At 72.2% G+C, this 217,050-nt stretch carries 255 protein-coding genes, 2 tRNA genes and 1 riboswitch (2 of these 258 only partly in view); of the genes, 190 read left to right on the top strand and 67 right to left on the bottom strand.

All coding sequences use genetic code 11. From position 1 onward, the window contains the following. From OCU29_RS08735 to OCU29_RS08705, 7 genes are all read right to left on the bottom strand, one after another. A protein-coding gene (locus tag OCU29_RS08735) for a PstS family phosphate ABC transporter substrate-binding protein (RefSeq protein ID WP_261819614.1) crosses the window boundary here: on the bottom strand, positions 1-115 show its beginning. 1,337 nt of this gene lie to the left of the window's left edge; 115 of the gene's 1,452 nt are visible here — the first part of the coding sequence; its start codon is at positions 113-115; the stop codon falls past the left edge of the window. Beyond that, positions 112-1,302, bottom strand: coding sequence for a hypothetical protein (locus OCU29_RS08730; protein ID WP_261819613.1), 1,191 nt, complete (start codon positions 1,300-1,302; stop codon positions 112-114). The genes OCU29_RS08735 and OCU29_RS08730 overlap by 4 nt, the downstream gene beginning before the upstream one ends. Then, complete coding sequence (locus OCU29_RS08725; protein WP_261819612.1) at positions 1,299-2,003, bottom strand: hypothetical protein; 705 nt, start codon at positions 2,001-2,003, stop codon at positions 1,299-1,301. The genes OCU29_RS08730 and OCU29_RS08725 overlap by 4 nt, the downstream gene beginning before the upstream one ends. Then, positions 2,003-3,706, bottom strand: a complete 1,704-nt coding sequence (locus OCU29_RS08720; protein ID WP_261819611.1) for a hypothetical protein — start codon at positions 3,704-3,706, stop codon at positions 2,003-2,005. The genes OCU29_RS08725 and OCU29_RS08720 overlap by 1 nt, the downstream gene beginning before the upstream one ends. Next, a complete protein-coding gene (locus tag OCU29_RS08715) occupies positions 3,706-5,847 on the bottom strand; it encodes a glycosyltransferase (RefSeq protein WP_261819610.1) in 2,142 nt (713 codons plus the stop codon). The genes OCU29_RS08720 and OCU29_RS08715 overlap by 1 nt, the downstream gene beginning before the upstream one ends. Further along, positions 5,844-6,107, bottom strand: a complete 264-nt coding sequence (locus OCU29_RS08710) for a hypothetical protein (RefSeq protein ID WP_261819609.1) — start codon at positions 6,105-6,107, stop codon at positions 5,844-5,846. The genes OCU29_RS08715 and OCU29_RS08710 overlap by 4 nt, the downstream gene beginning before the upstream one ends. Before the next feature lie 168 nt (positions 6,108-6,275). Next, positions 6,276-7,454, bottom strand: a complete 1,179-nt coding sequence (locus OCU29_RS08705; protein WP_261819608.1) for a glycoside hydrolase family 5 protein — start codon at positions 7,452-7,454, stop codon at positions 6,276-6,278. 66 nt (positions 7,455-7,520) lie between these two features. Here OCU29_RS08705 and OCU29_RS08700 point away from each other — a divergent pair, with 66 nt between their 5' ends. The 6 genes from OCU29_RS08700 to OCU29_RS08675 all read left to right on the top strand — a co-directional run bounded on the left by OCU29_RS08700 (position 7,521) and on the right by OCU29_RS08675 (position 15,588). Further along, positions 7,521-8,789: a hydroxyacid-oxoacid transhydrogenase gene (locus OCU29_RS08700; protein ID WP_261819607.1), complete on the top strand. Its 1,269-nt coding sequence runs from the start codon at positions 7,521-7,523 to the stop codon at positions 8,787-8,789. A 43-nt stretch (positions 8,790-8,832) separates the two neighbouring features. Beyond that, a complete protein-coding gene (locus tag OCU29_RS08695) occupies positions 8,833-11,685 on the top strand; it encodes an FAD-binding and (Fe-S)-binding domain-containing protein (RefSeq protein WP_261819606.1) in 2,853 nt (950 codons plus the stop codon). Positions 11,686-11,783: 98 nt separating this feature from the next. After that, entirely contained in the window at positions 11,784-13,019 is a 1,236-nt protein-coding gene (locus tag OCU29_RS08690) for an SAM-dependent methyltransferase (RefSeq protein WP_179614365.1), read from the top strand. Beyond that, on the top strand, positions 13,012-14,028 hold the full coding sequence (locus tag OCU29_RS08685; RefSeq protein WP_261819605.1) for a hypothetical protein: 1,017 nt from the start codon (positions 13,012-13,014) through the stop codon (positions 14,026-14,028). Before OCU29_RS08690 ends, OCU29_RS08685 begins: the two co-directional genes overlap by 8 nt. A gap of 55 nt (positions 14,029-14,083) precedes the next feature. Then, complete coding sequence (locus tag OCU29_RS08680) at positions 14,084-15,088, top strand: DNA topoisomerase IB (RefSeq protein ID WP_179614363.1); 1,005 nt, start codon at positions 14,084-14,086, stop codon at positions 15,086-15,088. An 8-nt stretch (positions 15,089-15,096) separates the two neighbouring features. After that, positions 15,097-15,588, top strand: a complete 492-nt coding sequence (locus OCU29_RS08675; RefSeq protein ID WP_261819604.1) for a macro domain-containing protein — start codon at positions 15,097-15,099, stop codon at positions 15,586-15,588. On the opposite strand, the gene OCU29_RS08670 is transcribed toward OCU29_RS08675, so the two are convergent. Then, positions 15,572-16,492, bottom strand: coding sequence for a formylglycine-generating enzyme family protein (locus OCU29_RS08670; RefSeq protein ID WP_261819603.1), 921 nt, complete (start codon positions 16,490-16,492; stop codon positions 15,572-15,574). The genes OCU29_RS08675 and OCU29_RS08670 overlap by 17 nt on opposite strands. Before the next feature lie 59 nt (positions 16,493-16,551). On the opposite strand from OCU29_RS08670, the gene OCU29_RS08665 reads away from it, so the two are divergent. Beyond that, positions 16,552-16,911 (top strand): YidH family protein, encoded by a 360-nt coding sequence (locus tag OCU29_RS08665; protein WP_261819602.1) that lies wholly within the window; start codon positions 16,552-16,554, stop codon positions 16,909-16,911. Continuing rightward, positions 16,908-17,222, top strand: coding sequence for a DUF202 domain-containing protein (locus OCU29_RS08660; protein ID WP_261819601.1), 315 nt, complete (start codon positions 16,908-16,910; stop codon positions 17,220-17,222). The genes OCU29_RS08665 and OCU29_RS08660 overlap by 4 nt, the downstream gene beginning before the upstream one ends. 24 nt (positions 17,223-17,246) lie before the next feature. Here OCU29_RS08660 and serC read toward each other — a convergent pair whose 3' ends face one another. Further along, on the bottom strand, positions 17,247-18,377 hold the full coding sequence (gene serC, locus OCU29_RS08655) for a phosphoserine transaminase (protein ID WP_261819600.1): 1,131 nt from the start codon (positions 18,375-18,377) through the stop codon (positions 17,247-17,249). Between the two features lie 76 nt (positions 18,378-18,453). Here serC and OCU29_RS08650 point away from each other — a divergent pair, with 76 nt between their 5' ends. From OCU29_RS08650 to OCU29_RS08640, 3 genes are read left to right on the top strand one after another with little or no spacing between them, the layout of a single operon-like run. Beyond that, complete coding sequence (locus tag OCU29_RS08650; protein ID WP_261819599.1) at positions 18,454-18,894, top strand: zinc ribbon domain-containing protein; 441 nt, start codon at positions 18,454-18,456, stop codon at positions 18,892-18,894. Further along, positions 18,866-19,369, top strand: coding sequence for a GNAT family N-acetyltransferase (locus OCU29_RS08645; RefSeq protein WP_261819598.1), 504 nt, complete (start codon positions 18,866-18,868; stop codon positions 19,367-19,369). The genes OCU29_RS08650 and OCU29_RS08645 overlap by 29 nt, the downstream gene beginning before the upstream one ends. A 53-nt stretch (positions 19,370-19,422) precedes the next feature. Beyond that, entirely contained in the window at positions 19,423-19,866 is a 444-nt protein-coding gene (locus OCU29_RS08640; protein ID WP_261819597.1) for a nuclear transport factor 2 family protein, read from the top strand. A gap of 13 nt (positions 19,867-19,879) precedes the next feature. Here OCU29_RS08640 and OCU29_RS08635 read toward each other — a convergent pair whose 3' ends face one another. Then, positions 19,880-20,488 (bottom strand): class I SAM-dependent methyltransferase, encoded by a 609-nt coding sequence (locus OCU29_RS08635; protein ID WP_261819596.1) that lies wholly within the window; start codon positions 20,486-20,488, stop codon positions 19,880-19,882. 87 nt (positions 20,489-20,575) lie between these two features. On the opposite strand from OCU29_RS08635, the gene OCU29_RS08630 reads away from it, so the two are divergent. Continuing rightward, positions 20,576-22,054: a DUF2252 domain-containing protein gene (locus OCU29_RS08630; protein WP_261819595.1), complete on the top strand. Its 1,479-nt coding sequence runs from the start codon at positions 20,576-20,578 to the stop codon at positions 22,052-22,054. Positions 22,055-22,076: 22 nt separating this feature from the next. Here OCU29_RS08630 and OCU29_RS08625 read toward each other — a convergent pair whose 3' ends face one another. After that, entirely contained in the window at positions 22,077-23,180 is a 1,104-nt protein-coding gene (locus OCU29_RS08625) for a citrate synthase 2 (RefSeq protein WP_261819594.1), read from the bottom strand. 127 nt (positions 23,181-23,307) lie between these two features. Here OCU29_RS08625 and pdxH point away from each other — a divergent pair, with 127 nt between their 5' ends. The 8 genes from pdxH (at position 23,308) to OCU29_RS08585 (ending at position 30,232) form a co-directional block, all read left to right on the top strand. Further along, a complete protein-coding gene (gene pdxH / locus OCU29_RS08620) occupies positions 23,308-24,003 on the top strand; it encodes a pyridoxamine 5'-phosphate oxidase (protein ID WP_306799013.1) in 696 nt (231 codons plus the stop codon). Further along, on the top strand, positions 23,976-24,623 hold the full coding sequence (locus tag OCU29_RS08615) for a hypothetical protein (RefSeq protein WP_261819593.1): 648 nt from the start codon (positions 23,976-23,978) through the stop codon (positions 24,621-24,623). Before pdxH ends, OCU29_RS08615 begins: the two co-directional genes overlap by 28 nt. 32 nt (positions 24,624-24,655) lie before the next feature. Then, on the top strand, positions 24,656-24,982 hold the full coding sequence (locus tag OCU29_RS08610) for a hypothetical protein (protein WP_261819592.1): 327 nt from the start codon (positions 24,656-24,658) through the stop codon (positions 24,980-24,982). 4 nt (positions 24,983-24,986) lie between these two features. Beyond that, a complete protein-coding gene (locus OCU29_RS08605) occupies positions 24,987-25,583 on the top strand; it encodes an N-acetyltransferase (protein WP_261819591.1) in 597 nt (198 codons plus the stop codon). Positions 25,584-25,667: 84 nt separating this feature from the next. Further along, complete coding sequence (locus OCU29_RS08600; RefSeq protein ID WP_261819590.1) at positions 25,668-26,273, top strand: hypothetical protein; 606 nt, start codon at positions 25,668-25,670, stop codon at positions 26,271-26,273. 75 nt (positions 26,274-26,348) lie between these two features. Beyond that, a complete protein-coding gene (locus OCU29_RS08595) occupies positions 26,349-27,725 on the top strand; it encodes an HNH endonuclease signature motif containing protein (RefSeq protein ID WP_261819589.1) in 1,377 nt (458 codons plus the stop codon). Positions 27,726-28,106: 381 nt separating this feature from the next. Next, positions 28,107-29,789 (top strand): MDR family MFS transporter, encoded by a 1,683-nt coding sequence (locus OCU29_RS08590; RefSeq protein WP_306799012.1) that lies wholly within the window; start codon positions 28,107-28,109, stop codon positions 29,787-29,789. Then, entirely contained in the window at positions 29,786-30,232 is a 447-nt protein-coding gene (locus OCU29_RS08585) for a MarR family winged helix-turn-helix transcriptional regulator (protein ID WP_261819588.1), read from the top strand. Before OCU29_RS08590 ends, OCU29_RS08585 begins: the two co-directional genes overlap by 4 nt. A gap of 37 nt (positions 30,233-30,269) precedes the next feature. Here the strand turns inward: OCU29_RS08585 and OCU29_RS08580 are convergent, their stop codons facing one another. Genes OCU29_RS08580 through OCU29_RS08570 form a run of 3 tightly spaced genes read right to left on the bottom strand, consistent with a single transcriptional unit; the run spans position 30,270 to position 34,037 of the window. Next, complete coding sequence (locus OCU29_RS08580; RefSeq protein ID WP_261819587.1) at positions 30,270-31,916, bottom strand: glycoside hydrolase family 13 protein; 1,647 nt, start codon at positions 31,914-31,916, stop codon at positions 30,270-30,272. A 40-nt stretch (positions 31,917-31,956) separates the two neighbouring features. Beyond that, on the bottom strand, positions 31,957-32,679 hold the full coding sequence (locus OCU29_RS08575) for a hypothetical protein (protein WP_261819586.1): 723 nt from the start codon (positions 32,677-32,679) through the stop codon (positions 31,957-31,959). Continuing rightward, positions 32,676-34,037 carry a deoxyribodipyrimidine photo-lyase gene (locus OCU29_RS08570; RefSeq protein ID WP_261819585.1) on the bottom strand — a complete coding sequence of 454 codons (1,362 nt, stop codon included), beginning with the start codon at positions 34,035-34,037 and terminating at the stop codon, positions 32,676-32,678. Before OCU29_RS08570 ends, OCU29_RS08575 begins: the two co-directional genes overlap by 4 nt. Before the next feature lie 105 nt (positions 34,038-34,142). On the opposite strand from OCU29_RS08570, the gene OCU29_RS08565 reads away from it, so the two are divergent. Then, on the top strand, positions 34,143-34,838 hold the full coding sequence (locus OCU29_RS08565) for a metal-dependent transcriptional regulator (protein WP_179614345.1): 696 nt from the start codon (positions 34,143-34,145) through the stop codon (positions 34,836-34,838). On the opposite strand, the gene OCU29_RS08560 is transcribed toward OCU29_RS08565, so the two are convergent. Genes OCU29_RS08560 through OCU29_RS08550 form a run of 3 tightly spaced genes read right to left on the bottom strand, consistent with a single transcriptional unit; the run spans position 34,835 to position 35,972 of the window. Further along, entirely contained in the window at positions 34,835-35,005 is a 171-nt protein-coding gene (locus tag OCU29_RS08560; protein ID WP_261819584.1) for a hypothetical protein, read from the bottom strand. The two genes, OCU29_RS08565 and OCU29_RS08560, sit on opposite strands and share 4 nt — an antisense overlap. Positions 35,006-35,010: 5 nt before the next feature. Then, complete coding sequence (locus OCU29_RS08555) at positions 35,011-35,706, bottom strand: Sir2 family NAD-dependent protein deacetylase (protein ID WP_261819583.1); 696 nt, start codon at positions 35,704-35,706, stop codon at positions 35,011-35,013. After that, positions 35,703-35,972, bottom strand: coding sequence for a DUF2277 domain-containing protein (locus OCU29_RS08550; protein WP_261819582.1), 270 nt, complete (start codon positions 35,970-35,972; stop codon positions 35,703-35,705). The genes OCU29_RS08555 and OCU29_RS08550 overlap by 4 nt, the downstream gene beginning before the upstream one ends. Positions 35,973-36,044: 72 nt before the next feature. Between OCU29_RS08550 and OCU29_RS08545 the strand changes: the two genes are divergently transcribed. Genes OCU29_RS08545 through OCU29_RS08535 form a run of 3 tightly spaced genes read left to right on the top strand, consistent with a single transcriptional unit; the run spans position 36,045 to position 39,325 of the window. Then, the gene (locus OCU29_RS08545; protein ID WP_261819581.1) at positions 36,045-37,256 is read left to right on the top strand and encodes a trans-acting enoyl reductase family protein; all 1,212 of its coding nucleotides are present in this window, start codon (positions 36,045-36,047) and stop codon (positions 37,254-37,256) included. A 57-nt stretch (positions 37,257-37,313) separates the two neighbouring features. Beyond that, positions 37,314-38,381, top strand: coding sequence for a DNA adenine methylase (locus tag OCU29_RS08540; protein ID WP_218876224.1), 1,068 nt, complete (start codon positions 37,314-37,316; stop codon positions 38,379-38,381). Next, the gene (locus tag OCU29_RS08535; protein WP_261819580.1) at positions 38,378-39,325 is read left to right on the top strand and encodes a hypothetical protein; all 948 of its coding nucleotides are present in this window, start codon (positions 38,378-38,380) and stop codon (positions 39,323-39,325) included. The genes OCU29_RS08540 and OCU29_RS08535 overlap by 4 nt, the downstream gene beginning before the upstream one ends. 69 nt (positions 39,326-39,394) lie before the next feature. Here OCU29_RS08535 and OCU29_RS08530 read toward each other — a convergent pair whose 3' ends face one another. After that, positions 39,395-39,874 carry an MSMEG_6728 family protein gene (locus OCU29_RS08530; protein WP_261819579.1) on the bottom strand — a complete coding sequence of 160 codons (480 nt, stop codon included), beginning with the start codon at positions 39,872-39,874 and terminating at the stop codon, positions 39,395-39,397. 226 nt (positions 39,875-40,100) lie between these two features. Here OCU29_RS08530 and xerC point away from each other — a divergent pair, with 226 nt between their 5' ends. After that, positions 40,101-41,306 carry a tyrosine recombinase XerC gene (xerC, locus tag OCU29_RS08525; RefSeq protein ID WP_261819578.1) on the top strand — a complete coding sequence of 402 codons (1,206 nt, stop codon included), beginning with the start codon at positions 40,101-40,103 and terminating at the stop codon, positions 41,304-41,306. A gap of 495 nt (positions 41,307-41,801) precedes the next feature. On the opposite strand, the gene OCU29_RS08520 is transcribed toward xerC, so the two are convergent. Continuing rightward, complete coding sequence (locus tag OCU29_RS08520) at positions 41,802-42,083, bottom strand: helix-turn-helix transcriptional regulator (protein WP_261819577.1); 282 nt, start codon at positions 42,081-42,083, stop codon at positions 41,802-41,804. Positions 42,084-42,351: 268 nt separating this feature from the next. On the opposite strand from OCU29_RS08520, the gene OCU29_RS08515 reads away from it, so the two are divergent. The 49 genes from OCU29_RS08515 to OCU29_RS08275 all read left to right on the top strand — a co-directional run bounded on the left by OCU29_RS08515 (position 42,352) and on the right by OCU29_RS08275 (position 67,882). Further along, the gene (locus OCU29_RS08515) at positions 42,352-42,600 is read left to right on the top strand and encodes a helix-turn-helix transcriptional regulator (RefSeq protein WP_261819576.1); all 249 of its coding nucleotides are present in this window, start codon (positions 42,352-42,354) and stop codon (positions 42,598-42,600) included. Then, positions 42,597-43,142: a GIY-YIG nuclease family protein gene (locus OCU29_RS08510; RefSeq protein WP_261819575.1), complete on the top strand. Its 546-nt coding sequence runs from the start codon at positions 42,597-42,599 to the stop codon at positions 43,140-43,142. Before OCU29_RS08515 ends, OCU29_RS08510 begins: the two co-directional genes overlap by 4 nt. Continuing rightward, the gene (locus OCU29_RS08505; protein ID WP_261819574.1) at positions 43,139-43,339 is read left to right on the top strand and encodes a helix-turn-helix domain-containing protein; all 201 of its coding nucleotides are present in this window, start codon (positions 43,139-43,141) and stop codon (positions 43,337-43,339) included. Before OCU29_RS08510 ends, OCU29_RS08505 begins: the two co-directional genes overlap by 4 nt. After that, positions 43,339-43,494, top strand: a complete 156-nt coding sequence (locus OCU29_RS08500; RefSeq protein ID WP_261819573.1) for a hypothetical protein — start codon at positions 43,339-43,341, stop codon at positions 43,492-43,494. Before OCU29_RS08505 ends, OCU29_RS08500 begins: the two co-directional genes overlap by 1 nt. Positions 43,495-43,884: 390 nt before the next feature. After that, positions 43,885-44,052: a hypothetical protein gene (locus OCU29_RS08495; RefSeq protein WP_261819572.1), complete on the top strand. Its 168-nt coding sequence runs from the start codon at positions 43,885-43,887 to the stop codon at positions 44,050-44,052. Further along, complete coding sequence (locus tag OCU29_RS08490; protein ID WP_261819571.1) at positions 44,049-44,267, top strand: hypothetical protein; 219 nt, start codon at positions 44,049-44,051, stop codon at positions 44,265-44,267. The genes OCU29_RS08495 and OCU29_RS08490 overlap by 4 nt, the downstream gene beginning before the upstream one ends. A gap of 88 nt (positions 44,268-44,355) precedes the next feature. After that, entirely contained in the window at positions 44,356-44,490 is a 135-nt protein-coding gene (locus OCU29_RS08485; protein WP_261819570.1) for a hypothetical protein, read from the top strand. Next, positions 44,487-45,179 (top strand): hypothetical protein, encoded by a 693-nt coding sequence (locus OCU29_RS08480; protein ID WP_261819569.1) that lies wholly within the window; start codon positions 44,487-44,489, stop codon positions 45,177-45,179. The genes OCU29_RS08485 and OCU29_RS08480 overlap by 4 nt, the downstream gene beginning before the upstream one ends. A gap of 31 nt (positions 45,180-45,210) precedes the next feature. Next, positions 45,211-45,480 carry a hypothetical protein gene (locus OCU29_RS08475; RefSeq protein ID WP_261819568.1) on the top strand — a complete coding sequence of 90 codons (270 nt, stop codon included), beginning with the start codon at positions 45,211-45,213 and terminating at the stop codon, positions 45,478-45,480. After that, a complete protein-coding gene (locus tag OCU29_RS08470) occupies positions 45,477-45,677 on the top strand; it encodes a hypothetical protein (protein ID WP_261819567.1) in 201 nt (66 codons plus the stop codon). The genes OCU29_RS08475 and OCU29_RS08470 overlap by 4 nt, the downstream gene beginning before the upstream one ends. Continuing rightward, positions 45,674-45,814, top strand: a complete 141-nt coding sequence (locus OCU29_RS08465) for a hypothetical protein (RefSeq protein ID WP_261819566.1) — start codon at positions 45,674-45,676, stop codon at positions 45,812-45,814. Before OCU29_RS08470 ends, OCU29_RS08465 begins: the two co-directional genes overlap by 4 nt. Next, positions 45,811-45,954, top strand: coding sequence for a hypothetical protein (locus OCU29_RS08460; protein ID WP_261819565.1), 144 nt, complete (start codon positions 45,811-45,813; stop codon positions 45,952-45,954). Before OCU29_RS08465 ends, OCU29_RS08460 begins: the two co-directional genes overlap by 4 nt. After that, positions 45,951-46,103 carry a hypothetical protein gene (locus OCU29_RS08455; protein WP_261819564.1) on the top strand — a complete coding sequence of 51 codons (153 nt, stop codon included), beginning with the start codon at positions 45,951-45,953 and terminating at the stop codon, positions 46,101-46,103. Before OCU29_RS08460 ends, OCU29_RS08455 begins: the two co-directional genes overlap by 4 nt. Continuing rightward, the gene (locus OCU29_RS08450; protein ID WP_261819563.1) at positions 46,100-46,768 is read left to right on the top strand and encodes a lambda exonuclease family protein; all 669 of its coding nucleotides are present in this window, start codon (positions 46,100-46,102) and stop codon (positions 46,766-46,768) included. Before OCU29_RS08455 ends, OCU29_RS08450 begins: the two co-directional genes overlap by 4 nt. 1 nt (position 46,769) lies before the next feature. After that, the gene (locus OCU29_RS08445; protein WP_261819562.1) at positions 46,770-47,213 is read left to right on the top strand and encodes an HNH endonuclease signature motif containing protein; all 444 of its coding nucleotides are present in this window, start codon (positions 46,770-46,772) and stop codon (positions 47,211-47,213) included. Next, positions 47,210-47,692 carry a hypothetical protein gene (locus tag OCU29_RS08440; protein WP_261819561.1) on the top strand — a complete coding sequence of 161 codons (483 nt, stop codon included), beginning with the start codon at positions 47,210-47,212 and terminating at the stop codon, positions 47,690-47,692. The genes OCU29_RS08445 and OCU29_RS08440 overlap by 4 nt, the downstream gene beginning before the upstream one ends. Continuing rightward, positions 47,689-47,832, top strand: a complete 144-nt coding sequence (locus tag OCU29_RS08435; RefSeq protein WP_261819560.1) for a hypothetical protein — start codon at positions 47,689-47,691, stop codon at positions 47,830-47,832. The genes OCU29_RS08440 and OCU29_RS08435 overlap by 4 nt, the downstream gene beginning before the upstream one ends. Before the next feature lie 180 nt (positions 47,833-48,012). Then, complete coding sequence (locus tag OCU29_RS08430) at positions 48,013-48,312, top strand: hypothetical protein (RefSeq protein ID WP_261819559.1); 300 nt, start codon at positions 48,013-48,015, stop codon at positions 48,310-48,312. After that, positions 48,309-48,656 carry a hypothetical protein gene (locus OCU29_RS08425; protein WP_261819558.1) on the top strand — a complete coding sequence of 116 codons (348 nt, stop codon included), beginning with the start codon at positions 48,309-48,311 and terminating at the stop codon, positions 48,654-48,656. The genes OCU29_RS08430 and OCU29_RS08425 overlap by 4 nt, the downstream gene beginning before the upstream one ends. A 20-nt stretch (positions 48,657-48,676) precedes the next feature. Beyond that, positions 48,677-48,805, top strand: a complete 129-nt coding sequence (locus OCU29_RS08420; RefSeq protein WP_261819557.1) for a hypothetical protein — start codon at positions 48,677-48,679, stop codon at positions 48,803-48,805. Between the two features lie 14 nt (positions 48,806-48,819). Further along, positions 48,820-48,990 carry a hypothetical protein gene (locus OCU29_RS08415; protein WP_261819556.1) on the top strand — a complete coding sequence of 57 codons (171 nt, stop codon included), beginning with the start codon at positions 48,820-48,822 and terminating at the stop codon, positions 48,988-48,990. After that, a complete protein-coding gene (locus OCU29_RS08410; RefSeq protein ID WP_261819555.1) occupies positions 48,987-49,640 on the top strand; it encodes a hypothetical protein in 654 nt (217 codons plus the stop codon). The genes OCU29_RS08415 and OCU29_RS08410 overlap by 4 nt, the downstream gene beginning before the upstream one ends. A gap of 11 nt (positions 49,641-49,651) precedes the next feature. Then, positions 49,652-50,110, top strand: a complete 459-nt coding sequence (gene ssb / locus OCU29_RS08405; RefSeq protein WP_261819554.1) for a single-stranded DNA-binding protein — start codon at positions 49,652-49,654, stop codon at positions 50,108-50,110. A 304-nt stretch (positions 50,111-50,414) separates the two neighbouring features. Then, positions 50,415-50,813, top strand: coding sequence for an HNH endonuclease signature motif containing protein (locus OCU29_RS08400; RefSeq protein ID WP_261819553.1), 399 nt, complete (start codon positions 50,415-50,417; stop codon positions 50,811-50,813). Then, positions 50,791-51,564, top strand: coding sequence for a DnaT-like ssDNA-binding domain-containing protein (locus OCU29_RS08395; protein ID WP_261819552.1), 774 nt, complete (start codon positions 50,791-50,793; stop codon positions 51,562-51,564). The genes OCU29_RS08400 and OCU29_RS08395 overlap by 23 nt, the downstream gene beginning before the upstream one ends. Further along, positions 51,561-52,772 (top strand): AAA family ATPase, encoded by a 1,212-nt coding sequence (locus OCU29_RS08390; RefSeq protein ID WP_261819551.1) that lies wholly within the window; start codon positions 51,561-51,563, stop codon positions 52,770-52,772. Before OCU29_RS08395 ends, OCU29_RS08390 begins: the two co-directional genes overlap by 4 nt. A gap of 160 nt (positions 52,773-52,932) precedes the next feature. Further along, positions 52,933-53,193: a hypothetical protein gene (locus OCU29_RS08385; protein WP_261819550.1), complete on the top strand. Its 261-nt coding sequence runs from the start codon at positions 52,933-52,935 to the stop codon at positions 53,191-53,193. Between the two features lie 436 nt (positions 53,194-53,629). After that, positions 53,630-53,875, top strand: a complete 246-nt coding sequence (locus OCU29_RS08380) for a hypothetical protein (protein ID WP_261819549.1) — start codon at positions 53,630-53,632, stop codon at positions 53,873-53,875. Then, complete coding sequence (locus OCU29_RS08375; protein ID WP_261819548.1) at positions 53,872-54,309, top strand: hypothetical protein; 438 nt, start codon at positions 53,872-53,874, stop codon at positions 54,307-54,309. Before OCU29_RS08380 ends, OCU29_RS08375 begins: the two co-directional genes overlap by 4 nt. Continuing rightward, positions 54,306-55,223, top strand: a complete 918-nt coding sequence (locus tag OCU29_RS08370; protein WP_261819547.1) for a hypothetical protein — start codon at positions 54,306-54,308, stop codon at positions 55,221-55,223. The genes OCU29_RS08375 and OCU29_RS08370 overlap by 4 nt, the downstream gene beginning before the upstream one ends. 272 nt (positions 55,224-55,495) lie before the next feature. Beyond that, positions 55,496-55,717 carry a hypothetical protein gene (locus OCU29_RS08365; protein WP_261819546.1) on the top strand — a complete coding sequence of 74 codons (222 nt, stop codon included), beginning with the start codon at positions 55,496-55,498 and terminating at the stop codon, positions 55,715-55,717. Between the two features lies 1 nt (position 55,718). After that, positions 55,719-55,901, top strand: coding sequence for a hypothetical protein (locus tag OCU29_RS08360; protein WP_261819545.1), 183 nt, complete (start codon positions 55,719-55,721; stop codon positions 55,899-55,901). Between the two features lie 204 nt (positions 55,902-56,105). Then, on the top strand, positions 56,106-56,357 hold the full coding sequence (locus OCU29_RS08355) for a hypothetical protein (protein WP_261819544.1): 252 nt from the start codon (positions 56,106-56,108) through the stop codon (positions 56,355-56,357). Then, positions 56,354-57,199, top strand: coding sequence for a hypothetical protein (locus tag OCU29_RS08350; RefSeq protein ID WP_261819543.1), 846 nt, complete (start codon positions 56,354-56,356; stop codon positions 57,197-57,199). Before OCU29_RS08355 ends, OCU29_RS08350 begins: the two co-directional genes overlap by 4 nt. A gap of 776 nt (positions 57,200-57,975) precedes the next feature. After that, the gene (locus tag OCU29_RS08345) at positions 57,976-58,146 is read left to right on the top strand and encodes a hypothetical protein (RefSeq protein ID WP_261819542.1); all 171 of its coding nucleotides are present in this window, start codon (positions 57,976-57,978) and stop codon (positions 58,144-58,146) included. Between the two features lie 130 nt (positions 58,147-58,276). Continuing rightward, positions 58,277-58,642 carry a hypothetical protein gene (locus OCU29_RS08340; RefSeq protein ID WP_261819541.1) on the top strand — a complete coding sequence of 122 codons (366 nt, stop codon included), beginning with the start codon at positions 58,277-58,279 and terminating at the stop codon, positions 58,640-58,642. Beyond that, a complete protein-coding gene (locus tag OCU29_RS08335; protein ID WP_261819540.1) occupies positions 58,632-60,404 on the top strand; it encodes a hypothetical protein in 1,773 nt (590 codons plus the stop codon). The genes OCU29_RS08340 and OCU29_RS08335 overlap by 11 nt, the downstream gene beginning before the upstream one ends. Then, positions 60,401-60,910 carry an endonuclease VII domain-containing protein gene (locus OCU29_RS08330; RefSeq protein WP_261819539.1) on the top strand — a complete coding sequence of 170 codons (510 nt, stop codon included), beginning with the start codon at positions 60,401-60,403 and terminating at the stop codon, positions 60,908-60,910. The genes OCU29_RS08335 and OCU29_RS08330 overlap by 4 nt, the downstream gene beginning before the upstream one ends. Beyond that, positions 60,904-62,307, top strand: coding sequence for a phage portal protein (locus tag OCU29_RS08325; RefSeq protein ID WP_261819538.1), 1,404 nt, complete (start codon positions 60,904-60,906; stop codon positions 62,305-62,307). Before OCU29_RS08330 ends, OCU29_RS08325 begins: the two co-directional genes overlap by 7 nt. Next, positions 62,291-63,034, top strand: coding sequence for a hypothetical protein (locus tag OCU29_RS08320; protein WP_261819537.1), 744 nt, complete (start codon positions 62,291-62,293; stop codon positions 63,032-63,034). Before OCU29_RS08325 ends, OCU29_RS08320 begins: the two co-directional genes overlap by 17 nt. Positions 63,035-63,089: 55 nt before the next feature. After that, positions 63,090-63,584 (top strand): hypothetical protein, encoded by a 495-nt coding sequence (locus OCU29_RS08315; RefSeq protein WP_261819536.1) that lies wholly within the window; start codon positions 63,090-63,092, stop codon positions 63,582-63,584. A gap of 68 nt (positions 63,585-63,652) precedes the next feature. Beyond that, positions 63,653-64,543 carry a P22 phage major capsid protein family protein gene (locus tag OCU29_RS08310; RefSeq protein ID WP_261819535.1) on the top strand — a complete coding sequence of 297 codons (891 nt, stop codon included), beginning with the start codon at positions 63,653-63,655 and terminating at the stop codon, positions 64,541-64,543. A 14-nt stretch (positions 64,544-64,557) separates the two neighbouring features. Further along, a complete protein-coding gene (locus OCU29_RS08305) occupies positions 64,558-65,037 on the top strand; it encodes a hypothetical protein (RefSeq protein ID WP_261819534.1) in 480 nt (159 codons plus the stop codon). Further along, positions 65,037-65,447 carry a DUF6093 family protein gene (locus tag OCU29_RS08300; RefSeq protein WP_261819533.1) on the top strand — a complete coding sequence of 137 codons (411 nt, stop codon included), beginning with the start codon at positions 65,037-65,039 and terminating at the stop codon, positions 65,445-65,447. The genes OCU29_RS08305 and OCU29_RS08300 overlap by 1 nt, the downstream gene beginning before the upstream one ends. Before the next feature lies 1 nt (position 65,448). Further along, positions 65,449-65,820, top strand: coding sequence for a hypothetical protein (locus tag OCU29_RS08295; protein ID WP_261819532.1), 372 nt, complete (start codon positions 65,449-65,451; stop codon positions 65,818-65,820). Further along, entirely contained in the window at positions 65,817-66,224 is a 408-nt protein-coding gene (locus tag OCU29_RS08290) for a hypothetical protein (RefSeq protein WP_261819531.1), read from the top strand. Before OCU29_RS08295 ends, OCU29_RS08290 begins: the two co-directional genes overlap by 4 nt. A gap of 314 nt (positions 66,225-66,538) precedes the next feature. Then, positions 66,539-66,694, top strand: a complete 156-nt coding sequence (locus OCU29_RS08285; protein ID WP_261819530.1) for a hypothetical protein — start codon at positions 66,539-66,541, stop codon at positions 66,692-66,694. A gap of 20 nt (positions 66,695-66,714) precedes the next feature. Continuing rightward, positions 66,715-67,221: a hypothetical protein gene (locus tag OCU29_RS08280; RefSeq protein WP_261819529.1), complete on the top strand. Its 507-nt coding sequence runs from the start codon at positions 66,715-66,717 to the stop codon at positions 67,219-67,221. A 73-nt stretch (positions 67,222-67,294) separates the two neighbouring features. Then, complete coding sequence (locus OCU29_RS08275; RefSeq protein WP_261819528.1) at positions 67,295-67,882, top strand: hypothetical protein; 588 nt, start codon at positions 67,295-67,297, stop codon at positions 67,880-67,882. Between the two features lie 396 nt (positions 67,883-68,278). Here the strand turns inward: OCU29_RS08275 and OCU29_RS08270 are convergent, their stop codons facing one another. Continuing rightward, on the bottom strand, positions 68,279-68,491 hold the full coding sequence (locus tag OCU29_RS08270) for a hypothetical protein (protein ID WP_261819527.1): 213 nt from the start codon (positions 68,489-68,491) through the stop codon (positions 68,279-68,281). A 55-nt stretch (positions 68,492-68,546) separates the two neighbouring features. Here OCU29_RS08270 and OCU29_RS08265 point away from each other — a divergent pair, with 55 nt between their 5' ends. The 5 genes from OCU29_RS08265 to OCU29_RS08245 all read left to right on the top strand — a co-directional run bounded on the left by OCU29_RS08265 (position 68,547) and on the right by OCU29_RS08245 (position 77,040). Continuing rightward, positions 68,547-71,921, top strand: coding sequence for a hypothetical protein (locus OCU29_RS08265; RefSeq protein ID WP_261819526.1), 3,375 nt, complete (start codon positions 68,547-68,549; stop codon positions 71,919-71,921). Next, entirely contained in the window at positions 71,918-73,492 is a 1,575-nt protein-coding gene (locus OCU29_RS08260) for a hypothetical protein (RefSeq protein WP_261819525.1), read from the top strand. The genes OCU29_RS08265 and OCU29_RS08260 overlap by 4 nt, the downstream gene beginning before the upstream one ends. 50 nt (positions 73,493-73,542) lie before the next feature. Continuing rightward, the gene (locus OCU29_RS08255; protein ID WP_261819524.1) at positions 73,543-74,601 is read left to right on the top strand and encodes a hypothetical protein; all 1,059 of its coding nucleotides are present in this window, start codon (positions 73,543-73,545) and stop codon (positions 74,599-74,601) included. A 10-nt stretch (positions 74,602-74,611) separates the two neighbouring features. Further along, positions 74,612-74,959, top strand: a complete 348-nt coding sequence (locus tag OCU29_RS08250) for a hypothetical protein (protein WP_261819523.1) — start codon at positions 74,612-74,614, stop codon at positions 74,957-74,959. An 83-nt stretch (positions 74,960-75,042) separates the two neighbouring features. Further along, on the top strand, positions 75,043-77,040 hold the full coding sequence (locus OCU29_RS08245; protein WP_261819522.1) for a right-handed parallel beta-helix repeat-containing protein: 1,998 nt from the start codon (positions 75,043-75,045) through the stop codon (positions 77,038-77,040). On the opposite strand, the gene OCU29_RS08240 is transcribed toward OCU29_RS08245, so the two are convergent. Beyond that, positions 77,037-78,227 (bottom strand): hypothetical protein, encoded by a 1,191-nt coding sequence (locus OCU29_RS08240; protein WP_261819521.1) that lies wholly within the window; start codon positions 78,225-78,227, stop codon positions 77,037-77,039. The genes OCU29_RS08245 and OCU29_RS08240 overlap by 4 nt on opposite strands. A gap of 295 nt (positions 78,228-78,522) precedes the next feature. On the opposite strand from OCU29_RS08240, the gene OCU29_RS08235 reads away from it, so the two are divergent. The 4 genes from OCU29_RS08235 to OCU29_RS08220 are packed head-to-tail and all read left to right on the top strand — an operon-like array spanning position 78,523 to position 80,311. Next, positions 78,523-79,005, top strand: a complete 483-nt coding sequence (locus tag OCU29_RS08235; RefSeq protein WP_261819520.1) for a hypothetical protein — start codon at positions 78,523-78,525, stop codon at positions 79,003-79,005. A 1-nt stretch (position 79,006) separates the two neighbouring features. Further along, entirely contained in the window at positions 79,007-79,438 is a 432-nt protein-coding gene (locus OCU29_RS08230) for a hypothetical protein (RefSeq protein ID WP_261819519.1), read from the top strand. Continuing rightward, positions 79,435-80,097 carry a hypothetical protein gene (locus OCU29_RS08225; protein WP_261819518.1) on the top strand — a complete coding sequence of 221 codons (663 nt, stop codon included), beginning with the start codon at positions 79,435-79,437 and terminating at the stop codon, positions 80,095-80,097. Before OCU29_RS08230 ends, OCU29_RS08225 begins: the two co-directional genes overlap by 4 nt. A gap of 1 nt (position 80,098) precedes the next feature. Beyond that, entirely contained in the window at positions 80,099-80,311 is a 213-nt protein-coding gene (locus tag OCU29_RS08220; protein WP_261819517.1) for a hypothetical protein, read from the top strand. A 355-nt stretch (positions 80,312-80,666) separates the two neighbouring features. On the opposite strand, the gene OCU29_RS08215 is transcribed toward OCU29_RS08220, so the two are convergent. Then, complete coding sequence (locus OCU29_RS08215) at positions 80,667-80,873, bottom strand: hypothetical protein (protein WP_261819516.1); 207 nt, start codon at positions 80,871-80,873, stop codon at positions 80,667-80,669. After that, positions 80,873-81,028, bottom strand: coding sequence for a hypothetical protein (locus OCU29_RS08210; protein ID WP_261819515.1), 156 nt, complete (start codon positions 81,026-81,028; stop codon positions 80,873-80,875). The genes OCU29_RS08215 and OCU29_RS08210 overlap by 1 nt, the downstream gene beginning before the upstream one ends. Positions 81,029-81,104: 76 nt before the next feature. On the opposite strand from OCU29_RS08210, the gene OCU29_RS08205 reads away from it, so the two are divergent. Then, positions 81,105-81,797 carry an endonuclease/exonuclease/phosphatase family protein gene (locus OCU29_RS08205; protein ID WP_261819514.1) on the top strand — a complete coding sequence of 231 codons (693 nt, stop codon included), beginning with the start codon at positions 81,105-81,107 and terminating at the stop codon, positions 81,795-81,797. Between the two features lie 32 nt (positions 81,798-81,829). Next, positions 81,830-83,179: a hypothetical protein gene (locus OCU29_RS08200; RefSeq protein ID WP_261819513.1), complete on the top strand. Its 1,350-nt coding sequence runs from the start codon at positions 81,830-81,832 to the stop codon at positions 83,177-83,179. A gap of 231 nt (positions 83,180-83,410) precedes the next feature. On the opposite strand, the gene OCU29_RS08195 is transcribed toward OCU29_RS08200, so the two are convergent. Beyond that, a tRNA-Arg gene (locus OCU29_RS08195) sits at positions 83,411-83,483 on the bottom strand. A gap of 87 nt (positions 83,484-83,570) precedes the next feature. On the opposite strand from OCU29_RS08195, the gene OCU29_RS08190 reads away from it, so the two are divergent. From OCU29_RS08190 to OCU29_RS08180, 3 genes are all read left to right on the top strand, one after another. Next, positions 83,571-84,521 carry a hypothetical protein gene (locus tag OCU29_RS08190; protein WP_261819512.1) on the top strand — a complete coding sequence of 317 codons (951 nt, stop codon included), beginning with the start codon at positions 83,571-83,573 and terminating at the stop codon, positions 84,519-84,521. Positions 84,522-84,597: 76 nt separating this feature from the next. Beyond that, positions 84,598-85,836 (top strand): LCP family protein, encoded by a 1,239-nt coding sequence (locus OCU29_RS08185; protein ID WP_261819511.1) that lies wholly within the window; start codon positions 84,598-84,600, stop codon positions 85,834-85,836. Continuing rightward, the gene (locus OCU29_RS08180) at positions 85,833-86,021 is read left to right on the top strand and encodes a hypothetical protein (RefSeq protein ID WP_179614339.1); all 189 of its coding nucleotides are present in this window, start codon (positions 85,833-85,835) and stop codon (positions 86,019-86,021) included. The genes OCU29_RS08185 and OCU29_RS08180 overlap by 4 nt, the downstream gene beginning before the upstream one ends. Positions 86,022-86,027: 6 nt before the next feature. Here the strand turns inward: OCU29_RS08180 and OCU29_RS08175 are convergent, their stop codons facing one another. From OCU29_RS08175 to OCU29_RS08165, 3 genes are all read right to left on the bottom strand, one after another. Beyond that, positions 86,028-86,387: an MscL family protein gene (locus OCU29_RS08175; protein WP_261819510.1), complete on the bottom strand. Its 360-nt coding sequence runs from the start codon at positions 86,385-86,387 to the stop codon at positions 86,028-86,030. Between the two features lie 52 nt (positions 86,388-86,439). Next, a complete protein-coding gene (locus OCU29_RS08170; RefSeq protein ID WP_261819509.1) occupies positions 86,440-87,105 on the bottom strand; it encodes an SAF domain-containing protein in 666 nt (221 codons plus the stop codon). Positions 87,106-87,170: 65 nt separating this feature from the next. After that, entirely contained in the window at positions 87,171-87,506 is a 336-nt protein-coding gene (locus OCU29_RS08165) for an FmdB family zinc ribbon protein (RefSeq protein ID WP_261819508.1), read from the bottom strand. 122 nt (positions 87,507-87,628) lie between these two features. Here OCU29_RS08165 and OCU29_RS08160 point away from each other — a divergent pair, with 122 nt between their 5' ends. Continuing rightward, positions 87,629-90,328 carry a penicillin acylase family protein gene (locus tag OCU29_RS08160; RefSeq protein ID WP_261819507.1) on the top strand — a complete coding sequence of 900 codons (2,700 nt, stop codon included), beginning with the start codon at positions 87,629-87,631 and terminating at the stop codon, positions 90,326-90,328. A 436-nt stretch (positions 90,329-90,764) separates the two neighbouring features. On the opposite strand, the gene OCU29_RS08155 is transcribed toward OCU29_RS08160, so the two are convergent. Beyond that, positions 90,765-91,367: a 5-formyltetrahydrofolate cyclo-ligase gene (locus tag OCU29_RS08155; protein ID WP_261819506.1), complete on the bottom strand. Its 603-nt coding sequence runs from the start codon at positions 91,365-91,367 to the stop codon at positions 90,765-90,767. Positions 91,368-91,390: 23 nt separating this feature from the next. Between OCU29_RS08155 and OCU29_RS08150 the strand changes: the two genes are divergently transcribed. The 7 genes from OCU29_RS08150 to OCU29_RS08120 all read left to right on the top strand — a co-directional run bounded on the left by OCU29_RS08150 (position 91,391) and on the right by OCU29_RS08120 (position 96,721). Then, entirely contained in the window at positions 91,391-92,779 is a 1,389-nt protein-coding gene (locus OCU29_RS08150; protein ID WP_261819505.1) for a UTP--glucose-1-phosphate uridylyltransferase, read from the top strand. Continuing rightward, on the top strand, positions 92,772-94,010 hold the full coding sequence (gene glp, locus OCU29_RS08145; protein ID WP_261819504.1) for a gephyrin-like molybdotransferase Glp: 1,239 nt from the start codon (positions 92,772-92,774) through the stop codon (positions 94,008-94,010). The genes OCU29_RS08150 and glp overlap by 8 nt, the downstream gene beginning before the upstream one ends. Next, entirely contained in the window at positions 94,010-94,507 is a 498-nt protein-coding gene (gene moaC / locus OCU29_RS08140) for a cyclic pyranopterin monophosphate synthase MoaC (RefSeq protein WP_179614332.1), read from the top strand. The genes glp and moaC overlap by 1 nt, the downstream gene beginning before the upstream one ends. Further along, positions 94,504-94,980 carry a molybdenum cofactor biosynthesis protein B gene (locus OCU29_RS08135; RefSeq protein ID WP_261819503.1) on the top strand — a complete coding sequence of 159 codons (477 nt, stop codon included), beginning with the start codon at positions 94,504-94,506 and terminating at the stop codon, positions 94,978-94,980. Before moaC ends, OCU29_RS08135 begins: the two co-directional genes overlap by 4 nt. Beyond that, positions 94,977-95,588: a GNAT family N-acetyltransferase gene (locus OCU29_RS08130; protein WP_246305110.1), complete on the top strand. Its 612-nt coding sequence runs from the start codon at positions 94,977-94,979 to the stop codon at positions 95,586-95,588. Before OCU29_RS08135 ends, OCU29_RS08130 begins: the two co-directional genes overlap by 4 nt. 105 nt (positions 95,589-95,693) lie before the next feature. Next, positions 95,694-96,569: a hypothetical protein gene (locus OCU29_RS08125; RefSeq protein WP_261819502.1), complete on the top strand. Its 876-nt coding sequence runs from the start codon at positions 95,694-95,696 to the stop codon at positions 96,567-96,569. A 76-nt stretch (positions 96,570-96,645) separates the two neighbouring features. Then, positions 96,646-96,721: transfer RNA gene (locus OCU29_RS08120), tRNA-Ala, on the top strand. Positions 96,722-96,819: 98 nt separating this feature from the next. Here OCU29_RS08120 and OCU29_RS08115 read toward each other — a convergent pair. Further along, complete coding sequence (locus tag OCU29_RS08115) at positions 96,820-97,431, bottom strand: TetR/AcrR family transcriptional regulator (RefSeq protein WP_261819501.1); 612 nt, start codon at positions 97,429-97,431, stop codon at positions 96,820-96,822. 134 nt (positions 97,432-97,565) lie between these two features. On the opposite strand from OCU29_RS08115, the gene OCU29_RS08110 reads away from it, so the two are divergent. Further along, positions 97,566-98,129, top strand: a complete 564-nt coding sequence (locus tag OCU29_RS08110) for a carboxymuconolactone decarboxylase family protein (RefSeq protein ID WP_261819500.1) — start codon at positions 97,566-97,568, stop codon at positions 98,127-98,129. Between the two features lie 62 nt (positions 98,130-98,191). Here OCU29_RS08110 and OCU29_RS08105 read toward each other — a convergent pair whose 3' ends face one another. Continuing rightward, complete coding sequence (locus OCU29_RS08105) at positions 98,192-98,710, bottom strand: hypothetical protein (RefSeq protein ID WP_179614325.1); 519 nt, start codon at positions 98,708-98,710, stop codon at positions 98,192-98,194. Positions 98,711-98,887: 177 nt separating this feature from the next. On the opposite strand from OCU29_RS08105, the gene hutH reads away from it, so the two are divergent. Together hutH and hutU are read left to right on the top strand one after the other, a co-directional pair. Further along, positions 98,888-100,468 carry a histidine ammonia-lyase gene (gene hutH, locus OCU29_RS08100; protein WP_261819499.1) on the top strand — a complete coding sequence of 527 codons (1,581 nt, stop codon included), beginning with the start codon at positions 98,888-98,890 and terminating at the stop codon, positions 100,466-100,468. Beyond that, positions 100,465-102,135 (top strand): urocanate hydratase, encoded by a 1,671-nt coding sequence (gene hutU / locus OCU29_RS08095; protein ID WP_261819498.1) that lies wholly within the window; start codon positions 100,465-100,467, stop codon positions 102,133-102,135. Before hutH ends, hutU begins: the two co-directional genes overlap by 4 nt. Before the next feature lie 124 nt (positions 102,136-102,259). Here the strand turns inward: hutU and OCU29_RS08090 are convergent, their stop codons facing one another. From OCU29_RS08090 to OCU29_RS08075, 4 genes are read right to left on the bottom strand one after another with little or no spacing between them, the layout of a single operon-like run. Next, positions 102,260-103,333 carry an acyl-CoA dehydrogenase family protein gene (locus OCU29_RS08090; RefSeq protein WP_261819497.1) on the bottom strand — a complete coding sequence of 358 codons (1,074 nt, stop codon included), beginning with the start codon at positions 103,331-103,333 and terminating at the stop codon, positions 102,260-102,262. Next, on the bottom strand, positions 103,333-104,304 hold the full coding sequence (locus OCU29_RS08085; RefSeq protein ID WP_261819496.1) for an acyl-CoA dehydrogenase family protein: 972 nt from the start codon (positions 104,302-104,304) through the stop codon (positions 103,333-103,335). Before OCU29_RS08085 ends, OCU29_RS08090 begins: the two co-directional genes overlap by 1 nt. After that, positions 104,301-105,455 carry an acyl-CoA dehydrogenase family protein gene (locus OCU29_RS08080; RefSeq protein WP_261819495.1) on the bottom strand — a complete coding sequence of 385 codons (1,155 nt, stop codon included), beginning with the start codon at positions 105,453-105,455 and terminating at the stop codon, positions 104,301-104,303. The genes OCU29_RS08085 and OCU29_RS08080 overlap by 4 nt, the downstream gene beginning before the upstream one ends. Beyond that, positions 105,446-107,038 carry a FadD3 family acyl-CoA ligase gene (locus OCU29_RS08075; RefSeq protein ID WP_261819494.1) on the bottom strand — a complete coding sequence of 531 codons (1,593 nt, stop codon included), beginning with the start codon at positions 107,036-107,038 and terminating at the stop codon, positions 105,446-105,448. The genes OCU29_RS08080 and OCU29_RS08075 overlap by 10 nt, the downstream gene beginning before the upstream one ends. Positions 107,039-107,122: 84 nt before the next feature. On the opposite strand from OCU29_RS08075, the gene OCU29_RS08070 reads away from it, so the two are divergent. Genes OCU29_RS08070 through OCU29_RS08055 form a run of 4 tightly spaced genes read left to right on the top strand, consistent with a single transcriptional unit; the run spans position 107,123 to position 110,941 of the window. Next, entirely contained in the window at positions 107,123-108,361 is a 1,239-nt protein-coding gene (locus tag OCU29_RS08070) for an acyl-CoA dehydrogenase family protein (protein ID WP_261819493.1), read from the top strand. After that, on the top strand, positions 108,358-109,161 hold the full coding sequence (locus OCU29_RS08065; protein WP_179614318.1) for an SDR family oxidoreductase: 804 nt from the start codon (positions 108,358-108,360) through the stop codon (positions 109,159-109,161). Before OCU29_RS08070 ends, OCU29_RS08065 begins: the two co-directional genes overlap by 4 nt. A gap of 12 nt (positions 109,162-109,173) precedes the next feature. Then, positions 109,174-109,776, top strand: a complete 603-nt coding sequence (locus OCU29_RS08060; protein WP_179614317.1) for a TetR/AcrR family transcriptional regulator — start codon at positions 109,174-109,176, stop codon at positions 109,774-109,776. A gap of 1 nt (position 109,777) precedes the next feature. Then, positions 109,778-110,941, top strand: coding sequence for an acetyl-CoA C-acetyltransferase (locus OCU29_RS08055; protein WP_261819492.1), 1,164 nt, complete (start codon positions 109,778-109,780; stop codon positions 110,939-110,941). 125 nt (positions 110,942-111,066) lie between these two features. On the opposite strand, the gene OCU29_RS08050 is transcribed toward OCU29_RS08055, so the two are convergent. From OCU29_RS08050 to OCU29_RS08035, 4 genes are read right to left on the bottom strand one after another with little or no spacing between them, the layout of a single operon-like run. Then, entirely contained in the window at positions 111,067-112,134 is a 1,068-nt protein-coding gene (locus OCU29_RS08050; RefSeq protein ID WP_261819491.1) for a nitronate monooxygenase family protein, read from the bottom strand. Beyond that, positions 112,131-112,907 (bottom strand): CoA-transferase subunit beta, encoded by a 777-nt coding sequence (locus tag OCU29_RS08045; protein WP_261819490.1) that lies wholly within the window; start codon positions 112,905-112,907, stop codon positions 112,131-112,133. Before OCU29_RS08045 ends, OCU29_RS08050 begins: the two co-directional genes overlap by 4 nt. After that, positions 112,904-113,806 (bottom strand): CoA transferase subunit A, encoded by a 903-nt coding sequence (locus tag OCU29_RS08040; protein WP_261819489.1) that lies wholly within the window; start codon positions 113,804-113,806, stop codon positions 112,904-112,906. Before OCU29_RS08040 ends, OCU29_RS08045 begins: the two co-directional genes overlap by 4 nt. After that, the gene (locus tag OCU29_RS08035) at positions 113,803-114,579 is read right to left on the bottom strand and encodes an enoyl-CoA hydratase family protein (protein ID WP_261819488.1); all 777 of its coding nucleotides are present in this window, start codon (positions 114,577-114,579) and stop codon (positions 113,803-113,805) included. Before OCU29_RS08035 ends, OCU29_RS08040 begins: the two co-directional genes overlap by 4 nt. An 89-nt stretch (positions 114,580-114,668) precedes the next feature. Between OCU29_RS08035 and OCU29_RS08030 the strand changes: the two genes are divergently transcribed. The 4 genes from OCU29_RS08030 (at position 114,669) to OCU29_RS08015 (ending at position 119,722) form a co-directional block, all read left to right on the top strand. Continuing rightward, positions 114,669-115,427, top strand: coding sequence for an SDR family oxidoreductase (locus tag OCU29_RS08030; protein ID WP_261819487.1), 759 nt, complete (start codon positions 114,669-114,671; stop codon positions 115,425-115,427). 70 nt (positions 115,428-115,497) lie between these two features. Further along, a complete protein-coding gene (locus OCU29_RS08025) occupies positions 115,498-116,382 on the top strand; it encodes an SDR family oxidoreductase (RefSeq protein ID WP_261819486.1) in 885 nt (294 codons plus the stop codon). Next, on the top strand, positions 116,379-117,221 hold the full coding sequence (locus OCU29_RS08020; RefSeq protein ID WP_261819485.1) for a 2-keto-4-pentenoate hydratase: 843 nt from the start codon (positions 116,379-116,381) through the stop codon (positions 117,219-117,221). The genes OCU29_RS08025 and OCU29_RS08020 overlap by 4 nt, the downstream gene beginning before the upstream one ends. A gap of 359 nt (positions 117,222-117,580) precedes the next feature. Then, positions 117,581-119,722, top strand: coding sequence for a DEAD/DEAH box helicase (locus OCU29_RS08015; RefSeq protein ID WP_261819484.1), 2,142 nt, complete (start codon positions 117,581-117,583; stop codon positions 119,720-119,722). A 272-nt stretch (positions 119,723-119,994) separates the two neighbouring features. Here the strand turns inward: OCU29_RS08015 and OCU29_RS08010 are convergent, their stop codons facing one another. Further along, entirely contained in the window at positions 119,995-120,741 is a 747-nt protein-coding gene (locus OCU29_RS08010) for a phosphatase PAP2 family protein (RefSeq protein WP_261819483.1), read from the bottom strand. A gap of 161 nt (positions 120,742-120,902) precedes the next feature. Between OCU29_RS08010 and OCU29_RS08005 the strand changes: the two genes are divergently transcribed. Together OCU29_RS08005 and OCU29_RS08000 are read left to right on the top strand one after the other, a co-directional pair. Then, positions 120,903-121,169 (top strand): hypothetical protein, encoded by a 267-nt coding sequence (locus OCU29_RS08005; RefSeq protein WP_179614306.1) that lies wholly within the window; start codon positions 120,903-120,905, stop codon positions 121,167-121,169. Between the two features lie 4 nt (positions 121,170-121,173). Further along, entirely contained in the window at positions 121,174-122,034 is an 861-nt protein-coding gene (locus OCU29_RS08000; protein ID WP_261819482.1) for an FHA domain-containing protein, read from the top strand. Between the two features lie 24 nt (positions 122,035-122,058). On the opposite strand, the gene OCU29_RS07995 is transcribed toward OCU29_RS08000, so the two are convergent. After that, positions 122,059-123,111 carry a hypothetical protein gene (locus OCU29_RS07995; RefSeq protein ID WP_261819481.1) on the bottom strand — a complete coding sequence of 351 codons (1,053 nt, stop codon included), beginning with the start codon at positions 123,109-123,111 and terminating at the stop codon, positions 122,059-122,061. Positions 123,112-123,251: 140 nt separating this feature from the next. On the opposite strand from OCU29_RS07995, the gene OCU29_RS07990 reads away from it, so the two are divergent. Next, positions 123,252-124,052 carry a S9 family peptidase gene (locus tag OCU29_RS07990; RefSeq protein ID WP_261819480.1) on the top strand — a complete coding sequence of 267 codons (801 nt, stop codon included), beginning with the start codon at positions 123,252-123,254 and terminating at the stop codon, positions 124,050-124,052. Here OCU29_RS07990 and OCU29_RS07985 read toward each other — a convergent pair. Continuing rightward, positions 124,049-125,791, bottom strand: coding sequence for a dolichyl-phosphate-mannose--protein mannosyltransferase (locus tag OCU29_RS07985; RefSeq protein WP_261819479.1), 1,743 nt, complete (start codon positions 125,789-125,791; stop codon positions 124,049-124,051). The genes OCU29_RS07990 and OCU29_RS07985 overlap by 4 nt on opposite strands. A 25-nt stretch (positions 125,792-125,816) precedes the next feature. Next, entirely contained in the window at positions 125,817-126,668 is an 852-nt protein-coding gene (pdxY, locus tag OCU29_RS07980) for a pyridoxal kinase PdxY (protein WP_261819478.1), read from the bottom strand. Between the two features lie 148 nt (positions 126,669-126,816). Here pdxY and OCU29_RS07975 point away from each other — a divergent pair, with 148 nt between their 5' ends. Both OCU29_RS07975 and OCU29_RS07970 read left to right on the top strand, forming a co-directional pair. Continuing rightward, positions 126,817-128,457, top strand: a complete 1,641-nt coding sequence (locus tag OCU29_RS07975; protein ID WP_261819477.1) for a GMC family oxidoreductase — start codon at positions 126,817-126,819, stop codon at positions 128,455-128,457. Between the two features lie 3 nt (positions 128,458-128,460). Further along, positions 128,461-130,020, top strand: coding sequence for a succinic semialdehyde dehydrogenase (locus OCU29_RS07970; RefSeq protein WP_261819476.1), 1,560 nt, complete (start codon positions 128,461-128,463; stop codon positions 130,018-130,020). A 55-nt stretch (positions 130,021-130,075) separates the two neighbouring features. Here the strand turns inward: OCU29_RS07970 and OCU29_RS07965 are convergent, their stop codons facing one another. Beyond that, positions 130,076-130,786 carry a uracil-DNA glycosylase gene (locus OCU29_RS07965; RefSeq protein WP_306799011.1) on the bottom strand — a complete coding sequence of 237 codons (711 nt, stop codon included), beginning with the start codon at positions 130,784-130,786 and terminating at the stop codon, positions 130,076-130,078. A 68-nt stretch (positions 130,787-130,854) separates the two neighbouring features. On the opposite strand from OCU29_RS07965, the gene OCU29_RS07960 reads away from it, so the two are divergent. Together OCU29_RS07960 and OCU29_RS07955 are read left to right on the top strand one after the other, a co-directional pair. Further along, the gene (locus OCU29_RS07960) at positions 130,855-131,427 is read left to right on the top strand and encodes a dihydrofolate reductase family protein (protein WP_261819475.1); all 573 of its coding nucleotides are present in this window, start codon (positions 130,855-130,857) and stop codon (positions 131,425-131,427) included. 62 nt (positions 131,428-131,489) lie between these two features. Then, the gene (locus OCU29_RS07955) at positions 131,490-132,164 is read left to right on the top strand and encodes a TetR/AcrR family transcriptional regulator (RefSeq protein ID WP_261819474.1); all 675 of its coding nucleotides are present in this window, start codon (positions 131,490-131,492) and stop codon (positions 132,162-132,164) included. A 19-nt stretch (positions 132,165-132,183) separates the two neighbouring features. Here OCU29_RS07955 and OCU29_RS07950 read toward each other — a convergent pair whose 3' ends face one another. The 5 genes from OCU29_RS07950 to OCU29_RS07930 form a co-directional block, all read right to left on the bottom strand. Further along, positions 132,184-133,632, bottom strand: a complete 1,449-nt coding sequence (locus tag OCU29_RS07950; RefSeq protein ID WP_261819473.1) for an aminotransferase class V-fold PLP-dependent enzyme — start codon at positions 133,630-133,632, stop codon at positions 132,184-132,186. After that, a complete protein-coding gene (locus OCU29_RS07945; protein WP_261819472.1) occupies positions 133,629-134,960 on the bottom strand; it encodes an MFS transporter in 1,332 nt (443 codons plus the stop codon). The genes OCU29_RS07950 and OCU29_RS07945 overlap by 4 nt, the downstream gene beginning before the upstream one ends. A gap of 41 nt (positions 134,961-135,001) precedes the next feature. Then, positions 135,002-136,285 (bottom strand): alpha/beta fold hydrolase, encoded by a 1,284-nt coding sequence (locus tag OCU29_RS07940; protein WP_261819471.1) that lies wholly within the window; start codon positions 136,283-136,285, stop codon positions 135,002-135,004. Positions 136,286-136,361: 76 nt separating this feature from the next. Then, entirely contained in the window at positions 136,362-137,795 is a 1,434-nt protein-coding gene (locus OCU29_RS07935) for a trehalose-6-phosphate synthase (protein ID WP_179614295.1), read from the bottom strand. A 16-nt stretch (positions 137,796-137,811) separates the two neighbouring features. After that, the gene (locus OCU29_RS07930) at positions 137,812-138,843 is read right to left on the bottom strand and encodes a Gfo/Idh/MocA family protein (protein ID WP_261819470.1); all 1,032 of its coding nucleotides are present in this window, start codon (positions 138,841-138,843) and stop codon (positions 137,812-137,814) included. Between the two features lie 136 nt (positions 138,844-138,979). Here OCU29_RS07930 and OCU29_RS07925 point away from each other — a divergent pair, with 136 nt between their 5' ends. From OCU29_RS07925 to OCU29_RS07905, 5 genes are all read left to right on the top strand, one after another. Then, positions 138,980-139,279: a DUF3263 domain-containing protein gene (locus OCU29_RS07925; RefSeq protein ID WP_179614293.1), complete on the top strand. Its 300-nt coding sequence runs from the start codon at positions 138,980-138,982 to the stop codon at positions 139,277-139,279. 4 nt (positions 139,280-139,283) lie between these two features. Further along, complete coding sequence (locus tag OCU29_RS07920; protein ID WP_261819469.1) at positions 139,284-139,808, top strand: LytR C-terminal domain-containing protein; 525 nt, start codon at positions 139,284-139,286, stop codon at positions 139,806-139,808. A gap of 8 nt (positions 139,809-139,816) precedes the next feature. Then, complete coding sequence (otsB, locus tag OCU29_RS07915) at positions 139,817-140,662, top strand: trehalose-phosphatase (RefSeq protein ID WP_261819468.1); 846 nt, start codon at positions 139,817-139,819, stop codon at positions 140,660-140,662. Positions 140,663-140,722: 60 nt separating this feature from the next. Then, a riboswitch (SAM riboswitch) is annotated at positions 140,723-140,885 on the top strand. Between the two features lie 10 nt (positions 140,886-140,895). Continuing rightward, positions 140,896-142,161 (top strand): threonine synthase, encoded by a 1,266-nt coding sequence (gene thrC / locus OCU29_RS07910; protein ID WP_179614291.1) that lies wholly within the window; start codon positions 140,896-140,898, stop codon positions 142,159-142,161. 13 nt (positions 142,162-142,174) lie between these two features. Then, a complete protein-coding gene (locus tag OCU29_RS07905; RefSeq protein ID WP_179614290.1) occupies positions 142,175-142,453 on the top strand; it encodes a MoaD/ThiS family protein in 279 nt (92 codons plus the stop codon). Here OCU29_RS07905 and OCU29_RS07900 read toward each other — a convergent pair. Both OCU29_RS07900 and OCU29_RS07895 read right to left on the bottom strand, forming a co-directional pair. Further along, the gene (locus OCU29_RS07900; protein ID WP_261819467.1) at positions 142,425-142,937 is read right to left on the bottom strand and encodes a GDYXXLXY domain-containing protein; all 513 of its coding nucleotides are present in this window, start codon (positions 142,935-142,937) and stop codon (positions 142,425-142,427) included. The two genes, OCU29_RS07905 and OCU29_RS07900, sit on opposite strands and share 29 nt — an antisense overlap. Before the next feature lie 39 nt (positions 142,938-142,976). Beyond that, positions 142,977-144,170 carry a DUF2157 domain-containing protein gene (locus OCU29_RS07895; protein WP_261819466.1) on the bottom strand — a complete coding sequence of 398 codons (1,194 nt, stop codon included), beginning with the start codon at positions 144,168-144,170 and terminating at the stop codon, positions 142,977-142,979. 178 nt (positions 144,171-144,348) lie between these two features. Between OCU29_RS07895 and OCU29_RS07890 the strand changes: the two genes are divergently transcribed. The 5 genes from OCU29_RS07890 (at position 144,349) to OCU29_RS07870 (ending at position 148,744) form a co-directional block, all read left to right on the top strand. Next, positions 144,349-145,260, top strand: coding sequence for an SGNH/GDSL hydrolase family protein (locus OCU29_RS07890; protein WP_261819465.1), 912 nt, complete (start codon positions 144,349-144,351; stop codon positions 145,258-145,260). A 104-nt stretch (positions 145,261-145,364) separates the two neighbouring features. Further along, a complete protein-coding gene (gene groL, locus OCU29_RS07885; protein WP_179614286.1) occupies positions 145,365-146,999 on the top strand; it encodes a chaperonin GroEL in 1,635 nt (544 codons plus the stop codon). A 138-nt stretch (positions 147,000-147,137) separates the two neighbouring features. Then, positions 147,138-147,530 (top strand): RidA family protein, encoded by a 393-nt coding sequence (locus OCU29_RS07880; RefSeq protein WP_261819464.1) that lies wholly within the window; start codon positions 147,138-147,140, stop codon positions 147,528-147,530. 55 nt (positions 147,531-147,585) lie between these two features. Further along, positions 147,586-148,134, top strand: a complete 549-nt coding sequence (locus OCU29_RS07875; RefSeq protein WP_261819463.1) for a hypothetical protein — start codon at positions 147,586-147,588, stop codon at positions 148,132-148,134. Positions 148,135-148,165: 31 nt separating this feature from the next. Then, positions 148,166-148,744, top strand: a complete 579-nt coding sequence (locus OCU29_RS07870; RefSeq protein WP_261819462.1) for an NTP transferase domain-containing protein — start codon at positions 148,166-148,168, stop codon at positions 148,742-148,744. A 157-nt stretch (positions 148,745-148,901) separates the two neighbouring features. Here OCU29_RS07870 and OCU29_RS07865 read toward each other — a convergent pair whose 3' ends face one another. Further along, the gene (locus tag OCU29_RS07865; RefSeq protein ID WP_261819461.1) at positions 148,902-149,285 is read right to left on the bottom strand and encodes a DUF2256 and DUF3253 domain-containing protein; all 384 of its coding nucleotides are present in this window, start codon (positions 149,283-149,285) and stop codon (positions 148,902-148,904) included. Positions 149,286-149,344: 59 nt separating this feature from the next. Here OCU29_RS07865 and OCU29_RS07860 point away from each other — a divergent pair, with 59 nt between their 5' ends. The 9 genes from OCU29_RS07860 (at position 149,345) to OCU29_RS07820 (ending at position 159,748) form a co-directional block, all read left to right on the top strand. Next, complete coding sequence (locus OCU29_RS07860; protein ID WP_261819460.1) at positions 149,345-150,238, top strand: MoxR family ATPase; 894 nt, start codon at positions 149,345-149,347, stop codon at positions 150,236-150,238. Then, positions 150,235-151,365, top strand: a complete 1,131-nt coding sequence (locus OCU29_RS07855) for a VWA domain-containing protein (RefSeq protein ID WP_261819459.1) — start codon at positions 150,235-150,237, stop codon at positions 151,363-151,365. Before OCU29_RS07860 ends, OCU29_RS07855 begins: the two co-directional genes overlap by 4 nt. Further along, complete coding sequence (locus OCU29_RS07850; RefSeq protein WP_261819458.1) at positions 151,358-152,500, top strand: XdhC/CoxI family protein; 1,143 nt, start codon at positions 151,358-151,360, stop codon at positions 152,498-152,500. Before OCU29_RS07855 ends, OCU29_RS07850 begins: the two co-directional genes overlap by 8 nt. Before the next feature lie 174 nt (positions 152,501-152,674). After that, positions 152,675-153,796, top strand: a complete 1,122-nt coding sequence (locus tag OCU29_RS07845) for a S9 family peptidase (protein ID WP_261819457.1) — start codon at positions 152,675-152,677, stop codon at positions 153,794-153,796. A 63-nt stretch (positions 153,797-153,859) separates the two neighbouring features. Beyond that, positions 153,860-155,095, top strand: coding sequence for a helix-turn-helix domain-containing protein (locus OCU29_RS07840; protein WP_179614279.1), 1,236 nt, complete (start codon positions 153,860-153,862; stop codon positions 155,093-155,095). A 105-nt stretch (positions 155,096-155,200) separates the two neighbouring features. Further along, on the top strand, positions 155,201-155,683 hold the full coding sequence (locus tag OCU29_RS07835; RefSeq protein WP_261819456.1) for a (2Fe-2S)-binding protein: 483 nt from the start codon (positions 155,201-155,203) through the stop codon (positions 155,681-155,683). Then, entirely contained in the window at positions 155,680-158,166 is a 2,487-nt protein-coding gene (locus OCU29_RS07830) for a xanthine dehydrogenase family protein molybdopterin-binding subunit (protein ID WP_261819455.1), read from the top strand. The genes OCU29_RS07835 and OCU29_RS07830 overlap by 4 nt, the downstream gene beginning before the upstream one ends. Beyond that, positions 158,163-159,020: a xanthine dehydrogenase family protein subunit M gene (locus OCU29_RS07825; protein ID WP_261819454.1), complete on the top strand. Its 858-nt coding sequence runs from the start codon at positions 158,163-158,165 to the stop codon at positions 159,018-159,020. The genes OCU29_RS07830 and OCU29_RS07825 overlap by 4 nt, the downstream gene beginning before the upstream one ends. Further along, positions 159,020-159,748 carry an SRPBCC family protein gene (locus OCU29_RS07820; RefSeq protein ID WP_261819453.1) on the top strand — a complete coding sequence of 243 codons (729 nt, stop codon included), beginning with the start codon at positions 159,020-159,022 and terminating at the stop codon, positions 159,746-159,748. The genes OCU29_RS07825 and OCU29_RS07820 overlap by 1 nt, the downstream gene beginning before the upstream one ends. 64 nt (positions 159,749-159,812) lie before the next feature. Here the strand turns inward: OCU29_RS07820 and OCU29_RS07815 are convergent, their stop codons facing one another. Next, complete coding sequence (locus OCU29_RS07815) at positions 159,813-160,082, bottom strand: hypothetical protein (RefSeq protein ID WP_179614274.1); 270 nt, start codon at positions 160,080-160,082, stop codon at positions 159,813-159,815. 84 nt (positions 160,083-160,166) lie between these two features. Beyond that, positions 160,167-160,793, bottom strand: coding sequence for an alpha-ketoglutarate-dependent dioxygenase AlkB (locus OCU29_RS07810; RefSeq protein ID WP_261819452.1), 627 nt, complete (start codon positions 160,791-160,793; stop codon positions 160,167-160,169). A 118-nt stretch (positions 160,794-160,911) separates the two neighbouring features. On the opposite strand from OCU29_RS07810, the gene OCU29_RS07805 reads away from it, so the two are divergent. Then, on the top strand, positions 160,912-161,631 hold the full coding sequence (locus OCU29_RS07805) for a GntR family transcriptional regulator (RefSeq protein ID WP_258017088.1): 720 nt from the start codon (positions 160,912-160,914) through the stop codon (positions 161,629-161,631). On the opposite strand, the gene OCU29_RS07800 is transcribed toward OCU29_RS07805, so the two are convergent. Beyond that, positions 161,597-161,977: a hypothetical protein gene (locus tag OCU29_RS07800; protein ID WP_179614271.1), complete on the bottom strand. Its 381-nt coding sequence runs from the start codon at positions 161,975-161,977 to the stop codon at positions 161,597-161,599. The genes OCU29_RS07805 and OCU29_RS07800 overlap by 35 nt on opposite strands. 72 nt (positions 161,978-162,049) lie before the next feature. On the opposite strand from OCU29_RS07800, the gene OCU29_RS07795 reads away from it, so the two are divergent. Continuing rightward, a complete protein-coding gene (locus tag OCU29_RS07795) occupies positions 162,050-162,316 on the top strand; it encodes a DUF4031 domain-containing protein (RefSeq protein WP_179614270.1) in 267 nt (88 codons plus the stop codon). A gap of 57 nt (positions 162,317-162,373) precedes the next feature. Here the strand turns inward: OCU29_RS07795 and OCU29_RS07790 are convergent, their stop codons facing one another. After that, positions 162,374-163,006, bottom strand: a complete 633-nt coding sequence (locus OCU29_RS07790) for a hypothetical protein (protein ID WP_179614269.1) — start codon at positions 163,004-163,006, stop codon at positions 162,374-162,376. A 153-nt stretch (positions 163,007-163,159) separates the two neighbouring features. Between OCU29_RS07790 and OCU29_RS07785 the strand changes: the two genes are divergently transcribed. Further along, on the top strand, positions 163,160-163,534 hold the full coding sequence (locus tag OCU29_RS07785) for a nuclear transport factor 2 family protein (RefSeq protein ID WP_179614268.1): 375 nt from the start codon (positions 163,160-163,162) through the stop codon (positions 163,532-163,534). Between the two features lie 10 nt (positions 163,535-163,544). On the opposite strand, the gene OCU29_RS07780 is transcribed toward OCU29_RS07785, so the two are convergent. Next, on the bottom strand, positions 163,545-164,480 hold the full coding sequence (locus tag OCU29_RS07780) for a hypothetical protein (RefSeq protein WP_261819451.1): 936 nt from the start codon (positions 164,478-164,480) through the stop codon (positions 163,545-163,547). After that, complete coding sequence (locus OCU29_RS07775; RefSeq protein WP_261819450.1) at positions 164,477-165,850, bottom strand: carboxypeptidase-like regulatory domain-containing protein; 1,374 nt, start codon at positions 165,848-165,850, stop codon at positions 164,477-164,479. The genes OCU29_RS07780 and OCU29_RS07775 overlap by 4 nt, the downstream gene beginning before the upstream one ends. A 113-nt stretch (positions 165,851-165,963) precedes the next feature. Between OCU29_RS07775 and OCU29_RS07770 the strand changes: the two genes are divergently transcribed. Then, positions 165,964-166,539: an AAA family ATPase gene (locus OCU29_RS07770; protein WP_261819449.1), complete on the top strand. Its 576-nt coding sequence runs from the start codon at positions 165,964-165,966 to the stop codon at positions 166,537-166,539. On the opposite strand, the gene OCU29_RS07765 is transcribed toward OCU29_RS07770, so the two are convergent. From OCU29_RS07765 to OCU29_RS07750, 4 genes are all read right to left on the bottom strand, one after another. Beyond that, positions 166,516-167,460 (bottom strand): oxygenase MpaB family protein, encoded by a 945-nt coding sequence (locus tag OCU29_RS07765; RefSeq protein ID WP_261819448.1) that lies wholly within the window; start codon positions 167,458-167,460, stop codon positions 166,516-166,518. The genes OCU29_RS07770 and OCU29_RS07765 overlap by 24 nt on opposite strands. A 102-nt stretch (positions 167,461-167,562) precedes the next feature. Further along, a complete protein-coding gene (serA, locus tag OCU29_RS07760; RefSeq protein ID WP_179614263.1) occupies positions 167,563-168,762 on the bottom strand; it encodes a phosphoglycerate dehydrogenase in 1,200 nt (399 codons plus the stop codon). Positions 168,763-168,841: 79 nt separating this feature from the next. After that, positions 168,842-170,491: a DNA repair helicase XPB gene (locus OCU29_RS07755; protein ID WP_261819447.1), complete on the bottom strand. Its 1,650-nt coding sequence runs from the start codon at positions 170,489-170,491 to the stop codon at positions 168,842-168,844. Positions 170,492-170,534: 43 nt separating this feature from the next. After that, the gene (locus tag OCU29_RS07750; protein WP_261819446.1) at positions 170,535-172,805 is read right to left on the bottom strand and encodes a helicase C-terminal domain-containing protein; all 2,271 of its coding nucleotides are present in this window, start codon (positions 172,803-172,805) and stop codon (positions 170,535-170,537) included. Between the two features lie 57 nt (positions 172,806-172,862). On the opposite strand from OCU29_RS07750, the gene OCU29_RS07745 reads away from it, so the two are divergent. Genes OCU29_RS07745 through OCU29_RS07725 form a run of 5 tightly spaced genes read left to right on the top strand, consistent with a single transcriptional unit; the run spans position 172,863 to position 177,012 of the window. Continuing rightward, complete coding sequence (locus OCU29_RS07745; RefSeq protein WP_261819445.1) at positions 172,863-173,681, top strand: PP2C family serine/threonine-protein phosphatase; 819 nt, start codon at positions 172,863-172,865, stop codon at positions 173,679-173,681. Beyond that, a complete protein-coding gene (locus tag OCU29_RS07740) occupies positions 173,678-174,820 on the top strand; it encodes an FHA domain-containing protein (RefSeq protein ID WP_261819444.1) in 1,143 nt (380 codons plus the stop codon). Before OCU29_RS07745 ends, OCU29_RS07740 begins: the two co-directional genes overlap by 4 nt. Positions 174,821-174,825: 5 nt before the next feature. Next, positions 174,826-175,938, top strand: a complete 1,113-nt coding sequence (locus tag OCU29_RS07735; protein ID WP_261819443.1) for an RDD family protein — start codon at positions 174,826-174,828, stop codon at positions 175,936-175,938. A gap of 40 nt (positions 175,939-175,978) precedes the next feature. After that, positions 175,979-176,563 carry a histone deacetylase gene (locus tag OCU29_RS07730; protein ID WP_179614257.1) on the top strand — a complete coding sequence of 195 codons (585 nt, stop codon included), beginning with the start codon at positions 175,979-175,981 and terminating at the stop codon, positions 176,561-176,563. An 11-nt stretch (positions 176,564-176,574) separates the two neighbouring features. Then, positions 176,575-177,012: an SRPBCC family protein gene (locus OCU29_RS07725; protein WP_179614256.1), complete on the top strand. Its 438-nt coding sequence runs from the start codon at positions 176,575-176,577 to the stop codon at positions 177,010-177,012. On the opposite strand, the gene OCU29_RS07720 is transcribed toward OCU29_RS07725, so the two are convergent. Next, a complete protein-coding gene (locus tag OCU29_RS07720; protein ID WP_261819442.1) occupies positions 177,002-179,176 on the bottom strand; it encodes a S8 family serine peptidase in 2,175 nt (724 codons plus the stop codon). The genes OCU29_RS07725 and OCU29_RS07720 overlap by 11 nt on opposite strands. A gap of 196 nt (positions 179,177-179,372) precedes the next feature. Here OCU29_RS07720 and OCU29_RS07715 point away from each other — a divergent pair, with 196 nt between their 5' ends. The 3 genes from OCU29_RS07715 to OCU29_RS07705 all read left to right on the top strand — a co-directional run bounded on the left by OCU29_RS07715 (position 179,373) and on the right by OCU29_RS07705 (position 182,073). Beyond that, a complete protein-coding gene (locus OCU29_RS07715; protein ID WP_261819441.1) occupies positions 179,373-180,863 on the top strand; it encodes an HAD hydrolase-like protein in 1,491 nt (496 codons plus the stop codon). Further along, on the top strand, positions 180,860-181,585 hold the full coding sequence (locus OCU29_RS07710) for a M50 family metallopeptidase (RefSeq protein WP_261819440.1): 726 nt from the start codon (positions 180,860-180,862) through the stop codon (positions 181,583-181,585). The genes OCU29_RS07715 and OCU29_RS07710 overlap by 4 nt, the downstream gene beginning before the upstream one ends. A gap of 92 nt (positions 181,586-181,677) precedes the next feature. Then, positions 181,678-182,073, top strand: coding sequence for a cold-shock protein (locus OCU29_RS07705; RefSeq protein WP_261819439.1), 396 nt, complete (start codon positions 181,678-181,680; stop codon positions 182,071-182,073). Between the two features lie 132 nt (positions 182,074-182,205). Here OCU29_RS07705 and OCU29_RS07700 read toward each other — a convergent pair whose 3' ends face one another. Then, positions 182,206-183,687, bottom strand: a complete 1,482-nt coding sequence (locus OCU29_RS07700) for an MFS transporter (protein ID WP_179614253.1) — start codon at positions 183,685-183,687, stop codon at positions 182,206-182,208. A gap of 111 nt (positions 183,688-183,798) precedes the next feature. Here OCU29_RS07700 and OCU29_RS07695 point away from each other — a divergent pair, with 111 nt between their 5' ends. Next, a complete protein-coding gene (locus tag OCU29_RS07695) occupies positions 183,799-184,578 on the top strand; it encodes a DUF3027 domain-containing protein (RefSeq protein WP_261819438.1) in 780 nt (259 codons plus the stop codon). A 12-nt stretch (positions 184,579-184,590) separates the two neighbouring features. Here OCU29_RS07695 and OCU29_RS07690 read toward each other — a convergent pair whose 3' ends face one another. Together OCU29_RS07690 and OCU29_RS07685 are read right to left on the bottom strand one after the other, a co-directional pair. Then, a complete protein-coding gene (locus tag OCU29_RS07690; protein WP_261819437.1) occupies positions 184,591-185,232 on the bottom strand; it encodes a bifunctional 2-polyprenyl-6-hydroxyphenol methylase/3-demethylubiquinol 3-O-methyltransferase UbiG in 642 nt (213 codons plus the stop codon). Continuing rightward, positions 185,229-185,549: a DUF2530 domain-containing protein gene (locus OCU29_RS07685; protein WP_261819436.1), complete on the bottom strand. Its 321-nt coding sequence runs from the start codon at positions 185,547-185,549 to the stop codon at positions 185,229-185,231. Before OCU29_RS07685 ends, OCU29_RS07690 begins: the two co-directional genes overlap by 4 nt. An 82-nt stretch (positions 185,550-185,631) precedes the next feature. Between OCU29_RS07685 and OCU29_RS07680 the strand changes: the two genes are divergently transcribed. The 41 genes from OCU29_RS07680 to OCU29_RS07480 all read left to right on the top strand — a co-directional run bounded on the left by OCU29_RS07680 (position 185,632) and on the right by OCU29_RS07480 (position 213,541). Then, positions 185,632-187,086: an NCS2 family permease gene (locus OCU29_RS07680; RefSeq protein ID WP_261819435.1), complete on the top strand. Its 1,455-nt coding sequence runs from the start codon at positions 185,632-185,634 to the stop codon at positions 187,084-187,086. Between the two features lie 90 nt (positions 187,087-187,176). Continuing rightward, the gene (locus tag OCU29_RS07675; protein WP_179614250.1) at positions 187,177-188,466 is read left to right on the top strand and encodes an MFS transporter; all 1,290 of its coding nucleotides are present in this window, start codon (positions 187,177-187,179) and stop codon (positions 188,464-188,466) included. A 220-nt stretch (positions 188,467-188,686) separates the two neighbouring features. Then, entirely contained in the window at positions 188,687-189,061 is a 375-nt protein-coding gene (gene rpsL, locus OCU29_RS07670; RefSeq protein WP_179517431.1) for a 30S ribosomal protein S12, read from the top strand. 1 nt (position 189,062) lies between these two features. After that, complete coding sequence (gene rpsG / locus OCU29_RS07665; protein WP_179614249.1) at positions 189,063-189,533, top strand: 30S ribosomal protein S7; 471 nt, start codon at positions 189,063-189,065, stop codon at positions 189,531-189,533. 71 nt (positions 189,534-189,604) lie between these two features. Then, positions 189,605-191,716 carry an elongation factor G gene (gene fusA / locus OCU29_RS07660; protein ID WP_261819434.1) on the top strand — a complete coding sequence of 704 codons (2,112 nt, stop codon included), beginning with the start codon at positions 189,605-189,607 and terminating at the stop codon, positions 191,714-191,716. 72 nt (positions 191,717-191,788) lie between these two features. Then, the gene (tuf, locus tag OCU29_RS07655) at positions 191,789-192,982 is read left to right on the top strand and encodes an elongation factor Tu (RefSeq protein WP_179614247.1); all 1,194 of its coding nucleotides are present in this window, start codon (positions 191,789-191,791) and stop codon (positions 192,980-192,982) included. 138 nt (positions 192,983-193,120) lie between these two features. Next, positions 193,121-193,852 (top strand): tRNA (guanosine(46)-N7)-methyltransferase TrmB, encoded by a 732-nt coding sequence (gene trmB, locus OCU29_RS07650; protein WP_261819433.1) that lies wholly within the window; start codon positions 193,121-193,123, stop codon positions 193,850-193,852. Positions 193,853-194,244: 392 nt separating this feature from the next. After that, positions 194,245-194,553: a 30S ribosomal protein S10 gene (gene rpsJ, locus OCU29_RS07645; RefSeq protein ID WP_008360994.1), complete on the top strand. Its 309-nt coding sequence runs from the start codon at positions 194,245-194,247 to the stop codon at positions 194,551-194,553. A gap of 11 nt (positions 194,554-194,564) precedes the next feature. Beyond that, positions 194,565-195,224 (top strand): 50S ribosomal protein L3, encoded by a 660-nt coding sequence (gene rplC / locus OCU29_RS07640; protein WP_179614243.1) that lies wholly within the window; start codon positions 194,565-194,567, stop codon positions 195,222-195,224. Positions 195,225-195,226: 2 nt separating this feature from the next. Further along, positions 195,227-195,850, top strand: coding sequence for a 50S ribosomal protein L4 (rplD, locus tag OCU29_RS07635; RefSeq protein WP_179614242.1), 624 nt, complete (start codon positions 195,227-195,229; stop codon positions 195,848-195,850). Beyond that, entirely contained in the window at positions 195,847-196,152 is a 306-nt protein-coding gene (rplW, locus tag OCU29_RS07630) for a 50S ribosomal protein L23 (protein ID WP_179614241.1), read from the top strand. Before rplD ends, rplW begins: the two co-directional genes overlap by 4 nt. A gap of 31 nt (positions 196,153-196,183) precedes the next feature. Continuing rightward, entirely contained in the window at positions 196,184-197,020 is an 837-nt protein-coding gene (gene rplB / locus OCU29_RS07625) for a 50S ribosomal protein L2 (protein WP_179614240.1), read from the top strand. A gap of 5 nt (positions 197,021-197,025) precedes the next feature. Beyond that, positions 197,026-197,307 carry a 30S ribosomal protein S19 gene (gene rpsS, locus OCU29_RS07620; RefSeq protein WP_179614239.1) on the top strand — a complete coding sequence of 94 codons (282 nt, stop codon included), beginning with the start codon at positions 197,026-197,028 and terminating at the stop codon, positions 197,305-197,307. Continuing rightward, positions 197,304-197,750, top strand: coding sequence for a 50S ribosomal protein L22 (rplV, locus tag OCU29_RS07615; RefSeq protein WP_179614238.1), 447 nt, complete (start codon positions 197,304-197,306; stop codon positions 197,748-197,750). Before rpsS ends, rplV begins: the two co-directional genes overlap by 4 nt. Beyond that, a complete protein-coding gene (rpsC, locus tag OCU29_RS07610) occupies positions 197,750-198,595 on the top strand; it encodes a 30S ribosomal protein S3 (protein WP_179614237.1) in 846 nt (281 codons plus the stop codon). The genes rplV and rpsC overlap by 1 nt, the downstream gene beginning before the upstream one ends. Positions 198,596-198,599: 4 nt before the next feature. After that, complete coding sequence (gene rplP, locus OCU29_RS07605; protein ID WP_179614236.1) at positions 198,600-199,019, top strand: 50S ribosomal protein L16; 420 nt, start codon at positions 198,600-198,602, stop codon at positions 199,017-199,019. Then, a complete protein-coding gene (gene rpmC, locus OCU29_RS07600; RefSeq protein WP_068105914.1) occupies positions 199,019-199,267 on the top strand; it encodes a 50S ribosomal protein L29 in 249 nt (82 codons plus the stop codon). Before rplP ends, rpmC begins: the two co-directional genes overlap by 1 nt. Then, positions 199,264-199,545: a 30S ribosomal protein S17 gene (rpsQ, locus tag OCU29_RS07595; protein ID WP_179614235.1), complete on the top strand. Its 282-nt coding sequence runs from the start codon at positions 199,264-199,266 to the stop codon at positions 199,543-199,545. The genes rpmC and rpsQ overlap by 4 nt, the downstream gene beginning before the upstream one ends. Before the next feature lie 94 nt (positions 199,546-199,639). Then, entirely contained in the window at positions 199,640-200,008 is a 369-nt protein-coding gene (rplN, locus tag OCU29_RS07590; protein WP_068105909.1) for a 50S ribosomal protein L14, read from the top strand. A 15-nt stretch (positions 200,009-200,023) separates the two neighbouring features. Next, on the top strand, positions 200,024-200,374 hold the full coding sequence (gene rplX / locus OCU29_RS07585) for a 50S ribosomal protein L24 (RefSeq protein WP_179617158.1): 351 nt from the start codon (positions 200,024-200,026) through the stop codon (positions 200,372-200,374). Position 200,375: 1 nt separating this feature from the next. Continuing rightward, the gene (rplE, locus tag OCU29_RS07580) at positions 200,376-200,966 is read left to right on the top strand and encodes a 50S ribosomal protein L5 (RefSeq protein WP_204797247.1); all 591 of its coding nucleotides are present in this window, start codon (positions 200,376-200,378) and stop codon (positions 200,964-200,966) included. Between the two features lies 1 nt (position 200,967). Then, positions 200,968-201,153 (top strand): type Z 30S ribosomal protein S14, encoded by a 186-nt coding sequence (locus OCU29_RS07575; RefSeq protein ID WP_011757321.1) that lies wholly within the window; start codon positions 200,968-200,970, stop codon positions 201,151-201,153. A 91-nt stretch (positions 201,154-201,244) separates the two neighbouring features. Beyond that, positions 201,245-201,652 carry a 30S ribosomal protein S8 gene (gene rpsH, locus OCU29_RS07570; protein WP_179614234.1) on the top strand — a complete coding sequence of 136 codons (408 nt, stop codon included), beginning with the start codon at positions 201,245-201,247 and terminating at the stop codon, positions 201,650-201,652. Between the two features lie 29 nt (positions 201,653-201,681). Then, a complete protein-coding gene (gene rplF, locus OCU29_RS07565) occupies positions 201,682-202,221 on the top strand; it encodes a 50S ribosomal protein L6 (protein WP_179614233.1) in 540 nt (179 codons plus the stop codon). Between the two features lie 2 nt (positions 202,222-202,223). Next, on the top strand, positions 202,224-202,607 hold the full coding sequence (gene rplR, locus OCU29_RS07560; protein WP_179614232.1) for a 50S ribosomal protein L18: 384 nt from the start codon (positions 202,224-202,226) through the stop codon (positions 202,605-202,607). Between the two features lie 34 nt (positions 202,608-202,641). Next, a complete protein-coding gene (gene rpsE, locus OCU29_RS07555; RefSeq protein WP_179614231.1) occupies positions 202,642-203,259 on the top strand; it encodes a 30S ribosomal protein S5 in 618 nt (205 codons plus the stop codon). Continuing rightward, a complete protein-coding gene (gene rpmD / locus OCU29_RS07550; protein WP_179614230.1) occupies positions 203,259-203,441 on the top strand; it encodes a 50S ribosomal protein L30 in 183 nt (60 codons plus the stop codon). Before rpsE ends, rpmD begins: the two co-directional genes overlap by 1 nt. 1 nt (position 203,442) lies before the next feature. Beyond that, the gene (rplO, locus tag OCU29_RS07545; protein ID WP_179614229.1) at positions 203,443-203,886 is read left to right on the top strand and encodes a 50S ribosomal protein L15; all 444 of its coding nucleotides are present in this window, start codon (positions 203,443-203,445) and stop codon (positions 203,884-203,886) included. Between the two features lie 199 nt (positions 203,887-204,085). Next, on the top strand, positions 204,086-205,387 hold the full coding sequence (gene secY / locus OCU29_RS07540; protein WP_179614228.1) for a preprotein translocase subunit SecY: 1,302 nt from the start codon (positions 204,086-204,088) through the stop codon (positions 205,385-205,387). Continuing rightward, a complete protein-coding gene (locus tag OCU29_RS07535; RefSeq protein WP_261819432.1) occupies positions 205,384-205,959 on the top strand; it encodes an adenylate kinase in 576 nt (191 codons plus the stop codon). Before secY ends, OCU29_RS07535 begins: the two co-directional genes overlap by 4 nt. 12 nt (positions 205,960-205,971) lie before the next feature. Beyond that, positions 205,972-206,790 carry a type I methionyl aminopeptidase gene (gene map, locus OCU29_RS07530; RefSeq protein WP_261819431.1) on the top strand — a complete coding sequence of 273 codons (819 nt, stop codon included), beginning with the start codon at positions 205,972-205,974 and terminating at the stop codon, positions 206,788-206,790. A gap of 190 nt (positions 206,791-206,980) precedes the next feature. After that, a complete protein-coding gene (locus tag OCU29_RS07525; RefSeq protein ID WP_261819430.1) occupies positions 206,981-207,979 on the top strand; it encodes a TerC family protein in 999 nt (332 codons plus the stop codon). A 51-nt stretch (positions 207,980-208,030) separates the two neighbouring features. Further along, complete coding sequence (locus OCU29_RS07520; protein ID WP_261819429.1) at positions 208,031-209,071, top strand: LLM class flavin-dependent oxidoreductase; 1,041 nt, start codon at positions 208,031-208,033, stop codon at positions 209,069-209,071. Between the two features lie 259 nt (positions 209,072-209,330). Further along, positions 209,331-209,552, top strand: a complete 222-nt coding sequence (gene infA, locus OCU29_RS07515) for a translation initiation factor IF-1 (RefSeq protein ID WP_068114187.1) — start codon at positions 209,331-209,333, stop codon at positions 209,550-209,552. Between the two features lie 44 nt (positions 209,553-209,596). Continuing rightward, positions 209,597-209,710, top strand: a complete 114-nt coding sequence (gene rpmJ / locus OCU29_RS07510; RefSeq protein WP_179614223.1) for a 50S ribosomal protein L36 — start codon at positions 209,597-209,599, stop codon at positions 209,708-209,710. A 172-nt stretch (positions 209,711-209,882) separates the two neighbouring features. Next, positions 209,883-210,257 carry a 30S ribosomal protein S13 gene (gene rpsM / locus OCU29_RS07505; protein WP_179614222.1) on the top strand — a complete coding sequence of 125 codons (375 nt, stop codon included), beginning with the start codon at positions 209,883-209,885 and terminating at the stop codon, positions 210,255-210,257. Positions 210,258-210,328: 71 nt separating this feature from the next. Continuing rightward, positions 210,329-210,736, top strand: a complete 408-nt coding sequence (gene rpsK, locus OCU29_RS07500) for a 30S ribosomal protein S11 (RefSeq protein WP_179531991.1) — start codon at positions 210,329-210,331, stop codon at positions 210,734-210,736. 29 nt (positions 210,737-210,765) lie between these two features. After that, positions 210,766-211,374 carry a 30S ribosomal protein S4 gene (rpsD, locus tag OCU29_RS07495; RefSeq protein WP_179614221.1) on the top strand — a complete coding sequence of 203 codons (609 nt, stop codon included), beginning with the start codon at positions 210,766-210,768 and terminating at the stop codon, positions 211,372-211,374. A gap of 124 nt (positions 211,375-211,498) precedes the next feature. Further along, complete coding sequence (locus tag OCU29_RS07490; RefSeq protein ID WP_179614220.1) at positions 211,499-212,515, top strand: DNA-directed RNA polymerase subunit alpha; 1,017 nt, start codon at positions 211,499-211,501, stop codon at positions 212,513-212,515. 107 nt (positions 212,516-212,622) lie between these two features. Then, positions 212,623-213,186 (top strand): 50S ribosomal protein L17, encoded by a 564-nt coding sequence (gene rplQ / locus OCU29_RS07485; RefSeq protein ID WP_179614219.1) that lies wholly within the window; start codon positions 212,623-212,625, stop codon positions 213,184-213,186. Between the two features lie 79 nt (positions 213,187-213,265). After that, complete coding sequence (locus OCU29_RS07480; protein ID WP_261819428.1) at positions 213,266-213,541, top strand: YrhK family protein; 276 nt, start codon at positions 213,266-213,268, stop codon at positions 213,539-213,541. On the opposite strand, the gene OCU29_RS07475 is transcribed toward OCU29_RS07480, so the two are convergent. Both OCU29_RS07475 and OCU29_RS07470 read right to left on the bottom strand, forming a co-directional pair. Then, positions 213,538-214,524 (bottom strand): ketopantoate reductase family protein, encoded by a 987-nt coding sequence (locus OCU29_RS07475; RefSeq protein ID WP_261819427.1) that lies wholly within the window; start codon positions 214,522-214,524, stop codon positions 213,538-213,540. The genes OCU29_RS07480 and OCU29_RS07475 overlap by 4 nt on opposite strands. Continuing rightward, entirely contained in the window at positions 214,521-214,880 is a 360-nt protein-coding gene (locus OCU29_RS07470; RefSeq protein ID WP_261819426.1) for a GntR family transcriptional regulator, read from the bottom strand. The genes OCU29_RS07475 and OCU29_RS07470 overlap by 4 nt, the downstream gene beginning before the upstream one ends. A 65-nt stretch (positions 214,881-214,945) precedes the next feature. Here OCU29_RS07470 and OCU29_RS07465 point away from each other — a divergent pair, with 65 nt between their 5' ends. The 3 genes in view from OCU29_RS07465 to OCU29_RS07455 are tightly spaced (at most 15 nt apart) and all read left to right on the top strand, a layout consistent with a single transcriptional unit that may run on beyond the window. Continuing rightward, entirely contained in the window at positions 214,946-215,845 is a 900-nt protein-coding gene (locus OCU29_RS07465) for a carbohydrate kinase (RefSeq protein WP_261819425.1), read from the top strand. Between the two features lie 15 nt (positions 215,846-215,860). Next, positions 215,861-216,784 carry a tRNA pseudouridine(38-40) synthase TruA gene (gene truA / locus OCU29_RS07460; RefSeq protein WP_261819424.1) on the top strand — a complete coding sequence of 308 codons (924 nt, stop codon included), beginning with the start codon at positions 215,861-215,863 and terminating at the stop codon, positions 216,782-216,784. Next, on the top strand, positions 216,781-217,050 hold the 5' portion of the coding sequence (locus OCU29_RS07455; RefSeq protein WP_261819423.1) for a class I SAM-dependent methyltransferase. The gene runs 360 nt beyond the window's last position; only the first 270 of its 630 coding nucleotides appear in the window; its start codon is at positions 216,781-216,783; its stop codon lies off the right edge, out of view. Before truA ends, OCU29_RS07455 begins: the two co-directional genes overlap by 4 nt.

Genomic DNA, 217,050 nt, shown 5'->3' with positions numbered 1-217,050 from the left:
CCACGACGTCGGTCGCGCCCTGGGTCGGCTCCTCGGAGCAGGCGGTGAGCGCCAGCGCGGCCAGCGCCAGCACGGCACCGGCTGCTCGGGTGCGCCGGACGGGGCGGCTGCTCATGGCTGCTCCTCGGTGGTGCCGGTCGCGGCGCGCGAGGGACGCGCCGTCACCAGTCCCGAGTCGTCGGAGCCGGCGGCCGGCGGGTAGCGGTAGCGCTCACCCAGCTCGACGACCTCGAAGTCGGTGAGGTCCAGGCTCTGCAGCTCGTTGCCCTCCAGTAGGCCGGAGGTCACGTCGCGCTGGGCGTAGAGGGTCGGCACCTCGGCGCGGTCCACGACGATGGCGCCGTAGGTGCGCAGCGCCAGCACGATCGCGTCGGCCATCCGGCGCTGCTGGTCGGTGAGCCTGATCAGCTTGCCCGTCGCCGGGTCGCGCGGCCGCTCGGGGACCACGTCGGCACGCAGACGGATCCGGGCGCCCTCGGGCAGCGAGTCGGCCAGACCGTTGCCGTCGGTGGAGGAGGCCGGCTGCACGAACACGTTCTGCGCCGGGCCGGGCAGGCTGATCGCCAGCGCGTGCTCGATGAGCCCGGCCTCGAGCTCGCCGGGCCGGATCAGGCCGGCGAAGAGCGGCAGCCCCGAGCCCCGGGCGCTGACCTGCTGCGGGGCGCTGAAGCCGGGGCCGTCGAGGTCCCAGCGCTTCATGTAGTGGTAGCTGATGGAGCCGTCGTCCTCGCGCCGGGCCCGCCACAGGTCGTAGGCGACCGACTCGGTGGTGTCGAAGACGGTGAACCACCCGTCGTAGCGGGGGTCGGGGTCGATGTCGGCCGGGATGTCGAGGGTGATCTCGTCGTCACCGTCGCCGCACTGGGACTGGCGGCACACCACCGGGGTCGGCTCGCCGCCGGCCACCACCGGCACCGTCCAGGCCTCGGTGTTGATGTAGATCGGGTCGGTGATCGTCTCGGTCTGCACCCGCACGGAGCCGCCGTCCTCGACGACGCCCTCGCGCACCTGGACCTGGCGCATCAACCGGTCGGAGGCAGGGTCCACGGGGGACCCGTCGACCCGCTCGTTCCACGGCGAGTCGGCGCTGAAGTGGCGCCGCTCGGCGACCACCACGCCTCCGTCGGCACCCACGACCGTGGCCGGGCCCGAGGTGGCACCGGCGGTGACCACGACGTCACCGTCGGGCGAGCGACCCGCCCCGGTGCCGTCGGGGCTGTCGGGGCCGCCGCAGGCAGCCAGCGTGGCGAGCAGTCCCGCGGCCAGCAGGGCGGCCGGCAACCGGGTGCGCGTCGGGCTCATCGGTCTCCTCCGGGAGGGGTGGGGCCGTCGAGCTCGAGGTCGGAGCCGAGCCGGGCGACCACGTCGGCGATGGCGGCCAGGCGGGCGCCCTCGTCACCGGGGGGCGTCCCATCGGTGCGCGCCCGGGCCGCGGCCACGATGGCGTGCGCCTCGCGGCGGGCCTGGAGCCGGATCAGCTCGGCGTCGAGCTCGGCCTGCGCCGTGATGAGCTCGCACCGGCGCGCGACCTCCTCCTCGACCGCTACCAGGTGGGTCAGGGTGGCGTCCCGGGTCACCCGGATGCGCTCGGCGGCGATCCGGGCGACCTCGGCGACGTCGACCTCGGTGGCCGAGCCGGTCGGGGCCTCCGGCGCCCGCGCGAGGCGGGGCAGGTGGGCCAGCACGCTCTCGAGCGTGTCGGTGGGGACCACCAGGGGGCCCTCGGGCGGCGGGGGCGAGACGTGCAGCTGGCCCGTCGGCTCCGGGTCGGGCTCCGGGTCGGGCTCGGGCTCGGGCTCCGGCTCAACCACGGGCTCGGGCTCGGGGTCCGGCTCAGTCACGGCCTCGGGCTCGGGTGCCGGCTCGGGTGCGGGTTCTGGCTCGGGCGGGGGCTCGTGCACGAGCCGGTGGGTGAAGTCGACGCGACCGATCCGCGCGCTGCCGGCGGCAGCGAGGATGTCGTCGAGGGACGGGGGCGGGGTCACCGGGGCGCTGGACTCCATCAGGGTGCCTGGCTCTCGGTGGTGTCGATGGTCTCGATGGTCTCGGCGGTCTCGGTGGCCTCGGGGCGGAAGCCCGGCGGCACCGCGACCAGCGTGTAGCGCTCGGTGCGGTAGACGCTGGTCAGCTGGACGTCCTCGCCCTGGGCGGCCTCGGGGTAGCGCTCGGTGAGCAGGTCGGCGTCGCCGGTGGAGAGCAGCAGGTAGTCGACGTGCGCGACCGGGTCGGCCGCCGCCTCCTGCCACGGCCCGTCGGAGGCGTCGACGCGGTCGAAGAACAGGTCGGGCCGCCCGGTGAAGAGCATCACCGCGTAGGTCTGGGCGTTGTCGGTGAGGATCGAGCCGGTGCGCTGGACGTTGTCGCGGATGAAGGCCGCCATCGCCTGCTCGTCGACCACGCCCACGACCTGGTCGCCCAGGGTCCGGGCGCCCTCCTGGCTGGCGCGGGTCGAGATCGCGGCGGCGAAGACCGACTCGAGGTTCTGGTACTTGTAGGTCTTCATCGCCTGGAACGTCCACGGGATGCTCAGCACGAGGCCGACGACGAGCAGGGCGCTGACGAGCGTGGCGCCGCTGCCGGCCGAGCGGGCCAGCCAGATCGCCCCCACGCACGCCAGCAGCAGGACGGGCAGCGCGTTGCGCATCGCCATCGGCGAGTCGGAGAGACCCAGGACCACAGCGAAGCCGGGGGAGAGGACCGCCACCGCCAGCAGCACCCCGAGCCACAGCGCGAAGGTGTTGGCGCGTGCCAGCCCGGCGAAGACCAGGGCGGGCAGCACCACGATCGCGATGGGGGCGCCGAAGAGCACCAGCTCGCCGGTGTAGCGGGCCAGCTCGACGAAGGTGAAGCTCTCGGTGAGCGCGGTGGAGGCGTCGCTGGCGGAGGTGATCCAGGCGACCGGGTTGCCCAGGAGCAGCAGGTTGAAGACGGTCCACAGCGCGATGACGTAGACCGTGGGTGCCGCGAAGCCGATGGTGGTGCCCTCGACCTCGGTGCCGTCGGCGCCCATCCGGGCCAGGACGGCGCCGATGAGCACCGCGCTGACCAGGAACCACAGCAGGCTGCTGTAGCCGGCGAGGGCGGCCACCGAGTAGGCCAGGCCGGCGATCATCACGAAGCGGATGTCGGCGGTGACGTACCAGGCGAACAGCGCGCCCAGGGCCGTGACCACGAAGCACATCCAGATGATGTGGCGCGCCCCGCCGGCGGCGTACAGCGCCAGCAGCGGGTTGGCGCCGAGGCTGACCAGCACCGCGACCCGCAGGGGCGCGGCCACCGTCGCGCGGCGCAGCATGGTGTTGACGACGACCATCATGAAGGCGGCGAAGAACGCGGAGGTCAGCGGCACGATCACCAGGGAGCGGGCCAGCGCCGGCACCAGCGTGAGCGGGGAGACCAGGAGGGTGGCCAGCGGCGGGTAGTCGAAGCCGAGCGCGGAGAGCTTGGCCGGGTCGTTGTGCCAGATCATCAGCGCCCGGTTGAGCCGGTCGAGGCTCTCGAAGCCGACCACGTGCTGCTGGACCACCAGCCAGTAGCCGAACCAGGCGTAGGCCAGCGAGAACAGCGCGAAGACCAGCAGGCTCTCCCACGGGCGGCGCGGCACGTCGACCGGGCGACGGCCCACCGACTGCACGATGCCCGACAGGCGCTCGCGGTGGGTCACCACCGCGGCGCCGGGGGAGGCCGGCTCGACGGTGAGGCTCATCAGTGCCCTCCCGCCGGCGGCTCGTTGAGGCCGTGCTCGGTCTTCTCCCAGTAGAACGGGTTGGTGAAGAGCTGGATGAAGCCCTTCCAGGCCGCCCAGCTCATCAGGCCCCAGTAGAGCGGCGAGAGCAGCGCGGTGCGGGTGATGCCGAACTCGCCGCGCTGGAGGCTGCCGGCGACGTTGAGGTAGACGAAGACGAAGTTGCCGATGAAGAGCATCGCGCTGGCGGCGTAGAAGACCAGGCCCGGGAAGAGCTGCTGGATGAAGCCGGCCTGGGTCAGGACGTAGAGCGTGGTCAGGCCCCAGAAGACCGGGTTCATCAGGAGCACGAAGGCGCTGCCCATGGTGAGGTTGAAGGACAGGAAGCCGCGCAGGCCGGTCTGGCTCAGCAGCGCCACCGGGTTGCGCATGTGCACCAGCCAGGTCTGCATGTAGCCCTTGATCCACCGGCTGCGCTGGCGGATCCAGTTGGGCACCTGCGAGTTGGCCTCCTCCAGCGTCGTGGAGTCGATCATCGCGGTGCGGTATCCCTCGCGGTGCAGGCGGATGCCGAGGTCGGCGTCCTCGGTGACGTTGAAGGGGTCCCAGGCGCCGAGGTCGCGCAGCACGTCGGTTCGGAAGTGGTTGGAGGTGCCGCCCAGCGGGATGGGGGACTCCGAGGCGCCCATCGCCGGCAGCACCAGCTCGAAGTGCATCGAGTACTCGTTGGCGAACCAGGCGGTGAGCATGTTCTGGTCCTGGTTGAAGTAGTTGAGCTTGGCCTGGACGCACACCACGTTGCCGGGCACCCGCTCGAAGGCCGTGACGGCCTTCTTGAGCTGGTCGGGGTCGGGGCGGTCCTCGGCGTCGAAGATGACGCAGACGGTGCCGGTGGCCAGCTGGAGGCCGTAGTTGCAGGCCTTCGGCTTGGTCTTGGGCTGGGCGTCGGGGACCACGACCAGGTGGAAGTGCGGGGGCAGGCGCATCCCGCGGATCGTCTCGATGGTCTCGAGGTCGTCCTCCTCGCACAGCAGCTTCACGTCGAGGCGGGTGCGGGGGTAGTCGAGGGCGTTGATGTCGCGCACCAGCCGACCGACGATCGCGGCCTCCTTGTAGAGGGGCACGAGGATCGTGTAGACGGGCAGCTGCCGCTCGTCGATGGCGGCGATCTCCTCGTCGGTGATGTCGGTCTCGAGGTGGGTGCCCAGCGCCCGCAGCGTCAGCCGGAACTTGTAGACGGAGACCAGCAGGTAGACCAGGCTGGCGGCCCCGACCAGCGCGATGAGCGTGCCCATCGGCCACAGCAGCCCGCACAGCACCGTGACCACCAGGGCGATGACCAGCACCGCCTTCTGGGTCGAGGAGATGACGACGTGCGCGGAGGACTCGGGCGCGTTCTCCATCAGGTGCAGCGTCGAGACGTCGGCGTAGTGCTCGGAGTGGATGCGCTGCAGGAGCTGGTCGAGGTCGGTGCGGTTGGCCAGCAGCTGGCGCACCGGCCGGCCCAGCGCCGTCTCCACCTCGCGCAGCGCGGGGGCGGGCAGCGGGCGGGCGACCGCGAGCAGCACGACGCCCTCGGACTCCGCGACCGGGACCACCTGGAGGGTCCGGGCCAGCGGCTCGGGCAGGCGACGGGCGAGGTCGGGGTCGGGCTCGAAGTCGCTGAGGCCGACCCGCTGCATCTGGTGGATCTCGGCGAGCGCGGCGACCAGGACGTCCTCGTCGATGGCCTCGTGGGAGACCAGGATGTCGCCCAGCGGGTCGCCGGTGCGTGAGTACTCGACCATCGCGCGCTGCAGCTGCTCGCCGGTGACCAGGCCGCTGCGCGTCAGCATCTGCGCCATCTGCACCCGGGCCCGTCGCGACTCGGCGCTCTCGACCCTCTCGGCATCGCCGTCGACCAGCGGGTGGGCGGCGTCGATCGCCGCCATGATCTCGTTGGCGGTGTGGCGCACCAGGAGCACCGGTGCGTCGACCCGCTCGGCGACGACGTGCTCGGTGACCTGGTCCTCGGGGTCGGTCGCGGCGACCAGGACCTGGCCGTCGACCACGGCGTAGGCCAGCACCCGGAAGGTGCGGCAGATCCCCTCGGGCAGCAACCGGGCCAGCTCGGCGTCGACGCCGTCGCTGAGCCGCGCGGCGCGGGTCGCCTGGGTGGTCATCGGGTGCCCGTCCCGAAGCCGTGCGCCGCGGCCTCGTCGTCGGTGTGCGCGGCGGAGCCGGTGGAGCCGGGGCCGCTGCCGCGCTCGCCGCGCGCCCGGGCCGCCGACCAGCCGAGGAAGGCCAGCAGGAGCACCAGCAGCGGTGCGATGAGGAAGCCGATGAAGACCGCGACGAAGACCAGCAGGGTCACCACGATCCCGATCGTGGCGGCGCCCACGGACTTGCCGCCCGGACCGCCGTTCGACACCTGGATCGCCATCGGACCCCTCCCTCCTCGGGGCCCGGCCTCCCGCCGGTCCCACGCTCCCGACCGGGACCGCAGCTCGACAGTAGGGCGGCTCCTGCTGCGCCTCAGGAACAGGAGGTCCACGCCCGGGTAACAGGTAGGGACCCGCTCTGACCAGGGCGGCAACGCGCTCGCGACCTGCTAGGAGACCCGTGCCCCCGCCTGCATCCAGGACCGCGCCAGGCGCCCCCACGCGGTCGGCCGGCCGCTCAGGCCGCGACCCAGGGACATGGGGTCGCCGGCGTGGTCGGCCCACACCCAGAACAGCGCCCCGACGCCGTGCTGGTCGGCCCAGTCGAGGTAGCCGGCCACCCAGCCGTCGAGCGGGTCGGTGGCGCCGAGCTCGCCGGTCAGCACCGGCACCCGTCGGGCGAGCGGCGCCAGCACCTCGTCCCAGCACTCGCTGGTGGCGCACGCCTTGAAGTCGTAGGCGTGGAAGGCCGCGACCAGCTGGTCGTCGTCGGGCCGGTGCTCCCACCAGCCGGACAGGTCGTTGGCGTAGTCGAGGCCACCCAGGAGGACCGGCTGCTCGGCGCCGGCGTCGCGGAGGGCGTCGACGACGGCCTGCATGCCCTGCGCCGTGTACGTCGTGCGGCCGGTCGTGGCGGTGCGGTCGTCCTCGGCGGGGGCGGCGCAGCCGCCGTCGCGCCAGCACTCCCAGGTCAGGTCGAAGACCAGGCGGTCGGCGGCGTCGTAGCGGGAGTAGGGCTCGTTGAAGGCGTCGAACATGACCGAGGCGTTGTCGGCGTAGGCCTCGCCCACCGAGCGCCAGAAGGCCAGCGACTCCGAGTCGGGCATGGCGAGGTTGCCGAACTCGGGGGTGCCGATGCGCTTGCGGCTGTGGAGGTCGAGCACGACCACCAGGCCCTGGGCGTTGAGCGCCTCGACGAAGGCGCCGACGTGGGCGCGGTAGCCCGCGGGGGTGCGCTCGGTGTACTCGTCGCTGACCGGCGCCGCCCGGGTGCCCAGCCAGCAGTCCTGGTTGAGCGGCAGCCGGACCGTGTCGGCGCCCCAGCCGGCGATGGCCAGCGCCTGGGTGGTCATCGGGTCGGTGCCGCCGGCCTCGAGCGAGGAGTAGCCCCAGCCCTGCGCGCAGGCGTACTCGAGGCTGCTCCAGTTGACCCCGCGGGGCACCCACGCCTCGCCGGTGCGCCCGTCGACGAGCCGGTTGCCCTCCACCACCGGTCGCGGCGCCGAGCCCGTGGACGGCTCGTCGGCCTCGAGGGAGCCGGTGAGCACCACGGCCGAGGCGACGGCGGCCAGCACCAGCACCAGGGCAGCGGCCAGCACCAGCAGCGCGCGCGCATGCGGTCGACGCACGACGTCCCCCCTCCTGTGCCGTCGGCTCGCCAGATCCTACGACCGATCCCGGCCTAGGGTGTGGCCATGAGCGAGACCGTCTTCACCTACGCCGCCCCCGCGCTGAAGTTCGGCACCGGCGCCTCCGCCGAGATCGGCCACGACCTGCTGGGCCACGGCGCCCGGCGGGTGCTGCTGGTCACCGACCCGGGTGTCGCGGCCACCGGGGCGCCCGCCCGCATCGCCGAGCAGGTCACCGCCCGCGGCCTCGAGGTGACGACGTACGACGGCGTGCACGTCGAGCCCACCGACGAGTCGATGGCCCACGCGATCGCCTTCGCGCGCGACGCCGGTCCCTTCGACGCGATCCTGGCCGTCGGCGGCGGGTCGGCCATCGACACCGCGAAGGCGGTCAACCTGCTCACCACCAACCCCGGCGAGCTGATGGACTACATCAACGCGCCGGTCGGCCGGGCGCAGGCGCCGGTCAACCGGCTGCTGCCGCTGGTGGCGGTGCCGACCACGACCGGCACCGGCTCGGAGAGCACCACCATCTGCGTGCTCGACGTGCTCTCGCTGCACGTCAAGACGGGCATCAGCCACCCGGCGCTGCGCCCGACGATGGCCGTGGTCGACCCGGCCCTGACGATGGGCCAGCCGACGATGGTCACCGCGGCGGCGGGCATGGACATCCTGTGCCACGCACTCGAGAGCTGGACCGCGAAGTGGTTCGGCGACTTCGAGGCCAAGACCCCCGAGCAGCGGGTGCCCTACTGCGGGGCCAACCCGATCGCCGACCTGTGGTCGGAGAAGGCGATGTCGCTGCTCGCGACGTCCTTCCGCGCCGCGGTCGCCGACGGCAGCGACGTGGTCGCGCGCGAGCAGATGGCGCTGGCCGCCACCTTCGCGGGCCTGGGCTTCGGCAACGCCGGCGTGCACATCCCGCACGCCAACGCCTACCCGATCGCCGGGCGGGTGCGCGACTACCGGCCCGAGGGCTACCCGCAGGACGAGGCGATGGTGCCGCACGGCATGGCGGTGACGCTGACCGCGCCCGAGGCGTTCCGCTTCACCTACGAGGCCTCCCCCGAGCGGCACCTGGCCGCGGCGCGGCTGCTCGACCCGTCGGTCCCCGACTCGGCCACCGGCCCCGACGTGCTGCCCGACGTGCTGGCCACGCTGATGCGCGACATCGGCATCCCCAACGGCCTGGCCGAGGTCGGCTACGGCGAGGCGGACGTCGACGACCTGGTCGAGGGCGCGCTCAAGCAGCAGCGGCTGCTGGCCACCGCACCCCGCGAGGTGCACGCCGAGGACCTGGCGGGGATCTTCCGCAGCTCCATGCAGCACTGGTGAGACCGGGCGCGGCGGGTCACCGCCCCTCCGCGACAATGGGCGGGTGAGCCAGACGCTGAGCAGCACCGACATCGCCGCCGAGCTGCGCCGGCGGGGCGTGGGCGACGTCGACGACTCGACGCTGGCGCGGGCGCTCTACTCCACCGACGCCTCGCTCTACCGCGTGCCGCCCCGCGTCGTCGTACGACCGCGGCACCGCGACGAGCTGCTCGCGGTGCTCGACGCGTCGCGGGCGACCGGGGTGCCGGTGACGATGCGCGGCGCCGGCACCTCGATCGCCGGCAACGCGGTCGGGCCCGGCATCGTGGTCGACACCGCGCGCCACCTCGACAAGGTCCTCTCGATCGACGCGGAGGCCGGCACGGCCGTCGTCGAGCCGGGCACCGTGCACGCCACCCTCCAGCGCGCGGCGCTGGCCCAGGGGCTGCGCTTCGGGCCCGACCCCTCGACCCACCCGCGCTGCACGATCGGCGGGATGATCGGCAACAACGCCTGCGGCTCGCGGGCGCTGGGCTACGGCCGCACCGCCGACAACGTGGTCGGCCTCGACGTCGCGTTCGGCACCGGCGAGGTCTGGAGCGGCGGCGGGCCCTCGGCGGCCGGCGACGCGCTGGCCGCGATCACCGACGCCTCGCTGGCCCACGTGCGCACCGAGTTCGGGCGCTTCACCCGCCAGGTCAGCGGCTACTCCTTCGAGCACCTGCTGCCCGAGAACGGCCGGCGCCTCGAGCGCTTCCTGGCCGGCTCCGAGGGCACCCTGGGCGTCGTGCTCGGCGCGACGGTCCGGCTGGTGCCCGACGAGCCGGTGCGCCAGATGCTGGTGCTGGGCTACCCCTCGATGGTCGAGGCGGCCGACGCGGTGCCGGCCATCCTGGCCGCGGCCCGCACCCCCGGCGGCCCCGACGCCCACGGCAGCCCGAGCGGGTCGCCGCTGGTGGCCTGCGAGGGCCTCGACGCCCGCATCGTCGACCTGGTGCGCGGGCGCGGCAGCGCCGTGCCCGACCTGCCGCGCGGCGGCGGCTGGCTCTTCGTCGAGCTCACCGACCCCGGCCTGGTCACCCCGGTGCTGGCGGCCGCCGAGCCGCTGGAGCACCGCCTGGTCACCGACGCCCGCGAGTCGGCCGCGCTGTGGCGCATCCGCGAGGACGGCGCCGGCCTCGCCGCCCGCAGCCTCGAGCGGCAGGCGCTCTCGGGCTGGGAGGACGCCGCGGTGCCGCCGGAGCGGCTCGGCGCCTGGCTGCGCGACTTCGACGAGCTGCTCGAGGGCCACGAGCTGCAGGGGGTGCCCTACGGCCACTTCGGCGACGGCTGCGTGCACGTGCGCATCGACTTCGACTTCTCCGACCGCGACACCGACCCCGAGGCCGGGCGCCGCCGCTTCCGCGAGTTCCTCACCGCCTGCGCGCACAAGCTGCGCGAGCACGGCGGCTCGCTCTCGGGCGAGCACGGCGACGGCCGGGCCCGCTCCGAGCTGCTGTCGGTGATGTACGACGAGGAGTCGCTGCGGCTCTTCGGCGCCGCCAAGGCGGTCTGCGACCCCGACGACCTGCTCAACCCGGGCGTGCTCGTCGACCCGGACCCGTTCGACGCGCACCTGCGCCCGGCCCGCCCGCGCCACGAGCCGCGCACCGTGCTGCGCCTGCTGCACGACGACGGCTCGCTGGGCGCGGCCGTGCACCGCTGCACCGGCGTCGGCAAGTGCGTCGCCCCGCACACCGGCGCCACGACCGGGGTGATGTGCCCCTCGTGGCAGGCGACCCGCGACGAGAAGGACTCCACCCGCGGTCGCGCCCGGGTGCTGCAGGAGGCCCTCGACGGCGAGCTGGTGCAGGGCCTGGGCGACCCGGCCGTGGCCGAGGCGCTCGACCTGTGCCTGGCCTGCAAGGGCTGCGCCTCCGACTGCCCCACCGGCGTCGACATGGCCACCTACAAGGCCGAGGCGCTGCACCAGCGCCACGACGGCGAGGGTGCCACCGAGCGCCGCCCCCGCAGCCACCTGACCCTGGGCCGGCTCCCGATGTGGGCGCGGCTGGCCGCGCCCCTCGCCCCGGTCGTCAACCGCAGCCTGCGGCTGCGTCCGCTCGCCCGCCTGGCCAAGGCCACCGCCGGCATCGACCAGCGCCGCTCCATCCCCGACTTCGCGCCCCGCACCCTGCGCAAGGCAGCGGCGACCGGCCGCCTGGGCGACACCGACGCCCCCGACGTGTGGGTCTGGGCCGACTCCTTCACCGACCACTTCCTGCCCGGTTCGGGCCACGCCGCGATCGAGGTGCTCGAGGCCGCCGGCCTGCGGGTGCGCGTCATCGACGAGGACGCCTGCTGCGGGCTGACCTGGATCACCACCGGCCAGCTCACCAGGGCCCGCGCCATCGCCGCGCGCACCGCGGCGACCCTGGCGTCGTACGTCGGCACCGGCACGCCGGTGGTCGGCCTCGAGCCGTCCTGCCTGGCCACCCTGCGCAGCGACCTCGTCGAGCTCAGCGACGACCCGCGCGCCCAGCAGGTCGCCGAGGGCGTGCTGACCTTCGCCGAGCTCGCCACCCGCCTCGACCTGCCGCTGCCCGACCTCACCGGGGTGCAGGTCGTCGCCCAGCCGCACTGCCACCAGCACGCCGTGCTCGGCTGGGACGCCGACCAGGCGCTGCTCGAGCGGGCCGGTGCCACCGTCACCCGCGTCGCGGGCTGCTGCGGGCTGGCCGGCAACTTCGGCATGGAGAAGGGCCACTACGACGTGTCGGTGGCGGTCGCCGAGACCCACCTGCTGCCGGCGGTGCGCTCGCAGCCCGACGCCGTGGTGCTCGCCGACGGCATGTCGTGCCGGGTGCAGCTCGACGACCTCGCGGGCGTGCCGACGATGCACCTGGCCGAGCTGTGGGCTTCTAGGCTGGGGCGGTGATGAGCTCGTGAACCCCCGCCAGCGACGCCTCGTGATCCCCGTGGCCCTCGCGACGCTGCTGCTGATCGTCGTCGTCGCCGCCCTGGTCTGAGGCCGAGATGAGCGAACCCCTGCTCCGCGGCCTGGCCCGCATGCGCAGCCACCTGCTCGACCCCGACACCCTCGTGCGCGCGGTCGCCTCGGGCCGGCAGAAGGGCGGCGCCCCGCAGTGGCGCCGCGTCGAGCTGCGCTACGTCGACCTCAAGGCGGGGCGCCACCTGCAGGTCACGTCGTACGACGAGCAGCAGGCGCACACCGCGAACCACGCCGTCGGTGAGCCGCGGCAGCCCAGCCCGGCGCGCGACGCCGTCGACGCGCTGCTCGACGAGCCCTTCGGCAACTGGCACGTCGAGACCACCACGCAGAGCCACCAGCTGCGGGTGACCAAGAAGGGCGAGGCGCTGGTGCACACCAGCGACCGCAAGGAGGCCGTCGAGGCCAGCCGCGGCCACGACCGCGGCAAGGAGCGGCTGCTGCCCGAGGACGACCCGCTCTTCCGCGAGCTCGGCCTCACCGACGCGCAGGGCCGGCTCAAGCCGAGCCGGCAGGCGAAGTACCGCCAGGTCGAGGAGTTCCTGCGGCTGCTCGACACCACCGTCGTCGAGGCCGTCGAGAAGGGCCACCTGCGCCGCCCGACCGAGGCCGAGCCGCTGCGCGTGGTCGACCTCGGCTGCGGCAACGCCTACCTGACGTTCGCCGCGCACCGCTACCTCTCCCACGTGCGCTCGCTGCCGGTGGCCGTCACCGGCGTCGACGTCAAGGAGCAGTCGCGCGAGCACAACAGTGCCGTCGCGGGCCGGCTCGGCGCCGACGCGAGCTTCGTGGTCGGCACCATCGCCGACGCCGAGGTCGACCCCGCGCCCGAGGTGGTGCTGGCGCTGCACGCCTGCGACACCGCCACCGACGAGGCCCTGGCGCGCGCCGTCGCCTGGGGCGCGCCGGTCGTGCTCGCCGCGCCCTGCTGCCACCACGACGTGGCCGCCCAGCTGCGCCGCGCGCCCACCCCGTCGCCGTACGCCGCGCTGACCCGGCACGGCATCCTGCGCGAGCGCTTCGCCGACACCCTCACCGACGCGCTGCGCGCCTCGCTGATGCGCCTGGCCGGCTACAAGGTCGACGTCGTGCAGTTCGTCGAGAGCCAGCACACGCCGCGCAACACGCTGCTGCGCGCCACCCGCACCGGTTCGCCGGTGCGCGGCGGCACGCTGCGCACGGAGTACGACGAGCTGGTCGCGACCTGGGGGTTGACGCCGCGCCTCGCGGTGCTCCTGGAGCAGCAGGATGCGGGTGCCTGACCGGCTGCGCGGGCCGCTCGTGGCCCTCGCCCTGGCCGCCCCCTTCGCCGTGGGGCTGGCCGCGCAGGCGGCGACCGGCGACGACGACGCCGAGGTGGTGCTGAGCTTCGCCGACCCCGAGATCCTCGAGTCCAGCGGCCTGGTGGCCGCCGGCGACCTGCTGCTGACCACCAACGACTCCGGCGACACCGGGCGGGTCTTCGCCGTCGGCCCGGAGGGACGCACCGTCGGGGTCACCACGTGGTCCGACACCCCCACCGACGTCGAGGCGCTGGCGCCCGCCGGGCCGGCGGCCGTGTGGGTCGGCGACATCGGCGACAACGCGGCCGCCCGCGACTCGGTCTCGGTGGCCCGGGTGCCGGTGGGCCGCGGCGAGATCGACGCCCGGGACCAGGCCGCCGGGTCGACGTACGAGCTGGTCTACCCGGGCGGGGCCCGCGACGCCGAGACGCTGCTGCGCCACCCGGGGACCGGGCGGCTCTACGTCGCCTCCAAGAGCTTCTTCGGCGGCGCGCTCTACGAGGCGCCCGCCCGGCTCGACCCCGACGCCCCCAACGAGCTGCGCGAGGTCGCCGGGGTGCTGCCGATCGCCACCGACGGGGCGTTCTGGCCGGACGGGCGGCACCTGGTGGTGCGCGACTACGCCCGCGCGGTGGTCTACGCCTGGCCGTCGATGCGGGAGGTGGGCGACCTCGAGCTGCCCGACCAGCAGCAGGGCGAGGGCATCGCGGTCACCGCCGACGGGCGGGTGCTGGTCAGCACCGAGGGGCAGTTCACCGACGTGCTCGAGGTGCCGCTGCCGGCCGAGGTGGAGCGGGCGGTGGCCCCCGAGCCCGCACCGACCGCCGAGCCCGAGCCTGAGGACCCCGCCGAGCAGGAGCAGGCGCCGCCGGTCGACCGGGTGCAGGACGAGAGCCTGCGCACCGTCCCGCTGACCTGGCTGCTCGGGGCCGCGACCGCGGTGCTGCTGGCCTCGCTGCTGCTCGCGCGCGCCGTACGACGCCGCTGAGGCTCACACCGGCGGGTGGTACGGCGGGCCCGTGCCGCTGGCTAGGTTCTGGCCCATGGTGCGGCTGCGCAGGACCTCTCCCGACCAGCCGGGCTGGACCCGCCGGCGGGCCGGACGCGGGTTCGTCTACCTCGACGCGGGCGGCGAGCGGCTGCCCGAGGACGCCGCGCAGCGGGTGCGCGACCTGGTGATCCCGCCGGCCTGGCAGGACGTGTGGATCACGCCCCACGAGAACGGCCACCTGCAGGCGGTCGGCACCGACGACGCCGGACGCCGCCAGTACCTCTACCACCCGGCCTGGCGCGAGAAGCGCGACGCCGAGAAGTTCGACCGGATGCTGGAGTTCGGCAAGGGGCTGGCCCGGGCGCGCGAGCTGGTGGTCAGGGACCTCGGCTCGGAGGGGATGCCGCTGGAGCGGGCCTGCGCGGCGGCGGTGCGGCTGCTGGACCTCGGCTACTTCCGCATCGGCAACGACGTCTACGCCGACGAGAACGGCTCCTTCGGGCTGACCACCCTCGAGCGCCGCCACGTGCGCCGGCGCCAGGACCGGCTGGTCTTCACCTTCACCGGCAAGTCCGGTGTCGACCACCGCATCGAGATCGACGACGTCACCGTCATCGAGGCGCTCGAGGTGATGCGCCGCCGCCGCGGGGGAGACCTGCGGCTGCTGTCCTACAAGAACGGCCGGTCGTGGCGCTCGGTGCTGCCCGACCTGGTCAACGAGTACGTGCGGGCCTCCACCGGGCTCGAGGCCACCGCGAAGGACTTCCGCACCTGGCACGCCACGGTGCTGGCCGCGGCCGCGCTGGCCGAGACCACCGAGCACGGCGAGTCGGCGGCCTCGCGCAAGCGGGCCGTGGCCGGGGCGATGAAGGAGGTCTCGGGCTTCCTGGGCAACACCCCCACCCTGGCCCGCTCGTCGTACGTCGACCCGCGCGTCGTCGAGGCCTACGAGGAGGGCCGCACCATCGCCGGCACCACCCGCCGCCACCACGACACCCCCGACCAGCGGCAGGCCGCCCTCGAGCGGGCGACGCTGCGGCTGATCCGGGGGTCCTGAGGAGGAGCATGCAGATCACGGTCGTCCACGGCGACATCACCACCCAGGCCGTCGACGCGGTCGTCAACGCCGCCAACCGCCGGATGCGCGGCGGCGGTGGGGTCGACGGCGCGATCCACGCCGCGGGCGGCCCGGCTGTGCTGGAGGACTGCCGGCGCCGATTCCCCGACGGCCTGGCCACCGGCGACGCGGGCTGGACCACCGCGGGCGACCTGCCCGCACGCTGGGTCATCCACGTGGTGGGCCCCGACCGCACCGCCGGCGAGACCGACCGGTCGCTGCTGGTCTCCTGCTACGCCCGGGCGCTCGAGGTCGCCGATGAGGTCGGGGCCGCCAGCCTGGCGCTGCCCCTGGTCGGCGCGGGCGTCTACGGCTGGTCGGCCTCCGACTCGGTCACCGCCGCGCTCGAGGTGCTGCGCACCGCCGACACCGGGCTGCGCGAGGCGCGGTTCGTCGCGTTCGGCCGCGCGGCCTACGACGTGGTCAGCGCCGCGCTCTGAGGTCGGGCGCCGGCAGGTCGGCCGCGACCCGGAACCCCTGGTTGCCGCTGGCGCTGTCGGGGGTGTTGGCCGACCGCGCCCCCACGCGGTAGCGGTTGCAGTACGACGCGTGGCACAGGTAGGACCCGCCGCGCACCACGCGCGACCCGGGGGCGCCGGGCCGGTCCCACTGCTCGTCGACCCACTCCCACACGTTGCCGGCGGCGTCGTGCAGGCCGTAGCCGTTGGCGGGGAAAGCGGTGACCGGGGAGGTGCCGCGGTAGCCATCCTCGGCGGTGTTGCGGGTCGGGAACGTGCCCTGCCAGATGTTGCAGCGGTGCTCGCCGCCCGGGGTCAGCTCGTCGCCCCAGGGGTAGCGCGCCTGCTCGAGCCCGCCGCGGGCGGCGTACTCCCACTCGGCCTCGGTGGGCAGCCGGGCGCCGGCCCACGCGGCGTACGCCGCCGCGTCGTGGAAGGACACGTGCACCACCGGGTGGTCGCCGCGACCGGACAGGTCGCTGCCGGGGCCCTCGGGGGCCCGCCAGGTGGCGCCGGCGACCCCGCACCACCAGGGCGTGCCCGGCACCCGGGGCGAGACCTTGCGCAGCGCCCCGGGCAGGAAGCCGGCGAAGACGTAGGACCAGCCCAGCCGCTCGGACTCGGTGACCCAGCCGGTGGCGTCGACGAAGGCGGCGAACTCGTCAGTGGTGACGGTGGTGCGGCCGATGGAGAACGGCGCCACCTCGACGGGCCGCACCGGCCCCTCGAGGTCCTCGGGGTTGGCGTCGGCGTCCTCGCTGCCCATCTCGAAGGTCCCGCCGGGCAGGTCGAGCAGCCCGGTCAACGGGCCGGCGGCGCGGGCGGTGGGCAGGGCGGCCCCACCGGTGGTGGGCTCGGGACGACCGGGGCTGCAGCAGGACGACATGACGGGCCACAATCTACGCGGGCGGCCGTGCCGGACGCCGGTCCCCGGAGGAGGCGCACGTGACGCAGGACGAGCACCGCTGGCCGCGGTGGGTCTACGACGGCGGCGAGGAGCCCGACCCCCGCTTCAGCTTCGCCAACGAGCGCACCTTCCTGGCCTGGATCCGCACCGCGCTCGCGCTCGTCGCGGCGGGGGTGGCCGTCGACGTCATCGACCTGGACGCACCCGAGGCGCTGCAGCGCTCGCTCGCCACGCTGCTGGTGGTGGCCGGCCTGGCCTGCGCCGTGCTGGCCTGGCTGCGCTGGGCCCGCTCCGAGCGGGCGATGCGGCGCGGCCTGCCCCTGCCCTCCGGCGGTGCGGCGGCCACGCTGGCCGGGGCCGTGGTGGTCGCGGCCGGCGTGCTCGTGCTGGTGCTGTGAGGCCCGAGCCGCCCGGGCTGGCCAACGAGCGCACGGCGCTGGCCTGGCAGCGCACCGCGCTCTCGGTCGTCGTGGCCGCCCTGGTGGTGGCCCGGCTCAGCATCAGCCGGGTGGGGCTGGGCGTGGTCGCGGTGACCGTGGCCGGCGTGGTGCTCGGCGGCTGGGTGGCGCTCGAGGGGTTGGGCCGATACCGGACCCGGCACGGGGCCGAGGGGCGGAGCCGGACCAGGGGAGGCCGGGCCACGGCGCTGCTGACCGTGACGGTCGTGGTGGTCGCGCTCACCGAGCTGGCGGCGATCGCGCTCGGCTGACGGTCCCGGGCCGGGGGTGCCGGGTCAGAGCCGCTCGACGACCCAGTCGACGCAGCGGGTCAGGGCGACCACGTCGTCGGGGTCGACCGCCGGGAACATGCCGACCCGCAGCTGGTTGCGGCCCAGGCTGCGGTAGGGCTCGACGTCGACCACGCCGTTGGCGCGCAGCACCGACCGGACCGTGGCCCCGGGCACGGCGTCGTCGAGGTCGACGGTGCCCACGACCAGGGAGCGGTGGGCGGGCTCGGTGACGAAGGGCTGCGCCCAGGCGCGGGCCTCGGCCCACGCGTAGAGGTGCTGGGAGGAGCGGGTGGTGCGCTCGACCGCGGCGGGCAGGCCACCGATGCCGTTCATCCAGTCCAGCTGCTCGGCGAGCAGGAAGAGGGTCGCGACGGCGGGGGTGTTGTAGGTCTGCTGCTTGCGCGCGTTGTCGATCGCGGTGGGCAGGTCGAGGAACGCCGGGACGTAGCGGCCCGACGCGGCGATCCGTCCGGCGCGCTCGAGGGCCGCCGGCGACATGACGGCGATCCAGAGGCCGCCGTCGGAGGCGAAGCCCTTCTGGGGCGCGAAGTAGTAGACGTCGGTGGCGCGCAGGTCGACCGGCAGGCCGCCGGCACCGGAGGTGGCGTCGACGAGCACCAGCGCGTCGGGGTCGGCCCCGGCCGGACGCTCGACGGAGGCCATCACCCCGGTCGAGGTCTCGTTGTGGGCCCAGGCGTAGGCGTCGACCCCGGCCTCGGCGAGCGGGGTGGCGAGGCCGCCGGCGGGCGCGCTGCGCACCGACGGCTCCTCCAGCCAGGGCGCCCGGGCGACGGCGGTGGCGAACTTCGAGGTGAACTCGCCGTAGGTCAGGTGCTGGCTGCGGCGCTCGACCAGGCCGTGCGCGGCGACGTCCCAGAAGGCGGTCGACCCGCCGTTGCCGAGCACCACCTCGTGGTCGTCGGGCACGTCGAGCAGGCTGCGCAGGCCCTCGACGACCCGGCCCACCAGCGAGCGGACGGGGGCCTGACGGTGCGAGGTGCCCATCAGCGAGGCGCCGGTCGCGGCGAGCGCGTCGAGGTGGGAGGGCTGCACCTTCGAGGGGCCGGAGCCGAAGCGGCCGTCGGCGGGCAGCAGGTCGACGGGGATGCGCAGGTCCACCACGGGGTCGCTCACAGGACCTATTGTCTCCCGTGGCCGGACGCTGCCCGCAACGGGTGGTGGCAGCGGCGGCCCGAGGTGGGGAGCGACGATGACCAGGAACGACCTGCCGGACACCACGCGCACCCGCGTCGGGCTGCGCGTCGTGGGGGCGCTGCTGCTGCTCGGCGGCGGCGCGACCTTCGCCTGGGGCATCACGACCGTCTTCACCTACGAGGGCTACGACATGCCCCCGGGCCTGGCCATCCTGGCCTTCCTCGGCGGGATGCCGGTGGCCGTGATCGGCCTCGGGATGCTCAACGCCAGCACCATCGGCGCCCAGTCGCGCTACGTCGCGGGCGAGACCATGCCCACGCTCAAGCAGTCGGCGGCCTACCTCACCGACGGTGAGGGCATCATGGGGGTCGGACGCACGGTCGACGACCGGGAGCGCGGCACCTCCGCCGCCGGCGGCCCGTACTGCCGCTCCTGCGGCGTGCGCAACGACGAGGACGCGAGGTTCTGTGACGGGTGCGGTTCGTCCCTCGCCTGAGGGCACCTTCGAGCTGGAGCGGGTCGGCTTCGCCCACCCCGACGTGACCCTGCTGGTCGCCGAGGTCCAGGAGCTCTACACCGCGCGCTACGGCGGGCCCGACGAGACGCCCCTCGACCCGGCGATGTTCGAGCCGCCCACCGGCAGCTTCTACGTCGGGCGCCTCGACGGCGTCCCGGTCGCGACCGGCGCCTGGCGGCGCACCGAGGTCGGCACCTTCCCCGGCCTGGTCACCGTCGAGGTCAAGCGCATGTACGTCGCCCCGCGGGCGCAGCGTCGCGGGCTCGCGCGGCGGGTCCTCGCCCACCTCGAGCGCAGCGCCGCCGAGGCCGGCGCCCGGGCGGTGGTGCTCGAGACCGGGACCATGCAGCCGGAGGCGATCGCGCTCTACACCTCCTCGGGCTACGAGCCGGTGCCGGGCTTCGGCTACTACAAGGACGCGCCGCTCTCGCGCTGCTTCGGCAAGCGGCTCTGACCAGACCGCCCGTCGGGGGCGTACCCCGGCCGGGCCGGTGTCGTTGAGGTGGCATGAGCGCGACCGAACCGCCCCCGCCGCAGGGGGCCGACGACCTCGTCACCGGGGCGCTGGCCCGGCTCTCGGTGGCCTTCGGGGCCCGTGACGTCGAGGCCGCGGTCGCCTGCTTCTCCCCGGAGGGCGCGGTCTACGGCGACGACCTCGGTGAGCACGCCCACGGCAGCGAGGAGCTGCGGGTCTTCCTCGCCGAGCTCTTCGAGGAGACCTTCACCCTGTCCTGGGCGGCCGGCGAGACCTGGTCGCGGCGCCGCGGCGACGTGGTGTGGTTCGTCTGCGACACCGAGGCGGTGCTCGACTACCCCGACGGGCTCGTCGAGCGCGTGCGCTTCCAGCTCTCGGGCATCCTCAGCGCCGCCGACGGGCGGTGGCGCTTCGAGCTCTTCCACGGCACCCAGCCGGTCTCGCCGCAGCGCGAGCTGCTGGTCCGGGCGGGCTGACCCGGGCGGTCGCTCAGGGTGCGAGGCTGACGACGGCGTACCGCTCGTCGTCGATGCGCTTGCCCCACAGGTGCGGGTCGGGCAGCGGGTGCACGGTGCCGGTGCGGCCGATGCTGCGCAGCGCCTCCACGACCTCCTGGGCGGTCAGGCCGCCCCGGGTGCCGTCGCCCTGCGACCAGTGGCCCTCGACGAGCACCAGCCGGCCCTCGGGGCCCAGCAGCGCCGACCAGCGCCGCAGCGCCTCGACGGGGTCGGGCATCGCCCACAGGACGTGGCGCGAGAGCACGACGTCGTAGTCGCCGGGGGTCAGCGGCGGGTCGTAGGCGTCGGCCTCGGTCACGCTCACCCCGGGCTCGTGGGCGGTCTTGGTGAGCGCGCGCGCCACCATCTCGGGGGAGAAGTCGATGCCGTCGACGCTGTGGCCCTGCTCGGCCAGCAGCAGCGCCAGGGTGCCGGTGCCGCAGCCGAGGTCGGCCACCCGGCTCGCCGGCGGGGGCAGGAGGTCGTGCATCAGACGCGACCAGGCGGCCCGCACGCTCTTGTCGAGCAGGCCGTGGTCGGCGGCGAGGTCGAAGGCCGGGGCCTCGGCGTCCCATAGTCGGACGGCTTCGCGGCTGGTCATGGCCGTCGACCATAGGCCATGACCACCCCTCCGGGCGAGCGGTGCCGGGGAGTGGGTGGAGCCGGTGCAGACGGGTAGGAAGGGGGGATGAGTGATGACGCCGACCACCTGACGCGCGACGAGCTGATGCAGCGGGCCCGCGACGCCGACGTACGAGGACGCTCCTCGATGACCAAGGAGGAGCTGGCCCGGGCGGTGGGGGCCGGGGTGCAGACCGGGTCGCGGGTCGAGGCGTTCCGCTCGCTGGCCCTGCAGCGCGCCCGCGGCGAGATGGTCTTCCTGCCCCGCCACCTCGACGGGCTGGAGCGGCGCCGCCACGTGCGCCAGACGATCCGCGAGGACCACGAGACCCGGATCTCGAGCCGCAGCCAGGACGCGGCGGAGAAGTTCGAGAAGCTGCACGACTCGCTGTTCTCGTTCTTCCGCGGCACCGCCCTGCTCTTCTACCGCGACCTGGCCGGGGAGGACGCCTGGATGCCGACCGTGCTGACGCTCGGGGACGTGCACCCCGAGAACTTCGGGGTGATGCCGAGCGCCGACGACGTGCCGATCTTCGGCGTCAACGACTTCGACGAGGCCTACTACGCGCCGTTCACCTGGGACCTCAAGCGCGGCGCGACCGGGTTCATGGTCGCCGCCGCCGAGGAGGGCGGCCACGGCCGCAAGCAGCAGCGCCGGATCGCCGCGGCCTTCGTGCGCGGCTACGTGTCGGCGATGCGCGGCTACGCCACCGACGCCACCGAGCAGCAGGGCCAGATGCGCGAGGACAACGCGCCCAAGCTGATCCGCAGGCTCTTCGAGTCGGCGAAGGAGGACCGAGCGCACTGGCTGGCGCGCAAGTACCACGACGAGTTCCGCCGCGGCTTCCGCGCCGACGACGAGCACGTGCCGGTCTCCTCGCGGGTCCCGGAGTTCCAGGAGGCGCTCGACCGCTTCGTGCGCGACAACGGCATCGAGGTGCCCGAGCGGGCCGGCGCGATGCGGGTCAAGGACGTGTGCCAGCGGCTGGGGCAGGGCACCGCGTCGCTCGGGCTGCCGCGCTACTACCTGATGGTCGAGGGCCCGAACGCCGACGGCTCCGACGACCTGCTGCTCGAGCTCAAGCAGGCGCGGCGCTCGGCGCTCGCGGGGCTGGTGCCGCCCTCGGAGTACGTCGTCGACGGCAACGCCGACCGCATCTCCCACGCCCAGGGCGTGCACCTGGTGCGCGGGGACCGCTTCTACGGGGCGGTCGAGATGGACGGGTTGAGCTTCATGGTGCGCGAGCGCTCGCCGTACCGCGACGACATCGACCTCGACGACCTCTCCGACAAGCAGTGGCGCAAGTACGCCGCCATCTGCGGCGCCTCGCTGGCGCAGTCGCACGCGCTCTCCGACGAGGCGGGGCTGGTCGACCACGACATCGAGCCCGACGTGCTCGAGGCGATAGGCCCGGAGGACCTCTTCGTGCAGGACGTGGTCGAGTACGCCGCCGAGGCCTTCGACCGGGTGCGGGCCGACCACCGCCACTTCCGCTCCGACCAGGAGCTGGGCGCCTTCGAGATGGTCGACCGGGTCTTCCGCTGAGACCCGGTCGACCAGCGGGGGATCAGGCTCCCCAGGCCTCCTGCCAGCCGTCGATCTCCGAGGCCGGGCGGGCGCCCGGGCCGGTGTAGACCGCGGAGGGGCGGATCAGGCGGCCGGTGCGCTTCTGCTCCAGGATGTGCGCCGACCAGCCGCCGGTGCGCGCGCAGGTGAACATCGAGGTGAACATGTTGGCCGGGACCTCGGCGAAGTCGAGGACGATCGCGGCCCAGAACTCCACGTTGGTCTCGAGGACCCGGTCGGGGCGGCGCTCGCGCAGCTCGGCGAGGGCTGCCTTCTCGAGGGCCTCGGCGACCGCGTAGCGCGGGGCGTCGAGCTCCTTGGCGGTGCGGCGCAGCACCCGGGCGCGGGGGTCCTCGGCGCGGTAGACACGGTGGCCGAAGCCCATCAGCCGCTCGCCGCGGTCGAGCAGGCCCTTGACGTAGGCCTCGGCGTCGCCGGACTCCTCGACGTCGGAGATCATCCCGAGCACGCGGCTCGGGGCGCCGCCGTGCAGCGGGCCCGACATCGCGCCGATGGCGCCGGAGAAGGCGGCCGCGACGTCGGCACCGGTGGAGGTGATGACGCGCGCGGTGAAGGTGGAGGCGTTCATGCCGTGCTCGGCCGCGCTGCTCCAGTAGGCGTCGATGGCCTTGACGTGCTTGGGGTCGGCCTCGCCCTTCCAGCGGATCAGGAACTTCTCGGCGAGGGTCCCGCCCTCGTCGACCTCCTTCTGCGGCACGATCGCCTTGTTGAGACCGCGCGCCGACTGGGCGGCGTACGAGAGCACCATGACGGCGAGGCGCCCGATGTCGTCGCGGGCCTGCTCGTCGGAGATGTCGTAGGTCTGGCCGAAGCCGAAGGCCGGCGCGAGCATCGCGACCGCGGCCTGCACGTCGACGCGGACGTCACCGGTGTGCACCGGCAGGTTGAAGGGCTCGGCGGGGGCCAGGCCGGGGGTGTAGGCGCCGTCGATCAGCAGGCCCCACACGTTCTCGAAGGGGACGCGGCCGACGATGTCCTCGATGTCGACGCCGCGGTAGCGGAGCGCGGACCCCTCCTTGTCGGGCTCGGCGATCTCCGTCTCGAAGGCGACGACGCCCTCCAGTCCGTGGTGTACCTCGGTCATCGGGTGGCTCCTGTGTCGTGTGCGGCAGCGTCCAAACCGTCGCATTGTGTCAGTGATGCTGCCCGGACGGCACGCGGCGGTCCCGGGACCCCGCGCGGTGTCGCCTCCGGTGGCTACGGTGAGAGGCATGGCCGAGCACACCCGGGGCAGCACCGAGGACCACTCGCCCGACCTGCGCGGGCTGCGCGGGCTGCGCGAGGAGTACGCCGCCAGCGGGCTGCGCGAGAGCGACCTGGCGCCCGACCCGATGACCATGTTCGGGCTGTGGTTCTCCGACGCCCGGGCCGCCGGGCTGCACGAGCCCAACGCGATGGTGGTCTCGACGGTCTCGCGCGACGGCGCCCCCTCCTCGCGCACGGTGCTGCTCAAGGGCCTCGACGACGGGGCGGGGCGCGAGGGCTTCGTCTTCTACACCAACCACGCCTCGCGCAAGGCCGACGACCTGGCCGCCGACCCCCGCTGCGCGCTGCTCTTCCCCTGGCACCCGCTCGAGCGCCAGGTGCGGGTGGAGGGCAGGGCCGAGCGGCTCTCGCGCGAGGTGGTGGCCGCGTACTTCGCCGAGCGTCCGCGGGGCTCTCGGCTCGGTGCCTGGGCCTCGGCGCAGTCCTCGGTGGTCGCCGGGCGCGAGGAGCTGGAGGCGGCGTACGCCGCGGCCGAGGAGCGCTTCGCCGGGGGAGAGGTCCCGGTGCCCGACGGGTGGGGCGGCTACGTCGTGCTGCCCGAGGTCGTCGAGCTCTGGCAGGGGCGGCCGAGCCGGATGCACGACCGGCTGGTCTACCGGCGCTCGGGTGACGGGTGGGCCACCGAGCGGCTGGCGCCCTGATGGTGGCGCGGCTCGCGACTCCCGGTGCGGCCCTGGCCGCGGTGCTCCTGCTGGGCGGTTGCGGTGACGACGGCGCCGGGACGCCCGTGGCGCAGGACCCGCCGCCGACCGAGCCGGCCCCCGACGAGCTGGCCCCCGACGAGCTGGGCGAGGCCTCCGGTCGCCCCTGCCCGCGGGCGCTGCCGGAGGCGGAGGGGCCGGCCGCCGACCGGGCCGCCACCGAGCTGCCGGTGCTGCCCGAGGTGGGGACGGCCTGGGTGTGCCGCTACGACCCCGCCGAGGCGGAGGGCGGGGCCGACGACGCGGCGTACGGCTGGCGGCGCGCCGGGCGGGCCGAGCCGGTGCCCGAGGGCGACCTGCCGTCGCTCGTCGAGGCGCTCGACGGTCTGGCCCTCCTCGACGTCGACACCTCGGAGCGCATCTGCACCGCCGACCTCGGCCCGCGTTGGCTGGTGGTGCTGGCCGACGAGGGCGACCTGACCGGCGTCGTCGTCGACGACTTCGGCTGCCACGACACCCGGCTGACCGACGACCCGCACTCGCGGGCGGCGGGCGAGGACGGCGTCCTGCAGGGCGGGACGGGCGTGCTCGAGGCGCTGGGTCTCGGACGCGGCGCCTGACCCCGCCCGCCCCGGCCTGGCATCCTGAGCCCATGGTCTCGGAGCTGCGTCACTGCCGGCACGGTCACGAGGTGCCCGAGCGCGCCTCCCTCTGCCCCACCTGCGGGGACGGGGGGTCGCTGGGCGACACCCCTCCGGGGCCGCAGGAGCCCTCCGGCCCGTGGGTCTGGATCGTCGTGGGCGCGCTGGTCTCCGCGGCTGGGCTCCTCGCCGGCATCGACGGGTCGGGTGGGCCGGCCCTCGTCGGCATCGCGTTGCTCGTGCTCGGTCAGTTGCTGCTCGGCATCGGGGTCGTCGCCCAGGGCGTGCTCGTCGGGCTGCGCCGCTGGCACCACGAGAGCCCCCGCTCGACGCGGTGACCCGGTGACCTGGGAGACGCACCCGGTCACGCCGGACCGGTTCGAGGACTTCGCCGACGTCATCAACCCGAACCGTCGCGCCACGCACTGCTGGTGCCTCTCGCACCGCCTGCGCGCCCAGGACGTCGCGGAGCTCGGGCAGGGCGACCGCGAGCAGGCCGCGCGGGCGCTGTGCGCCCGCGACCGGCCGCCCGGCGTCGTGACCTACCGCGACGGGCTCCCGGTCGGCTGGTGCAGCATCGGCCCTCGCGCCGACAACCCCAAGCTGTCCGCCTCCCGTCTCATCAAGCCCCTCGACGACGTGCCGGTGTGGAGCATCATCTGCGTCGTCGTGCGGGGCGGCCACCGCCGGCAGGGCGTCACCACCCGGCTCCTCGAGGGGGCGGTGGCCTGGGCGGCGTCCGAGGGCGCGCCTGCCGTCGAGGCCTACCCGGTCGACCCTGCGGGGGAGCGGATGGACCTGACGATGGCCTTCGTCGGCACCCGCTCGATGTTCGAGAAGGTGGGCTTCGAGGTCGTCGGCACCACCGGTGCCGTGGCGAGCAGGATGCCCCGGCTCGTGATGCGTCGCGACCTCTCCGCATACCCGATCTGCGGGTAGCGCCGGTCCACCGCAGGTCGGAGCATCGGAGTGTCGGTGACCGCGACGAGCGCTGTCGTCGATCCCCCCAGACCGGAGACCGCCATGCATCAAGGACCCCCCATCCGTGCCGTGGCCGGCGGGTTCATCACCGCTGCGCTGCTCACCGTCGGTTTCCCCGCCGTCACCCACGCCGAGGACGCCGTGGCTCCGCGCATCTCGCCGCCGAGCGCGGTCCCTGCTCCCAAGGGGGAGCAAGGGGGCGTGATGAGTCCCTACGTCAGCTGTTCGGCGAACAACGTGGAGCCCCGGGTGAAGTGGGTCCTCACCGACCTGGGGACCGAGGAGTCGCAGACCTACCGCTGGCGGGGCGCGCTGCCGGGCGCCCACTTCCCCCGGGTCGACGTCGGGCGCTACCGCTCCAGGACCACGGCCTGGTGCCGCGGCACCAAGTCCAGTCGGGTCCACCGGGTCCGGGTCGTCGAGAAGACCTACAAGAAGACCGTGTCGCGGCGCGAGTTCAAGCAGGTGCGCCGCGGGATGACCCGTGCGCAGGTGCGTGAGGTGGTCGGCTTCGGCGGCAAGGACTGCTCGGCCTACGACGGACGCCGGACCTGCGTCTACGACATGATGGCGTTCTGGCGCTGGTCCTTCATCACCTTCGAGGACGGCGGGGTCGTCTCGAAGCTCTGGGACGTCGCCCACGACTGAGGCAGGCCCTGACCGGGTCTCCACAGATCGCGCAGAACCATTGACTCGAACTCCAGTTCGAGTAAAATCATGGGTATGCAGACTCCGCTGGACGACCTGAGCGAGGCCGAGGTCCTCGCCCGGGCCGGCGCCTGCGCGACCACCGCCCGCCAGGCTGAGGTCGAGCTGCTCGTCATCGCCTACCACTGGGCCGTCCTGCACTCCGCCGACCGGCTCGACCCCGACCGGGCACGGCTCCCGGGGCGCGAGCAGTCCCGCCGCTACGGCGGCGACGGGGTCGCGGAGGTCTCCGAGTTCGCCGCCGCCGAGCTCGGCGCCCGCGTCGGCCTCACCCCCTTCTCCGCCGCCCGCCTCATCGGCGACGCCCAGGACCTCCACCACCGTCACCCCGCGCTGTGGGCCCGCGTGCAGGCCCTCGAGGTCCGCGCCTCCTACGCCCGCCACGTCGTCGACCGCACTCGCGGGCTCTCCCGGGCCGAGGCCGCCCACGTCGACGCCGAGGTCGCCGAGGCGGCCGACGGGCGCATCCCGTGGACCCGCTTCGAGGCCCTCGTGGCCGGCAAGGTCGCCGCCGCCGCCCCCGCGATCGCCCGCGAGAAAGAGGAGCGTGCCAGGAAGGCCCGCTTCGCCAAGACCATCGGTCGACCCGAGCACGGCATGGCCTCCTTCCTCATCCGCGCCGACGCCGCCACCATCGCCCGCATCGACCACGCCATCACCCAGCGCGCCAAGACCCTCGAGGCGACGCTGCCTGACGAGCCGGACGACGAGACCAGCCGCAGCGACGACCGCAGCGTCACCGTCGATGACCGCCGCGTCCTGGCGGCCCTCCAGCTCGCCATCGGCGACGACTCGTTGCGAGGACCCGAGGTCACCCTGGTCGTCCACCTCGACGGTCGCGGCCAGGTCGAGCTCGACGAGCACGGCCGGCCGCTCGAACCCATCGCCCGCGTCGAGGGCCACGGCCCCGTCACGAGCGCCTGGGTCCGCGAGACCCTCGGTCCCCACGCCCGGTTCACCATCCGACCCGTCATCGACCTGGCCCACCAGTCCCCGGTCGACGCCTACGAGATCCCGGCCCGCCACCGGCGGGCCGTCCGCCTGCTCTCGCCGGCCGACACCTTCCCCTTCGGCTCCTGCACCAGCCCCCACATGCAGATCGACCACACCATCCCCCACGGTGACGGTGGTCCGAGCAGGCTCGGCAACTACGGCCCCCTCACCACCAGCCACCACCGCCTCAAGACCCACGGGCGGTGGCAGGTCCGACAGCCCTTCCCCGGCATCCACCTGTGGCAGGACCCCCACGGCGCGACCTACCTCGTCGACCACGCCGGCACCAGACAGCTGCACCCGGACCCTGCACAAGCACCACCGGGCCGACACCGACCCACCAGCACCTTCGAGATCTACGAGCCCGACCTCCGCATCGTCATCGATCCCGCGGCCTGAGCTCGTGCGGCCGGACGCAGAGTGTGGAGTCCTGTACCAAGCAGGTTCATCCCAGGCTCCACACTTCTCGGCCGGCCAAAACCTCTTGTCCGCTCTCGGGCGCCGACGTACCGTTTTCGCACACGGGAAAGGAGGTGGTCCGAAGAATGAGTTCTTCCAGGACGCGTGAGGTGGCTGCCCGCTAGCAGCCCCAGCAGGACGACGGGGCAGGAGTGCCCCTGACGCTGCTGGCGAATCCCAAGCAGCTGCCCGACCCGCAGGTGGCCCGGCTCCGTCCGCCGGGCACAGTCCTCGTCTCGAGGACCACGCCTGCGGGTCGCTGCTATTTGTGGGCGGACGCCACGGGGAATAAGGTTGCGCAAGTCAACCGTTAGTCCCAGCGTGAAGCGAGAGTCCGTGACCCAGGTCGCCAGCCCAGCCCCCAGCCCGTCGACCGGTCCGCCCTCCGGGGACGGCGCCGAGGTGGCGATGACGCACCGCCAGGTGCTCGAGGCGCTCAGCGGCCTGCTGCTGGCGATGTTCGTGGCGATGCTCTCGAGCACCGTGGTCACCAACGCGCTGCCGCGCATCGTGGCCGACCTCGACGGCACCCAGACCGGCTACACCTGGGTCGTGGTCGCCACGCTGCTGGCGATGACGGCGACCACCCCGGTCTGGGGCAAGCTCGCCGACCTGTTCAGCAAGAAGATGCTGGTGCAGCTCGCGCTGGTGATCTTCGCGATCGGCTCGCTGATCGCGGCGCTGGCGCCCAGCATGGAGATCCTCATCGGCGCCCGCGTCGTCCAGGGCCTCGGCGTGGGTGGCCTGACCGCGCTGGTGCAGGTCGTGATCGCCAGCATGATCACGCCGCGCGAGCGCGGCCGCTACTCCGGCTACATCGGCGCGGTCTTCGCGCTGGCGACCGTCTCCGGCCCGCTCATCGGCGGCCTGATCGTCGACTCGCCGCTCGGTTGGCGCGGCACCTTCTTCGTGGGGCTGCCCTTCGCCGTGGTCGCGTTCGTGCTGCTGCAGAAGACCCTGCACCTGCCGTTGGTCAAGCGCGAGGTCCACATCGACTACACCGGCGCGACCCTGATCGTGGCCGGCGTCAGCCTGCTGCTGGTCTGGGTCAGCCTGGCCGGCAACCAGTTCGACTGGGTGTCGGTCACCTCGGCGCTGCTCGTGGTCGCCGGCCTGCTGGTCGTCGCCGCCGCGGTGTACGTCGAGGCGCGGGTGGCGGTCGAGCCGGTCGTGCCGCTGCGCCTCTTCCGCGACCGCACCATCGCCCTGGCCACCACCGCCTCGGTGCTGATTGGCGTGGCGATGTTCGGCTCGACGGTCTACCTCTCGCAGTACTTCCAGACCGCGCGCGGCATGAGCCCGACCGCCGCCGGTCTGATGTCGATCGCCATGGTCGGCGGGCTGCTGGTCTCGAGCATCGTCTCCGGGCGGCGGATCACCACCACCGGGCTCTGGAAGCGCTGGCTGGTCTCCGGGATGACGCTGACCGTGCTGGGCCTCGGCCTGCTCGGCACCATCGACGACACCACCGACCTGCGCGTCGTCGGCCTGTTCATGGCCGTGCTCGGCGTGGGCCTGGGCGCCACCATGCAGAACCTGGTGCTCGCGGTGCAGAACAACGTGCCGCTGAGCGAGCTGGGCGCCGCCAGCTCGGTCGTCGCGTTCTTCCGCTCGCTCGGCGGCTCGGTGGGCGTCTCGGTGCTCGGCGCGCTGCTGAGCACCCAGGTCGCCACCAAGGTCACCGCCGGCCTGAGCGACCTCGGCATCGAGGAGGCCGGGCACAGCAGCCACGAGATCCCCGACCTCGACGCGCTGCCGGCACCCGTGCGTGCGGTCTTCGAGCAGGCCTTCGGTGAGTCGTTCGGCCACATCTTCCTCGTCGCCACGCCCCTGGCGCTGCTGGCGCTGGTCTGCGTCGTGGCGATCCGCGAGGTCCCGCTGCGCACCACCCACGACGTGGTGCCGGTCGCGCCGGCGGACTCCGCGCCGGAGGCCACCGCCGACCTCGTCGAGGACGCCGAGGTCCGCGAGGCGGGGGGCACGGCTACGCTGCCGCCACGATGACCGCCTCACGTGCAGAGTCCCTGATGCGCCTCGAGCAGGAGGTGGGCGTGCTCATCCGGCGCGTCAAGCGCGTGATCGGGGAGCGGTCGCGAGCCGTGCACCCCGACCTGCAGCCGGCGTCGTACCTGATGCTGGCCTACCTCGGCCAGCACGGTCCGATGCGGGCCTCGGCCGCGGCCGAGATGTTCCACATCGACAAGGGCGCCATCAGCCGCCAGGTCACCCACCTCGTCGAGCTCGGCCTCGTCGAGCGCACCCAGGACCCCGACGACGGGCGGGCCTCGCTGATCTCGGCCACGCCGAGCGCCGTGGAGCGGCTCACGGCGGTCGCCGAGAACCGCCGCCAGTGGCTCGACGAGCGCCTCGGCGACTGGGACGCGGCCGAGCTCGAGGAGTTCACCCGGATTCTCGGCCGCTACAACGAGGCCCTCAACCAGGGCTGAGGGCCTCGTCGCGGTTCTGTCGCGGGTCAGTCGCCGGTCAGTCGCGCACCCACACGGCGGTGTCGCCGGGCAGCAGGTCGGAGACCGGGCCGCTGCTGGCCACGACCTCGCCCGCGGGCCGGCTCACCGGCGTGGTGCCGCAGTTGAGCACCACGGTGACCGGGCCCCGGCGGAAGGCCAGCACGTCGGTGCCGAGGTCGAGCATCTCCACCTCGGAGGTGGTGCCGGCCAGGGCGCGGCGCGCGGCCAGCGCCCGCTGGTAGAACGCCAGCGTCGAGTCGGGGTCGACCTGCTGGGCGGCCACCGTGAGGTCGGCCCAGCCCTCGGGCTGCGGGATCCACGGCTGGCCCTCGCCCGGCCCGAAGCCGAAGGGCGGCTTCTCGCCCGACCACGGCATCGGCACCCGGCAGCCGTCGCGGCCGACCTCGCCGGTGCGCAGGTAGGAGGGGTCCTGGCGGTGCTCCGGGGCGACATCGACCTGCTCGAGGCCGAGCTCCTCGCCCTGGTAGACGTACGACGAGCCGGGCAGCGCCAGCATCGTCAGGGTCGCGGCGCGCGCCCGGGCCAGGCCCTGCGCGCCCCCGCCGTAGCGGGTCACGTGGCGTACGACGTCGTGGTTGCTCAGCACCCAGGTCGGGCTGGCCTGGACGTCGGCGAGCGCGGCGAAGGTGCCGGTGATGACGCCCTCGAAGGCCTCGGCCGACCACGGCGCGAGCAGCCAGGAGAAGTTGAAGGCCTGGCTCATCTCGTCGTCGCGGACGAAGCGGGCCATCGACTCGGGGGTCTGGGTCCACGCCTCGGCCACGAGCATCCGGTCGCCGTCGTACTCGGCGAGCACGTCGTGCCAGCGCCGGTAGACGTCGTGCACCTCGGGCTGGTCCCACATCGGCTCGTCGCGCAGGGTGCGCTCGACCATCGAGCGCTCCTCGTTGATCGGGGCGGCGCTGTCGGGCTCCTCGCCCTCCTCGACCACCTGGTCGCGCAGCGACTCCTCCTTGAGCAGCCCGTGGGCCACGTCGACGCGGAACCCGTCGACGCCGCGGTCGAGCCAGAAGCGCAGCACCTCCTCGAAGAGGTCGCCGACCTCGGGGTTGCGCCAGTCGAAGTCGGGCTGGGTGGAGTCGAAGAGGTGCAGGTACCACTGCGGGTCGTCGTCGCGCCCGTCCGGGTGCTCGGCCACGCGGGTCCAGGCGTTGCCGCCGAAGACCGAGCGCCAGTTGTTGGGCGGCTCCTGGCCCTGCGGGCCGCGGCCGTCGCGGAAGAGGTAGCGGGCACGCTCGGGGCTGCCCGGGGCCGCCGCCAGGGCCGCCTGGAACCACTCGTGCTGGTCGGAGGAGTGGTTGGGCACCAGGTCGGCGATGATGCGCAGGCCCAGCTCGTGGGCGGTCGCGACCAGCGTGTCGGCGTCCTCGAGGGTGCCGAAGAGCGGGTCGATGTCGCAGTAGTCGCTGACGTCGTAGCCGTGGTCCTTCTGCGGGGACATGTAGAACGGCGAGATCCAGACCGCGTCGACACCCAAGTCGCGCAGGTAGGGCAGCTTGGCCGTGATGCCCGGGAGGTCACCGACGCCGTCGCCGTCGGCGTCGGCGAAGGAGCGCGGGTAGACCTGGTAGATGACGGCGTGGCGCCACCACTCGGCACCGGGGGCGTCGGGGGCGACCTGGTTTGGATCGTTCAAAGCCATGCCGACCAGTCTTCCACACGCCTTCCGGGCGGGCACACCCTCAGGCGAAGGCCTCCGGGGACACCTCGATCCACACCTGCTCGGCCCGCCCGACCACCTCGCCGCGCGCGTCGATGACGCTGGTGGCGGTGCGGTGCTTGCGACCCTCGCTGCCGCGGGCCAGCCCCACGACCACGTGCTCCTCGCCGGCCACGGGGGTGCGCAGCACCTCGGCGCTCATCCGGCCCAGCACCATCATCCGGTCCTCCATGTCGGCCGCCCAGGCCCCCGCGCAGTCGAGCGCGGCCCACACGACCGGCAGGTCGGTGTCGGCGGCCACCCAGGTCGCCGCCACCCGGGGCAGGCCGTCGAGCGGCTCCACCGGGCCGGGGAAGATCCGCAGCCCGTCACCCTCGGCGCGGTCGGTGCCGCAGGTGAAGCAGGTCGGGAACGGGTGCTGGGCCAGGCCCGGGTAGCGGGTCGCGGCCGCGCGGGCCTCCGCGATCGAGACCCCCGCCACGCCCTGGAGCGCGCCGGGCGCCGTGCGTGCGCTGAGCGCGGGCGCGCCGCCGTGCACCGCGGTGAGGACGCCGTCCTCCTCCACGACCTCCATGGCGGTGTCCAGCGGCGGCGGCTGGCGCAGCGTCACCTCGACCGGGCCGCCGGTGGCGTCGACGTACGCCGCGAGGGCACCGGCCGACCAGCCGCCGTTGCCCGAGCCGGCGGGGCCGTTGAAGCGGGCAGGGACCACGAGGGGCGCCAGGGTCGACGCGGAGGTGCTCATCCCTTGATCCTCTCGTACCTGTCCAGCGCCTCCTGCCGCTCCTCCTTGTGGTCGAGCATCGGCGCCGGGTAGCCGACGAGGTCGCGGGTGTCGGCGTCCGGCTCGTGCGGGTCGGGCACCTGGTCGGGGTCGGCGAGCTCGGGCACCCAGCGCCGCACGTAGGCGCCGTCGGGGTCGAAGCGCCGGCCCTGGGTGGTGGGGTTGAAGACCCGGAAGAACGGTGAGGCGTCGGTGCCGCTGCCGGCGGTCCACTGCCAGCCGTGGTTGTTGCTGGCCAGGTCGCCGTCGACCAGCCAGTGCAGGAAGTGCCGGGCGCCGTGCTGCCACTCCACGTGCAGGTCCTTGACCAGGAAGCTGGCGGTGATCATCCGCAGCCGGTTGTGCATCCACCCGGTCGCGCGCAGCTGGCGCATGCCCGCGTCGACGATCGGGAAGCCGGTGCGGCCCTCCTGCCAGGCCTCGAGCTGGTCGCCGGGGCGGTCGTAGTCCATCCGCGCGAACTCGGGCTTGTAGTAGTCGCGGGCCGAGTCGGGCCGCCGCGCCAGCACGTCGGCGTAGAAGTCGCGCCAGGCCAGCTCGGTGCGGTAGGTCTGGGCGCCCTTGCTCCGCTTGCGGCGCAGGTCGGCCAGCAGGGTGCGCGGGTGGACCTCGCCGTACTTCAGGTGCACCGACATCCGGCTGGTGCCGTCGCGGTCGGGACGGTCGCGGTCGGTGTCGTAGTCGTCGACCCGGTCGAGGAACTCCTCCCACTGCCGCCGCGCCGAGTCCTCCCCGGGCTCGGGCAGCTCGAGGTCGGCCGGCAACTGGGGGTCGGGGATGTCGGTGGTGCCCTCCTCGAGCCGCAGCCACGTGGTGCCGGTCGGGGCGTCGGCTGGGTCGTCCCAGCCGATGTCGGCCCAGGCGCGGGAGAACGGGGTGAAGACCTTGTAGGCCTCGCCCGAGCCGTTGAGCACCCGCCCCGGGTCGACGGCGTACGGCGACCCGGTGCGCACCAGCTCGATGCCGGCCTCGCCCAGCGCCTGCTCGACCGCCTCGTCGCGCTCGCGGCCGTAGGGCCCGAAGTCGGCCGAGACGTGCACCCGCTGCGCGCCGACCGCCTTCGCGGCCAGCACCACCCGGCGGACCGGGTCGCCGCGCACCACCGACAGCCCCGCCTGCCGCTGGCGGAAGGACGCGTCGAGCGAGCGCAGCGAGCCCGCCAGGTAGGCCTGCCGGCTCGGACCGGCCGGGCCCCACAGGTGCGGGTCGAGCACGAAGAGCGGCAGCACGCCGTCCTCGGCGCCGTCGGCGCAGGCCTCGAGCAGGGCCGGGTTGTCACGGAGCCGCAGGTCGCGGCGGAACCACATCACGCTGACCACGCACCGAGCCTGCCAGCGCCCCGGCCGCGGCTGTTCACCCGAGCGGTCATCCGACCGGTCACCCGCGGGGGAGGGCGGATCGGGCCCGTCGTGGACAATGGCGGGGTGAGCGACCTGATCGACACCACCGAGATGTACCTCCGCACCATCTACGAGCTGGTCGAGGAGGGCATCGTGCCCCTGCGCGCCCGGATCGCCGAGCGCCTGCACCAGAGCGGGCCGACGGTGTCGCAGACGGTGGCGCGCATGGAGCGCGACGGGCTGCTGACCGTCGAGGGCGACCGCCACCTCGAGCTCACCGACGACGGGCTGCGCCTGGCGACCCGGGTGATGCGCAAGCACCGCCTCGCCGAGCGCCTGCTGGTCGACGTGATCGGCCTGGAGTGGGAGCTGGTCCACGAGGAGGCGTGCCGCTGGGAGCACGTGATGTCCGAGACCGTCGAGCGCCGCCTGCTCGAGCTGCTCGACCACCCCACCGAGTCGCCGTACGGCAACCCGATCCCGGGGCTCGACGAGCTGGGTCAGACCGCCACCGGCGAGACCTTCATGGCCGGCGTCGAGTCGCTGACCAGCGCCGCGGGTGCCGCGGGGACCGAGGAGCAGCGGGTGCTGGTGCGCCGCATCTCCGAGGAGATGCAGAAGGACGAGCAGCTGATGAGCGCCCTGCGCCGGGTCGGCGCGCTGCCCGACAAGACCGTCACCGTCGTCGCGACCGAGGCCGGTGTCCTGGTCGGCGCGGCCGGCGAGAGCGCCGAGATCGTGCCCGAGGCCGCCGACCACATCTTCGTCCGCAAGCTCTAGGCGCGAGCCGCTCCGGCGCGCCGGTCGGCCAGGTCGGTGAGGAACTCGCTGCAGCCGGCGTGCACCGTGTGCGTGGCGAGGTCGTCGCCGCGGGTGGCGCCCCGGTTGACGACGACCACGGGGGTGCCCGCCTTGGCGGCACGCTTGACGAAGCGCAGCCCGCTCATCACCGTCAGGCTCGACCCGGCCACCAGCAGCGCCCGCCGGTGGCCTCGAGCGCCTCGACCGCCTCGTAGCAGCGCGCGACGCGCGCCGGCGGCACGTTCTCGCCGAAGAAGACCACGTCGGGCTTGAGCAGCCCGCCGCACGCGCAGTCGGGGACGACGAAGCCGTCGGTCTCCTCGAGCGCGACGTCGCCGTCGGGGTTGCTGGCCACGGCGGCGTGCCGCTCGGCGAAGCCGGGGTTGAGCGCGCCCAGGCGCTGGTGGAGCTCGGCGCGCGGGGTGGTGGCCCGGCAGGCCAGGCAGACCACGTCGGCGATCCGACCGTGCAGGGCCACCAGGTCGGGCGTGCCGACCCGTTCGTGGAGGCCGTCGACGTTCTGGGTGATGACCAGGCCGGCTGCCAGCCGGGCCACCGCCAGGTGCCCGGCGTTGGGCTCGGCGTGCCGCATCCGGCCCCAGCCCAGGTGGCTGCGGGCCCAGTAGCGCTGCCGGGGGCCGGGACCCGATACGAACTCCTGGTAGGTCATCGGGGTGCGGGCCGGCGAGCCGGGGCCGCGGTAGTCGGGGATGCCGGAGTCGGTGGAGAGACCGGCGCCGGTGAGCACCACGAGCGGCCGGTCGGCCAGCAGCGCCAGCGCGGCGTCGTACGCCGCTGCGGTGGCGCCCGAGGTGGCGCCTGAGGTGGCGGTGGGCGCGAGGGTCATCGGGCGTACCGCTCGGCGGCCCGGACGCGGGCCTTGGCGGCCTCGACCTCGCGGTCCTTGGGCGGGGCGGTGGTGACCAGGGCGTCGAGCAGGTGCCGGGTGGCCTCGGCGACCTCGGCGACGGCCCGGTCGAAGGCGGCCTGGTTGGCCTGCGACGGCTTGGTCGAGCCGCTGACCTTGCGCACGTACTGCAGCGCCGCCGCGTCGACCTCGTCGGTCGTCGCCGGCGGCTCGAAGTTGTGGAGCTGGCGGATGTTGCGGCACATGCTCACGAGCCTACGTCGCCGAGTGGTGGACCAGACCTGCCGCGACGAGGGGGGTGCTGGTTCGATGTCCCCATGGCTGCGACCCCTGACCCCGCCCGTCACTCCGACCGCGAGCACGACCTGGTGCTGCTGGGCGCCACCGGCTTCACCGGCCGCCTGACCGCCGAGTACCTGGCCCGCAACGCACCGGCCGGGCTGCGCTGGGCGCTGGCGGGCCGCAACCCCGAGAAGCTGGCGGGGGTCCGCGACGACCTGGCCGCGATCGACGCCTCGCTGGCCGACCTGCCGCTGGTGACCGCCGACTCGAGCGACGCCGACTCGCTGGCCGCGCTGGCCGGCAGCGCCCGCGTGGTCATCTCCACCGTCGGGCCCTACCTCGAGCACGGCGAGCCGCTGGTCGCCGCCTGCGCGGCCGCCGGCACCGACTACGTGGACCTGACCGGCGAGCCCGAGTTCGTCGACCGGATGTACGTCGCCCACCACGCCACCGCCGAGGCCTCCGGCGCCCGCATCGTGCACGCCTGCGGCTTCGACTCGATCCCGCACGACCTGGGCGCCTGGTACACCGTGCAGCAGCTCAAGGCCAGCGGCCCGGTCACCGTGCGCGGCGTCGTGCGCGCCTCCGGCACCTTCTCGGGCGGCACCTTCCACTCCGCCATGGGTGCGACCTCGCGGATGAAGCAGACCCGGGAGGCGGCGCAGCTGCGCCGCGACCTCGAGAAGCGCCCCGAGGGCCGCCGCAGCCGCCCGGTGGCCGGCAAGCCGCACCGCGACAGCGTGCTGGGCTACTACCTGCTGCCGCTGCCGACGCTCGACCCGCAGGTCGTCGCGCGCAGCGGCGCCGCCCTCGAGTCCTACGGCCCCGACTTCCGCTACTCCCACTACATCGGCACCAAGACGCTGCGCTACGCGCTCGGCGGGATGGCCGGCCTGGTCGCGATCGGGGTGGCCGCGCAGGTGGCGCCGGTGCGCAACCTGCTCAAGAGCCGCATCAAGCAGGGCGAGGGCCCCTCGCCGGCGCGCCGGGAGAAGAGCTGGTTCACCGTCGACTTCGTCGGCGAGGGCGACGGGCGCACCATCCGCACCCGCGTCTCGGGCGGCGACCCGGGCTACGGCGAGACCTCGAAGATGCTCGCGGAGTCGGCGCTGTGCCTGCTGCACGACGACAACCCGACGACGGCCGGCTGCGTGACCACCGCCCAGGCGATGGGCGAGAACCTCACCGCGCGGCTGATGGCGGCGGGCATCCGGTTCGAGACCGTCGGGGCCCAGACCGAGGGTTGAGCGGGCGCCAGCGCGCGCTGTCGGGGACTGTCGGCGGGCTGCGGCAAGATGGTCCTCGTGCCTCCCCGACTGCTGCCCGCCCCCGCTGACGCGGCCGTCCGGGCGGCGGTGTTCCCGCGGGTGCGGTGGATGGGCTCCAAGCACAAGCTGCTGCCGCACCTGGCGCAGGCCTTCGCCGACGTGGCGCCGACGGCCGGCCCGGGCACGGCCCTCGACGCCTTCAGCGGCTCCGGGGTGGTCTCCTACCTGCTCAAGCACCAGGGCTGGTCGGTGCACAGCAACGACTACCTCGGCTTCCCCGGAGTGGTGGCCAGCGCGGGCGTGGTCAACCACGACGAGCGGCTCTCGGCCGACGACGTGGCGCGCATCCTGGGTCCGGCAGCCGACGACCGCGACTTCGTGCGCCGCACCTTCACCGGCGTCTACTTCACCCCCGACGACCTGGCCTTCCTCGACTCGGCGTGGAGCCACATCGACACGATGGGCGGCGGCGCGCGGGCGGTGGCGATCGCGGCGCTGTGCCTGGCCGCGGCGCGCAAGCAGCCGCGGGGCGTCTTCACGCTGACCGGCGACCTGAGCCGGTACGACGACGGGCGGCGCGACCTGCGCCTGAGCCTGCGCGAGCACTTCGTCGAGCGGGTCGCCGACTACAACGCGGCGGTCTTCGAGGGCGAGCGCGAGTGCACGGTCTCCTCGCTCGAGGTCGGCGAGCTGCCGCAGCGCCGCCACGACCTGGTCTACCTCGACCCGCCGTACGCGCCGCCGGCCGACGACAACGACTACACCAAGCGCTTCCACTTCCTCGAGGGGCTCTCGCGCTACTGGGTGGGCGACACGATCATGTGGGACACCAAGAGCCGCAAGCTGCCCAAACGGGTCACCAAGTACTCCTCGCGCCGCACCATCGAGGAGGCGTTCCGCGAGGTGTTCAAGCAGTTCCACGACTCGCCGCTGGTGCTGTCGTACTCCTCCAACGCGCTGCCCGACCTCGACACGCTGGTGCGGCTGCTGCGCGAGGTGAAGGACGAGGTGGAGGTGCGCCGGGTGCCGCACACCTACCACTACGGCACCCACCGCGCCGCCGTGCGCCGCCAGGTCGACGAGTACCTCTTCCTCGCCCGATGAGCGACCCCCGCCCCGACGACACCGCGATGCAGGCCTACCTGGGCCGGCTGCGTCGCCTGACCACCCACGTCGCGGTCGACGAGGCCTCCGAGCAGGCCGACGCGATCGTGGCCGCGGGAGCGAGCCTGAGCGCGCTCGAGGAGGTCTCGGTCGACGCGCTGACCCGCTGGGTGCGCGCCCGGCCGGCCGACGTGCCCGCGCTGGGCCTGACCGTCGGGCTGTCGCAGGAGAAGCTCAAGAACCTGCTGCGGGTCGCCTTCGGCACCTCGTCGTGGGTCAAGGCCGTCGGCGACGACGCGCGTGGGGTGGTCGTCTGGCTCGACGAGGAGCTCGGGCTGCTCGCGGCCCTCGAGGCCCAGCGGCACCGCACCTACACCTTCGGCGACGTGCTGGCCGCCCGCGGCACCAGCCGCCAGGTCGCCAACCGGGCCGGGGTGGCGGGCAAGCTGATCGAGGACGCCGTCGAGCAGATCGTGCGCGACCTCGGCCTGCCCTACGAGATGCGCGGGCGCTTCGTGGGCCGCAACGGCGACACCGGCCCCGCCGACCTGGCGGTCCCGGGCTTCGAGGACGCGCTGATCGCGGTGGCCTGCAAGGGCTTCGACTCCACCGGTTCCAAGCTCACCGCGGCGGTGACCGAGGTGATGGACATGGCAGGGGTGTCCTTCGCCCACCAGTACGTGCTCGCCGTCGTCGACGGCATCGGCTGGCTCAGCCGCCAGGGCGACTTCCGCCGGATGCACGCCCTGCTCGAGCAGCACCGCATCGACGGCCTCTACGCGCTGGCCGACCTCGACGCCTTCCGCGCCGACCTGCACGCCGCCGCCGTGCGCCACGGCCTGCTGGAGGGGCCGCTGCCCGACGCCGCGGCCGTTGACGTGCCGGGGGAGGCGCTGGTCGCGCGTCCCGAGGAGCCCGAGGGGCAGCTGCGCCTGGACCTGTAGGGGCGGAGCTCCTGGGTCATCCCGCACTGCGGGTTCGTCGATCGGTCGACCAATGCGACGTCTCGTTGCTCAACCGATCGACGAATGGGCGGGAGCCTCAGGTGGCGGCCAGACGTAGGGCAGGTCGTCGGGCGCGTCGGGGAACAGCGGGCGGTAGTGCTCGGGGTCCTTGCGCACCAGAGCCGAGCGGTGGCTGAGGTGGAACGCCTCGTCGCCGAGCCACGCCGGAAGGGCACCGGCGGCCGCGAGCTCGGCCTGGTCGCGGACCTCGGTGACCCCGGCCGCGGCCAGGTCGGCGCGCAGCGTGTCGGCGACGGTGTCGGCGCGGCCCTCGGCCACCCACACCTCGCAGCAGGTCAGGGAGTAGCGGCCCAGGGCCTCCAGGTGGCCCCGCCACATCAGCACCGCCGGGTGGCGCCGCCAGCCGTAGCCCTCGACGGTGAGGCCCCGCACGACCTGCAGGCACTCCACCCGCTGCTTGCCCAGCCGCTTGGGGTCGAGCGCCCGGGCCGAGCGGGCGAAGTCGGCGTACGGCAGGAACGTCTGCATGGCGCCACGCTGGCGGGCGGGCGGGGCTCCCGCTTCACCCGGTGGGTGCCCCAGGCAGGAGTCGAACCTGCGACCTTTCGCTTAGGAGGCGGAGGTAAGGGGTACGCTGGGGAGCCGAAACCCCCGCAAAACAAGGCTTTTCGGGGCTCCTGGCCCTAGATTGCACACGTAAACAAGGGCATACAATGGGCATACCGATGGGCATACGGGAGCGGGTGGGGTGACGATGGCCGAGAAGCAACGCCGCGAGCACGGATCGGGCAGCGTCTACCAGCGAGCAGACGGCACCTGGATCGGGCGCATCGAAGCGGGCTACACCGCCACCGGCAACCGCCGCCGCCTCACCGTCACCGGCAAGACCGAGGCCGCCGTCCGGCGCAAGATCCGCGACAAGCTCGCCGAGAAAGAACGCGGGCAGCACCTCGTCAGCCGCACCACCGTCAAGGCGTGGGCCGACCAGTACCTCGAACTCAGGCGCCGCGACCTGTCCCCCAAGGGGTATAACGCGATGGCCTCGCCCGTCCGCAAGTGGATCATCCCCACAATTGGGCACCGACGCCTCGACGCGCTCACCCCCGGCGACGTGCGAGCCATCCACGACGCCCAACGCAAGGCAGGCAGGCAGCCCGCCGACACGCACCGGGTGCTCCTCACCATGCTCCGCGCCGCCGTCATCGAAGGCCACCAGATCGCGCCGTCCGTCCTGCTCGTCAAGGTTCCCAAGTCACCCAAGTCCGACCGGCAATCCATGACCATCGAGGAAGGGCTCAGGTGCATTCAGGCCGCGGGCGACATGCCCAACGGCTCCCGCTGGCTCTTCACACTCCTCTACGGGCAGCGGATGGGGGAGTGCTTGGGGCTCACCTGGGATGCGCTCGACCTCGACGCGGGCGCATGGGGCGAGGCCATCATCGAGTGGCAGCTCCAGGCGCTCCCCTATAACAAGCCCCGCGACCGCTCATCCGGCTTCCGGGTACCCGACGACCACGAGTCCCTGCACCTAGTCGACTCCTACCACCTCGTGCGCCCCAAGTCCCGCGCCGGCTACCGGGTGGCGCCGCTACTCAAGGAGGTCCGCGAGGTCATGCTCAAGTGGCGCGACGTCGCACCAGCCTCGCCGCACAACCTCGTCTGGCCCGAACCCAACGGCAGGCCCCGCAACGACAAGCACGACCGTGCCGAATGGTGGGAGCTGCAAGAGCGCGCAGGAGTCGCCCACCCCAACGGCAGGCCCTATCACGTCCACGAGTGCCGCAACTTCGCCGCGACGATGCTGCTCGAGGCCGGCGTGCCCGAGCACGTCGTCACCGACCTGCTCGGGCACACCAGCGTCGCCACGTCGCTGCGCTACCGCACCCGCCGCCGTGAGCCGCTGCTAGAGGCGATGCAACTGGTGGGGGAGCGGCTGCAACTCTCGGTTAGACCCGAGTGAGTGGTCGGCCCTCGGTGCGGCCCGCCTCCTTGCCCAGCTCGAACGCGGCCAAGATGTTCTGGTTCACTCGCACGCAGAAGCACTTGATGGATAGGGTCGCCGCAACTGCGGATGCTGCCAACCCCAGGGCGCCACAGTCCACCTGATCGGACCACACGTAGGCCCCCATCAGGACACCGCAAAGAATCCATGCGGCGACAGCGGACAGCGTGTGGAGCGAGACAGACAAAGAGCGATCGGACATGATGGGCGGGGCTACCTTCACTAGGTGCCGGACAAGTTGGCCCTTGTCCGAACAGTGAGGCGAAGTAAAACAGGCCACACCCCCAGGGGTAGGGTTTATCTCACATACGTGTAAGTAGTGGCCCAAATTGACTAGGCCCCGTAGTCCCCTCGATGGGGGCTGCGGGGCCTAGTCTTGTTTGTAGCGCCCCGTGACCTCTGGTTCCTAAGCCTCCCGGTCACGGGGCGCGCATGGCGGCGGCATCTCGTCAATCATCCGACGCCCCTCTCCTCTTGCTGCGAAGGCGGCTCGGGCATCGCGTCCCGATAGCCGGTGTCCACGAGCACGGCTTGCAGTAGGTAGTCCTCGTAGTTGACGTGCATGAAGTCGGCCAGGCGCCGCAGCGTGTCGATGCTGGGCGGCTGGCGAACTCCGCGCTTGCGCCACGAGCTGAGCGTCTGCGGCGCGATGCCCACGGCACGCGCGATCGAGGAGTCAGAGGGCTGCCCGTGGGCGTCCTTGTACTCGTCGATGATCCGCAGTAGTTCGCTCATGCTTCGAGTCTCCATCTGCCGGCTGCGGAAGGGAATTGCCCAGGTTGGGGATGTGTCCACCGCAGATTGGCGCAGATCCGCCACTTAGTGTCCACCAGTCCTGACGCTCGATCCTGACATGTTCGCCGCGACCTGCATAACTACAAAGAGGTAGTTCCTTGACAGGTGTCCACCGCCTAGCGCAGAATCATCCGCAGGTACTTGACACCAAGACAACGAGGAGCGGAGAATGGGCACACACCGGAAACGCTGGCCGAAGGGCACATGGATGAAGCTGCACAGCGGAAAGATCCTGCGGGGCCTGATGGACAAGAAGCGACTGTCGAACGCCGACGTCGCACTCGCGGCGGGCGTGGGGCGCACCTTCATCAGCGCCCTGGTCAACGGCCGCCGGACCTCCTGCACGCCGGCCGTTGCCGAGCGCATCGCGGAGCGCCTTGACGTCCCCCTCGACATGCTTTTCGACCCCCGAGCGTCCGCAGTCAGCGGACGAAACATCAAGGAGAACGCGGCATGACCGACCCCTACGACTTCAACGCCTTCCTGTTCCTGGGAGCCAGGCGCCCCGAGGGGGTGGAGGACGCCCCGGTCTCCACAACCCACATCAAGTCCACCCGCCCCCACAAGCGGCAGGTGATCCACCGCCCCGAGTTCACGGCGACCGCCGACCTCGACGGCAAGACCGTCCTCGGGGCTCGCTACCTCTGCGGCCACGGATGCGCTGAGGTGGTCCCCGTCGAGGGCGACGTGACCGACCTCAACCTCTGCTCACGGTGCGAGCGGCTGTTCTCGCACGACTCTCGCTGGGCGGTCTACTGCTACCGCGACGAGGAGGGCGCGCCGCTCTACATCGGGCAGACGTTCTGGATCACCGAGCGAGACCGCCAGCACGCCACGTCCAAGAAGTCCGCCGCTTGGTACTCGCAGCAGCTCACGCTCGAGGTGCTGAGTCGCCACCGCACCCAGGAAGAAGCGGTCGAGGCTGAGCGCCAGGCCATCCACGACCTGCGGCCCCGCTTCAACGTCCAGCACAACCGTGGACGGCGGGTGGCGGCATGACTCGCCTCGCCTACCAGCTCAAGGACGCCGCCACCGAAGCAGGCGTCTCGGTCGACACGCTCAAGAAGGCCATCGGCACGGGCGCCCTCCGCGCCCACAAGACCAGCCGCCACCCCGAGACGGGGGAGCCAGTCGGTCGAATCCTGATCCGTCACGCCGACCTCGTGGCGTGGCTCGACGGTCTGGAGGCGGCGTGATGCACGAGCGCTCGGATGCCCGCAAGTCCCGCCTGGAGCGCGAGGCCACTGCCGCCGCTGAGCATCGCGCCCGTGTCATGGCGGCGCGTATCGAGGCGTTCGCGGAGGAGATGGCGTTGCGTGACGCGCTGGCCCGGAATCAGGGGACGGCATGAGCAGCCACTCCGCCGAGACAGACGCGACGTGCGCGTGCAGTCACGACGCCGACGTTCACGACCAGTACGGGTGTGTGACGTGCTGGGTGACGCATCGCCTTGACGGGTGCGACGGGTACCGCGCTCCCAGCACTCCGACCGGACAGACGGGCGCTCCCCAGTGACCGCCTTCAAGCTCGCCCACGCCGCGGCCTACATCGGCGCCCGTCTTGCCGGCGAGGTGTTCAACGTCCTGGCCCGCGACGTCATCAAGCGGCCGACGCACAACCCCTAGTCAGCCGTCGCGGCTGGTGGCCTCGAGCCCTGGTCGCGTCGGTGCCAATCAAGCGCGAACGGGCCGCACCCATCACAGCCGGCCCGCCCGCAACATCACTCACTGAGGAGTATCGCATGACCAGCAGAGCACACATTCCCGTCGAGGACAGCGATGCCCTCGAGCGGATGGCCTGGCGATCGGGCGCATCCATCGAACGCAGCTCGGACCTTGAGCGCGTCTACCTGACGATGCCGAACGGGGTCACGTACTGGGCCCCATCGCCGAACGAGGTGACGTGTTGAGCGCCTTCCTGCACAACCTCGCCGTGACTGTGTTCTACGGCGTGACGTGGATCGGTGGGATCGGCCTGTTCGTCGGATTCAGCCTCAATGCGATCGAAGGCGTTTACAAGGTTCGCCCGGTCGTCTCGGCCTTGCTGTCTGCGCTCGGTGCCCTGTTGCTGCTGGTCGGCATGTCGGCCGCCGTGTCGGGTTTCGAGTGGGAGGTCGTGCGATGAGCGCCCACCTCGACCGCGCCCGCGAGATGGCCGAGTGTGCCGCCGCCCGCCTCGCCCTCATCGACCACGACCCGCGCAAGGAGGAGTCATGACCGCGCTCATCTTCGCCCCGTTCTGCTGGCTGCTGCTGGCCCTCACTGTCGGCGGTGTCACGTCGGCGTGGTGGGCCGAGCGGACCAGTCAGTCGCCCACGACAGAGGTGACCGAGAGGAGTGCCCAATGAGCGCCGAACTGCTGATCGAATCCGATGGTGGCGCCAGGGCCGAGGATGGCGTTGGACACAAGAGCGCCGCCCTCGACAACGCCACGATGATGGCCCGCATTGCGGATCTCTACTTCCGCCCCGGCATGAGCATCGCGGACCCGATGCGCGGCTCCGACGTGTTCTGGAAGCACATCGACCGCAGCCTCTATGACCTGCGGCTGACCGACATCAAGGATGGCGTCGATGCGCGGATGCTGCCCTACGCGGACCAGTCCTTCCATGCGGTCGTGCTCGACCCGCCCTACCGATACGTGGAGGCGGCGACCAGCTCGGCTGGACTGCGGATGCTTGAGGGGAATGGCTACAACCTTGAATCGGTGCGCGGCAAGGGCCACGACGCAGTAATGGGTCTCTATCGAGACGTCATGCGAGAGGGCGAGCGCATCCTGATGCGCGGCGGGTACATGGTCGTCAAGTGCCAGGACACGATCACTGACGGCAAGCAGCAGTGGGTCCACAGCGATCTGATGGACTTCGCCCGCTCTATCGGCTGCGAACCCATCGACTTGGCGGTCGTCACCCCCGCCCAGGTGCCGCCGACTCGCTGGAAGATTCAGCGGTCGCTTCGCAAGTCTCACTCGTACTTCATCGTCTGCCGCAAGGGTGGACGGTGGCCGTTCGGCTACAAGTCGGTGAGCGCCCGATGATCCAGTCTGTTCGTCCCGATGGGCCAGTCCAGTGACCCCCGAGTGGCTGCGTCGCCTCGCCGACTGGTGGCACAAGGACGCCGCAACCTCGTACTGGCTCCACAACCAGCAGATCAGCCGCGCCGAGTTCGACCACCTGTGCCGCGGTGTGCAGCCCCACGAGGTCGACCCCGAGACGCAAGCCATGTGGGACCAGCACGTCTCGGACGCGCTCGAGGTGTGCGAGACGCCTCTCCACGACCAGCTCGCAGCCGAACGCCTCGTCGCCGAGATCGAGCAGTGGCGCAGGGGGCTCGCATGAGCAAGGTCCGTTGGAAGCGCGGCGACTACGCCAGGCGCGGAGAGCAGGTCGGGCGCGTCATCGACGTCCACCCCGGCACGTCATCGGCGCCCCTCGACCCGCCCAACCTGTCGGTACTGCTGCCCGGCGCCGACCGACTCGTCCTGTGGTGGGGCTCGGATGTCAGCCCCGCCGCCCCGTCGAAGGAGGTCGCATGACCGCCATCGACCTGCACGCCGCACTCGCCGCCACCGGAATCAACCCCGACGGCCCCCGCGACTACCACGACCCCGAGCTCATGTCCTGGGGCGAGACGTTGGCTGACCGGCGCCACGACCAACAGGAGCAGCGATGAGTGCCTACCTCCGCGTCCTGCCCGAGTGCAACTACACCTGCCGCTCCTGTGGCCTCGACACCTGCCGCGACCGCGACCCATCACCCGCCGAAGACGACCACTACTGCGCCGACTGTGCGCCGTGGGAGGAGACCGCATGACCACCTACCGAGCCACCATCACCTTCGACCTGGCAGACGGCGACGCTGTCGACGCCGCCACTGCCGCAACCCTCTTCGGCGAGCGCCTGTTCTCCGAAGCCCCCGACTTCTCCGTCACTTCGCTGTCGGTCACGCAGGAGTCGGCATGACACTCACCATCCTGCACGACCTCGAGCAAGGCACAGCGGAATGGCACGACGCCCGCCGCGGCATCGTCACCGCCTCCACCGTGGGCAAGCTGCTCACCCCCACCCTCAAGGTCGCCAACAACGACACCGCGCGGGCAGTCACCGCGACGCTGGTGGCCGAGCGGATCACGGGCTACACGGAGCCCACCTTCGCCAATGACGACATGATCCGCGGCCAACTGTCCGAGCCGATCGCCCGCGACCTGTACTCGGGGCACTTCGAGCAGGTCGACGAGGTGGGGTTCCTTCGCCTCGACGAAGACGGCTGGACCCTCGGCGCATCTCCTGACGGACTGGTCGGCGAGGACGGTGGCCTAGAGGTCAAATCCCCGAGGGCCAAGGGGCACATCCTCACGATCCTCCGCGACGAGGTGCCGGCCATCTACATGCCGCAGGTGCAGGCGTGCCTCCTCGTGTCCGGGCGGCGCTGGTGGGATTACTGCTCCTACCACGCCGGTCTCCCGCTCTACGTGAAGCGCGTCTACCCCGACCCAGCCTGGTTCGAGGCGATCGAGGCGGCGTGCATTGCCTTCGAGGAGAAGGCCGCCGAGATGGTCGCCGACTTCGAGCGCCGGAGCGCAGGGATGCCGCAGACCGAACGCCTCGACCTCGAGCTGGTGATCTGAGGTGGGCTACAAGCATGGCGCCCCCATCGACCGATTCGCCCAGAAGGTCGCGCTGACCGACGCCGGCTGTCTCGTGTGGCTCGCCTGCACCAACAGCACGGGCTACGGAACCTTCGCGGGCGGCGCTGGCAAGACCGTCATGGCGCACCGCTGGTCCTACGAGCACCACGTTGGCCCCATCCCCGAGGGCCTACACCTGGACCACCTCTGCCGAAACCGTGCTTGCGTCAACCCTGAGCACCTCGAGCCCGTGACGGTGAGCGCCAACCTACTCCGCTCCGTCGAGGTCGGGAAGTCCAACGCCCGCAAAACCCACTGCCCCAGCGGGCACCCGTACTCCGCCGACAACGTCTATCTGTATTCGACGCCGGCCAAGCCGATCAACCGCCTATGTCGCGCCTGCCGTCGCGCCCGCGCGCAAAAGAATCGAGAGAACGCAGCATGAGCACCTTCGACATCTCCGAAACCCTCGCACCCAATTCCGACCAACTAGACGCGATCGAGCTGGTCGCCGGCCCTCGCATCTTCATCATCGCCAACGTGGCGAAGGGCAGCGCCGAGCAGCCTGTCGACATCCACTTCGCCAACTTCCCGCGACCGTGGCGACCAAGCAAGGGGATGCGCCGCGTCCTCGCTAACTGCTGGGGTGTCGACGCATCCCAGTGGGCCACCCGCGCCGTCGAGTTGTTCTTCGACCCCGAGGTGACCTTCGGGAAGGACAAGCCGGGGGGCACGCGTATCAGTCGCCTGTCGCACATCGACAAGCCTGTCCGCACGCCGCTGCTGGTGGCTCGCGGCAAGTCGGCTGTGTTCGTCGTCGACCCGCTGCCCCGCGCCGACATCCTCAGGGCCGAGTGGGTGGGTGCGACCCCCGAGCGCCGCGCCGAGATCGAGGCCGAGATGGCGGGGGGTGCGTCGGCATGATCGACCGACTCTTGACGACGGTGCAGGCGGTCATCGCTGCCGTATGGGTATTCCTGTACCTCTCGACCGGCGACCCCACTTGGGCGGCACTCGCGACCTTCGCCGCGCTGACCACCCTCACGATGGCGGCGAGCGCATGAGAGCCCTCGCGTTCGTCGCCCTCACCGCGCTCCTCGACGGCCTCCTGCACCCCGCCGCTGACCTCGTGGCCGCGGTTGAGGGGTGGGCGGCATGATCCGCGCCGCCCTCTGCACCTGGCTCCTCGGCCTCTTCTCGCTCGTCGGCGCCGCGCAGGTCGAGGACGACAGTGAGGACGAGACGTGAGCGCCGGGGATCTGCTGGTCGCCGCGAGCCGAATCCGCGACCAGCAGAGGCTCGCAGAGAGTGAAGGTCGCATCGACTTCCGTGAGTGCGCCGCCTGGCTCGCGGTTGCTGAGTGGCTGGACATGGCTGCCGAGAAGTGGCGCCAGGACTACGAGGCCACCCAGCGTCCCAGCCCCGGCATCGACCAGCCGCCCGGCATCCACTTCGGCAACCCTGACGCCGCTGCCGCCAATGCCGACTGGCACGCGGGCAACGCACTCAAGGTCGCACGCGCCTACCTCGGGGACCCGACGTGACCCGCAATCGAGCCACCGCCCGAGCCGCGGGGACGAAGTGGGAGACCGCGATCGTCGCCGCCCTCGTCGACCACGGCTGGCCCCACGCCGAACGCCGCCGACTCGCAGGCGCACTCGACCGCGGCGACATAGCCGGGGTGCCAGGGGTCGTCATCGAAGCCAAAAACACCAAGTCCTACGACCCGGCAGGCGCACTCACCGAAGCCACCCGCGAAGCCGCCAACGACAACGCACCCATCGCCGCCGCATGGATCAAGCGGCACGGCAAGACCAGCGCCACCGAGGGCCTAGTCGTCATCTCGGGCGCCACCTTCATGCAACTACTCAAGGAAGCCGGTTACTGATGCCTAACAACGCAGCAATGATGCGCCGACTCGAAGCCCTCGGCCCCGTGCAGCCCAACCCTGAGGGCGAGGCTGCCGTGCGTCGCCTTGTCGCCGACCGACCGGACGCCGACGCCCTGCTGGCGATGATCCTCGGGGAGTCGGCATGAGTGGGTCGGGAGCGATGGCCCTGACCGGCGTGGCGCTCGCCGTTGTCGCCGTCGTCCTCTCGTTCGCCGCAAACAACTTCGCGATCGGCCCCACTCGCAGTCACTACGCCCGCCTCGGGTGGGTGGCCTTCACTCTCGCCATTGTGGGCCTGACCTCCGCCGCATGGATCGAGGCGCTGCGATGACGTTCTCGCCCACCGAGCCAACCCCGTGCGACGGCGACAACCGGTGGCTCTCCGTCGACCCCAGCGACATCAAGAGCGCCCTCGCCGGATGCCTCGAATGCCCCGCCCTCTACCGCCCCCACCCAGCCTTCGGGGGAATCTCCTGCACCGAGATGCGGGCCGAGCTGATAGCCACCGACCCCTACTTCCCCGACTTCGAGGGCGTCATGGCCGGCGAGGTCCACGACCCGATCGCCGAACGTCGAGAGAAGAGGAGGGAGCGGCGGGCAGCCAGGAAGGCCGCCACCCCCGAAACCCACTACAACGCCAACCTGGCCGCATGGAACGCCGCCAAGCGCGACGCCACCCACTGCAAGCGCGGCCACGAGTTCGACGAGGACAACACCTACGTCGACCCGAAGGGCAACCGCGCCTGCCGCACCTGTGTCCGCGCCCAGAAGGCAGCACACCGCGCCAAGCAAGCCAAGAACCCCCGCCCCCGCGCCACCGAGTGCATGAGGGGCCACGAGTTCACCGTCGAGAACACCTACGTCACGAAGGACGGGCGGCAGCGGTGCCGCATCTGCCGACGCGCTCGCCAGAAGGCCAGCGACCTGCGCCTCAAGACCAGCAAGACCCAGCCCACCACCCGCCGCAACAACGCGGCCTGAAAGGAACCACCATGCTCCCCACCATCACCCTAGAGGGCCGCGCCGTGAACGACCCCGAGCTGCGCTTCACCGCCCAGGGCAAGGCCGTCGCGAACTTCCGTGTCGCCGCCAGCGAGTCCAAGAAGAACGACGCCGGCCAGTGGGAAGACGGAGACAAGCTGTTCGTCAACGTCGCCGTCTGGGACCAGGCAGGCGAGGCCATCGCTGAGCACGTCAGCAAGGGCGACAAGGTCGTCGTCACCGGCCGCCTCTACGAGCGCGAGTACGAGACCAGCGCAGGCGAGAAGCGACGCAGCCTCGAGGTCAAGTTCGCCACCGTCGCGAAGGTCGTCGAGGCCCCGCGTGGTGAGCGTCAGTCGGCCCAGCGCGCCCCGCAGCAGCAGGGCGGCGAGTGGGGCCAGCAGCAGTCAGCCCAGCAGTCGCAGCGTGACCCGTGGGCGACCGGCCCGACCCAGGAGCCGCCGTTCTGAGTCCAATGTGGATGACGTGAACCGCCCAACGTAACTCAGTGTAGGATAAGGGTACAAGTAAAAAGTGCCCCGGGACCTGTTAGCGCAGGCCCGGGGCCGCCCTGTCCTGATACCACCAGAACGGAGCACTAGGCATGATTCTACCTGCCGAAGACCCAACGCAAGTCCCAGCACCAACCTGCCCCAAGTGCGGCCTGGTCGCCTCGAACTCCTACACCCACGAGCGCAACGGCATCGTTGACGCCGGGTATGTCGACGAGGCCAACCACCTGTGGACCGTCCGCTGGGATGCAGGTGCCGCCTGATGCCGCGCGGAGATCACTGGCCGAACTGGCGCGAGCGCCTCATCGCCGGCCAGCAGGAGGCCCCCAGCGGCTGCCACGAATGGCAGCGCTCCCGCAACAACAAGGGCTACGGCGTCATCTACTTCGACGGGAAGCTGCACCTCGCCCATCGCGCCGCCTGGCTCGCCCACTACTCGGAGTGGCCGCCTGAGGGTTTGGTCGTCGACCACATCTGCAACAACCCGGCCTGCGTGCGAATCGAGCACCTTCGACTCCTGACGAATGGCGACAACATCCGCCGCGCCTACCCGCGCGGTGACGAGAAGACCGAGCGCCGCCGCGCGCAGAACAACGAGGCCAAGGCGCGGTATCGCGCACGCCTCCAGATGAAGCGGGGTGGTTCAAATACCGTGGTTTAAGGTTGACGACAACCTGGCCTTCCATCACAAGAGCGTCGCGGCCGGCAACTCCGCGATGGGCCTCTGGGTTCGCGCCGGATCGTGGTGCGCCCAGAACCTCCTCGACGGCTTCGTGCCCGACCACATGCTGACCCGCATGGGCACCGCCGCTCAGGTCGAGAAGTTGATCTCGGTTGGCCTCTGGGATCGCAAAGAGGGCGGAATCGTCTTCCATCAGTGGACGGAACGCCAGCCACTTAGGTCCGAAGTGACTGCGGAACGGGATGCGGCTAAGGAGCGAATGAGATCCATTCGGGCCGCAAAAAAGGGTGTGAAAAAGGAGTCTTCGCAGGTCAGCGAGTCGGGTTCGCCCGAACTTCCGCGAACGGCCCCGGAGGTGTTCGGCAACCCCGACCCGACCCAGCCCGACCCGACCCTTAATAGTGCTTCCGCGGCCGACGAAACCCCCGCGGCTTCGCCGCCAAAGCGCAGCAAAAGGAAGCCCGCCCTGCCGCTGTCCGACGACTGGCGCCCCACCGAGGATCACCTCAAGCGGTGCCGCGATCTGGGCGTCGACCCTGGCATCGAGCTGGCGCGGTTCCGGGCGCACGCCGAAGCCAACGACCGTCGTCAGGCGAGTTGGAACGCCGCGTTTACTCAGTGGCTCCTCAATGCTCGACCAAGCGGCAATGTGCGCCCCATCCGACCAGAGCCGGACGAGCAGGGGCGCATCCAGCTCCCGCCGCTGCCGAGGGGGTTCTTCGACCAGTGAACGAGCCCACCGCCCGCGACGCCGAGCGCACACTCCTCTCGGCCTGCCTGTTCACCAAGACGGCCCGCACCGAAGCGCGCCGCCACCTCACCAGCCGCGACTTCGACGACCCCCGCCACGAAGCGATCTGGGATGCGATGAGCAACCTCGACCGCCACAAGCGCAACGTGGACGCCGCGATCCTCAACGAAGTGCTCCACGGCACCGGAGCCCAGCCGGTGCTCCTCGAGGTCGTCACCGCCAACGGCATCCCCGACAACGTGCCCGAGTACGCCGCCATCGTCCGCGGGTACGCCACCAAGCGCCGCCTCGCATCTGAGGCCCGCCAGGTGCTCGCCGATGTCGAGAAGGTCGGCGTCAACGCCACCGGTCTCGCCGCCCAGGTCGCCACCCGGTTCGCCGGCATTCGCGACACGGGCAGCACCCACGACGACGTGACCGCCCTGACTGTGGCCGAGTTGCTGACCCAGGAGGACGACGAGCCCGAGTGGCTGATCCCCGGCCTGCTGGAGAAGCGCGACCGGTTCATGCTCACTGGCGAGGAGGGGCTGGGCAAGTCGCATCTGCTGCGCCAGTTCGCGATCCATGCCGCCGCGGGACTCAACCCGTTCGACATGACCCAGAAGTTCGAGCCGATCCGCACCTGTCTCATCGACTGCGAGAACTCGTGGTCGCAGGTGCGGCGCAAGGTTCGGCCCGGTGTCGAGTGGGCGGCGCGCTGGGGGCAGAACCCGTCCGACCGGATGATGGTCGACTGCATCAGCCGCATCGACATTCGCCGTGACCGCGACCTGTCCCGCATCCATCAGCTCCTCGACGCCCAGCAGCCCGACCTTGTGGTCATCGGCCCGCTGTACCGCCTGGTGCCTATCGCGATCCAGTCTGACGACGACGCCGCCCCGGTGCTCGCTGCGTTGGACACGATCCGGGAGCGGGGTTGTGCGTTGCTGATGGAGGCCCACGCCGGCCACGCGATCGGCAAGGGCGGGGTGCGTGACCTGCGCCCCCGCGGCTCGAGCGCACTCCTGGGCTGGCCTGAGTTCGGTTACGGGATGCGCGGTATCGGGGCCGAGGGGTACGCCGACCTGATCCCGTGGCGTGGTCAGCGCGAGGAGCGCGACATCCCGACCCGGCTCCGCAAGGCAGACGGCTTTCGCTGGCTGCCCCACACCGACATGTACGGCTACAACGAAGGGGGCGCGGCATGAGCAGCGCACACGGAACCCACTCCGCTTACGTGCAGGGCTGTCGCTGCGACGACTGTAAGACCGCCCGCCGCGAATACATGCGCGACTACCGCGCCCGCAAGGCCAACCCGAACGCCCGGCAGCACCGTTGCCCGAGCTGCACCTGCCAGAAGGAGTCCGCATGACCATCGACAGCACCATTCACAGCCTCATCGACCACGAGTTCGCCGCGGCCTACGCCAAGCACAACGGCAAGACGCCGCGATCCCACGGGGTCGGTGACGCGACGTCGCTGGTCGTGCTGGTCGAGGAGGTGGGCGAGGTTGCCCGCGCCATGACCTATGACGAGGGCGACATCGACAACTTGGCCGCCGAGCTGATCCAGGTCGCCACGATGGCCGCGGCGTGGGCCGAGCGACTGATCGTGCGAGGTGACGCATGACCGCCACCAAGCAAGCCGAACGCGAGACCGCACGAGCAGCCGACCGGGCAGCACGAGACGAGAGGGAGTCGGCATGAGTGAGTCCGCCGAGAATGATTGGACCCGCGAGACGTACCGGGGATGGTTCGGGCGCACCGCTAGGCGTAGGTGCCCGCACTCTCGACTGGTCGGCATCTACGGCGACCCGATCAACCACAACGGCGGGTGGCGGCTGGGGTGCCTCCAGTGCTGGCGCTACATCGACGGCCCCGTGGCGCTGGCGCGACACCGCATGGACGAGCCGCGCACTCCGACCGGACAGTCCACCCCCGCCGCCGACGAAGGGGCCGACCGATGACCCACCGCGACCAGACAACCAGCCGCGTGTTTCTCATGGCGACCGTTCGAGGCGGAATGGCAGCAACGAGAAACACCCGCCACGACGAAGGGGCCGGCCATGAGTGAGACCACCGAGGCGCTGATCGAGCGGGTGCTGGCTGAGCACCAGTGGTGTGGCTACCTAACCGAGCCCGACCACCGAGCCCACGTAGCCGCCGCCATCGCCGAAGCACTCGCCGGGCCCAGCCACGTGCGGCGCGCTCACAACCACCGGCCCTACGACCCGCCCTGCAATGAGCGGGCAGTTGGGCCACACCTCACCATCCGGGGCGCCTGCCTCAACGACGACGGGAGCGACCGATGACCGCCGACCGCTGGACCCACCACGACCCGGCTGTGCGCGCGCTGATCCGTGCGGCGCAAGCGGAGGCGTGGGACTCGGGCGCCATCGCTGCATCCCCATACGGCGGCGGTTACCTGCGCTCGCTGCTGATCCAGAACCCCCACCGCGACCTCGACGCCCTGGGGTTCCTCCGCGCCGCACTGGCACCCGCACCCACCGAGGACGCGGACGTGCGGCAGATCGGCTCAGACGAGCGCGTAGAGGCATGTGAGCACTCCCCGCAGTACCAGCGATCCGAGTGCGCGCCGTGCGGACACCAAGTCGCGTGGTGTGAGCGGTGCGAAGTGGACCTATGTGGCTGCACCCCGCACAACGACTACGACGGTGCCGCCGCAGACCGACGCAGCCTGCACGACCCCGACAGCGGCCGGATCGACAACTGGAGTGAGCGATGAGTGAGACCCACGAGCCCCAGGCCGCACCCGTCGTCAAGGTCGCACAGGATCTTCGCGCCATCGAAGAGCTGTTCGAGGCGGTGCTAGTCCAAGCCGTCCACAAAGCCAACGATCGACTCATGCCAGGCGGGGAGGCAATGGTCGCCCTCGCCAGCGTCGGCTCACCCCGCGAATGGGAAGAGCGGATCGAAGCAGCCGAGCACTACCACCTCGCCACCTGCGAACGGCTCGACCACACCCGCTGCCGGTACGCCGAACACGCAGCCGACGAAGACGGACACGAGCCGATCCTGCAAACGCTCGTGTTCTGGACCGAACAGGCGCGCGGCTACGACCTCGACCGGCGACCAACGATCGCCACCGAGGTCAACTTCCTGCGCGGCTGGTTGAACTGGGCGTGGGACAACCTGCCCGAGTTCGACGACTTCGCGAAGGACGTCCGCTCGGCCAAGTCGCGCCTTGAGAACCTGCTCATGGCCGGCGAGCGTGCCGAGCGTGGCGCCCCGTGCATGTACGACGAGTGCAAGGGCGCGCGGGTGATGCGGAAGCTGGAGCCGTACCGCGACAGTGGTGGCGAGAAGGCGTGGCGCTGGTCCGACTGGCACTGCCCCAGGTGCAAGCGGTCGTGGGACGAGGACCGCTATGCCGCCAACGTGGCCGCGGCGCACTGGTCCACGCAGATCGAGATGGTGGGCGACGAGACGTGGTGCTCGGTCAAGTACGCGGCCCGTCAAGCCGAGCTGCCCGAGTCCACGATCCGCGCGTGGGTCACCCAGACCAAGAAGCAAGAGCGACCAGTCGACCGCGAGTTCCCGATCGTGACGGCGTGCGTGGTCCTCGGTAGGCGCGAAGGCTTTGTCTGCCTCGACCACATCCTGGCGCGCCGGGACCGTCCGAGGGGGAAAGTGGCATGAATTACACCATTGTGGTACGCTAGTCAACGTAGCAGCCTAGGCGTGACTTGCGTCCCCGAAAGTTGCACCAGCCGAAGCCCTGCGTCGCACGCCGACCGGGGCTTTGTGCATTCCCCGTACATGCCTGGCCCATCGCAACTCACCTGACGGCACGATGGACGGTCGCCCAGCGCGGCACGTCGTGAGCCGAACCCCTGCGAGTGAGCCCAGGCAGACCTCTGCTGCCGGCGCGCGGTGCCTCGACAGCCCGCGCGTCGGCACATGGAGGAAACATGGAACCCATCGGCGACCTGCTCGACAGCCTCGGCATCTGCCACCACCCCGAACCCGGCGAACTCATCGCAGGCGCCGTCGTGCTGCTCAAAGTCATCGACGAAGACGGCGACGTGTCCGTGCGGCAAGTGACCAGCGACGGCCTCAACTGGCTCGAGCGAATGGCGATGCTGCGAGTGGCCGAGCTGACCGAACGCCCCGAGTTCGAGGCGGACGAGTGACATGGCCGCAATCGACGCTGAGCAGGCGGCTGAGTTCCTAGAGGCGTACATCAGGTACGCCATGCACGAACACGCCGCGATCCTCCCCCGCGGCTACGACAGCGCACGACGCCGAGCAGAGATCCGCGCCGATATCGACGCCTCGTTCGACAAGCTCGCCGAATACCGGGCGGCGCTCGCATGAGCCGCCACGACTCGCAGCCGCCGATGGACGACTTCGTTCCCGAAGCCCGGCCGTGCCCCTCGTTCGAACGGCCCGGCTATCAGATTGCTGCCGTTAGTGGCAGTGAACTGTCAATCCCGCCCAACATCGTTCTCGGGAGCGAATAGCACCACCCCCATCCGCCGCCGCCCCCTCAATGAGCGGGCGCCGCCGAGAGGAAACCGCATGGCCCTCGCAGACATCGCCAACCGCCTCACCGACGAAGTGCCGTGGCGAACCTGCGCCACCTGCCACCACCTCGAGCAGATGAGCCCCGCCGACGCCAAGACGCTGCGGGCACTCCTGGCCGACCGGGGCGTGCGGTTCAAGGATCTGGCCCGCGAGCTGGAGGAAGACCCAGACTCGCCCACGATCCCGTGGGAAGCCCTGTCGCGTCACGCACGCGGCGGCTGCTCGGCGCGGGAGAACCTGCGATGAGCATGGAGCAGGTCGCCGCCGCCCTGACGCACAAGATCGCCCCCGGCGTCCGCAATCGCATCCTGATCCTGGACGTTGAGCGCCTGCCCGGAATCACCCAGCAGTCATGGTGGGACCGCGGCGACCTCAAGAACCGATACGTCCACCACGAGACGGTCACCCGCGAGCCCCGCACCACCATCGTCTGCGCCAAGTGGTACGACTCGGGCGAGGTCATCCGCCTGGCCGAGTGGGACAAGGGCGGCCGAGGCGCGTTCCTAAAGCGCGTTCACCGCCTCGTCAGCGAGGCCGACATCCTGGTCGGGCACAACGTCGACAATGCCGACGTGCCGTGGCTCAAGGGCGACTTCTACCTGCCGCGCATCGGACACTCGCACCGGCCCAAGCTGCCCGTGCTGCCCGAGCCGAAGACTGTAGACACGCTCAAGGTACTCCGCCGTCAGTTCAAGTCCGGCGCGCCCTTCAAGGGCCTCGACGCCTTCTGCCAGGTCGTCGGCATCCCCAGCAAGACCGACCGCTACGACCGCGACGCGATGGAGCGTGCAGTCGCCGGCAGCGTCGAGGACCGCCAGCGCCTCACCGACTACTGTGAGGGCGACGTCATCGCAACCCAGTGGCTCTACGACTGGCAGCGACCCCACATCAAGAACCACCCCGCGCTGTTCGTTGACGGGCAGAACAAGCTCGACACCTGCCGCGCATGTGGACACGAGACCAAGCCCATCGCCAAGCGCTACGTCGCCGACGTGATGACCTACACGATGCAGCGGTGTGTGGAGTGCGGCTGGCATGGGCGACTGTCGCTCGAGCCTGAGCGCATGAGCATCGTGCGGGGTGTGTGATGGATGGCGACAACCACCGCATGTACCTGTCGGGCGACGAGGACGGTTCCGTTCTCATCATCTGCACCCATCGCGACTGCATGAAGCCTGGCCGCACTACACCATTCAACCCCGAGGGGCTTTGGTTGCAGGACGTTGGCAACCTTCCCTATCAGCCCAGCCCTAACGAGGTCGTCTTTGCGTGGGAGCGCCACCTCGACGCAGCACATGGGGCGAGGTGACGTGCCCACCATCTGCCCCGGACGACCCGACTGCACCTGCGACGCACAGTGGCGCTGCGGGTGCGGACGATCCAAGGTCACATGCGATGCGCTCGAGGGTTGCTGTGGTGGATGCCAGCACAGGCTGCGTGCTGTGTCGTGAGCTGCGGTGCGGGTGCGTGATCTGACGTGACGCCCGAGGAGTACGACGCGCTATGGACCTGCGGCTACTGCTCCACGCGACACGTCATCCCCAGCCTGGCGCGCGACTGCGAGGCGAGACATGAGCGGACGATGGACCAGCAGTAACCGAAGGGCCGAACTGCCCCGCGACTGGGAGCAACGCAGGCAGGCGGTCAAGCGCCGAGCGTCAGGCAAGTGCGAGGCCGAGCAGCACGTCAGCAACTGTGACGGCATCGGACGTGAGTGCGACCACCACGCCGACCCACACGACCACACGCTCGACAACCTGCGATGGCTCAGCACCCCATGCCACGCAGCCAAGACCCAACGTGAAGCGCAGGCAGCCAAGCCTAAGCGCACACGACCACCCGAACAGCACCCAGGGAGGCTCACATGAGCACCATTGGAGACCCGCGCAAGGCCGGCGAGACCGGCGAGGCTGGCGACACCCGCAAGGCTGGCGAGGCTGGACCTGCTGGCGACCCGCGACAGGCTGGCGAGGCGAAGGTCAAGGCCGAGCCCAAGGCCGACGACAAGCCCGCGAAGAAGTCCGCGAAGTCCTGACGGGGTGGGGGGTGACCCCTCGATCCGCGTTCTAAGAGACCGGGGCAGATAGCACCCGCCTACCTGCGTGCAGTCTCCCCGGTTTTCCGGCCCCTGGTGGGCCACCACTTCTAGCCCCAGGAGGGCACCCATGAGCGGCAAGCCGAAGGCTCCCGAGCACTTGTCCGACGCTGGTCGGGCTCTGTGGGAGGGTGTGGTGAAGGATTACGACCTGCGTGTCGACGAGCTGCGGGTGCTTTCGAGCGCCTGCACTGCCGCCGACATGGAGGCCGAGTTCTTGCGCGCGTGGGTGGACCTGGGGCGCCCGTACATGAGCAAGGGCAGCATGGGCCAGGAGGTCGAGCACCCGCTTATCGGGTCGATCGACAAGCAGGCGAAGTCGAAGGCTGCTCACCTGCGCCACCTGCACCTGCCTGACACCGCGGACACTCCCGAGGCTCGCTCGACTGCGGCTCGAGCGGCGGCCAACGCCCGCTGGTCGCGCCGTGGCGCGTAGTCGCACCGCAGCGCAGGCGTCGGCGGCTGATTCTGAGCACGCCGAGATTGTCGCCTGGTACGAGGACCACCTCGCGAACGTCGCCCCGCCGTCTGAGTTGGTGTGGGAGCCGGTCAAGATCGGCCCGACGTGGCAGTGGGACAACGGCTGGCTACTGCCCGACCTGACGCTCGGTTGGAACGTGCTGTCGTGGTGCGGCGTCTGGCTGCGCGACAAGCATGGGCAGCCGTGGCAGTTCACGGCCGAGCAGGCGCGGTTCATCCTCTGGTACTACGCCCTCGACGAGCATGGCGACTTCGTTTACCACTCGGGCGTTCTCCAGCGGCTCAAGGGCTGGGGCAAGGACCCTGTGGTCGCCTGCCTGTCGCCAGCCGAGTGCTTCGCTGACGTGCGGTTCTCTCACTTCGAGAATGGCCGTCCGATCGGCCGCGAGGAGCCGAATGCTTGGGTGCAGATCGTGGCAGTCTCGCAGGAGCAGACTAAGAACACGTTTAAGCTGTTCCCGTCGCTCATCTCCCCGGAGGCTCGCCAGCAGTACGGCATCCAGATCGGCAAACTGAACGTCTACGGCCTGGGCGACACTCGCCAGATCGAGGCGGTCACGTCTAACCCGCTGAGCATCGAGGGTGGGCGCCCGACCTTCACGGGTCGCGCTGAGACGCAGAACTGGAACGCCTCTAACGGCGGTCACGACATGGCCGGCGCGATGGAGGGTAATGCCGCGAAGTCTGAGGGCGGCGCGGCGCGGATGCTCGACTTCTGTAACGCCTACCGCCCCGGCGAGGATTCGGTGGGCGAGCGGATGCGTGAGGCGTGGGAGGCCACCCAGGGCGTCGGCGAGGACAAGCCGACCGCGATGGACTTCGGCCTGCTCTACGACTCGCTCGAGGCGCCCCCTGACGCTCCCCTGACGGCCGACGCCGCCCCTGCGGTGGTCGAGTCCATCCGGGGCGACTCCTACTGGCTCGACACCCGCCCTCGTGGCCGGATCGTCAAGTCCATCCTGAACCCCGCGAACCCGCCTAGCGAGTCGCGGCGCAAGTGGTACAACCAGATCACCGCGACCGAGGATGCCTGGCTGACTCCGCAGGAGTTCGACGGGCTCAAGGTTGACCGGATTGTGGAGCCTGGCGAGCGGGTCTTCCTGTTCTTCGACGGCTCCAAGACGGACGATGCGAGCGCCCTGGTCGGGTGCTGCGAGTCCGATGGTCACGTCTTCACGGTGCGCGTCTGGCAGCGGCCCCCACGGTCTGATGGCTGGATCGTGGACCGGGCCGACGTTGACCGCGTGGTGCGCGACTCGTGCGAGCTGTGGACGGTTGTGGGTCTGTGGGCTGACCCCTCCGATGCACGCGACGACGAGACGGGCGAGCGGTTCTGGGAGTCCTATCTCGACGACTGGGCGCGCGACTACGGCGAGACGCTGGAGTTGTGGGCGCAGAAGACGGGCGAGAAGCGTCACGCGGTCATCTGGGATATGCGCTACCCGCGCCACCAGGAGACGTTCGTGGAGCACGCCGAGCGGTTCGTGTCGGACGTCAAGGCCGGCACGCTCACCCATGACGGAGCCGAACGGCTCAAGCAGCACGTAAAGAACGCCCGCAGGCGCCCCAACAAGTACGGGGTCAGCCTCGGTAAAGAACACCGAGAGTCGTCCCGGAAGGTCGACGCCGCGATCTGTGCGGTCGGTGCCCGGATGATGTGGCGGCTGGCGAAGGCCCAGCCCGCCCAAGAGCAGCACGACGGGGGCTGGTGGGCATGACCTCGACCCCCGAGCAGCGCGCCAAGCGCGCCGCTTATGTGCGCGAATGGAACGCCCGCCCCGAGAACCGCGAACGAGTGCTAGCCCAGCGCGCCCAGCGACGCGCAGCGAAGCGGGATGAGATCAACGCCGCCGCTGCGGCCTACAGGGAGGGGAATCGAGCCATGCTGGCTGAGAAGTCGCGCGCCTACAAGGCCGCCAACCCCGAGGTCGTCGTCGCCTACCGCCGCGCCACGGCCGAGAAGCACGCCGACCGCAAGCGCGAGATGAAGTACGGGCTGCGACCGGGACAGTTCGCGGAGATGCTGGCCGATCAGGGCGGGCGCTGCGCGATCTGCCGCACGGACACCCCGAACGGAAACGGCTGGCAGGTCGACCACTGCCACGACACGGGCGACGTCCGCGGCATCCTCTGCCACTCGTGCAACGTCGGCATCGGCCACCTCAAGGACAACCCGGCCGTCGTCGAGGCGGCCCTGAACTACCTGCGGGGCGATTCATGCTGAGCAAGAGCGCCGCCCTCGAGGTTGTGGCCGAGCAGATGTTCCCGATCTACCGCGAGCAGCGCGAGCAGCTTGACATGGTGGACTCGTGGATCAACCTGACCCACGAGGGTCCGAAGATCCCGCGTAACGCCTCCGAGGAGCACAAGTGGATCGCCACGCTGGCGAAGACTCCGCTGCTCTCTACGGTGGTCACGACGGTCGCCCAGGCGCTCTACGCGACGGGCTACAAGTCCACGGTCGACGCGGATGACCCGTGGCGCACCTGGCAGGCCAACGATCTCGACCACCGTCAGGTCGCGATCCACCGCGCCGCGATCGGCTACGGCTTCTCGTTCACGACAGTCATGCCGGGCCAGGACTCGCAGGGTCCCCGTTCGGTGATCCGTGGCGTGAGTCCTCGCAAGATGGTCGCGCTGTACGCGGACCCGGCTGAGGATGACTGGCCGATGTATGCCGCCCGCTTCGATGCGGCCGGTCAGTCGTCGTTCATGGTGCGCCTGTATGACGACGAGGTGGTCCACTTCGTCAGCGTGGGCGCGTCGGGCGATGAGCCCACTTACATCGAGTATCGCGAGCACGGCGCGGGCGTTACGCCCGTCGTCCGTTACAGCAACTCGATCGACCTCGAGGGCCGCACGTTCGGCGAGGTGACCCCGCTCATCCCGGTCGCCAAGCGGATCAACAAGACCGACTACGACCGGATGCTGGCTCAGCACTCGAACTCGTGGAACCTGCGGGTGTTCTCGGGCATCGACGCTAGCCAGGGGCCGAACACTGAGGGCCTGACCCCGGCGCAGGCTGCCGAGAAGGCGCAGATCCGTCTTCGTCAGTCCGATGTGGTGACCCTCAAGGACCCGAACTCGAAGGCGTGGAGCCTGCCGGCGACCCCGCTCGAGGGGTTCATCTCCTCGCGCGACTCCGACATCGACGCCCTGGCCTCGACGGCTCAGATCCCCGTGACCGCCTTCTCGAAGCTCTCGAATATCTCGGCCGACACGCTGGTCGAGATCCGGGCGGGGCTGAACCAGAAGGTGTTTGAGCGCCAGATGTCGTTCGGTAAGTCGCACGCCCAGACTCTCCGCATGGCCGCACAGCTTGAGGGCAACCTCGCCGCCGCTGAGGACTACGAAGCCCGCATGGACTGGCGCGACACTCGCGTCCGTCCGTGGGGCCAGACGGTCGACGCTCTTGGCAAGGCCGCTCAGATGCTCGGCGTCCCGGTCGAGGAACTGTGGGAGGAGTTGCCGTGGCTTGACCAGTCGGACCTCTCCGACCTCAAGAACGCCGCCAGTGTCGCCGCGGCCACGACCGCCCGCACTCAGATCGCCGAGGCTGCCGCTGCCGCTCGACAGGACCCCACTGTCGCCCGGCTGGTGAACCGTGCCGACCGCGGCTGAGGTCGACGCCTTCCAAGAGGAGATCGACAACCTCAAGGTCGTCATGGTGGCCGCTCTGGTCGCCCACTGGGTCAAGAACGTGCAGGGCAACCCGGCCGAGGCCGCCGAGGATCTGCGTGAGTTCGTCCTCGAACTGGTCCGCACTTACGGCCAGGCCGCCGCCGCTATCGCCGTGGACTTCTACAACTCGGCCCGGCCGCCTGGCGCTCCGACGTTCCAGCCGATCCCGCAGGTGCGCGACGACCTGCTGCCGACTGGCTCGCTGATGTGGGCCACTCAGCCCTTGACGACTGAGAAGTTCGATGACGCTCTCGCCCGCCTAGCCGCCGAAACGCAGCTCGCGACCTTCACGGCCGCGTTCGAGACCATCGGTGAGTCGTCCGAACTGGACCCGCTCGAAGTGAAGTTCGCGCGCTACCCGCAGAACCCCGACCCGTGCGCTTACTGCGTGCTGCGTGCCTCTCGTGGCGCCATCTACTGGTCCGAGGAGAGCGCCACCCGCGGCGATCACCGTTCGTGCGGCTGCAAGGCCACGATGGTCTTCTCTGACGAACCCCTGCCGTACATGCGCGCCCCGTACATGGCGAAGTACCTCGACGGCGCCGCCGCCGCCGAGGCTGACATCGCCGCCATCCGCGCCGACGAGAGCCTGTCGCCGCGAGAGCGCCGCGACCGCGAGTTTAAGGCGCTCCTGGCTGGGATGCGCCGCGCCGGCAACCTCCGCTGATCTTCCCGCCCTGGTGGCGGGCTGTTCCATCCCCTAGACCCCGGGAGGGTCAACCATGTCCGAGCAGGACACCACGCAGGACGCCGAGATCGTTGACGAGACGGTCGAGGACACCACCACCCCCGACAGCGCCGAGCAGTCCCCGGAGGACGACGGCAAGGACGAGGCGTGGGACCCCGAGCGAGCCAAGCGGAAGATCGCCAAGCTGAACTCGGAAGCCGCCAACCTTCGTAAGCGACTCACCGAGGCCCCCAAGGCCGAGGACGCCGCCGCGAAGGACAAGCGCATCGGCGAACTCGAGGCCGCATCCCTGCGCTACGAGATCGCCCTCGACCTGGGACTCCCCAAGGAGATCGCCGCGCGACTCCAGGGCGCCGACCGGGACGAGATGGTCGCCGACGCCGAGAAGCTGCTCGAACTTCTCGCGCCCGCCAAGCGACCCGCCACGACTCGCAAGCCCACCGAGGCGCTGCGTGGAGGACTCGAACCGGACAAGGAGCCGGAGGAGACCAACCTCTCGAAGCTCGGCGAACGGATGTTCCGTCGCTGAACACTCCGCACCGCCAACAGCCATGTCGGCTGCGTGCGGCTGAACCACGACCGTAAGGAGCAATAGACATGGCGCACACCTTCTACACCCCGGAGCAGGCCGCCCGGTCCACCCTGGCTGCCCTCCGCTACCTGTCCGTCCTGCCGCGCACCGTTCGTCAGGACTTCTCGCAGGAGTTCGTCGCCGGCCGCGGTCGCACCGTGGACGTCAAGAAGCCCGTCACCGTGGGCCCCGCCCGCGACTACACGGACGCCAACCGCACCGCGCGCGCCGCGATCATCTTCGACGACCTGAGCGAGTCCACCGTGCCCGTCACGATGGACAAGCAGGTCTACTCGGCCGTTCGCCTGCCGGACGACTTCGCCACCTTCACGCTGACCTCCCTCGAGCAGCAGGTTCTTCGCCCGCAGGCCGAGGTCGTCGCTGAGGGCGTCGTCGCCCCGCTGGTGTCCGTGATGAACGGCCACGCTGCCGGTATCACCGCCGTCACCCGCACGGGTGCCGACGTGCTCAAGGCGATCATCGAGGCTCGGGCCAACCTGAACTCCCGCAAGGTCCCGATGATCGGCCGCACCCTGGCCGTGGGCGTCGAGGTCGAGCAGCTTCTGCTCGAGCTGGACCAGCTCCAGAAGGTCAACGAGGCCGGCACTGACGGTCTGCTGCGCGAGGCCACCATCGGTCGCCTGTTCGGGTTCGACATCATCGTCGACCCGAACCTGACCGCCGACGAGGGCATCGCGTACAACGTCGACGCCTTCGCTCACGTCACCCGCCCCTCGCGTTCGCCTGAGGGCGCCGCGAAGACGGCCACCGTGAGCCAGGACGGGTTCGCTCTGCGCTGGATTCAGCACTACAACCCGCTCCAGCTCGAGGACCAGAGCATCGTCGACACCTTCGTCGGTGCGACCACTCTCGACGCGAACCGCGCCGAGAAGTTCAAGCTCGCCGCCGCGGTCTGATCGGAGTAACCAAGATGGCACTGCCCCCGCTCGCAACAGTCGACGACCTCGCTGCGTGGGTCGGTCGGGAGATCCCTTCCGCCGACCCGCGGGCGGGGGCGGTGCTTTCCCATGCCTCTACTCGCGTCCGCACCTACGCCGGTCTCACTTGGACCGACGAGACGGGCGCACTGGTCGCCGACGTGCCCGACGTGGTGCGCGATGTGACTGTGCGTGTCGCCGCACGCGCATGGAGCAACCGCGAAGAACTCGACTCGGTGACCCTCGACGACGGCACGAAGCGCTGGGGCACCACCCGCGGCCTCGTGCTCACTGACGAGGACCGCGCCGACCTGGCCCAGTTCCGCGGCACTACTGCCCCGGCTGGGTTCGGCGTCGTCCGCACCACCCGCGGCGACGACCTTGGCGATGACACGATCTACGTGCCGACCGCCCCCGCCCCTGCCGGCTACCCGTTCCCGTGGTATTCGGCCAATGACCCGTTCATCGCCTGATGTTCGACGAGTATCAGGACGGGTTGCGCGCGCTGGCCGAGGAGCGGATGGACGAGTCCTCTCGCGTCAAGGTGTGGCGCCTCACTGACCGCACCACGCAGGACGAGTCCACGGGCCTCGAGGTGCCGGTCTGGGAGGTCACCCACGACGACCTCCCGTGCCGCATCGGTGGATCGCGTAACGCGGCCACGTCCCGCACGGTCAACATCGGCGGCGTCGAGCTGCAACTCGCTCTGCGTATCGCCCACCTGCCCGCCTCGACGGACAACCTGCACGACGGCGACCTGATCGACGTCACGAGCGGCGAGAACGAGGGCGCCGTGTTCCGCATCGTGGAGGCCGACTTCCAGGACCAGGCCACCGCGCGTCGCCTGCCCGTCATTGCCGACGTCCGACCCGAGGAGTGGTGACATGCGCGTTAGGGTCCACAACCACCTCGACGACCTGACCGCAGACCTGCACAAGATCCCGGCCAACATGGTCCGCAATGGCTCGGCAGTCGTCCAGCGCAGCACCCGCGAGGGCAACGCACTCGCCCGCAGCATCGCCCGCAGCAAGTCCGGCAAGCACGGCAAGAACGCCTACAAGCGCCTGACCGCCGAGATGATCGACCCGCTGACCGGCGAGTACGGCTGGACCGGGGACGCCTCTCGCATCGTCGGTGCCGGATGGCGCAGCGGCCCCCCGAACACGGACCTCGAGAAGTCGCTAGATGTGGTCGGGCCGAAGTTCGCTAAGGCTGCGGGCGACATGCTTTCCGACCTGTTCTGGCCGGGCGCATGAGCACCCGCGACTCTCGCCCGCACGTCGTGGCGATCAAGGCGGCGCTCGAGGTCGCCCTGGGCGCCGATCGCGTGTACGACTACGGCAAGGTTCCGGGCGCTGACAACAACCCCGGCACCCTGCCCCACATCTACGTTCTGCCCGCTGTGGAGCGCCGCACGGGTGCTCTGCGCCGTGCTGGTGCCTACGCGAAGTCGTCGGGCTGGCGGGTGTCGGTGCGCGCCGTGGGCCGCACCCCTGACGAGTGCCGTTGGGCTCTCTCGCGGATCTCTCTCGCGCTCGACGAGGCCCGCTTGACGATCGGCGGCGACTTGACGACGCCGATCCAGTACGAGTCGGGCCAGGCGCCCGAACCCGACGACGGCAAGTTCTCTGCCCTCGAGATTTACACCTACGTGGTTTGAGCTCGGCGGCGCCCGACGATCTGCCCCATGCGCCACCTGTGATCGGCGAGCGCGGCAAGTACGAACGCGATCAGCCACGCGGCCGTGAACCCAACCCGCGCGGGCTCTGCGGCATCAAACAGCAGGGCTCCTAGCCCGAGAGTGCAGGCCGTCACGGCGAGCACCCAACGGTGCGCGAGAACGCCGCTCCTGACTGCCCACTTATCCCTCATCACATCCCCCATTTTACACCCACGGTGGCATAGAGGGACTGATTGCGGACGTCCGCAAGGGCGCGCGACTCCATGCCTGACCCCCAACCCGAAGGAGCCGTCATGGCAAACCTCGAGCCCGTCTGCCTCGGTGGGCGTGTCATCGCCTACCGACCCGCACCGAGCGACCCCACCCCCAAGACCTCCGCCAAGAAGGCGGACAAGGAAAAGGCGCCCTCGACCGAGGCTGCCTCAACGGCTGAGGAGGCCACCAAGTGACAATCGTCTTTCCTGACGCCGTGAAGGCACAGGGCAACCTGAGTGTGACCGTCATCCCCGCTGCGTCGCTGTCGAGCGTGTCGGCCCCGTCCGTGGCGGAGCTGGCCGCGGAGGGCGTGAACGTGAGCATGTATATGTTCACGGGCGCCGCGCTGCCGACGAAGACCACGGCGACCGGCGAGGCGCCGCGTCGTCTCGGCTCGAAGGAGATGAACACCGAGTTCGGCACCACCACGCGCGCGATCGCTGACCTCTCCTACGTCTACGACCCGCAGGCCGCTCCTGGCGCTTCCGTCAACGCGGCACGTGACGCTCTGGTCGAGGGCTCGAAGGTCTACATCGTGTACCGGTGGGGTGTCGACGCTGAGCAGCCGCTCGCTGCCGGCGACAAGGTCGACATCTGGGAGGCCGAGCTTGGCCCGCAGAACAAGGGCCAGACCGGTGACGGCGACTTCGACCAGCTCAACATCGTGCAGTCGGTCATCTCGAACACGCCTCCTGCCGAGGACGTCGCGCTCGTCGCGTGACCCTAGATCGACGGGGGTCGCGCCGGGCTGACGCGGCCCCCGTCATCAGCCCACCTCAGCCCGAGGAGTAGCAATGAGCAAGAGCCTCGCTGAACTTAGAGCAAGCACCCGCACCAGTCTCCCCGAGCGGTCCTACTCCCTCTGTCTCGCGCAGGGCCTCGTCGCTGAGGTGCAGGCGCTCGAGGAAGAGGCCGCCGACCTTCGCACCCAGGCGCTCACCGCGGACGACGACGAGGGCAGCAAGCCCCCGCGTCGCATCGGTGAGGGTCGCAACCCGCGCCTGGCCGAGATCGACGCCCGCAAGGAAGAGCTGTTCGCCGAGATGCGTGAGCACACGGGCGAGCTGCGTCTGCGCGGCAAGACGGCCGGCGAGTGGCGGCGTTGGGTGGATGCTCACCCGGCACGCGAGAAGAACGCTGTGGACGAACAGGCCGCCTACGGGATGGTCAACGCCTCCGACCTGGCTGACACGCTCGGCGACTATGCGGTGGCATGGAATGGCGCCGACCTGGGCGAGGGTGACTGGGACTTCATCGCGAACCGTGCCCCCGCTGGTGACATCAAGGAACTGTGCCGCCTGGTGGTCCAGATGCACGAGGTGCCTGGTGCGAGGGCGCCGGGAAAATCGCAGAAGACCTCGTTGGAGACCCCCGCCACGTAAGTCGTCTGCGCCTGGCCCGTTCGCTTGGCGTGTCTGAGCGAACGCTGCTGGGTTGGGTGCCCGAGGAGCGTCACGAGCATTACGACCCCGAGGGCAACCTGACGGGATACACGGTGGTTGTCCGCGAGGCCGAGTGGGATGACTTGGAGCGCGACAAGATGCTTGGCCTCGATGAGTACGAGGCTGGGATCTGCGCGTGCGGCTTCCATCAGTCACTAGCTGACGATCGCGAGAACTTCTTCACGTTCGAGACGCGCACCTGCTCGGTATGTAAGGGGCAGGCACAGTTCTCGCGCCAGCAGCATGACGCAGATCAGCGAGCAACGCCCGAGGATGCCTCTCCCGCCTCGCCGCGCCCTGGCGACGGCAGGCACACCTACACCCGGCGCATGTCGCCTAGTGAGGTTGAGGAGCGTCGATCTCGTCGGCGACCTTCGGGCCGCGGATGAGCTGGTAGGCGAGCCCGCCGAATCCGAACGCGCACCCCCACCCGCCTGCGATGAGCAGCACCGACCGCACGGCCTCGCCCTCTGGCATCAGCAGCCCTGCCACGAGCAGGGGGATCGCGATGCACAGGACGCCGATTGCTCGGCGGATGTCGGGAGTCACCCCATAAGAGTAAAGCGCCGTTGCGCGCCTGTCACTAGAACGTAGGAGGTGCGGCATGGGCACAAGGCGTGAGCGGGTCGTTCTCGAACTCGAGGACAACTTCACGACGGGCATGGCGAAGGCCGCGGCTGCCACGGCGCTCCTCAAGAAGAACCTTAAGGATCTCGACGGCACCACGACGTCGGCCAGCCGGGCGACGGAGACTCTTGGCGACGACACCGAGAAGGCCAGCAAGAAGACTGACCTGGCGACGCAGCGCACCAAGGAATACACCCTTGCGATGGCGATTGCGGACGAGAAGTCGCGCCGCCTGCGTGAGTCGATGCGCGACCAGGCGAAGGCTCATCTCGACGCTGCGGATGGCGCTGCGGTCTTCCGCAAGGAGATCGGCGGCAGCGGTCACGAGATCGACCGCTTCTCTGGTCGCCTGAGCCTGCTCCGTGACGTCGCGCTGACTCTCGGCCCGGCCCTGGCTCCGATCGGTGCCGCGACGGTGCCGATGATCGCTGGCCTATCGATGCAGCTCGGTGCCGCCGCGGGCGCCGCTGGTGTCGCGGTCCTGGCGTTCAACGGCATCGGTGACGCCCTGGGTGCGCTCAACGACGCCCAGATCGAGCCGACCGAGAAGAACCTCGAGAAGGTCGCTCAGGCCATGACGAAGATCGGGCCTGCGGGCGCGGACTTCGTGACGTTCCTCGACAGCATCGGTCCCCAGCTTTCGGCGATTCAGGACACTGCTCGCGCCGGTCTACTCCCCGGCGTGCAGGAGGGCCTTGAGTCGCTGCTGCTGATGGGGCCGCGTGTCCAGACCATCGTCACGAACATCTCGTCGGCTCTCGGTGAGATGGCGTCGAACGCTGGTGAGGCGCTGGCTGGTCCGCGGTTCCGTGAGTTCTTCAGTTACATCGAGACCACGGCTGGCCCGACTCTGATGGAGATGGGCCGCACTCTCGGCAACGTCACTGAGGGGCTGGCGAACATGATGGTCGCCTTCCACCCGGCGTCGATCGAGTTCACGGGTGGCCTTGAGCGGATGACTGCCCGGTTCGCTGAGTGGTCCCGCGGCCTGGAGGACAACCAGGGCTTCCAGAACTTCCTCGACTACCTGAGTGACACGGGCCCGCAGGTTGTGGCGCTGCTCGGTTCGCTGGTCAACGCGCTTGTCGGGCTGGGCCAGGCTGCTGCTCCGATCGGTGCCGTGGTGGTGCCCGCCTTGACGGCTGTCGCCAACGCTTTCGCTGCTATCGCCGCCTCCCCGGTGGGTGCCCCGATCCTCGCTGCTGCGGCTGCGTTCGTGGCGCTGAACCGCGCTATGCAGATCGGGTCGGCGCTCTACGCTGGCGCTGCTCGTGGCATGACGTCGCTGACGACGGCTGCGGGTAGCGCCGGGTCGAGCATGACGGGGCTCCAGAAGGCGATGGTCGGCCTCGCTGTGTGGCAGGTCGCGATCCAGGGCATCAAGTCGCTTGAGGGTGCGATGCGTGACGCCCTGCCGACAACGGAGCAGTTGACGTCGCGCCTGCTGGATCTGCGCGACGGCACGGTCTCCGATCTTGGCGAGGACTTCTCGCAGCTCGGCGACAGCATCGGTCGGTTGACTGACTCGAACGTGCTCGAGAAGGCCGGCGACGGGCTGCTCAAGGTGTTCACGCTGGGTCAGGTTGAGGGGCAGCGGCTTGGTGACGCGCGCGCCGAGATCGAACTGCTCGACTCGGCCCTGGTCAACTTGGTCAACACTGGCGGCCCTGAGGCTGCGTCGCAGGCGTTCGCCGATCTGGCTAGCGCGCAGGGTTTGACGGCCGAGGAGACCGAGACGCTGCGTGGCCTGCTGACGGGCTACGAGGATGCGCTCACTCGGGCCGGCAACGCTTCTCGGCTTGCCGCGGATTCTACGAACACGCTGGCGAACGCGGAGGCTGCTCAGGCGCGCGCCACGCAGGAGGCTGTGGCGGCTCTGCGGGCGAAGCGTGACGCCACCCTGGCCGCGTTCGATGCTGAGACGAACTACCGTCAGGCACTCAAGGATGCGACCGCTCAGGCGAAGACGAACACGGCGGGCATCAGGGGCAACTCTGACGCTGCTCTCGCGAACCGTGGCGCCCTGTCGCAGCTCGCGGCGGCGTGGAACAACCAGTCGGCTGCGGTGCGGAACAACAACCAGAAGTTCCAGGAGGCTCGGGCGGCGTTCATTGCGACCGCTCAGTCGATGGGGGTTTCGGAGGCTGCGGCCCGCAAGTTGGCGAACGAGATCATGGCGCTCCCGAAGTCCCGTGAGATCAAGATCGTTGCGGACACGTCGAACGCGATGGCTGCGCTGTATCAGGTCCAGCAGTACAAGATCGCCGACAAGATCGTGCGGGTCCACACGGTTCGCACGTCGAGCGACGGCGTGGACTACGTGTCGGGTGGCTACTCGCCGAAGAGGTCCGCGGACGGCTCGACGGTCCCGAAGGACAGTAAGCCTTACGGCGACCGTTACCTCTACATGCTGGCTCCCGGCGAGGAGGTCATCAGCAACCGTCACGGTCAGGCCGACCGGCACCGTTCGCTGTTGAAGGCGATCAACGCCGGTCGTCTCGCTGACGGTGGCACGGTGCGCGGTCTGGCGAACGGCGGCACGGCGACGGCTGGCGGCAACTACCCGACCAGCGAACTCCGCGACTTCGCTCGCGCTACTGAGGCGTCGCGTAAGGGCCTGATCGCTGAGATGAAGGTCCGCGCCCGTCACCTTGAGCGGCAGTCGGAGGCGATCAAGAAGGAACTTGACGCCTCGAAGCAGAAGCTCGACGCGATCAGGGCTGAGCGGGATGCGATCAAGGCGTCGGTGGATTCTCGGCTGCGGTCGGATGTGTTCGCGGCTCAGAGTCCCGGCGACTTCATGAGCATTGGCCGCCCGGACAACTGGGCGGATCTGTCGGCTGAGCAGCAGAAGGCGCATCTTGACGCCGAGTGGTCGATCAACCAGTCGCTCGGGTACGGCCAGGTTGCGTCGCCTGAGGATCTGTTGAAGCAGGACATTGCGGCGGCTCGCGAGATGGAGAAGATCCTCAAGCAGTTGAAGCGCAAGGGCTTGTCGGACAACGTGATCGGTGACCTGCTCGACCAGGGCGGCATCGAGATGCTGCGGGCGTATGCGGAGGGTTCGCGCGCCGACATTGGCGAGTTGAACAAGCTCTATAACCGTCGCGAGCGTGTGTTGTCGTCGGCGTCTGAGGCTGGTGGCGCGTTCCTGCGTGATGACGTGCGCGCCCAGACCCGCGAGGTCAAGGGGCTGCGTGTCGATCTGCGCGAGAACCGGCAGGCGATCGAGCAGACGAACAAGCGGCTCGAGCGTCTGGAAAAGTTGGCGGAGAAGAACCCCAAGGAGACCGGTTCTGCTGTGGGCCAGGAACTCAACAAGGTCGGAAACAAGGCGGTGAAGACCAAGTGAGTGCAGACATCCGCCTCGACTTCGGCCCCATTGGCGGGTCTCTCGATCTGGTGAACGCGGACGGGGTGAGCGAGTTCTATTGGTTCTCGACGCTCGCGGACGGGTTCAATCTGGGCTCCCCGGAGGCGTCGCGGATCATCGTCTCTTCGTTGCTGCGTGATGGCGACGATGAGCGGATCGACCGTTACGGCAATCGCACCATCACCTTCGACGTGCAGGTGCATGGCACGTCGGCGTTTGATGTGGGTCGCGGGGAGCGGGCCCTGTCGCTACTGGTCGGCAAGCGGACCCTGTTGCGTTGGACTCCGCCTGGCGGGATGGGTTCTTTGACGCGCTTCGTGGTGCTCACCTCGGAGATGGCGCCACTGCCGGACGATTTGGCGGAGCTGGGCGACACGCCGTCGCGAACGTGGCGCCTGACCTTGACGTGCGAACCCCACGGCACCTCGGAGACTCCCACTTCACAGACGTTCGCACCGTCGACCGTAGAGCCGACCGTGCAGGACAATGCTTCGACGCTGGCGCGATGGTCCGTGGTTGCCGGCCAGGGCACGTTGACCACCTCGACCTATGGTGACGGGACTTCGGTCCGCGACCAGGTGATGGTCGTCCCCGGCTCGCTTAACGGGTTCGGCATCACCTATACGGCACCGAGTGCCCCTGTGGCTAACTTCATCGGCATCGACGTCGCCAACTCGTCGGGCGTCACCATCGGCCCCTCGGCCCCCCCTGTGGCGATCGAGCCGGGAGCGAACTACACCCGCTATTGGTTCGACAACCCCGGCACGGCCTCGGTCACGTTCTCGATGCTCTACGACGCGAGCGGGCAGAGCGGCCCGAACCACCCCCACTACTTCTATGTGGGCGGGCTCTACTCGTCTTCAACCCTGAATGGTCGCGGGCTTGTGGTGACTGAGGTGGAGGGTTCGGTTCGCACCGAGGGGACGTTGACGATGACGCGCGCCTCGGGCATGACGTGGCTGACCGCGTTCGTCGACCCGGCGATGCTGACCCACGGCTACTCGCCTTCCGTTGCTGCGACGTGGCCTCTTGCGCCGGCTGGCCGCTACATGCTGGCGGTCAAGAACGCCCAAACCGCGACGGCTAGCGGCAAGATCGTCGGAACGATCACGGATTCGTCGGGCCTTGTGCAGACGGCATCAACTGTCAGCCGCAGCGCAACAAACGCCTTCCGGCCCATCGGTGAGTTCATGTTGGGTTCCCGCCGCGACGGGCTGCTCGGGGCGCTCACCATCACGGTGACCCGCGAGGGTACTGCTGTCGCGTCGCCCGAGCTGCGACTGTTCCGCCTTGACGACGACACGTCTCTGACGATGTTCGAGCCCGCCGCATCTGTGACTGAGGTAGTTCTCGAGTCGCCGTCGCTGGACAACCCGGTCGGTGCGCTGTGGGCCAACGGCTTCGCGGCCTCGAACAAGGCGGTGGCGTTCGAGGTGCCGATTCTCCCACCGGGGGCGTTGGCAATTTTCGTTGAGGCCAACGACTCCGCCACTTCGCCGGTCACCACGACGGTCGACTACTGGGAGAAGTGGAGGACGTTCGCGCCATGAGTCGTGCAGAGGTTCACATCGCGGGCCGTAAGTTGGCGACAGTCGGGCAGGTGTCGGCACTGGTGGACTCGACCATCTTCCGCCGCGAGGGCTGGTCGGGCGACTATCAGGCTTCCTGCACATTGTCGACGCCGAACAACGGGTCGATTCCGTGGCTTCGGCGCGGCGCCTTGTGGGAGACCTACGAGGCTGGCTGCCTGGTGTGGGCTGGCTTCGTGGACGAGGTGTCGCGAGATAGCGGCACCTTCGAAGTGTCCGCCTACGGTCGGGGCGCGCGTGCTTCCGAGTTTCCGGCCGTCAAGTACGAGTCGGGCGTCACCTATACGCCGTCCTACATCCCCGACGAGGCGGTCGACGCGGCCGAGGCGCGCGGCATGGGTTTCGGTCGCGGAGGCGTGAATATCGGTGGTGTCGCAGTCGCGCAGACTCCCGGCGAGGTCACTACGGTCGGCGCTCTGCTCGATCGGATAGCCACGGGCACGTTCCACTGGTGGGTCGACTCGTACGGCAAGGTCGCACTTCGCCAGGCGGGCGGCGTCAAGTGGGTGATGCGACCGGGCGAAACCTACCTGGGCACCGCTGACGACAACTACGCCTCCCGGCTCTGGGGGCTGTATGTGTCGGCGGTGAATGGCGAGGGTGACCCTTCGGAGTGGAGCATGACGTTCGCCCCCAGTGCCGCGGGCGTGGAGGCCGAGACGATCGACAAGTTCGGACCCGCCGAGCAGATCGTCGACCTCACCGCACTGGGGCGACTGTTCTCGAGCAGCAGTGCGCGCGCCGACCTCGACGCTCGTTACGAGTCGGTCGGGGGGCGAATGGGTTGGACCAATGGGATCAACCTGACTGAGACGAACATGCACCGCGTTGGCACCCGCGTCTCGGCCCCGTTGGCTGTGCGCGCCGGGGATGGGCTGATGCTGCCCGGCGTTATCGACGACCGGTCCTCGACGACCTATCTGCCGAATGTGACAGTCACGCTGGGCGAGGTTCGGCGCATCCACGACGAGAACCGCGCCGAGGTGAAGCCGGTCGACTTTGCGCCTCGTGGGTTCAGTGAAGCTCTCGCTGCCGCCCAGGCGCCACCTTCGCCCGTAACTGCCGCGTGAGGAGCTGCGAATGACCGATTCGGAGATGGTCCCGCATCTGATTCCTGGCCCCCTAGTGCGATCGGTGAATCCCGAGATCGTGAACGACGCGCGCCTCACTGCGATTACCTGCATTGCGATCACGAGCGAGGGCGTCTGGTTCGAGGCCGAGCCGCCCGCCGAAGACTTGCTGGCGGTGCGGGACTGGCTGGCAACGAAGGACGATGCCGGCCTCGCCCGCCGTGCCGAGTACCGGGCGATCGACTCCACTGACCTGCTCAACGGCTTCGACATCGCCCGCGCGTTCGCCCTGGGCGACCCGCTGCCTGAGCCGGTCTACCCGCCGCCCGAACCGGAACCTGAGCCCGCGCCGGGTTGACTGCCCGGCCCCTTCAAACTGCCCCGCCTCTAACTCAATAGCGCACCCACCGCCCCAGGGCCTAGCCACGGACAGGACCGCCCATGCTCTCCAACGTCACAGTGACGATCAACCTCCACGACTACCTCGGGGCGAACTACGACCCTCGGCGTACTCGCGTCTACATGACCACGAACGCCGCCGACAACCTCATCGCCGACACTGCGACGGGCGAGGTTCGTCTGGGTGGCGGGTCGGTGGTGCTCGACCAGTCCGGTGTTGCGACCGCGACCATGTGGGCGCCCGGTCCCGACGCGAACCCGGTGTCGTGGCAGACGACCTTTCACATCGACTACGCCGACACCGCGACCCGCAAGCGCACCACCGTCACCGCTGGCCCGTTCACGATCACCGCATCCGGCACGCTGGCGTCGCTGATCGAGGAGCAGGCCGTTCCCGCGGAGTACCTGACGACGGTCACGCAGATGCTTGACGTCTACACGGAGACCGCGGCGGCTTCGGCTACGTCGGCGTCCGCGTCGGCTGCTGCCGCGTTGCAGGCTGCGGAGGATGCGACCGCCATCGTCATCGCCGACGTCGAGGGCGCGATGGCTGCTGCTGTCGACGCGCCGGGGCCGTTCAAAGACAGTCTGTCGGCCTCGTATGGCTCCGTCCTCAACATCGCCGCGCCCAACTCAGGGCTCTCAACAACCCTCATCCAGGACGCCATCGACAAGGCCCACGCCGCCTACCTACTCGGCGCTGGCACGACGCTCCTCGCCCTCACGGGCGAGCACACGGTCGACGTCTCGCAGCCGAACGTGCCAGGCATTGGCGCCGTGTGCCTCGACCTCAAGGACGGAGTGTTCCTCGGCGGATCGGGCACCCTCCGCCTCGCCGATGGCGTCGCGGCCGGGTCGGGCGCCATCGTGACCAACACCGCCGCCGCCATCACCCACGCCGGCCTCCTCGCACCCCTCACCATCGACGGCAACCGCGCCGGATCGCCCACCTCTGGCCTCGACAACGCCTGCCTCTACGGGGCAGGCGCCTGCACCTACGACGGCGTGACCTCAATCAACGCCGGCCACGTCGGGCTGATGATGCGCGGCGACGGGTGCCAGCGGAACTGGATCGTCAGAAACCTCGTCCGAGACTGCGCCTATATCGGCATCCAGGGCCAGAAGAACGAGGGAATCATCGTCTCGTGGAACCAGATCTACGACTGCGGCGACAACGGAATCGACATTGAAGGCAATGACGTCTCGGGCGTGGGGCTCGGCTACGGCAAGCAGGTCGTTATTACCGGCAACATCGTTGACGGATGCCTCAACGGCGTGTTTCTTGAGTCGACAGGCCAGGCACTCGTGCAAGGTAACTTCCTCTACAACGTCGACCACGGCGTCATCCTGAACCGCATCAACACGGGCGCCTATGAGGCGATCATCTCGGGCAATGCCGTCAAGAATGAGGCGGCAACCGGCACGGCCGGCGTCATCATCATCAACGCCTCGGGTCGGGCGCTCATCACGGGCAACACCTTCGACGGGTTCACCTACGGCATCCGAGGGCACATCGCCGAGTTCGTGGTCGCTCACGGCAACATCTACCGCAACATCAGCCTCTACCTCGTGGCCGCCGAGGCGGGCGCGAACAAGCTGCTCAAAACCCGCGTGTTTGGCGAGACCTACGGCGGCGAACAGGTCGCGGGCTTCCCCAAGACCATCAACGACGTCGGCGACTCCCGGCTCTATCGGGTCAGCGTCGAGGCTGCGTGGTCGCTAGAGGCGGGGCAGGCCCTCAGGGACACCTACCACTACCGCACCACCGCCACGGCGTCGAACCCCGGGTGGGGTGCTTATGCCATCTACTACAACGGCGAGACCATCGTCTACATCCCCAACCAGGCGCCCACCGCCGGTCAGTACCTCAAGATCAACGGCACCCACTACTACGTCACTTCCGCGTCGGGTGCCGAGGTTCACATCGGGGCGGCGGCAGCAGGGCACGCACACGGCGACTACACCGCCAACACGAACGGCGCCCACACCGTGTCGGTCTACGCGGCCAACGAGTACGCCGAACTCGTGGCGTCCGCCTAACCGCTGGGCGAAGGGTCGCTGCCCGCCTGCGACCCTTCGCCCTCCGAACATTGCGGCTGGCTCGGCGGCGTATTGAAGGCGACCAGTACCAGCACCGACAGTAGGCCCGCATAGAAGAACTCGTTGTGACTGCTGTAAAAGGTGGTCACCGTCAGCATTCCCAAAGCCAGCAGCAGCAAAGTCAGCTCGCGCCGCCTCCACAAGTTCCGCACAATCCTCCACCACAGCAACACAAACCCAATGAAGATCCAGATGGGGAACTCGGCCAGGATAGATGCGTTGGTCGAGTGGATGGGCGCGAACCCGGAGTTGATCGCCGCGATGGCGCCGGGGTCGTGAGCGGCGATCCCGGCGAGCGAGATGCCCTCGGCCTGTGCAGTCGGCGCGAATCCTCCGGGGCCAGCGCCAAAAAACACCTGACTGGCCGTCGACCACTTCAAATCCCAGGCAGCCTTGATGAGCTCGAAGTGGGCAAAGAGGGAGGCGTCGCTGGCGGCTCCCAGATTACCCAGTCGCTCGGTCAGAGCCGCAGCTAGTTCGCTGCGGGCAATGTAGTAGAAGCCGACCGGGAGGGCGAGAAGCGCAAGGTGGTGCAGATACACCTCGCCCGCACCCCTAGCCAACTTCCGCGACCTCCGGTACTCCACCAGGCAAGCCAGTAGGAAGATTGGGGCCCCCAGGGCCACTAGCCGCGACGCTGTGGCGATGGATGCCGCGTAGACCGCAGTCGCGACGACGAAACGCCCGACTGACGCATTGACAGCCAGGACGAGGAACGGCAGCAGATAGGCGGCTACCGCCGCGTGCGACTTGTCCTGGAAGAACATCGTCAACCAAGGCGTCTCGCGGGCGCGCACATAGTCCAGCGCGGCAAGCGTCAGGAAGACCGCCGCTGCGATGTTGACGGGTCGGCGGAGCAACCCTCTCCACTCAACTCCTAGGGTGGGTGCCAGGCGAGCGATGATGCTCAACTGCCAGACCACCAGCGAGAAGAAGACCATCTGGTCCCACTTGGGCTCGATCCCGTGCGCCCAGGAGCCCCAGGAGCCAGCGAGCACGATCGACGCGCTGACAAGAAACCAGCGCGCCACGTCCCCCATCGAAAGCAGGCGGGCGGAGGGCAGCAGTAACGCGAGGCAAACGACCTGCGCGAGGTTGGCGGCCGAGAAAGTGCCGGCGATGGGCATACCCAAGGGGATGGCTAGAACGCTGACCTGGACGGCCCTGCGCGCACTCTTGCCGGGCCCGGGTCCCGGTTCCCTGGTCCTCGACCCGCCAGTCGAGGTCGTAGCGGTCAGCACCCGATGAATAGTAAGCGCCACCTCGCTCGATCGCCCCATTCGACCGGGACTGACTAGAAGCAGACGGGCGCCCCGGGGAGACCGGGGCGCCCTACCCCGAACCCGTTAGCGGCGGGCACGGAGTAGGGCGAGCCAACCACACAAGCCGCAGGAACAGCGCGGCGCCACGACGGGAGACGCCGTGCCAGATGCATACGACCGACTGGAACAAGCCGCCGAAACCGTAGCCCAGCGCGCCGAATGGGAACGCTCCAACCGCGTCGGGCTGCTCTGGGTCCACGCAGCAGTCGGCATGATCGCAGGCGCCCAAATGCTGCTCTACGGGTCCGCAGCCACCATCGAAGAAGCAGTCGGCGTCTGGACACGGCTCGCCCTCGGACTGCTCGGCATCATCGGCGGCATCGTCCTCGCGTTCGGCATCCTCCGCGGCAGGACCGTACTCCTCGAAGCCATCGGGCTCGCAGCAATCGGGATCTGGGACCTACTCATGGCCGCAGGGTTCGCCTACGCCCGCGTCGGTGGCGGCACCTTCACCCCCCGCGCACTCTTCGAGCCCATCCCCACCGGCTACGTGCTCCCGTACCCCATCAGCGTCTACATCGGGCTCGCCGCACTCATCACCGTTCACCTGTGGACGCTACGGCGCTTCAAGAGGGGGCGCTGACATGGACGGAACAACCGTTGCTGCCATCGTCGCCGCCCTGTTCGGTGGCGGTGGAGCGGGCGCCGTCATCGTCAAGTGGCAATCCAAGCCCGTAGACGACGCGACCGCCCACAAGCTCAAGGCCGAAGCGAAAGCCACCGCCCAAGAAACCGCATCGGGTGAAGTGCAGATCCTCCGCGACATCATCGCCGAAGTCAGGCTGTCGGAGGCCAAGAAGCAAGAGCGCCTGGACTCGATGGAAGTCCGGCTCGCGAAGCTCGAGGAGCGCGAACGGCACGCCCTCACCCGCGCAGCCGTCCATGAAGCGTGGGACCAACTCACGTTCCAGGTGATCCAGCACCACGTACCCAACCACCCACCGCCGCCGCCACTGCGCCCCGACGCGATCGAGCCCCCGCGCAGGTGGCCGCCCGAGGCTGAGGAGACCGAATGAGCGACTACACCGTGACGCGCACCGGCACCGACTCGTCAGGCCGCGGCATCTACATGACCACCTACATGCGCGACTGGTGGGCGCGGGTCGTCGACACCCTCGGGTTCGAGCCCACCATCGTCCAGGGCGCCTTCATGGGCCGCAACGGTGGCGGCGCATCCGCATCCGCTGGCTACCACGACGGGGCGGGCTGTCTCGATCTGCGCGTCTGGAACCTCGCCAGCAGCCAGGTTGCCCAGACCATCCGCGTGCTCCGCGAACTCGGTGCAGCCGCCTGGCTCCGAGACCAGCGGCACGGCATGGACCCCCACATCCACCTCGTGCTCGGCAGCGACGCCCCCCTCGCATCCGGTGCCGCCTACCAGTGGCGGCAATACCTCGCAGGCCGCGACGGGCTCGCCAGCAACGGCGCCGACTACCACCCGCGACCCTCCCCGCTCGTCACCACCCCACCGAAGGAGGTCGACCCGATGGCCGACTACGCAACCCAGCTCGACGAGATCGCCCAGAACACCCGCGCCCTACTCGTCGGCCAAGCGAAGGCGCAGCGACAGAACGCCGCCATCCGCGCAAAGGTCGCCAAGCTCATCAAGAAGGGCAACGCGACCCGCGAAGACCTCGCCGACCTGCAGGCCGCGCTCGACAACGAGGAGAACTGACATGACCCGCAATGAGCCCGCCCTCGTCTCTGGCATCGTCGCCGCAGCCGCCGCCCTCGTGACTCTCCTTGTCGCGTTCGGCCTCGACCTGTCCGACGTGCAGCAGAACGCGATCCTCGGCGTTGTCGCGGTCGCGGCCCCCGTAATCGCCGCGCTCGTGACCCGTTCCAAGGTGACCCCCACGTCCGCGATCAACGCCGAACGCCTGGACTAGGGCGTCTCTCCGGGGTGGGACCAAGTTACGGCCACCTCGCCATGCTCCTCGCAGCGTCCAGCCTGCAAGAGTCCCCGAACCTCCTGAAGGGTGCTCGACTCAACGACGCGACCGCATCGGCATCTCGGGGTGGGCCGATGCGTCCGCACGCCGCCACCCGCCGCCACATATCGCTCCAGCGCCGCTCGCAGGACATCACTCACATTCTCCTCGCGCTCATCTGCCGTCTCGCGGGCAGCGTCGCGCAACTCCCGCGATACGCGGAAGGAAATATTGACCTCCATGCTCGGCTTCGCCACAGCATCGAGGCTAGCCGACCGCCGAGCGCAAGACCCGGTGCTTTCGGAGTCGTACTTCACGACTCAAGCGCCCCGGCCTTGCGAGCCGCCCAGGCGACCAGCGCCTCGCCCAATTCGCGTGCCACCTCTGTGTCAATCTCGACCCCGCCCTCGTACTGCCAGAGGTTGAGCACGGGACCGAGTTCGACGAGCGTCACGACGGCCGCCTCGCCGTCACGGTAAAGGGTGATGTGACCCCGCTGGGGGTCGACCCGGACGTTCATCAGATCGCCGTGGCGGTGATGTCGACGGCCTGGCCGAGGGCGATCAGCTCGCGGGCCTTGTCGCGGGCGATGGCGGTCCAGCGCATGTTGCCGTTGTTCCAGTAGGAGGCGCGCTTGGCGGTGAACTTGATCTCGATGGTCTGGTTCGTGTTCATGTGAGAATCATTGCATGACGTCAATACGTTTGTCAATACGTTGGTTCTAGGAAGTTGCCCTCCAGGGAGGCTTAACATGCCGCGGATTAAGCACGCCCACCTCTCGGGCCGCTTCGATGCTGTGGAGCGCGAATGGAACGCCGCCCTCGACTACCTAGCAGGCGAGGCCGACGTCATCACGCTCACCGAAGCACGCGGGGTCACCTACCTGCGCCGCTGGGCCACCAAGCATGGATGGACCGTCGTGCAACCCAAAGGCGCCGAGTGTGCCGTACTCCTGCGCGGCGGGAAAGTGCGCGCCGAGGGGGCATGTCCACTCACCCCGCACCGGCTCCCCAGTGGCAAAGCAGTCACCGCGACATGGGCACGAGTCGACCTGCACCCCAGGTTCAGGCCCGTCACCTTCATCGTCACCCACCTGCCCGCGCGAGTCGAAGCGCGCAACGGGTTCCAGCGAGGCCGCGAAACCGCAGTCCACGCCGACGCCGTGAAAGGGCTCCGACGACTCGCAGCCGAACAGAACCGGCGCGTCATCATCTGCGGGGACGTGAACCTCAACCTGCGCCGCGGATGGGTGCGCGCCTGGTCCGACCGCGTGTTCCGCCGCTACGTCTCGTCGTGGCGCAAGTTGCCGGCCGCTGGGACGTTCAAGGGTCGCATCATCGACTGGCACCTCGCAGGCCGCGGCATCACATGCAGCAAAGCCCGACCGCTCGCACCCTGCGCCGGGTTCGACCACCGCCCGTTCGTCGTCACCGTCGAGCTGTAACCCCCGCCTCACACACCACCGAAGGACGCCACATGTCGATGAACAACTCGGCCCAGTCTGCCGCGAAGTCCGCAGCCGCCTCGGCCACCACCGCCGCAGCGTCGGCCGAGTATGCCGTCGAGGTGCTAGAGGACACCCGAGCCGCCCGCGACGAAGCCACCGCCATCGTCATCGCCGACGCCGACACGGCGATGACGACCGCGATCAACACGCCGGGGAGTCAGGTCGGAACCGCTCTGTCGGCCTCGTATGGCGGGCAGGGGTTCGACGTCATCGAGGACTTCTCCGCCTACCCTGATGGCCCCCTCGCGGGCGCGGCCACCACCAGCACCCCAGGCGGTGCGGCCCTGACGTGGTACTCCGAGAGCACCGGCGGCGCCGTGGTCCCCATCATCGAGGACGGTGCGCTCACCATCCCCGAGGGTGTCGACGGCACCATCCGCGCCGTGCTCGACCTGCCCGCCGACGCTGGCGACATCATCGGCATCGGCATGGAGGTCTCCTACCTCGGCGCATGGTCGGACGGGTCCGCGCTCGCGTGCATGACCATCATGGACGGCCCGTTCTCCGAGTCGCTGCCCAAGATGCCCGTCCACCTCGTCGCCTCCGCCGAAGCGTGGTCCCTCGACGTCAACAACACCATCGGGACCGGCGTCGAGGCATCGGGGCTCGGCGGCCTCAACGACGGCGGGAACCTGCTCACCAACGGCACCCGGTACCGGTGGGAGGTCGCCCTCGACAAGACCAGTGAGCGGGCCTACGTCACCGACCAGCGCGGCAATGTCCTGACCGAGTTCAACACCGCGTTCCTGACCCCTGGGCGTCGCGCCTACTTCCAGGTGCTGCGCCCCAACCACGCCGCCAACACCCGTCCACGCATCCACAAGGCATGGATCACCACGCGCCGCATCGACCGGATCGTCTCGGCCCGCGCCGTCGCCCGGACCAACCCCCGGCCCCAGGTCGTCACCGTCGAGGGCGGCACCCACAACATCGGCGGCTCCGTCATCTCCGTGACCGAGACCGCCGTGACGCTCCCCATCCCGTCGTCGCGGGCCGTCAGGATCACCGGGACCGCCGTCGTCAACGTCACCACCGCTGGCGACTTCTACCTCGGTGTCGCCACAGCGGGCGCACCGACCGCGCTCATGTCGGGGTCCGAGTCAGCCAAGATCGTGCGCGCAGGCCAGGGCACCGGCACCTTCTCGGTGGCCTTCGACATCCTCCTGCCTCCCGATGCCCTCAACGCCAGCGTCGGTCGCATCGGAGACCTCGTGACCATCCAGCTCGCCACGATCAGCGCGGGCGGTGCCGGGTCGTTCGTCGTCGGTGGGGGTGACCGCATCCGCGCGGCCTACCAGCCGCTGCCGTTCCTCGGCTGACGCCACTAGACCGGGACAGACTGGTTCCGTCGAGCTGTAGGCGTTCAGGATCGGCGCGCGTTCAGCAACACTGAACGCCGCTGTTCATCAGGCGTCATAAGGCCCCCGATCTCGCTAGGTGCGGGGTCGGGGGCCTTCGTGGCGTTCTGAGGGTGACTAGGGCATACCAATGGGCAGATGCGAGAGTGAACAATCGTGCTCCAAGTGGCTGTTCTTGCAGGTCGTGCGGGGTGCCCCAGGCAGGAGTCGAACCTGCGACCTTTCGCTTAGGAGGCGGCTGCTCTATCCGCTGAGCTACTGGGGCTGCGCGGTCATTTTGTCAGCAGCCGCCGGCGGGGACGAAAGCAGGGCCGCCCGGGCCGAAGGTAAAGACCTCGGTCATCATGGAGGCGTGGGACGACGAGGACGGGTGGCGGCGGGGCTGGCCCTGCTGGTCGCCGTGCTGCTCGTCGTGCTGCTCGTCGTGCTGGCGCTGACAACGGGGCTGCTGGGCCCGGGGACCCCCGAGCAGGACGGCGAGGCGCACGAGCGGGTCGCCCGCCTGGAGGGACGCGAGCCCGCCGCGACGATCCGGGTGGTGTCGCAGAACGTCTTCCACGACATGGACCGCGCCGACACCGAGCACGACATGAGCCGGATCTTCGCCCGCGGCGGGGTCGACGTGGTCGGCTGGCAGGAGGCCCACACCGAGCACTTCGTGGCGCTGCACCCCCGCTACCGCGAGCAGGGCTGGCGCACGGCGTACTTCGGCGAGGCCAAGGGCAGCCAGGGCGACGCCATCTCCTGGCGCAGCGACCGGTTCGCCCTCCTCTCGCGCGACGCGTGGGAGATGCACCCCGGCGCCGGGCCGCGCGCGACCCAGCGGCCCTTCGCGGCGCGCTACGTGACCAGCGTGCTGCTGCGCCACCGGGCGAGCGGGCTGACCGTCCGGGTCGTCAACACCCACGTCAACCACTTCATCGAGACCGGGCAGCGCTTCCGGCGCAACATCAACGCCCGCTACGCCAAGCGCCACCTGGCCTGGCTCGCCGAGCGCTGGGACACCTGGTCGGGCGACGTCGTCGTCGGCACCGGCGACTACAACTTCGACCACGCCGACGACCGGGACGCCCGACCGGTGGGTGGGATCTCGCGCCGCTTCGCGGGCCGCGCGGTGTCGTCGTACGAGACGCTCGGCCTGGCGGGGGTGCCGGCGACCCTGGAGGGGCGCTGGGTCGACTACGTGTTCCTGGCCCAGCAGAGCATCGACGCCGGCCGCGCGCAGATCGCGACCCACCGCAGCCTCGGCGGCTTCCGCTCCGACCACCGGCCGCTGCAGGCCACGGTGCGCCTCTACCGCTGAGCCGTCCGAGGCTGCCCTCCTGAGAGAGCGCTGAGCGGAGTTGGAGCAGCGGTGGGCGGCGCCGCACAATCGTGCGGTGACCGAGCCCGACCCGACGCCGAACGCCGAGGTGGCGACCCCGGTGGCCGCCGGTGCGCGCGCCGGACGGCGCCGGGCGGCGCCGCGCCGCTCCCACACCGTGGCCCGGGTGCTGGTCTCCACGCTGGTCGTGCTCGCGATGGTCTCCGGGCTGACGATCACCTACCTCTACCGCCACTACAGCGACAACCTCACCGTCCTCGACATCGAGGACCAGATCGTCGGCGAGCGCCCCGACAAGGTCGAGGTCGCCGGTCCGCAGGAGCCGCTCAACGTGCTCGTGATGGGCTCCGACAGCCGCGAGGGCGAGAACAACATCGATGGCCTCACCGGTGGCGGCGAGCGCTCCGACACCACCCTGCTGCTGCACCTCTCGGCCGACCGCGAGCGTGCGTACGGCGTCAGCATCCCGCGCGACTCGATGGTCGACAGACCGGCCTGCCGCACCGAGGACGGTGCCGAGATCCCGGCCGAGTCCTACACGATGTGGAACGAGGCCTTCCAGCTCGCCGGCCCGGCCTGCACCATCCAGCAGTTCGAGGAGCTCACCGGCATCCGCCTCGACCACTTCGTCGTCGTCGACTTCGAGGGCTTCCAGGGCATGGTCGACGCGGTGGGCGGCGTCGAGGTGTGCATCCCCGAGACGATCGACGACCGGGCCCACGGCATCTACCTGGAGGCCGGCACCCGCAAGCTCGAGGGCATCCAGGCCCTCAACTACGTGCGCGAGCGCTACGCCCTCTCCGGCGGCTCCGACATCGGCCGGATGAAGCGCCAGCAGGCCTTCATCGCCTCGATGGCCAGCACGGTGCTGTCCTCCGACACCCTGGCGCGCCCCGACCGGCTGCTCGGCTTCCTCGAGGCCGCCACCGAGTCGCTCACCCTCGACGAGGGCCTCGGCAACCTGGTCAAGATCGCGCAGCTGGGCTACGAGTTCCGCGGGATCGGGCCCGACAAGATCCAGTTCATGACCATCCCCAACGCCGTGGACCCCGCCGACCCCAACAAGCTGGTGTGGACCGAGGACGCCGCCGGGGTCTGGAACGCGCTGGCCGCCGACGAGCCGCTGACCAAGCGGCTGCGCAGCGACGTGATCACCGCCGGCAAGGTGCCCGGCTCCTCCTCGTCGGACGACGACGACGAGGCCGGCTCCGGCTCCGGCTCGGGCTCGGGGTCGGGCGGCGGCGACGGGCTGGCCACCGACGAGGCCCTCGAGGCCGCGGGGCTGTGCACGTGAGCCCGGCCGAGGGTCCGGGGGCGGAGACCGGCGAGAGCGACTGGGAGCGCCGCCGGCGGCTGGCCGAGGTCTTCGGCGACGCGCTGCCCGAGACCACCAGCGACGAGCGCTCGGACGACGAGCGCGAGCGCCGGGACGGGGACGCCTGGCTGCGAGCCCAGGTGCCCCCGCACCACGGCGGGTAGGACGGATCAGGCGGTCGGGGTGCCCCGGCCGGCGATCAGCGCGTCGCGGATCTCGCGCAGCAGGACGGTGTCCTCGGGCGTGCCCGGGGCGGGGCTGGGGAAGTACTTCTCCTTGGCCCGGGTGTAGGGCAGCACGATCAGGAAGTAGACGACCGCGGCCAGGATCAGGAACGCGATCACGGCGTTCATGAAGGCGCCGAACGAGTTCTCCTCGTTGGAGAAGATGTCCTCGACGCCGCTCGGCAGCTTGCCGGTCAGCCAGGCCGTGAACGTGGTGACCACCGCGCCGAAGGCGGTCGCCATGATGACCGCGACGGCCAGGTCGACGAGGTTGCCGCGCAGGACGAAGCTCTTGAATCCACCCATGGTGAGTGTCCTTCTCGGTAGTAGAGGTCGACCCGGTCGGGCCGTGACGACCCTATCGAGCCCAGGCGTAGGACAGGAACGACCGCGCCGCCGCCTCACTGATCGTGGTGACGACCGGGGCGGGCACGCCGAGGACCACCACCCGGCCGCTCAACCCCGACGCGGCGCTGCCGGGGGCGCCGTCGGGCGGGGGCAGGGCCAGCACCGCGACGTCGAGCGCCACCACGCGCGAACCGCCCTCGGCGGGGTCGGTGGCGACCAGGTCGATCCGGTCGCCGACGCGCAGCAGGGCCACCGCCTCGGGGTCGGGCAGCCGCACCGGGAGCGCCGCCACGCCGGAGGGTGCGCTCTGCGCGAGGCCCGGCCCGACCAGGCGGGCGCGGCTGACGACCTCGCCGCGGGCCAGGGGAGCGGCCAGCACCTCGCCAAGAGGCGCTTCGGCCAGGCCCTCGGGCACGCTGGCCGGGCTGAAGTCGACGGTGACCAGGTCGCCGGGCCCCAGCACCGCCCCGCCCGGCAGGTCGCGGGCGGCCACCAGCACCGGCACGGTCGCGGGCGGCGGCTGCGTGGTGACGTGCAGACCGGCCAGCACCGCGACCGCGCTGAGCAGCGCGGCCAGGGGGCGTCGCCGGGCCAGCAGCGAGCGGCGTACGCCGTGGGCGGCGCGGCGCAGGCGGGTCAGCGGCGGGTCGGGGTGGCGGGGGTCGGCGGAGAGCACCCGCCGACGCTAGGACGTCGCGACCGTGGGCGCGGCGCTCCTCCACAGGCCCCCGCGGGGCCGGCTCAGGAGGAGGCGGCGGGGGTGCTCGACGACGTGCTGCCCGACGTGCTTCCCGACGTGCTCGAGGAGCCCGAGGTGCTGGACGTGCTGCTCGAGGAGCCGGAGTCCTTGCTCGTCGAGGAGGAGCCGGAGGTGCTGCTGGAGCCGCCCGACTTGGCGTCGGCGCGGCTGTCGGTGCGGTAGAAGCCCGAGCCCTTGAAGACGACGCCGACGGCGTTGAAGAGCTTGCGCAGCCGGCCCTCGCACTCGGGACACGTGGTGAGCGCGTCGTCGGAGAAGCTCTGGAACTGCTCGAAGGCGTGGCCGCACTCGGTGCAGGCGTACTGGTAGGTCGGCATCGTGTCTCCGCGGGGGTGGCGCCCGGGGGCGCGCTGGAACTGGTGGAGGTGGAACGAGTCGTGGCGCTGGCACTCGGCTGCGCCGACTGCTAATCCTACGTCAGGGCAGAATGGCCGCCACCATGACCGACACCTCGACGAACAGCGCCGGGCAGCGCCCCGACCCGGACGACGCCCCCTCGCCCCCGCCCCCGGGCGGTCCCGCCGGGGCCGTGGCGAGGTTCCTGGGCGGCACGTGGCGACGCTTCCGGGCGCTGCCGCTGCCGATGCGCCTGGCGGCGTACGTCGCCGCGGGGCTGGTGCTGCTCCTGGTGCTGACGGCGGCGACCGCCACCGTGCTGGTGCGGCGCCCGCTGCCCCAGACCGGCGGGACGGTCGAGATCACCGGCCTCGACGGCGAGGTGGAGGTGCTGCGCGACGAGCACGGGATCGCCCAGGTCTACGCCGACACGATGGGCGACCTGGCGCGCGGCCAGGGCTTCGTGCACGCGCAGGAGCGCTTCTTCGAGATGGACGTGCGGCGCCACGCGACCGCCGGCCGGCTCGCCGAGCTCTTCGGCGAGGACGCCGTCGAGAGCGACGCCTACGTGCGCACCATGGGCTGGCGGCGGGTGGCGGAGAAGGAGGTCGCGCTGCTGACCCCCGACACCCGCGCGTTCCTGGAGGCCTACGCCGACGGCGTGAACGCCTACCTGGAGGACCGCGGCACCTCGAGCATCTCGGTGGAGTACTCCGTGCTGCGCCTGGGTGGGCTGACCTACACCCCCGAGGAATGGACCCCGGTCGACTCCCTGGCCTGGCTCAAGGCGATGGCCTGGGACCTGCGCGGCAACATGGACGACGAGATCGCGCGGGTGCTCAGCGCCGACGCGGTGGGCGAGGAGCGGGCGGCGGCGCTGTTCCCCGCCTACCCCTACGACGAGGTCACCCCGATCGTGACGCAGGGCGCGGTCGTCGACCAGGTCTACGAGCAGGACGCGCGGCGCGGCCAGACACGGGTGCCGCTGCGCCCGGGCTTCGAGGCCGACCAGCGCTCCGCCCTGCGCGACCTGGGCGACGGGCTGGCGCGGATGCCGGCCTGGCTCGGCCGCGGCGAGGGCATCGGCTCGAACTCGTGGGTGGTCGCGGGCGAGCACACCGCCTCGGGCAGCCCGCTGCTGGCCAACGACCCCCACCTGGGCACCAGCCTGCCCGGTGTGTGGATGCAGATGGGCCTGCACTGCCGCGACGTCGGCCCGGCCTGCCCGCTCGACGTCAGCGGCTTCACCTTCTCCGGTGTGCCCGGCGTCATCATCGGCCACAACGCCGACATCGCCTGGGGGTTCACCAACCTCGGGCCCGACGTCACCGACCTCTTCGTCGAGCGGGTCACCGACGAGGACGTGCTCCACGACGGCGAGCTGCGCCCGCTGCGGATCCGCGAGGAGGTGATCCGGGTGCAGGGCGGCCAGGACGTGCGACTGACGGTGCGCACCAGCAGCCACGGCCCGCTGGTCTCCGACGTCGCCGAGCAGCTCGGCGAGGTCGCCGAGGCCACCGGTGACGACATCGGCACCTTCGTCCCCGAGGACGAGGAGGCCGCGATCGCCCTGCAGTGGACCGCGCTGCAGCCCGGCACCACCGCCGACGCGATCCTGGCGCTCAACCTGGCCAGCGACTGGGACGCCTTCCGCGCCGCGGCCTCCGACTTCGAGGCCCCCGCCCAGAACCTGGTCTACGCCGACACCGAGGGGCACATCGGCTACCAGGCGCCCGGGCGCATCCCGATCCGCAAGTCGGGCAACGACGGCACCGTGCCGTCCGCCGGCTGGCTGCCCGAGAACGACTGGACCGGGGCCTTCGTGCCGTACGACGCCCTGCCCAGCGTGCTCGACCCCGACGAGGGGTTCGTCATCACCGCCAACCAGGCCGTCGTCGGCCCGCGCTACCCCTTCTTCCTCACCGACGACTGGGACCGGGGCGCCCGCTCGGAGCGCATCCGCTCCCTGCTCACCGACCGTCTCGAGGCCGGGCCCGTCGACGTCGACGACATGCTCGAGATCCAGCTCGACACCCGCAACCCGATGGCCCCGGTGCTGGTGCCCCACCTGCTCGACGTCGACCTGCCGCGCGGCTACGCCGACGACGGCCAGGCGCTCCTGGACGACTGGGACTTCAGCCAGCCCGCCGAGGGCGAGCACTCCGCCGCGGCGGCGTACTACAACGTCGTGTGGGCCAACCTGCTCGAGCTGCTCTTCGCCGACGAGCTGCCCGCCGACCTCGCCCCCGACGGCGGCCAGCGCTGGATGGCCGTGGTCGCCGACCTGCTCGACGAGCCCGACGACGGGTGGTGGGACGACCTGGTGACCGAGGAGGTCGAGCGCCGCGACGACACCCTCGAGCGCGCGATGCTCGAGGCCCGCGACGAGCTCGTGCGGCTCCAGGCGCGTGACGCCGAGAGCTGGACCTGGGGCCACGTGCACCGCCTCGACCTGCGCTCGGCCACGCTGGGGGAGTCCGGGATCGCCCCCGTCGAGGCCCTCCTCAACCGCGACGACTGGGGCGTCGGCGGCGGCTCCGGCATCGTCGACGCCAGCTCGTGGGACGCCGCCGAGGGCTACACCGTCACCGCGGCTCCCTCGATGCGCCTGGTCACCAGCCCCGGCGACTGGGACGCCTCGCGCTGGATCAACCTCACCGGCGTCTCCGGGCACCCCGCCAGCCCCCACTACACCGACCAGACCGACCTCTGGGCCGTCGGCGACACCCTGCCCTGGCTCTTCGGCGAGGACGCCGTCAGCGACGCCACCGAGGACCGGCTGGTGCTGCGCCCCGCCGACTGACCGTCGGTGGAGCGTCGTCGAGACCTGGTGAGGTGCGCGGTCGCCGTACGTCGGGTGGCGCTCCGTTGGTCGAGCAGTGACGAGCGCCAGCGAGGAACGTCGTCGAGACCCGGTGAGGTGCGCGGTCGCCGTACGTCGGGTGGCGCTCCGTTGGTCGAGCAGTGACGAGCGCCAGCGAGGAGCGTCGTCGAGACCCGGTGAGGTGCGCGCTTGCTGTACGCCGTGTGCTCGCGGGGTTTCGGCGACGCTCGAGCCTTCGGCCCTCGCTGCTCAACCAGCGGGGGTCGTCGAGACCGGGTGAGGTGCGCGCCTCCTGTACGCCATGGGGTCGCGGGGTTTCGGCGACGCTCGAGCCTTCGGCCCTCGCTGCTCAACCAACGGCGGGGCCCTCGCTGCTCAACCAACCGTGGGGCCCTCGCCGCGCGAGCAGCGGTGGTCAGAAGCGGGTCAGGCCGGAGGGGGAGGCGGCGGCGGTGACCGGGCGGTCGTGCGGTTCGCGGGGGACGTCGAGGCCGACCTCGTCGTCGTGCAGCAGCACGCAGGTGAAGGTGCCCAATGGCACCCGGGCCAGGGCCCGGTCGTAGGAGCCGCCGCCGCGGCCGAGCCGCAGCCCGTCGGCGGCCACCGCGAGGCCGGGCACCAGCACCACGTCGGCGCCGGCGACCGCGTCGGGGCCCAGCCGCTCGCCGTCGGGCTCGAGCAGGCCGAGCGGGGCGCGGCGCAGGTGCTCCTCACCGCCGTACGTCGCCCAGTCGAGGTCGCCGTCGGGCAGCAGCACCGGCAGCAGCACCCGGCGGCCCGAGGTCCGCAGCGCCTCGAGGAGCAGCCCGGTGCCGGGCTCGCTGCCCACCGCGACGTACGCCGCGAGGGTGGCGGCGCGGCGTACCTCGGGGCTGGCCAGCAGGTGCTCGGCCACGGCCCGGGCGGCCTCGGTGCGCTCGGGCAGCGGCCGCCGGCGCCGGCTGGTGACGACCCGGTCGCGCAGCGCCGTCTTGGCCGCCGCGGCGGCGGACCCGGAGGGTGTTTGCTCACGAGGCACGGGTCGAGCCTACGATCGGTCGTATGGGTTCCCCTGGCTTGCGCGCTGCCCGCGAGAAGATGAAGGCCGCCGGTGTCGACGAGGTCGCTGTCGAGACCTTCGCGCACTACTACCGCCTGCTCGAGCACGGAGAGACCGGGATGATCCCCGAGTCGAGCATCGAGCCGGTCGACATGGAGTCGCTGGCCGACGTCGAGGTCGACGACGAGGTCGCCACGAGGGCGATCACCGAGACGGCGGTCATCAAGCTCAACGGCGGGCTCGGCACCTCGATGGGCATGGACCGGGCCAAGTCGCTGCTGTGCGTGCGCCGCGGGCTGTCGTTCCTCGACATCATCGCCCGCCAGGTGCTGCACCTGCGCCAGCAGCACCAGGCGCGGCTGCCGCTCATCTTCATGAACTCCTTCCGCACCTCCGGCGACACCATGGACGCGCTCGCGCGCTACGACGACCTGCCGGTCGCGGGCCTGCCCCTGGAGTTCCTGCAGAACAAGGAGCCCAAGCTCCTGGTCAAGGACCTCTCGCCGGTCAGCTGGCCCAAGGACCCCGACCTCGAGTGGTGCCCGCCCGGGCACGGCGACCTCTACACCGCCCTGCGCGGCACCGGCCTGCTCGACCGGCTGATCGAGGCCGGCTACCGCTACGTCTTCGTCTCCAACTCCGACAACCTCGGCGCCGTGCCCGACCCGCGGGTCGCCGGCTGGTTCGCCGCGTCGGGGGCGCCGTTCGCGATCGAGGCCGTGCGCCGCACCGCCTCGGACCGCAAGGGCGGTCACTTCGCGCGACGCAAGAGCGACGGACGGATCGTGCTGCGGGAGACCGCGCAGACCCTCGAGGAGGACAAGGCGGCGCTCGGCGACCTCGAGCGGCACCGCTTCACCTCCACCAACAACCTGTGGTTCGACCTGCAGGCGATGAAGGACGCCCTCGACCAGCGCGAGGGCATCCTCGGCCTGCCGCTGATCAAGAACGTCAAGAACGTCGACCCCGGCGACAAGAAGTCGCCCGAGGTGATCCAGGTCGAGACCGCCATGGGTGCGGCGATCGAGGTCTTCGAGGGCGCCCGCCTGATCGAGGTGGGCCGCGACCGCTTCGTGCCGGTCAAGACGACCAACGACCTGCTGGTGCTGCGCTCCGACGTCTACGCCATCGGCAAGGACTTCGTGCTCGACCAGGAGGCCGAGCAGGTGCCGTTCGTCGAGCTCGACGAGACCTACTACAAGCTCGTCGGCGAGTTCGACAAGCGCTTCCCCGAGGGCGCGCCGTCGTTGAAGCAGGCCCAGCGCCTCAGCATCGAGGGCGACGTCACCTTCGGCCACGGCGTCTCGGTGGTCGGCGACGTCACCGTCGGGGGCCGCTCGGCCCAGCGCGTCGAGCCGGGTGCCGTGCTGAGCGGCGACCCGGATGCCTGACGCGCCCATCACCGTCGAGGAGCACCTCGAGCGGATCCTGGCCGCGGTCCGCCCGCTGCCGGCCTACCAGCAGCCCCTGATGGAGTCGCTGGGCCTGGCCGCCGCCGAGTCGGTGGTCTCGCCGATCCCGCTGCCGCCATTCGACAACTCCGCGATGGACGGGTACGCCGTGCACCGCGCCGACGTGGCTGGCGCCGGGGCCGACACCCCGGTCGAGCTGCCCGTGGTCGGCGAGATCGGCGCCGGCAACGCCCGCCTGCTGGCGCTCTCGCCGGGCACCGCGGCCAAGATCATGACCGGCGCGCCGATGCCGGCCGGCGCCGACGCGGTGGTGCCCTACGAGTGGACCGACCGCGGCGTGGCCCGGGTGCGCATCGACAAGGCGCCCGCCGACGGCCAGCACGTGCGCTGCTCGGGCGAGGACGTCGCCGTCGGCGACCTGCTCATCGACGAGGGCACCGTGCTCGGCCCGCGCCACCTGGGGCTGCTGGCCTCGGTCGGCCGCTCGACGATCGCGGTGCGGCCCCGCCCGCGGGTGGTGATCCTCTCCACCGGCACCGAGCTGCGCGAGCCCGGCACCGACCTGGGCCACGACTCGATCTACGACGGCAACTCCTTCCTGCTGGCCGCCGCCGCCCGCCGCGCCGGGGCGCTGGCCTACCGGGTCGGGATCGTGCCCGACCAGCCGCGCGCCTTCCTCGACGCCCTCGAGGACCAGCTGGTGCGCGCCGACGTCGTGGTGACCTCGGGCGGCATCTCGATGGGCGACTACGACGTGGTCAAGGAGGCGCTCGCGCCGCTGGGCACGGTCTGGTTCGGCCCGGTGGCGATGCAGCCGGGCAAGCCGCAGGGCTTCGGCACGGTCGGCGAGGACGACACGCTGATCTTCACGCTGCCCGGCAACCCGGTGTCGTCGTACCTGTCCTTCGAGATGTTCGTGCTGCCGGCGCTGCGCACCATGATGGGGCTCACCCCGGTCTCGCGCCCGCAGGTGCCGATGCGGCTGACCCACGCGATCTCCTCGCCGCCCGGGCGGCGCCAGTTCCTGCGCGCCACCACCGAGCCCGGCCACGGCCGGGTCAGCCCGGTCGGCGGCCCCGGCTCGCACCTGGTCGGCGACCTCGCCGAGGCCGACGCGCTGGTCGTCGTCCCCGAGGACGTCACCGAGCTGCCCGCGGGCGCCGAGGTCGGCGTGATCCACCTCGACTCCGGTCTCGAGGGCGGCCACTGATGGCCGGCGCGTCGGGCGAGCCGGGGCAGGACCGGCTGACCCACGTCGACGAGCACGGCGCCGCCCGCATGGTCGACGTCTCCGAGAAGGCCGTGACCGCGCGCACCGCCCGCGCCTCGGGCCGGGTGCTGGTCTCGGCGCAGGTCGTGGCGCTGCTGCGCGGTGAGGGCGTGCCCAAGGGCGACGCGCTCGCGGTGGCGCGGCTGGCCGGGATCATGGGCGCCAAGCAGACCCCGTCGCTGGTCCCGCTGTGCCACCCGCTCGCGCTCTCGGGCGTCGAGGTCGACCTGGCGGTCGCCGACGACGCCGTCGAGATCGCCGCGACCGTGCGCACCACCGACCGCACCGGCGTCGAGATGGAGGCGCTGACGGCCGTCTCGGTCGCCGCGCTGACCGTGGTCGACATGGTCAAGGCCGTCGACAAGGCCGCCGTCATCACCGACGTGCGGGTCGAGACCAAGAGCGGCGGACGCTCGGGCGACTGGGCGCGGCCGTGAGCCTGCTCGCCGGGGTCGTGGTCGCCTCCAACCGTGCCGCGGCCGGGGTGTACGACGACACCACCGGCCCGCTGATCGTCACGGCCCTGCGCGAGCTGGGCTTCGTGGTCGACGAGCCGGTGGTGGTGCCCGACGGCGACCCGGTGCGCGAGGCCATCGCCGCCGCCGTCGCGGCGGGCGCCCGGGTGGTGCTCACCACCGGCGGCACCGGGCTGACCCCGACCGACCGCACCCCCGAGGCGACCCGGTCGCTGCTGGAGCGCGAGGTGCCCGGCATCGCCGAGGCGATCCGCGCCCACGGCCTGGCCAAGGGGGTGCCGACCGCGATGCTCTCGCGCGGGCTGGCCGGCCTGGTCGGCTCCTGCCTGGTGGTCAACCTCCCGGGCTCGCGCGGCGGGGTGAAGGACGGCCTCGAGGTGCTGGCGCCGGTGCTGGTGCACGCCGCCGAGCAGGTCGTCGGGAGCGACCATTGAGCCGCTCCCGCCTGCGCGGTCGGCGCGGGTGGCCGGTGCGGCTGCGCCACGGTGAGGTGGTGCTGCGACCGATGCGGGTCGCCGACGCCGAGGCGTGGCGGCGCGCCCGGCAGGCCAACGCCACCTGGCTGGTGCCGTGGGACGCCACCGTCCCGCCGGGGGGAGACCCGCGGCCCACGACGTTCCGGGCGCTGGTGTGGCGGATGCGGCGCCAGGCGCGCCAAGGCACGACGTACCCCTTCGTGGTCGAGGTCGGCGGCGAGTTCGCCGGGCAGGTGACCCTCAACAACGTGGTCGGCGGCTCCGCGCAGTTCGGGTCGGTGGGCTACTGGATCGACCGGCGCTTCGCCGGGCGCGGGATCATGCCGCTGGCGGTCGCGATGGTCCTGGACCACGCCTTCGCCGAGCTGGGCCTGCACCGCGTCGAGATCGCGATCCGCCCCGAGAACTCCAACTCGCTGCGCGTGGCCGAGAAGCTGGGCGCCCACGAGGTCGGCTACGCCCCGCGCTACCTGCACATCGACGGCGACTGGCGCGACCACCGGCTCTACGCCGTCACCGTCGAGGACGTGCCGCCCGGCGGGCTGGTGAGCCGGGTCGGGGGCTGAGCGCCGGGTCTGTGAGGCCAGAAACCCCACCAGTCACACCAGCAATTTGCGACACACGTGTAGACATCCACCCCACCCTGCGCTAGCGGACCTAGGGTCGACCCCGTGGACCTGAGCGCACTGATCTTCGTCGCCCTCGCTGTGGCGTGGGCCGTCTACCTGGTCCCGAAGGCGCTCAAGCACCACGACGACGTGGTGCGCAGCCGTTCGGTCGACCGCTTCAGCCAGACCATGCGGGTGCTGGCCCGCCGCGAGCCGGTCACCCGCCGCTCCGCGCGCCTGGTCGTCACCCCCGGTCGCGCCGCCGCGCCGCCGGTGGTGGTCACCAAGGCCAGCGCTGCCTCGGTCGAGGCCTCGCTCGACGCCTCGGCGCTGCCGCCGCTGCGGACCCCGGCCCAGCGCCGCGAGGCCGCCAACCGCGCCGCCCGCCGTCGCCGTCGGGTGCTGATGGCGCTGCTCGGGGCGCTCGTGGTGGTGGGGGTGCTGGCCCTGACCGGGGTCGTGGCGCCCGGCTACCTCGGCGTGCCCGGTGTGCTCCTGGTCGCCTGGCTGGTCGCCTGCCGGCTGATGGTGCGCCGCGAGACCGGCCTCGCCGGACCGCTCGCGCGCATCCCGGCGGTGCCCGTCGGCGACACCGACGAGAACGACGACGCCCAGGGCGAGCCGGTCGACCCCGCGACCGCCGCCCCGGCCGCCGAGGAGGAGGGGCCGGCCACCGAGGAGGTCCCGGTGGTGGCCGAGGAGGCGGTCGAGCTGCCCGCCGGCGGCTGGGAGATGATGCCGGTGACCCTGCCGACGTACGTCACGAAGCCCGCCGCGGCCCGCCGCACCGTGCGCACCATCGACCTCGACTCGACCGGCGTGTGGACCTCGGGCCGCACCGAGATCGACGCCGCACTGGCCCGCGAGAGCGACCAGGCCGAGCGTGAGCGCCGTGCCCAGCGCGACCAGGGCGACGAGGGGCGCGCGGTCGGTTCCTGAGCCCGACCCGGGCGGGGGTGGATTCGGTCCGGCGCGGCCCGGGTGCTAGCGTTCAACCCGCGTCTTCGGGCGCGATGGGGCTGTGGCGCAGTTGGTAGCGCGTCTCGTTCGCAATGAGAAGGTCAGGGGTTCGAATCCCCTCAGCTCCACCACGTACAGCAGATCCACCAGATGGACCCCCGGCCCGGTCCGCGCCCCGCGCGGCCGGGCCTGCTTCCTTCCCGGGGGTCGGCACCGAGCGCGCGGGCGGCTACCAGGTGTCGACGGTGTCGTGCAGCGCCGCGAGGTAGCGGTGGACGTCGTCGGCGTCGGCGCCGGAGCGCAGGATGACCTGCACACCGAGCAGGCAGGTGGTCAACAGGTCGGCGCGTCTGCCGACCAGCTGCTCGTCGGCGGGGTCGGTGGCGCGCGAGACCAGGACGCCGAGCTGCTCGCGCATCTGGCGGCGGTAGTCGGTGGCGAAGTCGTAGCCGGGCAGCTGGCCACGCAGCTCGTTGGAGGCCATCACCATCAGGCAGCCGTCGCGGCCGCGCTCGGAGACCGCGTCGGCCTCGAAGGCCTCCAGGAACGCGTGCACCGCCGCGACGCCCTCGCCGGCCGACCCGATGGTGGCGGCGAACATGGCGATCCGCTCGGCGAGGTAGCGCCGCAGCACCGTGGCGAAGAGCTCCTCCTTGGACCCGAACGTGCGGTAGAGGCTGGGCTTGTGCACGCCGCTGGCCTCCACGATGTCGGCCATGGAGGTCTGGGTGTAGCCCTGTCGCCAGAACAGCGAGGTCAGCGACTCGAGCACGGTCTCCTCGTCGTAGAGCCGAGGTCGGCCCACCGAGCCCTTGGGCGTCAGCGTCGTCGTGGTGCTCATGGGCCCATCGTACGCGCTCGCCCCCGACTTTGGAACCGCCTAGTAGCGAATCACCCAGTCATTGTGTACCGTTCGGTACTGAAGCGACGACGCGCTCCGCCGCGCGCCGCCGAACCGCCACGAGAGGGAGCACCATGACCGACTTCCAGCTGCACGACGAGACCACCGCACCCGAGGGCAGCAAGGAGCTGCTGGCCCGCTCGCGCAAGCAGAACGGGATGATCCCCGGCCTGCACGCCACGATGGCCGAGGCCCCGGGCCTGCTCGAGGCCTACCAGCAGGTCCACCAGCTCTTCCTCGACTCCAGCTTCGACAAGGAGGAGCTGACGGTGGTGTGGCAGAGCGTCAACGTCGAGCACGCGTGCCACTACTGCGTGCCCGCCCACACCGCCATCGCGCACGGCATGAAGGTGGACTCGGCCATCACCGACGCGCTGCGCGACGGCACCCCGCTGCCCGAGGCGCGCCTCGAGGCGCTGCGCACCTTCACCCTCGCCGTGGTCCGCGACCGCGGCGACGTCGACGAGGCGGGCGTGCAGGCCTTCCTCGACGCCGGCTTCACCAAGCGCCAGGTCCTCGAGGTCGTCCTCGGCGTCTCCCAGAAGGTGATGTCGAACTACACCAACCACCTCGCGCGCACGCCCGTGGACGAGCCCTTCCGCAAGTTCGAGTGGAACGGCGCCACCGTCTCCGCCTGAGCGCAGGCGCACCGAAGCCCGCCCCGGTCCTGCCGGGGCGGGCTTCGTCGTGCGTGCAGGGCTCAGAGGCTGGTGCTGCTGTCCTCGGACTCGGCGGTGCCGTCCTGGGTGCCGTCCTCGTCGCCGTCCTGGTCGCTGCCGGGCCGCTCCCCGTCGCGACCGCCCGGTCCGCCGGGGCCGCCGTGCCCGCGGGGGCCGCGCAGCTCGCCGGACTCGGCGCGCTCGAGCATCTCGTCGGCCTCCTCCTGGGTGAGCTCGCCGGCCTCGACCGCAGCCGCAAGTCGCTCCTCGAGCTGCGCGAGGTGCTCAGCCTGCATCTCGGTGCGCAGCTCGGACTGCACCTTCTCCAGGGCGGCGGTGACCTCGTCGGCGTCGAGGCCGAGCTCGGCGGCCAGCGCCTCGCCCAGCGCACCCTGCATCTGCGCGCGCCGGTCCTCCTTGTCGGTGCCCTGCTCGGTGCTCTGGTCGGTGCTCTGCTCCGAGGTGGTCTCGGCCAGGGCGGGCACCCCCCAGGCGGCGATGCCGGTGCCGGCGGTGGCGGCCAGGACGACCCCGGCGGTGAACGTTGCTGTGCGACGCATGTCGCACCTCCTCGTGTCGTTGAGTGGGTCGGGGCCAGCCTGCGCAGCGGCCCTGGCACGACCCTCGGGCCCACCTGGGAGGCACCTGTCAGTCCTCGGCGTCTGGGTCTCGCATCCGAGACACCGGTGACCGCTCGACCCCTTCCGGGACGCCGGGCGCGGTCGGAGCATGGACCCATGCAGCAGCACACGAGCCCCACCACCGCCCCGCCCTCGGCGACCATCACGCTGGGCGTGGGTCCCGTCAGCCCGCAGGAGCTGGTGGCGGTCACCCGCGGGGGCGCCGGGGTGCACCTGGGACAGGACGCGGTGGAGGCGATCCAGCGGGCCCGCGCGGTGGTCGAGGAGCTGGCCGCGGCCAGCACGCCGGCGTACGGCATCTCGACCGGGTTCGGCGCCCTGGCCACCCGCCACATCCCCACCGACCTGCGCGCCCAGCTGCAGCGCTCGCTGGTGCGCTCGCACGCGGCCGGGTCGGGGCCCGAGGTCGAGGCCGAGGTGACCCGCGGGCTGATGCTGCTGCGGCTCTCGACGCTGGCCACCGGCCACACCGGCATCCGCCTGGAGACCGCCCAGCTGCTGGCCGACCTGCTCACCCACCGGATCACCCCGGTGGTCCACGAGCACGGCTCGCTGGGCTGCTCGGGAGACCTCGCGCCGCTCTCGCACTGCGCGCTGGCGCTGATGGGGGAGGGCATGGTGCGCGACGCCGCCGGTGCGCTCGTGCCCGCCGCCGACGCGCTGGCCGCCGCGGGGCTGCGCCCGGTCGAGCTGGCCGCCAAGGAGGGCCTCGCGCTGATCAACGGCACCGACGGGATGCTCGGCATGCTGGTGCTGGCGATCGCCGACCTGCGGGTGCTGCTGCGCACCGCCGACATCGCCGCGGCCATGTCGGTCGAGGGCCAGCTCGGCACCGACCGGGTCTTCGCCGCCGAGCTGCAGGCCCTGCGCCCGCACCCCGGCCAGGCCGCCTCGGCCGCCAACCTGGTCCGGCTGCTCGACGGCTCGGCGATCATGGCCTCCCACCGCGGGCCCGACTGCCACCGCGTGCAGGACGCCTACTCGCTGCGCTGCGCGCCGCAGGTGCACGGCGCCGCCCGCGACACCCTCGAGCACTGCGACCTGGTCGCCTCGCGCGAGCTGGCCAGCGCCGTCGACAACCCGGTGGTGCTGGCCGAGGAGGGACGCGTGGAGTCGAACGGCAACTTCCACGGCGCCCCGGTCGCCTACGCCCTCGACTTCCTGGCCATCGTCGCCGCCGACGTCGCCTCGATCAGCGAGCGGCGCACCGACCGCTTCCTCGACAAGGCCCGCAACCACGGGCTGCCGCCGTTCCTGGCCCACGACCCGGGCGTCGACTCCGGGCTGATGATCGCGCAGTACACCCAGGCCGCCGTCGTCTCGGAGATGAAGCGCCTGGCCGCCCCGGCCTCGGTCGACTCCATCCCCTCCAGCGCCATGCAGGAGGACCACGTCTCGATGGGCTGGTCGGCCGCGCGCAAGCTGCGCCGCGCCGTCGACGGGCTCACCCGGGTCGTGGCCATCGAGGTCCTCACCGCGGCCCGCGCGCTCGACCTGCGCGCCCCGCTGGAGCCCTCGCCCGCCACCGCCGCGGTCGTGGCGCTGCTGCGCGACGCCGGGGTCGAGGGCCCCGGCCCCGACCGCCACCTGTCCCCGGAGATCGAGACCGCCGTCGGTCTGGTCGCCTCCGGCGCCGTCCTGGGCGCCGCCGAGTCCGTGATCGGAGAGCTCGCATGACCAACCACCGCCTGCCCGTCCACGCCGCCACCGGCACCACCCTCAGCGCCCGCTCCTGGCAGACCGAGGCGCCGCTGCGGATGCTGATGAACAACCTGGACCCGGCCAACGCCGAGCGCCCCGAGGACCTCGTCGTCTACGGCGGCACCGGCAAGGCGGCGCGCAGCTGGGCGGCGTACGACGCGCTGGTGCGCAGCCTGCGCGACCTCGCCGACGACGAGACCCTGCTGGTGCAGTCGGGCAAGCCCGTGGGCGTGATGCGCACCCACGAGTGGGCGCCGCGGGTGCTGATCGCCAACTCCAACCTGGTCGGCGACTGGGCCAACTGGGAGGAGTTCCGCCGGCTGGAGGACCTCGGGCTGACGATGTACGGGCAGATGACCGCGGGGTCGTGGATCTACATCGGCACCCAGGGCATCCTGCAGGGCACCTTCGAGACGTTCGCGGCGGTCGCCGACAAGCGGTTCGGCGGCACCCTGGCCGGCACCATCACCCTCACCGCCGGGCTCGGCGGCATGGGCGGGGCGCAGCCGCTGGCGGTGACCATGAACGACGGGGTCGTGATCTGCGTCGAGTGCGACCCCGCGCGCATCGAGCGGCGCATCGAGCACCGCTACCTCGACGTGCGCGCCGACTCCCTCGACCACGCCCTCGAGCTGGCCGTCGCCGCGCGCGACGAGCGCCGCCCGCTCTCGATCGGGGTGCTCGGCAACGCCGCCGAGGTGCTGCCCGAGCTGCTCGAGCGGGGTGCCCCGATCGACGTCGTCACCGACCAGACCTCCGCGCACGACCCGCTCTACTACCTGCCCGCCGGGGTGGCCTTCGAGGACTGGGAGCGCGAGCGCACCGCCGACCCCGCTGGCTTCACGAAGGCCGCGCAGGCCTCGATGGCCGCGCACGTGCGGGCGATGGTGGGCTTCCAGGACGCCGGCGCCGAGGTCTTCGACTACGGCAACTCGATCCGCGACGAGGCCCGCAAGGGCGGCTACGACCGCGCCTTCGAGTTCCCCGGCTTCGTGCCCGCCTACATCCGTCCGCTCTTCTGCGAGGGCAAGGGTCCGTTCCGCTGGGCCGCGCTCTCGGGCGACCCCGCCGACATCGCCGCCACCGACAAGGCGATCCTCGAGCTGTTCCCCGCCGACGAGAAGCCGGAGTACGAGCGGCTGCACAAGTGGATCACCATGGCCGGTGAGCGGGTCGCCTACCAGGGCCTGCCCGCACGCATCTGCTGGCTGGGGTACGGCGAGCGGCACCGCGCCGGGCTGAGGTTCAACGAGATGGTCGCCAACGGCGAGCTCAAGGCCCCCGTGGTGATCGGGCGCGACCACCTCGACTGCGGCTCGGTCGCCTCGCCCTACCGCGAGACCGAGGCGATGCTCGACGGCTCCGACGCGATCGCCGACTGGGCGCTGCTCAACGCGCTGGTCAACACCGCCTCGGGCGCCACCTGGGTCTCGATCCACCACGGCGGCGGGGTCGGCATGGGCCGCTCCATCCACGCCGGGCAGGTGTGCGTCGCCGACGGCACCGACCTGGCCGCGCAGAAGATCGAGCGGGTCCTGACCAACGACCCCGCCATGGGCGTCATCCGCCACGTCGACGCCGGCTACGACCGCGCCGTCGAGGTGGCCGACGAGCGCGGCGTACGGGTGCCGATGCGGGACTGACGGCCGTCGGGCCCGCGGCGGGAGTTTCATCGGGTCCCCGATGGACCTCCTGGCGGGACGATGAAGGTTCATGGTTGCGGCGACAGGTTCATCGGGTGCCCGATGAAACTCCCTCGCGGCGCGCTCAGGCCAGGACGGCGCGCCGGTGCTCGTGGGCCTGGCCGAAGAGCTGGCCCAGCGCGTGCGCGCGCTTGAAGAGCAGCTGGGCGTCGTGCTCCCAGGTGATCGCGATCCCGCCGTGCATCTGCACGGTCTCGGCCGCCACCTGCTCGAGCGCGTCGGAGCACCACGAGCCGGCGCTGGCCGCCAGCCGCGGGGCGTCGGGCGCGCCGACCGAGACGGCGTACGCCGCCGCCCACGCGATCGAGCGCGCCGTCTCGACGAGCACCAGCATGTCGGCCATCCGGTGCTTGAGCGCCTGGAAGGAGCCGATCGGGCGCCCGAACTGCACCCGCTCCTTCGAGTAGGCCACCGTCATGTCGAGCCCGCGCTGGGCGGCGCCGACCTGCAGCGCGGCGACCCCGACGGTGCCGACCAGGTGGGCCCGGGCCAGCGCCGCGGTGGCGTCGGCGACGACGGGCGTGGCCTCGACGTCGTCGAGCCCGAGCGTGGCCAGGCGCTGGGTGGTGTCCATCGCGGGCGTGCGGGTGCGGGTCAGGCCGGTCGCCGACGGGTCGACCTCGAAGAGCGCCACGCCCTCCTCGGTGCGGGCCGCGACCAGCAGCACCTCGGCGACGTCGCCGAGGAGCACCGGCCCCACCGTGCCGCTGAGCCGCGACCCGACCGCGCGCACCGGCTCGGTGCGACCGGGCCCGGTCAGCCCGGCCCAGGCGAGCGTGGCCACCTCGCCGGCGGCGACCCGCGGCAGCAGCCGGGCGCAGGCCTCGGCGGACCCGCTGGCGAGCAGCGTCTCGGCGACCACGAGGGAGGCGAGCAGCGGGCTGGGCGCCAGGCAGCGCCCCAGCTCCTCCAGCACCACGCAGGTCTCGAACGCCGAGGCCCCGGCCCCGTCGTGCTCCTCGGGCACCGCCAGCGCGGCCACCCCGACCTGCTCGCAGAGCACCTGCCACAGGGCGGGGTCGTGGCCGGCCGGCGAGTCGGCCGCGGCGCGGACGGCGCCGCTGTCGGCCCGCCTGGCCAGCAGCGCGCGCAGCGTGGCGGCGAGCTCGGTCTGCTCCTCGCTGAGCCCGAGCTCCATCAGGACACCGCCCCGCGCTCGGCGACGAGCGCGGCCAGCACCCGGTCGCGGTGGAACGCGGTGGTGCCCCAGGCCGCGACCAGCGCGCGCACCTTGGTGATCCACAGGCTCAGGTCGAGCTCGAGGGTGTAGCCGATCGCGCCGTGCGCCTGGAGCGCCACCCGCGAGGCCAGGTACGCCGCGTCGGCGGCGGCCAGCTTGGCGGCCGAGACGTCGCGGCAGAAGGTGGCCGGGTCGGCCAGCGCGGCGCCGTGCACCAGCGGACGGGCGAAGTCGAGGGCGATCCGCACGTCGGCGAGCCGGTGCTTGACCGCCTGGTAGGAGCCGATCTCGCGGCCGAACTGGCGGCGCTGCTTGACGTAGGTGACGGTGTCGGCGAGGAGTCGTTCGCCCGCACCCAGCAGCTGGGCGGCGGTGGCGAGCACGGCGGTGTCAAAGGCGCGACCGAGGTCGCCGGCGCCCGGTTGGGGCGCCCCCTCGGGCGTGAGCGTGAAGAGGCGGCGGGTGCGGTCGACCGAGGTGTGCCGCTCGCCGGCGCTCGCGCCCACGAGCCCGCCGCCGACGACGGCGTACAGGTGGTCGGCGACGTCGGCGTCGAGGGCGTGGGGCACGTGCGGGGCCAGGGCGACGCTGCCCACCGCCCCCTCGGCCAGCGCCTCGACGACCGGGCCGTCCCCGAGCAGGGCCGGCAGGAACGCCACCGACTCGACCCACGGCCCCGGCACCGCGTGGCGGCCCAGGGCCTCGAGGGCCAGCACCATCTCGACGGGGCCCGCACCCATCCCGCCGGCCTCCTCGGGCACCAGCAGCGCGCTCACGCCCTGCTCGGCCAGCCGTCGCCACAGCGCCAGGCCCGGGCCGGTGTCGTCGGCCGCCCAGGCGCGGGCGACACCGGCGGTGCCGGCCGCGCCCAGCAGCCGCTCGAGCGAGCCGGCGAAGTCGTCCTGCTCGGGCGTGGGCACGAACCTCATCGACCGGTTCCCTTCGGCTCGCGGGGCAGGCCGAGGATGCGCTCGGCCACGATGTTGCGCTGGATCTCGTTGGTGCCGGCGTAGATCGGCCCCGACAGCGAGAAGAGGTAGCCGTCGAGCCAGGCGGAGTCGACCTCCGAGGCCGGGCCGAGCAGGTCGAGGGCGCTCTCGTGCAGCGCGATGTCGAGCTCGGACCAGAAGACCTTGTTGACCGAGCCGGCCGCGCCCATGTCGCCGCCCCCGGCCAGCCGGGTCACGGTGCCCCAGGTGTAGAGCCGGTAGGCCTGCGCCCGGACCCAGGCGTCCACGACGCCCGCGGCGGCCGAGGGCACCTCCTCGCCGTGCCGCCGCCAGAGGTCGACCAGCCGGTCGGCGGCGGCGCAGAAGCGGCCTGGGGAGCGCAGCGAGAGCCCGCGCTCGTTCCCGGCGGTGCTCATCGCGACCCGCCAGCCGTCGCCGGGTGCGCCCAGCACGTCGGAGTCGGGCACGAACACGCCGTCGAGGAAGATCTCGGCGAACCCCGGCTCGCCGTCGAGCTGCGCGACCGGGCGCACGGTGACGCCCTGGGCGTCGAGCGGGAAGAGGAAGTAGGTCAGCCCGGCGTGCCGCTGGGCCTGCGGGTCGGAGCGGAACAGCCCGAAGCCCCAGTCGGCGTACGACGCCCGCGACGACCAGGTCTTCTGCCCGTCGAGCACCCAGCCGCCGCGCGCCTCGTCGCGGCGCGCGGTCGAGGTCAGCGAGGCCAGGTCGGAGCCCGCCCCGGGCTCCGACCAAGCCTGCGCCCACACCTGCTCGCCGGTGGCCATCGAGGGCAGGAAGCGGCGCTGCTGCTCGGGGGTGCCGTGCTCGAAGAGGATCGGGGCCAGCAGGAAGATCCCGTTCTGGGAGACCCGGCCGGGTGCGCCGGCGCGGTAGTACTCCTCCTCGAAGACCACCCACTCGACCAGCGAGGCGCCGCGGCCCCCGAGCTCCTCGGGCCACGACACGACCGACCACCGCGCCTCGGCGAGCCGGGCCTCCCACTCCTGGTGGGCGCGGAAGCCCGCCTCGGTGTCCATCGACGGCAGCGGGGGCGTCGGCACGTGCGCGGCCAGCCACTCCCGTGCCTCGGCCTGGAAGGCCCGCTCGTCGTCGCTGAGCGTCAGGTCCATCGGTCGTCCTTCGTCGTCGTGCGGGCTCGCAGCTCGGCCTTGAGCACCTTGAGGGAGGCGTTGCGGGGCAGCTCGTCGACGAGCTCGACGTGGCGCGGGACCTTGAAGTTCGCCAGCCGCTCGCGCAGGAACGCCACCACGTCGTCGGGGGTCAGGTCGTGGCCGGCCCGGGCGACGACGTACGCCGCGCCGACCTCGCCCATCCGCTCGTCGGGGACCCCGACCACCGCGGCCTCGACCACGCCGTCGAGGCGGGCCAGCACGGCCTCGACCTCGGCGGGGTAGACGTTGAAGCCGCCGCAGATGTACATGTCCTTGAGCCGGTCGGTGATGCGCATGTTGCCGTCGGCGTCGACGGTGCCGAGGTCGCCGGTGTGCAGCCAGCCGTCGGGCTCGACCGCCTCGGCGGTGGCCTCGGGGTCGTCGAGGTAGCCCAGCATCACCATCTCGCCGCGCAGCTGGATCTCGCCGACCTCGCCCGGGCCGAGCACGGCGCCCGACTGCGGGTCGACGACCCGCATCTCGACCCCGTCGACGACCCGGCCGTTGGTGGTGCCGATGACCTCGTCGGGGTCGCCGGGGCGGCACATCGTGGCGACCACGCACTCGGTCATGCCGTAGGCCGGGACGACCAGCTCGAAGGAGAGCTCGTCGAGCATCCGCTCGATCAGCCGCGGCGGGATGCTGGCCGAGCCCATGTTGGCCAGCCGCAGCGACGAGGTGTCGGTCGTGGGGAACGACGGCGACTCCAGCAGCGAGTGGAAGATCGTCGGGGCGCCGGGGCAGATCGTGAGCCGCTCCCGCTCGATCATCGCCAGCACCTGCTCGGTGTCGAAAGCCGCCACCGGGTGGAGCGCGCAGCCGGTCAGCAGGCTCGAGACGATGCCGACCTTGTAGCCGTAGGAGTGGAAGAACGGGCTGATCACCAGGTAGCGGTCCTCGGCGGTGACCCGGCAGGTGCTGGTCCAGCGCTCGGCGGCCATCAGCGTCTGGCGGTGCGCGGTCAGCACCCCCTTGGAGCGCCCGGTGGTGCCGGAGGTGAAGAGGATGTCGGCGACGTCGTCGGGCCCCACGCCCGCCACGCGTGCGTCGAGGTCGGCGTCGGTGACCTGCGCGCCCAGGCCCGCGAGGTCGTCGTACGCCGTGGTGGAGGGCGGGGCCTCGCCGTCGCCGACGACCACGACGGCCGCCTGCTCGTCGAGCCCCGGCAGCGCGGCGCGCAGCTCGGCCACCTGGGAGCGGCCCAGGAACCCGTCGGCGACCACGCAGACCCGGGCCCGCGAGCGGGCCACGACGTCGGCGACCTCCTCACCGCGGTAGCGGGTGTTGACCGGCACCAGCACCCCGCCGGCGTACGTCGCCGCGAGGCCGGCGACCACCCAGCGCCAGCTGTTCGGCGCCCACACGCAGACCCGGTCGCCGGGGCGCAGGCCGAGGGCGAGGTAGCCGCGGGCGGCGGCGCGCACCGCCTCGTGGAGCTCGGCGAAGGTCAGCGACGTCTCGCCGTCGACCACGGCCGGTCGCTCGGGGTGCTCCCGGGCGACCGCCCGGAGGGCCGCGGGCACGGTCGGGGGGTGGGCCACCGGGGCGCTCCTCTTCTCGGGCTGACCTGGACCAAACAAGTGCTTGGTAGGCTACCGTAGCGCCTGGTCGCTGAGAGGAGAACCATGGACCTGAGCTACTCCGCCGAGGAGCAGGCCTTCCGCACCGAGGTGCGCACGTGGCTCGGCGACCACCTCACCGGCGACTTCGCCGCGCTCAAGGGCCTCGGCGGCCCCGGCCGCGACCACGAGGCCCACGACGAGCGGCTGGCCTGGAACCAGCACCTCGCCGCGCACGGCTGGACCGCGCTGGGCTGGCCGGTCGAGCACGGCGGCCGGGGCCTCAGCCTGATGCAGCAGGTGATCTTCCACGAGGAGTACGCCCGCGCCGACGCCCCCGCCCGGGTCAACCACCTCGGCGAGGAGCTGCTCGGGCCCACCCTCATCGCGTTCGGCACCCCCGAGCAGCAGCAGCGCTTCCTGCCGCCGATCGTCGCGGCCACCGAGCTGTGGTGCCAGGGCTACTCCGAGCCCGGCGCCGGCTCCGACCTCGCCAACGTCCAGACCCGCGCGCGCCTCGAGCCCGGCCCCGGTGGCGAGGAGTGGGTGGTCGACGGGCAGAAGGTGTGGACGTCGCTGGCCCACCTCTCCCAGTGGTGCTTCGTCCTGGCGCGCACCGAGCCCGGCTCGCAGCGCCACGAGGGGCTCTCGTTCCTGCTGGTGCCGCTCGACCAGGAGGGCGTCGAGGTGCGCCCGATCGAGCAGATCACCGGCGGCTCGGAGTTCAACGAGGTCTTCCTCACCGGCGCCCGCACCGACGCCGCGATGGTCGTCGGCGAGCCCGGCCGCGGCTGGGGCGTGGCGATGGGCCTGCTCGGCTTCGAGCGCGGCGTCTCGACCCTGGGCCAGCAGGTCGGCTTCGCCCGCGAGCTCGAGACCGTCGTCGAGCGCGCCCGCGCCAACGGCTCGTACGACGACCCGGTGCTGCGCGACCGCCTCGCGCAGGCCACCGTCGAGCTCGAGGTGATGCGGGTCAACGCGCTGCGCGGGCTCTCCGCGGTGACCGCCGGCTCCGACTCCGCCGCCGGCGGCGGGGCCGCCTCGATCGCCAAGCTCGTCTGGGGCGGCTGGCACCGCCGGCTCGGCGAGCTCGCGATGCAGGTCGCCGGCGCCGACGGGCTCACCGCGCGCGGGGCGGCGTACGACCTCGACCCGCACCAGCGGCTCTTCCTCTTCAGCCGCGCCGACACGATCTACGGCGGCAGCGACGAGGTGCAGCGCACCATCCTCGCCGAGCGGGTGCTCGGCCTGCCGCGTGAACCCCGACCCACGACCCCGACCACCTCGACGCAGGGAGCCCGATGACCGCCGAACGCCCCGAGCAGCCGGTGCCCGACTACGTGCCCGGCCACGACCTGCTGGCCGGCAAGGTCGTGGTGGTCACCGCCGCGGCCGGCGCCGGCATCGGCGCCGCCGTCGTGCGCCGCGTGCTGGAGGAGGGCGCGAGGGCGGTCGTGTTCAGCGACACCCACGCGCGGCGGCTCGCCGAGGCCGAGGAGGCGCTGGCCGCCGAGTTCGGCGCCGACCGGGTGCGCCAGCAGGTCTGCGACGTCACCGACGAGGCCCAGGTCGCCGCGCTGCTCGACGTGGCCGACGGGCTCGGCGGCGTCGACGTGATGATCAACAACGCGGGCCTCGGCGGCACCGCCTCGGTGCTCGAGATGACCGACGAGCAGTGGAGCCGGGTCCTCGACATCACCCTGACCGGCACCTTCCGCTGCGTGCGCGCGGCCGGGCAGCGGATGGTCGCCGCCGGCACGCGCGGCGTCATCGTCAACAACGCCTCCGTCATCGGCTGGCGCGCCCAGGAGGGCCAGGCGCACTACGCCGCCGCGAAGGCCGGGGTGATGGCGCTGACCCGCTGCTCGGCCGTCGACCTGGCCCCGCACGGCATCCGTGTCAACGCCGTGTCGCCCAGCCTGGCGATGCACCCGTTCCTGGCCAAGGTCACCTCCGACGAGCTGCTCCACGAGCTCAAGCAGCGCGAGGCCTTCGGCCGCGCCGCCGAGCCGTGGGAGGTCGCCAACGTGATGGTCTTCCTGGCCAGCGACTACGCCTCCTACATGACCGGCGAGGTCGTCGCCGTCTCCAGCCAGCAGGCCTAGGAGACTGGACCCATGAGCACCGAGCCGTCCACCGCCCCCACCCGTCGTACCGAGCTGCTGGGGATCGCGGCCGGGCTCTTCGCCGAACGGGGCTTCAAGAACACCACGGTGCGCGACATCGCCGAGGCCTCCGGCATCCTCTCCGGCAGCCTCTACCACCACTTCGACTCCAAGGAGTCGATGGTCGACGAGATCCTCTCGACCTTCCAGGAGGAGCTCTTCGCGGCGTACGACGCCGTGCTGGCCAGCGACGACGACGCGCGCACCAAGATCGACCGGGCGGTGCGGCTGTCGTTCGAGGCGATCGACCAGCACCCGCACGAGGTCGCGATCTTCCAGAACGACGCCGGCTACCTCGGCGGCTTCGAGCGCTTCGGCTACCTCGCCGAGCGCAACGCCCAGTCGCGCGGGGTGTGGGTCGCGCTGCTCACCGAGGGCGTCGAGAGCGGGGCGCTGCGCGACGACCTCGACATCGAGCTCACCTACCGCTTCATCCGCGACACCGTCTGGGTGGCGGTGAAGTGGTACCGCCCCGGCGGGAAGCACAGCCACGTCGAGATCGCCGACCAGTACCTCACGATCCTGCTCGACGGGATCTCCACCGAAAGGCCCTGACATGCCCGAGTCCTACATCATCGACGCCGTGCGCAGCCCGGTCGGCAGGCGCGGGGGAGCCCTGGCCGGCGTGCACTCCGCCGACCTGGCCGCGCACTCGATCGCCGCGCTGGTGCGGCGTACCGGGATCGACGCCGGCGCCGTCGACGACGTGGTCCTGGGCTGCTGCGACACCATCGGCTCGCAGGCCGGCGACGTGGCGCGCACCGCCTGGCTGGTCGCGGGCCTTCCCGACCACGTGCCGGGTGTGACCATCGACCGCCAGTGCGGCTCCTCGCAGCAGGCGGTGCACTTCGCCGCGCAGGGGGTCATGTCGGGCACCCAGGACCTCGTGGTCGCCGGCGGCGTGCAGAACATGTCGGCGATCCCGATCTCCGCGGCGATGCTCGCCGGCCAGGCCTACGGCTTCTCGACGCCGTTCGCCGAGTCGCCCGGGTGGCAGGCGCGGTACGGCGACCAGGAGGTCAGCCAGTTCCGCTCGGCCGAGATGATCGCGGAGAAGTGGGACATCAGCCGCGAGGAGATGGAGGCCTTCGCGCTGGCCTCCCACGACCGCGCGGGCACCGCTATCGCCGAGGGCCGCTTCAAGGACGAGATCGAGCCGGTCACCCTGCCCGACGGCAGCGTCGTGGACACCGACCAGTGCCCGCGCGAGACCTCGCTGGAGAAGATGGCCGGCCTGCAGCCGCTGGCTCCCGGGGGCCGGATCACCGCGGCGGTCGCCTCGCAGATCTGCGACGGGTCCGCGGCGCTGCTGCTGGCCTCCGAGGCCGCCGTGGCCCAGCACTCGCTGACCCCGCGGGCGCGGGTGCACCACCTCTCGGTGCGCGGCGACGACCCGGTGTGGATGCTCACCGGCCCGATCCGCGCCACCGAGCACGCGCTCGCGCGCACCGGCCTCGGGATCGACGACATCGACCTCTTCGAGTGCAACGAGGCCTTCGCCTCGGTCGTGCTGGCGTGGATGAAGGAGACCGGCGCGCCCCACGACAAGGTCAACGTCAACGGCGGCGGCATCGCCCTGGGCCACCCCATCGGCGCCACCGGCGCCCGCCTGATGACCACGATGCTCAATGAGCTCGAGCGCACCGGCGGCCGCTACGCCCTGCAGACCATGTGCGAGGGCGGCGGCCAGGCCAACGTCACCATCATCGAGCGCCTCTGACCCGGCCCATATCTCGCGCTGACCCGTCCCAGATCTCCCACTGACCCGGCGCATGTCTCCGCTGCGGAGATTCGCGCCGGGTGGACGGGAGATTCGCGCCGGGTGGGCGCGAGATCTGCGCCGGGTCAGCGCAGGTGGGTGGTGGTGCGGCGCAGGCAGGCGACCGCCTCGGTGACGACCCGGTCGACGAGCTCCTCGCAGGTGGGCAGGTCGTCGAGGACGCCGACGACCTGGCCGGAGGCGAGGACGCCCGCGGAGGTGTCGCCGTCGACGAGGCCGGCCTTGAGCATCATCGGGGTGTTGGCGGCCAGGGTCATCTGGGCCAGCGTGCGGCCCTGGGTCTTCCTCATCGCCCGGCCGTCCCGAGCCAGGTCGAGCCACGTCATGCCGCTGGTGCGCTTGAACTCCAGGGTGCGGCGCACGGTGGGGCCCAGCCGCTTGACCGCGCTGGTCTCCTCGATCTCCTCGACCAGCGGGGTGCGCAGCATCCGGTGCGGCATCCCGTCGACCTTCGCGGTCACCACCGTGCCGTTGACGTCGTGGGAGAGGTAGAGCTCCTTGACCGCCTGCGGCACCGCGCTGTCGGCGGTGAGCAGGAAGCGGGTGCCCATCCCGATGCCGGCGGCGCCGTACGACAGGGCGGCCGCGAGGCCGCGGCCGTCGAAGAACCCGCCGGCGGCGACGACCGGGATGTCGACGGCGTCGAGCACCGTGGGCAGCAGCAGCGTGGTGGGCACCGAGCCGGTGTGGCCGCCGCCCTCGCCGCCCTGGATCATCACCGCATCGGCGCCCCAGGAGGCGACCTTCTCGGCGTGGCGCGGCAGCCCGACGGACGGCATCACCACGATGCCGTGGTCCTTGAGCTTCTTGATCAGGTCCTGCTTCGGCGCGAGCGCGAAGGAGGCGACCTTGACGCCGTGCCTGATCAGCAGGTCGCAGCGGTCGGCGGCGTCGCCGGCATCGGCGCGCAGGTTGACTCCGAAGGGCTGGTCGGTGCGGCCCTTGACCTCGACGATCGCCCGCTCGAGCTCCTCGTGGGTCATCGTGGCGCTGGCCAGGATGCCCAGGCCGCCGGCGTTGGCGGTGCCGCTGACCAGGCGCGGCCCGGCGACCCAGCCCATGCCGGTCTGCACGACCGGGTGGCGCACCCCGACCAGCTCGGTCAACGGGGTGCTCAGCTGCTGCTCGATCACGAAGTCGCCTCCCGGACCACCGGCTTGACCTCGCGGTCGCGCAGCGTGCGGGGGTCGAGCACCTCGCGCACCAGCACGAGCTCCTCGGCCGTGGGGGAGCGGGTCTCGGGCACCTCGGCCGGCACCTCGAGCTCGAAGCCGGTGGCGGCGCGCACGTCGTCGACGCATACGCCCGGGTGCACCGAGAGCAGCCGCACCGTGTCGTCGGCGCCCTTGACGTCGAGGACGGCGAGGTCGGTGACGATGCGGTGGATGTCGTTGTACCTCGCCGCCGCGGGGCCGGCCGCGGCCGCGCGGCGCGGACCCACGCCCGAGACGACGTCGACGGCCTCCACGAACACGCGCGGCGAGTGCCGCGGCACCCAGTACGACGTGCGGTTGTTGACGGTGTTGCCCGGGGCGCCGCGCGAGCCCAGCAGCTGGCGGGTCGGGCGGTCGAAGTCGCCGATGGCCGAGATGTTCTGGTTGCCGTGCCGGTCGACCTGGGTGGCGCCCATCATCACGTGCCGCGGCCCGTTGGCGACGACGTCGAAGACCTTGCGGAAGGGGATCCAGCCCTCGACCACGTCGGCCTTCGCGAACAGCGGCGGCACCCCGGCCAGGAACAGCGACTCGCCGTCGGAGATGACCAGGTCGGGGTTGGAGGTGAGCTTGGCCAGGCGCACGCCCAGCATCGGCAGCATCCCCATCGGGCTGGCGAAGAGCTCGCCGTCGTCGGCGAACGCGTCGGCGATCGCTGCGGCGCACACCTCGGCGCGGGTCGGCTCGCTCATGCCTGCTCCTCCTGGGCGAAGGCCGCGACCGCGGCCTGGTAGGCGTCCTCGTCGCCGGCGAGGAAGCGCTGCTCGAAGGCCGCCCAGTCCTCGTCGGTGCCCGACGCCGCGGCGGCGTACGCCTTCTGGAACTTCTCGTCGCGCTCGTAGTCGGGGGTGCAGGTGGTGAAGTGCGCGCCGTGCGGGGTCTCGACGACGCCGGTGACCAGCATCCGGCTCAGCAGCAGCCGCTGCACCGGGGTGTCGACGGTCAGCCCAGCGGTGTCGACGACCTGCTCGACACTGACGTAGGCGCGGTCGGCGGCCATGCAGAACAGGTCGTCGAAGTAGGGGTCGGGCCCCAGGTACGTCGCGTTGCCGTGCTTGTCGGCCCGGTTGAGGTGGACCAGCGCGACGTCGAGGCGCAGCGCCGGGACGGCCACCAGCTCCTCGTGCACGCCGTCGGGGTCGGCGTACGGGCTGGTGACCGTGGTGATGTCGGGGTTGTGCACCAGCACGTCGGAGCCGAGCCCGGCCCGCACCGGCAGGAACGGCAGCCGCTGGGCGGCCGCGCGCAGCCCGGTCTGGAACATCCCCTCGTCGAGCTCGACGACCTCGGGGACGGTGCCCTCCTGGCGGGCCTTCTGGAAGTTGGGCTCCAGCGGCACCGAGTCGAGGGAGACGAAGGCGTAGACGAGGCGGCGCACCTTGCCGGCGCGCAGCAGCAGGCCGACGTCGGCGCCGCCCCAGCTGACGATCGTCAGGTCCTTGAGGTCCGAGCGCAGGATGGCGCGCACCAGCGCCATCGGCTTGCGCCGGGGGCCCCACCCGCCGATGCCGATGGTCATGCCGTCGCTGAGCTCGGCGACGACCTCGTCGATGCTCATCCGCTTGTCGCGGGGGCTGCGCCCGGCGCTCATCGGCGTCCTGTCCCGGCCCGCTGGCCTGCCTTGTCGGTGCCGGCGAAGCCGTCGCGCAGCTCGTCGGCCACGCCGGCGAGGTTGAGCTCCATCGTGAAGCCCTGCTCGAAGCGGTAGCTCTTGTTGACGTCGACCGGGTCGATGTCGTTGAGGGCCTCCTTGGCCGCCCGGATGACCCGGGTGTCCTTGGCGGCGATCTCGCCGGCGACGGCCAGGGCGGCGTCGTCGAGCCGCTCGCGGGGGACGACCTCGAGGACCGAGCCGTGCTGCACCAGCTCGGCCGCCTTGATGGTGCGGGCGGTGAAGTAGAGGGTCCGCATCAGGTGCTGGGGCACCAGCCGCGCCATGTGGGTCGCGGCGCCGAGCGCCCCCTGGTCGACCTCGGGCACCCCGAAGTAGGCGTCCTCGCTGGCTACCACGCAGTCGGCGTTGCCGACCAGGCCGACCCCGCCGCCCAGGCAGTGCCCGTGCACGGCGGCGACGACCGGCACCGCGCACTCGTAGACGGCCTTGAAGGCGGCGTAGCAGCCCTTGTTGGCGCCGATCAGCGCGTCGAAGCCGGTGGAGTGCTGCATCTCCTTGATGTCGACGCCGGCGTTGAAGCCGCGGCCCTCGGCGCGCAGCACCACGACGTGGGTGGCCTGGTCGCGCGAGGCCTCGTCGAGCGCGGCGGCGACGTCGTACCAGCCCTGCACCGGCAGCGCGTTGACCGGCGGGTGCTCCATGGTGACGACGCGGACGCCGTCCCCGCGGAGCTCGGAGGTGATGCCCATGGAGTGCCTCTCCTGAAGACGACCTAGCATTTGCTTGGTACCCTAACACTTGCTTGGTCCGCCTCGCCCGACCCGATCGAAGGACACCGATGAGCATCAGCCTCGACCTGACCGGCCGGGTCGCCCTGGTCACGGGCGGCAGCAAGGGCATCGGCCGCGCCATCGCCGAGACGTACGCCGCCGCGGGAGCCCAGGTGGTGACCTGTGCCCGGTCGCAGGCGGCGCCGCTGGCCGGCACCCGGCACACCACCTGCGACGTGCGCGACCCCGAGGCGGTCGAGGCGATGGTCGCGGAGGTCGCGGCCACCGAGGGGCGCCTCGACGTCGTGGTCAACAACGCCGGGGGCGCGCCGTACGCGCTGGCCGCCGACGCCTCGCCGCGCTTCCACGCCAAGGTGCTCGACCTCAACCTGCTCGCACCGCTGCTGGTCGCCCAGGCCGCCAACCGCGTGATGCAGGCCCAGGAGGGCGGCGGCGCGATCGTCACCATCTCCTCGATCAGCGCGCTGCGGCCCTCACCGGGCACCGCCGTGTACGGCGCCGCCAAGGCCGGCGTCGACTCGCTCACCGCCTCGCTGGCCGTCGAGTGGGCCCCGAAGGTGCGGCTCAACTCGATCAACGTGGGCCTGTGCCGCACCGAGCTCACCGACGACCACTACGGCGGCGACGAGCAGGTCGCGGCCATCGAGGCCACGATCCCGCTGGGCCGGATGGCCCGCCCCGAGGAGGTCGCGGCGGTCGCGCTCTTCCTCGGCTCCGACCTGGCCTCCTACGTCAGCGGCGCCACCATCGCCTGCCACGGCGGCGGCGAACCGCCCGTCTTCCTCAGCGCCCTCGCCGGCGCCTGACCCCCGCCCGAGCCCCATCCGACCCTCACCCGCCCCAGCACCAGGACCATCAGCAGCAAGGAGCACCACCGTGACGAAGATCCTCGACGGCCGCGTCGCCGTCGTGACCGGCGCCGGGCGCGGCATCGGCCGCGCCCACGCCCTCGAGCTCGCCGCCCAGGGCGCCGCCGTCGTGGTCAACGACTTCGGTGTCTCGCTGTCGGGCGAGGGGGAGGACGCCGCGAGCCCGGCCGAGCAGGTCGTGGCCGAGATCGAGGCGGCCGGTGGCCGGGCGGTGGCCAACGCCGCCGACGTCGCCGACTTCGAGCAGGCCGAGGCGATGGTGCGCCAGGCGATCGACACCTTCGGCGGGCTCGACGTCCTCGTCAACAACGCCGGCTTCGTGCGCGACCGGATGCTGGTCAACACCTCCGAGGAGGAGTGGGACGCCGTCGTGCGGGTGCACCTCAAGGGCCACTTCGCGCCACTGCGGCACGCCGGTGCCTACTGGCGCACCGAGGCCAAGGAGGGGCGCCGGCGCGAGGCCCGCGTCATCAACACCTCCTCGGGCGCGGGCCTCCAGGGCTCGATCGGGCAGACGACGTACTCGGCGGCCAAGGCCGGCATCGCCGGGATGACCCTGGTCGCCGCCGCCGAGCTGGGGCGCTACGGGGTCACCGTCAACGCGATCGCGCCGGTCGCGCGCACCCGGATGACCGAGGGCGCCTTCGACACCTCCGCGATGCCCGACCCGGCCGACAACTCCCCGGTCGTGGCCTGGCTGGCTTCCGTCGAGGCCGGCGACGTCACCGGCCGCGTCATCGAGATCGAGGGCGGCAAGGTGACGGTCGAGAACGGCTGGACCCACGGCCCGGCCGCCGACCTCGGCCGGCGCTGGGAGAGCGCCGAGGTCGGCGACCGGTTGCGCGCGCTGCTCGCCCAGGCCCCACGCCCCGAGCCGGTGTACGGCGCATGAGCGGCGCCGACCACGAGGCACCCGGCGGCCGGGCCGAGCGACCGTGCACCGACGTCGACGCCGCGACCGTCGCCGCCGCCGGCGACCGGCTGGTGCAGGCGCTGCGCAGCCTCACGCCCTGCGCCCCGGTGCGTGACCTGATCGGCGCCACCGACGTCGCGGCGGCCTACCTCGTGCAGGAGCACCTCAACGCCAGCCGGGTCGCGGCCGGGGCCCGGGTGGTGGGCCGCAAGATCGGGGCGACCTCGCAGGCCGTGCAGACCCAGCTCGGCGTCGACCAGCCCGACTTCGGCGTGCTCTTCGACGACATGGGCTTCGAGGACGGTGCCGACATCCCGCTCGAGCGGCTGCTGCAGCCGAAGGTCGAGGCCGAGGTGGCGTTCGTGCTGGGCGAGGACCTCGCCGAGGGCCCCCTCGACGTCGCGCAGGTGCGGGGCGCGGTGGCGCACGCCGTGGCCGCCATCGAGATCGTCGATTCGCGCATCGCGGGCTGGGACATCTCGTTTGCCGACACCGTCGCCGACAACGCCTCCTCCGGCCTCTACGTGCTCGGTTCGCAGCGGCGCTCGCTCGACGAGGTCGACCCCGTGGGGGTGACGATGTCGCTGCGCATCGACGGTGCGGAGGTCTCCACCGGCACCGGGGCGGCCTGCCTGGGCGACCCGCTGAACGCGGTCGCCTGGCTGGCCCGCCAGGCCCGGCTCTTCGGCGCGCCGCTGCGCGCCGGGCAGGTCGTGCTCTCGGGCGCGCTGGGCCCGATGCGCCCCGTCGAGGCAGGCTCCACGGTGGTGGCCGAAATCAGCGGCCTGGGCGGCGTCACCGCCCGCTTCGCCGGCTGACCCGCGCCGGCCGCACGCCGGCGTCGTACCCCAGACGGGTGACGCGCCGCACGGCGATGCGCCGCCTCGTCGGGGCGCGCGGTACCGTGGAGGGGCAGCCGGGTGCAGATCCGGCTGCGACCAGCACCGATCCCGGCACCGACGCCGTCGTCGCGGGCCCACGGACCTCGAGGCTCATCTCCACGATCCCTGGTCCCGCCCATCGCCTCGCTGTCGCCGCCGGGACGTGCTGGACGCGTCGTGCTCGTGTGCGCCAGCAGGCTCTACGAGGCGGTGCACGCCCGGGTGCACGCAGCCGCGGACGGTGGTGAGCAGCCCCGCCGCGCGAGGGCACCGGTGTCACTCCAGAGGAGGAGCTTGTGGCTCAACGAGGCCAGCGTCGATCCGGCGGCGCCCGCACCGCGCCGCGCGCGCAGCGGCGCACCCGCGACCTCGACAACGAGGGCATCATCCCCGTGCTGGCGAAGGCCGTGCGCGAGGTCGAGGGCGCGGTCCAGCGCGGCGCCGTGCGCCCCTCGGTGCGCACCAAGTTCCAGGTGGTGGCCCACCTCGTGCGCGAGGAGCGCGCGCGCATCAAGGCCGACGAGGAGACCTCAGAGGGCCAGAAGGCGGCCCAGCTCAAGCGGCTCGACGGGGTCGCGACCATCCTCGCCAAGACCTCCACCCGCGAGACCAGCCTGCTCGCGCTGCTCGCCGAGGACGCCGACTTCTCGCACTCCGCGCGCGAGCTGAAGGCCGAGATGCAGCGCGCGGCCGGTCTCGAGGTCGAGGTCGAGAAGCCCGCCCCGACCCCCGAGCCCGGCGCCGAGGCGGCCGTCGACCGGCGCGTCGTGCCGCCCTCGGTGGTCTCGCGCCAGCTCTCCAACCCCTTCCTCGTGCCCGACTTCGGCATCGCCGAGGCGACCCGCCCCCGCACCGGCCGGCTGGCCGGCTGGGAGCTGCTCGGCCCGCTCTTCCGCTCCTTCGAGTACGCCGGCGGCGGCGCCCCGGCGTGCATGCAGATGCCCGACCCGTCGGCGTACCGCGCCCCCGAGGGCATGCAGCTGATGCCGCACCAGGCGCAGCTGGTCTCCGCGGCCGCCGCCGGGCACCGCAGCTTCCTGCTGGCCGACGAGCCCGGCCTCGGCAAGACCGCGCAGGCGCTGCTCGCCGCGCAGGCCGCCGACGCCTACCCGCTGCTGTGCGTGGTGCCCAACGTGGTCAAGACCAACTGGGCCCGCGAGGCGGGGCTGTGGACCCCGCACCGCCCGGTCACCGTGATCCACGGCGACGGCAGCGACATCGACGGCTTCGCCGACATCGTCGTCGTCAACTACGAGGTCCTCGACCGCCACGTCGGCTGGCTGGGCGACCTCGGGTTCAAGGGGATGGTCGTCGACGAGGCGCACTTCATCAAGAACAAGACCTCCCAGCGCAGCCAGCACGTGCTCCAGCTCTCCGAGCGGATCCGCTCGCGCACCGCCAACCCGCTGCTGATGGCGTTGACCGGCACCCCGCTCATCAACGACCTCGAGGACTTCCGCGCGATCTGGCAGTTCCTGGGCTGGATCGACGACCGCAAGCCGCTCGGCAAGCTGATGGACGCGCTCGAGGAGACCGGGCTGACCCCGGCCGAGCCCGCGTTCTACGGCGCCGCGCGCGCCAAGGTCATCGACATGGGCATCGTGCGCCGCCGCAAGGTCGACGTGGCCGCCGACATCCCGGCCCGCCGGGTCGCCGACCTGCCGGTCGAGCTGGACGACGCCCTGGGCCGCTCGATCCGCGACGCCGAGCGCGAGCTGGCCCGCCGCCTCGTGGCCCGCTACCACTCCGCCCTGGAGACCCGCACCTCCGGCGTCGTCGTCGAGGGCATCGACCACGAGCTCGTGCGCCGCGTGGCGACGTGGGAGCGCGAGGACACCGCCGCCGCGAAGAACGGCGAGAACGTCTTCTCGATGATGCGCCGCATCGGCCAGGCCAAGGCCGGCCTCGCCGCCGACTACGCCGCCCAGCTGGCGCGCAGCGTCGGCAAGGTCGTCTTCTTCGCCAAGCACGTCGACGTGATGGACGTGGCCGAGGAGACCTTCGCCCGGCGCGACCTGCGCTACACCTCGATCCGCGGCGACCAGACCCCCAAGGCCCGCGAGGCCGCGATCAAGGCCTTCCAGGAGGACCCCGACGTCGCCGTCGTGGTCTGCTCCCTCTCCGCCGCGGGCGTGGGGCTCAACCTCCAGGTGGCCTCCAACCTGGTGCTCGCCGAGCTGTCGTGGACCGACGCCGAGCAGACCCAGGCCATCGACCGCATCCACCGCATCGGCCAGAAGCTGCCGGTCACCGCGTGGCGCGTGATCGCCGCCCAGACCCTCGACACCAAGATCGCCGAGCTCATCGACTCCAAGGCCGGCCTGGCGGCCACGGCGCTCGACGGCTCCGACGAGGAGGTCGGCTCGTCCGCCGACGTCCAGCTCGAGGCGCTCGTCGCCCTGCTCACCGAGGCGCTGGAGGCCGAGCAGACCCGCTGACCCGACCCCTGCTCGGTCGGCCTCCGTTGGTCGAGCAGCGAGGGCCGGAGGCTCGAGCGTCGTCGAGACCGGGTGGGTCCATGGCGTACGGCGAGCTCGGTGCTCGCGGGGTCTCGACGACGGTCGTCGCTGGCGCTCCTCCCTGCTCGACCAACGGTGGGTCGGCGTACGGCGACGGTGGGTCCATGGCGTACGGCGGGTGCGGTGCTCGCGGGGTCTCGACGACGGTCGTCGCTGGCGCTCCTCCCTGCTCGACCGGCGGTGGCTCGGCGTCACCGCCGCGCGGGTGCGCGGCGGGCCCGGACGAGCCGGTCGACGAGCAGCACGACGGCGGCGCCGGCGACGGCGTCGAGCAGCCAGTGGTTGCCGGTCATCACCACCACGAGGGTGGTGAGGAGGGGGTAGGCCCAGACCGCGGGGCGCCAGCGGGTGGGGACGGCGCGGGAGAGGGTGAGGGCGACCCAGACCGCCCAGCCGACGTGCATCGAGGGCATCGCGGCGAGCTGGTTGGTCATCGACCCGAGGCCGCGGGGGGCCGAGGCGCTCTCGCCCCACCACCCCCAGGCGGCGGTCTGCGCCAGCACGTCGACGTACCCCGGCACCAGGCGTGGGGGAGCGACCGGCACCACCAGGTAGCACGCCAGCGCGGTCAGGGTGGCGGCGACGAGCACGGTGCGGGCGGTCCGGTAGGCCTCCGGGCGCCACAGCCAGGTGCCCAGCAGCACCAGTGCGGTGACGGCGTAGTGGGTGACCGTGTACCAGTACGACGCGGCGACGCCGACGACCACGGAGGTGGCGGTCCAGCCGTTGAGGACGGGCTCGATCGCGATGCCCAGGACCCGCTCGACCTCGAACAGGTGGTCCGCGACGCGTCGCGCGGCCGCGAGGTCGTCGGCGGCCAGCAGGCGCGAGGCGGTGTAGCCCAGGTACAGCGCGGCCAGCAGCGCGACCTCGCGCAGGGCGGGCAGCACTCGCGCGCGAGCGGTGGTCGTGGGGGTCTCGAGCCGTGTCTCGCTCATCCGTCGATGATGCGCTGCCGCCGCCGGTCGTGGCGCCCCCTTTGTGGTGGGTGTGCCGGCGGGTCGGGCTCCCACCCCGGCGCCTCTTGCGCAGACGTCACATCTGTGTTGAACTCTTGTCAGGAAACTTCAACAAGTTGTTTCACTATGAAGGAGGAGACATGGCGACGACCGAGGACACCAGCACCCAGGCCGTGGACGGCTCCCGCACCGACGAGGTGGTCGACTGGACCGACCTGGGCCGCCGGATGTGGACGTTCCTGACCGGCCGCGAGGCGGCCATCCACTACGCGTTCGAGGACATCACCGTCGAGGTGCCCCGCGACACCGGTGCGCGCGCCCCCCGCGCGACCTGGAAGGTCGACGGCCGCCTCACGATCACCACGACCGACAAGGGCGAGCCCGTGGCCCCCGTCGAGGGGCGGTAGACCGATGCCCACCCAGGTCTCCGCCGACCTGTGCTTCAGCCTGACCCGTGAGGGCCAGGACGACCTGCACGGCCACCTCACCGGCGAGGGCAGCAGGCTGACCCTCGACGTCGACGACCCCGGCGCGTTCGCCGGGGCCGGCGACGCGCCGCTGATCCGCCGGGTGGCCGACGAGCTGGCAGCGCGCGACATCGTGCTGCGGGTCGTGCAGGGCGAGACGCACCTGGTCACCCTCGGGGCGGTGCGCGCTCCCTGGTGGCAGCGTCGGCTCACCCGCTCGCGGCGGATTCGCCTGGGTAGCCTCAAGGGCGCCTGGACCTCGGCCCGCTCGCGCGCCGCCGGTCGCGGCCCGCTGCTGCCGGGGCTCGAGCTCAGCCCGCCCGCGACCCTGTGGCCGCCCTTCCCGACCATGCACCCGCAGGCACGTCGACGGGTCAGCACGACCCACGACCCCGCCGGCGGCGGCAGCCCCCGTCTCGTGCTGGTGCGCGAGCAGGTCTGGGCCGGCGAGCGGCAGCCGGTCTTCTGGCTCGAGGAGACGCAGACCATCGGCTCCGACCCGTCCTGCGACATCGTGCTGCCGGGTCTGGAGCCCGTGCACGCCCGGGAGGTCCACGACGAGGACGACGAGTACTGCGTGCACGCCGTCGCCGGGCTGAGCCGGGTGCACGGTGCGCCCGTCACCGCGCCGACGCTGCTGCGCACCGGCACCCGCCTCGACATCGGTGAGCACCACCTCGTCTACTCCCGCGAGGAGTTCGCCGACCACGGGCGCCCGCACGGCGGCCGCATCGGCGGCGAGCTGGGCCACCAGGTGCCGCAGCCGCCCCGGCACCGGATGGTCGTCGCCGCCGACGGGGTCTGAGCCCACGACCGGGACGCCCCGCGGCTACAGCAGCGCCGGGCGCCCGGTGCCGAAGAGCAGGCTCTGGCGCCCCGACAGCCCGAACTCCGTGCCGACCCGCTCGCAGCGCCGCTCGCCGAGCGTGCAGGTCACCACGACGGTGCGCCCCGAGGGCCGCAGCGCGCTGCCCCGGGCGCTCGCCGCGCCGTAGAACGTCGAGTCGTCGACCCAGCCGCCGAGGTAGAAGTGGCGGTCGCCGGCCTCGACGGGGTGGGGCGTGCCGAGGGTGGCGTCGTACCAGACCCCGCGGTTGCGCTCGGCCTCGATCAGCGCGTCGCCACCCGGGGAGAGCCAGCCCTCCGCCGTGGACTGCTCGCCCGGCCCGGCGACACGCATGCCGTCGGAGGGCAGCTCGCGCAGCCGCACCGGGGTGCCGCGCTCGCCGGCCAGTGCCGGCACGCGGTCGACCAGGGTGGGCTCGGAGCCGTCGAGCGGCAGCCGGCGCACGCCCCCCGCGACCGGGTCGGCGGCGTACGCCGCGTCGGCGTCGAAGCCGAGGAAGCCCACCTCGGCGTCCTCGTAGAGGTCCTCGAGGTCGCCCATGTCCTCCTGCGCCGCGACCGGGGCGGGCACGCGCAGCACCTGCTCGCCGGTCTGCGCGTCGAGCACCACCGGCACGGCCAGGGGGGTGCCGGACTCGTCCTGGGGGCCACGGGCGGCGTCCATCAGGCCGACGTGGCGACCGTCGGGGGAGAGGGTGAGCGAGGTCGCGTCGACCTGCGCGACGCGGCGCGCGGCACCGCCGTCGCTGGACCACAGCGAGCCCTCGGCCAGGTAGTGCACGCCCCAGCGGGTCACCACGAACGCGGTCGGCGCGGGGTCGAGCTCGAGCACGACGTCGCCCACGTGCAGGGCGGGGCCGACCGCCCAGGCCGGCGAGCGGGCGTCGTACGTCGGCGAACCGACGGGCAGCACGAACGGCGCCCGCGACTCCACCGAGGGGTCGGAGGCGTCCTCGTGGCAGGCGACCAGCGCGCCCAGCCCCAGCAGCGCGACCAGGGCCGCGACCGCGAGCGCACGAGGGGACGGACGGGGCACGGACCCTGTCTACGGCCCCCGAGTGGCGACGCGGTCGACCAGCGGTCACGATTGCGACACGATCCGCGGGGCGTCACTCCCCGCGGGCGTGCTCGTTGTCTGGTGGGAGGGGCCCGGAGGGGGCCCGAGGAGGGGGAGACGTGGCCAAGAGGCTGACCCAGATGGTGCTCGCGACGGTGCTGGCGGTGCTGCTGGTGCTGGCCACCACCGGGGCGAGCGGGGAGCACCCGGCCGAGAAGGTCGAGGACAACCTCGAGGGCCAGAAGGTGCGCGTCAACCTGCCGCCGACCAACGAGCCCAAGGGCGTCGTCGTCTTCTTCCACGGCCAGGGCGGCAACGTCAACGACAAGATGGAGGGCCCCTGGCTCGACGCGCTGCGCCGCGACGGCTGGGTGGTGGCCTCCTCGATGTTCCACCGCGAGGCCTGGGGCAACGCCGCCTCGACCGCCGACGCCGACCGGGTCTGGGAGTGGGCCGAGCGCCAGGGCGGCGCCGAGGTGACGATGTACCTCGGCACCTCGATGGGCGGCACCACCTCCCTCAACGCGCTGCTGCACGGCAAGGAGGCCCCGCCGTGCTGGTACGGCGTGAAGGCCGCGGTCGACATGTCCACCATGGGCAACGTCCCGGGTGCCAACGGCTTCATCCGCAAGGCGTACGGCGGCGGGCCCTACCCGCGCGACCGCAACCCCGTGAACACGGCGTACAAGCTCGCGCAGACCGGCACCACGTTCCGCTTCGTGGCCAGCCCCTACGACCCCTACGTGCCGTACGACGCCAACACCGGCCGGCTCTCGGCCGCGCTGCAGGGCTTCGGTGCCGACGTCAGCGTGCGCACGGTGCAGGGACCCCACGACGACCCCTCGCACTACAGCGCCTACGACGTGGTGCGCTTCGCCAACGAGTGCGCCGCGGCGGCCGAGGCCGAGGCCCAGGGCTAGATCCAGCGGCTGAACCAGATCCGGTCGAGCCACTGCGAGTGCGTGAGCAGCTCGTTGGTGTAGACCGGCCAGAACCACGCGAAGTTCAGCAGCACCAGCACCACGAACGAGCCGGCCGCGACCACGCCCACGGTGCGGCGGGTGCTCGGCTCGCGGGAGGGCCCGACGAGCCGCCCGATGACCATCGTGGCCGCCAGCACGAGGAACGGCAGCATGGCCAGCGCGTAGAACAGGAAGATCGGGCGGTCGTCGTAGCGCAGCCAGGGCAGCCACGTCGACAGCGCACCCACGACGGGCACGCCGTAGCGCCAGTCGCGCGCGCCGATCCACAGCACCGCCGCGGCCACCAACGCCAGGCCGGCGCCCCACCACAGCACGGGGGTGCCCAGCAGCAGCACCTGGCGCAGGCAGTCGCTGCCCTCGGGCGCCTCGCAGCCACGGGTGCCGGGCTGGATGCCGGTGTCGGCGGCGACGCCGACCGGGCGGCTGAGCAGCGGCCAGCCGAGCGGGTCGGACTGGTAGGTGTGCGTCGAGCACTCCAGGAAGTGGGTGTGGAAGACGTAGACGTCGCGGTGGTAGGACCACAACGAGCGCAGCGACTGCACCACCTCGCCCGGGCCCGAGGCGTCCGCCTGGTCGGCGGTCGCCCAGCGGGCGCCGGTGTCGGGGTCGCTCGCCACGAACGACTCGTCCTGGCACTCGCCGGCGCCGGTGAACTGGGTGTACTGCGTCGAGGAGAGGGAGCGCTCGTACTCCGCGGCGTTGACCATCCAACCGGTCCAGGTCGCGACGTAGACGGCCAGGGCGACCACGACGAGGTGGCCGAAGGCGGGCAGCCCGTCGGCCAGCACCGAGCGCAGCACCGGTCGCCGTACGCCGAAGGAGCGGCGGGCGCCGGCGCTCCACAGCCACACCAGCAGCCCGAAGGCGGCCAGCGGGAAGAGCGCGTTCCACTTGGTGCCGATCGCCAGGCCCCAGCACACCCCGCTGGCCAGCAGCCACGGGCGCCACAGCATCGCGCGCACCGGGCCCCACGAGGCGGGGTCGGTGACAGCGCCGGGCAGCAGGCGCGCCATCCGGGCTCGGTACCAGTCGCGGTCGGCGACCAGGCAGGCCACGGCGCACAGGATGAAGAAGGCCAGGAAGATGTCGAGCAGCGCCAGGCGCGAGAGCACGAAGTGCAGCCCGTCGAGCATCAACAGCAGCCCGGCCACCAGGCCCAGCCCGGTCGAGCCGGTGAGGCGGCGGCCCAGGCGCGCCATCACCACGACCATGAGCGCGCCGACGACGGCCGAGGAGACCCGCCAGCCGGTGGGGTCCATCCCGACCAGCTTCTCGCCGAGGCCGATCAGCCACTTGCCGACCTCGGGGTGCACGATCATCGACGGGTCGTCCTGCCACAGCCCGCGCACCGTGCCGTCCAGGATCTGCTCGTCGGCGCCGTCGACGTAGCCGCGCACGTAGCCGTTGTTGACCAGCGACCACGCGTCCTTGGCGTAGTAGGTCTCGTCGAACTGGAACTCCGCCGGCGAGCCGAGCCGCCACAGCCGCAGGAACAGCGCGACCAGGCCGAGCCCCACGGCGGCGCTCCAGCCCACGAAGGGGTCCTCGAGCCCGACCCGGGCGCGGGCGCGGGCCTGCGCCGAGGGCACCGCCCGGCCGTCGGCCGTCCGCGAGAGCGGCACCCGGTCCTCGGCCTGCGCCGACTGCTCGGCCTGCTCGGGGGCGTCGGTGCTCACGACGCGGAACTCTACGGCCCGGGCCTCAGCGCAGGCGTCGGGCGGTGAAGGTGGCGGGCGGGGCCGCGATGGCCTCCTGCGCCGCGACCAGCTGGATCTCGCGGGTGCCGGCGGCCAGGGTGGCCTCGAGGACGCCGAAGACCGAGGCGGTCGTGCGCTCGAGGGCCGCCTCGGGCGAGCCGGTGCTGCGCAGGTGGGCCAGGTAGAGCGCCGCCGTGACGTCGCCGCAGCCGTTGGGGCTGATCGGCAGCAGGGGGGTGGTGACCGCCCAGGCGCCCTCGTCGGAGACCGCGACGACCTCGAGGTGGTCGGCGGGGACCTCGTCGTGCAGCACGCTGGTCACCAGCACGTCGCGGGGGCCGCCCTCGCGCACGACGTCGACGGCGGCCAGCACCTCGTCGAGGGTGCGGGTGGTGCGCCCGGCGAGGAAGTCGAGCTCGAAGTGGTTGGGGGTGATCACGTCGGCGGCCGGCACGACGGTGTCGCGCATGAACTCGGGGATGCCCGGGCGCACGAACATGCCGCGGCCCACGTCGCCCATCACCGGGTCGCAGCAGTAGACCGCGGCGGGGTTGAGCTCCTTGACCCGGGCGACGGTGTCGAGGACGACCGAGCCGACGGCCGGGTCGCCCTGGTAGCCCGAGAGCACCGCGTCGGCCTGGCCGAGCACGCCGCGGTCCTCGATGCCGGCGATCACCTCGCGCACGTCGGCGGGGTCGAGCAGCGGCCCGCGCCAGGCGCCGTACCCGGTGTGGTTGGAGAAGTGCACGGTCAGCACCGGCCACACCTCGTGCCCCAGGCGCTGGAGCGGGAAGACGGCGGCGGAGTTGCCGACGTGGCCGTAGGCGACCGAGGACTGGATCGACAGGATGCGCACGTCGCCATTGTGGGGAGCGGGGGCGGGGAGCGAAAACCCGGCCGGAAAACTAGAACAAGTTCCACCGTTGCCCTAGTGTGGGCCCCGACACATTCCGAGGGTATGTGAGCGCCGCGCCGGTGACCGACTCCCTCGCACCGCGGCGAGCATGGAGGCTCCGATGGCCAAGCAGGCACCCAGCAACGAGGCCGACTACGTGGTGGTCGGCTCCGGCAGCTCCGGGGCGACCATCGCGGGCCGGCTGGCCCAGTCGGGCGCGAGCGTCATCGTGCTCGAGGCCGGCAGGAGCGACGAGCAGTTCCTGACCCGCAAGCCGGGCATGATCGGCCCGATGCACGCGGTGCCGCAGATCAAGCGCACCGTCGACTGGGGCTACTACAGCACGCCCCAGAAGCACATCCTGGAGCGCAGGATGCCGGTGCCCCGCGGCAAGGTGCTCGGCGGGTCGAGCTCGATCAACGGCATGGTCTACGTGCGCGGCAACCGCGCCAACTACGACTCCTGGGCCGCCGAGGGCTGCACCGGCTGGGACGCCGACTCGGTCAACCGGGCCTACCGCCGCATGGAGGACTACGAGGGCGGCGCCGACGACTTCCGCGGCGAGGGCGGCCCCATCCGCGTGACCTGCAACAAGTCACCCCAGGAGGGGTCGCTGCAGTTCATCGAGGCCACCGCCGACACCGTCGGGGCCCGCGTCCTCGACGACTACAACGGCGCCTCGCAGGAGGGCGTGGGGCGGATGCAGCAGAACGCCGCCGACGGGCTGCGCTACTCCTCCGCCCGCGGCTACATCCACCACCTCGCGCCGCCCAACCTCGAGGTGCAGTCGCAGGTGCTGGCCACCCGCGTCGTCATCGACCGCGGCCGCGCCACCGGCGTGGTCGTGCGCGACAAGGACGGCACGACGCGCACCGTCCGTGCCGCGAAGGAGGTGGTCCTCTCCGCCGGCTTCGTCGGCTCGGCCCAGCTGCTGATGCTCTCCGGGGTCGGGCACGCCCAGCACCTGCGCGACCAGGGCATCGAGGTGGTCGCCGACCTCCCGGTTGGCGACAACCTGCACGACCACATGTTCCACGCCCTGACCTTCCACACCACCACCTCGAGCCTGCGCGGCAGCGCCCTCTTCTTCGGCAAGGGGGTGGCCAAGGAGGTGCTGCGGCCCGGGTCGACCTTCCTGGCCAACTCCGTCTTCGAGGCGGTCGCCTTCCTGCAGACCTCGCAGGCCACCGGCGGCATCCCCGACCTCCAGCTGCACCTGCTGCCCTGGGCCTACGTCTCGCCCAACCAGGACGCGCCGGTGCGCCACGACGTCGACCAGCGACCGGCCCTGACCGTGCTGAGCACGCTGATCTACCCCCGCAGCCGCGGCACCCTGCGCCTGGCCTCGGCCGACCCGGCGGCGGCACCGCTGATCGACCCGCAGTACCTCGCCGACCCCGCCGACCTCGACCTGCTCGTCGAGGGCTCCGAGATCACCCGCGAGATCTTCGCCAACAAGGCCTTCCGCGGCGCGGTGAAGGGCGAGATCCACCCCGGCTCGCACCTGCGCGGCAGCGAGCTGCGCCAGGAGATCCTCAACCGGGCCACCTCGGTCTACCACGGGGTGGGCACCTGCCGGATGGGCGTCGACGAGCTCGCGGTCGTCGACCCCGAGCTCAAGGTGCGCGGCGTGGAGGGCCTGCGCGTCTGCGACGCCTCGATCATGCCGTCCATCACCGGCGGCAACACCAACGCGCCGGCCATCATGATCGGCGAGCGCGGCGCCGACCTCGTGCTCGGACGGGGCTGAGCCGTGGCCCCGCAGCGACCGGCCGTCCTCACCGACGAGCTCCTGCAGCGCCTGGTGGCGCGCGTGCCGTCCACCTCCGGCGGCACCTGGAAGCTCACCGAGGTCTACACCGGTGAGCACCTCGTCGACCTGCCGCAGTCGACGCCCGCCGACATCGAGCGCGCCTTCGCGACCGCGCGCGAGGCGCAGCGCGCCTGGGCCGCCACCCCGCTGCGCGAGCGGCTGGCGGTCTTCAAGCGGGCCCACGACCTCTTCGTCGACCGGGCCCACACCACCGCCGACCTGATCCAGGCCGAGAGCGGCAAGAACCGGCGGATGGCCATCGAGGAGACCTGCGACCCCCCGATGGTGATGAGCCACTACCTCAAGCGGGCCCCGCGGCTGCTGGCCCCCCGGCGGCGCGGCGGCCCGGTGCCGGTGGTCTCGCACTCGACCGAGATCCGCCAGCCCAAGGGCGTCGTCGGGATCATCGCGCCCTGGAACTTCCCCTTCGCCACCGGCATCTCCGACGCGGTCCCGGCGCTGATGGCCGGCAACGCCGTCGTGCTCAAGCCCGACAACAAGACCGCCCTCTCGCCGCTGCACGGCGTCGCGATGCTCGAGGAGGCCGGGCTGCCGCCCGGGCTCTTCCAGGTCGTCTGCGGCGAGGGGCCCGACGTGGGGCCCACCCTCATCGACAACGCGTCGTACGTCATGTTCACCGGCAGCACCGCCACCGGGCGCACCATCGGCGAGCGGGCCGGGCGCAACCTGATCGGGGCCTGCCTCGAGCTGGGCGGCAAGAACCCGCAGATCGTGCTCGACGACGTCGACGCCGACGAGTGGGTGGCCAGCACGATGTTCGGCGTCTTCGGCAACACCGGCCAGATCTGCATGCACATCGAGCGCATCTACCTGCCCGACACCCGCTACGACGAGCTGAAGCAGAAGTTCGTGCGGGCCGCCGCGGCGCTCGACGTGCGGGCGTCGTACGACTTCGGGCCCGAGGTGGGCTCGCTGGTCTCGGTCGACCAGATGCACCGGGTGCTCTCGCACGTCGAGGACGCCGTCGCCAAGGGCGCGAGGGTGCTGACCGGCGGTCGTCCGCGCCCCGACCTGGGCCCGGCCTTCTTCGAGCCGACGGTGCTCGAGGGCGTGACCACCGACATGGAGTGCGGCGTCACCGAGACCTTCGGGCCGGTGGTGGCCCTGCACCGCTACCGCACCGTCGACGAGGCGGTCGCGCTGGCCAACGACACCGACTACGGCCTCAACGCCTCGGTGTGGGGTCGCGACCTCCAGCGCGCGCAGGCGGTCGCGGCCCGCATCGAGTCGGGCAACGTCAACGTCAACGACTCCCTGGCCACGGCGTACGCCTCGAAGGGGACGCCGTCGGGCGGGGTCAAGCAGTCGGGCGTCGGCGCCCGGCACGGCGACCAGGGCCTGCTGAAGTACACCGACGTGCAGAACCTGGCGGTGCTCAGGAAGCAGGTGCTCGGGCCGCGACCGGGCCAGGACTACGACGGCTACGTCAAGCAGATGCTCTCGGGCCTGAAGCTGATGCGGCGCACCCGGGTGCGCTAGTCCGGGCCGGGTCGGCGCGAGATCTGCGACGGGTCGGCGCGAGATCTGCGACGGGTCAGCGCGAGATCTGCGCCGGGTCGGCGGGGAGGGCCCAGTCGAGGGGGGAGCCGCCCTGCTCGACCAGCAGGCGGTCGACCTGGGAGAACGGCCGCGAGCCCAGGAACCCGCGGTGCGCCGACAGGGGCGAGGGGTGGGCGGAGGCGACCACCGGCACCGCACCGAGGTGGCGGCGCAGCGCGCCGGCCCTGGCCCCCCACAGCACCGCGACCAGCGGCCCGCCGCGGTCCGCGAGCGCCTGCACCGCGCGGTCGGTGACCTGCTCCCAGCCGCGGCCCCGGTGGGAGTCGGGCTCCCCGGCCCGCACGCTCAGCACCCGGTTGAGCAGCATCACGCCGCGCTCGGCCCAGGCCGTGAGGTCGCCGTGCGCGGGCGGCGGGTGCCCGAGGTCCGCCTCGAGCTCGCGGTAGACGTTGACCAGGCTGCGCGGCACCGGGCGCACGTCGGGGTCGACCGAGAAGGACAGCCCGACCGGGTGCCCCGGCGTGGGGTAGGGGTCCTGGCCCACCACGAGCACCCGCACCTGCGCCAGCGGCCGCTCGAAGGCCCGCAGGAGCCGCTCCTCGCCCGGCAGCCAGACCCGCCCCGCGGCCGTCTCGTCGCGCAGGAGGCCCAGCACCTGCGCCACCTGCTCCTCGACCGGCGCCAGGGCCTCCGCCCAGTCCGGGGCCACCCGGCCCTGCTCGACCAACCTGCTCAGCACGTCCACGGCCCCGACGGTAGCCACCGCGGCGATATCCGGTGGCGGTGCCGGTGGGGGCCCGGTAGACAGGCGGCGTGCGAGAGCTCACCTACTACGTCGCCACCTCGCTCGACGGACGCATCGCCGCCCCCGACGGCGACTTCTCGGCCTTCCCGGTGACCGGCGACCACATCGACATGGTGCTCGAGGAGTGGACCGACACCCTGCCCGCCCCGGCGCTGGCCGCCCTGGGCCTCACCCCGCCCGCGACCCGCTTCGACGCCGTGGTGATGGGGTGGCGCACCTACGCCTCCGGCTTCCCCCACGGCGTGCACGACCCCTACCCGCACCTCGACCAGGTCGTCGTCACGCGGCGCCACCTCGACGCCGACGTGCCGCCCGGGGTCCGGTTGACCGACGACCCCGTCGGCGAGGTCGAGCGGCTCAAGGCCGCCGACGGGGTGGGGGTCTGGCTGTGCGGCGGTGGCGACCTGGCCGGCACCCTCGTCGACCAGGTCGACCGGCTGGTGCTCAAGATCAACCCGGTGCTGCTGGGCGACGGCGCACCCGTGCTCAGCGCGTCGTACGCCGCCCGCGGCTTCGAGCTCGACCGGGCGCGGACCTTCGCCTCGGGCGTGGTCGTGGCGGAGTACGCCCGCGCCACCTGACCCCCACCGCCCGTCAAGGTGAACGTGTGTCAGATTCTGGTACGCGACCTACACTGCCCGGCATGGGAGCCGAGCAGGAGCAGGACGTGGTGGACCCCTCGGTGGGGGCGGTGCGCCGGGTGCCCACCCAGCAGCGCAGCCGCCAGCGCGTCGAGGCGATCCTCGACGCCGCCGAGGAGCTGGTGCTCGACCAGGGTGTCGAGGCGCTGACCACGCGGGCCATCGCGCAGCGCGCGGGGGTGCCGGTGGCCTCGCTCTACCAGTACTTCGGCGACAAGGAGGCGGTCCTGCTCGCCCTGGCCGGACGGGACATGGCCGAGATGGACGAGCAGGTCGCCACCGACCTGGCCGGCCTGGAGGTGCTGAGCGTGGCGGGGCTCGTGCGAAGCGCCATGGACTCCTTCGTGACCGTCTACCGGCGTCGCCCCGCCTTCGTCGAGATCTACCTGCGGGGGCGGGGCAACGCCGCCGTCGACCGCTTCGGCCGCGCCCACAACGTGCGGGTCGCCCAGGCCCTGCGCGACTTCGGCATCGAGCACGGGCTGTGCCGGCCCGAGCTGAGCGCGGCCGCCGCCGAGCTGGCCGTCGAGGTCGGCGACCGCGTCTTCCAGCTGGCCTACGAGCAGGACGCCGCCGGCGACGCCGCCCTCGTCGACGAGGGGGTCGTGATGATGACGGCCTACCTCGAGCGCTACGCCACCCCCGCGGGCCTGGCGGGCGTGCCCGCCCCCCGCTGACCGGGCCCGCGCGGCCCGCTCAGGACGACGGCCGGCTGAGCCGGTCGAGGAAGGCCACCATCAGCACCTCGCGCATCTGCGGCGTGGCCAGGTCGAGCATCGCGTTGACGTCGGCCATCCGCTCGGGCAGCGCGATCGCACCACCGGCCGCGTCGCCGCCGGCCAGCCCGGCCGCGACCAGCAGCGCGTCGAGGTCGTCGTCCCCCAGCCCGGCGGGGTCGAGCGCGGCGATCACCTCGGCGACGCCGGGGTCGACGCGCACCGGCCCGAAGGCGCGGGCGGCGGCCACCGAGGCCCGCAGGGCGGCCACCAGCTCCTCGACGTGGGCGTTCGTCGCCGCGGAGAACGACAGGTGCACCGTCGCGGGCGTCCCCGCGTAGGACAGCTGCGGCTGCACGTGCCAGCCGCGCGCGGCCATCTCGTCGCAGAGCGTGAACGGGTCGAGGTCGTCGTCGGTGCCCAGCGCCAGCAGCGTCGCGTCGGGCGGGGCGACCACCCGAAGGCCCGGCATCGAGCCGACCGCCTCCGCGACCCGGTCGGTGGCCTCGAGCGCCTGGGCGGTCAGCCGCTCGTAGCCCTCGTCGCCGAGCAGCTGCACGACGCTCCAGGCGCCGGCCAGGGGCCCGCCCGACTTCGTCGACTGGAGCGTCGAGTTGAGCATCGTGTAGCCGGGCCAGCGTGCCGAGGAGAAGAGCTGGGGGCGGCGGTGCGCGCTGCTGCGGTGCAGCAGCAGCGAGGTGCCCTTGGGGGCGTAGCCGTACTTGTGCAGGTCGACCGAGACCGAGGTGACCCCCTCGACCGTGAACGACCAGGGCGGCACCTGGCGGCCCAGCCGGGCGGCGTACCCCAGCACCCAGCCGCCGATGCAGGCGTCGACGTGGCAGCGCACCCCGCGCGCCGCGGCGGCCGCCGCCACCGCCGGCACCGGGTCGACGACGCCGTGCGCGTACGACGGGGCGCTGACGACCACGAGCACGGTGCGGTCGTCGATGGCCGCGGCCATCGCCGCGGGGTCGGCGCGGTGGTCCTCGGCGGTGGGCACCACCACCATCTCGACGCCGAAGTAGTGGGCGGCCTTGTGGAAGGCCGGGTGGGCGGTGTCGGGCAGCACCATCCGCGGCCCGACCACGTCGGGGCGCGAGTCGCGGGCCGACTGCACGGCCAGCAGGCACGACTCGGTGCCGCCCGAGGTGACGGTGCCGACGGCGCCGTCGGGGGCGTCGAGCAGCCGGAGCCCGGCGGTCACCAGGTCGTTCTCCATCTGCAGCAGGCTCGGGAACGCGGTCGGGTCGAGGCCGTTGGAGCCGGCGAAGGCCGCGACCGCCTCGCGGGCCACGCGGTCGACCTCCTCGAGCCCGGAGTCGTAGACGTAGGCGAGGGTGCGCCCGGTGTGGACCGGGAGGTCCTGCGACTGCAGCCGGGCGAGCCGCTCGCGGACCTCGCCGGGGGTGCTGGGTGCCGTCGTCACGCGTCCACGTCCTTCGCATCGATGTCGTAGCGCACCAGCCAGGCCAGGCTGAGCAGGGTCAGGGCGGCCGGGAGCAGCGAGAAGCCCCACGTGATGGCCGAGACCGCCGAGTCGGGCTGCACCACGCCGCCGCCCTGGCTGGAGACGTAGCCGCCCAGCGCGAGCACGACGGCGAAGGCGGCCGGCCCCAGGGCCAGCCCCAGGGTCTCGCCGGCGGTCCACACCCCGGTGTAGACCCCGGCGCGGTTGCTGCCGGTGCGGCGGGCGTCGACGGCCGCGGCGTCGGGCAGCATCGCCAGCGGGAAGACCTGGCAGCCGGCGTAGCCGACGCCCACCAGTGCGACCGCCGCGAAGACCAGCGAGGGCGGGGCGCTGCGCGCGGTGGCGGCCAGCAGCGCGCCGCAGGCCAGCACCACCGAGGCGGCCAGGTAGCCGTGCTTCTTGCCGACGCGGGCGCCCAGCCACGACCAGGCGGGGGTCAGCACCAGCGCCGGGCCCACGAAGCAGACGAAGAGGATGGTCGCCGCGCCGTCGCGGCCCAGCACCTCGCCGGCCAGGTAGTCGACGCCGGCCAGCATGCAGCCGGTGGCCAGCGCCTGCAGCACGAAGGTGGTCAGCAGCAGCCGGAAGTCACGCGCCGCGGCGACCACCCGCAGCTGCTCGCGCAGCCCGCCCGGACTCGGCTCGAGCACCGCGGTGGGTGCGCCGCGGGTGCCGCGGTAGGCCGCCAGGGCGCCGGTCGCGATGATCAGCGCCATCACCACGCCCATCACGCGGTAGCCGTCGCGCCCGCCGACGGCGTCACGGATCAGCGGCGCGCTCGCACCGGCGACCATGATCGTCAGCGCCAGGATCGCCACCCGCCAGGTCATCAGCCGGGTGCGCTCGTCGTACGACGACGTCAGCTCGGCGGGCATCGCGACGTAGGGCACCTGGAAGAACGCGTACGCCGTGGCCGCGGCCAGGAAGCACACCAGCACCCAGCCGGTCTCCACGGCGCGGGAGTCGACGTCGGGGCCGGCGAAGACCAGCGCGAAGGTGACCGCCAGCGCCAGGCCCGCCCGCAGCAGCCACGGCCGGCGCGGGCCGCGGGGGTCGCGGGTGCGGTCGCTGATCCGCCCGGCCACGGGGTTGAGCACCACGTCCCAGGCCTTGGGGGCGAAGACGACGACGCCGGCGACCAGCGCCGCGACGCCGAGCTCGTCGGTGAGGTAGGGCAGCAGCATCAGCCCGGGCACCGTGCCGAAGGCGCCGGTGGCGACCGAGCCGGCGCCGTAGCCGAGGCGGACCCGGGTGGGCAGCGGCGCGGGCCGCGTGGCCGTGGACATGCGCCGCAGGGTATCGGCCGGCGGGGGTCCCCGTGGTGGGTTCAGCGCGACAGCGAGCGCGAGCCCTCCGAGCCGTAGCGGCGCTGCGGGTTGGCCCCGATCGAGTCCGCGCTGGGGGCCTGCTCGCGCGCTGCCGGCCTCTTCGCCGCGGTCTTCTCGGCAGCAGGCTTCTTCGAGGGCGACTTCCTCGCCGCGGTCTTCTTGGCGGCGGTCTTCTTGGCGGCGGGCTTCCTCGCCGCCGGCTCCTCGGTCGGCGTCGACCACTCCGCGATCCACGCGTCGAGCACCCGCCAGGTGCTGTCGCGCGCCGCGCGCCCGGTCAGCATGCCGAGGTGGCCGCCCGGCACGATCTCGAACCGCACGTCGGGCGAGCCGGAGAGCAGCGGGACCAGCGCCTTGACGGCCGGCACCGGGGCGATGCCGTCGTTGGCGCCGCCGAAGACCAGCACCGGCACGTCGATGCGGGCCAGGTCGATGGTCCGGTCGTCGAGCTCGAAGGTGCCGGTGCGCAGCACGTTGCCCTTGACGAAGCGGTGGTAGAGCTGGCCGAAGGTGCGGCCCGGGTAGGCCATCATGCCGGCGGTGAACCGGTCGACGGCCTCGATCTGGGCCAGGAAGTCGGCGTCGTCGAGGTGGGTGGCCAGCGCCAGCGGCTTGGTGACGAGCTTCTGGAAGGAGGAGAGCTGGAAGGCCCACTTCACCAGCGGCTTCGGTGCCCCGCCCATCGCCTGGTAGGCGCGCGTCACGGCGCCGCGCCCGGCGAGGGGGTTGAGCTGCAGCAGCGGTCGCAGCGGCGCCACGATCGGCACCAGCGAGGTGTCGATGGGCGAGCCGACGACGGTCAGCGAGGCGATCGGGAGGTCGGTGGCGTCGGCGGCGGCGAGCATCGCGAAGATGCCGCCGAGGCTCCAGCCCACCACGTGCACCGGTCGGCCGCCGGCGTGCGCCGAGACCTCGCGCACGGCGGTGGGGACCACCTCGTCGACCCAGTGCTCGATGCCCAGGTTGCGGTTGCGGAAGGAGACCTCGCCGTACTCCACGAGGTAGGTGGGGCGGCCCTCGGTGACGAAGTGCTGCACCAGCGAGCAGCCGCGGCGCAGGTCGTAGCAGGTCGAGGGGGCCGCCAGTGGCGTCACCAGCAGCACCGGGTCGCCCACCTGGCGGGTCGTGGCGGCGGGCCGGTAGTGGTAGACCTCGCGCAGCTCCCCGTCGTCGATGAGGGTGCGCGGCATCGGCCTGAGGTCGGCGACGCCGCCGTAGAGCACCTTGTGCGCCACGTTGCTGGCCGCCGACACCACCTGGTCGGGCTTGGGGATCAGGTCCACGATCCACCTCCTGCCCCGCAAACTACCCCGCGGGCCGCGGGTTACGGGTGGGCCGTGCCACCGCGTCCTGCGCGGGTCAGGAACGACGGGCCGGGCGGACTGCCTTGCCGTGGGTCTCGACGTCGGAGAGCTCGGTCATGAACGAGTCGGCCCAGGCCGCCACGTCGTGCTGGGTGACGGTGCGGCGCATCGCCTTCATCCGCCGCGTCGTCTCCTTGGAGTCGGCCTGGTAGGCCTCCAGCAGCGCGCTCTTCATGCCGTTGATGTCGTAGGGGTTGACCAGCCACGCCTGGCGCAGCTCGTCGGCGGCCCCCGCGAACTCCGAGAGCACCAGCGCGCCGTCGTCGTTGAAGCGGCAGGCGACGTACTCCTTGGCGACCAGGTTCATGCCGTCGCGGTAGGGCGTGACCACCATGACGTCGGCGGCGCGGTAGAGCGCGGCCATCTCCTCGCGCGGGTAGGAGGAGTGCAGGTAGGAGATGGCGGGGCGCCCGATCCGGCCCAGGTCGCCGTTGATGCGGCCCACGAGCCGGTCGATCTCGTCGCGCAGGATGCGGTACTGCTCGACCTGCTCGCGGCTCGGCACGGCGACCTGCACGAAGACGGCGTCCTCGACGTCGAAGTGGCCGTCGTCGATGAGCTCGCTGAAGGCGCGCAGCCGGGCGAAGATGCCCTTGGTGTAGTCGAGGCGGTCGATGCCCAGGAAGATCTTGCGCGGGTTGCCCAGCGCCTCGCGGATCTCGGCCGAGCGCTCGGCCACCGCCTCGGAGCGCGCCATCTCCTCGAAGCCGGCGGCGTCGATGGAGATCGGGAACGGGCGGGCCCGCACGGTGCGCCCGTCGGGCAGGTAGACCAGGTCGCGGTGGGTCTTGTGGCCGACCCGCTGGCGCACCAGGCGCACGAAGTTCTGCGCGCCCCCGGGCATCTGGAAGCCGACCAGGTCGGCGCCGAGCAGCCCCTCGAGGATCTGGCGGCGCCACGGCAGCTGCTGGAACAGCTCGCCGGGCGGGAAGGGGATGTGCAGGTAGAAGCCGATGCGCAGGTCGGGGCGCAGGTCGCGCAGCATCTGCGGCACCAGCTGCAGCTGGTAGTCGTGCACCCACACCGTGGCGCCCTCGTTGGCCAGCGAGGCGGCGCGCTCGGCGAAGCGCCGGTTGACCGCGACGTAGGCGTCCCACCACTCCCGGTGGAACTCCGGCTTGGCCACCAGGTCGTGGTAGAGCGGCCACAGGGTGCCGTTGGAGAAGCCCTCGTAGAACCCCTCGATGTCGGCGGCGCTCATCGTCATCGGCGCCAGCTGCAGGCCGTCGTGCTCGAAGGGCTCGAGGTCCTGGTCGGTGCCGCCGGGCCAGCCGATCCACACCCCGTCGTTGGCGCGCATGACGGGTTCGATGGCGGTGACCAGCCCACCGGGGGAGGTGCGCCAGCCCTTCGAGCCGTCGGGCAGCGCGACCCGGTCCACCGGCAACCGGTTGGCGACGATCACGAGGTCGTAGGACACGTCCCTCACCCTAGGCGGAGCCTGCTCACCCCGCGTCGCCCGGGAGGAGGGGACCGGTGCCGGGCAGCTCCACCCCGACCTGGCGGCGTACGTCGTCGAGCTGGGCCATCAGCGCCAGCGTCTGCTCGTGCGGCACCCACGGGCTCTCGCGCAGCCCCTCGCGCACGCAGCGCGCCGCCTCGGCCAGCTCGTTGCCGTAGCCGCCGCCCACGACCGGCTCGCGCCCGGTGATGCGCAGCGGCTCGCCGGGGGCGCCGGCGTCGTCGCGGGGCACGAAGACGGCCGCGTCGGGGTGGTGGAACTGCCCCTCGAGGTGCAGGTGCCCGCGGTCGGTGGCCAGCGCGGCGGAGCGGTCGGACCACGAGGTCATCGAGGCCGACAGCGTCGCCAGCGCCCCGCCGCGGTAGCGGCCCAGCACCGCCACGTCGAGGTCGGTGCCGCGCCCGGAGAGCACGGCCTCGGCGTGCAGCCGCTCGGGCGCGCCGAGCAGCAGGTGGGCGAAGGTCAACGGGTAGATGCCCATGTCGAGCAGCGAGGAGGCGCCGAGCGCCGGGTCGAGCAGCCGGTCGTCGGCGGGCGCGTCGACGCGGAAGCCGAGCTCGGCGCGCAGCGTGCGGGGCGTGCCGAGGTCGCCGGCGCGGACCCGGTCGACCAGCTCGCGCACCACCGGGTGGCACGCGGTCCACATCGCCTCCATCAGGAAGCGGTCGTGCTCGCGGGCCAGGGCGACCATCTCGCGGGCCTGGGCCAGGTCGAGGGTCACCGGCTTCTCGCAGAGCACGTGCTTGCCGGCCTCGAGGGCCATCCGCACGTGCTCGAGGTGCAGCGCGTGCGGCGAGGCGACGTAGACGACGTCGACGCCGGGGTCGGCGACCAGGTCGGCGTACGACGCGTGGGCGCGGGCGCCGGGCGCGTGCTCGGCCACGAACGCCTCGGCCGACTCGCGGCGCCGGGCGCCCACGGCGACCAGCTCGGAGCCCGCCACCTGCGCCAGCGCCCCGGCGACCTTGCGCGCGATCTTGCCCGTGGCCAGGAACCCCCACCGCACCGTCTGCATGGCCCCACCCTAAGGAGGTCGTACGACGCGGGTGACGGCGCCGGACACGCCCGCGCGGTAATGACACGGCTGTAGTTCGCGGGGGCTACGATGGCCTGCAGCCCCACCCACCCCGTAGCCAGTCCGGAGATGCCGCATGGAGCCCCAGCGGGACGCCGCCCACGCCCAGCCCGTCACCGACGGTCCGCAGCTCAGCGAGCGCGACAGCGAGATCCTGGCCTTCGAGCGCCAGTGGTGGAAGTACGCCGGGGCCAAGGAGAGCGCGGTGCGCGAGAAGTTCGACATGAGCTCGACGCGTTACTACCAGGTGCTCAACGCCCTCATCGACAAGCCGGAGGCCCTCGAGGCCGACCCGCTGCTGGTGCGCCGCCTGCGCCGCCTGCGGGCCGCCCGCCAGCGCCAGCGCTCCGCCCGCCGCCTGGGCTTCGAGGTCTGAGCCGGTGACCACCGAGCAGCCCACCCCCGGCCGCGCCCGCACCGAGCGCGGCACCGTGCTCCCCTCGCCCGTGGTGATCCTCTCGATCATCGCGGTGGCGATGGCCGCCTTCGCCTTCGTGGCCACGCAGGGCTCCGAGCCCACCGAGCGCGAGATCACCCCCGCGGCCCGCGAGTCGACCGAGGAGCCGACGCAGGCCGCGGAGACAAAGACGCCGAAGCCCGAGCCGACGAAGAAGCCCGCGCCGGCGATCAAGCGCGGCGAGGTCTACGTCGAGGTCTACAACAACTCCTCCATCACCGGTCTCGCCGGCCGGGCCGCCCAGCGCGCCACCGGCGCCGGCTGGCAGGTCGTGGGCGAGGACAACTGGTACGGCACCGTCCCGGCCACCACCGTCTACTTCCCGCCCAAGCTCGAGCGCGCCGCCAAGCTGCTGGCCCTCGACCTCGGCGTCGACCGCACCCTGGCCGCCACCGGGGCGATGAAGCTCGACCGGTTGACGCTGATCCTGACCGGCGAGCTCGACTGAGCGCTGCGATGGAGTTCGTCTCCGCCGCGGCCGAGAGCCGCTACGCCGCCCTGGTGCGGGCCGCGCCCGAGAGCGTGGTCGGCCTCGACTTCGACGGCACGCTCTCGCCGATCGTCGACGACCCCACCCAGGCCCACATCCACCCCGACGCCGCCGAGGTGCTGGTCGCCCTGGCCGCCCAGGTGCGTGCGGTGGCGGTCGTGACCGGCCGCCCGGCCCGCCAGGCCCTCGACCTCGGGGGTCTCGAGGAGGTCGCCGACGCGGTGCACGCCAGCGGCAAGGACCTCTTCGTCTTCGGCCAGTACGGCAACGAGCGCTGGTCCTCCGCCGAGCGGCGCATCGTCTCCCCGCGCCCGCCCGCCGGGCTGGCGACCTTCGAGCGCGAGCTGCCCCGGGTGCTGCGCGAGGCCGACGCGGCCGAGGCCTGGATCGAGGACAAGGGCCTCGCCGTCGCCGTGCACACCCGGCGCCTGCCCGACGCCGAGGCGGCCTTCGTGCGCCTCGAGGGGCCGGTCGGCGAGCTGGCCCGCGCCCACGGGCTGGTCGTCGAGCCGGGGCGCAACGTGCTCGAGGTCCGCTCGCCGGGGATGCACAAGGGCCAGGCCGTGCACAGCCTGGTGGAGACCACCGGTGCCACCGGCTTCCTCTACGCCGGCGACGACCTCGGTGACGTCGAGGCCTTCGAGGCGGTCGCCGCCCACGGCCGCGGCGGGCTGTCCACCCTGCTGGTCGCCGTGGCCTCCGAGGAGCAGCAGGCGCTGGTCGAGCGCGCCGACGTGCTGGTCGAGGGCCCCGACGACGTGCTCGACCTGCTGCGGATGCTCACCGCCGACGCCGAGGCCCTGCGCGCCTGAGCGTCCGCATCCTGGATGGCCGGTTCGCATGGCGAGACGGTGGCGCCTACAGTTGTCCCCAGCTCATCAAGAGGGACTGAGGGAACGGCCCGTCGACGTCCCGGCAACCGCCACGATCCTCCGCCCACCGGGCGGTCCGCACCTGCGGCCCACCTGCGCCAGCGGTTCGTGGAAACGGTGCTACATCCGGCCCGGTGCGAGAGACGCCCGGGGAAGATGAGGAGGAGGACTTCATGAGCGCTGTCATCACCGAGAAGCCGGCCCTGCGCGAGGGTGCGTTCGGCCACGCCACCGGGCTGGTCTGCCGCGAGTGCGGCCACACCGTCGAGCTCGGCCCGCACTACGCCTGCTCCGAGTGCTTCGGCCCGCTGGAGGTCGCCTACGACTTCCCGGCCGTGACCCGCGAGGAGATCGAGGCCGGGCCCGCCAACATCTGGCGCTACAAGGCGCTGCTGCCGGTGCCCTCCGACATCGAGCAGAGCCCCAACACCGAGCCCGGCTTCACCCGCCTGCTCGAGGCCCGCAACCTCGCCGCCGAGCTGGGCCTGACCAAGCTGTGGGTCAAGGACGACTCGACCAACCCCACCAACTCCTTCAAGGACCGCGTGGTCGCCTGCGCGCTGAGCGCCGCGATCGAGCTGAAGGCGAAGGTCTTCGCGTGTCCGAGCACCGGCAACCTGGCCAACGCGGTCGCCGCCGCCGGCGCCCGGGCCGGCATCAAGACCGTGGTCTTCATCCCCAGCAACCTCGAGAAGCCCAAGCAGGTGAACTCGGCGGTCTACACCGACTCGCTGGTCGCCGTCGACGGCAACTACGACGACGTCAACAAGCTGGCCTCCGAGATCGCCGGCGAGGAGGAGGGCTGGGCGTTCGTCAACGTCAACGTGCGCCCCTTCTACGCCGAGGGCTCCAAGACCCTGGGCTACGAGATCGCCGAGCAGCTCGGCTGGCGCCTGCCCGACCAGGTCGTCATCCCCGTCGCCTCGGGCTCGCAGCTGACCAAGGTCCACAAAGCCTTCCGCGAGCTGGTGCGCCTGGGCCTGGTCGAGGACAAGCCGGTGCGCATCTTCGGGGCCCAGGCCACCGGCTGCTCGCCGGTCTCCACCGCGTACAAGGGCGGTGTCGACGCGATCCGCCCGGTCAAGCCCGACACCATCGCCAAGAGCCTGGCCATCGGCAACCCCGCCGACGGCATCTACGTGCTCGACATCTGCCGCGAGACCGGCGGCGCGGTCGAGGACATCGACGACGACGCCGTGCGCGAGGGCATCCTGCTGCTGGCCCGCACTGAGGGCATCTTCACCGAGACCGCCGGCGGGACCACCGTGGGCGTGCTGAAGAAGCTCGTCGAGACCGGCCAGCTCGACACCTCGCTCGAGACGGTCGTCATCAACACCGGCATGGGCCTGAAGACCCTCGACGCCGTGGCCGACTCCGTGGGCCCGGCGGCGACCATCGCGCCGTCGTACGCCGCCTTCGCGGCCACCGGCATCGCCTGAGGAGGAGCACAGCATGAGCGTGTCCGTCCGGATCCCCACGATCCTGCGCACCTACACCGGCGGCGCCAGCGAGGTGGAGGCCTCGGGGGCGACCCTGGCCGACGTCCTCGACGACCTCGAGTCGCGCCACACCGGCATCCGGGGGCGCATCCTCGACGACAACGGCGCGCTGCGCCGCTTCGTCAACGTCTACGTCGGCAACGACGACGTGCGCTTCCTCGACGACCTGGCCACCCCCACCCCCGACGGGGTGCAGGTCTCGGTCATCCCGGCGGTGGCCGGGGGCTGCTGAGCGGGCCCGGTCCGCCGACCGCGCTCGTCCGCACGTCGACGAGCACCGCGTTGCCGCGCCCGTCGATGCGCACCGTCGCCACGCCGCTGGCGGTGGTGAGGGCCCGGCCGACCCGGTCGGCCTCGTCGTCGCCGGCGAACCACGACCCGATGCCGCAGTCGAGGTCCCACCCGTCGCCCTCACAGGCCAGGTAGGGGCCCTCGGTCGGCCGCTCGCGCACCGGGGCGCCGGAGACCCACACCCCGTCGCCGGGCCGCAGCGGCAGGTACGCCGGCCCGTCGGGCACCTGATCGCCGTGCAGCCGCAGGCCCGGGTAGTCCAGCGCCGCGTAGGCGCCCCGGAAGGGGTCGTGGGGGTCGGCGCCGGCGACCTCGAGCAGGTACTCCTCGCCGACCAGGTGCGCCGAGAGGCGCGGGGCGACCGCGACCGCGACGATCGCCAGCTGCGCCGCGGCGACCGCGGCGACCCGGGTGGTGGTGCGCATGACGTGCTCCTGACGTCTCGTGGGGTCTCACAGGGGGTCTCAGAGGGCGGCCGTGACGTGGCGCCGGGCCCGGTCGAAGACCAGCCCGGTGCCGACGAGCACCAGCCCCAGCAGCAGGAACAGCCAGGCGCCCTCGAGCACCGGCGCGAAGACCGTGAAGGCCTGCAGGGTGGTGACGACCACCAGCGCGGTGGTCGCGAGGGCCACCAGCCGCCGGTCGTCGCGCAGCGTCCCGGTCGCGGCGACCGCGATGCAGGCGACCGCGCAGGCCGCGACGCCCAGCACCGCGTGGGCGACGTCGGGGCCGGTGACGACCTCCGCGTCGGCGCCGGCCTCCCAGGCCACCAGCACCAGCGCGGTGCCCAGCGCCGCCAGGGCGCCCAGTACCTCGACCCGGTCGCCGGGTCCGCCGACCAGCAGCCCCAGCACCACCAGCGCGGAGCCGACGCCCAGCAGCAGCATCAGGGCCGAGGTCGCGGGCCGCTCGCCGGCGGTGGTCCACGGCACGGCCGCCACCACCAGCGAGGCCAGCACCAGCACCAGGCCCGACTCGCGCCACACCCGGGCGAAGACCGGGAGCCCGACGCGCTCGTGCGGGGCGGCGAGCGCGAGCGCACCGACGCCGACCACGCCCAGGGCCAGCACCACCCCGAGACCCGAGGCGCCCGCGTCGAGCGGCGCCCACACGGCGTACGCCGAGCCGGCGAGGACGCCGACCACGAGCGGCGGGACCGCCCGGGCGACGTAGGCGTGCACGAGCGCGGCCAGCGACCACCAGCCCACCAGCGCCGGCTCCCAGGCGGGCACCTGGAGGCTCTGGGCGGCCTGCATCACCACCCCGCCGACCAGCAGCGCCGCCACCAGGCGGGTCGCGGCGACCGCGGGCGGCGACGCCGACCGGGCCTGCAGCACCTCGCCGCCGGTCAGGGCGGCGACCCAGACGAGGGTGACGAGCACGAAGCGCGCCAGCGGCGAGAGCGACTCGAGGTTGGCGGCCACCAGCCACAGCGCGCCGATGCCGACGAAGGCCGCGCCGACCCCGGTCAGCAGCCGGACCAGCGAGAAGCGGCGCCCCGGCGAGTAGCCGGCGAGGATCGCCGCGGCCTGGTCGCCGTCCACCACGCCGGCCTCGCGCCACGCCTGCACCTCGTCGGCCAGCCAGGCCAGGCGCGCCGGGGAGGCGGGGCGCAGCAGCGGCTGGTGCCGGGGTCCGGCCGGGGTCGTGGGGCTCATCCTCCCAGCCTGGGGCCGAGGGGTGCCGGCGCGCATGAGTCGTCGTACCCAGGTCGGCGGGACCACCGGCCCGACCCCACGATCGACACGTCGCGCACACCCGGTCGTCAGGGAGGCGCCACACGGCGTTCAGGTCGCGGTGGTCCCTGGAGGGGTGCGCACGAGGACGAGGGTCACGGTGGTGGTCGCCGGCGCGGTCGGGTTCGCCGGCGGCGGCCTGGGGTACGGCGCCCGGGCGCTGCTGCAGCGCCAGGGCGAGCACGCGCGCCGGCTGATCGGCAAGCCCCTGGGCGAGGAGGCCCCGCAGGCCGACCGGGTGTGGAGGAAGTCCTACGGCGACCCCCTGGACCTGCTGCTGCTGGGCGACTCGATCGCCGCGGGCCTGGGGGCCGAGACCCGCAAGCAGACCCTCGGGGGTCGCCTGAGCAAGGCGCTGGCCAAGGAGCTGCACCGCTCGGTGCGCCTGACCACGGCCGCGGTCGTCGGGTCCGAGAGCTCGCGCCTGGGGGAGCAGCTCGACGGGCTGCCGGCCGGCTACCAGCCGGACGTCGCGGTGATCGTGGTCGGCGGCAACGACGTCACCCACCGGGTGCCGGTGGCCGAGTCGGTCGCGCACCTGCGCGAGGCCGTGCGTCGGCTGCGGGAGCGGGGGAGCGCGGTGGTGGTCGGCACCTGTCCCGACCTGGGGGCGCTGCGCCCGGTGCCGCAGCCGCTGCGCTCGCTGGGCTCGAGGGCCTCGCGCCAGCTCGCGGCCGCCCAGGCCGAGGCGGCGCTCGAGGCGGGGGCGCACGTGGTGTCGCTGGCCGACGTGGTCGGCCCGTTCTTCATCACCAACCCCGACGAGATGTTCAGCCTCGACCGCTTCCACCCCAGCCCGGCGGGCTACCAGCACACCGCGCGGGCGGTGCTGCCCTCGGTGCTGGCCGCCCTGGGGGCCCGCTCCGAGGTGCCGTTCGGGCACCACGCCCCCCTCGCCGTCGACGGCCCTCGCCGGCGGCGCTCGTTCTTGCACTCGCCAGGGTCGAGTGCTAAACATGAGGCTGGCAGTCTCCACATGAGAGTGCCAGACATCCCCGGTCCGGGGAGTTGAGGTCAGCAGCGTCGGCGGGAAGGGTCCGCCGGTTCGGCCTGGCCGTCCGTCGCGGGCAACGAACCGGTCCGTCCAGCTCTTGATTGCGAAGGATCGCAGGAGTTATGCCGAAGCTGATTGCATTCGACGAGGAGGCCCGGCGCGGTCTCGAGCGTGGCATGAACACGCTCGCCGACGCCGTGAAGGTCACCCTCGGTCCCAAGGGCCGCAACGTCGTGCTCGAGAAGAAGTGGGGCGCCCCCACGATCACCAACGACGGTGTGAGCATCGCCAAGGAGATCGAGCTCGAGGACCCGTACGAGAAGATCGGTGCCGAGCTCGTCAAGGAGGTCGCCAAGAAGACCGACGACGTCGCGGGCGACGGCACCACCACCGCCACCGTGCTGGCCCAGGCGATGGTCCGCGAGGGCCTGCGCAACGTCGCCGCCGGTGCCAACCCGATGAGCCTCAAGCGCGGCATCGAGGCCGCTGTCGCCTCGGTGTCGGAGTCGCTGTCGAGCATGGCCATCGACATCGAGACCAAGGACCAGATCGCCGCCACCGCGTCGATCTCGGCCGCGGACTCGACCGTCGGCGAGATCATCGCCGAGGCGATGGACAAGGTCGGCAAGGAAGGCGTCATCACCGTCGAGGAGTCGAACACCTTCGGGCTCGACCTCGAGCTCACCGAGGGCATGCGCTTCGACAAGGGCTACATCTCGGCGTACTTCGCCACCGACATGGAGCGCATGGAGGCCGTCCTCGAGGACGCCTACGTGCTGATCGCCAACCAGAAGGTCTCGAACGTCAAGGACCTGCTGCCGATCCTCGAGAAGGTCATGCAGTCGGGCAAGCCGCTGCTGATCATCGCCGAGGACACCGACGGCGAGGCGCTGTCGACCCTGGTCGTCAACAAGATCCGCGGCACCTTCAAGTCCGTGGCCGTCAAGGCCCCGGGCTTCGGTGACCGCCGCAAGGCCATGCTGCAGGACATCGCGATCCTGACCGGCGGCCAGGTCATCTCCGAGGAGGTCGGCCTCAAGCTGGAGACCACCGGTCTCGAGCTGCTCGGCCAGGCCCGCAAGGTCGTCATCACCAAGGACGAGACCACGATCGTCGAGGGCGCCGGCGACGCCGCCCAGATCGAGGGCCGGGTCAACCAGATCCGCGCCGAGATCGAGAACTCCGACTCCGACTACGACCGCGAGAAGCTCCAGGAGCGCCTCGCCAAGCTGGCCGGCGGCGTGGCCGTCATCAAGGTCGGCGCGGCCACCGAGGTCGAGCTCAAGGAGCGCAAGCACCGCATCGAGGACGCCGTCCGCAACGCGAAGGCGGCCGTCGAGGAGGGCATCGTCGCCGGTGGCGGCGTGGCGCTCGTGCAGGCCTCGGCCACCGCGTTCGACAAGCTCGAGCTCGAGGGTGACGAGGCGACCGGTGCCAACATCGTGCGCGTCGCGACCGAGGCCCCGCTCAAGCAGATCGCGATCAACGCCGGCCTCGAGGGCGGCGTCGTGGCGGAGAAGGTGCGCAACCTGACCCCCGGCCACGGTCTCAACGCGGCCACCGGCGAGTACGTCGACATGATCGCCTCCGGCATCATCGACCCCGCCAAGGTGACCCGCAGCGCGCTGCAGAACGCCGCCTCCATCGCGGCGCTCTTCCTCACCACCGAGGCCGTCGTGGCCGACAAGCCGGAGAAGGCGCCCGCGATGCCGGGCGGCGACGGCGGCATGGGCGGCATGGGCGGCATGGACTTCTGACCGGTCCCCACCCCCAGCACGACCAGCACGACCACCAGCAGGGCCCTCGCCTCCGGGCGGGGGCCCTGTTGCGTGCCGCGGGCGGCGTACGGGCGCAAAGCAGGTGCGCGTCCGGCCGTCGCCGGGCAGCATCGGGCCATGCCCGTCGAGCTGCTGCGCGCCCCTGCCCTGGACCCCACCGTCCCCTACGCCTACGCGGCGCGTGCCGCCGGGCTGGTGTGGACCGCCGGTGCCTGCCCCCTCGACCGCGAGGGCCGGGTGGTGCACCCCGGCGACGTCGCGGGGCAGGCGGCGCAGGTGCTCGACAACCTGGTCGAGCAGCTCGCGGCCGCGGGCTGCGCGCTGGGCGACGTCGTCTCGACCACCGTCCACGTCGCCTCCTCCGAGCGCGCCGACCTGGTGGCCGCCTGGGAGGTCGTGCGCACCGGCTTCGGCGACCACGACCCGCCCAGCACCCTGCTCGGCGTCACGGTGCTGGGCTACCCCGACCAGCTCGTCGAGGTCACCGCCGTCGCAGTCGCGCCCGCGTGAGCCCCGGCCGGCGGGGCGAGGTTTGGGGCGGTCGACGATGCGGCAGGCTGGGCGCGTGCCCGTCGACGCCCCCCGCCCCGAGACCGTGACCACCACCGGCCGCGGGCCCCTGACCTGGCTGCTCGCCGGGCTCGCGGTCGTGGTCATCGCCGTGGTCGCGGCCGTGGCGCTCCTCGGCGGCGACGACGCCGAGGTGCCGCTGGCCGACGGGACCGGCGCGGGGAGCGCCACCGAGGGCGACGCCGAGGCCGGCGCCGAGCCCACCGTCACCCGCCTCGAGCCGGGCGAGGAGACGGGTCGCTGCATGACTCCCACGGCCGAGGCGCTCGCCCAGCAGCCGTTCGCCTTCGAGGGCACCGTCGTCGGCATCGACGACGGCGTGGCCGTCCTCGAGCCGGTCGAGTTCTTCGCGGGGCGGGCCACCGACCGGGTCGAGGTCGCCGCGCCCACCGGGAGCCAGCAGGCGCTGATCGGCAGCGTCGCGCTCGAGGAGGGCGCGCGCTACCTGGTCGCCGCCGCCGACGGGCGCGTCGTGGGCTGCGGCCTCAGCGGCCGCGCCGAACCCGACCTCGCCGAGATGTACGCCGAGGCCTTCAACCGCTGAGCCCCTCGGGGCCGCGGGGAGAGCAGGGCACGTGCACACCACCGGACTGCTGCTGGCCGCCGGCGCGGGTCGCCGGATGGGCACCCCCAAGGCGCTGGTCACCGACGACGAGGGCCCCTGGCTGACCCGCGCCGTGCACCTGCTCGAGGACGGCGGCTGCGACGAGGTCGTCGTGGTGCTGGGCGCCGCCGCCGCCGAGGCCGTCCGGCTGCTCCAGGTGCTGGACGACACCGCGGGCGTCGAGGTGGTCCTCGCGGACCGGTGGGCCGAGGGGATGGGCGCCTCCCTGGAGGCCGGGCTCGCCGCGCTCGAGGCCGGTCCCGCGGAGGCCGCCCTGGTGCTGCTGGTCGACCTGCCCGACCTGGTGCCCGAGGTGGTGCGCCGGGTCCGCGCCGCCGGCGAGGGCCCCGCCGCGCTCGCGCGGGCGTCGTACGACGGCGCGCCGGGGCACCCGGTGCTGATCGGGCGCGAGCACTGGGCGGGGGTGCGCGCCAGCGCCGTGGGCGACCAGGGTGCCCGCGACTACCTGGCCGCCCACGAGGTGCGCCTCGTCGAGTGCGGCGACCTGTCCACCGGCGACGACGTCGACACCCCGCCCACCTCCCGCTGACCCACCCCGCCCCCGCCCCGCCCCTCCCCGCCCCGCCGAGTCGTGGTCCGGGTCGTGGTCTGTGTCGTGGCCTGGGTCGTGGCCCGTGGCCGCGCCATGGCGCGGCCGTGGGCACACGACCCGGACCACGACTGGAACCACGACCCGGACCACGACCTCAGGCGCGACGGATCCGGATCGGGCCCTTGGCGGTCGAGGGGTCCACGACCTTCCCGCCCTGGGTGACCTCGACCTCGCCGGCGGCCACCAGTCGTCGCGCGGCGCGCCGCGCGGGCTCCATCAGCTCGCGCCACCCGTCCCCCTCGCCGCCGACCGCTCGGGCCGCCTCCGAGGGGCAGATGGTGCCGGTGCGCGACCGGGCGGCGAGCAGGTCGAGGATGCTGGCCTCCAGCGCCCGGTCGGTGTCGGTGACGCCGTGCCGGCGGCAGGCCGACGAGCAGTAGCGCACCTGGTCCCAGTCGCGCTCCCACTTCCTGCGCCACTCGATGGTGCGCCCGCACGAGGCGCAGGCCTTGGGCTCGGGGGTGCTGGTGCGGGTCACACCCCAGTCTGCGGACGCACCCAACCGCGCGCCAACGACCCGCTGACTAGCCTGGGCCCATGGAGCTCCCCGACGTGCCCGACGCCCCGACCGTCGCGGCGCGCCTGCGCGAGACCGGCTACCTGTGCGACGACGACCTGGCCACGGTGGTCTTCCTCGCGCTGCGCATGGAGCGTCCGCTGCTGCTCGAGGGCGAGCCCGGCACCGGCAAGACCGCGCTGGCCGAGGCGCTGGCCGCGACGCTCGACCTACCGCTGGTGCGCCTGCAGTGCTACGAGGGCATCGACGCCACCCAGGCGCTCTACGACTGGGACTTCCCGCGGCAGGTGCTGCACCTGCGCGCGCTCGAGGCGGCCGGCGGCGACGTCGACGCCGAGGGCGCCGAGAAGAGCCTGTACGACGAGCGCTTCCTGCTCGCCCGCCCGGTGCTGGCCGCGCTGCAGCAGGCCCCGGCGGTGCTGCTGGTCGACGAGGTCGACCGGGCCGACGACGAGTTCGAGGCGTTCCTGCTCGAGGTGCTCTCGACCTACCAGGTCTCGATCCCCGAGCTGGGCACCGTGCGGGCCGCGACCCCGCCGGTCGTGGTGCTGACCTCCAACCGCACCCGCGAGCTGCACGACGCGCTCAAGCGCCGCTGCCTCTACCACTGGATCGACCACCCGGGCCTGGAGCGCGAGGTCGAGGTGGTGCGCACCCGTGCGCCCGAGGTGTCCGAGGCCCTGGCCCGCCAGGTGGTGACCGTGGTCCAGCAGCTGCGCACCGGCACCGCCGCCGGCACCCTGCAGAAGCCGCCGGGCGTGGCCGAGACCCTCGACTGGGCCCGCGCGCTGCACCACCTGGGCGCCACCGAGATCGACCTGGAGTCGGCGGCGCGCACCGTGGGTGCGCTGGTGAAGTACCGCGAGGACGCCGACCGGGTGCGCCAGGCGCTCGACCGGATGCTGACCTCGTGAGCCTCCAGGCGCCCACCGCGACCCGCGGGCCCGACGAGGTGCTGCTGGGCTTCACCCACGCGCTGCGCGCCGCGGGGGTCGGCGTCACCCACGACCGCGGCGCCTCGTTCCTGGCCGCGGTGGCGCTGGTCGGCCTCGGTGACGTGGTCGCCGTACGGGCGGCCGGGCGGGCCACGCTGTGCGCCGGCCCCGACGACCTCGACCGCTTCGACCAGGTCTTCGCCGCCTTCTTCGACCCGCGCGGCGAGCTGCCCCGCTCGCGCCCGGCACCCGCGGGGGCGCCCGCGCCCGCGCTGCTGCCCGAGAACGACGCCGGGGCCGGCGGCGCCGCCGACGAGGACGAGGAGGTCGTGCGCGCGATGGCCTCCGACGTCGAGGTGCTGCGCCACCGCGACGTGGCCGCGCTGAGCCCCGGCGAGAAGGCCCGCCTGGCCGACATGTTCGCCTCGCTGCACGTGCGCGCCCCCGTGCGTCGTACGTCGCGCCACGAGCGCTGGCGCCGCGGCGACGTCGACGCCGCCCGCACCGTGCGCGCCAGCCTGCGCCGGATGGGCGAGCCCGCCGAGATCGCCTGGCGGCGACGCAGCCTGCGCCCGCGCCGGGTGGTGCTGCTGGTCGACGTGTCGGGCTCGATGAGCGGGTACGCCGACGCGCTGCTGCGCCTGGCCCACCGGCTGACCCACGCGCTGCCCGCCTCGCGGGTGGAGACCTTCACCCTCGGCACCCGCCTGACCCACCTGACCCGGCCGCTGCGGCTGCGCGAGGCCGACCGGGCCCTGGTCGCCGCCGGCGAGACCGTCCCCGACTGGTCGGGCGGCACCCGGCTGGGCGAGTCCCTGGGCGCGTTCCTCGACCGGTGGGGCCGGCGCGGCGCGGCCCGCGGCGCGGTCGTGGTGGTCTTCAGCGACGGCTGGGAGCGCGGCGACCCCGCGCTGCTGGCCGAGCAGGTCGCGCGGCTCCAGCGGGTCGCGCACCGCGTGGTGTGGGTCAACCCGCACCGCGGCAAGGCCGGCTACGAGCCGGTGCAGCAGGGCGTGCTGGCGGTCCTGCCGCACGTCGACGACTTCGTCGCCGGGCACTCCCTGGCGACCTACGCCGAGCTCTGCGAGGTGATCGCCCGTGCGTGACGTGCTGCCCGAGCTGATGAGGTGGTGGGAGGCCGGTGAGACGGTCGGCGTCGCCACCGTCGTCGCGACCTTCCGCTCCGCGCCCCGCCCGCCGGGCGCGTCGATGCTGGTGGGCCCCGACGACACCGCGGTCGGCTCGGTCTCGGGCGGCTGCGTCGAGGGCGCGGTCTACGAGCAGGCCCAGGAGGTCGTCGCCGGCGGCACGCCCGTCCTCGAGCGCTACGGCGTCTCCGACGACGACGCCTTCGCGGTCGGGCTGACCTGCGGCGGCATCCTCGACGTGTGGGTCGAGCGGGTCTCGCGCGAGAGCTTCCCCGAGCTCGGTGGGCTCGCGGCCGACGTCGAGGCCGGCCTGCCCGTGGCGCTCGCGACCGTCATCGACCACCCCGACCCGGCCTGGCGCGGGCGCCGCATCGTCGTCCGCCCCGACGACGAGCCGGTCGCCGGCTCCATCGGCTCCCCGCGCGCCGACGCCGCGGTGCACGACGACGCGCTCGGGCTGCTGGCCAGCGGCACCAGCGCGACCCTGTCCTACGGCCCCGACGGCGAGCGGCGCGGCGAGGGCATGCGCGTCTTCGTGTGGGCCTTCGCCCCCAAGCCGCGGATGCTGGTCTTCGGCGCCATCGACTTCGCCGCCGCCGTCGCCCGGGTCGGCAGCTTCCTGGGCTACCACGTCACGGTCTGCGACGCCCGCCCCGTCTTCGCCACCACCAGCCGCTTCCCCGACGCCGACGACGTGGTCGTCGACTGGCCGCACCGCTACCTCGCCGCCGAGCAGGAGGCCGGGCGCATCGACCAGCGCACCGTGCTCGCGGTGCTCACCCACGACCCCAAGTTCGACGTGCCGCTGCTCGAGGTGGCCCTGCGCCTGCCCGAGGTCGCCTACGTCGGGGCGATGGGCTCGCGGCGCACCCACGACGACCGGCTCGAGCGGCTGCGCGCCGCCGGCCTCACCGACGCCGAGCTCGACCGGCTCTCCAGCCCGATCGGCCTCGACCTCGGAGCCCGCACCCCCGAGGAGACCGCCATCTCCATCGCCGCCGAGATCATCGCCGGGCGCTGGGGCGGCACCGGCGAGCCGCTCGCCGCCACCCAGGGCCGCATCCACCGCGACCTGCCCCACGACCCCGACTGAGCGGCGTACGGCGGCGCGTGGAGGTTCATCGGGTACCCGATGAAACTCGCGGCACCCGACTGAAGGTTCAGCCTGGTGCCGCCAGTTCCATCGGGTACCCGATGAAACTTCGGCCCCCCCGGCTTGGCGGCAGGGGAGAGAGTGGGGGGCAGGTCGAGCCGAGGAGGAGCACCCGTGCAGCCCCACCGCCCCCCGTCGTACGCCGTCGCCGGCGCGCTGGCCGTGACGCTCGTGCTCGCGCTGGGTGCCTGCACCGGCAGCCCGTCGCCGACCGCGTCGCCCGCGGCGTCCCCGACGGCGTCGGCGACCCAGCCACCCACCGAGCCACCCACCGAGCCACCCACCCAGCCGGACACCGAGCCACCCACCGAGCCACCGGCCGAGACCGCACCGGGGGCGCGGATCACGCCGGAGGAGCCGCCGCCGGTCACCGCCCGCCCGTCGCTGCCGGCGCTGATGCGCGAGGACGTGCGGGGCGGGCCGATCGTGCGCACCCAGCGCCTGGCCGGCACCGACCGGTGGACCGGCTACGCGGTGACCTACACCGTCGACGGCGCGACGGTCTCGGGCGAGCTGCTGGTGCCGACGGGGCAGGGGCCGTTCCCGGCGGTGGTGCTCAACCACGGCTACATCGACCCGGCGATCTACACCCTGGGGCGCGGGATGAGCCGCGAGCAGGAGTGGCTGGCCAGCAACGGGTTCGTGGTGCTGCACACCGACTACCGCGGCCACGCCGGCTCCGACCCGGTCAGCGCCGTGGGGCGCGAGACCCGGCTGGTCTACACCCGCGACGCGATCGGGGCGGTGCGGGCGCTGGAGCGCGAGCCGTACGTCGACGCCGACCGGCTCGCCATGATGGGGCGCTCCATGGGCGGCGGGGTCACCTACAACGCGCTGGTCGCGGTGCCCGACCTGGTCGACGCGGCGGTCGTGCACGCCCCGGTCAGCTCGCTGTTCGTCGACAACCTGCGCCAGTTCACCGAGGTCAGCCGGCCCGAGGGCGCCGCGGCGTTCTACGACCGCTTCGGCACCCCGCAGGAGCGCCCCGGCTTCTACCGCGGGCTGTCGTCGCGCACCTACTTCGACCGGGTCGAGGTGCCGGTGCAGATCCACCACGGCACCGCCGACGACACCTGCCCGCCGGTGTGGTCGCGGCGCACCCACGACGCGCTGCGCGCCGCCGGGGCGTCGAGCAGCCTGCTGACCTACGAGGGCGAGGGCCACGCCTTCGGTCCGCGCTTCGAGGACTCGATGCGCCGCACGGTCGCGTTCCTGCGCCGCCACCTCGACGGCTGAGCCGGCGCCGGCCGGGCAAAGAGCCTGTGAGCCAGGTCACCGCCACGGTGCTAGCGTGCCGCCATGGGCTCCGCCAGCTCCGAGCTGCACACCCGGCGCGTCGACGCGGTGCGCGCCTGGACCTCGTTCGTCGACGGGGAGGGTGCGCAGAGCGCGGTGCGCCCCGAGATCCTCAGCAGCTGGGCCCGGTCCGGTGCCCGGGTCTCGCCCGACGTGCGCGAGGCGCCGCTGGCAGACGAGTCCGAGACGGCCTCGATCTGGTCGGGCTCGCCGCTGCAGACCGCGGTCGAGCGGGTCGAGAGCGACCTGCGCCGCACCGCCGAGGACGGCGACCTGGTGATCGCGGTGACCGACCCGCAGACCCGGGTGCTGTGGACGTACGGCGGCCGCGTGATGCGGCGCAAGGCCGAGCAGGTCAACTTCGTGCCCGGCGGCCGCTGGGACGACGAGTCGGTCGGCACCAACGCCCTCGACCTGGCCAACCGCCACGGCACGCCCTCGATGGTCTTCAGCGCCGAGCACTACGCCTCGATCGTGCACAGCTGGGTCTGCTGGGCCGCGCCCGTGCGCGACCCCGCCACCGGGGTGCAGCTGGGCGTGCTCGACCTCTCCACCACCTGGGACCGCACCCACCCCATCGGGCTGGCCACGGCCCGGGTGATGGCGCGCCTGATCGAGCAGGCGCTGCCCGCCAGCGCCCACCCGCTGCCCGAAGCCCCCGAGGAGACCGGCGACCCCGGGCTGGTGCTGACCCTGCTGGGGCAGGCCGAGACCCGCTTCGACGGCCAGCGGCTGCTGCTCAACCGCCGCCAGAGCGAGATCCTGGCGCTGCTCGCGCTGCACCCCCAGGGGCTCTCGCTCGAGCAGCTGCACGCCATGGTCTACGGCGACCACGCGGTGACGTTCTCGACGCTCAAGGCGGAGGTCTCGCACCTGCGCCACGCCCTGGGCGGCCAGCTGTCCTCGCGGCCCTACCGGCTGCAGATGCCCGTGCACACCGACGTCGACCACGTGCTCTCGCTGCTGCGCCGCGGCCACGTCGGCGCGGCCGTCGAGGCCTACGGCGGCGACCTGCTGCCGGGCACCGACTCGCCGGCCCTGCAGGAGATGGGCGAGTACGTCGCCGTCGCGGTGCGCGAGGCGCTGCTGGCCCGTCCCGAGCCCGAGGCCGTCGCGCGCTACAGCGAGCTGGCGCCGTACGACACCGAGGTCGTCGAGGCCTGCCTGGCCGCCCCGGGGACCCTGGCGCACCCGGTCGCGGCGCTGCTCAAGGGCCGCCTGGCCGCTGCCAACCGCTGACCAACCGGCGGCCAACCGGACCCTCCTAGCGTGAGCCGGGTCACACCCCGCCGTCCGCGGCGCACCGGTGCGACCCCAGCGAGCGACCTCACCAAGGGAGAGTCCATGACCCGGATCAACCTCACCGTCGACGGCGCCAGGGTCGCCGACGACGTCGAGCCGCGGATGCTGCTGGTGCAGTACCTGCGCGAGCGCCTCGGCAAGACCGGCACCGTCATCGGCTGCGACACCAGCAACTGCGGCGCCTGCACCGTGCACCTCGACGGGACGAGCGTGAAGTCCTGCAACGTCCTGGCCGTGCAGGCCGACGGTGCCGAGGTGACCACCATCGAGGGCCTGGACGACGGCGAGGAGCTGCACCCGGTGCAGGAGGCCTTCCGCGAGTGCCACGGCCTGCAGTGCGGCTTCTGCACGCCCGGCATGATCATGCAGAGCGTGGCGCTGCTGGAGGAGAACCCGCAGCCCAGCGAGGAGGAGATCCGGCTGGGTCTCGAGGGCAACCTGTGCCGCTGCACCGGCTACCACAACATCGTCAAGGCCGTGCAGCACGCCGCGGGCCAGGGCGCGGGGCAGGGGGCGACGTCGTGACCGCCACCCAGGAGCGCGGCGCCGAGGCCGCCAAGGAGATCGGGCGCGACCGCAGGCGCAAGGAGGACCAGCGCCTGATCACCGGCCGCACCCGCTGGACCGACAACATCGTGCTGCCCGGCATGCTGCACCTCGCGATGGTGCGCAGCCCCTTCGCGCACGCCACCATCACCTCGATCGACAAGAGCGAGGCCGAGTCGGCGCCCAACGTGGTCGCCGTGCTGACCGGGGCCGACCTCGGCGAGAGCCAGGGCACCCTGATCAACGCCTGGGCGATCACGCCCGACCAGGTCGCGCCCGCCCACCCGCCGATGCCGAGCGACCGGGTCAGCTTCGCCGGCGAGATCGTGGCGGTGGTCGTGGCCCGCAGCGCCGCGGAGGCCCGCGACGCCGCCGAGCTCGTCGACGTCGAGTACGACGAGCTGCCGGCCGCCGTCGACCTCAAGGCCGCCGCGCGCGACGAGGTCCTGGCCCACCCCGACCTCGGCACCAACAAGTCGGCGTTCTGGAAGTTCGACTCCGCCGAGGCGGGCACCGGCGGCGACGTCGACGAGGCTATCGCCAAGGCCCGCGAGAGCGGCGTGGTGATCGAGCGCGAGTACCGCCAGCAGCGGCTGATCCCCGCCTTCATGGAGCCGCGCTCGGTGGTCGTCGACCCGACCGGCGAGCAGGTCACCATGTGGTCGGCGACCCAGATCCCGCACATCCTGCGCTTCGCCCTGGCCGCCACGACCGGGGTGCCCGAGTCGAAGATCCGCGTCATCGCCCCCGACGTGGGTGGCGGCTTCGGCGGCAAGCTGCAGACCACGCCCGAGGAGTGGCTGGTCTTCGCGATCTCCCGGCGCCTGGGCAAGCCGGTGAAGTACACCGAGACCCGCAGCGAGTCGCTGATGGTCGCCCACCACGGCCGTGACCAGTGGCAGAAGCTGACCCTGGCCGCCGAGAAGGACGGCAGCGTCACCGGGCTCAAGGTCGAGCTGCTCGCCGACCTCGGCTCCCACGTCTCGCTGGTCGGAGGCGGCGTGCCGGTGCTGGGCGCGTTCATGTTCAACGCGATCTACAAGTTCCCGTCCTACCAGTTCAACTGCCAGACGGTGCTGACGAACAAGACCTGGACCGACGCCTACCGCGGCGCCGGACGGCCCGAGGCGACCTTCGCGATCGAGCGGCTGATGACCGAGCTGGCCGCCGAGCTCGACATGGACCCGCTGGAGCTGCGGGAGAAGAACTGGATCCGCCACGAGGAGTTCCCCTTCACCACCGTCGCCGGGCTGGAGTACGACACCGGCAACTACGAGGCCGCCACGGCGCGCGCCAAGGAGATGTTCGGCTACGACGAGCTGCGCGCCGAGCAGCAGCGCCGCCGCGAGGCGGGCGACCCGGTGCAGCTCGGGATCGGCGTCTCGACCTTCACCGAGATGTGCGGCCTGGCGCCGTCGCGGGTGCTGGGCCAGCTCAACTACGGCGCCGGCGGCTGGGAGCACGCCAGCGTGCGGATGCTGGCCACCGGCAAGGTGGAGGTCACCACCGGTGCCTCCGCGCACGGCCAGGGCCACGAGACGGCCTTCAGCCAGATCGTCGCCGACCGGCTCGGGGTGCCCTTCGAGGACGTCGAGGTCCTGCACGGCGACACCCAGGTGGCCCAGCGCGGCCTCGACACCTACGGCTCGCGCTCGCTGGTCGTCGGCGGCGAGGCGCTGGTGCGCGCGGCCGACAAGGTGATCGAGAAGGCCAGGCCGATCGCGGCCCACCTGCTGGAGGCCTCCGTCGACGACCTGGAGTTCTCCGGCGGCCGGTTCTCGGTGCGCGGCACCGACCAGGGGGTGGGCATCGCCGAGGTCTCCACCGCGGTCTTCACCGCCCACGACTACCCCGAGGGCATCGAGCCGCAGCTCGACTCCGACGCCACCTACGACCCGGTGAACTTCAACTACCCGCACGGCACCCACCTGTGCGCGATGGAGGTCGACACCGAGACCGGCCAGGTCACGATGCGCAAGTACGTCTGCGTCGACGACATCGGCACCATCATCAACCCGCTCATCGTGTCGGGGCAGGTGCACGGCGGCCTGGTGCAGGGCATCGCCCAGGCGCTGTGGGAGGAGGCGGTGTACGACGACGCGGGGACCCTGGTCTCCGGGTCGTTCACCGACTACCTGCTGCCCACCGCGGCCGACACGATCTCCTTCGAGATCGACCACACCTCCTCGCCCTCGATCACCAACACGCTGGGCACCAAGGGGGTCGGCGAGGCCGGCACCATCGCCTCGACCCCGGCCGTGGTCAACGCCGTCGTCGACGCCGTGCGCCACCTCGGTGTCGAGGACATCCAGATGCCCTGCACCCCCGAGCGCGTCTGGAAGGCGGTGCACGCCCGCGACGCGGGCGGCAGCGACCCCACCACCGGTGCGGCGGCCCCGCACTTCGACCCCTCGACGGGCATGGACGGCACCGTCGACCGCACCACCGGAGGCGCGCTGTGATCCCCGCACCGTTCGACTACCTGGCCCCCACCTCGGTGGAGGAGGCGCTCGCCGCGCTCGCCGAGCACGGTGACGACGCCAAGGTGCTGGCCGGCGGGCAGAGCCTGCTGCCGGTGCTGCGGATGCGCCTCAACGCCCCCGAGATGGTCATCGACCTCGGGCGCATCGAGGCGCTGCGCGGGGTCCGCGACGACGGCGACGCCATCGCCGTGGGCGCGATGACCCCGCACAGCGTGGTCGCCTCCGACCCGCTGGTGGCCGAGCACGCCGGGTTGGTCTCGCGCGCCGTGGAGCACCTGGCCGACGCCCAGATCCGCCACCGCGGCACCTTCGGCGGGGCGCTGGCCCACGCCGACCCCGCCGGCGACCTGGGCGCCCCCGCCCTGGCCCTGGGGGCGCAGTTCGTGATCGCCGGGCAGGGCGGGACCACGCGCACCGTGGAGGCCGACGACTTCTTCGTCGACCTCTTCGAGACCGCCATCGGTGAGGACGAGCTGCTCACCGAGGTCCGGCTGCCCAAGCACACCGGCTGGGGGGCGCACTACGAGAAGTTCGTGCGCGTGGCCCACCAGTGGCCGATCGTGGCGGTCGCCGCCGCGGTCAAGGCGGAGGGCGGCACCATCACCGAGGCGCGCGTGGGCCTGACCAACATGGGCTCCACGCCGCTGCGGGCGCGCGCGGTCGAGGAGGCGCTGCGGGGCCAGCCGGCCACCGAGGACGCGGTGCGCGAGGCGGCCTCCCGGGCCGCCGAGGGCTGCACCCCGCCCTCCGACCTCAACGGCGACGCCGACTACCGCCGCCACCTGGCGACGGTGCTGACCCGGCGAGCGGTGCTCGCGGCTGCGGGGGCGTAGTGGATCTCCGCCACGAGTTCAGCGTCCCCCTCGGCGTCGAGGAGACCTGGGAGCACTTCCAGGACATCGGCGCCCTGGCCGAGTGCTTCCCTGGAGCCACCGTGACCGGGGTGGAGGACGACACGTTCAAGGGCACGGTCAAGGTCAAGCTCGGCCCGATCGCGCTGCTCTACACCGGCTCGGGCACCTTCGTGGAGAAGGACGACGCGGCCCACCGCTACGTGGTCGACGCCAAGGGCAAGGACAAGCGCGGCAACGGCACCGCGGGGGCGAAGGTGACGCTCTCGATGAGCGCCGCCGGCGCCGACCGCACCGACGTCGAGGTGGTGACCGACCTGGCCATCACCGGCAAGCCGGCCCAGTTCGGGCGGGGGGTGATGCAGGACGTCTCCGACAAGCTGCTGGGCCAGTTCGTGAGCTGTCTCGAGCAGCGCCTGACCGCGCCCGAGGCGCCCGAGGCGCCGGCCGAGCCGCCGCCCGCGGCCCCGGCGCCGCCCGGGAAGCACATGGGGGCGGACCCCGGTGCCCCCGAGCCGCCGCCGGCCTCCACGAGGCCGGGCGAGCACCGGCCGGCACCGGCCGCGGCCGCGCAGGCGGGCGGCGGTGACGAGGCGCTCGACCTCGGCTCCACCGTGCTGCCGGTGCTGCTGCGCAGCTACGGCCCGAAGGTCGGCGCCGGGCTGCTCGCTGTCCTGCTGGTGTGGTGGGTGACGCACCGCCGCCGCTGAGGGCCGCGACCACGACCGAGCCCCACCGACCCCCGTGCGACCGATCGGCCGCACGGGGGTCGGCTCACAGCAGGGCGATGACCAGTGCGGCCACCAGCGCCGCCACCAGGGCGAGCGTGAGCACCAGCCACAGCGTGCTGCCGGTGCGGCTGCCGGCGTCGAGCGGCGTCTCGGGCAGGTGCAGCCGGTCCTCCGGGGAGGTGCCGAAGCCCATCGACGGGTCGGTGCTGGCCCCGACGGGATGGTCGCCGCGCACGTGGTCGGCGGGCGGTCGGTCGTGGTGCTGGCGGTGCCGGCCGGTCTCGCCGGCGCCGGGGTCGTCGTGGCGGGTCATGGGGGTACCTCCGGTTCGCAGGCGCCCCGAGCGGCGCCCTGGCTCCTTCCATTGAACGCCCCTCGCGCCCCGGGCGCCATACCCCTAGAAGACGTTGAACGGCCGGAACTGCACCGAGAGCCTCGGGCCGGCGTGGGCGACCTTGGGCACCGCGTGCTCCCAGGTGCGCTGGCAGCTGCCACCCATCACGAGCAGGTCGCCGTGCCCGGTCTCGAAGACCCGGCTCTCGCCCCCGCCTCGCGGGCGCAGGTGCAGCTTGCGCGGGTCGCCGACCGAGACGATCGCGACCATCGTGTCGTGGGTGCTGCCCCGGCCGATGGTGTCGCCGTGCCAGGCCACCGAGTCGCGCCCGTCGCGGTAGTAGCAGCACCCGGCGGTGCGGAAGGGCTCGCCGAGCTCGGGCAGGTAGTGCTCGCTGAGCGCCTCGCGGGCCTGGGTGAGGACGGGGTGGGGGAGCTCCTCGCCGATCATGTAGGTGTGCAGCAGCCGCGGCACGTCGACGAGCCGGTCGTACATCTGGCGCCGCTCGGCGCGCCAGGGCACCTCCTCGACGAGGGCGCGCATCACCTCGTCGGCCTCGGGCAGCCAGGAGCGGCGCACGTCGACCCACGCGCCGTGGTCGAGGTGGTGGCGCTCGGTGCCGGCCAGGGCGTCCACCAGCGCGGGCACCCCGCCGGCCGGTGCCGCGAACAGCGTGGTCTGGAAGTCCATGGGGGTATCCTACGCCGCACCTCGAACGCGTGTTCGACATCGGTCGGGCGTGTCCCGTCGGGGCTCAATCCCCGCAAAGCGCGGACGCGCGGGCCGGGACCTGTCTAGTCTGCCTGGCGTGGACGACGTGATGGCTCCTGTGGGACGTGCGCTCAAGCACGTGCAGGTGCGCGAGTACGTGCGCGGCCTGGTGGCGGGCAGCGCGCCGGGCTCCCCGGCGCCCTCGGAGCGCGAGCTGGTGCAGCGTTTCGGCGTGGCCCGGATGACGGTGCGCCAGGCGATGGACGCGCTGGTGGGCGAGGGTCTGCTCGAGCGCATCCCCGGCCGGGGCACCTTCGTGGCCCGCCCGCGCCGCACCGCGAGCAGGATCACCGGCTACACCGAGGAGATGACCCGCCGCGGGATGCTGGCGGAGTCGCAGACGCTGCTCGCGCGGCGCGAGCAGGCCGGACCGGGCGTGGCCCGCGCGCTGTCGCTGACCGAGGGCGACGCGGTCATCCACTGGCGCCGGCTGCGGCGCGCCGACGGCGTGCCGATGTGCCTGGAGGACGCCTACCTCAACGAGGTGCTGCTGCCGGGGTTCCTCCAGCAGGGGATGCCCACCAGCCTCTACGACTCCCTCGACGCCCGCGGGCTGCGCCCGACCTGGGCCGAGGACTCCATCAACGCCGACAAGGCCACCACCGAGGAGGCGGGGCTGCTCGAGGTCGAGCCGTCCAGCGTGGTGCTGCGCCACTCGCGGCGCGCCCTGTGCGAGGACAAGGTCGTCGAGGTCTCGCGCACCGTCTACCGCGCCGACCGCTTCACGCTGTGGGTCCAGCTGGGCCAGGACTGCTGAGCGTCCCCAGCGCCGCGACCGGCGTCCCGGACTCCTCGCAGACCCACGTCGGGTCGGGCCCCCCGAGGTCGGGGTGGATGTAGAGCGCGTGCTCGGGCCCCTCGGTGCAGCCCAGGCACAGCGGCCAGCGGCCCACCTGCTCCAGCAGCGCGTCCTGCACGTCCTGGGCGACCAGCCCGGCGACGTACACGACCCCCTCGGGCCACTGCTCGGCCCACCAGGTGCGTGAGGAGACGGCGTCCTCGAGCGCCGAGACCGCACCCGGGGTCGCGTGCCCCCGCGCCTGGAGGTCGGCCAGCACCCGGGACCGGGCATCGAAGAGCAGTGCGTTGTCCACGCCCCCCATTGTCCCCCCGGGGCAAGGCGCCGTCGCGCCGGAGCCCGTGGGCCTCCTCGTGGCTCCTCGTAGGGTGGCGGTGTGGGCATCCTCATCGACCCGCCCAACGCGGCCGGGCACGGGCGGCTCTGGTCGCACCTGGCCAGCGACACCTCCTACGACGAGCTGCACGCCTTCGCGCGCGGCCTGGAGATCCCCGAGCGCGGCTTCGACCGCGACCACTACGACGTGCCGGCGGAGTGGTACGACGCCGTGGTCGCCGCCGGCGCCTCACCGGTCAGCAGCCGCGAGCTGGTGGCCCGCCTGGTCGCCGCCGGGCTGCGCCGCCGCAAGCGCGACCCGGCCTGAATCTCGCGCCGACCCGGCGCGGATCTCGCGCCGACCCGGCACGGATCTCGCGTGCGGTCAGGAGACCCGGCGCCCCGGCACGTCCTGGACGCCCAGCCGCTCGAGCTCGGCCCCCAGGTTCGCTCGGGCGTCGTCCTCCCAGCGCTCCCGGGCGTAGGCGGTGTGGAAGAGGGTCGGCTTCTGCGCCAGGCCGAGCAGCACCTGGGCCCGCCCCTCGGCGAACGTCGCGTCGTCGAGGTGGGCGAACTCCGCGCGCACCGCGGCGACGTACTCGTCGTAGCGCTCCTGCGGCGCGGCGAGGATGGCCAGGTCGGCGTCGGAGAGCAGGCAGCCCAGGGTGTCGTCGGGCTCGGGGGTGTGGGTCTCGGTGAGCCGCACGAGCCGCACCACCTCCTCGACCAGGTCGGGCTCGACCCGGCCGGTGAGCGCGTCCTCGGCCCAGGCGGCCGAGCGCTCCTCGGCGTCGCGCTCGCCGTCGTAGACCGCGTCGTGGAACCAGGCGGCCAGCACGACCGGCAGGTGCCGCACCACCGCGCCGTGCTCGCCGAGCTCGTCGAGGCGGGTCAGCACCTCCACCAGGTGCTGCACGTCGTGGTAGCCGCGCTGGGGCGAGGCGTAGGCCGCCACGAGCTCCTCGCGCAGGTCGTCGGCATCGGTCAGGGGCCACCAGGGCCGGGGGTCGTGCAGCATGCGGGAGACGGTTCCTCGATCGACGGACGGTGCTGCCGGCAGCACCGGCCCGGCCATTGAAACGCGCCGGGCCCTGCGCACGCTACTCTCGCCGCACACCCCCGGAACTGGAACGTGTTCTGGCCGGGCCCCGACGACGTACGAGGAGTGGACGTGGCAGCGAGCAACGAGCGGATCCGTGAGGTCGTGGAGGCCTACGTGTCCCTGATCGCCGGGGGCACCGCCGCCGAGATCGTGGACCTCTTCGCGGAGGGCGCCACCGTGGAGGACCCGGTCGGGTCGGCGGTGCGGACCACGCGTGAGGAGATCGCCGCGTTCTACGGCACGCTCGAGGGCCTGCAGCAGGAGACCCGGCTCATCGACTGCCGCATCGCGGCGGGCGAGGCCGCCTTCCTGTTCGAGGTCCGCACCATCACCGACGGCGGCACCTTCACCCTCGCGCCCATCGACGTGATGACCTTCGACGACGAGGGGCGCATCACCACCATGCGTGCCTTCTGGTCCGACACCGACATGAGCGTCGGCTGACCCAGCCGGCTCACACCCGCGTGCTGGGCAGCCGCAGCGCGGCCGCGGTGGCGCGCGGCAGGCTGGCGCGCGCGGGGCGCGGGCGCCGCGCGGCGCGGGTCATCCGCACCGTCCCGAGGTCGACGAGCTGACCGGCGCCCACCGCGAGCCCGCGCAGGTGCACCCGGTCGACCACGACGTCGCCCGGGCCGGACTTCACCACGACGGTCAGGCCCGCGGCGGCCGGCAGGTCGCCGCCGACCACGAACCGGCCCCCGCGGTCGGTGCGGGTGCGCGCCAGCAGCGACCCGCGCGCGTCGCGCAGCTCCACCACCGCGGCGTACGACGCCCGCTCGCCGTCGGCGTCGAGGACCACCCCGCGCAGCGCGCCGCCGACCACGGGGTCGGTGCCGCCGGGACGTGAGGCGCCCAGCAGCGGCTGGGCCAGCCGCAGCACCAGCCGGGGACCGGCGGGGCGGGTGGGCCGCGCCAGCACGGGCGTGGCCTGGTGCCAGCGGCTGCGCGCCGAGACCAGCACGTCGGAGCCGGCGCCGAGCCCCGCCAGGGTGAAGACGCCGAGCCCGTCGGTGCGGGTGCGCACCAGCGTGCCGCCGGGGCCGCTCGCCTCGACCTCGGCCCAGCGGGCGCGGGTGTCCTGGGCGGTGCGGACGCTGCCGGTGAGCACCGCACCGGGCAGCAGGTGCGCCTGGGCCGCGGTGCGCCAGCCGTCGCGCACCTGCACCTCGAGGCGGGCCGGGGCCAGCCGCGAGGGGTCGTGCGAGGAGCGGTCGTCCTCGACGTCGAGGAGCCAGGTGCCGGCGGGCACCGTGACCAGGGCTGTGGCGTCGTGCACCCGCTTGTCGCCCCCGAGCCGCCCGTCGGGGCCCCACCACCGCACCCGCGCGACGCACGGCCGCGCGCGCACGAGGCGCAGCGCGATGCCGGTGCCGGCGGGGGCGGGGCTCATCGTCGGGCGTCCGCCTGACGTGGCGCGGTGGCGTCGGGACCGCAGTTGGACCGGTTGTCCTGCTGGGCGGTCGGCAGCTGGGGCAGCGCCAGGATGCCCAGGACGGTGTCCTCCCCGGTGCGGACCGAGACGCCACCCTGGCTCGCGGTGCCGTACTTGCAGTAGTAGGTGCCCTGCAGGTACGGCGGGTTGGCGCCGCCGGGCTGGATCTTCACGGTGATGCCCTGCTGGGTGGTGATCGCTCCGGTGATCGTGAAGAGGCCGTCCGCGCCGGTGGTGGCCGAGCCGATCCGCGCGCCGGACTGGTCGAAGGCGAGCACCTCCACGTCCTCCATGGGCGCGTCGGGGTGCTCCTCGTCGACGACGGCGCCGCTGATGGTCGCCCCGCGCTTGGTCCAGGTGAAGGTGCTGGCCAGGTCGTCCTTGCCGGACCTCACCATCGCCCCCTTGATGGCGCCGCTCTGGGGCAGGAAGCTGCCGACGCCGGGGGCGACCATGCGGTACTTGCCGGGGAAGAGCCCGGAGAAGATCGCCTCGCCGCCCCGTGCCTTGACGGTCCAGAACTGCCCGGTGGCCTTGCTGACGGCCGTCACGAACACCTTCTCCTTGACCTTGCCGTCCCTGGTGCGCAGGTCGACCAGCAGCCGCCCCGCCCGGGTGCCCAGGGTGATCGGGGTGTTGCGGACCTGGCCCAGCTTCATGCCCGCCAGGTAGGTCGAGCGCCCGACGTAGGCCTTCTTGCGGTCGTAGGTGAAGACCGAGTAGCTGCCGGCCGGCAGACCGCCCAGCGCGAACTGGCCGCGCTTGTTGGCCGTGACCCGGTAGGACTGCTCGGCGGCGTTGGCGGCGACCACCTCGGCGCCGCCGGCGACCTTGCCGCCGGCGCGCACGGTCCCGGTGATCGCGGCGCCGCGCTTCATCCGCACGTTCTTCTGCACTGACGTGTCGCCGACCTTCACCTTGATGTCGGTGGGGGCGTACTTCGTGACGTTGTACGCCGGGCGCAGGTCGACGAACTGCAGGTAGTAGGTGCCCGGCTGCAGGCTCAGCGAGTAGATGCCGCCGGTGACCTTGCGCTCGTCGATGTAGGTCCAGTCCTTGGTGAACCAGCGCACCCGGTACTTCACGCCCTTGTCGGCGGCCTTGATGCTGCCGCGGACCTTGGTGGTGCGCTCGGCGGTGGTGGGCGACTGCCTGGCCTCCTGGCGGGCCTGGCGCTCCTGGGCGGCCACACCCGGCTGCAGGGTGGGGGCGGGGTCGGCCGCGACGGCGGGGGCGGCCCCGGCCCCGAGCAGGAGCGGGACGACCAGTGCCGCCACGACGGCTACGAGCAGCGGTCGCTGCGGGTGTGGTCGCTGGAGGGGCGCCATGGTGAGTCCTCGGGTCGCGGGGGAGGGGTGGTGCGACCACTGTGGCACCGCCACCTCGGGCCAGGCTCAAGTTCTCGCAAGGACTCGCTCAAGAAACCCCGTATCCTCCCCGGGTGCTCGACGCCGACGCCCCCGCGCTGCCCCGTCGGGTGCTGGTCGCGGGGCTGAGCGGGGCGGGCAAGACGACCCTGGCCCGTCGCCTGGCGGGCGTCCTCGACGTGCCCCACACCGAGATCGACGCGCTGCACCACGGCCCCGGCTGGGTGCCGCGCCCGGAGTTCCTCGACGACGTCAGGGCCCTGGCCGGCTCCGAGGGCTGGGTCACCGAGTGGCAGTACGGCTCCGCCCGGCCGCTGCTGGCGGCCCGCGCCGACCTGCTCGTCTGGCTCGACCAGCCCTACCCGCTGGTGCTCGCGCGGCTGGTGCGGCGCACCGTGCGCCGGCGCGTGCGCCGCGAGGTGCTGTGGAACGGCAACGTCGAGGGGCCGCTGCACCACCTGTTCACAGACCCCGAGCACGTGGTGCGCTACCAGTGGGTGCACCGCCACAAGTACCGCCGCGACCTGGTGCCGTGGGCACGTCGAGAGCGCCCCGACCTGCCGGTCGTGCGGCTCACCGGCGACCGCGACGTCGAGCGCTGGGTGGCCGACCTGGCCGGGCTGGCCTCAGGCGCCGGTCGCGGCCGCTGAGGAGGAGGCGGGCCCCTGGGCGCTCATCGCCCAGCGGATCGTGCCGGTGGCCAGCGACCCGAGGGCCCGCACGACCGTGCGCTCCGAGACCGGCAGCCACGGCAGCCGCAGCGGACCGCGCGTCCACCGCGGCATCAGCCCGACCGCCGCGGCCACCAGCACCAGGTAGGGCGCCCGCGCGAGCACCGGCAGCGGCGGCCTGAGCAGCAGGAAGCCCACGGCCTCGCGGGCCTCGGGGCTGCCGCGCAGCTCCGGGCGGTACGACGCCAGCACCTCGCGCAGGGCCGCCTCGGTCCGCGGCGGGTCGAGGACGCCGAGCCGGGCCGCGACCTCGCCGGCCTGGGCGACGTACTCGTCGCGGCGGGCCTGGTCGAGCGGGCGCGCCCCGTAGGTCTGGTGGGCCAGCAGGAAGGAGTCGACCTGGGCGGCGTGCACCCAGCCGAGCAGGTGCGGGTCGGAGGCGGCGTACGCCGTCCCGTCGGGCATGGTGCCGCGGATCCGCTCGTGGATGCGGCGCACCGCGTCGACCGCGGCCTGGGCGTCGTCGGCGTGGCCGAAGGTCGTCACCGCCAGGTAGGTGCTGGTGCTGGCCAGCCGGCCCCACATGTCGGTGCGGTAGTCGCTGTGCTCGGCGACCCCGCGCATAGCGGCGGGGTGCAGGGTCTGCAGCAGCAGGGCGCGGATGCCGCCGACGAACATCGAGGCGTCGCCGTGCACCTGCGCGATCGCGCTGTCGGGGGCGAACCAGCGGGGCCCCGGGCGGCCGTGGATGCGGTCGCGCTGGCGCGGCCCGTCGGGGCCCGCGACCCGCGCGAACAGCGCCGAGCCGAGCCGCTCACGCACCCCGTCGAGCGAGCTGCGGGCGGCCGGCAGCGAGGCGCGCACCCCGCGCCGGGGTGCGGTCGTCGCGCTGGCGGTCATGCACCGAGCCTACGGACCGCGCCCTCACCCGACCCGGCGCAGATCTCGCGCCGACCCGGCGCAGATCTCGCGCCGACCCGGCCCGAACCGGCCCGAGGGACGTCAGACGTCCCAGGTGCGCACCCATCGGCAGTGCTCGTTGGCGGCCAGGGCCGCGACGACCTCGGCGGGGATCGCCTCGGTGGAGTCGGTGACGACGTAGCCGAGCTCGCCGGTGGTGGCGAGGTACTGGCCCACGACGTTGGCGCCGGCCTCGGCGATCAGCTGGTTGACCGCGGCGAGCACGCCGGGGACGTTGTCGTGCAGGTAGCCCAGGCGGTGCCCGGTCTGCAGCGCCGGGGCGCTGACCGTCGGCAGGTCGACGGAGAGCTCGGTGCGGCCCTCGAGGGCGAAGCCGGCGAGCTTGTTGGCCACGAAGTAGCCGATCTCCTCCTGCGCCTCCTGGGTCGACCCGCCCACGTGGGGGGTCAGGATGACGTTGTCGAGACCGCGCAGCGGCGACTCGAACGGGTCGCCCTGGGCCTTCGGCTCGATCGGGAAGACGTCCATGGCGGCGCCGGCGATGTGGCCCGAGAGGATGTGCTCGCGCAGCGACTCGGTGTCGACGACCATGCCGCGCGCGGCGTTGATGAACAGCGAGCGCGGCTTCATCTTCGCGAACTGCTCGGCCCCGAAGAGGCCCGCGTTGCCGGGGCGCCCGTCGACGTGCAGCGAGACGACGTCGGCCTTCTCGAGCAGCTCGTCGAGGGTCTTCATCCGCTGCGCGTTGCCGTGGGCGAGGCGGTCGGCGGTGTCGAAGAAGATGACCCGCAGCCCCATCGCCTCGGCCAGGTTCGACAGCTGGGTGCCGATGTTGCCGTAGCCGACGATGCCGAGCGTGCGGCCCCGGATCTCGTGGCTGCCCTGGGCCGACTTGTCCCAGATGCCGGCGTGCATCTTCTCGGTCTTCTCGGCCAGGCGGCGCGCGAGCACGATGATCTCGCCGATGACGAGCTCGACGACGCTGCGGGTGTTGGAGAACGGCGCGTTGAAGACCGCGACCCCCCGCTCGGCGGCGCCGACCAGGTCGACCTGGTTGGTGCCGATGCAGAAGCAGCCGACCGCCAGCAGGTCGGGCGCGGCGTCGAGCACGCGCGCGGTGACGTTGGTGTTGGAGCGGATGCCGAGCAGGCTCACGCCCGGCAGGGCCTCGACCAGCTCGTCCTCGCTCATCGAGTGCGTGAGCAGCTCGACCTCGAAACCTCGGCCCTCGAGGATCTCGACGGCCAGGGGGTGGATGTTCTCCAGCAGCAGCGCCTTCACGCCGTCCAGCCTAGAGACAACCGCGGCGTACGCCGACTCGTGGCCGCGGGCGTGGACAGGCGACGCCGCGCGGCGCGCCTCACATGGCCAGGTCGGCGATGTCCTCGGCGTCGACGATGCGGTAGGCGTAGCCCTGCTCGGCCAGGAACCGCTGGCGGTTCTGGGCGAACTCGGCGTCCACGGTGTCGCGCGAGACCACCGTGTAGAAGCGCGCCACCTTGCCGTCGTGGCCCGGGCGCAGCAGCCGGCCCAGCCGCTGGGCCTCCTCCTGGCGCGACCCGAAGGACCCCGAGACCTGGATCGCCACCTCGGCGTCGGGCAGGTCGATGGAGAAGTTCGCGACCTTGGAGACCACCAGCAGCCGCTCCTCGCCGGAGCGGAAGGCGTCGAAGAGCCGCTGTCGCTCCTTGACCGACGTCTCGCCCTTGATGACGGGGGCGTCGAGGGCGGCGGCGAGCTCGTCGAGCTGCTCGAGGTACTGCCCGATCACCAGGGTCGGCTGGTCGCCGTGGCGCTCGACCAGCTCGCGCACCACCTCGGTCTTGCGGTGGGTGCAGGAGGCGATCCGGTAGCGCTCCTCGGGCTCGGAGGTCGCGTAGACCAGGCGCTCGCTGTCGGGCAGCGTGACCCGCACCTCGACGCAGTCGGCGGGAGCGATCCAGCCCTGCGACTCGATGTCCTTCCAGGGCGCGTCGTAGCGCTTGGGCCCGATCAGGGAGAAGACGTCGCCCTCACGGCCGTCCTCGCGCACCAGCGTCGCGGTCAGCCCGATCCGGCGCCGCGCCTGCAGGTCGGCGGTCATCCGGAAGATCGGCGCGGGCAGCAGGTGCACCTCGTCGTAGACGATGAGGCCCCAGTCGCGGGCGTCGAGCAGCTCGAGGTGCGGGTAGACGCCCTTCCGCTTCATCGTCAGCACCTGGTACGTCGCGATCGTCACCGGGCGCACCTCCTTGACCGCGCCGCTGTACTCGCCGATCTCGTCCTCGGTCAGCGAGGTGCGGCGCACCAGCTCGTCCTTCCACTGGCGCGCGGAGACGGTGTTGGTGACCAGGATCAGCGTGGTGGCCTTCGCGTGCGCCATGGCCGAGGCGCCGACCAGGGTCTTGCCGGCGCCGCAGGGCAGCACCACGACCCCCGAGCCGCCGTGCCAGAACGACTCGGCGGCGTCGCGCTGGTAGTCGCGCAGGGTCCAGCCGCTCTCGTCGAGCTCGATGGGGTGCGCCTCGCCGTCGACGTACCCGGCGTAGTCCTCGGCCGGCCAGCCGATCTTGAGCAGCGCCTGCTTGAGGTTGCCGCGCTCGGAGGCGTGCACGACCACGGTGTCGGCGTCGATGCGCTCCCCGATCATCCCCTGCACCTTCTTGGCGCGCAGGACCTCCTCGAGCACCGGGCGGTCGGTGGTGGCCAGGGTCAGCCCGTGGGTGGGGTGCTTCTCGAGCCGCAGCCGCCCGTAGCGCGCCATCGTCTCGGCGACGTCGACCAGCAGCGAGTGCGGGACCGCGTAGCGGCTGAACTCCAGCAGCGTGTCGACGACCTGCTCGGCGTCGTGGCCCGCGGCGCGCGCGTTCCACAGCCCCAGCGGCGTGAGCCGGTAGGTGTGCATGTGCTCGGGGGAGCGCTCGAGCTCGGCGAACGGCGCGATCGCCTTGCGGCAGTCCTGCGCGCGCTCGTGGTCGATCTCGAGCAGGAGCGTCTTGTCCGACTGGACGATGAGGGGGCCGTCTGTCACCGGGCAAGCCTACGGGGCGGGCCAGGGGCCGCCCCGGCCGCTGTCAGGGCGAGACGGGGGCCACGGAGGTGATCCGGTGCACCGCGAAGCTGCGCAGGTCGTCGGCCCGGTGGTCGTGGGCGGTCAGGGTGCCGCCCTCGACGCTGCGGGGGTCGACGACGCGCTCGGAGCGGGTGCCGTGGTTGTCGACGTAGCCGATCAGCACGCTGGCGCCGGTCTCGACCGCCTCGCGCAGCGCGGCCAGCGAGCCCGACGGGCTCAGCGCCTGCCCGGCGCCGGCGGGTCTGCTGGAGGCGGCCCGGTCGCCGGCGCGCACCGCGGTGACCACCGCCGCGACGGTGGCGCTGCCCCGCGCCGCCCTGAGCCCCTCGGGACGCCGGTCGCGCGGGGTGCGGGCGCGCAGCTGGTCGGGTCGGGCCACCCGCACCGTGCCGTCGGGGCCCTCCACGACCGGGGCGGCGCCGAGCTCGCGCAGCCGCGGCAGCAGCACGTCGAGGGGCGTGGCGGAGACGAGGACGGTGGGGGCGATGCGGCGCAGGCCCAGCGAGGCGGCCTTGGGGTGGTGCAGCACCTCGCTGAGCGCCGCCTCGTCGTCGGCGCGCAGGAACGCCTCGGCGTGCCCGACCCGGATCGAGCCGAAGGTGCGGGCGGTGTCGTCGACGAGGTAGCTCAGCGGCTGCGGCACCGGGGTGCGCGAGACCGAGGAGATGAAGTCGTGCACCTCGACCGCAGACCACCCGGTGTCGAGGGCGCGGCGCACCGAGGAGGAGGTGAAGCGGTAGACCGTCGCCCCGCCGCGCGACTCGACGTCGGCGAGCAGCTGCAGCCGCTTGGCCAGCGTCGACTCCAGCGGGCCGGGGGCCACCGCGGTCAGGTCGGCCTGCAGCAGCACGTGGTCGACGGGCGGCGGCATCAGCGCGTCGAGGGCGGCGACCGCGGCGGCGCCGTCGCCGTCGCCCACCAGCCCCGCGGCGTACGACGCCACCCCGCCCAGCCCGGCGACGCCGAGCGCCTCGGCCTCGCTGAGGGCCCAGGCGACCTGGTCGGCGCGGGTGCGGGGCCGCCGCGGGCGCAGCCAGGCGACGCGGGCCACCAGGGCCGGCAGGCCGGTGCCGGAGGCCAGCACCTCGCCGGCCGGCACCGCCGCCAGCTCGCGCAGGGTGAGGTGGCGGGTCTCGACCTGGTGCACGCCCGCCAGCTCGGGGGCCAGCGCGTTCCAGGTCTTGCCCGCGGGGTCACGGGTGCCGACGAGCCCGGGGAGGCGGGCGCTGTCCCACCAGGCGCGCGCCAGCACCCACCAGCGCTCGGCGGGCGAGCGGGTGCTCCACCGGTCGAGCTCGTCGGTGGGCAGCCACGCGGCCTCGCCCTCGGCGCCCTGGCCGGTGGCCAGCAGCCCGGCGGCCGAGGCGGTCTCGACGAGCAGCGCGGTGGTGGGCTCGTCGACGTGCAGCAGCGCCGAGGCGGCCCGCAGGTCGCGCACCCCCAGCCCGCCGCTGCGCAGCGCCGCCGGCGGCTGGGTGCCCCAGTGGTCCAGCAGCAGCTCCACCCGGCGTACGGCCTCGAAGGCGGCGCCGGCCGCGACCTTGTCGACCATCGCGGCGGAGCGCTCGGTGGTCGGCAGCGCGGGCACGTCGTCGACGGGCTCGGTGGTGGTGCGCCCACCGCGCAGGACCAGGCCCACCTCGCCGGGCAGCACCACCGACCCGCCGCCACGCGGCACCAGCAGCCGGCGGGCCAGCAGCTCCTCGGCGGGGGTGGCGGCCTCGGCGGCGGTGACGGTGTGGCGCGAGGTGCCGGTGGTGGCCTCGCCGCCGTGGTCGAGCACGTGCTCGAGCAGCGTGCGGGCCGGGGCCGACAGCTCGGCGAGGCGGGCGGCCACGACCGCGGGGTCGACCGGCTCGGGGGAGCGGGTGCGCAGCCCGCTCACGCCGGCTCCCGGACCTCCGGCCAGGCCCTCGGCGACACCGCTGAGGACCCGGGGCCCGGTGGGGGAGTCCCAGACCAGCGCGAGGTCGGTGAGGTGCTCGAGCGCGGCGGTCGTCGCGGCCGGGTCGGCGTGCACGAGGGAGACGAGTTCGGCGCGGGTGGTTTGACCCGCCACCACGAGGGCATCAAGCACGCAGAGCTCGAGCCGGGTCAGCTGGTCGAGCGCGCGGAGCAACGAGGACCGGGTGGCGGCACGCGACGCCAGCTGGCCGGAGTCGTGAGGGGCTGGAGTGGCGAGATCGGGACGGGCCAGCAGCAGGCGGGACAGCCGCGCGTCCGGCCAGCTGCGCAGCTGGTCGGCGAGCGTGCGGAACCCCTCGGCGGACATCGCTGACACGCTAGCGCCACCGAGCCACGAGCCGGCACACGACGCGGTGGTCGGCTGATGCAGGTCGAGCTGCACCACGGCGCCTCGACCGACGTGGGGCTCGTGCGGGAGGTCAACGAGGACGCCTTCCTGGCCGCGCCCCCGGTCTTCGTGGTGGCCGACGGGATGGGCGGCCACGACGGCGGCGACGTCGCCAGCGCGATCGTGGTCGAGGAGTTCGCCCACCTCGCCGACGAGGGCTACGACCCTCAGCGCGGCGCCGAGGCGGTCGCGCGGACGCTGGAGACCTGCCGGCGTCGCATCGACGCCTACGGGGCCGAGCAGCGGGCCGGGGGCCAGGGCGGCTTCTCGGCCGGCACCACCGCGGTGGTGGCGCTGCTCGTCGAGGACGACGGGCAGCCCAAGTGGTTGCTGGCCAACCTCGGCGACTCGCGCATCTACCGCTTCAACGACGGCCGGCTCGACCAGGTCAGCGTCGACCACTCGGTCGTCCAGGAGCTCGTCGACGCGGGGGCGATCACCGCCGAGGCGGCCGCCCACCACCCCGAGCGGCACGTCATCACCCGGGCGCTGGGCACCTCCGAGACCTCCGAGGCCGACTACTTCCTGCTCCCGCTGCCGGCGGTCGAGCGGCTCGTGCTGTGCTCCGACGGGGTCAGCGGGATGATCGACGACGACGAGATGGCCGGCATCCTCGACGGGGCCGCCGACCCCCGCGACGCCGCCGACACGATGATCGCCGCCGCCCTGGCCGCCGGGGGTCGCGACAACGCGACCGTGGTGGTCGTCGATGTGGTTGGGTTGGCCCGAGACCACCCCTACGACTCCGAGCGCCAGCGCATGAGCATGGAGCAGAAGCTGGGAGCCCTGCCGTGACGTCCCCCGACACCGCTGCCGTCGACACCGCTGCCGTCCCGACCCGTGCCTACCTGCCGGGCGAGTGGTACGTCGTCCTGGGCGCCGAGGTGGTCGTGGCGCTCCCGGGCGAGGAGCGCGAGCGCGCCGCCGCGGCGTGGTCGCTGGTCGAGGCCGGCGCCGGCGCCGACGAGGTGCTCGACGCGCTGCTCGGGGCGGGCCTCAGCACCCTGGGCGGCCTCGCGCTGGTCAGCGAGCACGACGGCGCCACCCGGGTCCTGCTGCGCGGCCGCGCCGGCTGGTCCGGCGACGGCGCCGACGGGCCGGTTGACGCCACCGGCGGGCTCGCCTCCACCTGGCACGAGCAGCGGGTGCACGGCGTACGGTCCTGGACCCTCGACCTGCCCGGTGCCGTCGTCGAGCGGGGAGCCCACGCCGGCGAGCCCGACCACGACCCGGAGCAGCAGGGGTGGCCGGTCGCCGCGGGCCTGGTGCGCGCCGCCTGCGTGCGGCATGGCGCGGTCCTGAGCCGGCCCGAGGCCCCCGCCGCCGTCGCGCCGGCGGCCCAGCCCGAGCCCCAGCCCGAGCCCCAGCCCGAGCCCCAGCCCGAGCCCGAGCCCCTGCCCCCGCCCGAGCCGGCGCCGGAGCCGGAGCCTGTGGACGAGACGCCGGTGACCCCGTCGGCGTGGAGCCCCGGGCAGTCCGACCACGACGGGATGACCAAGAGCGGCGACTGGGGCCGCGAGGAGTTCCAGCGCCACCAGCCGGGCATCCCCGGCCAGCCGCAGGCGCCCAGCATCACCGCGTCCCCGGTGGCACGGCTCGTCGTCTCGCACGGCGAGGAGGTCGAGGTCGACCGGGTCGTCCTGGTGGGCCGCGCCCCCGAGGCGCGCCGCTTCACCTCCACCGAGCAGCCGCGCCTGGTGACCGTGCCGAGCCCGCAGCAGGAGATCTCCTCCACGCACCTCGAGGTGCGGCCGGGGTCGGGCGCCGACCACGGCAGCGCCGTCGTCACCGACCTCGGCTCCACCAACGGCACCGTGCTGGTCCAGCCGGGGCTGCCCCCCGAGTCGCTGCAGCCCGGCATCGCGGTGCAGCTCATCCCCGGCGCCATCATCGACCTCGGTGACGGGGTCAGCATCCAGGTCGTCCGGCCCTGAGCGCCGTGTCCACCCCCGTCGCACCGCCCGGCCCCCCGCCCGGCCCCCCGCCGCCCGCGCCGCCGGCGCGCACCGACCTGCCGACCGCCGACCTCGAGCGCCGCTACTACGCCCACGTGGTCGACCGGGCCCTGGCCTGGACGACGTACGCCGCCGTCGCGGGTCTCGGCTGGTGGCTGCTCGACGGCCCCCTGGCCGTGGCGCTGCTGGTGCTCGGCTGGGCGCTGGTCGTGCAGGTGGCGCTCGGGGTGCTGCTGGGCCTGCGCGGGCTCAGCCCCGGCAAGGCGCTGCTCGGGCTGCGCGCGGTCTCGGCCGCCACCGGTCGCCCGGTCGGGGTGGGGCCCGCCCTGCTGCGCGGCCTCGTCGTCGGCCTGGCGGGGCTGCCCACGCTGCTGCTCGGCGCCGCCACCCTGGCGTGGACCAGCGCCTCCGACCGCGACCGGCAGCGCCGCGGCTGGCACGACCACCTCGCCGGCACCGTCGTGGTCGACCTGCGCCCCGTGCCCGAGGCCCAGGAGCCCGACGAAGCCCGGCCCCGGGCCATCGTCAACCTCACCGCGATGCGGCTCGTGCCCGCGACGGTGCGACCGGCGGTCACCGCCACCCGCCCGCCGACCACCCCGCCGACCACACCGGCCCCGGCCCGCACACCCCGGGCGCCGACCACCCCGCCGCGGGGTTCGCGCCCCAGCAGCCCGCCCAGCAGCCCGCCCAGCAGCCCGCCGGCAGACCCGCCTGCCGGGGCGCGGCGCCGTGCGGTCCCCACCGACTCGCCCACCCCGCCCGCCGGCTGGCAGGTCGAGCTCGACTCCGGCGAGCGCGTCGTCGTCGACGGCCTGGTGCTGCTGGGTCGCGGCCCGGTGGCCGGCCCTGGGGAGCAGGTGCGCCACCTGGTGCCGCTGCGCTCGCAGGACATGTCGGTCTCCAAGACCCACGCCCAGCTGCAGGTCGCCGCCGACGGCGCCCTGGTGGTGATGGACCGCGGCTCCACCAACGGCTCGGTCGTGCTGCGCGCGGGCGTCTCGCGCGAGCTGACCCCCGGCAAGCCGCTGACCCTGCTCGAGGGCGACACCGTGCGGCTGGGCGACCGCAGCCTGCGGGTGCTGCAGCGGGGCTGAGCCGCACCCGCCCCCGTCCCTGGTTACGGTGGGTCGCGTCATGACCCACGTCTGGTACGTCGCCTACGGCTCCAACCTCAGCCTCGACCGCCTCGCCTGCTACGTCGCCGGCGGGCGCCCGCCCGGCGGTACCCGCAGCCACCCGGGGGCCCGCGACCGGACCCTGCCCGAGCGCAGCGTGCCGGTCGAGCTCCCGGGCACCACCTACTTCGCGGGCCGCTCGGCCCAGTGGGGCGGCGGGGTCGCCTACTACGACCACGCGACCCCCGGGCGCACCGCGGCGCGCGGCTACCTGGTCACCGCAGGCCAGTTCGCCGACATCGCCGCCCAGGAGATGCACCGCGAGCCGCGCGCCGACGACCCGCTCGAGCAGCTCGTGCTCGCCCCGCTGGCCGCGGGACGCCACGAGGCCGGGCCCGGGGCCTACGAGACGGTGGTCGACGTGGGCCGCCACGAGGGGGCGCCGATGCTGACCTTCACCGCACCGCACGGTGCCGCGACCGCCGAGCGCACCCGCCCCTCGCCGACGTACCTGGCCACCATGGCCCGGGGCCTGGGGGAGTCGCACGGCTGGGACGAGCACCTCGCCCACGAGTACCTGGCGGGATTGCAAAAACTGGCTTAGGTTGCCCGGTCATGGACTTCGTGCACACCGAGACCGCCTCGACCTCCGCCTCGCCGGGCGACGTCTGGGCACTGTGGTCCGACACCTCCACCTGGGCCGCGTGGGACCCCGCGGTCGAGCGCGTGGTGCTCGACGGGCCCTTCCGTCTCGGCACGACCGGCACGATGCGCCTGGCCGGGGGCGCCGAGGCGCCCTTCACGCTGGTCGCGGTGAGCCCCGACGTGCGCTACTGCGACGAGCTCGAGCTCGGCGGGCTGCACCTGCGCATCGACCACCGGGTCGAGCCGCAGGGCGAGGGCGCCGTGGTCACCGTCGAGACCCGCGTCAGCGGCCCCGGCGCCGACGAGGTGGGCCCGATGGTGGTGGCCCAGGCGCCCGAGGCGCTGCGGCTGCTGGCGGCCCAGGCCGAGGCCCGAGCGGCCGCGCGGGGCGAGCGCGTCAGCGGGTGAGCTGCACCGGCACCCGGGTGCGGGTGCCGTTCCCGCCGCGCCACAGCACGTAGCCGTCGTCGCTGGTGCGGGTGCCGCCGGCGACGCGCACCGTGTACGTCGCGGACTCGCCGGGGGCCAGGCGCAGCGCCGCCGGGGTGACGCTCACGTCGTGGGCCTCGAAGCCGGCGGTCGAGGACGAGAAGTAGCGGGCCTTGGTGCCGGCGTTGGTGACCGTGCGGGTGGTGGTCGACCGGCCGCCGCTGAGCAGCACCGAGGGCAGGTTCAGCGGCTCGCCGGCGGGCAGCGCCCCCTCGAGCCAGGCGCGGTAGTCGCCGAGGTCGAGGTCGTGCACCAGGCCCGGTCGCAGGGCCCGCTGGCCCCGCACCCGTCCGGAGCCGGAGGCCAGCGCCGAGGCGCCGGGCACCGCGTCGGCGGTGCTGACCAGCGCCGAGCGCACCCAGGTGGCGCTCCACCCGCGCCGGGCCAGGAGCCGCGCCGCCGTGCCGCTGGTCCAGGCCGTGGCCGGCGAGGTGCCGGTCTGGGTGTCCCACCGGCGCCCCACGGCACCGGTGGGGGCGGCGCCCACGAGGCCCGCGCCGGGTGCGACGAGGTCGGGCTTGAGCACCGGCCCGGCGGGGTCGCCGGTGGCCGAGAAGCCCAGCACCCGCAGGTCGAGCGAGCGGGCCCCGCGCGGCACCAGCCGCACCTTCGCGTCGGGGTGCGCACGCGCCCAGCGGCGTACGACGCCCGCGTCGGTGGCGCCCACGTGCACGGTGGGCACGCTGTGGAAGTCGGCGTCGACGGAGTCGGGGCCGCTGTTGAGCAGGACCATGCCGACGCCGTCGGCGCGCTCGACGGCCGCGGACTTGTCGGTGCGGCCCACGCCGCCGCGCTCGCACAGCACGACCCGGTCGGCGACGCGGGCGGCGTCGAGGCTGCCCGGGGTGCACAGCGAGGCCTGCTGGCGGGTGGCGCCGGGTGCGGCCGCATCGGCGCCGCGGATCCACCGAGCCGGGCCGACCGCCTCGTCGGCGATCATCGCGCCGTCGACGCGCGGGCCGTCGGAGCCCAGCCGCAGCCGGCCCTCGCGCACGGTGCCGCTGCTCGCCCCGACCGTGCTCACCCACGGCGAGGGGTGCGCGGCGGTGCCGCTGGTGCTGCGGTCGCCGGCGGCGGCCACCACGACCGTGCCGGCCTCGGCGGCGCCGAGCAGCGCCGTCTCGACGGTGTCGAGGCGGGGCGGCCCGCCCACCGACAGGTTGAGCACGTCGACACCGTCGGCGGTGGCCCGGTCGACCGCGGAGACCAGGTCGGCGGTCGCGCACCCGTCGTCGGCGGGGTCCGGGGCGCTCCAGCAGGCCTTGTAGACCGCGATCCGCGCCTGCGGCGCGACCCCCGCGTAGCGGCCGAGGTCCTGGTCGCCGACCCGGACCGCCACCTCGGCGTTGCCGGCCGCGATCGAGGCCATGGCGGTGCCGTGGCCGTCGTCGTCGCGCGGGGAGAGCGAGGAGGAGGAGCGCACGGCGTCGGCGCCGAAGCCCTCGACGAACCAGTCGCCCGCCACGACCTTGCCGTTGCAGGTGGCCGGGCCCCAGTCGTCGGCGTCGGCGCAGACGCCGCCGAAGCCCTCGGGGGCGGGGCCCAGGCCGGGCACCGAGGAGAAGACGGGGCCGTCGGGGTCGAGGCCGGTGTCGACGAAGCCGATCACCACCCCCTGGCCCCCGCGGGTGCGTGCCGAGGGGGACAGCCCCGGGGCGTCCTGGCCCTCGACGCCGTCGGCGGCCGCCAGCGGCCGCACGCTGTTGGGCTCGACCATCGACACCCCGGGCGTGGCCTCGAGGCGTGCGGCCTGCTCGCGGGTCAGCTCGACCGCGACGCCGTTGAGCGCGGTCGTCCAGCGGTAGACGGGGTCGGGGGCGTCGACGGCGTCGAGCACCCGCTGCTGGCGGGTCTGCATCCGCAGCTGCTGCAGCCCCCGGTCGACCTCGGAGGCGGTGCCCGAGGTGCCGGGACCCTCCAGGGTCACCAGGTAGAGCTCCGCGCGGGCGTCGTCGGCCCCGCGCACGGCGTGGCCGGTGCCGGCCACCCCCAGGGTCGCGGCGGCGCCGGCCGCGAGCGCGCAGGCGGCCGCGAGCACCCGGCGTACGCCGGGGTGCGGGCTGCGGTCGCGGGGCGGGGTCACGGGGTGCTCCTGGCTGGCGGGTCTGGGCGGCTGGTCTGGGTGGCTGGTGTCGTGCGGGGTCGCCCCCACGGCCGGTCACTGGCCGGCGTCCGGGGGGTGAGCAGCCCATTGTGACCGACGGGGCGGTCCGACGACAGGCGAACGCCGTGGTTGGGGACGACGGGGCCCCTCCGACGGGTCGTCTACCCTCGGGGCCGTGTCCGTCCCGAGCTCGTCCGCGGCCCCGTCGCTGGTGGTGGGCTTCGACCTGGACATGACGCTCATCGACTCGCGCCCGGGCATCGCCGAGGTCCTGGAGGTGCTGGCCGCCGAGCTCGGGGTCGTGCTGCCGGTGGCCGAGATGACCGCGCGCCTGGGCCCGCCCCTCGACCTGATGCTCGAGCCGCACCTGCCGGCGGAGGCCATCGGCCCGGCGGTCGACCGCTTCCGCGCGCTCTACCCCGAGCGCGCGGTGCGCAGCGTCCCCTCGCTCCCGGGGGCCGCGGCGGCGCTGGCCGCGGTACGAGCCCACGCCGGGCGGGTCGTGGTCGTCACCGGCAAGCACACGCCCAACGCCCGCCTGCACGTCGAGCACCTCGCCCTCGACGTCGACGTCGTCGAGGGCCGGGTGTGGGGCGTCGGGAAGGCCGACGTGCTGCGCCGGGAGGGTGCCTCGATCTACGTCGGCGACCACGTCCACGACGTCGAGGGGGCGCTCGCGGCCGGCGCCACCAGCGTCTCGGTGCTCAGCGGCGGGGCCACCCGCGAGGAGCTGCTCGCCGCCGGCACCCACGTGGTGCTCGACGACCTCGACCAGTTCGCGCCCTGGCTCGAGGAGCACCTGCTCGAGCAGCGCACCGCCGCGCTCGAGGCCGACCTGCGCGAGCGGGGCTCGCTGCTCGTCGCCTACAGCGGCGGCGCCGACTCGGCGCTGCTGCTCGCCGCCGCGACCCGCGTGCTGGGCCCCGAGCGGGTCGTGGCCGCCACCGGCTACTCCCACGCGCTGCCGCAGGTCGAGCGCGACCCGGCGCGCACCTTCGCCGAGGCGCTGGGGGTGCGGGTGCTCACCCCGCCGACCCACGAGATGGAGCGCGAGGGCTACCGGGCCAACGCGGGCGACCGGTGCTTCTTCTGCAAGGCCGAGCTGCTCGACACGCTCGTGCCCCTGGCCGCCGAGCACGGCCTGGCCCACGTCGCGACCGGCACCAACGCCGACGACGTGGTCGCCGGCTTCCGCCCCGGCATCCGTGCGGCCGCCGAGCGCGGGGCGCTCACCCCGCTCGCCGACGCCGGGCTGACCAAGGCCCAGGTGCGCGAGCTGTCGCGGCGCTGGGCCCTGCCGACCTGGGACAAGCCGGCCGCCGCCTGCCTGTCCTCGCGGGTCGCCTACGGCATCGAGGTCACCCCGCACCGGCTGGCCCGCGTCGAGCGCGCCGAGGGCGCGGTGCGCGAGCTGCTGGCCGGGGCCGGCGTCGCGGTGCGCGACCTGCGGGTGCGCGACCTCGGTGGCGGCCCCGGCGAGGAGCGCGCCCGGGTCGAGGTCGACGCCGCGCTGCTGCGTGGACCGCTGGGCGAGGGCCGGGCGCTGGTCGACGAGCTGTGCGCCGCCGTGCGGCGTACGGGCTTCGCGACGGCCGAGCTGTCGCGCCGGGGCTTCCGGTCGGGCTCGATGAACGAGCTCCTCGACGAGCCCGAGCGCTGGCGGTGAGCCCGCGCGACGTGGTGTCGCGGCTGTGGGACGAGGTGACCTCGCGCCAGCCGCTGCCCGACGCCTCGCTGGTGCTGCTGACCGGGGCGGTGGCCCTGGTCCTGGTCTGGCTGCCGAGCACCTGGCCGCGGGTGCGGCTGGGCGTCACGGTCGTCCACGAGGCCGGCCACGCCGTCGTCGCCGTGCTCGTCGGGCGTCGTCTGCAGGGCGTGCGGCTGCACTCCGACACCTCCGGCGTGACGCTCTCGCGCGGGCGCCCCCGCGGCCCCGGGATGGTCGCGATGCTCGCCGCCGGCTACCTGGCGCCCGCCGGGGTCGGTCTGGGTGCGGCGCTGCTGCTGGCCGACGGGCGCGGGCTGGCGCTGCTGTGGCTGCTGGTCGCCCTCCTGGTCTCGCTGCTGGTCTGGGTCCGCAACGGGTACGGCGTCCTGGTGCTGCTGGCGTTCGGCGCCGGCGTGGTCGCGGTGACCTGGTGGGCGCCACCGCTGGCCCAGTCGGTGCTGGCCCACCTGGTCGCGTGGCTGCTGCTGCTCGCGGCGCCACGCCCGCTGCTGGAGCTGTGGGGCCGCGGCGCCCGTGGGCGTCGCGGCTCCGACCCCGACCAGCTGGCGCGCCTGACCCGGCTGCCGTCGGTGGTCTGGGTGCTGCTGATGCTGCTGGCCAACCTCGCCGGGCTCGTCGTCGGCGTCGCGACCCTCGCGCCCGACTTGCTGCAGCGCTGAACCGGTTGGTGCGGCGCGCGTGCGCCTGCCTATCCTTTCGGCCTCCGGCGCTCCGCCGGCCCGCAGAACCGTTGACGACCGGAGGACGTGCTGTGCCCAGAGGCAAGGTGAAGTGGTACGACGCCGACAAGGGCTTCGGCTTCCTGTCCCAGGAGGACGGGCCCGACGTGCACGTGCGCGCCGAGGCCCTCCCCGAGGGCTCGGCGACCCTCAAGGCCGGCACCCGGGTCGAGTTCGGCATCGCCCAGGGCCGCCGCGGCGACCAGGCGCTGCAGGTGCGCGTGCTCGACCAGCCCGCCTCGGTCAGCCGCAACCAGCAGGCCGCGCGCCGCAAGCGCCCCGACGACATGGCGCCGATCGTGGAGGACCTGATCCGCCTGCTCGACGGCGTCAGCGAGACCTACCGCCACGGCCGCCACCCCGACGCGCGTACGGCCGCCCCCACCGCCAAGCTGCTGCGCGCCCTCGCCGACGAGCTCGAGCGCTGAGCCGGCTCGGGGCGGCTCGGGGCGGCTCGTAGGTTCATCGGGCACCCGATGGAACTCGCGCCACCGGGCTGAACCTTCGTGGTGGTGGCGACAGGTTCATCGGGTACCCGATGAAACTCCCGCAGCGACCGCTCACCCGGTGACGGGCACCTCGCCGGGGTAGCGCCTGCTGCGCCCGGCCAGGACGAAGAAGGTCCAGGCCGAGAGCACCGCGAAGGCGACGCCCAGGCCGAGGCGGGCGGGGTCGAGGGGCAGGGCGATGCCGACGAAGCCGCCGACGACCCAGGCCAGCTGGAGGGTGGTGTCGCTGCGGGCGAAGGCGCTGGCCTGCACCTTGGTCGGTACGTCGCTCTGGATGGTGGCGTCGAGGCAGAACTTGGCCAGCGACTGGGCCAGCCCGGCGCACAGGCCCAGCACCACCAGCGGCAGCACGCCGTAGAACAGGGTGGCCAGCAGGGCGGCCGCGGCGTCGAGGACGAGCACGACCACGACGGTGGTGCCGGGGTGCAGGTTGCGCAGCAGGGAGGCGATCGCCACCCCGCCGGCGTTGCCGAGGCCGGCGGCGGCCACCACGATCCCCACCAGCACCTCGGCGCGCAGCCCGGTCTCGGGCGGGTTCTCGCGCAGCAGGAACGCCATGAACATCAGCAGGAAGCCGCTGAGCCAGCGTGGCCCGCAGTTGGCCCGCAGGGCGAAGGCCACCGAGGTCGGGATGCGGGTGCGGGGCCGGGCGCCGGCCCGGGGCGGGGCGAGCCGCTCGCCGGGTGCCGGGGCGCTGACGCGCACGGTGTCGCCGGGCGCCATCAGCACCAGCACCTCCTCGCCGACCGAGGAGTCGACCCGCTCGGGCAGCCGGATCGCGAAGACGGTGGCCACCACGAAGATCACGAACGCGTAGCGCAGCGACCACTCCGGGCCCGCCAGCGAGGCGAGCCCCGCGATCGGGGCGGAGATGGTGGCGCCGAGGATGCCCGAGAGCGAGACGCGGCCGTTGGCCTTGACCAGGGAGATGCCCGCGGGCAGCAGGCGGGGCACCGCGGCGGCCCGGGTGACGCCGTAGGCCTTGGAGGAGACCAGGACGCCGAGGGCGGCCGCGAAGAGCCACGCCGACTCCCCGGTCACCGCGCCGGCCAGCCCCCAGCACAGGAAGGCGCGCATGGCCATCGTCGAGCCGATCGCCCAGCGGCGGCCGTGGCTGAAGCGGTCCAGGAACGGGCCGATCAGCGGCGCCACGATGGCGAAGGGCAGCATCGTCAGCCCCAGGAACAGCGCGACCTGGCCCCGCGCCTCGCCCGAGGGCACGGTGAAGAAGAGGCTGCCGGCCAGCGAGATGGCCACCGCGGCGTCGCCGGCGGTGTTGAAGAAGTGCAGGTAGAACAACCGGTTGAGGCCCGACTGCTCGGCCCCCTCGGCGTTCGCGGCGCGCTGGGCCTGGCGACCGACGTAGCGTCCGGCCCTGGTGGTGGCGCGGGTCGCCCCGCGCGCCGCGCCGGCGGCACCTCGCGCGGTGGCCCGGGCCCCGGTGCCCAGCCCTCGCCCGACCGCACGGGCACGCTCGCCGGAGGGCCCCGACGGGCCCCCCGTGGCGTCGGGACCGGGGCGCTGCGAGGGCATGGCCCCATCCTGCCTGGTGGTCCCGACGCCGGCGGCGCCAGCACGCCGGGCGGGCCCGGGGGAGGGGGCGCCCTCGCCGGGGCGGGGGTCGGGCAGGCATGATGTCGGGCCGTGAGCACCATCGCCCGGGTCAAGCCCGATGCCGTCGCCGTCGCCGCCGCCGAGGTGGCGCGCGAGGCCCTCGTCTCCGACGTGGGTGCTGCCGTCGTCGGTGAGCACCTCGGTCACCTCGTCGAGGCCGAGCGCGTCGTCACCCACCAGTTCGCCTGCACCCAGCCGGGGTACGTCGGGTGGCGCTGGTCGGTGACCGTGGCCCGCGCGCCGCGCCAGAAGCACGTGACCGTCGACGAGGTCGTGCTGATCCCCGGCGACGAGGCGATCGTCGCGCCGCCGTGGGTGCCCTACCGCGAGCGGATGCAGCCCGGCGACATGGGCCCCGGCGACCTGCTGCCGGTCGACGACGACGACCCGCGCCTGGTGCCGACCTACTCCTTCGGCGACGACCCGCTCGACCCCGACGAGAAGGCGCAGGTGCGCCAGGTGGCGCAGGACCTCGGCCTGGGCCGGGTGCGCACCCTCTCGCCCGAGGGGCGGGACATGGCGGCCCAGCGCTGGTACGACAGCGACCAGGGCCCGGGGTCGGCGATCGCCAAGCAGGCCCCGCAGAGCTGCTGGTCGTGCGGGTTCCTGATGCGCCTGGCCGGGCCGCTGTCGGAGACGTTCGGCGTCTGCGCCAACGGCGACGCCAACGACGACGGGCGGGTCGTGTCGGTCGACCACGGCTGCGGGGCGCACTCGGAGGTGCGCCTGGCCAAGAAGCACGAGCCGCAGCCGCTGCCCGAGCACGTCTTCGACACCCTCGCGCTCGACCCGCTCGACGCCGGTCGCTGAGCCGGCCGCGACTCAGTCGGCGGCGCTGAGCACCCACACGGCGTACTCGTCGGAGGGCGGGTGCAGCTCGTAGGAGCCGAAGCGGTGCTGCACGCGCAGCCCCGCGGCGCCGACGTCGGCGACGAACTCCTCGGGCGGGTAGCTGCGGGCGTGCTCGGGGCCACCGACCAGGTGGAACCCGACCAGGACGCGCCCGCGCGGCGCCAGCCGGGACCGCAGCGTCGCCAGCGCCCGGCGCTCGGTGCCCTCGGCGAGGAAGACCACGACGTTGCCGACGCACACCAGCAGGTCGACCTGGTGCGGCCGGTCGCCGAGCACGCCGGCCACCCGGGCGTCGTCGAGCTCGAGCAGGTCCGCGTGCACCACGTCGACCTCCGGGTACGTCGCCCGGCACTGCTCGACCAGCGCGCCGTCGGGCTCGACGGCGGTCACCCGGTGGCCCCGCGCCTGCAGCGCGGCGCTGACCCGGCCCATCCCGGCCCCGACGTCGAGCACCCGCCCGCCGCGGGGCAGGAGGGCGTCGGCCAGGCGGGCCTCGCCGTCGACGTCCTGGCCGGTCGCGACCAGCTCGGCGAAGCGCCGCCCGAAGCCCTCGGTGGCCTCGGGGCCGGCCTGAGCCCAGCGGCTCGCCGGCACCGGTGCGGGGTCGCTCACGGGGCCGCGGGCCCGTTGTCGGTGGTCTCGTGCGCCTGCTCGTCGAGCTCGCGGCGGGTCGCGCGCCGGCGCCGGCAGTACTCCAGGCCCAGCAGCCCGAGCCCGAAGCCGGTCAGGCAGGTCCACAGCCACCAGGTGCGCCCCTGGGTCTGCAGCTCGCCGTAGAAGGGCAGCAGCGCCACGAAGGCGACCAGCCACACGCCGGTGCCGACTTCGACGGTGCGCACCCCGTCGACGTCGAGGGGCTCGACGTCGGCCACGAGGAACGTGCGGTTGCCGATCTCGTGCTTGCCGGGCTGGTCGTCGCGCAGGTCCACGAGCCGACTGTAGTGGTCGGGGGTGTCCACCACCGGACCCGCGTTGACAGCAGGTGGTCGGCTCCTGGGATGCTCTGCGTCCGTGAGCACCCAGACGGCGCCGGCCAGGTCCGGTATCGACGGCTTCTTCAAGATCTCCGAGCGCGGCTCCACCGTGGGGCGGGAGGTGCGCGGCGGCATCGTGACGTTCCTGACGATGGCCTACATCGTCGTGCTGAACCCGCTGATCCTCGGCTACGTGCCGGACTCGGAGGGCAACTACCTCGGTGGCGGCACCGAGCCCAACCTGGCGGCGATCGCCGCGGGCACCGCGCTGGTGGCGGGGGTGCTGACGATCCTGATGGGCTCGTTGGCCAACTTCCCGCTGGCCCTGGCCGCCGGGCTCGGCCTCAACGCCTTCGTGGCCTTCTCGATCGCCACCCAGTCGACCTGGGCCGACGCGATGGGCCTGGTCGTGCTCGAGGGCATCGCGATCCTGGTGCTGGTGCTGACCGGCTTCCGCACCGCTGTCTTCCACGCCGTGCCCACCCAGCTCAAGGTCGCGATCTCGGTCGGCATCGGCCTGTTCATCGCGCTCATCGGCTTCGTCGACGCCGGCTTCGTCAGCCGCATCCCCGACGCCGCGGGGACCTCGGTGCCCGTCCAGCTGGGCACCACCGGCACCCTGTCGGGCTGGCCGGTGCTCGTCTTCGCCGGTGGCCTGGTGCTGCTGGTCGCGCTGTGGGTGCGCCAGGTGCGCGGCGCGATCCTGATCGCGATCCTCACCACCACCGTCGTGGCGCTGGTCGTCGAGGCCGTCCTCGACCTCGGTGCGCGCAACGAGAACCCGGGCGGCTGGTCGCTGACGGTGCCGCGCTTCGACGGCTTCGTCGACCTGCCCGACTTCGGCACCCTGGGCCAGTTCTCCCTCTTCGGCGCCTTCGCCTCGATCGGCGTCGTCGCCGCGCTGCTCCTGGTCTTCTCGCTGATGCTGGCCGACTTCTTCGACACCATGGGCACGATGACCGCCATCGGTGCCGAGGCCGGCCTCAACGACGAGGAGGGCACCCCGCCGAGCATGCAGCGGATCCTGGTCGTCGACTCGATGGCCGCCATCGCCGGTGGTGCCGGCGGTGTCTCGTCCAACACCTCCTACATCGAGTCCGCCTCGGGCGTCGGCGAGGGGGCGCGCACCGGGCTCGCCTCGGTCGTGACCGGTGCGCTGTTCCTGCTCACGATGTTCTTCACCCCGCTGGTCGAGGCGATCCCCTCGGAGGCGGCCGTGCCGGCGCTGGTGCTGGTGGGCTTCCTGATGATGCAGCAGGTCGGCCAGATCAGCTGGTCCGACGTGGAGATCGCGCTCCCGGCGTTCCTGACCATCGTGCTGATGCCCTTCACCTACTCCATCTCGGTCGGCATCGGCGCCGGCTTCCTGGCCTTCGTGCTGATCAAGCTGGTGCTCGGCAAGGCCCGCCAGGTGCACCCGCTGCTGTGGCTGGTCTCGGCGCTCTTCGTCGTCTACTTCGCCATCGACCCGATCACCGACCTGCTCACCTGAGGCGGCACGCCGCCGGGAATGCCCGGCGGGGTCCCGACGTTCGTGCCCACGAGTGCCCCGTGACCGACGACCCCGTGTGAGCGAGCCTGGTTGAGCCCCACTTTCCGTTCCCTGTCCCACCCGAACTACCGGCGCTACGCCGCCGGCTCGCTGGTGTCCAACACGGGCACCTGGATGCAGCGGGTGGCCCAGGACTGGCTGGTGCTGCTGCTGACCGGGTCGGGTGCGGCCATCGGCATCACGACGGGGCTGCAGTTCCTGCCGTTCCTGCTGCTCTCGCCGTGGGCGGGGCTGGTCGCCGACCGCATCCCGAAGCGTCGGCTGCTGCAGATGACCAACATCGGGATGGCCGTGCCCGCCGTGGTGCTGGGCCTGCTCGCGGTCACCGGCACCGCCGAGATCTGGCACGTCTACGTGCTGGCCCTCGTGCTGGGCGTGGCCTCGGCCTTCGACGCCCCGGCCCGCCAGTCGTTCGTCTCCGAGATCGTCGGGCCCGACGACCTGACCAACGCGGTCGGCCTCAACTCCGCCAGCTTCAACACCGCCCGCCTGGTCGGCCCCGCGCTGGCCGGGCTGCTGATCGCCGGCTTCGGCGGGGGAGTGGTCGGCACCGGCTGGGTGATCCTGCTCAACGGGCTCAGCTACGCCGCCCCGGTGCTGACCCTGCGCGCCCTCGACGCCTCGCTGCTGCGCACCCCCGAGCCGTCGTCGCGCCGACCGGGCCAGGTGCGCGAGGGCGTGGCCTACGTGCGCGGGCGCCCCGACCTGCTCCTGCTGCTGGGCATCGTCTTCTCCGCGGGCACCTTCGGGCTGAACTTCCAGATGACCAGCGCCCTGATGGCCACCGAGGTCTTCGACAAGGGGCCCACCGAGTACGGCCTGCTCGGCACCTTCCTGGCCGTCGGCTCGCTGACCGGCTCCCTGGTCGCCGCCCGGCGCGTGCAGGTGCGCCACCGGCTCGTGGTCGGTGCGGCGCTGGCGTTCGGCTCGCTCGAGGTCGTCGCCGGCCTCGCGCCGTCGTACGTCGTCTTCGCGCTGCTGTGCCCGCTGCTCGGGCTCTCGGCGCTGACCATGATCACCAGCGCCAACGCCCACCTCCAGCTCTCGACCGCTCCCGAGATGCGCGGGCGGGTGATGGCGCTCTACATGATGATCTTCATCGGGGGCACGCCGCTGGGCGCGCCCTTCATCGGCTGGGTCGGGGAGGCCTTCGGGGCGCGCTGGACGCTGGTGGTCGGAGGGCTGCTGACGGTGCTCGGCACGCTGCTCAGCAGCCTCCTGTTCCTCGGGGGGCGGCGCGTTTTGACCGGTCTCCGGGCGCCCGGTAGCCTCGTTCCTCGTGTCTGGGACAACCAGGCCGTTGCGCGTGCTCGGAAGTAGACCGGCGGATCAGGATCGTCGCTGCACCGGGCCGACAAGCCGCAGGCCACTGCACCAGGGTGGCTGCCGACGAGGGCGACACGCCCGACCTCGGGGGCGAGCGACGCCGGAACGCAAGCACCACCCGGACACGGCGGAGAAGCTCCGTCGAGACTCCGCTTGAACATCGTGCGCTGCAGAGTGCGGCGCACTGAGAGAGAAACAGAAGGGGAACCACTCGGTGCCCACGATCAACCAGCTGGTCCGCAAGGGCCGCCAGGACAAGGTGTCCAAGAACAAGACGCCTGCCCTCAAGGGTTCGCCCCAGCGACGCGGTGTCTGCACCCGCGTCTACACGACCACCCCGAAGAAGCCGAACTCCGCCCTGCGCAAGGTCGCCCGTGTGCGCCTGTCCAGCGGCGTCGAGGTCACGGCCTACATCCCGGGTGTCGGTCACAACCTCCAGGAGCACTCGATCGTGCTCGTGCGCGGCGGCCGTGTGAAGGACCTCCCCGGTGTCCGCTACAAGATCATCCGCGGCTCGCTCGACACGCAGGGCGTGAAGAACCGCAAGCAGGCTCGCAGCCGTTACGGCGCGAAGAAGGAGAAGAGCTGACATGCCGCGCAAGGGTCCCGCACCGAAGCGGCCGCTCGACGTCGACCCGGTCTACGGGTCGCAGCTGGTCACCCAGCTCGTCTCCAAGGTCCTCCAGGACGGCAAGAAGCAGGTCGCCCAGCGCATCGTCTACAGCGCGCTCGAGGGTTGCCGCGAGAAGACCGGCACCGACCCCGTGGTGACGCTCAAGCGCGCCATGGACAACGTGAAGCCGGCCATCGAGGTCAAGTCGCGCCGCGTCGGTGGCGCCACCTACCAGGTCCCGATCGAGGTCAAGGGCACGCGTGGCACCACGCTCGCGCTGCGCTGGCTCGTCGGGTACGCCGCGGACCGTCGTGAGAAGACGATGTCCGAGCGCCTGATGAACGAGATCCTCGACGCCTCCAACGGCCTCGGTGCCGCTGTGAAGAAGCGCGAGGACACCCACAAGATGGCCGAGTCCAACAAGGCCTTCGCCCACTACCGCTGGTGATCTGCGCAGGGCGGCCGCGACCCGGCCGCCCTGCCCCCACCGCCCCTCCGACTTAAGGAACGCGACCCCACGTGGCTGTCAACATCACCACTGACCTCCGAGTCGTCCGCAACATCGGCATCATGGCGCACATCGATGCCGGCAAGACGACCACCACCGAGCGCATCCTGTTCTACACCGGCATCACCTACAAGATCGGTGAGGTCCACGACGGCGGCGCCACGATGGACTGGATGGAGCAGGAGCAGGAGCGTGGCATCACGATCACGTCCGCTGCGACCACCTGCTGGTGGAAGGACCACCAGATCAACATCATCGACACCCCCGGCCACGTGGACTTCACGGCCGAGGTCGAGCGCTCCCTGCGGGTGCTCGACGGTGCCGTGGCCGTCTTCGACGGCGTGGCCGGTGTCGAGCCCCAGACCATGACGGTGTGGCGCCAGGCCAACAAGTACTCCGTGCCCCGGATGTGCTTCGTCAACAAGCTCGACCGCACCGGTGCGGACTTCTTCCGCTGCGTCGACATGATGGTCGAGCGCCTCAACTCCACCCCGCTCGTGCTCCAGCTGCCCATCGGCGCGGAGTCCGACTTCCTCGGTGTCGTCGACCTGGTCGGCATGCGTGCCCTGACCTGGCGCGGCGAGACCACCATGGGTGAGGACTACGAGATCGAGGAGATCCCCGCGGAGCTGGCCGAGCAGGCCGCCGAGTACCGCGAGAAGTTCCTCGAGACCCTCTCCGAGGCCGACGACGAGATCATGGTCAAGTACCTCGAGGGCGAGGACTTCACCGTCGAGGAGCTCGAGGCCGCGATCCGTCGCGCCACCCTCGCCGACAAGGTCAACCCCGTCCTGTGCGGCACCGCGTTCAAGAACAAGGGCGTCCAGCCCCTGCTCGACGCCGTGGTCAAGTACCTGCCCTCCCCGATCGACGTCGAGGGCATCACCGGCCACGCCGTCAACGACGAGGAGAAGCCGGTCGTCCGCAAGCCCAGCGACGACGAGCCGTTCTCCGGCCTGGCCTACAAGATCGCCGCCGACCCGCACCTGGGCAAGCTGACCTACGTGCGCGTCTACTCCGGCAAGCTCGAGGCCGGCGCGACCGTGACCAACTCGGTCAACGGCCGCAAGGAGCGGATCGGAAAGGTCTACCAGATGCACGCGAACAAGCGTGAGGAGATCGCGTCGGTCGGCGCCGGCCAGATCGTGGCCGTCATGGGCCTGAAGGACACCAAGACCGGGCACACCCTCTGCGACCCGCAGAACCAGGTGGTCCTGGAGTCGATGACCTTCCCGGCCCCGGTGATCGAGGTCGCGATCGAGCCCAAGACCAAGTCCGACCAGGAGAAGCTCTCCACCGCGATCCAGCGCCTGTCCGACGAGGACCCGACCTTCACGGTCAAGTCCGACGAGGAGACCGGCCAGACCATCATCGCCGGCATGGGCGAGCTGCACCTGGAGATCCTGGTCGACCGGATGAAGCGCGAGTTCCGCGTCGAGGCCACCGTCGGCAAGCCGCAGGTCGCCTACCGCGAGACCATCCGCAAGGAGGTCAAGAACCACAGCTACACCCACAAGAAGCAGACCGGTGGTTCGGGCCAGTTCGCGAAGGTCGTCATCTCGGTCGGTCCCAGCATCGACCCCGAGACCGGCGCCGGCGCGGGCTACCAGTTCGAGAACAACGTGACCGGCGGTCGCGTGCCGAAGGAGTACATCCCCTCGGTCGACCAGGGTGCCCAGGAGGGCATGGAGTTCGGCGTGCTCGCCGGCTTCCCGATGGTTGACGTGAAGATGTCGCTCGAGGACGGCGCCTACCACGACGTCGACTCCTCCGAGCTCGCCTTCAAGATTGCCGGCAACCAGGCCTTCAAGGAGGCCGTCCGGATGGCGAAGCCGGTTCTCCTCGAGCCGATGTTCGCCGTCGAGGTGACCACCCCCGAGAGCTTCCTCGGCACGGTCATCGGCGACATCAACAGCCGTCGCGGCCAGATCCAGGCCCAGGAGGAGCGTCACGGTGACATGGTCATCGACGCGCTCGTCCCGCTGTCCGAGATGTTCGGGTACGTCGGCGACCTGAGGTCCAAGACCTCCGGTCAGGCGTCGTACTCGATGGAGTTCGACTCGTACGCCGAGGTTCCTTCGAACATCGCCGACGAGATCATCAAGAAGGTTCGCGGCGAGTAATCTCTCCGAGTTCCTCGGCACCATCCCAGCAAGTACGAGTCAAGTACCAACCCACACCAGGAGGAGCCCCCAGTGGCTAAGGCGAAGTTCGAGCGGACCAAGCCGCACGTCAACATCGGCACCATCGGTCACATCGACCACGGCAAGACGACGCTGACCGCGGCCATCTCGAAGGTGCTTCACGACAAGCACCCGGACCTCAACGAGGAGTCGCCCTTCGACTCCATCGACAAGGCCCCCGAGGAGCGTCAGCGCGGCATCACGATCTCGATCGCGCACATCGAGTACCAGACCGAGGCGCGTCACTACGCGCACGTCGACTGCCCCGGTCACGCCGACTACGTGAAGAACATGATCACGGGTGCGGCGCAGATGGACGGCGCGATCCTCGTGGTCGCTGCCACCGACGGCCCGATGCCGCAGACGCGTGAGCACGTGCTGCTCGCCCGCCAGGTCGGCGTGCCGGCCCTGGTCGTGGCGCTCAACAAGTGCGACATGGTCGACGACGAGGAGCTCATCGAGCTCGTCGAGATGGAGGTGCGCGAGCTCCTCTCGGAGTACGACTTCCCGGGTGACGACCTTCCGGTCGTCCAGGTGGCGGCGTTCCCGGCCCTGCAGGGCGAGCAGAAGTGGGTCGACTCGATCGCCGAGCTCATGGACGCGGTGGACTCCTACATCCCGCAGCCCGAGCGCGACACCGAGAAGCCCTTCCTCATGCCCGTCGAGGACGTCTTCACGATCACCGGTCGTGGCACCGTCATCACCGGTCGCATCGAGCGCGGCATCGTCAAGGTGAACGAGGAGGTCGAGATCGTCGGCATCCGCGAGACCTCGCAGAAGTCCACGGTCACCGGCGTCGAGATGTTCCGCAAGCTGCTCGACGAGGGCCAGGCCGGCGAGAACGTCGGTCTGCTCCTGCGCGGTACCAAGCGCGAGGACGTCGAGCGCGGCATGGTCGTCATCAAGCCGGGCACCACGACCCCGCACACCAACTTCGACGCCTCGGTCTACATCCTGTCGAAGGAGGAGGGCGGCCGTCACACGCCGTTCTTCAACAACTACCGCCCGCAGTTCTACTTCCGCACCACGGACGTGACCGGCGTCGTGACCCTCCCCGAGGGCACCGAGATGGTCATGCCGGGTGACAACACGGAGATGTCGGTCGAGCTGATCCAGCCGATCGCCATGGACGAGGGCCTGCGCTTCGCGATCCGTGAGGGTGGCCGCACCGTCGGCGCCGGCCGGGTCACCAAGATCACCAAGTGATCCCCGCCGGTCGCTGACCGGCACCAGCAGCACAGCAGCACCAGGACGGCCCCGGACCACTCGGTCCGGGGCCGTCCTGCGTTCCGCTGGCCCCCCGCGGATTCCGCGTCGGCGGGGGCCGGCGGCGATGATGGACCCATGCCCGAGCAGCACCTGCGCGTCGCCCCCGCCCGTCCTCACCAGAAGCTGACCGAGGACGGACGGCGCATGCGCGAGGTCCTCAGCTACTCCCGGCGCGGCAGCCGGTTCACGCCCAGCCAGCAGGAGGCCTGGGACGCCCACGCGCAGGCGTGGGTGGTCCCCGACGAGGAGGTCGACCGCCCCGGCGTCGACATCGCCTCCTGGTTCGGTCGCGAGGCCCCGCTGGTCGTCGAGATCGGGTGCGGGGTGGGGGAGGCCACCGGTGTGCTGGCCGCGGCCCGGCCCGACGTCAACGTGCTGGCCCTCGAGGTCTGGCTCCCCGGGGTGGCCGCCTCGCTGGCCGAGGTGGCGGCGGCCGGCGCCGACAACGTCAGGTTCTGCTCGGTCGACGCCGCCTGGTGCCTGGAGCACCTGGTCGCGCCCGGTGGGCTCGCGGAGCTGTGGACCTTCTTCCCCGACCCCTGGCCCAAGACGCGCCACCACAAGCGGCGCCTGGTCTCCGCCCCCTTCGCCTCGATGGTCGCCTCACGGCTGGAGACCGGCGGCCGCTGGCGCCTGGCCACCGACTGGGGCGACTACGCCGAGCAGATGCTCGAGGTGCTCGACGCGGAGCCGGCCCTGGAGGGCGGGCAGGTCGAGCGCTGGGCGGAGCGTCCGGTGACCAAGTTCGAGCGCAAGGGCCGCGAGGCGGGGCGCTCCATCACCGACCTGACCTACCGCAGGCGCTGACCTCGCCGGCGATTTGGACGACGTCGCGCCGGTCTGCCAAGATGTTCAGGTTGCTCCGGCGGGTCGCCGGGGTGCGGCACACCTTGACTACTGAATCGCGTCTCCCCATCACATGATGGTTCGTGACTTCGGTGTCCGGCGTGCAGCCGCACCGCTCCTGCTGCACAGCAGGGGGGAGACCCGATCAGCCTGACGAACCGTCGGGCGTCATCCGGTCACGACCAGCAGGCAGGACCCGGTCCTGTGTTGCGCCCGGACTCAGCGTCCGGCCCGCGACACGCCCGACCGCGGGGGTCGGCTGGAGGATGAAGAGCAGCTGGGGGGACCGACTCAAGCCCGAGGACGTCCCGGACACGCACGCGGCAGATGAGAAGTAAGGACGAGAGAGACCTATGGCGGGACAGAAGATCCGCATCAGGCTCAAGGCCTATGACCACGAGGTGATCGACACCTCGGCGCGCAAGATCGTGGACACGGTCACCCGCACGGGTGCCAAGGTCGCCGGCCCGGTGCCGCTGCCGACCGAGAAGAACGTGTACTGCGTCATCCGCTCGCCCCACAAGTACAAGGATTCCCGCGAGCACTTCGAGATGCGCACCCACAAGCGCCTCATCGACATCATCGACCCCACCCCGAAGACCGTCGACTCGCTGATGCGTCTCGACCTTCCGGCCGGTGTCGACATCGAGATCAAGCTCTGAGGTCCGAGGACATGACGATCGAACACAACATGAAGGGGCTGCTGGGCACCAAGCTCGGCATGACCCAGCTGTGGGACGAGAACAACCGCGTCGTCCCCGTGACCGTGATCGCTGCGAGCACCAACGTGGTCACCCAGGTCCGCACCCCCGAGGTCGACGGCTACAACGCCGTCCAGATCGGGTACGGCGAGATCGAGGGCCGCAAGGTGAACAAGCCCAGCGCCGGTCACTTCGCCAAGGCGGGTCTCACCCCGCGCCGCCACCTCGTCGAGCTCCGCACCTCTGCGGCCTCCGGCTACACCGTGGGCCAGGAGCTCGCGGTCGACACCTTCGCCGCTGGCGAGGAGATCGACGTGACGGGCACCAGCAAGGGCAAGGGCTTCGCCGGCGTCATGAAGCGTCACGGCTTCGCCGGCGTCTCCGCCTCGCACGGTGCCCACCGCAACCACCGCAAGCCCGGCTCGATCGGCGCCTGCGCCACGCCGGGTCGTGTGTTCCGTGGTCAGCGGATGGCCGGTCGCATGGGTAACGACACCGTCACCACCCAGAACATCACCGTGCACGCCGTCGACACCGACAAGGGCCTGATCCTGCTGAAGGGCGCCGTCCCCGGCCCCAAGGGTGGTCTCGTGGTGCTGCGTTCGGCCGCCAAGAACATCCAGGAGGCCTGAGCATGGCTGTCAAGACCGTCAAGGTCGACCTGCCCGCCGACATCTTCGACGCCAAGGTCAACGTCCCGTTGATCCACCAGGTCGTCGTCGCGCAGCAGGCCGCCGCCCGTCAGGGCACGCACGCCACCAAGACCCGCGGCGAGGTTCGCGGCGGTGGCCGCAAGCCCTACAAGCAGAAGGGCACCGGCCGCGCCCGCCAGGGCTCGACCCGCGCTCCGCAGTTCGCCGGTGGTGGCACCGTGCACGGCCCGCAGCCGCGCAGCTACGACCAGCGCACCCCCAAGAAGATGAAGGTCGCCGCCCTGCGCGGTGCCCTCTCCGACCGGGCGCGCCACGACCGCATCCACGTCGTCGAGTCGCTGGTCACCGGTGACAAGCCCGCCACCAAGGCCGCGCTGGCCTCGCTGGCCGAGCTCACCGTGCGCACCAAGTTCCTCGTCGTGCTCGAGCGCACCGACACGCTGACCTGGCTCTCGCTGCGCAACGCGCCCGAGGTCCACCTCGTGGCCGTCGACCAGCTCAACACCTACGACGTGCTCGCGGCCGACGACATCGTGTTCAGCAAGGGCGCGTACGACGCGCTCGTCGCCGGCACCGCCACGTCGACCAAGGAGGCCTCCAAGTGAGCACCCTGCACAAGGACCACCGCGACGTGCTGCTCGCGCCGGTCGTCTCGGAGAAGAGCTACAGCCTTCTCGACACGAACAAGTACACGTTCGTGGTGCGGCCCGACGCCAACAAGACCGAGATCAAGATCGCCGTCGAGAAGATCTTCAACGTCAAGGTCACCTCGGTGAACACGCTGAACCGCCCCGGCAAGACCCGTCGCACGCGCAACGGGCTGGGCAAGCGCAAGGACACCAAGCGCGCCATCGTCAGCCTCGCCGAGGGTCACCGCATCGACATCTTCGGAGGTCCGGTCTCCTGACCGGGCCTGACGACACGAGGACTGAACACACATGGCTATCCGCAAGTACAAGCCGACAACGCCGGGCCGTCGCGGCTCGTCGGTCGCCGACTTCGTCGAGATCACTCGCACGACGCCGGAGAAGTCGCTGACGGTGCCGCTGCCCAAGAAGGGCGGCCGCAACAACCAGGGCCGGATCACCACCCGGCACCAGGGTGGCGGTCACAAGCGCGCCTACCGGATCATCGACTTCCGTCGCTACGACAAGGACGGCGTCCCCGCGAAGGTCGCTCACATCGAGTACGACCCCAACCGCACCGCGCGCATCGCGCTGCTGCACTACGCCGACGGCGAGAAGCGCTACATCATCGCTCCTCGTGGCCTGGCGCAGGGCACCGTGATCGAGTCGGGCACCGGCGCTGACATCAAGACCGGCAACAACCTGCCGCTGCGCAACATCCCGGTCGGTTCGACCATCCACTGCGTGGAGATGCGACCCGGCGGCGGCGCCAAGATCGCCCGCTCGGCCGGCAACTCCGCCCAGCTCGTCGCCCGCGAGGGCTCGCGCGCCACGCTGCGCATGCCCTCGGGCGAGATGCGCTTCGTCGACGTGCGCTGCCGCGCGACCCTCGGCGAGGTCGGCAACGCCGAGCAGTCGAACATCAACTGGGGCAAGGCCGGCCGCATGCGCTGGAAGGGCAAGCGCCCGACCGTGCGCGGTGTGGTCATGAACCCGGTCGACCACCCGCACGGTGGTGGCGAGGGCAAGACGTCCGGTGGACGTCACCCGGTGTCCCCCTGGGGCAAGCCCGAGGGCCGCACGCGCAAGCGCAAGGCCTCCGACTCCCAGATCATCCGTCGCCGCAAGTCCGGCAAGGGTAGGAAGTAAACGACATGCCTCGCAGCCTGAAGAAGGGCCCCTTCATCGACGGCCACCTGCAGAAGAAGGTGGACGCGGAGAACGAGAAGGGCACCCACAACGTCATCAAGACCTGGTCGCGCCGGTCGATGATCGTGCCGGACATGATCGGTCACACGATCGCCGTGCACGACGGTCGCAAGCACGTCCCGGTCTTCGTCACCGACTCGATGGTCGGTCACAAGCTGGGCGAGTTCGCCCCGACCCGCACCTACCGCGGGCACGTCAAGGAAGACCGGAAGGGACGTCGCCGATGAGCACCACCGAGCGCATGCGCACGAGTGCCCGCCGCGAGACGCTTCTCGGCGACCAGCCGGGAGCCTTCGCGACCGCCCGCTTCACGCGGATCACGCCGATGAAGGCGCGTCGCGTCGTGGACATGGTCCGCGGCATGGCCGTCGACGAGGCCCTGGCGCTGCTGAAGTTCGCGCCCCAGGCCGCGGCGCAGACCGTCTACAAGGTCCTCGAGAGCGCCATCGCCAACGCCGAGACCACCGAGGGCCTGGCCGCTGCCGACCTCGTCGTCTCCGTCGCGATGGTCGACGAGGGTCCCACGATGAAGCGCTGGCGCCCCCGGGCCCAGGGTCGGGCGACGCGCATCAACAAGCGCACCAGCCACATCACCCTGGCCGTCCAGCCCGCCGACGTCGTGGCCGCCAAGGCCACCAAGCGCGGCCCGAAGAACGGAAAGAGTGCCTGATGGGACAGAAGATCAACCCCAACGGCTTCCGTCTGGGTATCAGCACCGACCACAAGTCGCGCTGGTACGCCGACAAGCTGTACAAGTCCTACGTCGGCGAGGACGTCGCCATCCGCAAGCTGCTCAGCAAGGGCATGGAGCGGGCCGGCATCGCCAAGGTCGAGATCGAGCGCACCCGTGACCGCGTCCGTGTGGACATCCACACCGCGCGTCCCGGCATCGTCATCGGTCGCCGTGGCGCCGAGGCCGACCGCATCCGCGGCGAGCTCGAGAAGCTCACCGGCAAGCAGGTGCAGCTGAACATCCTCGAGGTCAAGAGCCCCGAGGTCGACGCGCAGCTGGTCGCCCAGGGTGTCGCCGAGCAGCTCGCCGGTCGTGTGCAGTTCCGCCGCGCGATGCGCAAGGCGATGCAGACGACGATGCGCTCGGGTGCCAAGGGCATCCGGATCCAGTGCTCGGGCCGCCTCAACGGCGCCGAGATGTCGCGCACGGAGTTCTACCGCGAGGGCCGCGTGCCCCTGCACACCCTGCGTGCCGACATCGACTACGGCTTCTACGAGGCCAAGACCACCTTCGGCCGCATCGGCGTGAAGGTCTGGATCTACAAGGGTGAGGTGTCCGGCTCGCGTGCCGAGCGCCAGGCCCAGGCCGCTGCCCGCGCCGGTGTCCCCGGCCGCGGCGGCAACCGCCCCCAGCGCGGTGGCGAGCGCCCCAGCCGCGGTTCGCGCGGCGACCGCCCGACGCGTTCGGACCGCGAGGGCTCGGCCCCCGCCGCCGACGCGCCGGCGCAGGCTGCTGCTCCCGCGAGCACCCCCGCTGAGTCCACGGCCGGATCGGAGGCCTGAGAAAATGTTGATGCCCCGTCGCGTCAAGCACCGCAAGCAGCACCACCCCAAGCGCACCGGCATGGCCAAGGGCGGCACGCAGCTCGCCTTCGGTGACTTCGGTATCCAGGCGGTGGAGGGTCACTACGTCACGAACCGACAGATCGAGTCGGCTCGTATCGCCATGACCCGTCACATCAAGCGAGGCGGCAAGGTGTGGATCAACATCTACCCCGACCGCCCGCTGACCAAGAAGCCTGCCGAGACCCGCATGGGTTCGGGTAAGGGCTCCCCCGAGTGGTGGGTGGCGAACGTCAAGCCCGGCCGCGTCATGTTCGAACTTTCCGGTGTCTCTGAGGACGTCGCTCGCGAGGCCATGCGCCGCGCGATGCACAAGCTCCCCATGAAGTGCCGGTTCATCTCGCGAGAGGCGGGTGAATTCTGATGGCCAACGGTGTCAAGGCCCACGAGCTCGACGAGATGAACGACGTCGACCTCGAGGCACGTCTGCGCGAGGCCAAGGAGGAGCTCTTCAACCTCCGGTTCCAGGCGGCCACCGGCCAGCTGGAGAGCCACGGTCGTCTGCGGACGGTCAAGAAGGACATCGCCCGGATCTACACCGTGGTGCGTGAGCGCGAGCTCGGCATCCGGACCGCTCCGGGCAGCGACGAGAACGAGGACGGTGCCGCATGAGCGAGCAGGCAGTCGACAACGGCACCCCGCGCAACGACCGCAAGGTCCGCGAGGGTCTCGTCGTCAGCGACAAGATGGACAAGACCGTGGTCGTCTCCGTCGAGGACCGCGTCAAGCACGCCCTCTACGGCAAGGTGCTGCGCAAGACCAGCAAGCTCAAGGCGCACGACGAGCAGAACGAGTGCGGCACCGGCGACCGGGTCCTCATCATGGAGACCCGTCCGCTGTCGGCGACCAAGCGCTGGCGCGTGGTCGAGATCCTCGAGCGCGCCAAGTGACCCCTCGCCCCGCGCGAGAGAACAACCCCACCAGTTCGGCCAGGCTCGCCGTCCCTGAGACGCCGAGAACCGGCACGACAACCAGGAGAAATCGATGATTCAGCAGGAGTCGCGACTCAAGGTCGCCGACAACACCGGTGCGAAGGAGATCCTCTGCATCCGTGTTCTCGGCGGCTCGGGTCGGCGCTACGCCGGTATCGGCGACACCATCGTCGCCACCGTCAAGGACGCGATCCCCGGCGGCAACGTGAAGAAGGGTGACGTCGTCAAGGCCGTCATCGTGCGCACCGTCAAGGAGCGCCGCCGGGCCGACGGGTCCTACATCCGCTTCGACGAGAACGCGGCAGTGATCCTCAAGACCGATGGCGAGCCGCGCGGTACGCGCATCTTCGGCCCCGTCGGTCGTGAGCTTCGTGAGAAGAAGTTCATGAAGATCATCTCGCTCGCCCCGGAGGTGCTCTGAGCCATGGCGAAGAGTGTGAACATCAAGAAGGGCGACACCGTGAAGGTGATCGCCGGCAAGGACAAGGGTGCCGAGGGCAAGGTCATCCAGGTGCTCCGTGAGGAGCAGCGGGTGATCGTCGAGGGTGTGAACCGCATCAAGCGCCACACCAAGGTCGTCAACCAGGGTGGTCGCGCCGGCAACACCGGCGGCATCATCACGGCCGAGGCCCCCATCCACGTCTCCAACGTGATGCTCGTCGAGGGCGACGGCACGACCCGGATCGGCTTCCGCCGTGACCAGGTCACCAAGCGCCGCCCCGACGGCTCGACCTACGAGGCCGAGCGCAGCGTCCGCATCTCGCGCAAGTCCGGCAAGGAGATCTGAGATGACTGAGACCCAGACCACCGACGCGCCGGAGATCTCGGCGAAGGTCCCGCCGCGCTTCAAGACCCGCTACCGCGAGGAGATCCTCCCCGCGCTCAAGGCGGAGTTCGAGATCGCGAACGTCATGCAGGTGCCCGGCCTGACCAAGATTGTGGTCAACATGGGCGTCGGCGAGGCCGCGCGCGACTCGAAGCTGATCGAGGGTGCGGTCAAGGACCTCACCGCGATCACCGGCCAGAAGCCGACCGTGACCAAGGCCCGCAAGTCCATCGCGCAGTTCAAGCTGCGCGAGGGCATGCCGATCGGTGCGCACGTCACGCTGCGCGGCGACCGCATGTGGGAGTTCCTGGACCGCCTGCTGACCCTGGCGCTGCCCCGCATCCGCGACTTCCGGGGGCTCAACCCCGGCCAGTTCGACGGTCGCGGCAACTACACCTTCGGTCTGACCGAGCAGGTCATGTTCCACGAGATCGACCAGGACAAGATCGACCGCTCGCGCGGCATGGACATCACCGTGGTCACCACGGCCACCACTGACGACCAGGGCCGCGCGCTGCTCAAGCAGCTCGGCTTCCCGTTCAAGGAGAACTGACATGGCGAAGACCGCCCTGAAGGTCAAGGCTGCTCGCAAGCCGAAGTTCGCGGTGCGTGGCTACACCCGTTGCCAGCGCTGCGGCCGTCCCAAGGCCGTGTACCGCAAGTTCGGCCTGTGCCGCATCTGCCTGCGGGAGATGGCGCACCGTGGCGAGCTGCCCGGCGTGACCAAGTCCAGCTGGTGAACCAGACCTCCCGTTCCATCTACACACGATCGCTGCAGGTCGCCCCTGAGATGCAGGGGCGATACCACGGTGGAGAAAGGGCCTCACGGCCATGACGATGACTGACCCGATCGCAGACATGCTGACCCGTCTGCGCAACGCCAACCAGGCGTACCACGACGCTGTGACCATGCCTTACAGCAAGCTCAAGCAGGGCGTCGCCGAGATCCTCAAGCAGGAGGGGTACATCACCTCCTTCGACGTCGCCGAGCCGGCCGAGGGTGAGGTCGGCAAGACGCTGACCATCACGCTCAAGTACGGCCGCAACCGGGAGCGCTCCATCGCGGGCGTTCGCCGCATCAGCAAGCCGGGCCTGCGGGTCTACGCCAAGCACACGGGTCTCCCGAAGGTGCTCGGCGGACTGGGCGTCGCGATCATCTCGACGAGCCAGGGCCTGCTGACCGACCGCCAGGCAAACCAGAAGGGCGTGGGTGGGGAAGTCCTCGCCTACGTCTGGTGACGACGAGACCGAGATAGGAGAACTACAGCATGTCGCGCATTGGCAAGCTCCCCGTCGCGGTCCCGTCCGGTGTCGACGTGGCGATCGATGGTCCGCTGGTGACTGTGAAGGGGCCCAAGGGCACCCTCTCGCACTCCGTGGCGAGCCCGATCACCGTCGAGCAGGGTGACGGCGTCCTCGACGTCAAGCGTCCTGACGACGAGCGCGAGTCGCGCTCGTTGCACGGGCTGACCCGCACGTTGGTCAACAACATGGTCGTCGGTGTCACCGACGGCTACGAGAAGAAGCTCGAGATCGTGGGCGTGGGTTACCGCGTCCTCTCCAAGGGCCCCACCCAGCTGGAGTTCCAGCTCGGGTACTCGCACCCGATCATCTTCGACGCCCCCCAGGGCATCACGTTCACGGTCGAGGGCCCCACCAAGCTCGGTGTCCAGGGCATCGACAAGCAGCTCGTCGGTGAGGTCGCGGCCAACATCCGCAAGCTGCGCAAGCCCGAGCCCTACAAGGGCAAGGGCGTGCGCTACGCCGGCGAGCAGGTCCGCCGCAAGGTCGGAAAGGCTGGTAAGTGACCATGGGTATCTCGCTGTCGAACAACAAGCACACTGCGACGCGCACCCGATCGCGCCTGCGTCGTCAGATGCGGGGTCGCAAGAAGGTGCACGGCACCGCCGAGCGTCCGCGTCTCGTCGTCACCCGCAGCTCCAAGCACATCTCCGTCCAGGTCGTCGACGACCTGGTCGGCAAGACGCTGGCCAGCGCCTCCACCATGGAGAGCGACCTGCGGGGCGACGAGGGCGACAAGACCGCCAAGGCGAAGAAGGTCGGCGAGCTCGTCGCCGAGCGCGCCAAGGCTGCCGGAGTCGACGAGGTCGTCTTCGACCGCGCCGGCAACAAGTACCACGGTCGCGTCGCGGCCCTGGCGGACGGCGCCCGCTCGGGCGGCCTGACCTTCTGATCGCACGTCAAGCAATAGAGAAGAGGAAAGTCTCATGAGCGGAGCCCAGCGCGGACAGCGTGGTGGCGAGCGCCGTGGTCGCGACGACCGTCGCGGTAACCAGGGTGCGGACAAGACCGCCTACATCGAGCGCGTCGTTGCGATCAACCGTGTCGCCAAGGTCGTGAAGGGTGGTCGACGCTTCAGCTTCACCGCCCTCGTGGTCGTCGGCGACGGTGAGGGTCTGGTCGGCGTCGGCTACGGCAAGGCCAAGGAGGTGCCCGCGGCGATCGCCAAGGGTGTCGAGGAGGCGAAGAAGAACTTCTTCCGCGTCCCTCGCATCCAGGGCACCATCCCGCACCCGGTCCAGGGGGAGAAGGCGGCTGGCGTCGTCATGCTCCGCCCGGCCGCGCCCGGTACCGGTGTGATCGCCGGTGGCCCGGTGCGTGCGGTGCTCGAGTGCGCCGGCATCCACGACATCCTGAGCAAGTCGCTCGGGTCGTCCAACCAGATCAACATCGTGCACGCCACCGTCGAGGCGCTGCGCATGCTCGAGCAGCCCGAGGCCGTGGCCGCCCGTCGCGGCCTGCCGGTCGAGGACGTCGCCCCGGCGGCGCTGCTCAAGGCGCGCACCGAGGTGCCGGCGGGTGTGTCGCAGGAGGTGTCCTCCTGATGGCACAGCTCAAGGTCCAGCAGAAGAAGGGCCTGGTCGGCCTCAAGGCCAACCAGCGCGAGACGCTGCGCACCCTCGGTCTCAAGCGGATCGGTGACGTGGTCGTCAAGGAGGACCGCCCGGAGATCCGCGGCATGGTCAACACGGTTCGCCACCTGGTGACCGTCGAGGAGGTCGAGTGACATGACGACGCTCAAGCTGCACCACCTGCGCCCGGCCAAGGGCGCCAAGACCGCCAAGACCCGTGTGGGTCGCGGTGAGGCCTCGAAGGGCAAGACCGCGGGTCGCGGTACCAAGGGCACCAAGGCCCGGTACCAGGTCCCGGTCGCGTTCGAGGGCGGCCAGATGCCCATCCACATGCGGCTCCCGAAGCTCAAGGGCTTCAAGAACCCGTTCAAGGTGGAGTTCCAGGTCGTCAACCTCGACCGCCTCAGCACGCTGTTCCCCGAGGGTGGCACCGTCACCGTCGAGGACCTCGTCGCCAAGGGGGCCGTCCGTGACGGCCACCCGGTGAAGGTGCTGGGTCAGGGCGACATCTCGGTCAAGGTCGACGTGAGCGCCCAGGCGTTCTCGGCCTCGGCCGTCTCGAAGATCGAGGCCGCCGGCGGCTCGACCACCACGGTCTGAGTCTCGGCGACACCACAATGAGGGCGCGGGAGAGCGCCGCCGCAAGGCGGCCTCCCGCGCCCTTCGTCGTCGGTAGCCGGTGTCGGTGCCCGCGCACGCCAGGGAGCGTGACATCGTGGCCCCGACAGCCTGTTAGGCTTCCCGAGGCTTCCTGGGTGTGCCCGGGGAGCCGCAATTCTGTGTGGAGAAAGAGGATCTCGTGCTAGGCGCTTTCGCCAACGCTTTCAGGACGCCGGACCTGCGGCGCAAGCTGCTGTTCGTCCTGATGATCATCGTGATCTTCCGGGCCGGATCGCAGATCCCGGCACCGGGGGTGAACGTCGCCAACGTGCAGCAGTGCATCGACCTGGCCTCCCAGGGCGAGAACGCGAGCCTGTACAGCCTGGTGAACCTGTTCTCGGGTGGAGCGCTGCTCCAGCTGACGATCTTCGCGCTCGGGATCATGCCCTACATCACCGCCAGCATCATCCTGCAGCTGCTCGTCGTGGTGATCCCACGGCTCGAGGCGCTGAAGAAGGAGGGCCAGGCGGGGCAGACCAAGATCACGCAGTACACGCGCTACCTGACCCTGGGCCTCTCGGTCCTGCAGGCCACCGGCATCGTGGCCCTGGCGCGCTCGGGCAACCTGCTGCAGTGCAACCTGCCGCTGCTGCACGACGACTCCACCTCGACCTTCCTGGTCATGGTGATCACCATGACCGCCGGCACCGCCGTGATCATGTGGCTCGGCGAGCTGATCACCGAGCGCGGCGTCGGCAACGGCATGTCGATCCTCATCTTCTGCCAGGTCGTCGCGACCTTCCCGGCCGCGCTCTGGGAGGTCCAGAAGTCGCAGGGCTGGTGGCTCTTCGGGGTCGTGCTGGCCATCGGCCTGGTCATCGTGGCGGCCGTCATCTTCATCGAGCAGGCCCAGCGCCGGATCCCGGTCCAGTACGCGCGCCGCATGGTGGGGCGCAAGATGTTCGGCGGCTCCTCCACCTACATCCCGCTCAAGGTGAACCAGGCCGGCATCATCCCGGTCATCTTCGCCTCGTCGCTGCTCTACCTGCCCGCGATGGCGGTGCAGTTCAACCAGAACAGCGACTCGACCTGGATCACCTTCGTCAGCCGCTACTTCGTCAACGGTGACCACCCGCTCTACATGATCACCTACTTCGCGCTGATCGTCTTCTTCACCTACTTCTACGTCTCGATCACCTTCAACCCGCACGAGGTGGCCGACAACATGAAGAAGTACGGCGGCTTCATCCCCGGGATCCGGGCCGGTAAGCCGACCGAGGACTACCTGTCCTACGTCCTGTCCCGCATCACGCTGCCGGGCGCTCTCTACCTGGGTCTGATCGCGCTCATCCCGCTGATCGCCCTGGTCCTGATCGACGCCAACCAGAACTTCCCGTTCGGAGGCACCTCCATCCTGATCATGGTGGGTGTCGCACTCGACACGGTGAAGCAGATCGAGAGCCAGCTCCAGCAGCGCAACTACGAAGGATTCCTGCGTTGAGGCTGATCCTGATGGGCCCCCCCGGGGCCGGCAAGGGCACCCAGGCCAAGTTCGTGGCCGAGCACTACTCGGTGCCCGCCATCTCCACCGGCGACATCTTCCGGGCCAACGTCTCCCAGGGCACGCCCCTGGGCCTCGAGGCCCAGCGCTACATGGACGCGGGCGACTACGTCCCCGACGAGGTCACCAACTCCATGGTCGCCAACCGGATCGCGGAGGACGACGCCAAGGGCGGGTTCCTGCTCGACGGCTACCCGCGCACCCTGGCCCAGGTCGAGGAGCTCGACGCCATGGTGGGCGAGCGCCAGGAGCGCATCGACGCCGTCGTCGTCCTCACGGTCGAGATGGACGAGATCGTCCAGCGGCTGCTGCAGCGCGCGCAGACCGAGGGCCGCGCCGACGACACCGAGGACGTCATCCGCCGGCGCCAGGAGATCTACGCCGAGCAGACCGAGCCGCTCATCGAGGTCTACCGCGAGCGCGGGCTGCTGGTCGAGGTCGACGGCATGGGCGAGGTCGCCGAGGTGACCGGGCGCGTGCTCGAGGCGCTCGACTCCTCCCCGCGCGGCTGAGGGCCGCCCGCGATGGGACTGCGTGACCGCGGGCTCGAGATCAAGAGCCCCGAGCAGGTCGACCTGATGCGCAGGGCCGGGCTGGTGGTGGGGGAGACCCTCGAGCTGCTGCGCGGCTCGGTGCGTGCCGGCATCTCCACCGCCGAGCTCGACGCCATCGCGGAGGACAGCATCCGCTCGCGCGGGGCCACCCCATCCTTCAAGGGCTACTACGGGTTCCCCGGCTCGATCTGCACCTCGGTCAACGACGTGGTCGTGCACGGCATCCCCGACGGGCGGGTGCTCGCCGACGGCGACGTCGTCTCGATCGACTGCGGCGCCATCGTCGAGGGCTGGCACGGCGACGCGGCGCTCACGGTGGCCGTCGGGGAGGTGCCCCACGAGGTGCGCGAGCTGATGCGCACCACCCAGGAGGCGCTGTGGCGCGGCATCGCCGCGGCCCGCGCGGGCGGGCGGGTCACCGACATCTCCCACGCGGTGGAGAGCCACGTGCGCTCGCAGGGCTCCTACGGCATCCTCGAGGACTACGTCGGGCACGGCATCGGCACCGAGATGCACCTGCCCCCCGACGTGCCCAACTACGGCAAGCCCGGGCGCGGTGCGCGCCTGGTCGAGGGCCTGGCGCTGGCCGTGGAGCCGATGATCACCCTGGGTGGCAACGACACCGCGGTGCTCGAGGACGACTGGACCGTGGTCACCACCGACGGCTCCTGGTCGGCGCACTACGAGCACACCTTCACCCTCACCGAGACCGGCACCTGGGTGCTGACCGCCCTCGACGGCGGCGAGGCCGAGCTGCGCGAGCTCGGCGTGCCCTTCGGCGGGCGCTGAGCGTCGTACGACACCGGCGAGGCGGGTCCTCCACCACGCCCGTGCGATGATGGCCCCCGCAGGGGGGAGTATTCCTTCGTCACCGCCTCGTCAGCACGACCGGTCCTCGACCGGTCCGGGGCGGTGGGTCGCAGCAGCGGCGGGAGAGACCTCGGCGCTGCCGCCAACCCTTTGACCCAGGAGGAACCCTGTGGACGTCTCCGCCCTCGAATGGGGCATCACGATCACCGTCACGTGTGCCGTGCTGCTCTTCGACGTCATCATCATCTCGCGCAACCCGCACGAGCCGACCATGCGCGAGAGCACCGTCGCGTTCATCCTCTACATGGCCGCGGCGTTCGCGTTCGGCGTGTGGACCTGGGGCTTCCACGGCCAGGAGTACGGTGTCGACTACTTCACCGGCTTCGTGGTGGAGAAGAGCCTCTCGGTCGACAACCTCTTCGTCTTCATCGTGCTGATGGCGGCCCTCAAGGTGCCCCGCAAGTACCAGCAGGAGGCCCTGATGGTGGGCATCATCCTGGCCCTGGTCTTCCGCGGCATCTTCATCGCGGTTGGCTACGCGCTGATCCAGAACTTCAGCTGGGTCTTCTACATCTTCGGTGCCTTCCTCATCTACACCGCGGTCAACCTGGTGCGCTCCTACCGCAAGCACGAGGAGGAGCACCCCGAGGACTCCCGCATCGTGAAGTTCGCCCAGAACCACCTCAACGTGGGCGACCAGTGGCACGGCCTGAAGCTCTTCTACCGCGAGAACGGGGTGCGCTTCGCCTCCCCGATGCTGATCGTCATCATCGCGCTCGGCTTCACCGACGTGCTGTTCGCGCTCGACTCGATCCCGGCGATCTTCGGCATCACCCAGGAGCCCTACCTGGTCTTCACCGCCAACGTCTTCGCGCTGATGGGCCTGCGCCAGCTCTACTTCCTGATCGGCGGGCTGCTCGAGCGCCTGGTCTACCTCTCCCTGGGGCTGTCCTTCATCCTGGCCTGGATCGGCGCCAAGCTGGTGATCCACGCCCTGCACGAGAGCGAGATCATCGGCTGGGAGGTGCCGACCCTGCTGAGCCTCGCGGTGATCCTGGTCGCGCTGACCATCACGGCCCTGGCCAGCCTCGCCAAGACCAAGAAGGACGAGCGCACCGAGGTGGAGGCCACCGACTCCACCCCGCCGGCGCCGCGCCCGGCCGAGTGAGGGACCTCGGCGGTCCGGAATAAGCGACGGGTCGACGGACGCTCCTGAGAGGTGACTTCGCCGAACCTCTCCGTCCTCGACCTGGTGCCCGTGCGCACCGACCAGACGTCCGCTGACGCGGTGCGGGCCAGCCTCGACCTGGCCCGCACCGCCGACGAGGTCGGCGCCACCCGCTACTGGGTCGCCGAGCACCACAACATGCCGGCCGTGGCGGCCACCAACCCTCCGGTCCTGATCGGGCTCATCGCCGGCGCCACGTCGCGGATGCGGGTCGGCTCGGGCGGGGTGATGCTGCCCAACCACGCCCCGCTGGTGGTGGCCGAGCAGTTCAGCCTGCTGGAGGCCGCGTTCCCCGGGCGCATCGACCTGGGCATCGGCCGGGCGCCGGGCACCGACCCGGTGACGTCGTACGCGCTACGGCACGGCGCCGGGGGAGTGGGCGACGACGCCGTCTCGCGCTTCCCCGAGTACGTCGACAACGTGGCGGCGATGATGGCTCCCGAGGGTGTCGGGGTGGCGGTCCAGGGCCGCACCCAGCCGTTGCGCGCGACCCCGGTCGCAGCGAGCGTGGCCAGCCTGTGGCTGCTCGGCTCCTCCGACTACTCCGCGCGACTGGCCGCCGAGCGTGGGCTGCCCTACGTCTTCGCGCACCACTTCTCCGGGCAGGGCACCGCCGAGGCGCTGGCGCTCTACCGCGACACCTTCCGGCCCTCGGAGGTGCTCGAGGCCCCGCGCACCTTCCTGACCGTCAACGCCGCCGTCGCCCCCACCGCCGAGGAGGCCGAGCGCCTGGCGCTGCCGCACCTGCAGATGATGCTGGCGCTGCGCACCGGGCAGCCGCTGGGCCTGCAGCGCCTGGTCGAGGAGGCCGAGGAGGTCGAGATCCCCGAGGAGCAGCGGTCGCTGGTCGAGGCGATGTCGCGACGCTGGGTGATCGGCGACGCCGAGACCGCCCGGGCGCGCGTGCGCGACCTCGCGGCCGAGCACGGCGTCGACGAGGTGATGGTGCACCCGGTGGCGTCGGCGTACGCCGGCACCGACCCGGCCACCTCGCTCGCGCGCGAGCAGACGCTGCGGCTGCTCGCGTCCTGATTAGGGATCCCGAGCAGGGCGCGTCTAAACTGGCGTGTCGGCCCAACGTGGGTCTGTTTCGTGGCGCCTCGCGGCTGCCCGTCACCGTGCTCGACCACCTCGTCAGAGAGGGTCGCGTGCGTGCGGGTGAGGGGCCAGGGGACGACCGCACGAGGTCCACCGGCTCGAGGTCCGCCTCGGCGCCGGAGGTTCCCGGGCCACCTGCTCCGGCACCCGTCGGGGCAGTGCAGCAAACGATAGACAACAGATTGTGGAGGACATGCCGAAGAAAGAAGGCGTGATCGAGATCGAGGGCTCCGTCGTGGAAGCCCTGCCGAATGCCATGTTCCGCGTCGAGCTGAGCAACGGGCACAAGGTTCTCGCCCACATCAGCGGCAAGATGCGCCAGCACTACATCCGGATCCTCCCCGAGGACCGCGTGGTGGTGGAGCTCTCGCCGTACGACCTCACCCGAGGTCGGATCGTCTACCGCTACAAGTAAGCGAAGCCGACGGTTCCCGGCGGGAGCCACGAAAGGACCTCGACATGAAGGTCAAGCCCAGCGTCAAGCGCATCTGCGACAAGTGCCAGGTGATCCGTCGCCACGGCCGCGTCATGGTCATCTGCTCCAACCCCCGCCACAAGCAGCGCCAGGGCTGAGCAGGCACCGGCCCTCGGGTCGGTGCAGCGCACAACTGAACAACCTCCATACGTGAACGCTTAGCCGCACACCGCGGTGAAACCACCCCCGGAGCAGAAGGCCGGGGCCCGACCGACGAGGGACGGGACGCGTCACGACCGACACCTCTGCGAACCACCGAAAGGCCATCACATGGCACGCCTCGTTGGTGTGGACCTCCCGCGCGACAAGCGCATCGAGATCGCACTCACCTACATCTACGGCATCGGCCGTACCTCCGCCCAGCAGCTGCTCGCCGAGACCGGGGTCAACCCGAACACTCGCGTGCACGAGCTCGGCGACGACGAGCTGGTCAAGCTTCGCGACGCCATCGACGCCAACTTCAAGATCGAGGGTGACCTCCGCCGCGAGGTCCAGGCCGACATCCGTCGCAAGATCGAGATCGGCAGCTACCAGGGTCGCCGTCACCGCATGGGCCTCCCGGTCCGCGGTCAGCGCACCAAGACCAACGCGCGCACCCGCAAGGGTCCCAAGCGCACGGTCGCCGGCAAGAAGAAGTCCAAGTGATCGCACGCCCCCGGGCGTCTCACTGCACTTCGATCTCGAACTCACCGACCAGCTAACCCAGGAGTACATCTATGCCTCCCAAGAGCCGCTCCGCGGCCGGCGCCAAGAAGGTGCGCCGCAAGGAGAAGAAGAACGTCGCGCAGGGCGAAGCCCACATCAAGAGCACGTTCAACAACACCATCGTCACCATCACCGACCCCACCGGTGCGGTGATCTCGTGGGCCTCGGCCGGCACCGTCGGCTTCAAGGGCTCGCGCAAGTCCACCCCGTTCGCCGCGCAGATGGCCGCCGAGGCGGCCGGTCGTCGGGCGATGGAGCACGGCATGAAGAAGATCGACGTCTTCGTCAAGGGCCCCGGCTCCGGTCGTGAGACGGCGATCCGCTCGCTGGGTGCGATCGGCCTCGAGGTCGGCACCATCCAGGACGTCACGCCCACGCCCCACAACGGCTGCCGCCCGCCCAAGCGCCGCCGCGTCTGACCCGCGCCCGAGAACAGGAGACTTGAGAGATGGCCCGTTACACCGGTCCCATGACCCGGAAGTCCCGCCGTCTCGGCGTGGACCTCGTCGGCGGTGACGCTTCGTTCGAGCGTCGCCCCTACCCTCCCGGCGCGCACGGCCGTGCCCGCATCAAGGAGAGCGAGTACCGCTCGCAGCTGCAGGAGAAGCAGAAGGCCCGCTTCACCTACGGCGTGATGGAGAAGCAGTTCCTGAACTACTACAAGGAGGCCTCGCGCCGCTCTGGCAAGACGGGTGACAACCTGCTCCAGATGCTCGAGTGCCGCCTCGACAACGTGGTCTACCGCGCCGGCTTCGCGCGGACCCGTCGTCACGCCCGCCAGCTGGTCTCGCACGGCCACTTCCTGGTGAACGGCAAGAAGGTCGACATCCCGTCGTTCCAGGTCACCGCCCACGACATCATCGACGTGCGCGAGAAGTCCCTGGAGATGACGCCCTTCATCGTGGCTCGCGAGACCCACGGCGAGCGCGTCGTCCCGGCCTGGCTCGAGGCGCTGCCCGAGCGGATGCGGGTCCTGGTCCACCAGGTCCCCACCCGGGCGCAGATCGACCTCCCGGTCCAGGAGCAGCTCATCGTCGAGTACTACTCGAAGAAGTGATCCTCGGGCGCTGTCCCGGGCCCGCCCGGGACAGCGCCTGGCTCCTGCACCACCGCTCCATCTTCCTTCCACCTCGCAGTTCGGGCCCGTCAAATAGTGGGTGGGCCCGGAAAGGAAAGACCCAGTGCTCATCGCACAGCGCCCCACCCTCTCGGAAGAGACCGTCGACGAGTTCCGCTCGCGCTTCGTCATCGAGCCGCTCGAGCCCGGCTTCGGCTACACGCTCGGCAACTCGCTGCGCCGCACGCTGCTCAGCTCGATCCCCGGCGCGTCGGTCACCAGCATCAAGATCGACAACGTGCTCCACGAGTTCTCGACCATCGAGGGCGTCAAGGAGGACGTGACCGAGGTGATCCTCAACCTCAAGGGTCTCGTCGTCTCCTCCGAGCACGACGAGCCGGTCACGATGTACCTGCGCAAGTCCGGTGCCGGTGACGTCACCGCCGCCGACATCGCGCCCCCGGCCGGTGTCGAGGTGCACAACCCCGACCTCAAGATCGCCACGCTGTCCGACAAGGGCAAGCTGGAGATGGAGCTCGTCGTCGAGCGCGGTCGCGGCTACGTCTCGGCCGTGCAGAACAAGGGTGCCGACAACGAGATCGGCCGGATGCCGGTCGACTCGATCTACAGCCCCGTGCTGAAGGTGACCTACAAGGTCGAGGCCACCCGTGTCGAGCAGCGCACCGACTTCGACAAGCTCGTCATCGACGTCGAGACCAAGCCCTCGATCCGTCCCCGCGACGCGATCGCCTCGGCCGGCAAGACCCTGGTCGAGCTCTTCGGCCTGGCCCGCGAGCTGAACGTCGAGGCCGAGGGCATCGACATCGGCCCCTCGCCGGTCGACGAGCAGCTGGCTGCCGACCTCGCCCTCCCGGTCGAGGACCTGCAGCTGACCGTCCGCTCCTACAACTGCCTCAAGCGCGAGGGCATCCACACCGTGGGTGAGCTCATCGGTCGCTCGGAGCAGGACCTCCTCGACATCCGCAACTTCGGTGCGAAGTCGATCGACGAGGTCAAGGCCAAGCTGGTCGAGATGGGCCTGTCCCTCAAGGACAGCGCGCCCGGCTTCGACCCGCACGCCGCCCTCGCGGCGTACGGCGACGACGACGACGACGCGTTCGTCGAGGACGAGCAGTACTGACCTGGTGAGACCGGGGGCGCCCGCGCCCCCGGTCCCGCCCAAACCGGTCGGCGACCGCCGACCGTCTACCCCGGTACCTGGTACGGCCGGAGAGAAGAGAGAGAACGATGCCCAAGCCCACCAAGGGTCCCCGCCTCGGCGGCAGCCCCTCCCACCAGCGCCTGATCCTGGCGAACCTGGCCACCCAGCTCTTCGAGCACGGCCGGATCACCACCACCGAGTCGCGGGCCCGTGCCCTGCGTCCGTGGGCGGAGAAGCTGATCACGAAGGCCAAGAAGGGCGACCTGCACAACCGTCGCGAGGTCCTCAAGACCATCCGCGACAAGGGTGTCGTGCACGTGCTCTTCACCGAGATCGCCCCGACCTTCTCGGAGCGTCCCGGCGGCTACACCCGCATCACCAAGATCGGCCCCCGCAAGGGCGACAACGCGCCGATGGCCGTGATCGAGCTCGTCACCGAGGCCTACAGCGCCACCCCTAAGGCGGCCAAGCCCGCCCCGGCCGCCCCGGCGGCCGAGGAGACCCCCGCCGAGGAGGCTCCCGCCGAGGAGACCCCCGCCGAGGAGACCGCTGTCGAGGAGACCCCGACCGAGATGACCGAGGAGGCTTCCCCCGAGGAGTCCGTGGTCGCCGAGGCCGAGGTCGCCGACGAGGACGACACCAAGTCCTGACCCGCACCGCCGACGACCCGCCCGAGCTCCTCGGGCGGGTCGTCGTCGTTCCCGCCCCCGGCACGCACCAGGAGGAGAGATGGCCCTGCACGTCCCCGGAACCAGCGAGGAAGTGGTCCTGCGCGACCGCTACGAGGTCGCGAGCATCGCCAACGACCTGCTCATCGCGCTCTGGTTCCTGATCGGCAGCATCCTGTTCTTCCAGGAGTCGACCGCGTACGCCGGCACCTGGCTCTTCGTGATCGGCAGTGCCCAGCTGGGCATCAGGCCCGCCATCCGTCTCGCCCGACGCGTGCACCTGCGCAGGCGGGGCGGCCAGGGCGGGCAGCGGCACGAGAGCGGCGACGACTTCTAGCCGGCGCCGGGGAGCCGGGCCAGCAGGTCGGCGGCGTCGAGCAGCCGGGCCGCGGAGCCCTCGCGGGCCAGCCGGTTCACGGTGAGCTGCACCAGCTCGTTGGCCGGCGTCGCGACCCCGTGCAGGCGTCCCAGGAGCACGATCTCGCCGTTGAGGTGGTCGACCTCCACGTCGCCGGTGCGGCGGGCCAGGCTCTGCCAGGTCGACGAGCCCGCCTCGTCGCGGCGCACCAGCGGGCGCAGCAGCTCGCCGCGCCGGGCGAGGTCGTCGGCGCGGCTGACCACCGGCACGCCGGCCGCGTGCAGGACCCGTTCGCCCTCCTCGCGCACCAGCTCGACCAGGCGCTCGGCAGCGGGTCCGTCCTGGCAGGCGGCGTCGACGCCGTTGCCGAGGTTCACCAGCAGCTTGCGGTGCTTCCAGGCCATCGCGTCGGGGCGGGGCACGCTCTCGAAGCCGGCGCTGCGCAGGTCGGCGGCGACGGCCTCGTCGACCGCGTCGACGCCCGCGGGGTAGGAGCCGATGTCGAGCAGGCCCGGGGCGCCCAGGGAGTGCAGGACGACCTGGCCGGGGCTGAGGTGGCTGGCGGGCATCATCACGGTCACGGCGTGCACCGCGGCGAAGTGGCGCAGCACGGCGCGCTCGTTGCTGACGCCGTTCTGCAGGCACACCACCGGGGCACCGGGGGGCGCGTGGGCGGCGAGGTCGGCCAGGGCCGCCTGGGTCTGCTGGGACTTCACCGCGAGCAGGACCACGGTGTCGTCGTGCCACGCGACCTCGGCCGGGCCGGCGGCCGTGCGCAGGCGCACCACTCGCTCGTCGTGGCCGACGGCCAGGCGCAGCCCCTCGGCGCGCAGCCGGGCCAGGTGCTCGCCGCGGGCCACGGCGGTGACCTCGAGGCCGGCCTCGTGCAGCAGCGCGGCGACGCCGCCGCCGACGGCACCCACCCCGACCACGACGTAGCGGCGCGGGCGGTGCTCGCTCACCGCGACCACTCGCGCTCGACGAGGCGCAGCGCGTCGCCCACGCCGAGACCCAGGCGGCGCAGCGCAGCGACGTACTCGGCGGCGGCCCGCTCGGCGTCGCCCGAGCCCGCCTGCGCGGCCGAGGCCACGAAGGTGCCGCGGCGGCCCTCGGTCGCCACCACCCCGTCGGCCTCGAGCTCGCGGTAGGCGCGCGCCACCGTGCCCGCCGCGACGCCCAGCTGCTCGGCCAGCGCCCGCACCGTCGGCAGCCTCGTGCCGGGCGCCAGGTCGCCCGAGGCTGCGCGGGCGGCCACCTGGCGCCGCAGCTGTTCGAAGGGCGCCTCGTCGGACGACGGGTCGAGCGGTCGCACGGTCATGCCCGAACCCTAGGCTGGCGGTGACCGAGGTGGTCGCGGACGTCCCGGCGTGGTAGACCCGCGCTATGGACAGGGACGTGATGGTGGTCGGGGAAGCGCTGGTCGACGTGGTGCGCACCGCCGACGGGTCGGTCGGCGAGCACCCCGGGGGGAGCGCGGCCAACGTCGCGGTGGCACTGGCCCGCCTGGGCCGCACGGTCCGCTTCGCCACGTCGTACGCCGACGACGCGCACGGCCGGATGCTCGCCGAGCACCTGGGGGGCTCCGGCGTGGCGCTGGCGCTCGACCCGCACGTGGTCGAGCGGACCTCGACGGCCGCCGCGACGATCGGCGCGGACGGCGCGGCGTCCTACGAGTTCGACCTCGACTGGCGGCTGGGCGACGTGCCCACCGATCCCGCCCCGGCGGCCGTGCACGTGTGCTCCTTCTCCGCGGTGATCGAGCCGGGCGCCGGCACCGTCCGCGCGCTGGTCGACCGCCTGCGCGAGCACGCCACCGTCTCCTACGACGTCAACGTGCGTGCGGCCGTGACCGGCACGGGGCCGGACGTGGTGGCCGGGGTCGAGAGCGTCGTGGCGCTCGCCGACCTGGTGAAGGTCAGCGACGAGGACGTCGAGCTGCTCTGGCCCGACCTCACGGTCGAGCGGTCGGCCGCCCGGCTGTTGACGATGGGTCCGTCGGTCGTGGTGCTGACCCGCGGGGCCGAGGGCGCGACCTGGTTCGACCACGAGCGCGAGGTGACGGTGGCGCCGCGCCGCGTCGAGGTCGCCGACACGATCGGGGCCGGCGACACCTTCGCCGCCGCCCTCGTCGACGGGCTCGCCGAGGAGGGCCTCCTGGGCGGCCGCCTCCCGGCGCTGGCGCCCGAGGTCGTCCAGCGGCTGCTGGCCCACGCCGCCCACGCCGCCTCCATCACCGTCTCGCGCCCCGGCGCCGACCCGCCGTACCGCGCCGAGCTGGTTTGAGGAGAGGATGGGCGGGTGCGCCTGCGGATCGACCTCGCCTACGACGGGACCGACTTCCGGGGCTGGGCGACCCAGCCGGGGCTGCGCACCGTCCAGCACGAGGTCGAGACGGCCCTGGCCGTCGCGCTGCGCGTCGGGGTGCGTGACGACGACCCGCCGGGCAGCGCCCGGGTGCCGGTTGTCTGCGCCGGGCGCACCGACGCGGGCGTGCACGCGCGCGGCCAGGTGCTGCACGCCGACGTCGACGAGCAGGCGGTCACCGCCTCGGCCGGCCGCTCGCCGGCGCCGCCGCTGGAGGCGCTGGTGCGCCGGCTCAACGGGATCCTGCCGCCCGACGTCGTCGTACGACGCGTGAGCCGGGCGCCGGAGGGCTTCGACGCCCGCTTCTCGGCGACCTGGCGCCGCTACACCTACCGGGTCGCCGACCGCGCCGAGAGCCTCGACCCGCTGGCCCGCCACCACGTGCTGGCCTGGCCGCGCCCGCTCGACGTCGGGCTGCTGGCGGCCGGGTCGGCCGCGCTCGTCGGGCACCACGACTTCGCCGCGTTCTGCAAGCGCCGCGAGGGCGCCACCACCGTGCGCACCCTGCTCGACCTCGACTGGCGGCGCACCCCGACCGGGCTGGTCGAGGCGAGCGTGCGCGCCGACGCCTTCTGCCACTCCATGGTGCGCGCCCTGGTGGGCTGCCTGCTGACCGTGGGGGAGGGGCGGCGCCCGGTGGAGTGGCCGGCCCAGGTGCTGCTCTCCCGCGAGCGCCAGCCGCAGGTCGCGGTCGCGCACGCGCACGGGCTGACCCTCGAGGAGGTGGCCTACCCCGGCGACGACGAGCTGGCCGAGCGCGCCGACCAGACGCGCGCGCGGCGGGCGGCGCTGCCCGAGCCCCACCCGCGCGAGCCCCACCCGATCAAGCACAGGCACAGCCCCGAGGAGACGGCGTGAGCGACGAGCACTACTTCACCGCCGACCCGTCGGTGCCCTTCAAGCGGGCCCCGGTCACGGTGTCGGTCTGGGGCCACGACCTCGACCTGGTCACCGGCTCGGGCGTCTTCGCGCAGGGCCGCCTCGACGTCGGCACCGCCGTGCTGTTCCGCGAGACGCCGCCGCCGACCGGCGGCCGGCTGCTCGACCTGGGCTGCGGCTACGGCGTCATCGGGCTGGCGGCGGCCGTCGCGGCCCCCACGGCGCAGGTCGACGCCGTCGACGTC

This window comes from Nocardioides sp. OK12 (genome assembly GCF_024341885.1).
GTDB classification, from domain to species: Bacteria; Actinomycetota; Actinomycetes; order Propionibacteriales; family Nocardioidaceae; genus Nocardioides; species Nocardioides marinisabuli.
The sequence above is the reverse complement of the archived record's forward strand: the minus strand, read 5'-3'. Positions and strand labels throughout refer to the sequence as shown.

Excerpts from the sequence above, each read along its gene's own strand:
- OCU29_RS08730 (WP_261819613.1), bottom strand. The coding sequence starts at position 1,302 with ATGAGCCCGACGCGCACCCGGTTGCCGGCCGCCCTGCTGGCCGCGGGA.
- OCU29_RS08725 (WP_261819612.1), bottom strand. The coding sequence starts at position 2,003 with ATGGAGTCCAGCGCCCCGGTGACCCCGCCCCCGTCCCTCGACGACATC.
- OCU29_RS08720 (WP_261819611.1), bottom strand. The coding sequence starts at position 3,706 with ATGAGCCTCACCGTCGAGCCGGCCTCCCCCGGCGCCGCGGTGGTGACC.
- OCU29_RS08715 (WP_261819610.1), bottom strand. The coding sequence starts at position 5,847 with ATGACCACCCAGGCGACCCGCGCCGCGCGGCTCAGCGACGGCGTCGAC.
- OCU29_RS08710 (WP_261819609.1), bottom strand. The coding sequence starts at position 6,107 with ATGGCGATCCAGGTGTCGAACGGCGGTCCGGGCGGCAAGTCCGTGGGC.
- OCU29_RS08700 (WP_261819607.1), top strand. The coding sequence starts at position 7,521 with ATGAGCGAGACCGTCTTCACCTACGCCGCCCCCGCGCTGAAGTTCGGC.
- OCU29_RS08690 (WP_179614365.1), top strand. The coding sequence starts at position 11,784 with ATGAGCGAACCCCTGCTCCGCGGCCTGGCCCGCATGCGCAGCCACCTG.
- OCU29_RS08680 (WP_179614363.1), top strand. The coding sequence starts at position 14,084 with ATGGTGCGGCTGCGCAGGACCTCTCCCGACCAGCCGGGCTGGACCCGC.
- OCU29_RS08675 (WP_261819604.1), top strand. The coding sequence starts at position 15,097 with ATGCAGATCACGGTCGTCCACGGCGACATCACCACCCAGGCCGTCGAC.
- OCU29_RS08670 (WP_261819603.1), bottom strand. The coding sequence starts at position 16,492 with ATGTCGTCCTGCTGCAGCCCCGGTCGTCCCGAGCCCACCACCGGTGGG.
- OCU29_RS08650 (WP_261819599.1), top strand. The coding sequence starts at position 18,454 with ATGACCAGGAACGACCTGCCGGACACCACGCGCACCCGCGTCGGGCTG.
- OCU29_RS08640 (WP_261819597.1), top strand. The coding sequence starts at position 19,423 with ATGAGCGCGACCGAACCGCCCCCGCCGCAGGGGGCCGACGACCTCGTC.
- OCU29_RS08635 (WP_261819596.1), bottom strand. The coding sequence starts at position 20,488 with ATGACCAGCCGCGAAGCCGTCCGACTATGGGACGCCGAGGCCCCGGCC.
- OCU29_RS08630 (WP_261819595.1), top strand. The coding sequence starts at position 20,576 with ATGAGTGATGACGCCGACCACCTGACGCGCGACGAGCTGATGCAGCGG.
- OCU29_RS08625 (WP_261819594.1), bottom strand. The coding sequence starts at position 23,180 with ATGACCGAGGTACACCACGGACTGGAGGGCGTCGTCGCCTTCGAGACG.
- pdxH (WP_306799013.1), top strand. The coding sequence starts at position 23,308 with ATGGCCGAGCACACCCGGGGCAGCACCGAGGACCACTCGCCCGACCTG.
- OCU29_RS08610 (WP_261819592.1), top strand. The coding sequence starts at position 24,656 with ATGGTCTCGGAGCTGCGTCACTGCCGGCACGGTCACGAGGTGCCCGAG.
- OCU29_RS08600 (WP_261819590.1), top strand. The coding sequence starts at position 25,668 with ATGCATCAAGGACCCCCCATCCGTGCCGTGGCCGGCGGGTTCATCACC.
- OCU29_RS08595 (WP_261819589.1), top strand. The coding sequence starts at position 26,349 with ATGCAGACTCCGCTGGACGACCTGAGCGAGGCCGAGGTCCTCGCCCGG.
- OCU29_RS08585 (WP_261819588.1), top strand. The coding sequence starts at position 29,786 with ATGACCGCCTCACGTGCAGAGTCCCTGATGCGCCTCGAGCAGGAGGTG.
- OCU29_RS08580 (WP_261819587.1), bottom strand. The coding sequence starts at position 31,916 with ATGGCTTTGAACGATCCAAACCAGGTCGCCCCCGACGCCCCCGGTGCC.
- OCU29_RS08575 (WP_261819586.1), bottom strand. The coding sequence starts at position 32,679 with ATGAGCACCTCCGCGTCGACCCTGGCGCCCCTCGTGGTCCCTGCCCGC.
- OCU29_RS08560 (WP_261819584.1), bottom strand. The coding sequence starts at position 35,005 with ATGAGCGGGCTGCGCTTCGTCAAGCGTGCCGCCAAGGCGGGCACCCCC.
- OCU29_RS08555 (WP_261819583.1), bottom strand. The coding sequence starts at position 35,706 with ATGACCCTCGCGCCCACCGCCACCTCAGGCGCCACCTCGGGCGCCACC.
- OCU29_RS08550 (WP_261819582.1), bottom strand. The coding sequence starts at position 35,972 with ATGTGCCGCAACATCCGCCAGCTCCACAACTTCGAGCCGCCGGCGACG.
- OCU29_RS08545 (WP_261819581.1), top strand. The coding sequence starts at position 36,045 with ATGGCTGCGACCCCTGACCCCGCCCGTCACTCCGACCGCGAGCACGAC.
- OCU29_RS08535 (WP_261819580.1), top strand. The coding sequence starts at position 38,378 with ATGAGCGACCCCCGCCCCGACGACACCGCGATGCAGGCCTACCTGGGC.
- OCU29_RS08530 (WP_261819579.1), bottom strand. The coding sequence starts at position 39,874 with ATGCAGACGTTCCTGCCGTACGCCGACTTCGCCCGCTCGGCCCGGGCG.
- xerC (WP_261819578.1), top strand. The coding sequence starts at position 40,101 with ATGGCCGAGAAGCAACGCCGCGAGCACGGATCGGGCAGCGTCTACCAG.
- OCU29_RS08520 (WP_261819577.1), bottom strand. The coding sequence starts at position 42,083 with ATGAGCGAACTACTGCGGATCATCGACGAGTACAAGGACGCCCACGGG.
- OCU29_RS08515 (WP_261819576.1), top strand. The coding sequence starts at position 42,352 with ATGAAGCTGCACAGCGGAAAGATCCTGCGGGGCCTGATGGACAAGAAG.
- OCU29_RS08510 (WP_261819575.1), top strand. The coding sequence starts at position 42,597 with ATGACCGACCCCTACGACTTCAACGCCTTCCTGTTCCTGGGAGCCAGG.
- OCU29_RS08505 (WP_261819574.1), top strand. The coding sequence starts at position 43,139 with ATGACTCGCCTCGCCTACCAGCTCAAGGACGCCGCCACCGAAGCAGGC.
- OCU29_RS08500 (WP_261819573.1), top strand. The coding sequence starts at position 43,339 with ATGCACGAGCGCTCGGATGCCCGCAAGTCCCGCCTGGAGCGCGAGGCC.
- OCU29_RS08495 (WP_261819572.1), top strand. The coding sequence starts at position 43,885 with ATGACCAGCAGAGCACACATTCCCGTCGAGGACAGCGATGCCCTCGAG.
- OCU29_RS08485 (WP_261819570.1), top strand. The coding sequence starts at position 44,356 with ATGACCGCGCTCATCTTCGCCCCGTTCTGCTGGCTGCTGCTGGCCCTC.
- OCU29_RS08480 (WP_261819569.1), top strand. The coding sequence starts at position 44,487 with ATGAGCGCCGAACTGCTGATCGAATCCGATGGTGGCGCCAGGGCCGAG.
- OCU29_RS08470 (WP_261819567.1), top strand. The coding sequence starts at position 45,477 with ATGAGCAAGGTCCGTTGGAAGCGCGGCGACTACGCCAGGCGCGGAGAG.
- OCU29_RS08465 (WP_261819566.1), top strand. The coding sequence starts at position 45,674 with ATGACCGCCATCGACCTGCACGCCGCACTCGCCGCCACCGGAATCAAC.
- OCU29_RS08460 (WP_261819565.1), top strand. The coding sequence starts at position 45,811 with ATGAGTGCCTACCTCCGCGTCCTGCCCGAGTGCAACTACACCTGCCGC.
- OCU29_RS08455 (WP_261819564.1), top strand. The coding sequence starts at position 45,951 with ATGACCACCTACCGAGCCACCATCACCTTCGACCTGGCAGACGGCGAC.
- OCU29_RS08450 (WP_261819563.1), top strand. The coding sequence starts at position 46,100 with ATGACACTCACCATCCTGCACGACCTCGAGCAAGGCACAGCGGAATGG.
- OCU29_RS08440 (WP_261819561.1), top strand. The coding sequence starts at position 47,210 with ATGAGCACCTTCGACATCTCCGAAACCCTCGCACCCAATTCCGACCAA.
- OCU29_RS08435 (WP_261819560.1), top strand. The coding sequence starts at position 47,689 with ATGATCGACCGACTCTTGACGACGGTGCAGGCGGTCATCGCTGCCGTA.
- OCU29_RS08420 (WP_261819557.1), top strand. The coding sequence starts at position 48,677 with ATGCGCCGACTCGAAGCCCTCGGCCCCGTGCAGCCCAACCCTGAGGGC.
- OCU29_RS08415 (WP_261819556.1), top strand. The coding sequence starts at position 48,820 with ATGGCCCTGACCGGCGTGGCGCTCGCCGTTGTCGCCGTCGTCCTCTCG.
- OCU29_RS08410 (WP_261819555.1), top strand. The coding sequence starts at position 48,987 with ATGACGTTCTCGCCCACCGAGCCAACCCCGTGCGACGGCGACAACCGG.
- ssb (WP_261819554.1), top strand. The coding sequence starts at position 49,652 with ATGCTCCCCACCATCACCCTAGAGGGCCGCGCCGTGAACGACCCCGAG.
- OCU29_RS08400 (WP_261819553.1), top strand. The coding sequence starts at position 50,415 with ATGCCGCGCGGAGATCACTGGCCGAACTGGCGCGAGCGCCTCATCGCC.
- OCU29_RS08385 (WP_261819550.1), top strand. The coding sequence starts at position 52,933 with ATGACCATCGACAGCACCATTCACAGCCTCATCGACCACGAGTTCGCC.
- OCU29_RS08380 (WP_261819549.1), top strand. The coding sequence starts at position 53,630 with ATGAGTGAGACCACCGAGGCGCTGATCGAGCGGGTGCTGGCTGAGCAC.
- OCU29_RS08375 (WP_261819548.1), top strand. The coding sequence starts at position 53,872 with ATGACCGCCGACCGCTGGACCCACCACGACCCGGCTGTGCGCGCGCTG.
- OCU29_RS08370 (WP_261819547.1), top strand. The coding sequence starts at position 54,306 with ATGAGTGAGACCCACGAGCCCCAGGCCGCACCCGTCGTCAAGGTCGCA.
- OCU29_RS08365 (WP_261819546.1), top strand. The coding sequence starts at position 55,496 with ATGGAACCCATCGGCGACCTGCTCGACAGCCTCGGCATCTGCCACCAC.
- OCU29_RS08360 (WP_261819545.1), top strand. The coding sequence starts at position 55,719 with ATGGCCGCAATCGACGCTGAGCAGGCGGCTGAGTTCCTAGAGGCGTAC.
- OCU29_RS08355 (WP_261819544.1), top strand. The coding sequence starts at position 56,106 with ATGGCCCTCGCAGACATCGCCAACCGCCTCACCGACGAAGTGCCGTGG.
- OCU29_RS08350 (WP_261819543.1), top strand. The coding sequence starts at position 56,354 with ATGAGCATGGAGCAGGTCGCCGCCGCCCTGACGCACAAGATCGCCCCC.
- OCU29_RS08345 (WP_261819542.1), top strand. The coding sequence starts at position 57,976 with ATGAGCACCATTGGAGACCCGCGCAAGGCCGGCGAGACCGGCGAGGCT.
- OCU29_RS08340 (WP_261819541.1), top strand. The coding sequence starts at position 58,277 with ATGAGCGGCAAGCCGAAGGCTCCCGAGCACTTGTCCGACGCTGGTCGG.
- OCU29_RS08330 (WP_261819539.1), top strand. The coding sequence starts at position 60,401 with ATGACCTCGACCCCCGAGCAGCGCGCCAAGCGCGCCGCTTATGTGCGC.
- OCU29_RS08325 (WP_261819538.1), top strand. The coding sequence starts at position 60,904 with ATGCTGAGCAAGAGCGCCGCCCTCGAGGTTGTGGCCGAGCAGATGTTC.
- OCU29_RS08315 (WP_261819536.1), top strand. The coding sequence starts at position 63,090 with ATGTCCGAGCAGGACACCACGCAGGACGCCGAGATCGTTGACGAGACG.
- OCU29_RS08310 (WP_261819535.1), top strand. The coding sequence starts at position 63,653 with ATGGCGCACACCTTCTACACCCCGGAGCAGGCCGCCCGGTCCACCCTG.
- OCU29_RS08305 (WP_261819534.1), top strand. The coding sequence starts at position 64,558 with ATGGCACTGCCCCCGCTCGCAACAGTCGACGACCTCGCTGCGTGGGTC.
- OCU29_RS08300 (WP_261819533.1), top strand. The coding sequence starts at position 65,037 with ATGTTCGACGAGTATCAGGACGGGTTGCGCGCGCTGGCCGAGGAGCGG.
- OCU29_RS08295 (WP_261819532.1), top strand. The coding sequence starts at position 65,449 with ATGCGCGTTAGGGTCCACAACCACCTCGACGACCTGACCGCAGACCTG.
- OCU29_RS08290 (WP_261819531.1), top strand. The coding sequence starts at position 65,817 with ATGAGCACCCGCGACTCTCGCCCGCACGTCGTGGCGATCAAGGCGGCG.
- OCU29_RS08285 (WP_261819530.1), top strand. The coding sequence starts at position 66,539 with ATGGCAAACCTCGAGCCCGTCTGCCTCGGTGGGCGTGTCATCGCCTAC.
- OCU29_RS08275 (WP_261819528.1), top strand. The coding sequence starts at position 67,295 with ATGAGCAAGAGCCTCGCTGAACTTAGAGCAAGCACCCGCACCAGTCTC.
- OCU29_RS08265 (WP_261819526.1), top strand. The coding sequence starts at position 68,547 with ATGGGCACAAGGCGTGAGCGGGTCGTTCTCGAACTCGAGGACAACTTC.
- OCU29_RS08250 (WP_261819523.1), top strand. The coding sequence starts at position 74,612 with ATGACCGATTCGGAGATGGTCCCGCATCTGATTCCTGGCCCCCTAGTG.
- OCU29_RS08245 (WP_261819522.1), top strand. The coding sequence starts at position 75,043 with ATGCTCTCCAACGTCACAGTGACGATCAACCTCCACGACTACCTCGGG.
- OCU29_RS08240 (WP_261819521.1), bottom strand. The coding sequence starts at position 78,227 with ATGCCCATCGCCGGCACTTTCTCGGCCGCCAACCTCGCGCAGGTCGTT.
- OCU29_RS08230 (WP_261819519.1), top strand. The coding sequence starts at position 79,007 with ATGGACGGAACAACCGTTGCTGCCATCGTCGCCGCCCTGTTCGGTGGC.
- OCU29_RS08225 (WP_261819518.1), top strand. The coding sequence starts at position 79,435 with ATGAGCGACTACACCGTGACGCGCACCGGCACCGACTCGTCAGGCCGC.
- OCU29_RS08220 (WP_261819517.1), top strand. The coding sequence starts at position 80,099 with ATGACCCGCAATGAGCCCGCCCTCGTCTCTGGCATCGTCGCCGCAGCC.
- OCU29_RS08215 (WP_261819516.1), bottom strand. The coding sequence starts at position 80,873 with ATGAACGTCCGGGTCGACCCCCAGCGGGGTCACATCACCCTTTACCGT.
- OCU29_RS08210 (WP_261819515.1), bottom strand. The coding sequence starts at position 81,028 with ATGAACACGAACCAGACCATCGAGATCAAGTTCACCGCCAAGCGCGCC.
- OCU29_RS08205 (WP_261819514.1), top strand. The coding sequence starts at position 81,105 with ATGCCGCGGATTAAGCACGCCCACCTCTCGGGCCGCTTCGATGCTGTG.
- OCU29_RS08200 (WP_261819513.1), top strand. The coding sequence starts at position 81,830 with ATGTCGATGAACAACTCGGCCCAGTCTGCCGCGAAGTCCGCAGCCGCC.
- OCU29_RS08175 (WP_261819510.1), bottom strand. The coding sequence starts at position 86,387 with ATGGGTGGATTCAAGAGCTTCGTCCTGCGCGGCAACCTCGTCGACCTG.
- OCU29_RS08165 (WP_261819508.1), bottom strand. The coding sequence starts at position 87,506 with ATGCCGACCTACCAGTACGCCTGCACCGAGTGCGGCCACGCCTTCGAG.
- OCU29_RS08160 (WP_261819507.1), top strand. The coding sequence starts at position 87,629 with ATGACCGACACCTCGACGAACAGCGCCGGGCAGCGCCCCGACCCGGAC.
- OCU29_RS08150 (WP_261819505.1), top strand. The coding sequence starts at position 91,391 with ATGGGTTCCCCTGGCTTGCGCGCTGCCCGCGAGAAGATGAAGGCCGCC.
- glp (WP_261819504.1), top strand. The coding sequence starts at position 92,772 with ATGCCTGACGCGCCCATCACCGTCGAGGAGCACCTCGAGCGGATCCTG.
- moaC (WP_179614332.1), top strand. The coding sequence starts at position 94,010 with ATGGCCGGCGCGTCGGGCGAGCCGGGGCAGGACCGGCTGACCCACGTC.
- OCU29_RS08115 (WP_261819501.1), bottom strand. The coding sequence starts at position 97,431 with ATGAGCACCACGACGACGCTGACGCCCAAGGGCTCGGTGGGCCGACCT.
- OCU29_RS08110 (WP_261819500.1), top strand. The coding sequence starts at position 97,566 with ATGACCGACTTCCAGCTGCACGACGAGACCACCGCACCCGAGGGCAGC.
- OCU29_RS08105 (WP_179614325.1), bottom strand. The coding sequence starts at position 98,710 with ATGCGTCGCACAGCAACGTTCACCGCCGGGGTCGTCCTGGCCGCCACC.
- hutH (WP_261819499.1), top strand. The coding sequence starts at position 98,888 with ATGCAGCAGCACACGAGCCCCACCACCGCCCCGCCCTCGGCGACCATC.
- hutU (WP_261819498.1), top strand. The coding sequence starts at position 100,465 with ATGACCAACCACCGCCTGCCCGTCCACGCCGCCACCGGCACCACCCTC.
- OCU29_RS08090 (WP_261819497.1), bottom strand. The coding sequence starts at position 103,333 with ATGGAGCTCGGGCTCAGCGAGGAGCAGACCGAGCTCGCCGCCACGCTG.
- OCU29_RS08085 (WP_261819496.1), bottom strand. The coding sequence starts at position 104,304 with ATGAGGTTCGTGCCCACGCCCGAGCAGGACGACTTCGCCGGCTCGCTC.
- OCU29_RS08080 (WP_261819495.1), bottom strand. The coding sequence starts at position 105,455 with ATGGACCTGACGCTCAGCGACGACGAGCGGGCCTTCCAGGCCGAGGCA.
- OCU29_RS08070 (WP_261819493.1), top strand. The coding sequence starts at position 107,123 with ATGGACCTGAGCTACTCCGCCGAGGAGCAGGCCTTCCGCACCGAGGTG.
- OCU29_RS08065 (WP_179614318.1), top strand. The coding sequence starts at position 108,358 with ATGACCGCCGAACGCCCCGAGCAGCCGGTGCCCGACTACGTGCCCGGC.
- OCU29_RS08060 (WP_179614317.1), top strand. The coding sequence starts at position 109,174 with ATGAGCACCGAGCCGTCCACCGCCCCCACCCGTCGTACCGAGCTGCTG.
- OCU29_RS08055 (WP_261819492.1), top strand. The coding sequence starts at position 109,778 with ATGCCCGAGTCCTACATCATCGACGCCGTGCGCAGCCCGGTCGGCAGG.
- OCU29_RS08045 (WP_261819490.1), bottom strand. The coding sequence starts at position 112,907 with ATGAGCGAGCCGACCCGCGCCGAGGTGTGCGCCGCAGCGATCGCCGAC.
- OCU29_RS08040 (WP_261819489.1), bottom strand. The coding sequence starts at position 113,806 with ATGAGCGCCGGGCGCAGCCCCCGCGACAAGCGGATGAGCATCGACGAG.
- OCU29_RS08035 (WP_261819488.1), bottom strand. The coding sequence starts at position 114,579 with ATGGGCATCACCTCCGAGCTCCGCGGGGACGGCGTCCGCGTCGTCACC.
- OCU29_RS08030 (WP_261819487.1), top strand. The coding sequence starts at position 114,669 with ATGAGCATCAGCCTCGACCTGACCGGCCGGGTCGCCCTGGTCACGGGC.
- OCU29_RS08020 (WP_261819485.1), top strand. The coding sequence starts at position 116,379 with ATGAGCGGCGCCGACCACGAGGCACCCGGCGGCCGGGCCGAGCGACCG.
- OCU29_RS08010 (WP_261819483.1), bottom strand. The coding sequence starts at position 120,741 with ATGAGCGAGACACGGCTCGAGACCCCCACGACCACCGCTCGCGCGCGA.
- OCU29_RS08005 (WP_179614306.1), top strand. The coding sequence starts at position 120,903 with ATGGCGACGACCGAGGACACCAGCACCCAGGCCGTGGACGGCTCCCGC.
- OCU29_RS08000 (WP_261819482.1), top strand. The coding sequence starts at position 121,174 with ATGCCCACCCAGGTCTCCGCCGACCTGTGCTTCAGCCTGACCCGTGAG.
- OCU29_RS07975 (WP_261819477.1), top strand. The coding sequence starts at position 126,817 with ATGGAGGCTCCGATGGCCAAGCAGGCACCCAGCAACGAGGCCGACTAC.
- OCU29_RS07955 (WP_261819474.1), top strand. The coding sequence starts at position 131,490 with ATGGGAGCCGAGCAGGAGCAGGACGTGGTGGACCCCTCGGTGGGGGCG.
- OCU29_RS07945 (WP_261819472.1), bottom strand. The coding sequence starts at position 134,960 with ATGTCCACGGCCACGCGGCCCGCGCCGCTGCCCACCCGGGTCCGCCTC.
- OCU29_RS07930 (WP_261819470.1), bottom strand. The coding sequence starts at position 138,843 with ATGCAGACGGTGCGGTGGGGGTTCCTGGCCACGGGCAAGATCGCGCGC.
- OCU29_RS07925 (WP_179614293.1), top strand. The coding sequence starts at position 138,980 with ATGGAGCCCCAGCGGGACGCCGCCCACGCCCAGCCCGTCACCGACGGT.
- otsB (WP_261819468.1), top strand. The coding sequence starts at position 139,817 with ATGGAGTTCGTCTCCGCCGCGGCCGAGAGCCGCTACGCCGCCCTGGTG.
- thrC (WP_179614291.1), top strand. The coding sequence starts at position 140,896 with ATGAGCGCTGTCATCACCGAGAAGCCGGCCCTGCGCGAGGGTGCGTTC.
- OCU29_RS07905 (WP_179614290.1), top strand. The coding sequence starts at position 142,175 with ATGAGCGTGTCCGTCCGGATCCCCACGATCCTGCGCACCTACACCGGC.
- OCU29_RS07900 (WP_261819467.1), bottom strand. The coding sequence starts at position 142,937 with ATGCGCACCACCACCCGGGTCGCCGCGGTCGCCGCGGCGCAGCTGGCG.
- OCU29_RS07895 (WP_261819466.1), bottom strand. The coding sequence starts at position 144,170 with ATGAGCCCCACGACCCCGGCCGGACCCCGGCACCAGCCGCTGCTGCGC.
- groL (WP_179614286.1), top strand. The coding sequence starts at position 145,365 with ATGCCGAAGCTGATTGCATTCGACGAGGAGGCCCGGCGCGGTCTCGAG.
- OCU29_RS07880 (WP_261819464.1), top strand. The coding sequence starts at position 147,138 with ATGCCCGTCGAGCTGCTGCGCGCCCCTGCCCTGGACCCCACCGTCCCC.
- OCU29_RS07860 (WP_261819460.1), top strand. The coding sequence starts at position 149,345 with ATGGAGCTCCCCGACGTGCCCGACGCCCCGACCGTCGCGGCGCGCCTG.
- OCU29_RS07840 (WP_179614279.1), top strand. The coding sequence starts at position 153,860 with ATGGGCTCCGCCAGCTCCGAGCTGCACACCCGGCGCGTCGACGCGGTG.
- OCU29_RS07835 (WP_261819456.1), top strand. The coding sequence starts at position 155,201 with ATGACCCGGATCAACCTCACCGTCGACGGCGCCAGGGTCGCCGACGAC.
- OCU29_RS07815 (WP_179614274.1), bottom strand. The coding sequence starts at position 160,082 with ATGACCCGCCACGACGACCCCGGCGCCGGCGAGACCGGCCGGCACCGC.
- OCU29_RS07810 (WP_261819452.1), bottom strand. The coding sequence starts at position 160,793 with ATGGACTTCCAGACCACGCTGTTCGCGGCACCGGCCGGCGGGGTGCCC.
- OCU29_RS07800 (WP_179614271.1), bottom strand. The coding sequence starts at position 161,977 with ATGGGGGGCGTGGACAACGCACTGCTCTTCGATGCCCGGTCCCGGGTG.
- OCU29_RS07790 (WP_179614269.1), bottom strand. The coding sequence starts at position 163,006 with ATGCTGCACGACCCCCGGCCCTGGTGGCCCCTGACCGATGCCGACGAC.
- OCU29_RS07780 (WP_261819451.1), bottom strand. The coding sequence starts at position 164,480 with ATGAGCCCCGCCCCCGCCGGCACCGGCATCGCGCTGCGCCTCGTGCGC.
- OCU29_RS07775 (WP_261819450.1), bottom strand. The coding sequence starts at position 165,850 with ATGGCGCCCCTCCAGCGACCACACCCGCAGCGACCGCTGCTCGTAGCC.
- OCU29_RS07765 (WP_261819448.1), bottom strand. The coding sequence starts at position 167,460 with ATGACCGCCAGCGCGACGACCGCACCCCGGCGCGGGGTGCGCGCCTCG.
- OCU29_RS07750 (WP_261819446.1), bottom strand. The coding sequence starts at position 172,805 with ATGTCCGCCGAGGGGTTCCGCACGCTCGCCGACCAGCTGCGCAGCTGG.
- OCU29_RS07745 (WP_261819445.1), top strand. The coding sequence starts at position 172,863 with ATGCAGGTCGAGCTGCACCACGGCGCCTCGACCGACGTGGGGCTCGTG.
- OCU29_RS07730 (WP_179614257.1), top strand. The coding sequence starts at position 175,979 with ATGACCCACGTCTGGTACGTCGCCTACGGCTCCAACCTCAGCCTCGAC.
- OCU29_RS07725 (WP_179614256.1), top strand. The coding sequence starts at position 176,575 with ATGGACTTCGTGCACACCGAGACCGCCTCGACCTCCGCCTCGCCGGGC.
- OCU29_RS07700 (WP_179614253.1), bottom strand. The coding sequence starts at position 183,687 with ATGCCCTCGCAGCGCCCCGGTCCCGACGCCACGGGGGGCCCGTCGGGG.
- rpsG (WP_179614249.1), top strand. The coding sequence starts at position 189,063 with ATGCCGCGCAAGGGTCCCGCACCGAAGCGGCCGCTCGACGTCGACCCG.
- trmB (WP_261819433.1), top strand. The coding sequence starts at position 193,121 with ATGCCCGAGCAGCACCTGCGCGTCGCCCCCGCCCGTCCTCACCAGAAG.
- rpsJ (WP_008360994.1), top strand. The coding sequence starts at position 194,245 with ATGGCGGGACAGAAGATCCGCATCAGGCTCAAGGCCTATGACCACGAG.
- rplC (WP_179614243.1), top strand. The coding sequence starts at position 194,565 with ATGACGATCGAACACAACATGAAGGGGCTGCTGGGCACCAAGCTCGGC.
- rplD (WP_179614242.1), top strand. The coding sequence starts at position 195,227 with ATGGCTGTCAAGACCGTCAAGGTCGACCTGCCCGCCGACATCTTCGAC.
- rplB (WP_179614240.1), top strand. The coding sequence starts at position 196,184 with ATGGCTATCCGCAAGTACAAGCCGACAACGCCGGGCCGTCGCGGCTCG.
- rpsS (WP_179614239.1), top strand. The coding sequence starts at position 197,026 with ATGCCTCGCAGCCTGAAGAAGGGCCCCTTCATCGACGGCCACCTGCAG.
- rplV (WP_179614238.1), top strand. The coding sequence starts at position 197,304 with ATGAGCACCACCGAGCGCATGCGCACGAGTGCCCGCCGCGAGACGCTT.
- rpsC (WP_179614237.1), top strand. The coding sequence starts at position 197,750 with ATGGGACAGAAGATCAACCCCAACGGCTTCCGTCTGGGTATCAGCACC.
- rplP (WP_179614236.1), top strand. The coding sequence starts at position 198,600 with ATGTTGATGCCCCGTCGCGTCAAGCACCGCAAGCAGCACCACCCCAAG.
- rpmC (WP_068105914.1), top strand. The coding sequence starts at position 199,019 with ATGGCCAACGGTGTCAAGGCCCACGAGCTCGACGAGATGAACGACGTC.
- rpsQ (WP_179614235.1), top strand. The coding sequence starts at position 199,264 with ATGAGCGAGCAGGCAGTCGACAACGGCACCCCGCGCAACGACCGCAAG.
- rplN (WP_068105909.1), top strand. The coding sequence starts at position 199,640 with ATGATTCAGCAGGAGTCGCGACTCAAGGTCGCCGACAACACCGGTGCG.
- rplE (WP_204797247.1), top strand. The coding sequence starts at position 200,376 with ATGACTGAGACCCAGACCACCGACGCGCCGGAGATCTCGGCGAAGGTC.
- OCU29_RS07575 (WP_011757321.1), top strand. The coding sequence starts at position 200,968 with ATGGCGAAGACCGCCCTGAAGGTCAAGGCTGCTCGCAAGCCGAAGTTC.
- rpsH (WP_179614234.1), top strand. The coding sequence starts at position 201,245 with ATGACGATGACTGACCCGATCGCAGACATGCTGACCCGTCTGCGCAAC.
- rplF (WP_179614233.1), top strand. The coding sequence starts at position 201,682 with ATGTCGCGCATTGGCAAGCTCCCCGTCGCGGTCCCGTCCGGTGTCGAC.
- rplR (WP_179614232.1), top strand. The coding sequence starts at position 202,224 with ATGGGTATCTCGCTGTCGAACAACAAGCACACTGCGACGCGCACCCGA.
- rpsE (WP_179614231.1), top strand. The coding sequence starts at position 202,642 with ATGAGCGGAGCCCAGCGCGGACAGCGTGGTGGCGAGCGCCGTGGTCGC.
- rpmD (WP_179614230.1), top strand. The coding sequence starts at position 203,259 with ATGGCACAGCTCAAGGTCCAGCAGAAGAAGGGCCTGGTCGGCCTCAAG.
- rplO (WP_179614229.1), top strand. The coding sequence starts at position 203,443 with ATGACGACGCTCAAGCTGCACCACCTGCGCCCGGCCAAGGGCGCCAAG.
- map (WP_261819431.1), top strand. The coding sequence starts at position 205,972 with ATGGGACTGCGTGACCGCGGGCTCGAGATCAAGAGCCCCGAGCAGGTC.
- infA (WP_068114187.1), top strand. The coding sequence starts at position 209,331 with ATGCCGAAGAAAGAAGGCGTGATCGAGATCGAGGGCTCCGTCGTGGAA.
- rpmJ (WP_179614223.1), top strand. The coding sequence starts at position 209,597 with ATGAAGGTCAAGCCCAGCGTCAAGCGCATCTGCGACAAGTGCCAGGTG.
- rpsM (WP_179614222.1), top strand. The coding sequence starts at position 209,883 with ATGGCACGCCTCGTTGGTGTGGACCTCCCGCGCGACAAGCGCATCGAG.
- rpsK (WP_179531991.1), top strand. The coding sequence starts at position 210,329 with ATGCCTCCCAAGAGCCGCTCCGCGGCCGGCGCCAAGAAGGTGCGCCGC.
- rpsD (WP_179614221.1), top strand. The coding sequence starts at position 210,766 with ATGGCCCGTTACACCGGTCCCATGACCCGGAAGTCCCGCCGTCTCGGC.
- rplQ (WP_179614219.1), top strand. The coding sequence starts at position 212,623 with ATGCCCAAGCCCACCAAGGGTCCCCGCCTCGGCGGCAGCCCCTCCCAC.
- OCU29_RS07480 (WP_261819428.1), top strand. The coding sequence starts at position 213,266 with ATGGCCCTGCACGTCCCCGGAACCAGCGAGGAAGTGGTCCTGCGCGAC.
- OCU29_RS07470 (WP_261819426.1), bottom strand. The coding sequence starts at position 214,880 with ATGACCGTGCGACCGCTCGACCCGTCGTCCGACGAGGCGCCCTTCGAA.
- OCU29_RS07465 (WP_261819425.1), top strand. The coding sequence starts at position 214,946 with ATGGACAGGGACGTGATGGTGGTCGGGGAAGCGCTGGTCGACGTGGTG.